The following is a 228841-nucleotide window of genomic DNA, read 5'->3' on the forward strand; positions in this document are numbered from 1 at the left end:
GTGCCTGGCCCCGCGCGCCGCGGCCGCGGGGCGGGCGCGGGGCGCGGGGGGGGGGGCCCCGCGCGGGCCCCCCGGGGGGGGGGGGCCGGGGGGGCCCCCCGCGGGGGGGGGCGCGGGGGCGGGCCCCGCCCACGGCCGGGCTGCGGCCGTGCGCGTCGGCGTCGTCCAGCAGCCGGGCCAGCCGCCCGCAGCTGGACGCGATGTTGCCCCTTTCCCGGGCGGTCATGTACGGCGGCCGGGAAGCCGGCCAGATCAGCAGCAGCGAGCCCCAGCGGCGGGCGCCCGTGACCGGCGCCGCGACCAGCGCCAGCGGGAAGGGCAGCACCATCGCGGTGCGCGGGTAGGAGCGGGCCATCTGCTCCTGGCTGCCCACCCACACCATCCGGTCCTCGCGGACCGCCTCGGCGACCGGCGCGGGAGCGGTCATGGAGACGTGCGTCCACGGCGCGGCGAACTCGGCCGGCGCCCCGCACAGCAGGGTGAGGCGCAGCAGCCCCCCGCCGGGCTCGAGGAGGAACAGGGCGCCGATGGACGCGCCGGTGCGGCGCACCGTCTCCGCGAACTCGGCGTCCAGCTCGCCGTCGCCGACGGCCGGACCGGCCGCGCTGGTCACGAGGCACCTCCAGCTTCGGGAGGGGAGGTCCCGGGAGGACCGGGGCCGGCCCCGCGCTCCCCTCGGTGCGCGAACGGGCCCGCCGTGCGCGCCCGGTCCCCGCCCCTACCAGGACGCTACGCCCGCGGCAGGCGGTCGGCACGCCCGTCCGGTACGGGCGTCCGGGCGGGACGGGGCGCCGGGCGGCCTGTCTCGGCCGCCCGGCGGCCGTCGCCCTGTCACGGCAGCGGGGTGCCGCCGGTGGCGTTGAGGATCTCCGCCGTGATGAAGCTCGCCCGCGAGGAGGCGAGGAAGACGTAGGCGGGCGCCATCTCGGCCGGCTGAGCGGGGCGCCCCAGCGGGGACTGCTTGCCGAACTCGGAGGTGTCCGGCATCGTCGCCGGGATGAGCGGCGTCCACACCGGGCCCGGCGCGACCGCGTTGACCCTGATGCCGTCCTCGGCCACCATCTGCGCGAGCCCCTGGGTGAACGTCACGATGGCTCCCTTGGTCATCGCGTAGTCCAGCAGGTGCGGGCTGGGCTTGTAGGCCTGCACCGACGTGGTGTTGATGATCGAGCCGCCGGCGGGGATGTGCGGCAGCGCCATCTTGCACAGCCAGAACATGCCGTACAGATTCGTCCGTACGACGCGGTCGAACTGCTCCGTCGAGATGGCGCCGATGCCGTCGGGCTGCGACATCTGGTAGGCGGCGTTGTTGACGAGGACGTCGATGCGCCCGAACTCCTCCACGGCGCGGTCCACCAGCGCCCGGCACTCGTCCTCCGAGCGGATGTCGCAGGCCACGGCGACGGCCCGGCGGCCCGCCCCCTCGACCAGGGCGGCGGTCTCCCGCGCGTCCTTCTCCTCCTCGGGGAGGTGGGTGAACAGCACGTCGGCGCCCTCCCGGGCGAAGGCGAGCGCCACCGCCCGGCCGATGCCGGAGTCGCCGCCGGTCACGACCGCTTTGTGGTCGCGCAGCAGTCCACTGCCCTCGTAGGACTCCTCGCCGTGGTCGGGCGGCGGGTCCATGGGGCCGGTCCAGCCGGGATGCTCCTGCTCCTGGTCCGGGAAGTCGGGGCGGGGATGCTTGCTGGTGGGGTCCTCGGTCACGTCTGTTCCCTCCTCGGTTCTCGGTCCTCGGTCACGGGGTCGCCCGCTCAGGCACGTTCGGCGCGGACGACGACCAGTTCCTCGCTGTCCTCGCCACCGTCCAGCAGGCCCTGCTGGACGAGCCACCGCTGCCGGGAGCGCAGCACGGGCCCGTAGGGCACGGCGGCCCGGTCGGTGACCGTGGCGGTCAGCCCCGCGTCGGCCAGTCGTTCCAGGGTGGCGTCGGTGCCGCACAGGCCGGAGTGGACGAGCAGCAGAGCGCCCCCGGGGTTCAGGACCGAGGGCGCCTCCGCGCAGATCCGGTCGATGAACGCGCGGCCGTCCCGGCCCGCGTCCCACGCGCGGGCGATGCCTCGCCGCGGCAGCGTCACGTCGGGCGACGGCACGTACGGCGGATTGCTCACCACGAGGTCGTACGAGCGGCCCGGCACGGCGGACGTGAGGTCGCCGCGGCGAAAGCGGACCCGCTGGCCGGCCATCAGGGCGTTGATCCGCGCGGTCAGCACGGCGAGACGTGAGATGTCGACCGCGGTCACCCGTGCGCCGAGCCGCGCGGCCTGCACGGCGAGGGCTCCCGAGCCCGTCCCCAGGTCCAGCACCTCGGTGGCCGCGCCGATGTTCTCGCGGGACAGGGCGCGGGTCAGCAGCCTGGTGTCCCACTGAGGGGCGTACACGCCCGGCGGGGTGAACGCCGGAACCCCGGGCTGAGGCGCCCATGCATCCGCCGTCATCGCACTCTCCGTTCCGCAGGGCGCCCTCATGACGGGGCGCGTTATTCCGACACACTGGGTGCCCAGGCACAGGCTCTCCACACACGTCTCTCTCGTCCCACCAGGCGATCGGGGGTGAGGAACGGCGCGTGCGGGGGACCTGGTGACAGCACGCACCACCACCGAGCGAACGAGGACGACCGCACCCATGCCCGGCGCCCCATCGATGTCCGTCTACACCTCACTGGACGAGCTGACCGAGCTGGTCACCGTCCGGCGCGGACTGTATGTGCGCTGGTCGCTGGGTCCCGCACGCGACCTGGCCGCGGAGTCCAGCACGGACGAGCTGACCGGCGTGCCGATGCCCGGCCTGTCCGCGAGCCCGCTGGACGTCGAGGAGTGGTGGGGCGACCGGCCCGCCCGCGTGTGGGTGGCCCGGCGGCTGTACGACTATTCGCACCTGCCGCAGATCAAGGACTCCCGGACCCGTCCCTGGGTGCTGACGGCGCGCGAGACCGGCCGCGGGCCCGACAACGAGCCGCTGGTGGTCGACGTCCGGCCGCTGGGCTGGATCGACCGGCGGGTGATCGCGGAGGCGGACCGGGTCATCCACGGGCAGCGCGGCGCATGGGGGCCGATGAGCCGCGAGGGCGTCGCCGGGCGGCGGCCGCCGCGGTGACGGCCGCGACGACGGCCGGGCGGTGCGATCAGGCGCGTGTCACCCCGCGATGAGCGACCCCCGGGGGATGACCCCGAAGGGTGACCAGCGGGAGGTGTATCCGGGCCCCCAGTACGCCTGCCCTCACAGGCTCGTGAGGATCTGCGGGGCGAGGTTCTTGATCATGGTGTTGGTCCAGCGCATCTGGCGCAGGGTCTGCGGGTGGCACTGCGAGACGAGAGCCAGCAGTTTCGCGTCCCGGCCCGCTCGGGCGGCCTGCGCGAGCATCTCCCAGTGCAGGGAGTTCTCCGCCGCGCCGAGGTGCAGCTCCCGCAGGTCGCGCAGGAGCAGCAGGCCGGGTTCGGGCCGGTGGGCCATGGCCTCGGCCGCCTTCTCGCGCAGGGCGGACAGGACGCCGGCCGTGGACGCCCCGGAAGAGCCGCCGAGATGGATCCCCCGGCCGTCGGCGGCCTCGGACAGTCGGGCGACGTGCTCGCGCGACCAGCCGGCGAGGTCGTTGGCGACATGGTGGATCTCGTGCTCGGTGCGATGGCGTTCGGCCGCCGCGGTGAGCTGCCCGGCGAGGTGCTTCTCGCCGTGGTGCAGGGTGCGCAGGGTGAGGTTGACGCCGTTCACCGGTTGCCCCTTTCACTGGTGCCGGGCGCGATGTCGGCCGTCTCCGTGGCCAGGGCGGCCGCGCCGCCGACCGTGGGCGGCGCCGCGTCGGCGCGGACGGGGGCCGAGGCCGTGGTGGTCGGGGCGGGCGCGGTGCGTCCGCCGGCGCGCTCGACCAGGCGCAGTGAGGCGGCGGCGGTCTTGAACAGGGGCTGTTTGGAGGCCGGGTCCCAGTCGGTGACGGTCGTCTCGTTGGCCGCGCGCCCCGGTTGCCCGGCGCTCGGGCCCTCGCCGGCCGCGGTGTCCCAGTATCCGTAGTGGAAGGGCACGAACAGCAGGCCGGGCCGGATGCCCGTCACGCGCAGCCGGCCGCGCAGGGCGCCGCGAGGGGTGCCGACCTCGACCAGGTCCCCTTCGGCCAGTCCGAGGTCGTCCGCGTCGGCGGCGGACGCCTCCACCCACACGTCGGGGGCGGCCGCGTTCAGCTGGGGCGCCCGGCCCGTCTTGGTGCGCGTGTGGAAGTGGTAGAGGGTGCGGCCGGTGGTCAGCTGGAAGGGGTGGTCCGCGTCGGGCGTCTCGTGCGGGGGCCGGTAGGCGGCCGCCCTGATCACGGCCTTTCCGTCCGGGTTGAGGGAGCGGTACTCGACGGGCTCGTCCGAGGCACCGGTCTCCAGGTCCTTGCCGTAGCTCTCGCAGACGTCGGGGTGCGCCCAGGTGATGCCGTCGGTGTAGAGGCGGGGCGTGCCGTCGGGGGCGTGGTCGTTGCACGGCCACTGCACGCCGCTCGCGTCGCGCAGCTTGTCGTAGGTGATGCCGGTGTAGTCGCACGGCCGGCCGGCGCTGCAGCGTTTCCACGCCTCGAAGGCGGACTCCGGGTCGTGCCAGGTGATCAGCGGGCCGTCGTCCTTGTCGCGGAAGTCCATGCGGGCGGCGTAGTCGAGGAAGACGTCCAGGTCCGGGCGGGCCTCGCCGGGCGGTTCGACGGCCTTGTCGGACAGGTGCACGGTGCGGTCGGCGTTGGTGGAGGTGCCGGTCTTCTCGCCCCAGGTGGCGGCGGGCAGCACCACGTCGGCGAGCTGGGCGGTCTCGGTGCGGAACAGGTCCTGCACGACCACGAAGAGGCGCTCCTGCCGCAGGATCGAGCGGATCCGGGACAGCTCGGGCAGCGACACCGCGGGGTTGGTGCCGCTGATCCAGAGCATGCGGATCGAGCCCTGTTCGGCGTAGCGGAAGATCTGCATCGCGTGGGTCGGCGGGGCGTAGTGCGGGATGGTGTCGGGCTCGACGTTCCACACGTCGGCCAGGTCGGCGACGTGGCTGTCGTTCTGCCAGTTGCGGAATCCCGGCAGGTCGCCGTCGGCGCCGCATTCGCGGGTGTTCTGCGCGGTGGGCTGGCCGTTCATCTGGAGCACGTCGGCGCCGGGCCGCCCCAGCATGCCGCGGACCAGGTGCAGGTTGTTGACCTGTACGGCGGCCGCGGTGGCCTGGTGGGACTGGTAGACGCCCTGGAGGACCGTGGAGACCAGCCGGTCGGCCGTACCCAGGATCTCGGCGGCCTCGGCGATGCGGGCGGCGGGCACGTCGCAGACGGCGGCGGCCCACTCGGGGGTGCACTCCTTCACGCGGGACGCGAGTTCCTCGAAGCCGACCGTGTGGGCCTCGATGTAGTCGTGGTCGACCCGGTCGGTGCGGATGATCTCGTGCAGGAGCGCGTTGAGCAGGGCCACGTTGGTTCCGGCGCGCGGGGCGAGGTGCACGGCCGCGTGCACGGCCACGCGGGTGGGGCGCGGGTCGACGCAGATCAGCCGGGGCGGGTCGCCGCCCTCCAGGCGGTCGAGCAGCCGCATCCACTGCACGGGCTGCGTCTCGGCGATGTTGTGCCCGAAGAGCGCGATCACGTCGGCGTGGTCGAAGTCGTCGTAGCAGCCGGGCTGGCCGTCGCAGCCGAAGGACTCCTTCAGCGCCTCGCCGGCGGTCGCGGTGCACAGGCGGGTGTTGCCGTCCAGGTGGTTGGTGCCGATGCCCGCCCGGGCCAGGACCGCCAGTGTGTAGTACTCCTCCAGGAACAGCTGACCGGAGGTGTAGAAGCCGATCGAGCCGGGTCCGCGTTCCTCCAGCAGCTCGCGCGAGCGGGTCACGATCCGGTTCATCGCGGTGTCCCAGTCGCACTCCACCAGGCGGCCGCCCTCGCGGATCAGCGGCCTGGTCAACCGGTCCCGCGACGCGTTGGCCTGCCAGCCGAACAGGTCCTTGGGGCCGAGCCGGCCGCGGTTGACGCGGTCGTCCGCGCGGCCGCGCACGCCCACCATGCGGCCGTCCACGACGGCGACGTCCATGGCGTCGCCGTCGGAGTGCAGGATCGAGGCGGCCTGGACCCACCGCTGCACCTGGTCCGGTGCGACGCCCGCTTCGAGATGGGTGTCCACGCGCGGGGGCCAGGAGCGGTGGCGGTCATAGGGGGTGCGTCCGCCCCACGGGTTCTCGATCCGGTCGACCGAGGCGAGCGTTGCGGGCTGTTCCCTGCGGGCTTCGTCCATCCCAGCCTCCTGGTGCCGCCGACGACGCCCTGCGCGTCGACCGTCCCCCGGTACCCCTCGAACCGATCACGTAACACCGCCCCGGGCGGCGGGGGCCGCGGATTCCGTCAGCACGGGCGAGGCGGACCGGGCTACCGCCGCGGCACCCGGACCGGCGTCCGTGCCGGTGTCCGTGCCGGTGTCCGTGCCGGTGTCCGTGCCGGTGTCCGTGCCGGTGTCCGTGCCGGTGTCCGTGCCGGTGTCCGTGCCGGTCAGGCGGCCGTGTCCAGCGCCTCGCGGCCGGCGCGCTCCGCCGGCCCGAACGGCAGCGTCACCGGGGGCGGGGTGCGCCGGGCGTGGACGGCGAGTGCCGCGGTGATCGCCACGGCGGCGAGCAGTCCGCCGCCCACGAGCGCGCCGCGGGCTCCGGCGACCTCCATGAGCAGCCCCAGCACGGGCGGGCCCGCCAGGCCCCACACGGTGCCGATGGCGCTCCACACGCCCAGGACCCGCCCGCGCAGGTGCGGCGGCGGGTCGGTCTGCAGGACGGTCGCCCCGGCCGTCTCGGACACGGACTCGGCCACCGCCATGGGCAGGACGAGCACGAGCAGGACGGCCAGCGAGGGCGACAGTCCGGCCACCGCCTGGAGAGCCGCGCCCACGGCCGCCAGCACGCCGACCAGTCGTACGGAGGGCCGCCGCAGCCGGGCGCCCAGCACGGCGCCCACGATCCCGCCGACGGCCAGGACCGTGGAGACGGCGCCGAACGAGCCCGCGCCGAGCGCGAGCGGCCCGGTGACCAGCACGGCGAGGGTCAGGCCGTAGTTCCGGCCGAGGACGGCGCTGACGCCCGCGATGCCCGCGAGGGCCACCAGCCGGGGCCGGCGGGCGAAGAACACGAGCCCCTCGCGCACGGTCATCTCCGGCCGGGCCGGCCCGTGTCCCCGCTCGGCGGCGGGCCCGACTTCGTGCGCGGCCGGCCGGTGCGCGGGACGCAGGAAGGGGATCACCGAGGCGACGAAGAGGAACGACAGTCCGTTGGCGGCGTAGGCGGCGCCGCTGCCCAGCAGTCCGACGGTCACCCCGGCCAGCGCGGTCCCGAGGAGCCGGCCCGCGTTGTGGACCAGTGCGCCCACGCCGATCGCGGAGGGGAGGTCCGCAACGGGCACGAGGTCGTTGCCGAGCAGGGCGCAGGCCGGCGCGTCGACGGTGGCGATCGTGCCGGTGACGGCGGCCAGCACCAGCAGGGCCGTCATGTCGATCCGGTCCAGCGCCACCAGCAGGGCCGTCGTGAAGGCGACCGCGCCGAGCAGGAGCTGGCTGACGGCCGCCGTGACCCGGCGGGGCAGCCGGTCGACCGCCGCGCCGCCCGCCACGCCCGCCAGCAGCGCGGGCGCGGCCTGGACGGACATGGACAGGCCGGTGGCGGCGGCGGAGCCGGTCACCTGGAGGACGAGCAGGTTCTGCACGGTGAGCTGCATCCAGGTGCCGGTGTTCGACACGAGGTTGGCCAGCGACCACCAGCGCATGCCGCGGTGTCGCAGGGACCGCCACGGCGAGCGCGACGGGGACGCGGCGGAGGGGGGAACGGGGCGGGGGGCGCGGGACACAGGCATACCAGAGGGCGAGACGGCGGGCGGGGAGCCGGCGGAACCGAGGAACGCCGGCGGCACTGCGCGGCCGCTCCACCTTGTCGGTCACGGCGCGGACCATCGTGGCAGACGGCTTCCGTGAGGCGTTGCGCGTACCGCTCCGCCGACAGGGCTTCCCGGCGGCAAGTCGTGGGGGCTCCGGGGCAGTTGCCGTCGCCCGTGCGGTTGCTCACACGGCCGCCCACCGGGGCCGCGGCCCGCCCGGGGAACCCGCGGGGACGAATACGGACGAACTGGCATCAACGTGTGAAACGTACTCGCCCGGGAACCCGGCCCATCGCCGCCGGGGGACGGCGGCGCGGGAACGCGGACGGGCCTGCCGGGCCCGTGACGCCCACCCGCTCCCCACCCGCGTGCGCCCCACCGCGGCGCACCGGTTCCCCGGCCTCGTCAGGCTCTTTCCGTTTGCGGCCGAAGGATGCTCATGACCCGACCGCGTCGCAAGAACCCCTGTGCCCCGTGGCGTCGTGCCGTGGTGACCGGCGGAGCCGGGTTCCTCGGCAGCCACCTGTGCGAGCGCCTGCTGGATTCGGGCGTCGAAGTCGACTGCGTGGACAACCTGCTCTCCGGCTCGCGTGGCAACGTCGCCCATCTGGTCGCCCGCCCCGGCTTCCGGTTCGTCGAGCACGACGTCTGCGCACCCGACTGCGCCGACGCGCTGCCCGGGCCCTACGACCTCGTCCTGCACTTCGCGTGCTGCGCGTCCCCTGCCGACTACCTGAGGCTGCCGCTGGAGACGCTGGACGCGGGCAGCCTCGGCACCCGTGCCCTGCTGGCCCTGGCGGAACGGGACGGCGCCCGGTTCCTGCTGGCGTCCACGTCCGAGGTGTACGGCGATCCGCTCGTCCATCCACAGCGCGAGGACTACTGGGGCAACGTCAACCCGGTGGGCCCGCGCAGTGTGTACGACGAGTCCAAACGGTTCGCGGAGGCGCTGGTCACCGCCCATGCGCGGGCCCTGGGAGCCGATGCGGGCATCGTGCGCCTGTTCAACACCTACGGGCCGCGCATGCGGGCCCACGACGGGCGGGCCGTGCCCACCTTCGTCTGCCAGGCGCTGGCCGGTGAACCGCTCACCGTCGCGGGCGACGGCAGCCAGACCCGGTCCTTGTGCTACGTGGACGACACCGTGGACGGCATCCTGCTGGTCGCCGCGAGCCGCTCGGTGCGTCCCGTCAACATCGGCGGCACGGACGAGGTCACCGTCGCCGACATCGCCCGCAGGGTCCTGGAGCTGACCGGCTCGTCGTCGTCCGTCGAGTTCGTGGCGCGGCCCGCCGACGATCCGCAGCGGCGCCGCCCGGACACCCGGCTGGCCCGCGAACTGCTGGGCTGGACGCCGCAGGTGCCCTGGGAGGAAGGGATCAAGCAGACGATCGCCTACTTCGCGGCGGCCCGGCCGGCGCCCGACCCGCTCTCCCGGCACTGACCGGACGACGCCGACCACGGAGGCACCGTATGCGCGTCCTGGGAATCAACGCCCTCTTCCACGACCCGGCCGCCGCGCTGGTCCAGGACGGGCGGATCATGGCCGCGGCCGAGGAGGAGCGGTTCAGCCGCCGCAAGCACGGCAAGCGGCCCGTCCCCTTCTCCGCCTGGGAGCTGCCCGAGCAGTCCGCCCGCTGGTGTCTGCGACAGGCCGGCCTCACCCCCGCCGACCTGGACGCCGTCGCCTACTCCTACGACCCCGCACTCGCGTCCCCGGCCGAGCGGCTGGGCCTGGACGACCCCTGGGACGGGCTGCGCCAGGAGTACGCGCGCAGGGCCCCGGAATTCCTCGCCGAAGCCCTCCCGGGCCTGGACCCGGCCAAGGTCCGCTTCGTCGCCCACCATGTCGCGCATGCCGCGTCGGCCGGGCAGGCGTCCCCGTATCCGGACTGCGCGGTCCTCGTGCTGGACGGGCGCGGCGAATGCGGCTCCCACCTGGCCGGCCGGTACGCGAACCGCGAGCTGACCGTGCTCGCCGCCCAGCGGCTGCCGCACTCCCTGGGCCTGTTCTACGAGGACCTCACCCAGCACCTTGGCTTTCTGCGCAGCAGCGACGAGTTCAAGGTGATGGCCCTGGCGTCGTACGGCGTCCCGCGACTGGCCGGGCGGCTGCGCGAGCACGTCGGCGCGGACGGCCTGGGCGGGTTCCGGGCCGGGACCGTGCCCTGGGCGTCGCTGGTCCCGCCGCGCGCTCCGGGCACGCCCTGGACGCAGGAGCACGCCGACGCGGCCGCCAGTGCCCAGGCCTGTCTGGAGGAGGTCCTGCTCGACCTGGCACGGTGGCTGCACGAGCACACCGGCGAGGACGTGCTCACCCTGGCCGGCGGGGTGGCCCTCAACTGCGTGGCCAACTCCCGTCTGCACCGGGACGGGCCCTTCCGGCAGATCTGGGTGCAGCCGGCCGCGGGCGACGCGGGCACCGCGCTCGGCGCCGCCCTGCACGTGGCCGCCGCCAAGGAGACGGTGGAGGCCATGCCGACCGCCGCCCTGGGGCGCGGCTGGAGCGACGGCGAGCTGCGCGAGTGGCTGGAGCGGGCCGCCGTCCCCTACGAGGAGCCCGCGGACATCGCCGAGACCGTGGCCGAGGAGCTGGCCGCCGACGGGGTCGTGGCCTGGTTCCAGGGGCGCAGCGAGTACGGCCCGCGGGCCCTTGGCCACCGTTCGCTGCTGGCCCACCCGGGCCGGGCGGAGAACCTGGAGCGGCTCAACGCCGTCAAGGGGCGGGAGGAGTTCCGTCCGGTGGCCCCCATGGTCCTGGCGGAACGCGCCGGGGAGCTCTTCGACGGGCCGCTGCCGAGCCCGTACATGCTGTTCGTGCACGAGGTGGCCGCACAGTGGCGGGAGCGGATCCCGGCGGTCGTGCACGTCGACGGGACGGCGCGGATCCAGACGGTGGACCGGGCTCGTGAGCCGCTGGTGGCGCGGATGATCGAGGGCTTCGAACGGCGGACCGGGCTGCCCGTCGTCGTCAACACGAGCCTCAACACCGCGGGCCGGCCCATGGTGGACGACCCCCGGGACGCGCTGGAGTGCTTCGGGTCCGCTCCTGTGGACCTGCTGGCCCTCGGGCCGTTCGCGGTGCGCAGGAAGCGGGTGTTCGCATGACGTCCCCGACCCCCTCCCCGGCCCCCTCCGCGTCCCCGCGTTCCGGCGGCCGCGCCGGGATCGCGTACAGCGTGGTCGTCCCCACCGTCGGGCGGCCCTGCCTTGCCGGCTGTCTGCGCGCGCTCGCCGCGGCCGGCGGGCCGCCGCCCGAGGAGATCGTCGTCGTGGACGACCGCCCCGACCCCGTCGGCGGCCTCCCCCTGGAGGCGGCCGCGACACTGCGCTCGCGGGTGCGCGTCCTGCGCTGCGGCGGGCGGGGCCCGGCCGCCGCCCGCAATATCGGCTGGCGCGCGGTCGCCACGCCGTGGACCGTCTTCCTCGACGACGACGTCCAGGTGCTCCCCGACTGGGCGCGGCTGCTGGCCGGCGACCTCGCCGCGGCCGGGCCCGCCACCGGCGGGATCCAGGGCAGGCTGACCGTCCCGCTGCCCGGTGACCGCAGACCCACCGACTGGGAGCGCGGCACGGCCGGACTCGAGCACGCCGCCTGGGCCACCGCCGACATGGCCTACCGCACCTCGGCGCTGGCCCGGGTGGGGGGTTTCGACGAGCGGTTCCGCCGGGCCTTCCGGGAGGACGCCGACCTGGCGCTGCGGGTGCGCGACGCGGGCTGGCGGCTGCGCGTGGGCCGGCGTACCACCCGCCATCCGGTGCGGCCCGCCGACCGCTGGGCGTCGGTGCGGGCGCAGCGCGGCAACGCCGACGACGTCCTGATGACGCGGCTGCACGGCCGCGACTGGTGGACGCGCGCCGAGGCGCCCCGCGGCCGCTTCCGCCGCCACGCGCTCGTCACCGCCGCCGGGCTCGCGGCGGTCTGCTGCGCACTGACGGGCCGGCGCCGCCGCGCGCTGGCCGCCGGCGGACTGTGGGCGCTGGGCACCGCGGAATTCGCCCTGGCCCGTGTCCGGCCCGGTCCGCGCACCCTCGACGAGACGGCCACCATGCTCGCCACCAGCGTGGTCATCCCGCCGCTCGCGGTCCGCCACCGGATCGCCGGTCTGGTCCGGCACCGCCGGGCCGGCCGGGTCCGCCCGCCGCGGAGCGCGTCGTGACCCGGCTCGCGGCCGTCCTCTTCGACCGCGACGGCACGCTCCTGGAGGACGTCCCCTACAACGGCGACCCCGACCTGGTGCGGCCGGTGCCCGGCGCCCGCCATGCCCTGGACCTGCTGCGCGCCGCCGGCGTCGCCACGGCGGTGGTCAGCAACCAGTCGGGCGTCGGCCGGGGGCTGCTCACGCACGCGCAGGTGCGCCGCGTCAACGAGCGGGCGGACGTCCTGCTCGGCGGCCTCGGCGCCTGGCTGTACTGCCCGCACGCGCCCGAGGCGGGGTGCGGGTGCCGCAAGCCCCGGCCGGGGCTGGTGGTCGAGGCAGCGGGGCGGCTGGGGGTGGCGCCCGGGGACTGCGCGGTGATCGGCGACATCGGCGCCGATGTGCTCGCCGCGCGGGCGGCGGGCGCGCGGGCCGTGCTGGTGCCGACCGCGGCGACCCGCCCGGAGGAGGTCGAGGCGGCGCCCCGCACGGCGCCCGACCTGCTCACGGCCGTCCGGGCGCTCCTGGCCGAGGAGGCGCCGGACGGACGGGCCGCGAGCGTCGGGGGCGGCGGCCCGCGGGGAACGGAGGCCGGCGGATGAGATCCCTGGTCGTGCGTCTGGACAGCTTCGGCGATGTGCTCCTCGCCGGGCCCGCCGTCCGCGCGGTCGCCGCCCGCAGCTCCCGGGTGACGCTGCTGTGCGGCCCGCTCGGCGCGCCGGCCGCCCGGTTGCTGCCCGGCGTCGACGAGGTGCTGGAGTGGGCGGCGCCCTGGGAGGGCTTCGACCCGCCCTCCGTGGCGCGCGCGGACGTCGAGGGCCTGGTGCGGCGACTGCGCGCGGCCGCGTTCGACTGCGCGCTCGTCCTGACCTCCTTCCACCAGAGCCCGCTGCCCGCCGCCCTGCTGCTGCGGCTGGCGGGCGTCGCGCGCATCGGCGCCGACAGCGCCGACCACCCGGGCAGCCTGCTCGACGTGCGCCACCGCAGGCTGCCCGGCCGTCACGAGGCCGAGGCCGCGCTCGACACCGCCGCCGCCCTGGGCTTCCCCCCGCCGCCCGGCGACGACGGCCGGCTGCGGGTGCTCCCGCCGCCCGACACGGTGGCGCTGACCGGGAACGGCCCCTATGTGGTGCTCCATCCGGGCGCGAGCGCGCCGTCGCGGGCCTGGGGCCCCGAACGCTGCGAGCGGGCCGTGGAGTCGCTGGGCGACGAGGGGTACCGGGTCGTGGTCACCGGGGGTCCCGGCGAGGCGGACCTGACCCGGCTGGTGAGCGGCGACACGGCCGTGGACCTGGGCGGCAGGACGACGCCGCGCACGCTGGCGGGCGTGCTGCGCTCGGCGGACGCCGTGGTGTGCGGCAACACCGGCCCGGCCCATCTGGCCGCGGCCGTCGGCACCCCCGTCGTCTCCCTCTTCTCGCCCGTCGTCCCGGCGGAGCGGTGGGCCCCGTACGGGGTGCCGAGCGTGCTCCTGGGCGAGCAGGACGCCCCGTGCGCGGGCAGTCGCGCCCTGCGCTGTCCCGTGCCCGGTCACCCGTGCCTGGACGCGATCACGGCCCAGGACGTGGTGAGCGCGGTCCGCAAACTGATCGAGGAGAGCCCATGAACGTGCTGGTCTGGCATGTGCACGGATCCTGGCTGACGTCGTTCGTCCAGGGGCCGCACGACTTCCTGGTGCCGGTGACGCCCGAGCGCGGGCCGGACGGTCTCGGACGGGCCAGGACCTGGCAGTGGCCGGCCGGCGTACGGGAGTTCGGCCCGCGGCAGCTGCGCGGGGCGGACATCGACCTGATGGTGCTGCAACGACCGCACGAACTCGCGCTGGCCCGGCGCTGGACGGGGCGCCGGCCCGGGGTCGACGTGCCCGCGGTGTACGTCGAGCACAACTGCCCGCACGAGTCGGCGGTGGACACCCGGCACCCGCTCGCCGACCGCACCGACATCCCCGTCGTCCACGTCACCCACTTCAACCGGCTGATGTGGGACAACGGCCGTGCGCCCACCGAGGTGATCGAGCACGGCGTCATCGACCCCGGCCCGCTGTGGACCGGCGAGGAGCCCCGTGCGGCGGTCGTCGTCAACGAGCCCGTCCGACGCGGCCGGACGACCGGCACGGACCTGCTGGCGCGGTTCGCGCACACGGTCCCGCTGGACGTCTTCGGCATGCGTGCCGAGGGACTCGCCGGCCATCTGGGCCTGTCCCCCGCCCTGTGCCGCAGCCGCGACCTGCCCCAGAGCGAGCTGCATCCGGCGATGGCGCGCTGCCGCCTGTATCTGCACCCGGTGCGCTGGACGTCGCTCGGCCTGTCCCTGCTGGAGGCCATGTTCCTGGGGATGCCCGTGGTGGCCCTGGACACCACCGAGGTGCGCGAGGCCGTGCCGGACGGCGCCGGGGTCGTCTCCAACCGCCTCGACGTGCTGGAGGACGCCGTCCGCCGCTTCCTCGCGGACCGCGAACTCGCCCGGCGGACGGGCGAGGCCGCCCGCGCCGCCGTGCAGGCCCGTTACGGAGAACGCCGTTTCCGGGACGACTGGGAACGCCTGATCAAGGAGGTCACCCGATGAGCACCAGCCGTCCCTCGGCCGGCCGCGTCGCCATGGTCTCCGAGCACGCCAGTCCGCTGGCCGAGCTCGGCGGCCCGGACGCGGGCGGTCAGAACGTGTACGTGGCCCAACTGGCGGGCCGGCTGGCCCGGCGCGGCCACGACGTCGTCGTCTACACCCGGCGGGACGCCCCCGGGCTGCCCGAACGGGTCGTCACCGATGCGGGCGTGAAGGTCGTGCACGTGCCCGCCGGGCCGGCCGCGCCCATCCCCAAGGACGAACTCCTGCCGTACATGGGCGAGTTCGGGTCCTGGCTGGGCCGCCAGTGGGCGATGGAGCCGCCGGACGTGGTGCACGCCCACTTCTGGATGTCCGGCCTCGCGGCCGTCGCCGGAGCCCGCGCGGCGGGCGTGCCCGTGGTGCAGACCTACCACGCGCTGGGCACCGTGAAGAGGCGCTACCAGGGGTCCGCCGACACCAGCCCGCGCGAGCGGATCGCGATCGAGAAGGCCGTGGGCCACGAGTGCGCGGCGATCATCGCCACCTGCGCGGACGAGGTCGCCGAACTCGTCGCGATGGGGCTGCCGCGCGAGCGCCTCCACGTCGTGCCGTGCGGTGTGGACCCCGAGCAGTTCAAGCCGGTCGCCGGAGCCCGCAGGACCGCGGCCGCGCCCCGCCGGCTGGTCACCGTCGGCCGGCTCGTGCCGCGCAAGGGCTTCGACCGCGCGATCCGCGCCCTCGCCGACGTCCCCGACGCCGAGCTCCTCGTCGCCGGCGGGCCGGAACCGGCCCTGCTGGGCGCCGAGCCGGAGGCTGAACGGCTGTGGGCCGTGGCCGAGGAGTGCGGGGTCGCCGACCGCGTGCGGCTGCTGGGCGGGGTGAGCCCGGCGGACATGCCCCGCCTGATGTCCGGCGCGGACCTCCTGCTCTCCGTGCCGCGCTACGAGCCGTTCGGCATCGTCCCGGTGGAGGCCATGGCGTGCTGCGCACCCGTGCTGGCGACCGCCGTCGGCGGACAGCTGGACACCGTCGTGCACGACGTGACCGGCCGGCTGGTGCCGCCCGACGACGGCCACGACCTGGGCGCGAGCGTCCGCGAGATGCTCGGCGACCCGGCCCGGCTCGCCCGCTACGGCGGCGCCGGCCGGCGCCGGGTCCTCGCCCACTACACCTGGGACCGGGTCGCCGACGGCGTGAGCCGCGTCTACGGAGCCGTGTCCGCCGTCCCCGCACTCTCGGGAGCCCTCCGATGAAGACCGCCACCGACGTCGCCCACTGCGACGACCTGATGAAGGCCCTCGAAGGCTTCCGCGGCTACGCGGCCCCGGTGCTCGATCGCTGGGGCACCTGCCTCGCCGTCCGGCTGACGGCGGGCTGCCGCCTCCTGGTCGCAGGCAACGGCGGCAGCGCGGCGCAGGCCCAGCACCTGAGCGCCGAACTCGTCGGCCGCTACCGCGACGACCGGCCTCCGTTCTCCGCGCTCGCCCTGCACGCCGACACCTCCGCCACCACGGCCATCGCCAACGACTACGGCGTGCAGGAGATGTTCGCCCGGCAGGTCTGCGCCCACGGCCGGGCCGGGGACGTGCTCATGCTGATGTCGACCAGCGGGGCCAGCGCCAACCTGCTGGTCGCCGCGAAGGAGGCGCACCGCGTCGGGATGACCGTGTGGGCGCTGACCGGCCCCGCGCCCAACCCCCTGGAGAGCACCGCCGACGAACGCCTGTGCGTGGACGCTGCGACGTCGGCCACCGTGCAGGAACTCCACCTCGTGGCCGTGCACATGCTGTGCGAGGCCTTCGACAGGACCGTCGAACGGGGCGGCCGAGCGGGCGAGGACGCGCCGTGAGCGCCCCGGCCCCGCTGCTCGTGGTCGGCGACGCGCTGCTCGACCACGACCTGTGCGGACGGGCCGAGCGCCTCGCCCCCGACGCGCCCGTTCCGGTGGTCAGCGACGGCCGGCGCACCAGCCGGCCGGGCGGCGCCGCGCTCGCGGCGTGCCTGGCCGCGCGCGACGGACGGCCCGTCACCCTCGTCACCGCGCTGGGCGACGACGAGAGCAGCGCCTGTCTGGCGGGGCTGCTCGCGGACCGGGTGCGCCTGGTGCGGCTGCCTCTGTCGGGCGCGCTGTCCAGCAAGACCCGCGTCTTCGCCGAGGGCAGGCCGTTGCTGCGCCTGGACGACGGCGACGGCCGGACGCGGGCGGCCACGGACGAGGCGTGGAAGGCGCTGGAGGGGGCAGGGGCGGTGCTCGTGGCCGACTACGGGCGGGGCGCCGCCGATGTGCTGCGCGAGGCGCTGACCGCGACGGCCGCACGGGCTCCGGTGGTCTGGGATCCGCATCCGCGCGGCGGCCCGCCGGTGCCCGGCGTACGGCTGGCCACGCCGTCGGCTGCGGAGGCGCGCTCGTTCGCCGGCCGGCTCGCCGACGGCCCCGCGGCGGGCGATCCCAACCCGCTGCACGGTGCGGCGCGGGACGCGGACGCGCTGGTGCGGGCCTGGCGGGCGGCCTCCGTGGCGGTCACGCTGGGCGGGCGCGGGGCCCTGCTGTCGCACGGCGGGACGCCTCTGCTGATGCCGTCGCCGGTGACGGCGCAGGGGGACGCCTGCGGGGCCGGCGACCGGTTCGCGGCGACCGCCGCCGGGCGGCTCGCCGACGGCGTGCTCACCGAGACCGCGGTGCGCGACGCCGTGCAGGCGGCCACCCGGTACGTCGCCGAGGGCGGTGTCCGCGCGCTGTGGACCGAGGACGGGCCCCCGGCCGGACCGGCCGGCGACGACGCGGCGGGCCTGGTGGACCGGGTCCGCGCGGCGGGCGGCACGGTCGTCGCCGCGGGCGGTTGCTTCGACCTGCTGCACGCCGGTCATGTGGCGCTGCTGGAGGCGGCCCGCCGGGCAGGCGACTGCCTGGTCGTGTGCGTCAACTCGGACGCGTCCGTGCGCCGCCGCAAGGGCGACGGGCGGCCCCTGGTCCCGCTGGCGGACCGGGTCCGGGTACTGGCGGCGCTGGAGTGCGTCGACGCGGTCGCCGTGTTCGACGAGGACACCCCCGAACGGCTCCTGGGCGAGCTGCGCCCGCACATCTGGGCCAAGGGCGGCGACTACGCCGCGAGCCGGCTGCCGGAGGCGGCGCTCGTGGAGAGCTGGGGCGGCCAGGTCGTCCTCTTCCCCTACCTGGACGGCCGCTCCACCACCGGCATCGCCCGGCGGGCCGCGTCGGGCCCGCGTCCGGCGCGGCCCCTGACGGGACGGCGACGCGGGTGACCGGCCCGGCGGCGCGGCCGCGGGTGCTGGTGCTGCGCGCGCTGGGGCTGGGCGATCTGCTGGCCGGGGTCCCCGCCCTGCGGGGCGTGCGGCGGGCCTTCCCCGGGCACCGGGTGGTGCTGGCGCTGCCGGCCGCGCTCGGCGAGGCCGCGCTGGCCACGGGCGCCGTGGACGACGTCCTGCCGGCCGAGGCCCCGCACCGCGCGGTGCCGTCGCTGACGGGATGGCCGGGTCCGCCGCCGGAGGTGGCGGTCGACCTGCACGGCAACGGGCCCGCGAGCCGAGACGCGCTCGCCGCGCTGAGCCCGCGCCGCCTGCTCGCGTTCACCGGTCCCGACCCGCCTCCCGACCGGCCCTGCGTGTGGCGCCGCGACGAGCACGAGCGGGTGCGCTGGTGCCGGTTCCTCGCGGCGTACGGCATCCCCGCCGACCCGGACGACGTGCGCCTGCCCGAGCCGGCCGCCGCCTCCCCCGCGCCGGGGGCCGTCGTCGTGCACCCGGGGGCGGAGGCCGCGTCGCGGCGCTGGCCCGCCGGGCGTTACGCCGACCTCGTGCGGCGGCTGCGGTCGCGAGGGCACCGGGTCGTGCTGACGGGCGGCCCCGGGGAGGACGCGCTGGTCCGCGAGGTCGCCCGCGGCTCCGCGACGCCGTCCGGAGACGTGCTGTCCGGCGGGCTGCCGTTCGCGCGCCTGTCTGCGCTCGTCGCCCGGGCCGACCTGCTGGTCAGCGGCGACACCGGGCTCGCGCATCTCGCGGTGGCGCACGCGACGCCGTCCGTCACCCTGTTCGGCCCCGTGTCACCCCGCCTGTGGGGCCCGCCGCCGCTCGCCCGGCACATCGCCCTGTGGCGGCCCGGCCCGCCGGGCGACCCGCACGGCGACCGCCCCGACCCCCGGCTGATGCGCATCGGCGTCGAGGAGGCGACCGAGGCCGCCCTCACCCTGCTCGCGGCCCGTCATCTGCCGCCGGACCGGGCCGGACCCCGTGACGCGGCGACGTGACGCACCCGTGCTCTCCTCGCGGCGCCGGGCGGAACACCGTCGGAACCCATTCTTCCGGATATGGTGTTTTCGTGTGCAATCCTGCCCGCCCACTGGGGAGGTCAAGCGATGGGCGCTCCTCACCGGGCGGACCAGGCGGTCGAACAGCCCTCGGACGCGGTCGGATACGCCGACGTGCTGCGCGAGCTGCTCCCGATCGCGTTGTGGCGGGAGGACGCGCACGGACGCATCGTCGAATGGTCGCTGGCCGCACAGGACCTGCTCGGCTTCCGGCCGCAGGACGTGCTCGGCCGTCCGGCTTCCGGCCTGCTGGTCCCGGAGGGCAATCACGAGCTGGCCGATCAGCTCACCCACCGGGTCCAGGCCGGGGAGACCGTCGTGGGCACCCTGTCGGTGCGCCATCGCGACGGCCATCCGGTCACCATGGAGACCTGGATCGTGCCGGCCGCCGACGCCCAGGGACGGCCCGGCGCCCTGCTGATCGCGGTGGAGACCTCCGAGGTCCTGCGCATGCGCGATTCGCTGGCGGCCCTGGAGAGTCTGTTCAGCCAGTCGCCCATCGGCCTGGCCACCCTCGGCACCGACCTGCGGTTCCTGCGCGTCAACGACGCGCTCGCCCGGATGAACGGGGTCTCCCCCGCCGAGCACCTCGGAAGGCGGCTGACGGAGGTCGTGCCCGGGGTCAACGCCGTGGCGCTGGAGAAGACCATGCAGGACGTGCTGGACAGCGGCAGGGCCGTCGTCGACGTCCGCCGCACCGGCCGCACCCCCTCCGACCCCGACCGGGAACGGACCTGGTCCTGCTCCTACGCCCCGCTGGTCGACGGCAGCGGCCGGACCCTGGGCGTGATCGCGTCCCTCATCGACATCACGGAGCGCCAGCGGGCCGAGCACGACGCCGAGCGCGCCCGGCGCCGCTTCGCCCTGCTCGCGGAGGCCGGCACCCGCATCGGGACGACGCTGGACCTGTGGCAGACCTGCGAGGAGATCGTGCGGATGCTGGTGCCCCAGCTCGCCGACTCCGCCGACGTGCAGCTCCTCGACGACGTGATGAGCCCCGACGAGTCCACGGAGGCCACGCGCGGGGTCATCCGCCGGATGGCCGCCCTCTTCCCCGACCCGGCCGCCCCCACGGCGCGGCTGGTCCCGGGGATGACGTCCCGGCTGGAGCGCGGCTCGCTCTACGAACGCGTCATCGCCGACGGGCGGCCGACCGACCTGTACCGGTCCGACGTCCCGGCGCTGGTCCCCGACCCCCGCGCCGAGGAACTGCGCGCCTACCTCATGGGGCTCGGCTCGGCGCGGCTGATCCCGCTGGTAGCCCGCGGCAAGGCGCTCGGCGCGGTCGTGGTGACGCGGGTGCGCAGCCGTGAGCCCTTCGACGAGCAGGACTGCGTGCTGATCGACGAGCTGGCGGCGCGCGCGGCCCTCAACATCGACAACGCGCTCATGTACACCCGCCAGCGTGCGGCCGCCCTGACCCTCCAGCGCAGTCTGACCAACAGCGCGCTGCCCGCCGTCCCCGGCCTCGAACTGACGGGACGCTACCTGCCGGCCAGCGAACACGACGTCGGCGGCGACTGGTTCGACGTCATCGCGCTGCCCGAGGAGCGCACCGGACTCGTCATCGGGGACGTCATGGGGCACGGGATCCACGCGGCGGCGATCATGGGTCAGCTGCGTGCGGCCGTGCGCACCCTGGCCCGGCTCGGCATCGACCCCGCCGACATGCTCCGCTCGCTGGACGACCTCGTCGCCGACATGGGCGAGGACCAGCTGGCGACCTGCGTCTACGCCGTCCACGATCCCGCCTCCGGCGGATGTCTCGTGGCGAGGGCCGGTCATCCCCCGCCGGCCGTGGCGTCGCCCGACGGCACGATCACCTTCCTCGACGGCTCGCCGGGCACTCCGCTGGGGACCGGAGGACGGGAGTTCGGGACCGAGGAGGTCCCGCTGCCGCCGGGCGGGCTGCTCGTCCTCTACACCGACGGGCTGATCGAGACCCGGGGCGCGGACCTCGACCAGAGGCTGGCCCGGCTGGCGGCGGCCCTGCGCCGCCCCGGCCGGTCGCTGAGGGCGCTCTGCGACGACGTCCTCGCGCACATGCTGCCCGTTCCGGCCCAGGACGACGTCGCCGTGCTGCTGGCCCGGCCGCAGTGAGCGCGGCCGGGGCCGCCGGACGGGCGCACGAGGGCGGCGCACGGGCATCGCGGACGGCAACCCGGGTACCCGGACGTGCGGGAGGTCCTCATGTTCGAAGCCGGTGACATCCGTGAATGGCGTGGTCACGACGTCGTCGATCCGCAGGGGCACAGGATCGGCGCGCTGGAGTCGGTCTACGTGGACACCGGGACGGACTGCCCCTCCTTCGCCACGGTGACCGTCGGACTGCCCACCCGGCGCCGCCTGGTGTTCGTGCCCCTCACGGGCGCGACGGTCGGTCCGGGCTATCTGCGGGTCGTCCACGACAAGAACGCCGTCAAGAAGGCCCCGGCGATCGACGTCGACGGCGAACTGCCCGCCGAGGACGAACCGAAGGTGTTCGCGCACTACGCGCTGGACTACATGCCGGGCGCCGGCGGCGAACGACGCCTCGCCCGTCGCTGACGACGAGACCGCCGGGAGAGCCGATGAGCCTGTTCCTGTTCCTGATCCTCGCCGCCCTCGTCCTGGGCATCATCGGATTCGCGGCCCACGGGCTGTTCTACCTGCTGATCATCGGTGCGCTGGTGCTGCTGGCGGATCTGGTCTACGCCGCCGTCCGGTTCCGGCGCGGCGGCCGCAGGCACCGCCTGACCCGCTGAATCCGCCGCCGCCCTGCGTTTCCGGGTCCCTGCGCCTCCGTGCCGCGGGCACACCTGTGGCCCCGCACGTTGACGAAACGGAACAGCGTTCCGTACATTAAACGGAGCGACGTTCCGCTTCGGCTCGCGCCGGGCCGGACGGTCGCTCCTGCCCGCCACCCGCGCGCGCCGACCGACCGGTCCGGCGGCCGGGGAGGCCATCGAAGGGACACCAGCACCATGAGCCAACCGGCTTACCCCAGGGACGACTCCGGCCCGCGCACCGCCGTGCTGTCGGTCGGCCCGGTCACGCTGCCGGTCCCCGGCCGGCCCGTGGACCTCCAGCTGCGGATCACCGCGCCCGTCACCGGGGACGACCTGCCCGTCGTCCTCCTCTCGCACGGCCAGGGGTTCTCCCACCACCTCTCCTCGCTCGACGGGTACGCCCCGCTCGCCCACTTCTGGGCGGCGCACGGCTTCGCCGTCGTCCAGCCCACCCACCTCAGCTCCACCAGGCTGAACCTGCCCCCCGGCACCCCCGGCGCCCCTCTGTTCTGGCGCTCGCGGGCCGAGGACATGCGGCACGTCCTCGACCGGCTCGACGCGATCGAGGCCGCCGTCCCGCAGCTTCCCGGACGCCTGGACCGCGACCGGGTGGCGGTGGCCGGCCACTCGATGGGCGGGCACACCGCGAGCCTGCTGCTCGGCGCCCGTCTCACCGACCCCGAGGACGGCGCCGTGGTGGACCTGGCCGACCCGCGCGTCAAGGCGGGCGTCCTGCTCGCCGCGCCCGGCCGGGGCGGCGACGCCGTCACCGAGACGGTGACGCGGAACTACCCCTTCCTCGGGACCACGGACTTCTCGGCCATGACGACGCCGGCGCTGGTCGTCGCGGGCGATGAGGACGACTCGCCCCATCTGACCGTCGCCGGCCCGGACTGGCACGCCGACCCCTACCGGCTCGCCCCCGGCCCCAAGACCCTGCTCACGCTCTTCGGCGCCGAGCACGGCCTCGGCGGCGTGTCCGGGTACGACGTCGCCGAGACGACCGACGACAGCCCTGAACGGGTCGCCGCCGTCCAGCGCCTGACCTGGGCCTACCTGCGCAGCCGGCTGTACCCGGGCGACCCGGCCTGGCAGTCGGCGCAGGACGCCCTGACCACCGGCCCGCACGCCCTCGGCCGGGTCGAGACCAAGTAGCGGCCGTTCAGCGCTCCCGCGGGGCGAGCAGGACCGGCAGCGCGAGGTGACTGTTCATCAAGAAGCTCGGCATCGGCCGCAGTTCGTCCGCCGCGCAGGCGAGCGTCATACGGGGGAAGCGGTCGAAGAGCGCGGCGAAGGCGCTCTCGGCCTCCACCGCGGCGAGCGGGGCGCCCATGCAGCGGTGCGGGCCGTGGCCGAAGCCGAGGCCGTCACGGCCCGTGCGCAGCAGGTCGAAGCGGTCGGCGTGCGGCCCGTGGCGCTCGGGATCGCGGCCGCCTGCCGCGAAGGAGACGAGGATGGCCTCGCCCTTGCGGATCAGCACACCGTCCAGATCGATGTCCTCGACGGCGAACCGCATCGGCGAGTACGCCCCGGGGGTGTGCACCCGCATCGTCTCGGACACCACGTCCTCCCAGGTCGCCCGGCCCTCCCGGACGTGGTCCAGCTGTTCGGGCGCGAGCAGGAGCGCCGCGACCGCGTTGGTGATCAGCGCGGCCGTGGTGTCCTGCCCGCCGGCGATCATGAGGAAGAGGGTGCCCAGCAGCTCCTCCTCGCTCAGCCGGTCGTCCTGGTCACGGGCCTGGATCAGCAGCGACGTGAGGTCGTCGCCGGGCTCGGCGCGCTTGGCCCGCACCAGCTCCGACAACCGGACGAAGGCCTCCAGCCGGGCCGCCTCGACCTCCTGGCCGCTGTTCGTCGTGCCGAACACGGTGTGCAGCGCCGCGCACAGGGCGTCGGTGTCCGCGCCCTGCTCCACCCCGAACAGCTCGCAGATCACCCGCATCGGCAACAGCTCGGCGAACCGGGCTCGCAGGTCCACCGGCGCCCCCGGCCCCTCCGCCCCGTCCGTCCGCGCGAGGGAGTCGACGAGTCCGGCGGCGATCTGCTCGACCCGCGGCCGCAGCGCCTCGGAGCGGCGGGCGGTGAACGCCCCGGCCACCAGCCTGCGCAGCCGGGCGTGCGAGGCTCCGTAGGCGAACAGCATGTTCTCGTTGGCCACCCACGGGTAGAGGGGCCACTCCTCGGTGATCCTGCCCTCGATGAAGTCCGGCCAGTGCCGGCGCGCGTCCTTCGACACCCGCGGGTCGGTCAGCAGCCGCTCCACGTACCGCTGGCGCACCACCGCCCAGGCCACCACTCTCCCGGGCAGTTCCACGCGGACCGCCGGTCCCCCGGCCCGCAGCATCGCGGCCTCGCCCGCGAGGTCACGCCCCGTCACGTCGAGGGCGTAAGGGCACGCAGTCGCATCCATGGTCGTACTCCCCGGTTTTCGTCTCGCACACGTCGGCATGGTCACGTGCCGGGAGCCCGAGGGCCGGCTTCCCCCAGCCCTCCCACGGGAGCGCACAACGGCGTCCCGGACAACGTCTCGCCTCTCCCCTCCCCGCGGCATGTCCCGCTCAACCCCCCGCGGCCCACCGCCCTCGTCCGTCCCACCGACCCCACCTGCACCGCGAGGACGTGCCGGCGCGGCCGTCCCACCGCCGGCCGTCCCGCGCGCCGCTTCAGCGCTTCCGGGGCGGCAGGGCCGGCGTGCCGTCCGCGGCACTCACCCGGCGGCCTGGGGCTGCGCGCCGCCCCAACCGGCCTGCACGGCCTCCTCGTAGACCCGGGCGCCCCGGTCCGGCGCGGTGTCCAGCTGCAACAGCACCGCGGGCACGGCGACCCCGGCCATCAGATGGCGCTGAAGGTCCGTCACCCGCTGGGGCAGGTCCGCGTGCCCGGTCATGATCTTGGACAGCACCTGCACCCCGGTGAAGGCGCCCACGAACATCCGCGCCGCCGCGTCGACGTCGACGTGCGGCAGCAGCTCTCCCCTGTCCTTCGCCCGCCCCAGCAGTTCGGCGTTGCGCGCGATCCATCCGCGCATCGGCGCCTGTCGGTCCAGGCCGTCGCCGAGCGCCCCCTGGTCGACCGTCAGGCGGATGCTGCCCTGCACCAGCGGATCCCCCACCGACAGCAGATGGGCCAGGACGAACGCCTCGTCCAGCCCCTGCTGCAACGTCAGCTTCCGCTGCGGCACGGCCGGGATCGCCCCCAGCTGACTGGCCAGCACGGCCTGGGCCAGGGCCTCCTTGGAGGAGAAGTGGAAGTACAGCGCGCCCTTGGTCACACCGGCCCGGGCGAGGATCTCCGAGATCGTCGCCGCTTCGTACCCGACCTCCGCGAACACCGCCGCGGCCGCGACGAGGACGGCCCGCCTCTTCCGCACGGCCCGTTCCTGCACCGCCACGCCCTACCTCCGAGATAGCTCCCGCGAACCAGGCTCCGGAATATACCGACACGTTCGTTCCGCGCCACCTCGCCGGCTCCCGGGCCCGCACGCTCCGTGAGAGCATCGCAGCACCGGCCCCCGCAACGCTCCCGGAACGCCCCCGCACCGCGGTCCCACCGGGCGGAACCGGAAACCGGCGGCCCGCGACGACGGTTTCGGCCGAGGCCCTCCTCCCCCGCCCTTCCCGCGGTCACCAGGGACGACTGCCGTACGCCGGGCCCGCTTGCGGCACGTGGACCCATCGGTTCACGCCATTCTCGGCAAAGGTGTTTGCCGATTTCCGACTTGATGAGCAAACCGGGAGGTCCGTATCTTCTGGCTCATCGGGCATCCAGACGTCCACGTTCCGAATCCGCGACCGACGGGGGAGAAGGTCATGGCCCTGCTGGCATTCCACGACGCAGAAGGCCCCGCCGGGCCCTGCCCGGCAGAGCACGCCCCGGACGCGGCCGCACCACGAGCGCCCTCCTGCGGCCCGGCCGGCCCGGACGCCCCGACGGACCGCTCCCCCGGCCCGCCGGCGGGCGCGCCGGACCCGTCCCCCGAGGACGCGGCGGACCCCGGGGACGCCCTCACCCGTGAGCTGACCCGGCTGCTCTTCGACGGGGACGGCGACCGTGAACGGGTCCACGCCCCCTGGCGGCGGCTCATAAGCCGGGACGCCTTCCGCCACCGGCCCGGCCTGACGCCCGAACAGCGCGCCGCGCAGTCCTACGACCGGCTGCGTCTGGTCAACGACACACTCGACGACCCCGTGTCCCTCGCGACCGACCCGGCCCTGCTCACCGCCCTGCACGAATGGGCCGCCATCGTGGACGGCGGCGGCGGCCTGACCACCGTCGCGAGCATCCATTACAACCTCTTCCTCGGCAGCGTTCTCGACCACGCCGACGCCGCGTCGAGGAACCTGGACGAGTTCGCCTCGCTGCGCCGCGTCGGCACCTTCCTGTGCACCGAGCTGGACCACGGCAACGACGCCACCGCGCTGGAGACCACCGCCCGCTACGACCCCGCGACCGGCGGCTTCGTCCTGCACACCCCGCATCCGGGCGCCGCGAAGTTCATGCCCAACACCAGTTCCCTGGGCGGCCCGAAGTCGGCCGTCGTCGCCGCCCGCCTCCTCGTCGGCGAGCGGGACCACGGCGTCTTCCTCTTCCTGACCCCGCTCACCGACCACGACGGCCCCCTCCCCCATGTCACGGTCGAGGCCCTCCCGCTCCGGCCGAACGCCCCCGTCGACCACTGCCTCACCTCCTTCGACCACTTCCCGCTGCCGGGCAGCGCCCTCCTCCAGGGCGAGCACGGCCGCCTCGACGCCGACGGCGCCTTCACCAGCAGCCTCGGCAACCGCCGCAAGCGGTTCCTCACGTCGATCGCCCGGGTGACCGCCGGGAAGCTCTGCATGAGCGCGGCGGCCGTCGGCGCCTCCCGCGCCGCGCTGGCCATCGCCGTCCGGTACGGCGACCGGCGTCACGTCAGCGGAACGAGGCCCGACCGGCGCGTCCCGGTGAACACCCACCGCACCCACCACGGCAGGCTCCTGGAGGCCGTGGCCGCCACTTACGCCATGACCCTGCTCCACCGGTCCCTCACCGCCGCCTGGGCCCGCCACGGCGTCGACGACCGCGACGACCTGGAGCGCCTCATCGCCCTGGCCAAGGCCTGGACGACCTGGCAGGCGCGCACCATCGCCCTGGAAGCGCGCGAACGCTGCGGCGCCCAGGGGCTGTTGCCCGCCAACCTCCTCGCCGGCTTCCCCGAGTACATCGAGGGGACCATCACCGCGGAGGGCGACAACCTTCTCGTCTCCACCAAGGCGGCCGCCGAACTCCTGCACCGTCCGCCCGCCTCACCGGTCGCCGCCCCGGGTCCGCCCGACCTCACCGACCCCCGCTTCCTGCGCGACCTGCTCGCCCGCACCGAGCAGGCGTTCCACGCCCAGGCGAACCGGGCGCTGCGCGGCGGGCCCGCACACGATCCGCAGGGCCGCTGGAACACGGCCTCCGGCCCCGCCCTCCAGCGCGCCCGCGTCCACACCGTCCTGAACGCGGCCGACGTCATGCTCGCCGCCCTGGCCGACGCCGCGGGCGGACCCGCCCACGGCGTGCTCGGCGACCTCACGGCCCTCTTCCTGCTCGGCCAACTCGCCCCGCACACCGGCCTTCTGCTGGCCGACGGCCATATCGCCGCGCAGCACGTCCACGAGTTCCCCGTCGTCGTCGACGACCTCACCCACCGCCTGCGACCGCATCTCACCACCCTCACCCGCGCCTTCGACCACCCGCCCGAGTACCTCGACGCGCTGCCGATGCTGCGGGACGACGCCGGAGGGCGGCACGCGGCCGACGCCATGACGTAGGACGGGAGTTCTCCGCGCGGGAGAGCGGCGTGCCGGTCGGCAGGGCGTGCGCGCGGGCGAGCGCGACGGGGTCGCCGTCGACGTGGACGAGCCGGAGTCCGGTGCGACGCGCTGCGCGACCTCGTGGGTGTCGTCGGCGGTGGGCGGACCGGTACCGATCCAGGAACCGGCGGATGCCCTCCCGCACGGCCAAGTGAGTCCTCGCGCGCCTCAGGGAGTACCGACTGGTGACCACCACGTCGACCAGCCGGGGCGGATCTCCTTGATCCCGTCGCCGGATCGGGCGGATCCGGCCGATCAGGCGGCCGTGTAGCCGAGTTGCCGCCTCATGTAGGGGGTCATGAGCGTCTTCGCCTTGGCGAGCACGGAGGTCCGGCCGCCGAGCACCGCGCTCTCGCCGCCCGGCACGGGCAGCAGCGTCATCCCGTCGGCCGGGCCGAAGGGCACGATGAGCGGGGTGCGCCGCAGGGGCCGGTAGAGGCGGGGCTCCCTGCGGTGCCGACCCGAACTGTGCAGGTGGGCGCGGATGTTGTGGGCGGCGAGGTCGGCCTGGGCGAGCGCGGTGGGAGTGATCTTCAGCTCGCTCGCGTCGTTGACGTCGCCGACCGCGAAGACGTCCGGCCGCCCGTGGACCCTGAGCCTGCGGTCGACCTTGACGTGGCCGCTCGCGGTGAGCCAGTCGCCGTGCCCGGCCAGGCGCAGCCACAGCGTGTTCGGGGTGGTGCCGGTGGCCCAGAAGGAAAGGTCGGCGTGGACGACGCCGCCGTGGGCGTCGCGGTAGGCGCCGAAGTCGTTGCCGGGGGACATGAACGAGTCGAGGCGGACCTCCACGTCGTGCGACTCCAGCCAGTCGAGCGCCCTGCGCCCGGCCCGTTCGCTGCCCGTGCCGTGCAGCAGCGTCGGTCCCGAATGGGCGAGGGTGACACGGGCGTCCGGCCGGGCCAGCCGGATCTCCGCGCTCAGTTCGACGCCCGAGGGGCCGCCGCCGACCACCAGCACGTGCCGGGCGGCGGCGACCCTGCGCTGGTGCCCGGCGAACGACTCGATCGTCTCCTCGGCAAAGACGCCGGTGAAGCGCGCCGGTTCGGGATAGTCGGCGCCCGAGGCGATGACGACCACGTCGTAGGGGAGTCGCTCACCCGTCGCCAGGACGACCTGCCGTGCGTCGGTGTCGATGCGCACGGCCTTGCCCACGACCATCCGGCCCTCGCGCAGCAGCCGGTCGTACGGGATGAAGGGCGTGAGCGACCACTCCGGGCGCACACCGGCCCGGAGGGAGGCTATGCGGTGGAAGAAGACCTCCTTGCGGTCCACGAGGGTGACCCGCGCCGTCGCGTCGAGGCGTTTCGCCAGACGGACGCCCGCATAGCCGCCACCGATCACCACTACGTCGCCGTCGCGCACGCGCGTCTCCTGTGCAGGGGGCAGGGGAGGACGAGCGGCGCGGCGGAGAGGCCCCGGCCGCTCGAACTGGCGACGAGCGTAGCGTTTGAATTCTAAAGTTCACCCGGCGAGGTGTGCACGTTCCGTGAAGCCGGGCCCTCCGCGATGACCGTTCAGCCGAACTGGCCCGGCGTGTAGTCGCCCGCGGGCTGCCGGGCGATGACGTTCAGCCGGTTGAAGGCGTTGATGACGGCGATGGTCGCCACCAGTGCGGTGAGCTGCTCCTCGTCGTAGTGCTCGGCGGCGTTCGCCCACACCTCGTCGCGGACGCCGCCGGCCGCGTCCGCGATGCGGGTGCCCTCCTCCGTCAGCTCCAGGGCGGCCCGTTCGGCATCCGTGAACACCGTGGCCTCGCGCCAGGCCGCGACCAGCGCGAGGCGCACGGGCGTCTCCCCCGCGTGCGCGGCGTCCTTGGCGTGCATGTCGGTGCAGAAGCCGCAGCCGTTGATCTGGCTCGCGCGCAGCAGCACCAGGTCGCGGGTCGAGGGCGGCAGCGTGGAGTCCGAGACGGTCTTTCCGGCCGCGGTGAAGTGCTTCAGGAGGGTGGACCCGAGCCGGCTGCCGAAGAGGTCGAGACGCGCTTCCATGGTGATCTCCTTGCCGTGTGGACGGTTGCCCAGCACTGACGCACCGTCCGGACACGACGTGACGGCGGAACCGGCCGCGAGGCATGTGACGTGCGTCTCAGCGTCACAGGCCGGACGCGGCCGCCGCGACGGGGTCCCGTTCCGGCGCGGCGAACAGGCCCTGGGAGGCCGCGGCGGCGGTCAGCGCGGCGGCGGACTTCCTCATGAATGTCATGAACACAGTCTGCTGCACACGCCATCGCGGTCAGCTCGCCGGTTCCCCCAACACCGTTACAGGGGAGGGAAGTTGAGAGTCCGCCGATGGGACGGGGAGCGGTTTGCGGATCAGCAGCAGCGCCGCGTCGTCGTGCAGGCGACCGCCGACATGCGCCAGCAGCTCGTCATGGACGGCGCCGAGCGTGCGCGCGGGCTCGTCGGACAGATGGCGGGCGAGTCCCTCGACCAGCGGGTAGAAGGCGCGCTCGCGGTCCCGGGCCTCGATGACGCCGTCGGTGTACAGCAGCAGCTGGTCACCGTCCGCGAAGGACAGCTCCTGAAGGCCGGGGGTCTGGTCGGTCAGGGCCCGCAGCCCGAGGGGCGGGGCGGGCGGCACGGGCTCCACCGACTCGATCCGCGCCGACGCGCGCACCAGCAGCGGCGGCGCGTGTCCGCAGTTCACCACGTGCAGCAGTCCGGGGCGCGGGAACCCGGCGATCACGGCGGTGACGAAGTCGTCGGCCCCGAGGTTGCGCGCGAGACTGCGTTCGATGCGCTCGACGACGGCGAGCAGATCGGGTTCGTCGTAGGCGGCCTCACGGAAGACACCGAGGACGAGCGCCGCGGTGCCCACCGCCGGCAGCCCCTTGCCGCGCACGTCCCCCACGATCAGCCGTACGCCGTACGGAGTGGGCACCAGCGCGTAGAGGTCCCCGCCGATCCTGGCCTCGGCGGCCGCCGCGCTGTAGCGGACGGCCGCCTCGAAGGGGCCGACCGTCGCCGGCACCGGCTTGAGCAGCGCGTGCTGGGCGGCCTCGGCGACCGACCGGACGTCCGCGAGGACCCGTTCCCGGCGTGTGCGCAGATCGCCGGCCAGGGTGCTCGCACAGGTGACGGCCAGCAGCGCGGCCGCCACGGCCGCCAGCTCCGCCCCCCGGGCGCCGTCGCGGGCGCCGAGCGCCGCCCCGAGTCCCGCGGCGAGCAGGCCCACCCCGAGGACGCCCCGCGGTCCGTGGGTGCTGGCGGCCAGCGCGGGCCCGGCCGCCAGCAGCGGCAGCCAGGCCGTCCCGGCTCCGCCGAGGAGGATGACGGTCCCGATGACGAGAGTGATCAGCAGGGGCAGGACCCGGCCTGCCGCCGCCGCCCTGGGTCCGAACAGCCGGGTCGGGCGGTGGTCGCCGTCATGGTTGCGGGCCTGAGTCATGCTGGTCCGTAGTCCTCACGTGTGCGCCGAGAAGTCCTCGAATGTCCGTTTCCACCAGGAAACGGGTCGGCGCGGCCGCTCACAAGGATCAGATTTTCAGATAGTGAACGATCAGACGGTGAGCGAAAGACTCCTGGTCACGCGACCGGCGATCGGCAAGAGGCGGTCCCGGACCTGCTCCAGCCGGGGAAGCCGGTCCACCGGCAGGGAGACCCCGAGCGAGCCGAGCGTGTCGCCGCTGTAGACGGGCACCGCCACGCAGACCGTGCCGAGCGCGTACTCCTCCAGGTCCGTGACCGCCGGGGCCACAGGAGAGGCGTCCAGCCGCCGCAGCAGTTCGCGGGGGCTGGTGATGGTCCTCGGCGTGAGGTCGGCGAGGTGGTGCCGGGAGAGATACTCCCTGCGGGCGTCGTCGTCCAGCTCGCGCAGCACGGACTTGCCGAGCGCGGTGGCGTGCCCCGCGTCCTCGAATCCGACCCACAGGTCCACGCGCGGCGTCCGCGGCCCGTCCACGATCTCCGCGACCCGGATCTCGCCCTCCTCGTAGAAGGTGAGGTAGGCGGGGGTCGCCAGCTCGTCGCGCAACGCGGCCAGCGTGGGGCGCACCCTGCTGAGCAGGGCCTGCGCGTTTCCCGTCGTGCGCAGCGTCTGCACCCGGTCCCCCAGGACGAACCCGCCGTCCTGGAGTTTGCGCAGGTAGCCGTCGTGGACCAGGGTCCGCAGCAGGTGGTAGGCGGTGGCCAGGGGCAGGTCCGCCTCCCGTGCCAGCCGTTTCGCCGGCGCGCCGTTGTCGTGCGCGCTCACCGCCTCCAGCAGGCGGAACGCCCGCTGGACGGAGGCGATCAGCGTCGGCCCGTCCCGCGCGGTCATACGAACAGGGTGCGCCGGACGCCCGGCGCAGGCAACACCCGCTCGCCGGCCCCGGCCCGGCGCGCACCGCGGCGTCCCCTGGCGCGGGCCCCTCGCGACGCCGTGCCGCCGGGCGCGGGAGGATGGGGCCATGAGCGTAGTGAAGATCAACGTACTGACCGTCCTGGCGGAGCAGCGGGAGACCCTCGAGAAGCGGTTCGCCGCGCGGGCCGACGCCGTCGGGGACTCCGACGGGTTCGAGTGGTTCGAGCTGCTCCGCCCGGTCGAGGGCACCGACACCTACCTCGTCTACACCCGCTGGCGGGACGAGGAGTCCTTCCAGGCGTGGCTCAAGGGCTCGATGAAGGCGGCGCACGGGGGCGGCGCGGAGGGCGAGCGTCCCAAGCCGGCGGCCTCGGGGTCCACGCTGTGGTCCTTCGAGGTGGTGCAGCAGACCGCGCCCAAGGGCGAGTAGCCCGCGGAACCCGCGCCACCGGACGCACACGGCCACCTGCCGCCCTTGTGCGTCCGGTGTCCGGCGTCCGGCGTCCGCCTCGGCGCGCGGTGGGGTGCGGGGCGCCGGGTGTGGGCCGCTGGACGGCCGACTCCACGCTCACATCCGGCCGGCCGGCCGGCCGTCGGTCGGTCGGCCGCCGCGCGAGCGCAGTTGCTGATCCGTCAGGATCGCAGCATCGCCCATACGGCGTTGCCGCCGGTCAGGTTGGAGCGGTCGACGCCCCAGGTCTGGGCGAGTTGCTCCACGAGGAGCAGCCCGCGGCCGCCCTCGTCGTCCGGGCCGGGCTCGCGACGGGGCAGGACCCGGCCCGAGCGGTCCTGGTCGTGCACTTCCAGGCGCAGGCCTGCCGCGCCGACCAGCCCGACCCCGCACAGGAACCGGGCGCCGAGCGCGTGCCGTACGGCGTTGGTGGCGAGTTCGGACACGAGCAGGACCGCGTCCGCGCACAGCTCGCCGGGCAGTCGCCACGCCGTCAGCCGGGCGTCCATCGAGCGACGCGCCACCGACACGCTGGCGCGGTGGGCGGGGAGTTCGAGCCAGTGCGCGCGGTCCGGACTCCAGGTGTCCAACGGCCGGGGAGAAGTCGTGTGGGGGGACACGGTGGACGCCTTCCGTGGGGGGCGGGAGCAGCAGCCGGGGGCCGGGAAGGTGAGCAAGGGACCGACGTGGACGGGGCGTTCTGTACGGTCCTCCCGTGCCGCGAACGCCTGCTCGCCCCAACTCCCGTGAAAATGAGGAAGCTTGACGGGGGAACACTGAGGTTCGTCGGCGCGGTTCACGTGAGTAACTATGCTCGCACCGGAGTTCAAGCTGCAACCGACTGCCTGATAATTTCAGCAGGCCGGTATCCGTCCGGTCGCGCCAGCAGGGCGCCATCGGACTCGTCAGGGTGACACCCCTCAGGAGGCACGGCGTGAGCGAAGGCCGTTCGGGCACGGGCAGCACCAGCGCGCCCACCGTGTTGCGCATGATCCTCGGCCGGCGGCTGCAGGAACGACGCCAGAACGCGGGCGTGTCGCTGGACGACGCGGCCAGAGCCCTGCACGTCAAACCGCTGACCATCCGCCGGCTGGAGAAGGCGGAGGTCGGTCTCAGGCCGCTCTACGTGCAGATCCTGCTGGACGCGTACGGAGCCGGCCCGCGCGAGATCGAGGAGTTCGTCGCCCTCGCCGAGCGGGCCAACGAGCCGGGCTGGTGGCATCCGTACCGCGACGTGCTGCCGGGCTGGTTCAGCGGCTACGTCAGTCTGGAGACCGGGGCCAGGACGCTGCGCACCTACGAGCCGCACTACGTCACGGGCCTGCTCCAGACGCCCCGGTACGCGCGCGGAGTGCTCGGCGGCGGCTTCCCTAACGACCGCGACGAGGACCTGGATCGCCGCGTGGACCTGCGGCTGCGCCGCCAGAGCCTGCTGGAGCGAGACGACGCCCCGACGCTGTGGACGGTGCTGGAGGAGGCGGTGCTGCACCGGATGGTGGGCGGCCCCGAGGTGATGCGGGAGCAGATCGACCGGCTGCTGGAGGTGTCGGAGCTGGAGCACGTGAGCGTCGACATCGTGCCGTTCACGGCCGGCGCGCACGTCGGCGCCTGTGCGCCGTTCACCTACTTCCGGTTCGAGGAACCGGAACTGCCCGACATCGTCTACACCGAGATCCTCTCCGGCGCCGTGTACCTGGACCAGCGCTCCGACGTCGCGGCGCATCTGGAGGCCCACAACCGCATGTCCCTGCTGACCTCGGACACGGACAGCAGGGCACTCCTGAACCGTATGCGCAAGGAGTACTCATGACCGGCATCGGCGGCGGCGACGGTCGCGCCCACGACGTCTACAACGGGATGCCCGCCTCCGACCTGGGCGACCACGGCTGGGAGTCCCCGTGGAGCGGACCGAACGGAGGCCAGTGCGTGCAGACCAAGCAGCTCGCCGACGGCCGCGTGGCCCTGCGGCAGTCGACCGACCCTGCCGGGCCCGCGCTGATCTACACGCCCGAGGAGATCGCCGCGTTCGTCGCGGGAGTCAAGCGGGGCCTCGCCGACCACCTGGCGGCCGGCTGAGCCCGAGCACGACGGGCAGGACGGGCCGTCCGCGGCCCCGGCCTGCCCGGCACCCCCCATGCACACCACCGAAAGGCACAGGATGAGCACCTCGAACGCTCCGCGCGACATCGACACCAGCAGGCCGCACTCAGCCCGGATGTACGACTACTACCTGGGCGGCAAGGACCACTTCGAGGTGGACGAGCAGGCGGCGGAGTCCGTCGCGGGCGTCTATCCGGGCATCTTCGTGTGCGCCCGCGAGAACCGCGCCTTCATGCACCGGGCCACCCGGGTCCTCGCCCGCGAGCACGGCATCCGCCAGTGGCTGGACATCGGCACGGGCATCCCGACCGAGCCGAACCTGCACCAGGTCGCCCAGTCCGTGGTCCCCGAGGCGCGGGTCGTCTACGCGGACAACGACCCGCTCGTCCTGAAGTACGCCGAGCGCCTGATGCGCAGCACTCCCCAGGGACGCACGGCCTATGTGCACGGGGACGTCAACGACCCGGGCGCGCTGCTCGCGGCGCCCGAGCTGGCCGAGGTGCTGGACCTGTCGCAGCCCGTGGCGCTGTCCCTCAACGCGCTCATGCACTTCGTCACCGACGCGCAGGACCCGTACGGCATCGTGGCGCGGCTGCTGGACGTGGTCCCCTCGGGCAGCGCCCTGGCCCTGAGCCACTGCACGCCCGACTTCGACCCGTCGACCTGGCAGAAGGTCACCGACATCTACAACGGCGCGGGCACACCCGTGCAGTTCCGCTCGCGCGACGACGTCGCCCGCTTCTTCGACGGACTGGAACTGCTCGACCCGGGCGTCTCGGTGGGCCACCGCTGGCGTCCGGACGGCCCCGTCGAGGCGACGGACGCCGAGGTCAGCCTCTGGACCGGGGTGGGCATCAAGCCGTAGCCCGCCGAAGGCGCCCCCGGGCCCCGGGGGCGCGCTCGTGGACGAACGGCCGTCCGCGCGGGACGCGCCGGCACCGGGAGCGCTCCGGCGCCGCTGCCGCGCGGCCGGTGCGGCACGGGTGGATCGACCGGCACACGGAAGCCGGGACCGGGCCGGGTCGCCGGCCAGGCTGAGTACGAGGACTCATGACGCGGCTCGGACGTACGAGCGAGGATGGGCGCATGACGAAGACCGAACGCCCCGCGATCCTGCGCACGGCGCCGCTGCTGGCGGCGCTGGCCCTGCTGGCGGCGGGGTGCGGAACCCAGCGGGCCGGACAGGAAGCCGGGGACGGGGCTCCGTCGCGGGCCGCCGTGACGACGCCGGGCGCACCGGCGGACTTCGCGTGCCCCGGCGAGAGCGCCGCGCCGGCCCCCACCCCGAGCGCGACCCCCTCCACGCCCGCCACACCGCCCACCGACCACTACGCCGAGAACCACGGCTTCCGGGTTCCCCTCCAGCTCCACGGCCGGAGCCGCTGCGACGGGCTGGCGGCCGCCCGGCGGATCGAGCGGGCGCTCGAACCGCTGCGCCGGCGCGGCGACTTCAGCCCGCAGAGCACCCGCGCCGCCCTCACCGGCCTCGGGTACGCCGACGGGGACGTGCAGTCGTCCCAGAGCGGTCCGACCGGGGTGAGCTTCCTCGTCGTCGCCCGGCCGCTGTGCCTGGAGGGCGGCATCGACCGCGAGAAGACGCGGGTCGACGCCTTCGGCGGCTACCCCGACGGCACCGGCTGCGAGCCGCCCGCCGGGGGCCACTGACGAAGGAGCGAGTCGGCGAGGTGAGCGTTCGGACCGACCGGATAGGTGAACTGATGTACGGAAAACGCTCGTTGGGACGTAAGTTGTGGCCAGCACTGCTCACGCCTCGGCTGAAAGACGGACGACGACCATGACCGACCCTGAGACCTCGTCAGCGGCACACCAGACCATCGACACGTCGGTGCCGCACTCGGCGCGCATCTGGAACTACTGGTTGGGAGGCAAGGACAACTACCCCGTCGACGAACAGGCCGGCGACGCGTACACGGCCGTCTTCCCCGGCATCGTCACCATCGCCCGCAGCAGCCGCGCCTTCCTGCGCCGGACCATCACCCACCTGGTGACGGAGGCGGGCATCCGGCAGTTCCTCGACGTCGGCACCGGTCTGCCGACCGCCGAGAACACCCACGAGGTCGCCCAGCGGCTCGCCCCCGAGTCGCGGATCGTCTACGTGGACAACGATCCCCTGGTCCTGGCCCACGCGCGCGCCCTGCTCACCTCGACCCCCGAGGGCGCGACCGCGTACGTCGACGCCGACGTCCTGGACCCCAAGCGCATCCTGGCCGCGGCCGCCGAGACGCTGGACTTCAGCCGCCCCACCGCGCTCATCCTCAGCAACATCCTCGGCCACGTCGCCGATCACGCGACGGCCCGCGCCATCGTCACCGACCTGATGGCCGCGCTGCCGTCCGGGAGCTACCTGGCCGTCAACGACGGCTCACGAGGCGTCGACCCGGTCTTCGAGCAGGCGCAGGACGCCTACAACGAGAGCGGCGCCGTCCCGTACAACCTGCGCTCCATCGACGAGATCACGGCGTACTTCGACGGGCTCGAACTGCTGGAGCCGGGCGTCGTCTCGGTGCCGCTGTGGCGTCCCGACGCCGGTTCCCCGGCCCCGGACATGATCGGCGAGCACGGCGGCGTCGGCCGCAAGCCGTGACACCGGGCCGTCCGGGCCGCTCCTGACCCGACCGCGCCGCCGCGCCGTCCCGCGAGGGCCGGTGCGGCGGCGCGGACGGCGGATGCGGCGGGACGCTGCACGGAGCGCCGAGGGCTGCCGTCACAGGAGGCGCCGGATGTCGCCGCGGACCCGGTAGAAGCCGCCGGCCGCCGGGTGCAGGGCGTCGACGACGTAACGCGCCCCGGGCTCCCGTATCTCGCGCGGGAACTGGACGTTCCACGATGCGTCGTAGCCGTCGGAGACCACGTGCACCCGCACCCGGCCGGCCCGCTGGACGCACTCGACGACGATGGCGCCGGCCGGTGCCTGCGCCACCGTGGCCACGCTCGTCGCCGTGGCGGGAGCGTAGGTCGGCAGGGCGGCGGCGAGCTTGACGTCCCGCGCCACCGGAACCGTGCCCTGCTGGGCGGCCTCGACCGCCGCGTCGCTCGCGTCCACGCACACCAGTGAGCCGTCCGTGGTGACCAGGTACAGACGCTCGTCGCGGTACTGCATCGACAGGGCGGATCCGCCTCCGGTGCCGAGCTTCCACAGACGCGTGCCGTCCCGGTCGAAGCAGTAGACGGACGACGACGCGTCGCCCGCGAACACGAACCGCCCGCTCGGCGAGGTGGCGCACGAGTACACCGCGCTGTCGCAGCCGTACGTGGCCTCCACCGCCCCGGTGGCCTTGGACAGCCGCTGGACGACCCGGTGCGCGGTCCCCGCGTACACCGCGTCCGCCTCCTGCCAGCCGAACAGGACGCCGCCCCGGGTGGGGGTGTGCCAGAGTTCGCCGCCGCCGTCGGGCGCGTACGCCGTGACGCCCCGGTGGTGGCCGTGGTAGACGGCTCGGTCGTCTGCGCGCACCATCCAGGCGTGCTCGCCCTGGCTGCGCCGGGCCCACTGGTGCTCGTCCTCGTGGTCGATGACGGTGAGCCGGCCGCCCCGGTCGGAGACGTTGAGGACGCCCTCGTGGATGTCCAGCCAGAAGATGTCCACGTCGGCCGTGATGTCGTACGCGGCGAACGGCAGCTTCGAGGACAGGTCGTAGACCTTGCCGTCGTCACAGCCCGCGTAGATCCAGAAGTCGTCGGCGACCAGGCACTTGACGCCGTCCGGCAGGGTGAAACGGGCCAGGACGCCGCCGTCGCGGTCCAGCGTGTAGACGTCGCCGGACTGGTTGCCGACCCAGCAGCGGTCGTCGTCGACGTGGATGCCGAACGCCGAGGAGCCGGTGCGGAACCGCCACAGCACCGGCGCCACGGCGCGCGCCGTGGACGGGGCCGACGCGACCTGACGACGGGTCACCGGGCGGGCGGCGCGCTGTCCCGCGACGGCCGGGGCGTAGCCCTTGCGGACCTTCTCGCCGACCTTCTTCGCGGCGGCGGCCCGTGCCTTGTCGGCGGTGGGGAACGTGGTCGACTGCACCTGGCCCGACGCGCCGATCCGCCCGTAGCGGACCGTCACCACTGTGCCGTCGACGGCCACTTCGTAGAACTTGTGCGCGCCGCCGTCGTCCTGCGACAGCTCCAGATAGGTCGTCGACGCACCGATGGACCCCGTAGACATGACACACCCCTCCCCAGGGCGGACCCGCGGCCGTTCCGGCGGATCCCACTGACGAAACCGTAGGCGAAGGCACTGACAATCGGACGGCGCGGACGATCGGGCGGTGGGGCGATCGGGCGGTGCGGGCGGAAGGGCTCGGGGCCCCACGCGGAGGAGGTCGCCGGCGACGGCCCGCTCAAGGTTCCCTGCCCCTGCCCTCCCTGCCTTCCCTCCCCTCGGAACCGACGCCCCCGGGCTCCCCGCGCCCGGACTTCCCGCCCCCGGGCTCCGCGCCCTCGGCATCCCCGGACGCGCTGTCCTTGGGGGGCCGACCGGGTGGCACGTCGCCCGCGGTGAGGTGTTCCAGCACCTCGACCAGTTCCTGGCAGGCCTGTTCCACGGAGCGCCGGGTGTTGCGCTGCTCCGCGATCACCGCGGAGAGCAGGAGCGCGGTGAGGGCCATCGTCCCGTTGAACGCCTGCAACTTGATCATCACCTCGATGCGGGTCAGGCGCCCGAAGGGTCCCGCCCGGTCGGTGGCCGCGATCGTGGCGAGGACGGAGGTGAACAGGGCGCACACCATGCTCCCGCCGAGCTGGAACCGCAGCGCGGCCCAGATCAGCAGCGGGTAGACGAGGAAGAGCAGGCTGACGTGGCTGTGCGTGGCCGTCGGGACGACGGCGCAGGCGATGAGCGCCAGTCCCGTGGCCTCCTTCCAGCGAGAGAGGTGCAGGGGCCGTCGGAGCGTGTGGAGCACCAGCAGGACGGGCGTGACGATGAGCACGCCCATGGCGTCGCCGACCCACCAGGCCAGCCAGACGGCCCAGAAGCTGTGCGCGTCGATCTTGTCGGTGAGGAGCAGGACGCCCACGCCGACGGTCGAGCTGATGAGCATGGCGGTGAGGGCCCCCAGGAAGACCAGGGCGAGGCCGTCCCGGAACCGGGCCAGGTCGGTGCGGAAGCCGACCCTGCGGAGCATGAGGTACGCGCAGACGGGGGCGGCGGTGTTGCCGGCCAGGTTGCCGATCACGGCGGGCCGCAGCGACGTCAGCGACATGATGACGAGGAGGGCCCCGAGCGCGATGCCGGCCCAGGAGCGGATCCCGAGGATCAGCAGACAGGCGACCGCCACGCCCGTGGGCGGCCAGATGGGGGTGAACACCGCGCCTTCGACGACCAGCTCCCGCGTCAGGCCTAGCAGCCCCGCCGCGTAGTAGCAGAGGGCGACCGCCAGCGTCTGGATGACGAAGACGGCTGTCCGGCGCAGATCGGGGGTACCCACCACAGCTGTCATCAGACACCGGTGGAGCGCTCACGGCGAGGCGGGGGGCGCGGCGACCGGCCCTATGGCTGAATCCGGGGACGTCGTGGTCCGGCCGGTCCGTCGTGGCGCACGACGAGGACGGCCGCGTCGTCCTCGTGGCCGATCAGTTCCGCACGCCTGATGACCGCGGCGGCGAGCGAGTCCGCCGTCATGCCGGCGACGGCGGCGATGCCCGCGAGCCGCACGACCTGGTCCAGGCCCTCCTCGACGCTGAGCGTCGGTCCTTCCACCACTCCGTCGGTGAGCAGCACGAAGACCCCGCCCTTGGTGAGCCGGTAGCGGGTCACGGGGTACTCCATGCCGCCTTGGACGCCGAGCGGCGGTCCGCCCTCGTCCTCGGCGACGCCGGACTTGCCGTCGGCGGTGGCCCACACGCACGGGATGTGTCCGGCGCGGGCGCTCTCCAGGACGCCGGTGGCGGGGTCGAGGCGCATGAAGGTGCAGGTGGCGAAGAGGTCGCCGCCGAGGGAGAGGAGGAGTTCGTTGGTCCGGGCGAGGAGCGCGCCGGGCTCGCCGGTGACGGAGGCCAGGGCGCGCAGTCCGACCCGGACCTGTCCCATGAACGCGGTCGCCTCTATGTTGTGGCCCTGGACGTCGCCGATCGACAGGCCGATGCGCCCGTCCGGCATGGCGAAGACGTCGTACCAGTCGCCGCCCACGTTGAGACCGTGGCAGGCGGGCGCGTATGTGACCGCGAGCCGGAATCCCGGGACCGCCGGCAGGTCGCGGGGCAGCATCCCGCGCTGAAGGGCCAGGGCCAGCTCGACGCGGGAGCGTTGCAGTTCCGCGCGTTCGCGCGCCTGGGCGGTCAGCGAACCGAGTCTGGCCAGCAGCTCGTCGCCGTCGTCCGTGCGGCGCTTGCGGGACATCGATCACTCCGGCGGAACGGCAGCTCGTCGGCGGGGAGGGGAGAGGCGAGAACGTCCTGTTGATCCGGGCGGACAAAACTCACATTTTACCTTTACAGGATGATAGCCGTCCCTGTCGCGTCCGCTCGCGGCCCCCGCGCACGGCCGGCCCTCCGTGCCCCGCGCAGGCCCAGGAGATCCCCGTGCCGCAGCCCCGGGGATCTCCTGCCGCCGCGCCTGGCTCAGCCCGCCAGCGCCGCGTCGACGACCTCCTTGGCCTCCTCCTGCACCCGGCGCAGGTGGTCCGGGCCGAGGAAGGACTCGCCGTAGATCTTGTACACGTCCTCCGTGCCCGACGGCCGGGCGGCGAACCACGCGTTGGCCGTGGTCACCTTGATGCCGCCGATGGCCGCTCCGTTGCCCGGGGCCTCCGTGAGCACGCCGGTGACGGCCTCGCCGGCCAGGGTGTCCGCCGTGACCTGCGCGGGCGAGAGCTTGGCGAGCAGCGCCTTCTCCTCGCGGGTGGCCGGCGCGTCGATACGGGCGTAGGCGGGCGCGCCGAACCGTTCCGTCAGCGCGGTGTAGTGCTCGGAGGGGGTCTTGCCGGTGACCGCCGTGATCTCGGAGGCCAGCAGCGCCAGGATGATGCCGTCCTTGTCCGTGGTCCAGACCGAGCCGTCGCGGCGCAGGAAGGAGGCGCCCGCCGACTCCTCCCCGCCGAAGCCCAGCGAGCCGTCCACCAGGCCGTCCACGAACCACTTGAAGCCGACGGGCACCTCGACCAGCCGGCGCCCGAGGTCCGCGGCGACCCGGTCGATCATCGAGGACGACACCAGCGTCTTGCCGATCCCCGCGTCCGCGGGCCACTGCTCGCGGTGCGCGTAGAGGTAGCCGATGGCGGCGGCCAGGTAGTGGTTGGGGTTCATCAGGCCCGCGTCCGGGGTGACGATGCCGTGCCGGTCGGCGTCGGCGTCGTTGCCGGTCGCGATCCCGAACCGGTCGCGCTGGTCGATGAGCGAGGCCATCGCGTACGGCGACGAGCAGTCCATGCGGATCTTGCCGTCCCAGTCGAGCGTCATGAAACGCCAGGTCGGGTCGGTGAGCGGGTTGACGACCGTCAGGTCGATCCGGTGCTGCTCCGCGATACGGCCCCAGTAGGCCACGGAGGCTCCGCCCAGCGGATCGGCGCCGATGCGGATCCCGGCGGCGCGGATCGCGTCCAGGTCGACGACGTTCGGCAGGTCCGCGACGTAGGCGCCGAGGAAGTCGTGGCGGGCGGTGGTGGACGCGGCGAGGGCCCGCGCGTACGGGACGCGCCGCACCTCCTTGAGACCGGCGGCGATGATGTCGTTGGCGCGGTCCTGGATCCAGGACGTGGCGTCCGAGCCGGCCGGGCCGCCGCTGGGCGGGTTGTACTTGAAGCCGCCGTCGCCGGGCGGGTTGTGCGAGGGGGTGACCACCACCCCGTCGGCGAGGCCCGCCGTACGGCCCCGGTTGTGGGTGAGGATCGCGTGGGAGACGGCGGGCGTCGGGGTGTAGCCGTCGGCGTCGTCGATGAGCACGCTCACGCCGTTGGCCGCGAACACCTCCAGCGCCGTGACCCGGGCGGGCTCGGACAGGGCGTGGCTGTCGGCGCCGAGGAAGAGGGGCCCGTCGGTGCCCTGGGCCGCGCGGTACTCGCAGATGGCCTGGCTGGTCGCGGCGATGTGGTCCTCGTTGAACGCCGTGTTCAGCGACGACCCGCGGTGCCCCGAGGTGCCGAACGCCACGCGCTGGGCCGGGTCGGCCGGATCCGGGTGCAGCGCGTAGTACGCGGTGACCAGCCGGGCGACGTCGACGAGATCTTCGGGGCCGGCCGTCCGGCCCGCTCGCTCGTGCTGCATGTGCCCGCTCCTCCACATCGGTTGACCAATGGCTTGCGGTCCCATCTTTCCCCGTGGAGGCACTCGCACGCGACCACGGGCCGGCCGGCCGTCCCCGGATTCCCTCCGGTCCGGCCGGTCCGGCCCGTGCGCGGTCAGCGCCGGCGGCCGCGGGCGGCCCAGCCGCTGCCGATGCCCCCGACGTGGAGGGCGAGCAGGGTCAGACCGATGAGCATGAAGTTGGTCGAGGTGAAGGTGTCGTTGGTGGAGATGTCCGCCGCGTTGATCAGGAAGGCGATGAAGAACAGCACTGCCGAGACGATGGCGAGCACGGGGTCCGTCCTTTCGGGGAGGGGACTTCGCCGGACGTGTGGGTCCGGTGGGTGGTGGTTGTCCATGGCGGCGTCACGGCGGGCCGTCCGGCGGGCCGGTCCCCGCGGGGTCGTACCCGCTGAGTCGTTCCCGCTGAGTCGTTCCGGCGCCTCGCGGTGGTGCGTGTGACGTCCGTCCGTATGTGGGGCTTCGGTGTGCGGTGTCGGGATCCGGTGCGGCTTCGGTGTCGCCGCCCCTTCGATGTGACCGTTCGATGCGGCTGTTCTCCGCATGCCCCCGACCGCTCGTCGAACACCGGCCCGTTTCACCGGTGTTCGACGAGCGGCCCGCATCTGAGTAGCCGTACTCAGGCGTGGTCGCCGCGCCGCCGGGAGACTGGGGCCCCGACCGCCCAGCCCGGAGGCCCCTCGTGTTCAGCCGTGCCGTCTACGCCCTGACGCCGCTCTTCGGGCGGCTCACCGTCACCAGCGAGATCAAGCTGCGTCTTCCCGCGGGGACCATATTCGTGGCCAACCACGACTCGATGGCCGACCCCGCCGTGGTCATGACCGCCCTGCGGCGGTTCGAGCTGGAGCCGGTGGTCATGGCGACCGCCGGGCTGTGGCGCGTCCCCCTGCTCGGCAGGGCGCTCACGCGCGCGGGGCACATCCCCGTCCACCGCCGCTCGGCGCACGCGGCGCTCGCCCTCGACGCCGCCGCCGAGGCGCTGGCCGGGGGCCGGCACGTGCTGCTCTACGGCGAGGGCGGGCTCCCGCGCCGCAAGGACGCGGGGATCTCGGCGCCCGAGCCCTTCCGCACGGGACTGGCCCGGCTGGCGCAGGCCACCGGATCCCTGGTCGTGCCGGTGGGCCATGCGGGCGCCCGCCGGATCGCCTCGGGGTCCGCCGCCAAACAGCTGGCCGGCACGCTCACCGCGCCCGTACGGCGGCCCCGCTGCCACGTCCACCTGGGCGCGCCGCTGCGCCTGCCCGCGGAGACGGAGCGCGGCACGACGGCCGCCCGCCTCGCCGTCACCACGGCCTGGCGCACCGCAGCCCGCGCCGTCGGCGAGCACACGGACTAGCCCTCCCCCACCGGGCCTACCGGCCGGGTCCATGCCGCGAGCCCCGTGCACGCCTACCCCGGCCGTAGCGCCACCCAGCCCCCGAACGGTGCGAGGGCCCGCCCCGAACCCACCCCAGGCACCGTGGCGCGCCTCCCCGTGCCATCGCGCACAGCGCGGATCCCCGCAGCCATCCGCAGTCGAGCGCACCCGGACGCACCGGAACGCGCCCGTCCCGCCCAGCCGCAGCAGGCGGCGACCCGCAGCCGTCGGCCGCGGCCGGAGCAGACGTCAGGCCCAGACGTCGGGCGGCGCAGGCGTCAGACCTCAGCCATCGGCCGTCGGGCGTCCCGACCTCAGCCCACGCTCCGCAGGCCTCGTGCAACCGCTACCGTCCGGCCGCCGCCGGTGGCGGGGCCGTGCTGTCTCGCAGGACCAGGCGCGTGGGCACCAGTGTCGTGCTGCCGCGCTCGGAGCCGTCCGGGCGCATCTTGCGCAGCACGGCCTGCACGCACAGGCGGCCGACCTGGGCGAAGTCCTGGTGCAGAGTGGTGAGCGGGGGCAGGAAGGAGCTCGCCTCGGGGATGTCGTCGAAGCCGATGACGCTGACGTCCTCGGGCACCCGGCGGCCGCGTTCGTGCAGGGCGCGCAGCAGGCCGAGGGCCATCTGGTCGTTGGCGGCGAAGACGGCGGTGCACTCCTCGCGGGCCGCGAGTTCGAGGCCGGCCCGGTAGCCGGACTCCGCCGACCAGTCGCCCCGGACCAGCGGCGGAGGTGTGCGGCCCGCCTCGGTGAGGGCGGCGCGCCAGGCGTCCGCGCGGCGCTGGGCGGCGAACGAGCCCTCGGGTCCGCCGAGATGCCACACGGTCTCGTGTCCGAGGTCGAGGAGATGCTGGACGGCGGTGCGGGTGCCGCCCGCCTGGTCGGTGTCGACGACTGTGTAGTGGTCGCCGGCGTCGGAGTCGACCACCACGACCTGCACGTGCGGCGGCAGTTTGACGGTCGCCGCGTCCAGCAGGTGCACTTCCATGATCACGACGACCGCGTCGACGGCCAGTTCCTCGAGCCGGGAGAACGCGCCGCGCACCTCGTCGGTGGTGGGCACGGCGACCGGGAGCAGGGTGACCGCGTAGCCCTCCTCGGCCGCCGAGGTGGCGATCGCCTCCAGCGTGCGCACGTTGCCGGTGGTGGAGAGCGTGAACGTGATGACGCCGATGGTGCGGAACTCGCCGCGCTTGAGGGCGCGGGCGGCGCTGTTGGGCCGGTAGCCGAGTTCGGCCATGGCGGCGAGGACCTGCTGCCGGGTCTCCTCGTTCACGCCGGCGTAACCGTTGGACACGCGCGAGACGGTCTGCGACGACACGCCGGCGAGGCGGGCGACGTCGGCCATGGAGGCGGTGGCCCGGGCGCGTCTCGGCACGTCGGCCGGTGTTCTTCGAGCCATGTCCACTCGGTGTCCCCACCTCTCTGTCGGCGCAGGTGCCACGGTTCCCCCAGACGACCCTTGACCATCGTTATCGGGGCAGTGTAGACATGCCGCCATCAGATGTTTACGTAAACATAACAGCTTGCCCGACCTCTTGCGTGGCTGATGTTTACGTAAACATCATGGTGGCGGCAGGGCGTCGGAAAATCTCCGCGCCACACCGCCGGCTCCAGTCCTGGACGAGCGAGGAACGACATGACGACGCTGCAACCGCCGGTGGCCGCCGAGCCGCGGCCGGCTCCGCCTCCGGCGAAACGGGACCGCCGCTCCTGGACGGGATGGGGTTTCATCGGCCCCTTCGTGGTGGTCTTCGCGCTGGTCTTCCTGGCTCCGATCGCCTACTCGGTCTACCTGAGCCTCTTCCGCGACCAGCTCATCGGCGGCAACCAGTTCGTCGGCCTGGACAACTACACGCGGGCCCTCCAGGACGACGCGTTCTGGTCGGCCGTCGGGCGGGTGGCGCTCTTCCTGGTCATCCAGGTGCCGATCATGCTGGGCATCGCCCTGCTGGTGGCGCTCGCGCTGGACAGCGGCCGCCTCTACGGCAAGAGCTTCTTCCGGATCACGATCTTCCTGCCGTACGCCGTGCCCGCCGTGGTCGCCACCCTCATGTGGGGCTTCATGTACGGCACCAAGTACGGCCTGGTGGGCGACATCAACTCCGCGTTCGGCGTCACCCTGCCCGACCTGCTCTCCCCCGACTGGGTGCTCGCCTCCATCGGCAACATCGTGACCTGGGAGTTCGTCGGCTACAACATGCTGATCTTCTACTCGGCGCTGCGCGTCGTGCCGACCTCGCTGTACGAGGCGGCGGAGATCGACGGCGCCGGCCAGTGGCGGATCATCACCGCGATCAAGCTGCCCGCGATCCGCGGCGCGCTCGTGATCGCGACGATCTTCTCGATCATCGGCAGCTTCCAGCTCTTCAACGAGCCGAGCATCCTGCGTCCGCTGGCGCTCAACTCGATCACCACCGACTTCACGCCCAACTACTACACGTACTCGCTGTCCTTCAACGGCCAGCAGCACAACTACTCCGCGACGGTGGCCATCATCATGGGCGTCATCACGATGGTCGTCGCCTACGCCGTCCAGCTGCGCGGCATGCGCAAGGGAGCGTGACCCGATGAGCACCTCTGTCACCGCCTCCCCCGCGAAGAGCGCCGCCCCCCGGCTGCGCACTCCTCGCGGGAAGCACACGCCGGGCAAGCCGAAGCGCAACGTGCTGCTGACGGTGCTGATGGGCCTGATGGTCCTCTACACCGTGGTGCCGCTGATCTGGCTGGTCATCAACTCCACGAAGACCCAGTCGGGCCTCGCCGACTCCAACGGCCTGTGGTTCGCCCACGACTTCGCGCTGTGGGACAACATCCGGGACACCTTCACCTACCACGACGGCATCTTCGGACGCTGGCTGCTGAACACCCTGCTGTACGTGGTGCTCGGCGCGGGCGGCGCGACCCTGCTGGCCGTGCTCGGCGGCTACGCGCTGGCGAAGTTCCAGTTCCCCGGCAAGCGCGCGATCTTCGCGGTGGTGATCGGCGCGGTCGCCGTGCCGGCCACCGCGCTGGCCGTGCCCACCTTCCTGATGTTCAGCAAGATGGGCCTGACCGACACCCCCTGGGCGGTCGTCATCCCGTCGCTGGTGTCGCCGTTCGGCCTCTACCTCATGTGGGTCTTCGCGGCCGAGGCGATCCCGACCGAGCTGCTGGAGGCGGCCCGCATGGACGGGGCGGGCGAGGTGCGGACCTTCTTCCGGGTCGCCCTGCCCCTGCTGGCCCCCGGCATCGTGACCGTGCTGCTGTTCACCACGGTCGCCACCTGGAACAACTACTTCCTCCCGCTGATCATGCTGAAGGACCCGGACTGGTACCCGCTGACGCTGGGTCTGAGCGCCTGGAGCTCGCAGGCGCAGACCATCGGCGGTGACGTGATCTTCAACCTGGTGATCACCGGCTCCCTGCTCACGATCGTCCCTCTCATCGCCGCGTTCCTGTTCCTCCAGAAGTACTGGCAGTCCGGCCTCGCCGCCGGAAGCGTCAAGGAGTGACACGGACGGCGGCCGCCAAGCCCCACATGTGAGCACCACCGCACCACCGCACCATCCGCATCACCCCCACCCTCACCTGTCCCACCCACGCAGAAGTGGAAGCCCCATGCGCAGAACAACGAGCCGCATCCTGCGCGGCATCGCCCTCGTCTCCACCCTGGCCCTGGGCGTGACCGCCTGCGGCGGCTCGGACGACGACTCCGACACCAAGGCCGTCTCCGCCGGTGACCTCCAGGCCGCACTGGACAAGGGCGGCGACATCACGGTCTGGGCGTGGGAGCCCACGCTGAAGACGGTGGCCGCCGACTTCCAGAAGAAGTACCCCAAGGTCAAGGTCAACCTGGTCAGCGAGCGCTCCGGCGACAAGCACTACACCGCGCTGTCCAACGCCATCTCGGCCGGCAAGGGCGTCCCGGACGTCGCCCAGGTCGAGTACTTCGCGCTCGGCCAGTACTCCCTCACCAAGGGCCTGACCGACCTGGCCCCGTACGGCGCCTCCAAGCTCGCCTCCAAGTACACGCCGGGCCCGTGGAACGCGGTCAGCGACGGCGCCAAGGTCTACGGCCTGCCGATGGACTCGGGCCCGATGGCGCTCTTCTACAACAAGACGGTCTTCGACAAGTACAAGATCGCCGTCCCGACCACCTGGGACGAGTACCTGGACGCGGCCCGCAAGCTCCACAAGGCCGACCCGAAGGCCTACATCACCAGCGACCTCGGTGACGCGGGCCTCACCACCTCCCTGCTGTGGCAGGCCGGTTCGCGCCCCTACAAGGTCGACGGCACCAAGCTCGACGTCAACTTCGACGACGCGGGCGCCAAGAAGTACGAGACGGTCTGGCAGCAGCTGATCAGCGAGAAGCTGGTCGCCCCGGTCAACGGCTGGACCGACGACTGGTACAAGGGCCTGGGCGACGGCACCATCGCGACCCTGCCCACCGGCGCCTGGATGCCCGCCAACTTCGCCACCGGCGTCCCGAACGCCAAGGGCCAGTGGCGCGCGGCGGCGATGCCGGCCTGGACCAAGGGCGACAAGGCGAGCGCGGAGAACGGCGGCAGCTCGCTGGCCGTCCCGGCGCTGGCCAAGAACAAGGAACTCGCCTACGCCTTCACCGAGTACGCCAACTCCGGCGCCGGTGTGGCCACCCGCGTCAGCGAGGGCGCCTTCCCCGCCACCAAGGCGGAGCTGGAGTCCCCCGCGTTCCAGGGCAAGAAGTTCGACTACTTCGGCGGCCAGGAAGCCAACAAGATCTTCGCCGAGTCCGCCGCCAACGTGGCGAGCGACTGGTCGTACCTGCCGTTCCAGCCGTACGCCAACTCGATCTTCAACGACACGGTCGGCAAGGCCTACGTCTCCGGCACCAAGCTGGCGGACGGTCTGAAGGCCTGGCAGGACGCCTCGGTCAAGTACGGCCAGGAGCAGGGCTTCACGATCGAGAAGTGAACCCTTCGGCCACCGGTCCCCACGGACCGGCAGCCGGAGATCCCCACGCAGTGAAACGCCGGGCGGCGCGGCTCCCGGGCCGCGCCGCCCCCGTGCACCACCTTCGGAAGGACCGCCATGATCTCCACCCTCCAGTCCCGCATGCTGCGCGGGGCGGACGGTGACCCCGCCCCGCGTCTGGCCTACGGCGCCGACTACAACCCCGAGCAGTGGCCCCGGGACGTGTGGGAGGAGGACGTCCGGCTGATGCGGGAGGCCGGCGTCACCGTCGTCTCCGTGGGGATCTTCTCCTGGGCCCGCATCCAGCCGGGCCCGGACACCTGGGACTTCGGCTGGCTCGACGAGGTCATGGACCTGCTCCACGCGGGCGGGATAGGCGTCGACCTGGCCACCGCCACCGCCTCCCCGCCGCCGTGGCTCACCACCGCCCACCCGGAGATCCTGCCGGTCACGGCCAACGGCGAGACCCTCTGGCCGGGCGCCCGCCAGCACTGGCGGCCCACCTCGCCCGTCTTCCGCGAGCACGCCCTGCGCCTGGTCCGCGAGATCGCCGGCCGCTACAAGGACCACCCGGCGCTGGTCGCCTGGCACGTCTCCAACGAGCTGGGCTGCCACAACGTCTACGACCACTCCGACGACGCGGCCCGCGCCTTCCGCGTCTGGCTGCACGCCCGCTACGGCACGCTCGACGCCCTCAACCACGCCTGGGGCACGGCCTTCTGGTCGCAGCGCTACAGCGACTGGGAGCAGATCCTGCCGCCGCGGCTGGCCGCCTCCCACCCCAACCCCACCCAGCAGCTGGACTTCAAGCGGTTCTCCTCGGACGCGCTGAAGGACCACCTCGTCGCGGAGCGCGAGATCCTGCGGGAGATCACGCCCGGCGTCCCGGTCACCACCAACTTCATGGTGATGGGCGGCACGAAGGGCATGAACTACCCCGACTGGGCGGGCGAGATCGACTTCGTCTCCAACGACCACTACGTGCACCCCGGCCCGCAGGACCGCGACGAGCTGTCCTTCTCCGCCAACCTGGTCAGCGGCATCGCCCGCGGCAAGCCCTGGTTCCTCATGGAGCACTCCACCAGCGCCGTCAACTGGCAGCCCGTGAACGTGGCGAAGCGCCCCGGCGACCTCGCCCGCGACTCGCTGCTGCACGTGGCGCACGGCGCCGACGCGGTCTGCTTCTTCCAGTGGCGGCAGTCAGCGGCCGGCGCCGAGAAGTACCACTCGGCGATGGTCCCGCACGCCGGCGCGGACAGCGACCTGTTCCGCGCGGTCGCCGGTCTCGGCGCCACCCTCAAGTCCCTGGCTCCAGTGGCCGGTTCGGAGCGCGAGGCGGCCGCCGTCGGCATCCTCTACGACTGGGAGTCGTGGTGGGCGAGCGAGCAGGACTCCCACCCCACCGCCCTGCTCGACTACCGGCAGGAGGCGCTCGACTGGTACTCGGCGCTCCTCGCCCTGGGCGTGCGCGCCGACCTCGTGACCACCGGCGCCGACCTCTCCCGCCACCGGGTCCTCGTCGCGCCCGTCCTGCACATGGTGCCGGCCGAGCTGGCCAAGGACCTCACCCGCTACGTCGAGCAGGGCGGCCACCTGGTCACCACGTACTTCTCCGGGATCGTCGACGAGAACGACCACGTGTGGCTCGGCGGCTACCCCGGTGCGCTGCGCGACCTGCTCGGCATCCGCATCGAGGAGTTCGGGCCGCTGCTCGCCGGGGAGGGCGTGGAGCTGGACGACTCCACCACGGGCAGCCTGTGGACCGACCGGATCACCCTCGCCGACGGCGACACGGAGGTCCTGGCGCACTACCGCGACGGGGTGCACGCCGGCCGGCCCGCGGTCACCCGCCGGCCCACCGGCGACGGCTCCGCCTCGTACGTCTCGACCCGGCTCGGCGTCGACGGGCTGCGCTCGCTGCTGCCGCGCCTGCTGGACCCGGCCGGTGTCACCAGCGAACTTCCCGCGCAGGCCCGCGGACGGGTCGAGCTGACCGTCCGCCGCGGGTCCTCGGAGCGGTTCCTGTTCCTGGTCAACCGGACCGACGACACGGTGCCGGTGCCCGGCCTCGACGGCGAGGTGCTGCTCGGCGCCCGCGACGCGGAGGGCGCCCTCGTCCTCGGCCCCCGGGAGGTCGCCGTACTGCGCGGCCCGGCCGTCTGACGTCCCCCGTCCGCACCCCCCCACGACTCCCCGGGCACGGCCTGACCCGTGCCCGGGGGCCATCCCCACCCGCCCGCACGGCGGGAGGGGGCCCACCACAGCGACCGCACCGCAGTTGGGAGCATCCATGGCACGCCGCACCCGCAGCAGACGGACCCTCGGGGCCGCCGCACTCACCGCACTGGCCACCGGGGCCGCGCTCTTGAGCGTCCCCGTGCAGGCGCACGCCGAGGCCGCCGTCACGGTGACGCCGGACCCCTCGTACCAGCAGGACAAGTTCGAGGGCTGGGGCACCAGTCTGGTCTGGTTCGCCAATGCGACCGGCGACTACCCGCCGGCGGTCCGCGAGAAGCTCGCCGCGCTGCTCTTCGGTGACGACGGCCTGGCGCTGAACATCGCCCGCTACAACATCGGCGGCGGCAACGCTCCGGACGTCAAGGACTACCTGCGGGCCGGCGGCGCCGTGCAGGGCTGGTGGAAGGCGCCCGCGGGCACCACCCGCGAGGACACCGACTGGTGGAGCGCGGACGACCCGGCCGACTGGAACCCCAAGGCCGACGCCACCCAGCGCTGGTGGGTGAACCGCATCAAGAAGGACATCACCCACTGGGAGGCGTTCAGCAACTCCCCGCCCTGGTTCATGACGGAGAGCGGTTACGTGTCCGGCGGCTTCGACGCCGACACCGACCAGCTGAAGGCCGACTCGGTCGACGACTTCGCCGCCTATCTGGCGGGTGCGACGAAGCGGCTGGAGAAGGCCGAGGGCATCAAGGTCGACACCCTCGACCCCTTCAACGAGCCCAACACCGGCTACTGGGGCACCCGCCTCGACGCGAACGGCGTGCCGGTCGGCGGCCGCCAGGAGGGCGCCCACATCGGCCCCGCGCTCCAGCAGAAGGTGCTCGCCGCGCTGGCGCCCGCGCTGAAGAAGGCGAAGGTCAAGGCCGGGATATCGGCCATGGACGAGACCAACCCGTCCATCTTCGCGACCAACTGGAACTCCTACTCGCAGGGCTCCAAGGACCTCGTCGACCAGATGAACGTCCACACCTACGGCACCGGTCAGCGCACCACCGTGCGCGACCTCGCCAAGGCCGCCGACAAGCCGCTGTGGATGAGCGAGGTCGAAGGCGACTGGGGTGACGGGCAGAGCTTCACCGACATGCGTCCGGGCCTCGGGCTGGCCCAGCAGATGGTGAACGACCTGCGCGAACTGGAGCCCTCGGCCTGGGTGTTCTGGCAGCCCGTCGAGGACTACGACAACATGAAGCCGGGCGGCGAGTCCGCCAAGGGCGGCAACTGGGGCGAGATCCAGCTCCCGTTCAGCTGCACCAGGTCCGACACCCTGAAGTCGTGTCCGGTCTTCACGAACACCAAGTTCGACACGGCCCGCAACTTCACCCACTTCATCAAGCCCGGCGACAAGCTCGTCAAGGTGGACGACACCTCCAGCGCCGCGGCCGTCACCAAGGACGGCAAGGGGCTCTCCCTCGTCCACGTCAACTCCACCACCGCGGCCCGCACGGTCACCATCGACCTGTCCAGATTCCGTGACGTCAAGCGCAACGCGACCGTCACGCCGACCGTGACCAGCGCCGACGGCAAGCTGAAGCAGCAGGCCCCGGTCAAGGTCGTCGACGGCAGGGCCACCTACACCGTCCCCGCGCAGTCCGTGACCTCCTTCGCCGTCAAGGGCGTCTCGGGAGTCGCGAAGAACGCGGGCCTGTTCAGCAAGGGCCACTCCTACACGCTGACCGGCGTGCAGAGCGGCAAGGCGGTCACGGTCGCCACCAACGGCACGAGCCTGGTGATTCGTTCGGCCGACGGCAGCACGGCGCAGCAGTGGCGGCTGGACGCCCGGCACGGCGACAAGGGGGCCCGCCAGCGCTACGTTTTCGCCAACCCGGCCGAGGGCAAGCGCCTCGCCGTCCGCAACGACGTGCCGGTGGTCGAGCCGGACACCGGCAGGCGTGACCCCGCCACCGAGTGGATCATGTCGACCACCGGTGACGGCACGTGGACGCTGATCAACGCGGCGACCGGACGCCTCCTCGAGGTCGGCGGCCAGGCGACCGGCGAGGGCGCGGCCGTCACCACCTGGCAGGCCAACTCCGGCTCCAACCAGCGCTGGAGGGTCACGGACGTGACCCCGTAGCGCCCTGCCGCTCACCCGTCTCCGCCCGTGTCGCGCTCGCCGCGGCACGGGCGGAGCGCTGAGCGCGAGAACGGACCGGCGCCACGCGCCCGTGGCAGTGACCTCGCGCGTCCGGGCGTGCGGGCGCCCTGCCGGGAGGCCTCAGGCGGCGGCGCGGGCCAGCACGTCGACGACCTCGCGGCGCAGGGCGTCCCGCGCCGGGGCCGGCAGGGACGCGGCCGCCGTGGCCTCCAGTTCGCGCAGGACGTGTCGGGCGTCGGCCCGGTAGGGCGTGCTGTCGCCGAGCACCTCGTAGCCGTCGCGCACGGCCACGCGCACCGTGCCGGGGCCGTCGCCGCCGTCCGCGTGCACCGCCACGGCCACCACGAGCGGCGGCGGGCCGCCCGCCTCGCCCGGGAGTTTGCGGTAGCCGCTGGCCAGGGGCGTGCGCCAGCGCAGGGCGAGCAGCACATGACGTTTCGCGACGAGTTCGGCCAGGTCGGTCTCGTACACGCCGTCGGCCGTGAGGACGGTGGCGCGGGCGTCGAGCACGATGGCCGCGGGGAGCAGACAGCGCAGGGTGCTGCCGACGATGTTGCCGCCGACCGTGGCCGCTCGGCGCACCGCGCCCGTGCCCACCCCGGACGCCGCCCGGTGGAGCACCTCGGGCACGGTCGCGTCGACGCGGTGCAGCGGCACGGCCCCGCCGAGTTCCTCGGGGCCGAACGCGTTGGCCTCGGGCAGGTCGCGCAGCGACACGGCCTGCTCGGGGAAGCCGTCGCGCTGCCAGCCGGCCCACACCAGCGTGGCGCCGCCGATCGGCACCGCCCCTTCGGCCAGACAGCGCTGTGCTTCGGACACCGAGGAGGGAAGACGCAACTGCACGACAACCGACCTGCCTTCCCTGGGAGTTCGGGGGCGGACCTCGTCCGGGTCCGCTCCGCGTGATCAGTGGCAGAACGGATTCTGCCCAGACGCACGGGGGCGCATACAGGGCTCATGGCCGCACCTCGCGCCACCGCGGCCCTCGCGTCCCGCGGTCGTCAGGCGGTCGGCGTCAGCCAGGGCAGCGGGTCGGTGTAGTACCCGTCGTAGATCACCTCGAAGTGCAGATGCGGGCCGGTGGACAGACCGGTGGAGCCGACCTCCCCGACCGGGGCGCCGGTGCGCACCGTCTGCCCGGCCGTGACCTGGAGGCGGGACAGGTGGCTGTACGTCGTCTCCAGGCGTTTGCCGTCGACGAGTCCGTGGTCGACGACGACGCGGTTGCCGTACGCCTTGGTCATGGCCGCGAACACCACCCGGCCGTCGCGGGCGGCGGACGCCCGGGCGCCCCGGGGCGCGCCGAAGTCCACGCCGGTGTGGAGCTTGGTGACGCCGGTGAGGGGGTGGGTGCGGGAGCCGTAGGGCGAGGTGACGGTGAGGGTGGTGGTGGGCGCCGCGAGGATCGCGTTCGCCGGGGCGGGGGCGCCGCCGCTCGGGTCCTCCCGGTCGAAGTCCGCGTAGCCCGCGAGCCGTGACTTCACCTCGTCGAGGTAGGTCCTGGCGGCGGCCGGTACCTTGCCCGCGTCGGCCACGGCGTCCGCGCCGACCGCGTAGGCGGCCAGGGTGAGGTCCGCGAGGTCGCCGTTGACCTTGCCGTCGGTCCTGAGTTCGGTGATCCTGCGGGCCAGGGAGCAGTCCTGGCGGCCGAGCGCCATGATCGCGTCGGCGGGGTCGTGCGGCGAGGAGCGCCCGTTGCCGTCGTCGTCCCTGCCCCAGGTGCGCCAGGCGGCGGCGGTGAAGGCGGCGATCCCCTGTTCCCCGGAGGCGGCGCTCTCGTCGCCGAAGCCGGTGAGCTGGTCGATCTGGGCGGCGAGGAAGGACGGGGTGACGACCGCGCAGGCCCCGGCGGATTTGCGCAGCCAGGGGCCGTAGGTCGCGTCGACGCCGCCGGCCGCGTCGTCCGGGGAGCGTACCGCCGTGTCCTCGTCGACGGGCAGCCCGCCGGTCAGCGCGAGGAAGCCGGCCACGGCGGAGAGGGTGAGCAGCGCGGGCAGCACCACGACGGTGAAGAGGCCGGGCCCGCGTCGGCGGGGTGCGGGCGCGACCGTGCGGCCGGCCGGTCCGGAAGCATCCGCCGTCTGATCCGGGGGCGCCTCGACTGCCTGGTCGTCGCTCATGCGGCACGCCCCTGACGACGTGTCACCGGCCGCTGCGGGAAAGTGCGGTTGTTCACGAACGGACGGTAGCCGCACTCCCGCCGTCCGTCACCGGCCGCAAGGGCAGACCTGCTGCCCCCGTGGGCAACGTCCGTCGCGGGCGCCCGGTCCGGGGCATCCGGGGCAACGGAAGGCTCGCACACGGCACATGCCGACGAACGGCGCCCTTCCCGGGTCCCTCCCCGCCCGCCCGGCCCAGAGGCCGGGAGACGGCCGCCCACGAGCGGCAACCGTCCTCCACAAGCCCGTTCAGCCCCCGGCAGGGCAGGGGGTCGGCGCCGCCGGCGGTCGGTCGCCGGCGGCGCTCGGTTCAGTCCACGACGACGAGCAGGTCGCCGCCCTCCACCTGCTGGATGCGGTTGATGGCGAGCCGGTCGACGCGGCCGGCCTTCGGCGCGGTGATCGTGGCCTCCATCTTCATCGCCTCGATGGTGGCGATCGTCGCGCCGACCTCCACCTCGTCGCCCTCGGCGACCGCCAGGGTGACCACGCCGGCGAACGGCGCGGCGACGTGCCCGGCGTTGCCCCGGTCGGCCTTCTCGGTGACCGGCACCTCGGAGGCGGCCGCCTTGTCGCGGACCTGGATGGGCCGCAACTGGCCGTTGAGGGACGACATCACGGTGCGCATGCCCCGTTCGTCGGCCTCGCCGACGGCCTGCAACTCGATCAGGAGCCGCACGCCGGGCTCCAGGTCGACCGCGTACTCCTTGCCCGGGCGCAGACCGTAGAAGAAGTCCTTGCTGTCGAGGACGCTGGTGTCGCCGTAGGCCTGGCGGTGGTTGTCGAAGTCGCGCGTCGGGCCGGGGAAGAGCAGCCGGTTGAGGGTGGCGCGGGGGGTCTTCTCGAAGCCCTCGCGGTCCTCGGCGCTCAGCTCCTGCACGGGCTTGGCGTCCGCGCGGCCCTGGAGCGCCTTGCTGCGGAACGGCTCGGGCCAGCCGCCGGGCGGGGTGCCGAGTTCGCCGCGCAGGAAGCCGATGACGGAGTCGGGGATGTCGTAGCGGTCGGGCGCCGCCTCGAAGTCGTGCGGGTCGACCCCGGCGCCGACCAGGTGCAGGGCGAGGTCGCCGACCACCTTGGAGGACGGGGTGACCTTGACCAGGTGGCCGAGGATGCGGTCGGCGGCGGCGTACATCGCCTCGATGTCCTCGAAGCGGTCGCCGAGGCCGAGCGCGACGGCCTGGGTGCGCAGGTTGGAGAGCTGCCCGCCGGGGATCTCGTGGTGGTAGACGCGTCCGGTCGGGGAGGCCAGGCCCGCCTCGAAGGGCGCGTAGATGCGGCGCACGCCCTCCCAGTACGGTTCCAGGTCGCCGACGGCCTGGAGGTCGAGGCCGGTGGGCCGCTCGGAGTGGTCGGTCGCGGCGACGAGCGCCGACAGGGAGGGCTGTGAGGTGGTGCCCGCCATGGAGGCCACGGCGCCGTCGACGGCGTCCGCGCCCGCCTGGATCGCGGCGAGGTAGGTGGCGAGCTGGCCGCCCGCGGTGTCGTGGGTGTGCAGGTGCACCGGCAGGTCGAACTCGCGGCGCAGCGCCGAGACGAGCTTCGCGGCGGCCGGGGCGCGCAGCAGGCCCGCCATGTCCTTGACGGCCAGGACGTGCGCGCCGGCCTCGACGATCTGCTCGGCAAGCCGCAGGTAGTAGTCGAGGGTGTACAGGCGCTCGTTCGGGTCGGACAGGTCGGAGGTGTAGCACAGGGCGACCTCGGCGACCGCCGTGCCCGTCTCCCTTACGGCGTCGATGGCGGGCCGCATCTGGCCGACGTCGTTGAGCGCGTCGAAGATGCGGAAGACGTCGATGCCGGTGGCGGCGGCCTCGTGCACGAAGGCGTCGGTCACCTCGGTCGGGTAGGGGGTGTAGCCGACGGTGTTGCGGCCGCGCAGCAGCATCTGGAGGCAGATGTTGGGGACGGCTTCGCGCAGGGCGGCGAGCCGTTCCCAGGGGTCCTCGGCGAGGAAGCGCAGGGCGACGTCGTAGGTGGCGCCGCCCCAGCATTCCAGGGAGAGCAGCTGGGGCAGGGTGTGGGCGACCAGCGGGGCGGAGGCGAGCAGGTCCTTGGTGCGCACGCGGGTGGCGAGCAGGGACTGGTGGGCGTCGCGGAAGGTGGTGTCGGTGACGCCGATGGTGGGCGACTCGCGCAGCCAGCGGGCGAAGCCCTCGGGGCCGAGGTGGACCAGGCGCTGGCGGGAGCCGGCGGGCGGCTCGCCCGCGGGCGTCGCGGGCAGCTTGGCGGCCGGGTCGATCAGCTCGGGCCGCTCGCCGTGCGGCTTGTTGACCGTGACGTCGGCGAGGTAGGTGAGCAGCTTGGTGCCGCGGTCGGCCGAGGAGCGGGCGGTCAGAAGGTGGGGCCGCTGCTCGATGAACGACGTGGTGACGCGTCCGGCCTGGAAGTCGGCGTCGTCGAGGACGGCCTGGAGGAAGGGGATGTTGGTGGCCACGCCGCGGATGCGGAACTCGGCGACGGCGCGCCGGGCCCGGCCGATGGCGGTCGGGAAGTCGCGGCCCCGGCAGGTGAGTTTGACCAGCATGGAGTCGAAGTGGGCGCTGATCTCCGTGCCCGCGTGGGTGGTGCCGCCGTCGAGGCGGATGCCGGAGCCGCCCGGGGAGCGGTAGGCGCTGATGCGGCCGGTGTCGGGGCGGAACCCGTTGGCGGGGTCCTCGGTGGTGATACGGCACTGGAGGGCCGCGCCGTGCAGGGTGACCGTCTCCTGCGACAGGCCGAGGCCGGCGAGCGTCTCGCCGGCGGCGATGCGCAGCTGGGCCTGGACGAGGTCGACGTCGGTGACCTCCTCGGTCACCGTGTGCTCGACCTGGATGCGGGGGTTCATCTCGATGAAGACGTGGTTGCCGGCGGGGTCGAGGAGGAACTCGACGGTGCCGGCGTTGCGGTAGCCGATCTGGCGGGCGAAGCGCACCGCGTCGGCGCAGATGCGGTCGCGCAGCTCCGGGTCGAGGTCGGGCGCGGGGGCCATCTCGATGACCTTCTGATGGCGGCGCTGGAGGGAGCAGTCGCGCTCGAAGAGGTGGATGACGTTGCCCTCGCCGTCGGCGAGGATCTGCACCTCGATGTGGCGGGGGTCGACGACGGCCTTCTCCAGGAAGACGGTGGGGTCGCCGAACGCGGAGGCCGCCTCGCGGGAGGCCGCCTCGATGGACTCGCGCAGCTGGGCCGGGTCCTCGACCCGGCGCATGCCTCGACCGCCGCCGCCCGCGACCGCCTTCACGAACACGGGGAAGCCGATGTCCTCGGCGGCCCGGACGAGTTCGTCGACGTCGTTGGAGGGCGCGGAGGAGCCGAGGACGGGCACGCCGGCCGCGCGGGCCGCGGCCACCGCGCTGGCCTTGTTGCCGGTCAGTTCGAGCGTGCGGGCGTCGGGGCCCACGAAGGTGATGCCCGCCTCCTCGCACGCCCGGGCGAGTTCGGGGTTCTCCGAGAGGAACCCGTAGCCCGGGTAGACGGCGTCCGCGCCCGCCCGCCGGGCGGCGGCCACGATCTCCTCGACGGAGAGATACGCGCGGACGGGATGGCCCGGCTCTCCGATCTCGTACGCCTCGTCGGCTTTGAGCCGGTGCAGCGAATTGCGGTCCTCGTGGGGGAAGACGGCGACCGTGCGCGCGCCCAGCTCATAGCCGGCGCGAAACGCCCGGATCGCGATCTCACCACGGTTGGCGACCAGCACCTTGCGGAACATCGTGGACCCCTTCAGCCTGCCGGTGACGGGACCCATCGTGGCGGTGGGTGACCGTGTTGGCCATGTGAGTCGGGCCACTCACCCCATGTTCCGCTCGATCGGACCGTCCCGGCCGGCGGGTCGGGCTCGCGTCCTTCCTTCGGACGGCGCCCGTACGGGCCGCCCGGAACCTCGCTGTTCGGCCTGTCGGACGTCGTTCGAAAAGTCTTGACGCGGCCATGCACACCGTTTGACACTCCTGCAACATCACGTCACACGGCTGAAACGGCGGTCCCCCCATGGCGCACAGACATCGACTCCGCGGCCGGACGCGACACGGGACAGGACAGCTCGCCGCACTGACCGCCGTGACCCTGCTCGTGGGCCTCGCCGGGACGGCCGTTCCCGCCGGGGCCACGGAGGCCGCCGACGTCACCGATGGCCTGGCCCTCTGGTACAAGTTCGACGGGGCCTCGGGCACGACGGTCCCCGACGCCTCCGGCCACGGACTGAACGGCACGCTCAACGGGACCGCCGGCTTCTCCTCGTCCGGCCAGGGCCTCTCCTTCAACGGCTCCGACACCTACGTCAAAATGCCGAACGACGTGCTGAAGGGCATGACGTCCGTCAGCGTCGCGATGGACGTGAAGATGGACGCGGCCCAGGCCACGCCGTACTTCCTCTACGGGTTCGGCAACACCAGCGGCGGCAACGGCAACGGCTACCTGTTCGCCACGGGCAACTCCCTGCGCGCCTCGATCGCGACCGGCAACTGGTCGACCGAGCAGAACACCAAGCCCGCCGACTCCCACAACCTGGCGCGCGGCGTGTGGAAGCACCTCACGTACACCCAGTCCGGCACCACGGGCGTGCTGTACGAGGACGGCGTCGAGGTCGCCCGCAACACGTCGGTGACCATCACCCCCGGCGCGATCGGCTCGGGCACGACCACCGCCAACGCCGTCGGCAAGTCCGTCTACTCGGGTGACCGGCTGTTCAAGGGCAGCATGCGCGACTTCCGCGTGTACAACCGCGCCCTGGACGCCGGCGAGGTCGAGCAGCTCTCCCTGCCCGTCGCCACCCAGGGCGTCGCGGACGACAAGGCCGCACTGACCCTCGGCGACACGAGCGCCGTCACCGCCGACCTGACCCTGCCGACGACCGGCCCGGCCGGCGGCTCCCTCGTCACCTGGTCCAGCGACCACCCCGGCGTGGTGTCCGACGCGGGCAAGGTGACCCGGCCGGCCGCGGACGAGCCCGACGGTCACGCCACGCTCACCGCGACCCTGAAGAAGGGCTCCGTCTCCGCCACCCGGGCCTTCGACGTCACGGTCCTGCCGGCCCTCGACGACAAGGGCGCCACCGAGCAGGCCGCCGCGGCCCTCACCGTCCACAACCTGGACGATGCGCGCGGCAACCTCACCCTTCCCGCGACGGGCGCGTACGGCACCACCGTGACCTGGTCCTCCGCCGCGCAGGACGTCGTCTCGGCCGACGGCGTGGTGCACCGCCCCGCGCACGGCGCCGGCGCCGCCACGGCCGCCCTGACCGCGACCGTCGCCAAGGGCGAGGCGCGGACCACCCGCACGTTCACCGCGAAGGTCCCCGAACTCCCCGTGAAGGAAGCCCTCAAGGGCTACATGTTCAGCTACTTCACCGGCGAGGGCACCGCGGACGGCGAGCAGCTCTACGCGGCCCTGAGCAAGGGCGACGACCCGCTGAAGTGGCGTGAGCTGAACGACGGCAAGCCCGTCCTCACCTCCACGCTCGGCGAGAAGGGCCTGCGCGACCCGTTCATCATCCGCTCCCCCGAGGGCGACAAGTTCTACCAGATCGCCACCGACCTCAGGATCTACGGCAACGGCGACTGGGACCGCTCGCAGCGCTCCGGCAGCAAGTCCATCATGGTGTGGGAGTCCACCGACCTCGTGCACTGGACGGACCAGCGCCTGGTGAAGGTCTCCCCGGACAGCGCCGGCAACACCTGGGCGCCGGAGGCGTTCTACGACTCCAAGCTCGGCCAGTACGTGGTGTTCTGGGCGTCGAAGCTGTACGACAACCCCGCGCACTCCGGTGACACCTACAACCGGATGATGTACGCCACCACCCGCGACTTCTACACCTTCAGCGAGCCCAAGGTCTGGATCGACCGCGGTTACTCGGTCATCGACTCCACCGTCATCCAGCACGACGGCACCTACTTCCGCCTGTCGAAGGACGAGCGCAACAACACCTCCTCCACCCCCAACAGCAAGTTCGTCTTCGAGGAGAAGAGCGACTCGCTGCTCGACCCGTCCTGGACCGCGGTCGCCGAGGGCATCGGCAAGGGCGCGATGAACGCGGCCGAGGGACCGCTGGTGTTCAAGTCCAACAGCGAGGAGAAGTGGTACGCCTTCCTCGACGAGTTCGGCGGCCGCGGCTACATCCCGTTCGAGACGACGGACCTCTCCTCGGGCAACTGGACCCCGTCCACCGGCTACGACCTGCCGTCGAAGCCGCGTCACGGGACCGTCCTGCCGGTGACGCAGGCCGAGTACGACCGGCTGCTGCGCGCCTACCAGCCGGACCAGATCGTCACCGGCGTCGAGGACGTTCCGGTGAAGACGCGGATCGGCGAGGCGCCGGTGCTGCCGGCCACCGTCATCGCCACCTACGCCGACGGCGCGAAGCGGCCCGTCACCGTCACCTGGGAGAAGGTCGACCCGTCGCGGTACGCGCAGGCCGGCTCCTTCACGGTGAAGGGCGACCTGCCCGGCGACGCGGCGATCGACGTCCACGCCGACGTCACGGTCTCCGCCGAGGGCCCGGACGTGCCCGCCGACCTGCTCCTGCACTACGGCTTCGACGAGAGCGGCGGCAGCATCGTCCGTGACTCCAGCGGCCACGGCTACCACGGGACGTACGTCCGCACGCCCGCCTTCGGGACCGGCGTCGACGGCGGCTCGTTCAAGATGTCCGGCGGCTCCAGCACCTCCGACTCGCCGTACGTGAAGATTCCCAACGGCGTGCTGAAGGGCGCCGACAGCGTCACCGTCTCCACGTACGTCAAGTGGAAGGGCGGCGACAACTTCCAGTGGCTGTTCGGGCTCGGCCCGGACAGCGACAGGTACCTCTTCGCCACCCCCTCCAACGGCAGCGGCAAGCTGTTCTCCGCGATCACCAAGGCCACCTGGTCCGGTGAGAAGCAGATGATCGGCGGCGCGCAGCTCACCCCGGGCGCGTGGAGGCACCTCACCGTCACGCTCGACGGCGCGACCCAGACGGCGGTCCTCTATGTGGACGGCGCCGAAGCCGCCCGCGTGAACGGCGTCACCGTCAAGCCGTCCGAGCTGTACGACGCGGCGAAGGACGCCTCGGGCTACATCGGCAAGTCCCTGTACTCGCCGGACCCGTACTTCGCGGGCGAGGTCGACGACTTCCGGATCTACAACCGGGCCCTGACGCCCGCCGAGGTCCTGGAACTGGCCGGCAACACCACCGGCATCGCCGCGGCGACCCACCCGGCGCTCAAGGTGGACGCGCTGATCGACGACAAGAACAGCACCGTCGTCCTGCCGCTGACCCAGGGCAGCGACGTCACCGCCCTGGCCCCGCAGTTCACCCTGGCCCACGGCGCGGGCATCACCCCTGCCTCCGGCGCCCTGCGCGACTTCAGCAAGCCGCAGACCTACGAGGTGACCGGCTCCGACGGCGCGAAGCGCACCTGGACGGTGTCCGCGCTCATCATGAAGAGCCCGGTCCTGCCGGGCCTGAACGCCGACCCGAACATCGTCCGCTTCGGCGACACCTTCTACATGTACCCGACCACCGACGGCTTCGACGGCTGGAGCGGCACGCAGTTCAAGGCATGGTCCTCCACCGACCTGGTGCACTGGACCGACCACGGCGTCGTCCTCGACCTGGGGCCGGACGTGAGCTGGGCGGACAGCAGGGCCTGGGCGCCGACCATCGCCGAGAAGAACGGCAAGTACTACTTCTACTTCTGCGCCGACGCCAACATCGGCGTCGCCGTCTCCGACTCCCCCACGGGTCCCTTCAAGGACGCCCTCGGCAAGCCCCTGCTGAAGGCGGGCCAGTTCCCCGGCCAGATGATCGACCCGGCGGCCTTCACCGACGACGACGGCACGTCGTACCTCTACTTCGGCAACGGCCACGGGTACGTCGTCCCGCTGAACGACGACATGACCTCGATCGACACCGCGAAGGTCCAGGACATCACCCCGAGCGGCTACAACGAGGGCGCGTTCGTCGTCAAGCGCAAGGGCGTCTACTACTTCATGTGGTCGGAGAACGACACCCGGGACGAGAACTACCGGGTCGCCTACGCCACCGGCCCCTCCCCCAACGGCCCGTGGACCAAGCGGGGCGTCATCCTGGAGAAGGACCTGTCCCTGGGCATCAAGGGCACCGGCCACCACTCGGTGGTCCAGGTCCCGGGCACGGACGACTGGTACATCGCCTACCACCGCTTCGCGATCCCCGGCGGTGACGGCACCCACCGTGAGACCACCGTCGACAAGCTGGAGTTCGACGCCGACGGGCTCATCCGCAAGGTCGTGCCCACACTCACGAGCATCGACCCGGTCGCCGTCGTGCACGCCGGCCCGGACGTCAAGGGCGTGGAGGGCGACCGGATCGCCCTGAACGGCACGCTCTCGGGGACGGGCAGCCCGAAGTGGACGGTCGACAAGGGCGCGCCCTGCACGGTCGCCGCCCCGACGGCCGCCCGCACGACGGTCACCTGCACCGACGACGGCACGTTCACCCTCACCCTGACCGGCGGCCGCAGCACCGACACGGCCGTCGTCACGGTGGCCAACGCGGCGCCCTCGATCACCTCCGCCACCGGCCCCGGGTCCCCCGTCCCGGTCGGACGTCCGGCGGCCGTCACCGTCAGGTTCGCCGACGCGGGCGCCCGTGACACGCACACCTGCGTGGTCGACTTCAAGGACGGCGGCAAGCCGGCCAACGGGGTCGTCACGGGGTCCGGCTGCCGGGCCGAGCACGTCTACACCACGGCGGGCCTCTTCCGTCCGGTGATCACCGTCAAGGACGACGACGGCGGCACGGCCGCGCTGACGCTGCCCGAGGTCGTCGTGTACGACCGGGCCGCCGGACCGGTGGTGGGCTCGGGCCTGTCCACGTCCCGCGGCAAGCCGTTCTTCTCCGTCTCGGCCGGGTACCTGCCCGGGGCCACCGCCCCCGCGGGCGTGGTCACCTTCAGCCTGAAGCAGGCGAAGCTGACGTTGCGGTCCGCTCACCTCGACTGGCTGGTCGTGTCCGGCAAGCGGGCGCTCCTCCAGGGCTCCGGCAGCGTCAACGGCAAGAGCGGTTACAGCTTCCGCGTCACCGCCACCGACAACCCGGACACCTTCCACATCAGGATCTGGAAGACGTCCGACGGGAAGGTCGTCCACGACACGGGCGTCATGACCCGGATCGCCGGCGTGATCAAGATCGGGCCCGCCCACCACTGAGCAAGAGCCCGGTGCGTGAGCGCGCCGGGCGGTCAGAGTCACGGTTCATGGGCCTCCTGCCACCGCGGGGGGCCCATGCCCGTGCGGGGAACGGTCCGGTGGGCGGCGGGGTGCGTGGGCCGCCTCGGACTCCGTGCCGGGCCGGGCCGTTTGCGTGTCAGCGCGGGGTGCGGCTCCGGTCCGACGCCCGCGTGCGCAGCAGGACCGCTCCGGCGACGGCGGCCGCCGCGCCGGCCGCGCACACGCGGCCGTGGGAGCGCCAGGACAGCACCGAGCCGACCGAGGCGGCGGACAGCACAGAACCGGCGCTGAGCCAGGAGCCCACCGCGGCCACGGACGCGGCGGAGCCGACGGACCCCACCGACAGAAAGCTGCCGACCGAGCCGATCGAGAGGCAACTGCCCACCGAGCCGATCGACAGGAACGAGCCGACCGAGCCGACCGACAGCGTGGAGTCGCTCGACCACAGGGAACGGCGGGAAGCCCCGGCGCCCGCATGCCTCGCCACAGATCTCCTCATGGCCCGAGCATAGGACCGCGGGCCCCGGGACGACCGGCCGCTCGCGGGGCGCGGCAGCCCGGCCCCGACGGTCACGGGACCGGCCCCGGTGCGGCGACGGCGTCGGTCGGCGGCGCGCTCGGGTCCGCCGCCGCGGACGGCGGGGAGCCGGGACCGCCGGATGCCGGGCGGGTGCGCAGGTCGCGTAGTCCGGCCTCGACGCGCAGGGCGTGCCCGCCGCCCTCGCCCGGTGCGTCGCCCGGCCCGCCGCCGAGGGCGGCAGCCGAGGTGCCCGCGGCGGGACGGGTGGTGTCCGGGGGGTCGGGGGTGCCGCAGGGGCCGAACAGCGGGGCGGTGCCGGTGAGGTCCAGCAGGCGGGCCACCGGTGGACTCACCGTGCGCACGGCGACCGTCTTGCCCTCGCGCAGCCCGTCCTCCCGCGCGCCGAGCAGCACGTTCAGGGCGGAGCAGTCGCAGAAGGCGACCGCGTCGAGTTCGAGATCGATCCCGTCGGCCGCGACGGCGAGCGCTTCGTGCAGCGCCCGGTCCAGCCGCCCGGTCGAGTCCAGGTCGAGATCTCCGCGCACGGCGACGACGGCACGGCGGCCGGCGGGACGCACGCCGATCACGACTGCGGCGTCCGGCGGACGGGGGCGGACGGCGCGGTCCGTTCCGGCTCCCGTGCGGGCATCCACGCCCGCGGCGTTCGCGTCATGGGCTGAATCCGGCATGACCGCCTCCCCGGTCACTCCACATGTCATCACCAGGGTCACTCCCGATCCCGTCATACGTCAACCAATACACGAAATGTAGTTCCGGTATTTGTATGCGTGAACACCTGGACATAGGATTGCCCCATGGAAGGGGTGCCCGAGCCACACAACGGATGGACGTTTCTCACCAACCACGCGCGCGTGCTCGCCGCCATCGCGGACGACAACAGCGCCCGCATCCGGGACATCGCCGCGCACTGCCGGCTCACCGAACGGGCCGTGCAGAAGATCATCGCGGACCTGGAGCAGGACGGCTATCTCTCCCATACGCGAGAAGGGCGCGGCAACACCTACCGGATCGAGCCCGACAGGGTGCTGCGCCATCCCGCCGAGGCGGGGCTGAGCGTGGCGGCGCTGCTCTCCCTGCTGGCCCAGGACGAGGCGGTCCGCACCCGCCGTCCCGCCGCCGAGGCGAGCCGCCGACGGCCGTGACAGGGCCGCCCCCGACGCCCGGACCAGCGGCGCGAGGACCGGCGAGAGACGAAGGTCACGACTGCGTATCGGACATTTAAGACCTCAATCTTCACGCCAGGCACACAAGTTGGCTAAGTTGACGCCAGGCCGTTCGACTGCCCGTCAGGGCAGGGGGCTTGAGGCGCCCGCAACAGGGGTCGCCCCGATTCCGCCGCCCAACCGCGGCGGGCACGGAAGGAGTACGTCTTCCATGGCGACGGATCGCAGCCCGCGCTCCCCAGGCAGCAGCGACGAGCCGAGTCGGGCGGAGATCCAGCGGCGGGTCAGTTCGCTCTACGACCGGGCCGAGAGCGACACGGGCACCTACAACGCGACACGCGCCATGTCGGGCCGCTCCCGCAGGACGTCCGCTCCCGCCCCCGGCGGCGGACGCCGCTCGGGCGACCCGTCGCTCGACGCGGTGGCCAGGCAGTGGTTCGACCGGGCCCGCGACCGGGTCGGGCCCACCGTCCCCGCCGTGCTGCCGGCCGACCGGCTGCCGGCCCCCGCCGCCCGGCCGGCCCCCGCCGCGGAACGCCCCGGCGACAGCGCCGTCGTGCGCGAGCTGGAGGCCGCGGTCCGACGGACCCCCGAGCTCACCGGACGCGCGGTCGCCGCCCTGCCCGCGGTGCCCGAGCCCCGTCAGGGCGAGCCCAAGGCGCTGGCGCCCGCCCCGGCCGCCCTCCCCGCCCTCACGGCCGGTCCCGCCGCCCCCGTCCCCGCTGCCGCCGCGCCCGCTGACCGGCAGGCCTCGCTCAAGAGCACCAAGGAGCGCAACGGGCGCAAGCTCGCCGCGGCCCGGGACATCCTGGCCCGCGCCGTAGGCGGCCCCGCTCCGGCCCTGCCCGCGGCCGCCCCGGCAGCCGCCCCCACGGCCGTCCTGCCGGTGCTCGACGCCCAGCCCGTCGCGGCCCAGCCGGTCCAGCAGTCCTGGGACACCGCCGAACAGCAGGCGTTCCGGGCGGAGATCACGGCCGCGTGGGCGGGCCGCCCCGCCGCCGGTCCGCCCGACCCCACCGGCGCCGACGCGCTCCTGACCACGACGGGCCCGCTCGCCGCCGTCACCGCGACGCCGGGCTTCCCGGCGCAGACGGCGGACTTCGGCGTCCAGGCACCGGCCTTCGCCGCCCCGGCCTCCGGCCTCGGCGCCCCGGCGCCGGGCGCCGCCGCGCCCGTGGCGGGTTTCGCGCCGTCCGAGGCCGCTCTCGTCGCGTCCGTCCTCGCTGCGGCGCCCGACCCGCTCACGCCGCAAACGGCGTCCTTCGCGGCGCAGGCGGGCGCCGTCCTGCCCGAACCGGGCCTGCGCGCACGGGAGTCCGGCATCCTCACGCCCGACGGCGGGACCGGCGGCCTCACGGTCGCGAACGGCTACCCGGTCCCCGACCCGGCCCTCGCCGCCGCCTCGTCCGGCTACCCCGTGCCCGACTTCGGTCTCCCCGTGGCGAACCCCGGTCTCCAGGCGTCCGCCGACGCGCTGACGGGCGGCTTCGGACAGCCGGCCGCCGGCCCGGTCGTCGCCGGGCCCCCGCCGGGCCAGGTCGCGCCCGAACTCCTGCCGACGGGACCGGAGTACGGCTTCGCCCCGGCGGCCGACGCGCTCGTCGCAGACCGGCCCGGCGTCACCGTGCCCGCGTGGGACGTGGTCACCGTCGGCTCGGGGTACCCCGCCGTCGCGAGCCTCGCGGCCCCCGCCGCTCCGCTCGCCGCCGCCGCGGCGTCGGTCGCGGGCCCGGCCGACGCGACGTTCCGCACCACCGGCACCGCGTACCTGGGGAAGGCGGACAAGGCGCTCGCCTTCGCCCGCGCCCAGGTGGGCAGACCGTGCGTGTGGGGAGCCACCGGGCCCGAGTCCTACGACTGCTCCAGCCTCACCCAGGCCGCCTGGCGGGCCGCCGGGGTGACCCTGCCGCGGTCCGCCATCGACCAGGCGAAGGCCTTCACCCGGGTCAGCCTGGCCGATCTGCGCCCGGGCGACCTCGTCTTCTTCTTCGACGACCTCCGCCACACGGGACTGTGCACGGGCGACGGGATGATGATCCACGCACCGGGCCCGGGCGCGTCCATCCGCGAGGAGGCGATCCTCCCGTTCGGCGAGGGCGCGCTGCGCGGCGCCGTCCGGCCCGCGTGAGGGCGCGGGCGCCGCTGCGTCAGCCCACCGCGGATCCGGCCCGCGACTGAGCCCTTCTGGCGTTGTTGTAGGCGCGCAGGAGGAGTTTGGACACGGCGCAGGGCGACCGGTCGAAGTGACACTGGCGGCAGGTGCGCGCGTGCTCCTCGTAAGCGGCGCGGGACTGCTGCAGGGCGTCCTCGGGAGTGGTCATGGGGGTCCTCCGAACGGAACGACGGTGTGCCGGGGCGTGGCTACTCGCGAGTAGGTTCCACGTCAAGAGGATTGGATCATGTTACTTACGGTAGTGAAAAACGCATGACCGGAACCGCACGTCACGACAGGGGGACCGACTTGACGGACGACGACGGACGGCGCGCGGCGCGGGTGTTCGACGCGCTGGGGCCCGCGTACGAGACGGCCTTCGCGCACTCGCAGGCGCACCGCGCCTCGCTGGACTGGCTGCTCGGGCGGCTCGCGCCCGGCAGCCGCGTGCTGGACGTGGGCAGCGGGACCGGCCGGCCGACGGCCGAGATGCTCGCCCGCGCGGGCCACGAGGTGCTGGGCGTCGACGTCTCCCCCGTCATGGTGGAGCTCGCGGCCCGGCAGGTGCCCGAGGCGCGGTTCCGCTGCCTCGACGCACGCGAACTCCCGCTGCCGGAGAACTCGCTGGACGCCGTCTGCGTCTACTTCTCCCTGCTGCAACTGGACCGCGGGCAGCAGGCGGAACTGGTCGCCAGGCTGGCGCGGGCGGTACGGCCGGGGGGCAGCGTGGTGCTGGCGACCGTGCCGCTCGACGTCGAGGGCGTCGACGCCGTCTTCATGGGGCAGCCCGTGCGCGTGACCAGCTTCGCGGGCGAGGCACTGGTCGAGCTGGTCACCCGGGCGGGCCTGACCGTGCTGGCCGAGGAGAACGTGCTGTTCACCCCCGACCATCCCGAGGCCGTGCCCGAGCCGCACCTCTTCCTCCACTGCGGCCGCCCCGAGACGGCCGCGGGGTAGGCGGGCGGAAGGGCGGCCGGCGGGCCGGCCCGGTCGGCGGGGCCACTCAGTTCCTCGCCGCGCGAGCCGCCAGCCCGACGACCAGCGCCGCCGAGCCGGTGCCCAGCAGAGCGCCGGCCACCACGTCACCGGGGTAGTGCACGCCGGTGTGGACCCGCGAATAGCCGACCGCGCAGGCCAGCAGCCCCAGCGGAACGGCGGCGACCGGCAGGGTGGGGCCCACGGCGGCCGCGAACGCCACGGCCGACGCCGTGTGCCCGGACGGGAACGACGCCGAATGCGGCATCGGCACGTGCCGCCCCGGGAACGGCGAGTCCTCGGCACGGTGCGGACGCGGGCGGCGCACCAGCTTCTTGCCGAGCAGATTGGCGGACGCCGAGGCCACACCGATCGCGGCCACGCCCAGCACGGCGGCCCGGCGCGGACGGCCCCGGCGCAGCGACAGCGCCGCGGCGACGGCGAAGGACAGCTTGGAGTGGTCGGCCGCCGCCGACAGCCGGCGCAGGGCGGTGTCCAGGGTGGGCGTCCTGGTCACGGTGACCGCCTCGTACAGGGCCTGGTCCAGCGTGACGAGGTCGGTGACCAGGCTCCGGGCGGAAAGCTTCGGGCGGCGGTCAGACATCGTAGGCCTCCTTGACGGTGCGGGGGTCGGAACGGCCGAGGGCCAGGCGGACGATCCGCCGCCAGTCGACCGTGGGGGGAGCGTAGGCGGCGCCCGGCCGGTGCCGGGGCACCCTGACCCGCAGCGCGGCGGGCCGTACCGTGCAGACGACGGGGGCGGCCAGTTCGAGGGCCTCGCCGTCGACGGCCACCGCGATGCGCTCCCGGTCGGCCTCGACGACGACGCGCCGGGAGGTGACGGAGGTGATGCCGCCCGCCCGCTCGCCCAGCAGCGCGATCTCGGCGGCCTGCGCCGCGCCCTCGACCCGCACGCCGATCACCCCGAGCAGGCCGGCGTCCAGCCTGGGGCGGCGGCCGCCGCCCAGCGGATCGGCGCGGGCGTACGCGTTGTTGCTGACCAGAAGGGCCTGCGGGGCGTGCATCTCGGTGTCGTCCGTGCGGACGTGCAGGACCGGCGCCGCGTCGCCCTGGAGCAGGTCCGGCAGATGGTCGAGGGCGGTCGCGGCCTTGGCGTCGCGGTAGTCGGGGCTCTGCACTATCTCCGCGTACGCGCCGAAGGAGACGGTGTTGACGAAGGCGCGCCCGCTGACGTCGCCGAGGTCCACGCGCAGTTCGACGCCGCTGGTGAGGGCGTCCAGGCTGAGCACGGGATCGGTGCGGTCGAGGCCGAGGTCCATCGCGAAGTGGTTGCGGGTGCCGGCGGCGACCACCAGGAACGGCACGTCGTGTTCGGCGGCCACGGCCGCGACCAGCGCCTGGGTGCCGTCGCCGCCCGCGACGCCGAGCAGGTCGGCGCCGTCGGCGACGGCCCGGCGGGCCTCCTGAGCCGGATCGGTGTAGGTGTCGTCGGCCCCGAGCACGATCACCTTGGCGCCGAGCGCCTCGGCGCGCTCGACCAGACGGTGCTTGACCACCTTGCCGCCGCCCGAGCGCACGTTCATGATCAGCACCGGACGGCGCGGCGGCGGGGTGCGGCGGCCGTGGGTGCCCTTGGGGCGGCGCACGCTGCGCAGCGAGGCGCGGGCCGAGGCCAGCGCGCCGGCCCACAGGGCGAGCGCGCCCACCGCCACCGGCCACAGCCCGGACAGCGCGTACAGCACCATGACGCCCACGGGCGCGGCGAAGGCCACCACGGCCCCGAACAGGCGGGCTCCGCCCCGGTGCGCCAGCATCCACCACACGCCGGCCCCGGCCACGGCGAGCAGCGCGAACCCGGAGAGCAGGATCAGCCAGCCGCCCGCGCCCGCGCCCGCCAGCACCACGGCCGCGCAGCCGGCGACCAGGAACAGCGCGAGCCGGGCCCAGCCCCGCGCCCGGGCGACGGCGTCCAGCCGCAACGGGCCGATGTGCGCCGGCGCCCACTTCGTCCTACGTGTCTCGTTCACCGTGCGCCCGCCATGCTCCGTGGCTCCTCGTTGTGCGTCGACAGCGCTGACGATCTCGGTCAATTGTCCATGGCCGGGCGGCATGGCGTGACCGGGCCCCCGCGGTCGGGTGCGTCGGTGCGGCGGGCGCGCCCCGGACCAGACGCGAGCAGGGGCCCGTCGGAGGTCCGACGGGCCCCTGCTCGTGCGGTCGGGGTCAGGTGCGCCTGGTGCTGCGACGCAGGACGACGAAGCCGCCGATCACCAGCAGGGCTCCCAGCGCGCCGGGCCACAGGTTGGCGCCGGTCTCGGCGAGGCCGCCCTGGACCGCCTGGGGCTCGGTGCCGCCGACGGTGGAGCCGGAGCCCGTGTCGGAGCCGGAGCCGGCGTCCACCGGGGGCGCCGAGTCGCCGGAGGACGGCGTGGGGGCGGCGGCGGACTCCGGAGCGGTCGCCGGGGCGCCGATCTCACTGCCCGAGGCCGCGGTGGGCGCCGACACGGGGGCCGAGACGGCCGCCTTGGGCGAGGGCTTGGTGTAGACGCGCGGCTCGGTGCTCGCCTTCGCAGGCGCTCGGGGCGACTCGGGAGCCTGGGGCTGCTGCGCGCCCCCCTGCCCCTTGCCCTCGTCACCGCTGCCGCTGCCGCTGCCGGCACCGGAGCCATCGTTGCCGGTGTTGCCGCCGTTGCCGGAATCGTCGTTCCCGGAACCGCCGCCGGCGTTGCCGTTGTCTCCGGCGTTGCCGTTGTCTCCCGTGTTGCCGCCGTTGGCGGCGTTCCCGCCGTTGCCGGTGTTCCCGCCGTTGTCGTCGCCGTTGCCGGTGCCGGCGTTCGCGGAGCCGTCGTCACCGCCGTTGCCGTTGCCGGCGCCGTTGTCGCCGCCCTGGTCGCCGCCGCCGTCGCCCGGCTTCGCGCCGGCGCCGCAGGTGCGGCCCTGGTTGATGCAGTCGACCATGTCCCGCATCAGCTTTTCGTCGAAGACGTTGATGAAGTCGCCGTGGTCCGTCACCGGCTTGTGCAGCTGCTCGGGGAAGGAGTCCACCGCGAACAGCGGGGTCGTCCGGCCGCCGTCCTGGAGGCTCGGCGCGTCGACGTCGTACACGATGCGCTGGACCAGCTGCGGCACCGCCTTGAAACCGTTCGGGCAGGAGCCGTCCGCGGCGGCGAAGGCCACGTGGGTGCGGTGGTTGGCGCTGTCGATGTTGGCGCCGTCCCAGCAGCTCTGGAAGCGGAAGGTGCGCACCACGTCGCTGCCGGCCGGGCAGAGCGGGTACTTGTCCTTGAGCTGGCGGTCCTCGAACCCGGTGCAGCTCCACGAGGCGTTGGCGTTGGCCGTGCCGTTGACGAAGGCCTTGGCGTCGCCGGTGATGATGCGCAGCAGCCGGGGCATGGCGGTGACCTGCGAGCGCGGGTTGCCGACGAAGGTCAGCGTGACGTCCTTGGCGGTGACGATCTTGCCGGCGTTGCCCTCGACCCCGCCGCCGGGGCTGCCCGCGTCCCGCTCCTGATCGCCGTTCTGCAGGCGCAGAACGGGCCAGTAGTAGGTCGACTTGTCACCTTGGTCGACGCAGCTCGTCTCGGCCTTCGCCAGATCGTCGTCGGAGGCGAAGGCGCTGTTGGACTGGTTGCCGATGTAGTCGTGGAAGTGGTGGGCGCCGTTGGAGACGCCCGGCGCGACGATCACGTTGTCCGAGTTGAACAGCCCGTTGGCGTTGACTCCGCAGCTGCTGGTGAACGTGCCGCGGGAGGGGCCGGACGCCGGGTCCGGGGTCTGCGAGGGCTGGACGGACTTGATGTCCGCGTAGTCCGCGGCCACCGGCCCGTTGCCGGCCTGACCGCCGTTGCCCTGCCGGCCCTCGCCGCCCTGCCGGCCGTCGCCCTTCTGGCCGTCGTCGCCCTGCCGGCCCTGGTCGCCGTTCTGGCCGTCGGCCCCGCTCTCGTCGCCGTTGCCGTCGGCGCCCCCGTCGGCCTGGTCGTTCGAGGCGCGCAGGGTGCACGCGGCGAGGGACTCCAGGCCCTCCGGGCGGGCGCCGACGCGGTCGATGGCGACCGCGATGCGTTCGAGGGTCGCGCCGCGCTTCTCCTTCAGCGGGTTCATCACCGCGTTGTCGGCGAAGCCGGCGTCCTGCCGCACGGCCTGGGCCGAGTCCTGCAGTTGGCGGTAGGCCGCGGCGATCTGCTCGTCGAGCCGGGCGAGTTCGCGGTCGACGTCGGCGGACGCCGCTTCGGGCACGTCGGTCAGTTTGCTGCCGACGTCCGGACAGTCCACGGTGACGGCGCTGTTGCCGGCCCGCCGGGTCGTGTTGCCGTCGGAGCCGTCCTCGGTGGCCGAGGCGTACACGTTCGCCGCCATCAGGCCGCCGCCGCCCAGCATCAGGGCCGCGGCCAGGAAGGTCGCGCGTCGTCCGCCCGTCGGGCGTCTGCGCCTGTTGTGTACCAAGGAGTGCTCCTACGCGTCGTGGGCGGCCATGGACAGGAAATCCCCCGGCTCAATACGCGGCCGGACACAGAAGTGTTCAACCGCACCACGAATTCATAGCAACATCTCAGACACGCCCGGCGGCGCGCCCCTTCACCACCGCCTTCGGGCCGTCCCCCGCCGACGGGTCAAAGCCCGGGGACGGCGATCGCCCCCGGCGGCGGGCGCGTTCGTGCAGCAGGCCCATGACGAGGGCCGCGGCCACCGCGATCAGATGCTCGCGGCCGGCCAGGTTCGGCTTGGCGATCGACTCCAGCACCATCGAGCCGCCGGTGAGCAGGAAGACGACGGGCGCGCGGCGCACGACCGAGAGGAAGGTGAACAGACCGACGACGGCCGCGGACGGACCGGTGTCGAGCACGTGGCCCGCCTCGGGCGGCAGGCCGAACCCCCACCAGCCCGGCCCCATCGCGAGCATCACCCGTACCGAGAGCGTGCCCGCCAGGGTGGACGCGTAGGCGACGAGCAGGGTCCGGCGGCGGCCGAGGGTGAGTTCGGCGAGGGCGAAGGCGAGGAAGAGCTGGGTGAGGCCGGCCCACACGGGCAGGTCGAGCGCGGGCACGTAGAGGGACACCGGGGTGCGCAGCAGGGCCAGCCACAGGGGCAGGTCGCCCTGGACGCCTCCGACGGCGCGCACGGCCGTCGCGCCCGCGGGGTGCTGGGCCAGGGCGTGGAAGAAGATCACGCCGAGGCACGCCACGACGGCCAGCAGCAGCGCGCCGGGGCCGCGCCGGCGCAGCTCGCGCAGCGGGCCGGCCACGATGCCTTGCCACTCGTCCCGCAGGACGCGGCGGGCGAACCGTGCGGCGCGGGACAGCGCACCGTCGCGCGGCGCGTCCCGGCGGCCGCGCCGCGGCCGCCGCCCGGCGCGGTCCGCCAGGGCACGGTCCGCCAGGGCGCGGTGGTGTCCGGCGCGGTCCTCGCGGGCGCGGTCGTGCGCGGCGCGGTCGCGAGGCCGTTCCACTTCGGGACGCAGGATGCTCAAGGTCTCCCCCACACACTCGTCGCGCGACGCTTCGCGCGAGTCACGTTGTGGAGGACGCAAAGACGTGGCCGGAGGCTTACTCGTGTGCCGGGCGTCTCTCTCGCGTCGCGCAGCGGAGCGACGCGGGCACCGTCGGTGGGGCCTGACTGCCGGTCACCGCGCTGTCACACGGGTGGGCTACTGTCACGTCCGTGGAACGCACTGACCAGCGGAACATGACCCCGGCCAGGTTACGTCGTCCGGTGGGCCCGACCGGCCCCGGCGCCCCGGCCGCCCACCCCCTCCCGAGCGATCGCCGCGTGACCCGCCGCCCGCCCGCGGAAGCCAGACCCGCCGCCGGGCCCGCGCACCGCGCGGAGGCCGGCCCGCGTGACGGCCCGGCGCCCGTGCTGCTGGCCGACGGCCTCCTCACCGAGCGGCTCGCCCTGGAGGCGCCGCGGGAGACCAGGGTCGTCGTGACGGACTACGAGATCGAGCCGGGCGGGTCGCTGCCCTGGCACTACCACGAGGGCCGGGTGGTGGCCGTGGTGACGGCCGGGGTGCTGACCCGGACCCTGGCGGACGGCTCCGAGTGCGTGACGCCCGCGGGCGGGTGCATCGTCGAACCGGTCGGACCGCAGGGCGTGCACATGGCGGAGAACCGCGAGCCGGATCCGCTGCGGATCTGCGCCATGTTCTTCCTGCCACGGGGCGCCGCGCTGTCTACGCGCGCAGATCCTCCGCACTCGGCCGGCTGCGGCTGACCCGCGCGCCGGGCGGCGGCGCGGCGCGGGGCAGCCGCTCCGCGCCGCCGCGCCGCGCGGTTCAGGTGTGCGGCCGGCGGCCCGGCTCCTGGGCGGGGAAGTACTGCTCGGCGCCGGGCAGTGCGGGTCTCGGCAGGGTGGCGACCTCCTCCTGCGCTTTGAGCAGCTGCTCGGCCGTGTCGTCGGGCAGCGCGGGCGCGAGCGGTTCGGGCGCGTCGAAGCGGAAGGCCGAGGTGAGGTCGCCGAACGCGCCGCGCCGCCAGTCGCTGATGTTGGGCTCCCTGACGCCCGTGACGGTTTCGAGGAATCGCAGGGTGGAGGTGTGGTCGAAGGCCTCGGAGGCGACCCAGCCGCCGACGGTCCAGGGCGAGACGATGATCGCCGGGACGCGGAAGCCTCCCCCGACCGGTGCTCCCGCGACGAACTCGCCGGGGGTGCCGGCCGGCGGGGTCGGCGGCGGGACGTGGTCGAACAGCCCGTCGTTCTCGTCGTAGTTCAGGATGAACGCGGTCTTGGCCCAGACGGCGGGGTCGGCAGCGACCGCCTCGATCTTGGAGGCGACGAAGGCCGCGCCGGCCGCCGGCAGGAAGTCCGGGTGCTCCGACTGGTGTCCGGGCGGGATGATCCAGGACACCGTCGGCAGCCGGTCGTTGCGGGCGTCGTCCTCGAACGTGCCCTCCGGCTGGGGCCGGACGCCCCGCTCGTACAGGTCGGAGCCCGGCAGGGCGTCCCGGAACGCGGCGAACTGCTCCAGCAGGTTGCAGCCGTAGTCGTCCTCCTGCTGGTACACCTTCCAGCTCACTCCGGCCGCCTGGAGCCGTTCCGCGTAGGTCGTCCAGCCGAACGGCGTGGGGGCGGAGTTGCCGATGACCGGGCCGCCCGCCCGGCCGTCCGGGTCGATGCTGCCGGTCATCCACATCAGGCGGTTGGGCCACGTCGGGCCGAGGACCGAGCAGAAGTAGTGGTCGCAGACGGTGAAGGTCTCGGCGAGGGCGAACTGGAAGGGGATGTCCTCGCGCGTGTAGTAGCCCATGACGTACGGGCCGTCGGCGCCGTCGGCCGTGCGGTGGGCCGGCATCCAGCGGTCCATCCGGCCCCCGTTCCACGCCTCGTGCTGCACCGACCAGGCGTGGCTGGTGGACGGGATGGCCTGGGCGCTGGAGGTACGGGTGTCCAGGTGGAAGGGGAGGAGGTAGCCCCTCGGGTTCTGGGGGTCGGGCTGGTGGAAGACGGAGCGTCCGGTGTCGAGGGTGAGCGCCCGGGGGTCGGCGAAGCCGCGCACTCCGGAGAGGGTGCCGAAGTAGTGGTCGAAGGAGCGGTTCTCCTGCATCAGCAGGACGACGTGTTCGACGTCGGCGAGGGATCCGCGGTCGGGGCGTCCGGCGGCGACGGCCTTCTGGACGCTCGGCGGGAGGAGGGAGAGGGCCGCGGCGCCCAGCGCGCCCGCGGCCGAGCCCAGTAGTCTTCGGCGGGTCAACTCGGCCATGTGTCGTGCCCCTTGCTGCGCGGAGGTGCCGATGGGAGAGCCGGCCCGTGCCCGCCCGGGCGGGCGCCCGGCCGCCGGTGCGGGTGTCGCCCGTCCGCCGGAACCCGGCACGCAGGTGCGGGGGCGGAGAGCGCAGAGCGGCGCGTGCGGTTCAGCGGCGCTGCGGCGCGCGGGCGTTCACGTCCACAGCTCCGAGCTGTCGCACACCCGGGCGCCCATGTTGCGCTCCATCATCTCCAGCGCGGCGTCCGCGAGGCCGGCGTGGATGTGGGCGACGGCGTCGCGCGGGACGGTGACGTCGAAGTGCCGGATGTGGGCGTCGAGGGCCGAGTACAGGACGCACTGCTCGGTGACCTGCCCGCACAGGACGAGGTGGTCGACGCCCTCCTGGTCGAGCAGGTAGGACAGCGGGGTCTCGAAGAAGACCGAGTGGCGTGCCTTGACGACGAAGAGCGACTCGTCGTCGGGGCGCAGCGGCTCGACGAGGTCGGCGTGCGGGCCGGCGAGTGCGGTGTCGAGCAGTTCGCCGTGGTGCGAGCGCCACTGGCCGAAGTTGTCGTTGACGTAGACGACGGGAACGCCTGCGCGACGGGCCCGCTCCAGCAGACCGGTGGCCACCGGGACCACTCGGCGGGCCGAGGGCAGGAGCAGGTCGGCGTCGGGATGGTCGTAGGTGTTGATCATGTCGATGACGATCAGCGCGGTCTTGCTCATGCCGCTATGGGTTCCCGGTCGGGCGCGAATATGACGGCACATCACTCGTCCGCGCCGGGGAGCGGCCGGGGTCCTGTTCCGCGACCCCGGCCGCCGTGCCCGGACGGGCCGTCAGGGCGTCACCTCTCCTCGCGGAAGGAGACGTGCCGGCCGGCTACGGGGTCGTACTTGCGCAGGACCAGCCGGTCGGCGTCGTTGCGGCGGTTCTTGCGCGTCGTGTAGGAGACGCCGGTTCCGGCGGTGGACCTGAGGGTGATGACGGGGCGCGCTGTGCTGCGGGCCATGGGGACCTCCTCTCACCGGAACACACCTTTGAGCGGTGCATGCCAGTCACGCGGTTCAACGCGGGCCGTGTCCCGCGCATTCCCCGGCGTCCGCGGACGAGCGGGTTCCGGTTGTGGCCGCGGGAATTCCGGTGGCCGGGCCCACGGTCCCCTCGGTTACAGTGCTCCGCCGGCGTGGCGCCGGCGTCGAGAGGAGATTCAGCGGTGCGCTGTGGGGCGGGGAACGTGCGGAACGGGCGGAATGCGCGGCGGGGGCTGGTGCTGACGGCCCTGTTGACGGGGTTGCTGACGGGCTGTGCGGACGCGGAGGGCGGGAGCGGGGCGGCGGGCACCGCGGGGGCGTCGGCCTCGGCGGGCGCGAAGACGGCCGCGCGGGGAGGCTCCGTGGGGGCCGTGGGATCCGCCTGCGAGCTTCCGGTCTCCTTCGACGTCGCCGAGTTCTGGAAGGCCAAGGCCGTCGACGCGAAGGAGGCGTCCGAAGCCACCGGCGACCTGGCCGAGCTGGCCGACGCGCTGCTGCGCCAGGGGCCGGTGACCATGGCCTGCGAGATCGACGCCAAGCCCGCGGGGAAGATCGGGTTCCTGCGCGTGTGGACCGGCGAGCCGGGCGACGCGGACGCACGGACCGTGCTGGAGGGCTTCGTCGGAGCCGAGAAGAGCGCGAGCAAGGCCGTGTACCGCGCCTTCGCCTCGGGCGACGTCAAGGGCGCCGAGGTCGAGTACGTCACCACGAGCGAGCTGCTGGAGGAGAGCAAGACGGAGCGCGCGCTCGCCGTCACCACCCCCGAGGGTCCCGTGGTGCTGCACCTCGGCGGGATGGACACCCAGGAGCACGAGGCGATGCTCCCGGCGTACCGGCTCGCCAAGAGCACCCTGCGCGTCACCGCCGGCTGACGGGCGCCGGTCCGGTTCCGCCGGACCGGTCAGCCGTCGAGCAGGGTGCGCATCCTCGCCGCGGCGCGCACGGCCGCCTCGCCGCAGCAGTTGTTGAACAGCACATGCACCTGCTCGGCCCGCCCGGCCAGCTCGCGCACCCTCGGCGTCCACTCGTGCAGTTCCGCGTCGGTGTACTCGTGCCGGAAGCGGTCCTCCTTGCTGCCGGCGCCCCAGGACCGGCTGCGGCCGTGCAGGCGGACGACGGCGAGCCGCTCGCAGGTCACGGGCGTGACGGGCGGTATCGCCGACGCCAGGGACTGCTCCATGTCGACGGCGACGGCGGCGAATCCGTGCGACCTCAGCAGGTCGGCGGTGATCCGCCGCTGCTCGGCGCCCCGCCACCAGTCCGGATGGCGGAACTCCACACAGACCGGCCAGCCTGCGGTGCGCTCGGCGCACTGTGCGAGGAACGCGCGGGCGCGCACGCCGGGGCAAAACCACGGCGGGAACTGGAACAGGACGGCGCCCAGCCGGCCCGTCTCCCGCAGCGGGGCGATGCCGTCCGCGAACCTGCGCCACACCTCGTCCAGCGCCTTCGGGCCGCGCACGTCGTCCGGCAGCCCGGGCGGCAGCACCGCGGACCGGGTGGGATGCCCGGTCAGCAGCGAGAAGGCCTTCACGTCGAACACGAAGCGCTCCGGTGTCCGCTGCGCCCACAGCCCGCTCGTGCGCTCCGTGGGCAGCGCGTAATAGGTGGCGTCGACCTCGACGACCGGGAAGCGTTCGGCGTAATGGCGCAACCGGCCCTCCGCGTCCCGCCGGCCGGGGGGATACCAGCCGCTGGACACCAGCGCCCGGTCCGTCCACGAGCACGCGCCCACCAGAATCTCACCCATGGCGGGGCGGATACCCCGTCCGGAGCGGTTCTCCCGGCCCGCGCGAGGATGCACATCCGGCCGCATGTGGCGCATTCTTGCTGTGTCGCCCACGCGCGGCACGGACGAGGTAGGGCCGATGACTGGGAGCGCCGGGGACGAGCGGAAGCCGTCCGGACCGCCGCCCGCGCTGCTGACCGGGACCGTGGCGGAGGCGCTGCGGGCGGCGGAGGGCAGCGCCGGGGGCGTGTACCTGTGCGCCCCCACGCCCGGTCTGCTGCGGCTGGCCGTGCTCACCGGGCTGCCGGGCCCGCTGTTCCGCCCCTGGTGGCGGGTGAGCGTCGACCGGCCCTTCCCGGTGACCGAGGTGCACCGCACGGGCGTCCCGGTGGTCCTGGCCAACGCGACCGAGTCCATGCGCCGCTATCCGCAGTTCGCCGCGGGCCTGCCGTTCCAGTTCGGCTCCCTGCACGTGCCCGTCACCGCGGGCGGCCACTCCTTCGGGGTGCTGACCGTGCTGCGCCCCGCCGTCGCGGACGCGGCCGAGGCGCTGGCCGGCCGCGAGCGGCTGACGGAGGTGGCCGACGCCCTGGGGGCGGACCTGCTGCGACTGGCCGCCGACGGCCGGGCCGTCACCTGGGACGACGAGCCGCTGTGCGTGCGGCCGTCGGCCGCCGGACCCGCACCCGGGCGCATCGGCCGGTTCTCCTGGGACCCGGCGACCGGCGCCGTCGCCGTGGACCGCCACGCGCGCGTGCTCCTCGGCCTGCCCGGCGGCGACTTCCCCGGCACGCTGGACGCGCTGGTCCGGGCCGTCGACCCCACGGACGCCCTGCTGCTGCCCGGCCTGTTCGCCCGCACGGCCCAGGGCGACCCGCCGCCGCTGCCGGTCCGGCTGCGCACCGTGGAGGGTGGTCTGCGGCTGCTGGAACTGTGGGAGGCGACGGGCGAGGAGAGCCCGGCCGACGTCCCCGCCGCGTCCGCCGCCGCGCCGGCGCGCGTCGCGGGGGTGCTCCTCGACCCCGGTCCCGGCGCCCTCGCCGACGGAGCCGCCGACCTGCTCCCGGAGGGCGTGTTCTGCCTGGACCGGATGGGGTTCGTCGTCTACGCCAACCCGCGCGCCGGGCAGCTCCTGGGCGTGCCGCGCGAGACGCTGGTCGGCCGGTCCCTGTGGGACTCCGCGCCCTGGCTGAACCAGCCCACCTGCGAGGAACACCTGCGGGCCGTCCTGCTGGACCCCGAGCCCGCGCACTTCCATGTGCGGCGCCCCTCCACCGGCGGCCGGCCACCACGCGCAAGCCTCTACGAGGGGGACTGGCTGCGCGTCTCGCTGTACCCCGGCGCCGATCTCGTCACCTGCACCGCGACCCCGGCGAACCGGGTGCCGGACGACGCGGCTCCCGAGCCCGCGGACGCCGACGCCCCCGCGCCCGACATCGCCGCCTCGACCGCCTCGACCGCCTCGACCGCCCCCTTCTACCGGCCCATCGTGCTGGCCATCGCGCTGACCGAAGCGGTCACCGCCCGCCAGGTGTCGGCGGTGGTGATGCAGGAGCTGCTGCCCGCGTTCGGAGGCCGCATGCTGGCCATCTACCTGCTCCAGGAGCGGCACCTGTTCCTGGCCTGGGAGTCCGGCTTCCCCAAGGGGTTCCTCGCGCCCTTCGAAGGGGTGGGCCTGGACGCCCGGCTGCCGGGGGTCGAGACGCTCACCACGGGCCGGCCGCTGTTCTTCGACTCGATGCAGCAGCTCGCGGACGCCTATCCGGGCATCGCCCTGGACGCGGAGGAGGGCGCCCGGGCCTTCCTCCCGCTGATCGCCTCCGGCCGCCCGGTCGGCTCGTGCATCCTCGGCTTCGACCGCTCGCGCAGCTTCGGCTCCGAGGAGCGCACGGTGCTCACCGCGCTCGCCGGACTGATCGCCCACGCGATGGAGAAGGCCCAGCGCTACGACACCGAGGCCGCCCTCGCCCGCGGGCTCCAGCAGGCGCTGCTCCCGCGGCGGCTGTCGCAGCACCCGCGCGTGGAGACCGCCGGCCGCTATCTGCCGGGCACCGAGGGCATGGACGTGGGCGGCGACTGGTACGACGTCGTGGAGGCCGGGGACGGCCTGGCCCTGGTCATCGGCGACGTGCAGGGGCACGGGGTGCAGGCGGCGGCCACCATGGGGCAGCTGCGCAGCGCGGTGCGGGCGTTCGCGCTCTCCGACCGGCCCCCGCAAGAGGTCATGGGCGGCACGAACCGGCTGCTCATCGACCTCGACCCGGGCCAGTTCGCGAGCTGCTGCTACGTCCGGCTCGATCCGGCCACGGGCCTGGCCCGTGCCGCGCGCGCCGGCCATCTGCCGCCGCTGCTGCGCCACCCGGACGGCCGGACCGAGGTCGTGGAGCTGCCCGGCGGGGTGGTCCTCGGGGTGGACCCGCGGGCCCATTACCCGGTGACGGAGCTGCGGTTGGAGCCGGGCGCCATCCTCGCCCTGTACACGGACGGGCTGGTCGAGCGCCCCGGACACGACATCGACGAGGGCATCGCCGTGCTGCGCGGGGCTCTGGCCGGGGCCGGCGGGCCCGGCGGCGCTCCCCTCGGCGGGCCTCCCGGCCCGGTGGCCGACGGCGCTCCCGGACGCGTGCTCGGGGCCGTCGCGGACCGGCTCACCGCGCTGGCCCGGCAGACCGCCGACCGGCCCGACGACATCGCCCTGCTCCTGGCCACCCGGCGCGACGGCCGGGAGGATCACTCGCGGCGCGGGTGAGAGACGCGTCCTGTGACCCTGTGTGACGCCTCTCGCCTCATCCGGCCGGGCAGTGTAGACATGGCACATGGTCCGACTCCTGGGGCGCACGGATGCCCGGCCGGCCCGTCGTCCCCGGGATCCGGGGACCCGGCGTACGCCCGAGTCCGCGCTCGGCGGGCGCAGTCTCGCCGCGCAGGTGTTCGTCCTGCAAGTGGTCATCGTGCTGCTGCTGGTGGTGGCCGCCGTGGTCGCGCTGCTGCTCCAGGTGCGGCACGACACGACGCAGGAGGCCCGCAACCGGTCGCTCGCCGTCGCCGAGACGTTCGCCAACTCGCCGGGCATGGTCGCGGCCCTGGACAGCCCGGATCCGACGGCGGTCCTGCAACCCCGGGCCGAAGCGGCCCGCAAGGCCTCGGACATGGACTTCATCGTCGTCATGAACACCGACGGCATCCGCTACACGCATCCCAAGCCGGACCGCATCGGGAAGAAGTTCGTCGGCACCATTCAGCCCGCGCTGGACGGCGGAGTCGTGGTCGAGGAGGTCGACGGGACGATCGGCCGGCTGGTCCAGGCGGTGGTGCCGGTGCGCGCGCCCGACGGGAAGGTCGTCGGGCTGGTGTCGTCCGGCATCACCACGGCGCACGTCGGCGGCACCGCCGACCGCCAGCTGCCGCTGCTGCTGGCCAGCGCCGCCGCCGCCCTCGCCCTCGCCACGGCGAGCACGGCCCTGGTCAGCCGACGGCTGCTGCGCCAGACCCACGGCCTCGGGCCGCGCGAGATGACCCGCATGTACGAGCACCACGACGCGGTGCTGCACGCCGTGCGCGAGGGCGTCATCATCGTCGGCGGCGACGGCGACCTGCTGCTCGCCAACGACGAGGCGCAGCGCCTGCTCGACCTGCCCCCGGACGCCGAGCGCCGGCAGGTCCTCGACCTGGGCCTGGACCGCGACACCGCGGAACTGCTCGCCTCCGGGCGGATGGTGACCGACGAGGTGCATCTGGTCGGCGAGCGGCTGCTGGCCATCAACCAGCGGCCCACCGACCTCGCGGGCGGGCCGGCGGGCAGCGTGGCCACCCTGCGCGACTCCACCGAACTGCGCGCCCTGTCGGGCCGGGCGGAGGCGGCCCGTGAGCGCCTCGACATGCTGTACGCGGCCGGGGTCGGCATCGGCACGAGCCTGGACGTGACCCGTACCGCCGAGGAGCTGACGGAGCTGGCCGTGCCGAGGTTCGCAGACTTCGCGACCGTCGACCTCTTCGACGCCGTGCTGGAGGGCGAGGAGCCGGAGGCGCGGGGCGCCCTGCGGCGCACGGCGGTCAGCGCGATCCGCAAGGGGGCGCCGCTGTACGCGGTGGGCGAGCGGATCCGGTTCGTGGACAGCTCGCCGCAGGGCCGCAGTCTGCTCGAGGCGCGCGCCGTCCTGGAGGCCCGTCTCGCCCATGCGCCGGGCTGGCGCGCCCAGGACCTGGAACGCGCAGAGCAGGTCGTGGAGTTCGGCATCCACTCGCTGATCACCGTGCCGGTGCGGACCGGGGCCCTGATCCTGGGCGTGGTCAGTTTCTGGCGCTCGGAGCGGCCGGACCCGTTCGACCCGGACGAGCTGGTGCTCGCCGAGGAACTGGTGGCGCGGGCCGCGATCTCCATCGACAACGCGCGCCGCTTCACGCGTGAGCACGGCATGGCCGTCACGCTGCAACGCAGTCTGCTGCCGCGCACCCTGCCGGAGCAGAACGCCCTGGACATCGCCTACCGGTACCTGCCCGCGCAGGCGGGGGTGGGCGGTGACTGGTTCGACGTGCTGCCGCTGTCGGGCGCCCGGGTGGCGCTGGTGGTGGGCGACGTGGTGGGTCACGGGCTGCACGCGGCGGCGACCATGGGCCGGCTGCGCACCGCGGTCCACAACTTCTCCGCCCTGGATCTGGGCCCGGAGGAACTCCTCGGGCTACTGGACGAGTTGGTGGCGCGCATCGACCAGGACGAGTCGGACGACAGCGCCAACGCGCCGGTGTCGGGGGCGACCTGTCTGTACGCCATCTACGATCCGGTCTCCCGGCGCTGCACGATCGCCCGGGCCGGCCATCCGCCGCCCGCGCTGGTCCACCCCGACGGGCGGGTGGAGTACGTCGAGGTCCCGGCCGGGCTGCCGCTGGGGCTGGGCGGGCTGCCGTTCGAGACGGTCGACCTGGAGCTGGCCGAGGGCAGCCGGCTGGTGCTGTACACGGACGGGCTGGTCGAGGACCGCGAACGGGACATCGACGCCGGGCTGGAGCTGTTGCGCGCCTCTTTGGAGCGGGGCGCCGGGGGATCGCCGGAGCAGATCTGCCGGGGCGTCCTGGACGAGCTGCTGCCGGCCCGCCCCAGCGACGACATCGCGCTGATCGTCGCGCACACCCGGGAGCTGGGCGCCGACCGGGTCGCGGAGTGGGACGTGCCGCTGGATCCGGCGGCGGTCGGCGAGGTGCGCGCCGCGGTGGTCCGGCAGCTGGCGCGCTGGGACCTGGAGGAACTGTCCTTCACGACGGAACTGATCCTCAGCGAGCTGGTGACGAACGCGATCCGCTACGGCAGCGCGCCGGTGGGCGTGCGGCTGCTGCGCGACCGCACCCTGATCTGCGAGGTCTCCGACAGCAGCAGCACCTCGCCGCATCTGCGGTACGCGGCCATGACGGACGAGGGCGGGCGCGGGCTGTTCCTGGTGGCGCAGCTCACCGACCGCTGGGGCACCCGCTACACGCCCAAGGGCAAGGTCATCTGGGCCGAACAGCCCCTGCCGTGAGGGCGGTCGGCCGTAGAGGCGGCCGGCCGCACCGCTCATAAAGGATGCTTATGAGTCCATAGACCGGACCCGCGTACCGGGTTAGGCATGCCTCAGTTTAGGCTTCCCCCGAGTCGATCTATCGCCACTCGAAGGGAACCTGATCATGCCCCGCCCCCTGCGGGTAGCCATTGTCGGAGCCGGCCCCGCCGGGATCTACGCCGCCGACGCGCTGCTCAAGTCCGCTGTGGCCGCCGACCCGGGTGTCTCCGTCGACCTCTTCGAGCGCATGCCCGCCCCGTTCGGCCTGATCCGCTACGGCGTCGCCCCGGACCACCCGCGCATCAAGGGCATCATCACGGCCCTGCACCAGGTCCTCGACAAGCCGCAGATCCGCCTCTTCGGCAACGTCGACTACCCGGGCGACATCAGCCTGGACGACCTGCGCGCCTTCTACGACGCGGTGATCTTCTCGACCGGCGCGACGGCCGACCGCGAGATGTCGGTCCCCGGCATCGACCTGGACGGCTCGTACGGCGCCGCCGACTTCGTCTCCTGGTACGACGGCCACCCCGACGTGCCGCGCACCTGGCCGCTGGAGGCCGAGAAGGTGGCGGTCCTGGGCGTCGGCAACGTCGCCCTCGACGTGGCCCGGATCCTGGCCAAGACGGCGGACGAGCTGCTGCCGACGGAGATCCCGCCCAACGTCCACGAGGGCCTGAAGGCCAACAGGGCGCGGGAGATCCACGTGTTCGGCCGGCGCGGCCCGGCGCAGGCGAAGTTCTCCCCTATGGAGCTGCGGGAGCTGGACCACTCCCCCACCATCGAGGTCATCGTCGACCCCGAGGACATCGACTACGACGAGGGCTCGATCGCGACCCGGCGCGGCAACAAGCAGGCCGACATGGTCGCCAAGACGCTGGAGAACTGGGCGATCCGCGACGTGGGCGAGCGCCCGCACAAGCTGTTCCTGCACTTCTTCGAGTCGCCGGCGGAGATCCTCGGCGCGGACGGCAAGGTCGTCGGCCTGCGCACCGAGCGCACCGCCCTGGACGGCACGGGCAACGTCAAGGGCACCGGCGAGTTCAAGGACTGGGACGTCAGCGCGGTCTACCGTGCGGTCGGGTACCTCTCCGACAAGCTGCCGAAGCTGCCGTGGGACCTCGACTCGGGCACGGTCCCGGACGAGGGCGGCCGCGTCATCGAGGAGTCGGGCCGGCACCTGCAGTCCACGTATGTGACGGGCTGGATCCGGCGCGGCCCCATCGGCCTGATCGGCCACACCAAGGGCGACGCCAACGAGACGGTGGCCAACCTGCTGGACGACCACGCGAACGGCCGTCTGCACACGCCGGTCTCCCCCGAGCCCGAGGCCGTGGACGCGTTCCTCGCCGAGCGCGAGGTCCGCTTCACCACCTGGGAGGGCTGGTACCGGCTGGACGCCGCCGAGAAGGCGCTCGGCGAGCCACAGGGCCGCGAGCGCGTGAAGATCGTCGAGCGTGAGGACATGCTGCGCGCAAGCGGCGCGTGAGCACGGACGCGCACAGAGCGGAAAGAGGGGTTCGGCGGACGTCCGCCGGGCCCCTCTCCCCGCTCTGTGCCCCTCAGCGGGGGGCGAGGTCGCGGCCGCCGACGACGGCGAGGACGGCCGTCAGCAGCAGCGCGGCCGTGCCCTGGAGGACGAAGGCGACCAGGGTGCCGGCGGGCATGGGCATCCCGCGCCACGGATACAGCGCGGCGAGCCGCAGCGCGAGGACCAGCAGCCCCAGGGCGGCGAGCGCCAGGGTGGCGTCCGCGCCCCCGCGGCCGTGCCGGGCCCGCCACACGAGGCGCCCGAGGGCCACCAGCAGGAAGCAGGTCGCCGGCGCCCAGACCGGATCGGCGGCCATCGGCGCCAGGACGACCGAGGCGCCCATGACGACACAGCATCCGAGGTAGGCCGGTCCCGGCGGCAGGAGGGGCAGCGCGGGGGCGGGCGCGTCGCGGTGGTGGGCGGCGCACAGGGCCAGGGCCGAGAGCCAGGCGAGGAGCAGGGACACCGGCGCGTACGGCGTGCTCGGCGGCAGGGCGTCCGTCACCAGGGGCGCGACGAACGGCCAGAGGCTGGGCAGCGCGGCCAGGAGCGCGCCGGTCTGCGCGAGGCGGCGCCGGCCGTGCAGGAGCGCGAACCAGGAGACGGTCCACAGCAGCGGCAGCACCCAGATCGCCACGGCGGCGACCGGGAGGACCGCCCCGCCCCCGGTGAAGCCGGTGAGGAACATGTGCCACTGCGCGGATCCGCCGCTGACGGTCCAGGTCAGCTCCAGCGCCCGGTCGACGACCGCGGCGGCCGCCTGAAGCAGCACGGCGACCAGCGCGAACAGCCGGACGGACGAGCCGAGCAGGGCGTAGCCGCGCGGCGCGGCGCCCGCCGTGCCCAGCCGGGTGCGCACGGCGAGGGCGGCGATGCTCGCGGTCTCGCCGAGCGTGGGCCGGCTCTGGTCCTGGGTGTCGCGGTCGACGTCCCAGAGGTAGACCTCGACCATCTCCTCCTCGCGTTCCCTGCGGTAGTACGCGGGGAGCAGGCGCAAAACGGTGCGGTAGCGCGCCTCCAGCAGCGTCGTCGCGCCGGTCGTCGTACGGGTCATGCCAGACCTCCGGCGAGTCCGGGCCCGGGAGCGGGCGGGATGACGGCGCCCGGGGCCCGTCGCCCCTCGGCGATGCGGCGGCGGGCGGCTCCGGCGCCGGCCGCCATGCGGTCGGCCTCCGCGGCGAGCGCCCGGACGCCCTCGTCGGTGACGCGGTAGTAGCGCCTGAGCCTGCCCTGCCGGACCTCCTCGCGGTCCAGGGCGATGAGCCCGTCCGCGGTGAGCCGGTCGAGCACGCCGTACAGCGTGCCCACCCTCAACTGGACCTCGCCGTCGGAGAGTTCCTCTATCTCGCGCAGGATGCCGTACCCGTGTCTGGGCTGGTCGGCGAGGGCGGTCAGCACGAAGAAGGCGGGCTGGGTCATGCTCTTCGATCCCATGGGACTGAATATATCGGAAGCCGATATATTCAGCACGCCGAAACGCCGAACTGGCGGAACGCCGGACGGGGGCGTCGTCAGCCGTCGTCGCGGGGATGCGTCTCGATCACCCGGCCGTGCACGTCGGCCTTCAGATACGCGCCGCCGTAGTCGTCGGACAGGTAGACGCTCATCGTCGGCTCGGTGCGGAAGACCGTCGAGGCCGGGTTGACCAGGAGATAGCGGCTCGTCGGGTGGGGGACGCCCAGGGTGCGGGCGGCCCTGGCGAGCAGCGCGGGCACGGCGTCCCAGTCGTACAGGCCCAGATCGACGGAGAGCGTGCCGGTCATGACCGTGCCGCCGGGGCCGTCCTTCACCGCGACGTCCCCGCCCCGGTACATGTAGCGGTCGTAGAGCCGGGGGCGGCCCGCCACCGGGGCGTCGGCGATCGCGTACTCCTCGTACACCGCGAGGCTGGTGACCTTCGACCCGCCCATGGCCGCGGTGAGCTTCGCGACGGTGCGTTCGACGCCGTCCCCGTCGAGCAGGCCGCCCTTCTGCGCCGCGGCCCCGCCGGAACCGGCCCCCGCGCCGGAACCCGCGCCGGCCGTCTGCCGGGCGGCGGGCGTCGCGGAGACGCTCGACGACGCGGCGGCGCGCGGCGTGGGCGAGGCGCCGCTGTCGCCGTTCGCGCCCGTGCCCAGGAGCGGGAGCAGCGCCCACACCAGGGCGCCCGTGAGCGCGGCGGCGCCGAACGCCCCGGCCAGGACGGCGGCGCGCGGCCGGGCCGTCCGACGCGCGGGCCCGGTGTGCGGCACGGCGGGCGTGGCGTGGCCCGGCACGGGCGGGGCGAGGGGATAGGAGGTCGGCGCGGCGTACTGCGCCGACGGCGTGGGCGCGGCGGGCGCGGGCGGTGCGGGCGGCGTCTGTCCCGCCGCGGCCGCGAGCATCCGGTCGACCTCCGCCGTGTCGGGCCGGGCGCCGGGATCCCGCACGAGCAGCGCGCCGAGGACGGCGGTCAGCGGGCCGGCCCTGCGGGGCGGAGGCACGTCCTCGCCGAGCACCGCGGCCAGGGTGGCCAGCGTGCTCGCCCTGCGCAGCGGATGGCTGCCCTCCACGGCGACGTACAGCATCATGGCCAGGGACCAGAGGTCGGCGGCGGGCCCGCCCTCCTTGCCTCCGACCCGCTCCGGCGCCATGAAGTCGGGCGAGCCGATGACGGCGCCGGTCGCGGTGAGCTGGGCGGACTCCCGGACGGCGGCGATGCCGAAGTCGGTGAGCACGGGCCGCCCGTCGGGGCGCAGCAGCACGTTGGCGGGCTTCACGTCACGGTGCTCGATGCCGACGGCGTGCGCGGCGCGCAGCGCGGCCAGCACCTCGCGCCCCAGCCGCGCGGCCTCCTGCGGCGGCATCGGGCCGCGTCGCAGCCGGTCCTGGAGCGAGCCGCCCTCGACCAACTCCATCACGATCCACGGGAACGTGCCCTCGCCGCCGTCGACGATGTGATGGATGGTCACGACGTTGGGGTGATGGACGCGCGCCAGCGCGCGAGCCTCCCGCAGGACGCGCTCGCGCAGCGTGCGCGCGCCTTCGGGGTCGTACTCGGCCAGGTCCGGGTCGGGCGGCCGGACCTCCTTCACGGCCACGTCCCGGTGGAGCGCCAGATCGTGCGCGCGCCACACCAGTCCCATGCCTCCGCCGCCGAGCCGCTCGACCAGTTCGAACCGGCCGTCGACGACCCGTCTGTGGGGTTCCCCAGTGCTCATGGGGGGAGCTTAGGGGCACCGGCCGACAGGGGGTGCGCCGGCCGGAGGGGGCACGGCGTGAATGACCGGCGGAGCGACGGGCATGCTGTGAGCGAGGTCACTTCCGGCGAGCCGTAGCGGACCGCACGGGACCCGCCCCAGGGACCGCCTTCCACCTCTCGTCCCCCTGATCGTCCCCGCCCTCGCTCGTCTCCGGCCCGGTCGTCCGGCCCCCCTCTCGCCCCGTCGCCCTCTCGCCCTGCCGCTCTTCCCACGAAGGACATGTGCCGTGGTTCTCATGCCCCCTGACGCCCCGTCGTCCCGACGACCGGGCCGCTGCTGGACCATCCGTGTGGTCGGACACCGGGACCGCACGGCGTCGGTCACCTGCTCGTCGCCGTGCGCGATGCCGCCGCGCTCCCGGGACCTCGCGGCCCTGCGGCGCTTCGCGGAGGCCCACGCGGCCGCGCACGCCAGGGCCGCGGCGGTGCGCCGCGACGCCGCTTGCTGGTGCCGCCGTCAGCAGTGCGCGCTGCATGAGGACACCCGGGTCGCCTGCGCGGGGTCGGTCGTCCTCGTCCTGCGGCACGACCCGGCGGTCGGTCAGGTGTGGACCCTCACCGAAGTCTGCGCCGCGTGCGCCTCGTTGCTGCCGCACGCGCGCGTGCTCAGCCGGGCGGCGCCTCCGCCGCCCCGCAGCCCGGCCCACGGCGCCGGGCTACACGAGGGGGCGGAGGCGGGTGGTGCGGGTGGTGCGGGTGCGGGCCTGGAGGCCGTCGGACGCGCGGCGCCCTCCGGATCGCCGGCCCCGGCCGCGGCCGCGGGGTCGTCGCGGCTGGTGCCGGGCGGGTTCAGCGCGCCTGCGCCGGGCACGGGGCCGGACCGCGCCGACGCCGGTCGGCGCGGTCCCGGCGGCCGGCGGCGGCGCGGGCGCGGGGGGACCGGCAGCGGCAGGGTGTGACCCGGCCCGCCGCGTCCCTCCGGGCCGCCGTCACGGACCGGTGGAGCCCGCCCGCTCGGCGGCGGCAGACTTCAGCGGCAGCGGGCTACGGGACGGCGGCGGGTCCCGGGGCGCGGCGCGGGCCTTCGGGGCCGCCGCAGGCGTCAGGGGCGGGGGCGGGACTGCGGTGGAATGCGGACCGGCAGCGCGCCGGGGCCGCTCGACGCGGGCGGACGCCCAGGCGACTTTCCGCCGCCCCGGGATCGTTCGCCGGTGGTCCGGGTCGCCATGAGCGCGCCGATGCGCGCGCCGCTGCGCCGTCCCTCCAGATGCAGCCGCCCGACGTTCACGCGGTCGCCGGCGACCAGTGTCAGGACGGCGGACGGACCCGCCGCGTAGGTCGCGAGGCATCCCCCGGCCCCGCGCACCAGGAGTTCGCAGAACTCGCCGCCGACCGAGAGGTCGACCATGCGGCGTCCGACGCCGAGCGCCGCGGCGGTGAGCGCGGCCAGCCCTTCGGGCTGCACGTCGGGCATGTCCTGGGCGAGGACCAGACCGTCGGTGCTCGCCGCCAGCGCCCCCGTCAGCTGCGGCACCCGGGCGCGCAGCCGGTGCAGTTCGTTCAGAACCTCGGTCTCGACGGCCATGACCGTTGTCCCTTCGGCGCATTGACTCGGCGCGTTGACGACGGAAGCGGATCAAGTGCGGTGCGGCGCAAGGTGGTTCGGGTTCCCCTGAGGCTACGGAAACCTGCGGCCGAAAGCGATGGCTTCGGCATTTTCCCCTGGCATGCCCACCCGCGGGCCCGAGGGTCTTTCGGCGGGCGACGGGAGCGACAGGAGCGAGGCGCCGGCTCCCGGGGGCGCGACACCGACGGCTTCGTGAAGCCGTCCGGTCCGGGACCCGGCCGCGCACGGGACGCGCGTGGAAGGCGCGCTGCCGTGTGGTGGCGTGGCCGCGCATCGCGGTGCACGGTCGTGCGGGCCGGTGTGTGCGCGCCCGCGTGCGGCGCCGTGCACGCCCGCGCATGGTCCGGCCGAGGGCGCGCGGACAGGGCTCGCCCCTACGCGGATGGATGGGCGGGCCCTGTCCACAGGAGGCGATTCTGCGGGGGCCGGGCCCCGCTCGCCCATGGGTGCGGGGCCGTCGGCCGTGGTGCGCGGCGCACTCCCCACGCGATCGCCGCACACCCCGCGCACGGTCGCCCGGATCCGTACGCGTGACGCGTCGCGCGGTGGGGAAGGCGCACCCCCGGCACAGGCGGTGCGGCTTGCGCGCCGCCCGCGCCGCCCGCTTGATCGCGCATCCCCCGCGGCGGGCGATACTGGCCTTCGCACCTCGCCGCCATGTCGTCGCTCGCCCTCATGAATGGAGTCACGCACATCTCCGCGACCGTTCCGCCCACGACTCCCTCCACGGTGTGGCAGTCCCGTGGCCGCCACACCGGCCCCACCGCGCCCGACGTCCTGCGCAAGAACCTCCAGGCACGCAAGGACGCCGCGATCCTCCAGGATTTCAAGGAGCTCCCCGACGCCGGCGCCCCCGGGGCGGAGCTGGCCTTCGAGGCCCGCTGGCCGGTGGACGAGAACGTGACCGTCCGCGCCCGGCTCACCCTCGCCGAGTGGTCGGGCCGGGGACAGGAGTGGACGCTGACGGCGGAGGCGGAGCGGCCCTGGGACCTGCGCTGGCCGTCGCCCGCCGCCATGTTCTGGCCGTGGGAGGCGGACGCCCTGTGGGGGCACGAGACCGTCACCGGCGAGCGCTACCTCGACGTCAACCCGCTGCCCGCGGACGACAAGGAGCTGCGGCGCACGCTGCGCAACGCCCTGCGGGACACCTGGACGGTGCACGTCGTCGTCCACGAGGCCATGACGCCCGACGAGCGCGGCCGGCGTTCGCTGGTGCGTCTGCTCCCGCCCGGTCTGCTGCACCGGGTCGTCGAGCACCGGGCCGCCCCGCACCAGTTGCGCACCCTGAACTGGGCCCTCAAGGAGACGGGGGTGGAGGTGCCGCGCGGCGGCGCTCTGGTGCTGCCCGGCTCGCCCGCCCCGGCGGACTACGACGCCGCCGACTTCTCGGTGCGCACCGTGTTCCTGGACGGCACCCACCCCACCGAGCTGCTCGACGCGATCCAGCGCTTCGCCGCGCTGCCCAGGCCGCTCCCGGAGGGGGCCGAGGAAGCCCTCACCACCCTGCGCGAGCAGTGGCAGCTGCTGACGATGGAAGAGGAGCTGGCCCGGGAACGCGGGCTCGTCGCCATGTACAAGGAGGCGCTGGAGGCGATGACGCAGTCCCGGGACCTGTACCGGGAGGCGGCCGAGCACGCCCACGAGGCGCTGGCCGCGTACCGGGAGGCGGCCGCCGAGGCCGGGGAGACCGGGGAGCCCCGCCCGGCGCCGGCCCGGCGCTCCGGCTCGCCCTTCCAGCAGTTGGGCCGCACGCTGGAACGCTTCAAGGAATCGACCAGGAACCTGCGCCCGCTGCCGACGGTGTCCACGTCCCCCGCGGAGCCCGGCGCCCTGTCCGCGGAACCGAGCGGGGACCGCTCCGGGGACGGGGAGGGCGGCTCCGGCGCGAGCGCCGGGTAGGGCCGGCCGCGGGCGCCCGCGGCCGGCGGGCGGGGCGGGTGTGCGTGGGAGGCCCGCGCGAATCGCCGCCCGTCCGCGCGTGTCAGGTGCGCCGCTGTGGATACGCGGTCCCCACGGCATACGCTCCGCCCGGAAGGGACCAGGACATGGGCACCGAGCACGGCCCCCGGTCATCGCCCCACCGCTCCGACACGACGCTGCGCGTCAACGGCAAGCCCCACACCCTCTCCGTCGACCACCGGCGCGTCCTGCTGGACCTGCTGCGCGAGGACCTCGACCTCACCGGGGCGAAGAAGGGCTGCGACCACGGGCAGTGCGGCGCCTGCACGGTCCTCGTCGACGGCCGCCGCGTCAACAGCTGCCTGCTGCTCGCCGTGACGCTGGACGGCTGCGACGTGACGACCGTCGAGGGCCTCTCCGGGGACGGCGAGGGCCCCCACCCGCTGCAACGGGCCTTCCTGGAGCGCGACGCCTTCCAGTGCGGCTACTGCACCCCCGGCCAGATCTGCTCGGCGGTCGGCATGCTCGCCGAGGCGGAGGCCGGGCACCCCTCCCGCGTCACGGACCCCTCCGCGGCGTCCGGCCGGCCCGTCCCCCTGGACCGCGACGAGATCCGCGAGCGGCTCAGCGGCAACCTGTGCCGGTGCGGCGCGTACCCCCGCATCGTCGACGCGGTCGAGGACGTGAACCCGGTCGGCCACAACCCGAGGACGTGATCCGGTGGAATCCTTCGCCTACGTACGGGCCGGCAGTCTCGCGGAGGCCGCCGAGGCCTTCGCCGAACACCCCGGCGCGCGCTATCTCGGCGGCGGCACCAACCTCGTCGACCTGATGAAGCTCGGGGTGGAACGCCCCACCGCGCTCGTCGACGTCACGCGGCTCCCGCTGGACGGCGTCACGGAGCTGCCCGACGGCTCGCTGCGCGTCGGGGCCCTGGTGCGCAACAGCGACCTGGCGGCCCACCCGCGCGTCCGCGACGGCTGGCCGGCACTGTCCCAGGCGCTGCTGGCGGGCGCGTCGGGCCAGCTGCGCAACGCCGCCACCACCGGCGGCAACCTGCTGCAACGTACCCGCTGCCCGTACTTCCAGGACGTGTCCAAGCCGTGCAACAAACGGCGGCCGGGCAGCGGCTGCGGCGCCCGCGACGGCGTCCACCGCGACCACGCGGTGCTCGGGCACTCCCACCAGTGCATCGCCACCCATCCGTCGGACATGGCCGTGGCCCTCGCCGCGCTGGACGCCGAGGTCGAGCTGTACGGCACGGCCGGGGTGCGCAGGGTGGCGGCGGCCGACTTCCACCGGCTGCCCGGCGCGCAACCGGAGCGGGACACCGTGATCGAGCCGGGCGAGCTGGTCACCGCCGTCCTGCTGCCGGCCGCGTCGGCCGGTGTGCCGTCCGCCTACCGCAAGGCGCGCGACCGGGCCTCGTACGCCTTCGCGCTGGCCTCCGTCGCGGCCGTCCTGGAGGTCGCGGACGGCGTCGTCGCGCGGGTCGGGATCGCCTTCGGGGCGCTGGCCCACCGGCCGTGGCGGGCGAGGCTGGCCGAGGAGGCGCTGCTGGGCGCGGCGCCCACGCGGGCAGCGTTCGAGCGGGCCGCCGACCGGGAGCTGGCCGAGGCCCGGCCGCTGCGCGACAACGCCTACAAACTGCCGCTGGCCCGCAATCTGGCCGTCGACGTCCTGTCGCGGCTCGTGCCCGCCGAGGAGGAGGCCGCATGACCGCGCTGGGCGCCCCGGCCGAGCGGCGCGAAGGCCCGGACAAGGTCGCCGGCGCCGCCCGCTACGCCGCCGAACACCACCTGGCCGGGCGGCTGTTCGCCCGTCCGGTGCCCGCGACGGTGGCGCGCGGCCGGGTGACCGGCTTCGACCTCTCGGCGGCGCTGGCGCTGCCCGGCGTCGTCGCCGTCCTCACGCCGGACGACGCTCCCCGGCTGGCCGACCCGGACGACGCCACCCTCACCGTGCTCCAGGACCGGGAGGTGCCGCACCGGGGCTGGTTCGTCGCCCTGGTGGTGGCCGACAGCTTGGAGGCGGCGCGGGCGGGGGCCGGCGCGGTCGGCGTGGACTACGCCGAGGAGGCCCACGACGTCGTGCTGCGCGAGGAGCACCCGGACGCGTACGTTCCCGAGGAGCTCAACGGCACGTATCCGGGCGAGCGCCGCAAGGGCGACGCCGAAGGCGCGTTCGCCGCCGCGGACGTACGGGTCGACGTCGGCTACCGGGTGCCGCCGCTGCACAACCACCCCATGGAGCCGCACGCCAGCACCGCGCACTGGGACGGCGAACGGCTCACCGTCCACACCTCCAGCCAGGGGACCACCGCCGTGCGCGCCACGCTCGCCCGGATGTTCGGGCTCGCTCAGGAGCGGGTCACGGTGGCCGCCGAGCACGTCGGCGGCGGCTTCGGCTCCAAGGGCACGCCCCGGCCGGACGTGGTGCTCGCCGCGCTGGCCTCGTGGCACACCGGCCGCCCGGTCACCGTCGTGCTGCCCCGGCGGGCGATGCCCACCTCCGTCGGCCACCGGGCGCCCACGCTGCACCGGCTGCGGCTGGGCGCGGACCACGACGGCCGCCTGACGTCCCTCACCCACGAGGTGACCACGCATACGTCGCGGATCAAGGAGTTCGTCGAGTACGCGGCCGTCCCCGCCCGCGTCATGTACGCCGCCCCGCACCGGCACACCGTGCACCGCGTGGTGCGCCTGGACGTCCCGACGCCGTCGTGGATGCGCGCCCCCGGCGAGGCGCCCGGCATGTACGCCCTGGAGTCGGCCATGGACGAACTGGCCGACGCGCTGGGCATGGACCCCATCGAACTGCGCGTGCGCAACGAGCCGGACGCCGAACCCGACAGCGGCAGACCGTTCAGCAGCCGTCATCTCGTCGAGTGTCTGCGCGAGGGCGCCCGCCGGTTCGGCTGGGAGGGCCGCGCCCCCCGGCCGCGGGCCCGCGCCGACGGGCCGTGGCTGCTCGGGACGGGCGTGGCCGCCGCCACCTACCCCGTGCAGGTGTACCCGTCGACCGCCGCCGCGCAGGCGTTGCCCGACGGATCGTTCCTCGTCGAGGTGAACGCCGCCGACATCGGCACCGGCGCCCGCACGGTCCTGGCGCAGGTCGCGGCCGACGCCCTGGACGTGCCGCTGGACCGGGTGCGGATCCGGGTGGGCAGCAGCGACCTGCCGGCGGCGCCGGTGGCGGGCGGCTCCTCGGGCACCGCCTCCTGGGGCTGGGCCGTCCACGAGGCGTGCGCCCGGCTCGCCGCCCGACTCGCTGCGCACGAGGGCCCGTTGCCCGAGCAGGGGCTGCGGGAGCGCGCCGACACCGAGGGGACGGCCGACGCCGAGAGCGATTTCGCACGGCACGCGTTCGGCGCGCACTTCGCCGAGGCCGCCGTGGACACGGTGACGGGTGAGGTGCGGGTGCGCAGGCTGCTCGGCGTGTACGCGGCCGGGCGCATCCTCAACCCGCGCACCGCGCGCTCCCAGTTCGTCGGCGGCATGACCATGGGCCTGGGCATGGCGCTGACCGAGGGCAGCACCATGGACGCCGCCTTCGGCGACTTCCCCGAGTCCGACCTCGCCGGCTACCACGTGCCCGCGCACGCCGACGTGCCCGACATCGAGGCGCACTGGATCGACGAACACGATCCGCACCTCAACCCCGTGGGCGGCAAGGGGATCGGCGAGATCGGCATCGTGGGCACGGCCGCTGCCGTCGGCAACGCCGTGCACCACGCCACGGGCGTCCGCTTCCGTGAACTGCCCCTGACCCCCGACCGCGTCCTGACAGCCCTGCTGGAGCCCGGCCGCCCCGACACCGCCTGACGAGGGTCCGACCCGGCCGGGGCCGCAACTCGCCCCGGCACGCGCTCTTTCGGGGGCCCGCGGGTGCCCGAAGGCACCGGACCGGCCCGAACACGACCCGCCCGACCGGCCACCGGCCCGGCGGACCGGCTGGCACGCGCGCACGGCCGGCAGCCGGCGCTCCGCGACCGAGAACGAGCGTCCGGCCCGGCCGTGGGCCCCGACTCGCCCGGCTGCACGCTCCGTCAGACACGTGCGGCGCCCGACGCCAGCGGGTCGATACACGAGCCCGTCGGAGTCCGGAGGGGCCCGTCCGGGCCTGTCCGCGCTGAGGCGGCCCGGCCGTGCGCCCGGCCGAGCCGGCCTGCGCGGGACCGGGCCGGGCGCCGCTCAGCCCGCCGTGTGCGAGGAGTGCCCCGTGTGGGACGGGTCGGAGGTGTGGGCCGTGGCGGTCGTCGCGTCCGGTGGTGTTCCCGGGGCCGGGCGACGCTCGCCCAGCAGTCGGGCGAGGCCCACGAAGAGGGCGACGAACAGCGTCAGCACGGCGGCCGCGGCCGCCGGGGCGGCCAGCCACGTCGGGGCCAGGGTCGCCTCCGTGGCCCGGGACAGTTGCGCCACGCCGACGCGCGGCGCGAGCAGCTGGGCGCCGGCCAGGGCCGCCGGCACCGGCACCGCCGCCATGAGCAGGCCCAGCGCGGGGCGGCGGACCAGCAGCAGCCCCGACAGCAGGCACAGACCGGCCGCGGCCGACGCCACGGCGAGCACCGCGACGGAGAGGCCGTCCCGGCGCACCGGAACGTGGGCGGCCCCGCACAGGACCAGTGCCAGGGCGGCGGCCCACGCCGTCCACGGCACGATCGCGCCGGAGCGGCGCGGCGGCCGTGCCGGGGCGGGGGCCGGATGCCGGGCCGCGGCCGGTGGGGCCAAGGGCGGCTGCACGGGCTGGAGTTCGAGGCCGGTCGCGTACTCGGGCGACGGCCCGGCGCCGGGCGGGGAGGACGCGGGCGGGGCCGTCGGCACGGGCCGCTGCTGCGCGAGCCGCTCGACGAGTTCCACGACCTCCTCGACCGGGCGCCGGGTCGCCGCCGCGCGGACCGCCTCGTCGCCGCAGTGCGGCTCCAGCGGCGGCCGGTAGAGCAGGGCCATCAGCCGCGCGACCTCCTCCACGGACCGGCTCTCGACCGCCGCGCGGATCATGTCGTCGGCGTGCTCCACGTCGTGCGGCGGCCCGGACAGCACCGCGATCAGCCGTGAGACGTCCTCCAGCGGACGGCCCGAGCCGACGACGCGCAGCACGTCGGCCGCCGCCCGCGCGCCTTCCTCGGTCTGCTCCAGAAGGGCGACCAGCCGGGCGACGTCCTCCAGCGGCCGGTTGGCCGCGGCCTCCCGGAGCAGGCCGTCGACGGGGTCGGGGTAGGCGCGGTCGGGCGCAGCAGGCGGGGCAGGCTGGTCGGGCCGGGCGGACCGGGTGGGAGCAGCGGACGCCGCGGGTGTCTCCGCGGCGGCCGACCCCGGGTCCGGCACAGCGGCCGGGCCGGGATCCGGCACGGGCGCCGGTGGCGTCACCGGGGGCAGGGGCACGGTCGTACTCGTCGCGCCGGTGGGAGGTATGACGGGACGGTCCGGGAAGGACCGTGAAGAGCGGGTGATCATGCTGAGCTCTTTCTGAAGGGTGCGGTCGCCCACTGCGCCCCCGAGCTGCGACACGCGGCTTGACCCTCCCCATTACGGGGGCCGACCCGGGCGCGCCGCCAATCGGACGGGCCACCCGTGTGATCCCCCGCCCCACGCTCGTGCGGGCCGCGCCCGTTCGGGACGCGTCCGATGCGGTAATCCCGGCCGCAGCGGGAATCCGGGAACGGAAAGCGGGGAAACCGACTCTCATGGACCACGCGCCAGGGTCCGACAGAGCAGGACAAAGAGAGCAGACGCCGCGCGACGGACCATCGGGAGGGCCCGTGGATGCGCCAACCACGCTCGTCGTCGTCGCGGCGGTGGCCGCCGCGGCCCTGTTCGCCGTGGCCGCCACGGTGCTGGTGCGCCTGGTCCGGGCCCGACGCGGCCTGAGGCGGGCGGGACTGCCCACCGGCCCGCGCTGGGTCTTCTGGGGGGCGGTCCTGTACTTCGTGCTCCCCACCGACCTCCTCCCGGACCCCGTGTACCTCGACGACATCGGCGTCCTCCTGCTGGCCCTGCGCACCCTGCGCCGCGCGCCCGGGAACAGCCCCGAACAGCTCGCCGACTGACCGTCCGGGAAGACGTTTTCGCCTCCGCTCGACCCGATCTCCCCTGCTCCGCGCCCTGCTCGGCACCCAACTCCCCGATGAACACGGAGAGTAAGGAAACCAACCACCCGTTCGATTCGTATAAGTGACTGAAGGTCGCACGTATCCAGCACCACGCAGCGGGCCCGAGTGACGTCGCACAGCGGCACCGCTTGATCGAAGCAGTACCGACGAGGGAGAGACGATGAAACCGTTCACGCTCAACTACGCACGCCCTGCGGCGGAGTTGGAGTTCGCCACTCCGTACGCCTACGATCACGGACTGCAGTTGAACGTACTCTTCGACGGTCGGATCGCCGCGCGCGACCACGCCCTTCTGAGAGAACTCGGGACCACGACCTCGACGGCGGGCTCCAAGACCCACTTCGACGACTGAACACGGGCCGCAGCGAAATGACCGTGCTCATTCTGACCTGTGAAGAGGACGTCACGGCGGACATGGTGGTCGTGCACCTGAACGCCGCCGGCGTCCCGGTCGTCCGGTTCGACCCCGCCGACCTGACCCATTCCGTCGCGCTGTCCGGCGAGTTCGTGCACGGGGCCTTCCGCGGCCACCTGTCGTCCGCCGGCCGGCTGCTGAGCCTGGAAGGGCTCAGGTCGGTGTGGGTGCGCCGGCCCGGCGTCCCCGCGGCCCGGGCGCCCGAGCCGTCGGCGTGGCTCACGGAGGAGTCCTCACAGGCGCTCTACGGCATGCTCCGCGGTACCGGGGCACGCTGGATGAACCACCCGGACGCGTCGCTGCGCGCCCGGCACAAGCCCTGGCAGCTCCGGCTGGCGCAGCGCAGCGGCCTGCCGGTGCCCGCCACGCTCATCACCACGTTCCCGCAGGCGGCGCGCGAGTTCGCGGACCGCTACCCGGATCTGGTGGTCAAGCCGGTGTCCGGGGCGCATCCGCAGGATCCGCCCCGCGCGGTGCCCACCACCCGGGTGCCGCCGGGCGCGGACTTCGCCGCCGTGGCCTACGGCCCGACGCTGCTCCAGCGCCGGGTGGCCAAGCGGGCCGACATACGGCTGACGGCCGTCGGCGACCGGCTGCTGGCCGCCCGCAAGGAGACGGTCCCGGGCGGCGACCCCGACGTGGTGGACGTGCGCTTCTCGCCGTCGACCACGCCCTGGCGCCCCGTCGAGGTCCCGCCGCGGCTCGCGGAGGGCGTGCTCAGATATCTGCGGGAGGCGGAACTGGCCTACGGGGCTTTCGACTTCGCGGAGGACGCCGACGGCATGTGGTGGTTCCTGGAGTGCAATCAGTCGGGGCAGTTCGGCTTCGTGGAGGTGGACACCGGCCAGCCGATCGCCCGTGCCATCGCGCAGTGGCTGTCCGGGCCGCCCGCGGAGCCCGGCGTCCGGCAGGCCGACCGGTGCGGCTCGACCGCCTCGTGACGGACCCGGGCGCGGCGATGGCGCGAAATCGGGCATCGCCGCGCCCGGGTCGGTCGACGCCTCGTGGCGTCACGTCGTCCGCGTGCCGCGGTCACACCGCCAGGGACAGTCCGTTCCCGGCGTTCGCGGTGGCGTCGGCGTGCTCGGCCTCCTGCGCGGGCGTCGCCGCCGCCGACTCCAGCAGGGCGTCCGCCGCGGCGACCGCCTCCCGGACGTCGGGCGTGCCCATCAGCACGCACAAGGTGTATGTCACGTCCTGAAGCTCTCGAGCCGCCTGTGGCGTCTCCCTCTCCGCCTGAGCGATCCTCAGCGTGGCGTAGCGGGTCAGCAGCGTCCTGGCGACCTTCGGGTCCGGAACGATCACGAGCGCCCCTCTCTCCTGTATTGCGCTGCGTGTGCCCGGACCTGGGCGATTCATGCCTGCCGGTGGCTCATGTCACTCGCCGGGGGCGGTATCCGGCCATGAGCGTCCGCACGGTCGGCCCGCGGTGCGGGGCGGGCGAAGGCGGCCGGGGCGCGGCCGCCGAACGCGGTCCGGGCCGGCCGCGCGGGGGCGGCCGGCCCGTCCGCGGGCGGGTCAGGAGCGGTTCGCCAGGTACTCCGTGACGCCCGGCGCCCGGTGCGCGTCCTCGACGCCGACCAGGCCGCCGACCGCCTTCGCGTCCGGCTTGAGGACGTAGGACGCCAGGGCGGCGGGCCGGTCGACGTCGGAGAAGTCCTGCGGCGATCCGAGCCCCGTGTCGGCGCTCTTCTGCGAGCGGTGCGCCTTCACCACGTCCTCGCGCGCGAGGCTGCCGGCCGCGCAGGCCTTCTTCAGGTCGGCGCCCAGCAGTTCGGCGGCGTTGTAGCCGGACAGCACGCCCGAGTCGACCGGGGAGCCGGGGTACTTCTTCCCGTACGCGGCGGCCATCGCCTTGACGCCGGGCAGGTCGGAGCTGACGGCGGGGGCCGCGCTGACCACGTCCAGCATGGCGGCCAGCGCCGGCGCGGCGGGGGTCTTCATCAGCTGGGGCGCGAAGCCGGGCGCGCTGCTGACGACGGGCACGCGCAGGCCCCGTGAGGCGGCGACGCCGACCAGGGAGGCGGTCTGGGCGGGGCCCGCGCTGATCAGGACGGCCTTCACACCCGCCTTGCGCAGCGCCGACACCTGCGCGGTCAGATCGGTGTCGGTCGCCTTGATCTTCTGCGGGACGATCTTCAGGCCGGCACGCTCGGCCGCCCAGGTGGAGCCCTGGAGGGCGTTGGCGCCGTAGTCGCCCTCGAAGTAGACGTGCCCGACCGCGTCGCCCGCGGCCAGCCCCTTGGTCCGGGTGAGGAAGTCGACGGCGGCGATCATGTCGACGTCGTAGGTGGTGCCGATGACCTGGACCGAGTCGTGGCCCAGCAGGGAGGCCGCCCAGGCCTGCGGGAAGGTCAGCAGGTGGTCGCGCTCGATGTCGTCGAGCAGGGCCGCGACCACGGGCGATCCGATGACCTGCGGCAGCGCCACCACGTCGGGGGCGAGGTCGGCGTAGGCGGTGACCGCCTTCTGCACGTCGTAACCGTGGTCCTTGACCACGATCTCGACCTTGCGTCCGCAGACGCCGCCGGCGGCGTTGGTCTCGTCGGCCCACATCTGCTGCGCCTGCACGATGGACTTGCCGAGGGTGGCGTAGGGGCCGGTGAGGTCGGTGAGGGCGCCGAGTCTGAGGGTCTTCGCGGTGACGCCGGGGCCGGTCCTGACGCCGTCGGCGCCCTCGGAGGCGCCGCCGCCGTCCGCCTTGGAGCTGCAGCCGGTGGCCGTGACGAGCAGGGCCGCGAGCGCGGCGGCGAGGACGGCGGGGGTGCGGTGTCGGCGGTGCGTGCGGTTCACGGAGTGGGCTCCTTGGCTCGGACGGCGGAGGCTGAGGCGGAGGGGCTCGGGGTCGGCGGGACGGGCGGGGAGGCCGGGCGCAGGCGCGCGCGCAGCCGGCGCACGAGACCGTGCAGTCCGTCGGGGGCGTACAGCAGGACCAGGACGATCGCCGCGCCGTAGAGGTAGCGGGCCGCCTCGGTGGGTCCGACCCCGGCGTCGGCGGCTCCTGGCGCGGTGACCAGGGGCAGTTGGTCGGCATAGCGGGTCATGAGCAGGGGCAGCGCGGTGACGAAGGCGGCGCCGGCGACGGCTCCGGCGACCGAGCCCAGACCGCCGATGACGGTCATGGCCAGGTAGTCGACGGAGAGCGCCAGCCCGAAGTAGTCGGGCACGACCCGGCGGAAGACCAGCGCGAGCAGCACTCCGGCCAGGCCGGCGTACATCGACGACACCACGAAGGCCGCGGACCGGTACCGGGCGACGTCGACGCCCATGACGGAGGCCGCGGTCTCGCTGTCGCGGAGCGCGGCCAGGGCCCGGCCGGGGCGTCCGCGCAGCAGTCCGCGGGCGGTCCACCAGGTGGCCGCCACCAGGGCCAGGCCCAGGAACCAGAGGCGTTCCTCCGCGCCGAACGGCACTCCGAGGACGGCGAGGGGCGGCCCGTCGGCGGCGAAGGAGAACCCGCCGACGGTCAGCGGCGGCACCGAGCGGCCGTTGAATCCGCCGGTGACGGAGTCGGCGGTGAGCAGCACATGGTGGCCGAGGAAGACCAGGGCGAGGGTCGCGACGCCCAGGTAGATGCCGCGCACCCGCCCGGCGACGGGGCTGAACAGCCCGCCGGCCGCTCCGGCGAGCAGCACGGCGAGGAGGGCGGCGAGCGCGGGCGGGAGGCGTGGGCCGGGCTCGCCCGCCAGCCAGGTGTAGCCGTAGGCGCCCACGGCGAGGAAGAAGGCGTGTCCGAGGGAGAGCTGGCCCGCGGTGCCCGCGAGGAGGCCGAGGCCGACGGCGCCGATCGCGGCGGCCATGGCGAACAGGCCGGTGCGCAGCCAGAAGGCGTCCAGGTAGAAGGGCGGCGCGCAGAGCAGGAGCGCGGTCAGCAGGGCCGCCGCTCCCCTGCGGACCGCGCCGGCGGTGAGGCCGCTCCTGGGGAGGGCGCGAAGGGGTGCGGCGCGCTCGGGGGTGCGGTCAGACACGGGTGGCCTCCTTCGCGCCGAACAGTCCGGTGGGCCGCACCAGCAGCACGGCCACCATCACCGCGTAGGGGGCCACGTCGCCGAACCCGTCGCCCAGAACGTGCAGTTCGGACTGGTAGCCCGCCGCTAGGGCTTCGGTCAGGCCGATGATCAGGCTGCCCGCCAGGGCGCCGGGCGGGGAGGCGAGGCCGCCCAGGATCGCCGCCGGGAAGGCCTTGAGGGCGATCTGCCCGGTGGTGCGCTCCAGTCCGGGAGCCGGGAACGCGGCGAGGAACACGGCGGCCAGTGCGGCGAGGGCGCCGGCCAGGCACCAGGCGAGCATCCGCACCCGGCTCAGCCGCACCCCCATGAGGGCGGCCGCTTCCCGGTCCTCGGCGGCGGCCCGCAGCGCCAGGCCCCAGGGCGTGAACCGGAACAGGGCGAACACGGCCGCGATGGCGAGTGCGGCGACGGCGATCGCGGCGAGCCGGCTGTCGGCGACAGTCACGGGCCCCAGCCGGGTCACCGAGTCGCCCCAGGGGTCGCCGAGGGTGAGCAGGTCGCCGCCGATACGCCGGGACAGGTCGGTGAGCAGCACGATATCCACGCCGATGGTGACGATCGTCTGCACGTGGGCGGCCCTGGGGTCGGGATCGCCGCGTTGCAGCAGCAGCCGGTCCAGGGCGCCGGCGAGGGCGGCGGTCGCCAGGACGGACACCGCGAGGGCGCCCGCGAAGCCGAGGCCGTCGTGGAGGACGGCGACCAGGTAGCCGCCGAACAGCAGCAGCGAGCCGTGGGCGAAGTCGAGCACCCCGGACGCCTTGAAGATGACGACGAAGCCGAGCGCGACCAGGGCGTACACCGCGCCCAGGGCCAGGCCGGCCAGGACGCTGTCGAGGAGGGCGGTCATGCGGGGTCCTCTCCGGGCGTGCCGAGGTAGGCGCGCAGCACGTCGGGATGGCGGCGGATCTCGTCGGGGGCGCCGTGGGCGATGCGGCGGCCGAAGTCGAGGACGGTGACCTCGTCGGCGAGGCGCATCACCAGTCCCATGTCGTGCTCGACCAGCACGACGGACAGGCCGAGTTCGGCGCGCACGGCGTCCACCGTCTCGGCGGAGCGGGCTCGTTCGGCGCCGTTCATGCCGGCGACGGGCTCGTCGAGCAGCAGGACGCGTGGCTCCAGGCACAGGGCGCGGGCGAGTTCGACGCGCTTGCGGTCGCCGTAGGAGAGCAGGCCGACGGGTGTGTCGAAGTGACTGCCGAGGCCGGTGAGTTCGGCGATCTCGCGGGCCCGCTCCCGGTGGGCGCGCTGCTCGCGCGAGACGCCGGGCAGGCGCAGCGCGCTCGCCGCGAAGCCCGCACGGGACAGGACGTGCCGGCCGAGCATCAGGTTGTCGGCCACGGTGCCCTCGGTGGTGACGATGTTCTGGAAGGTGCGGGCCACGCCGAGGGCGGCGATGCGGTGGGGTGCGAGCCCGGTGAGGGGGGTGCCGCCGAGCGTGACCTGTCCGGACGCCGGGCGGTACAGGCCCGACAGGACGTTGAAGCAGGTGGACTTGCCCGCGCCGTTGGGGCCGATCAGGGCGTGCACGGTGCCCGGGGCGACGGTGAAGGACACCGTGTCCAGGGCGGTCAGACCGGCGAAGCGCACGGTCACGTCCCGCACGCTCAGTTCGGGCGGCGGCCCCTGCGGGCGTCCGGGAGCGGGACCGGCGGCGGGGCGGGTGGTGGGACCGGTGGCGGCGCGGAGCTTCACGCGGCCCCCTGGTCGTCGGCCGGGTCGCCGAGGTAGAGGCGGCGTACCGCGTCGGTGCGGGCGAGGTCGTCGGCCGGTCCGGAGAGCCGGATCTCCCCCACCTCCAGGACGTGGGCGTGGGTGGCGAGCGACAGGGCCATGCCCGCGTTCTGTTCGACCAGCAGGACGGCCGTGCCCTGGGCGTTGATCTCGCGGATCACCTCGGCGATCCGGAACACCATGCGCGGGGCGAGGCCCAGGGAGGGCTCGTCGAGCAGCAACAATCGGGGCGCCGCCATCAGGGCCCGGCCGATGGCGAGCATCTGCTGCTCGCCGCCGGACAGCAGCCCCGCCTGCTGGCGTCCGCGCTCGGCGAGCACGGGGAAGAGCGTGTACACGCGGTCCCGGGCCTCGCGGACCTGTGCGGGCGCCCGCCGCCCGAGGCCGAGTCCGCCGGAGCGCAGGTTCTCCTCGACGGTCAGGCCGGCGAAGACACGGCGCCCTTCCGGGACCTGGACGACGCCGGCCCGCACCGCCGCGACCGGGTCGCGGCCGTCCAGGGCGGTCTCCCCGTAGCGGACGAGGCCCGCGGTGACGGCGCCGCGGTGCAGACGCAGGGTGCCCGACACCGCCCGCAGCAGCGTGGACTTGCCGGCGCCGTTGGCGCCGAGCAGCGCCACCACCGCGCCGTGCGGGACGGTCAGGGACACGGAACGCAGGGCCGACAGGGCCCTCCCGTACGTCACGTCGAGACCTTCGACGTGCAGCGCGGGCCGCTCCTGTGGGGGTGCTTCGGGCATCGCGGCTCCTCGGGGCCGTGCCGACGGGCACGGCGTTTCGGGGGAAGGGAGCCCACGACAGCACGGGCGGCGCCCGCCGGTACAGGCACGGAGCCGGGGTCGCTGCGCCGCCCCAACGGGAGGTCGGGCGGCTTGTGCGGGTGCCCAGACGCCGCGCGGGGGCTGCCAGTGGTCCGGCCACGCCGAGGGCCCGGCGCGGGCGGGGGTGTCCCTCAGCCGGTGTGGAGGCCGCGGGCCGTCAGGGCGAGGCTGACCTCGACCAGGTCGGCCGGCCGGGACAGGGAACGTCCCGTGAGCTGCTCGTAGCGGCGCAGCCTGTTCAGGACGGTGTTGCGGTGGCAGTACAGCCGCTCCCCCGCCCGCTGGGCGGAGCCGTCGCAGGCGAGCCAAGCCGCGAGGGTGTCGAGGAGGAGGGCCTCGTCGGCCGGTTCCAGTGCGCCGAGCGGCCCGAGCACCCGCTGGACCAGCGCCGCGCCCAGGTCCGGGGCGGAGAGGACCAGCGCGGCGGGAAGGCGGTCCGTCAGCCGGACGACGCCGCCGGCGTCCGGGCACATGCGCAGCGCGACGTCGGCGAGGCGGCGGGCGTCGCCGACGGCGGCCAGGCCGGACACGGCGGTGCCGACACCCGCCCGGGCGCCCCCGCCCGGCCCGCCGGCCCCGCCCCCACCTACGCCCCCGGAAGTCCCCGCGGCGGTGACGTCGGCGTCGATGTCGATGTCGTCGGCGCAGGTTTCGTGCCCGGCGAGCAGCACGATGCCGTAGTCCACCTCCGCGCCGGTGTGCCAGTACACCCGGCGGCCGCGGGCCAGGGCGGCACGGGCGGCCGCCGCGGCGCAGGGGTCGCCGCCGGTGACCGCCACCACCGTGTACCGGCCCTCTTCGGGCAGGTCCAGCGCGTGGGAGGTGTCCGGCAGGTCGGCGATCCGGCAGGCGCCGTCGAGGAGCGCGCCCGCGAGCAGCCGCAGCCGGTTCTCCCGCCGCCAGGCGAGCTGCCGTTCGGTCTGCCGGTAGGCGTCGGCGACGAGTGAGCAGTGCTCGTCGACGAAGTTCCACACGTCGGAGGCGACGTGGACGAGCAGCCGTACGTCCTCGGGAGCGGAGCGGGAGGTCTCCTCGATGAGGCCCTGCCACACCAGGGACCCGCCGAGCCGGAACGCGTGCAGCAGAGCGTCCAGCGGAAGTCCCTGCTCGGCGCGGGTCGCGCCGATCTTCCACGAACAGCGGCGGGCGGCGTCCCGGCTGCCGCGCGGGTCGAGGAGCGAGGACACGCTGTGCCGCAGCGAGCGGTGCACCTCCTGCCAGGTCTCTCCCGGATCGCTCGTCACGCTCGCACGGTAGGCGGGCTCCTGTTCCTGGAGCGCGGCGACCAGCCGGTCGGTGAGGTCGGGCAGGTCCGCCAGGAGCACGCGGGCCGCGCGGTGCAGGACGCGCAGGGCGTCGGCGTCGATCAGCGAGCGGCCGGGCCGCGGGTGCTGCCGCAGGGCGGGCGCCGACGGCGCGGCCGGTGCGGGACGGAACGCGGTCCGTGACCGTAGGGCGTGATGCATCGCGGGTCCTCCCCCGGGGCTGTGTCCCGCCGTCGGCTCGTCCTGCCCCGAAGGATGGCATACCGTCCGGTCGGTCCCCAGGGGGTGAGCACGATTGATTTCGGCGCGAACGCTCCGCCGCGCGCTCACGACCGGACCGCAGCGGCCGCAGCGGCCGGGTCCGGGGCGCGTCGTGAGCGGCTCTGGACGCGCCCGGGCGCGCTCGGGCCGGGCCTGTCGTTCGGGTCACGCGCAGACGCGGGGGCCGGCATCGACAAGTCCCGCCGACACCCTGCACGCTGATCCGAACGACAAGCCCTAGCGTGCCCTGTCGACCAGGCGCGCCAGTTCGACGCGGGAGCGCACGCCCAGCACCGCGAAGACCTTCCGCAAGTGGTAGTCCACGGTGCGGGTGCTGACGGAGAGGGTGAGGGCCACCTCCCGGTTGGTCGCGCCGTCGGCGACGAAGTGGGCGATCCGCAGCTGCTGCGGCGTCAGCGCGGACAGGCCCCCGGCGCCCGCCCGGCCCGCGGGGGCCGCGCCTCCCGCCCGCAGTTCGGCGCGCGCCTGGTCGGCCCACACGCGGGCGCCGCAGCGCTCGAACCCCACCAGGGCGGCTCCGAGACGGTCGCGGGCCTCGCGCAGGCGGCGGCGCCGGCGCAGCCATTTGCCGTGGAGCAGTTCGGTGCGGGCGCGTTCGAAGTCGCCGCCGCCCGTCGCGTCGTGCAGGTCGACGGCGGCACGGTACAGGGCGTCGGCCCGGTCCGCAGGGGCCAGCAGGGCACGGCAGCGCAGCAGTTGGGCGGGGGCCTGGGGGTCGGCGCCGAACCCGGCCCACCGGGCGAACTCCTCCACGACGACGGCGGCGACCGCGACGGCCTCGGACGCGCCGGTCGCGCCGGTCGCGTCGGCGGCTGCGCGGGCGTGCCCGGTCACGTCGGCGGTGGGCGACCCGGCGAGCGGCCGGCCCGCGGTGGCCGCCACCGCCTCGACGAAGCAGGGAACCGCGAGCATCCACACCGCGAAGTGCCCCCGGCGCGTCCCGGGGCGCACCAGCGGTCCGAGCCGGTCGGCGGCCTCGCGGGGCCGCCCGCGGGCCAGGTCGGCGCGGGCCGTCGCCCACTCGGCCATCGTCGCGGCCTGGACCAGGCCGTGCTGCCGGGCGGTCTCCAGCGCGGCGCTCGCATACCGGGCGACGAGGTCCGGCCCCGACTCGATGGAGGCCGCCAGGGCCAGCACCGCGCGGTACTGGGCGGCCTTGTTGCCCTGTCCGGTCCGCAGGGCCGTCCGCAGCCCCTCCTCGGCGTAGGTCCTGGCCAACGCGTGCCGTCCGGAGCGCAGTTCGGCGTAGGCGAGATACTCCCGCGCCCGTGCGAGCGCCGTGGTCGCGCCGACGGTCCGGGCGACGGCCAGGGCTCGCGCGCCGGTACGCCGTGCGGACCCGAGGTCGCCCAGCAGCAGCGCCGCGGCAGCCGCGCGCAGGGCCGCTTCCGCGTCGTCGGCCGTCCGCGCGTGGTCGGCGCCCGACACCAGGCGCCGCAACGGCCTCGCCGCCTCCGCGAACCGTCCTTCGAGCAGGGCCCGCAGTCCGGCGCGGTACACCGGCAGCAGGACGCCCTCGTCCGCGCCCCGGAGCGCGGACACGTCGGCTCCCGCGGCCGCCTCCGGGATTGCGGCCGCCCGCCCTCCCCCGAGCCGGACCAGCGTCCTGCGTCCGGCCGAAACGGGCTGCGCACGTGGGCTGTTCGGAGCTGACGGGTCGTCGCCGACGGCGCTCTCCCCACCCCCGCTCAATGCGTGCAGGCAGCCGGCAGCGTCGCCCGCGGCCCACGCGGCGTCCGAGGCGGCCAGCAGCGCGTTCTGCGCCTGCCGGGGGGCCGGTGCGGCCAGCAGGCGCGCGGCCAGCAGCAGGGACGCCCGGGCCTCGTCCACCGGCCCGTCGCACAGCAGCGTCATGCCGCGCACGAACTCGACGCGCCCGCGCACCGCCGCGGCCGCCGACCCGTCCGGGCCCGGATCGTCCGGGCCCGGGTCGAGGGGGCCGTAGCCGGGCAGGGCCGGGGCGAGGAAGGCCGAGTCGAGCAGGCGCAGGGCCCGGTGGGTGCGTCCGCCGAGCAGGGCCTGTTCCGCGGCGGCCGTGCACCACTCGGCGCGCCGCACCCGGTCCCCGGCCAGTTCCGCGGCGCGGGCGAACGCCGCGCAGCGCAGGCCGGGCGACGCCGCGCGCACCGGATCGCCGGCGGCGAGGGCCAGACGGAGGGCCGTCGCGGACCGGGGCGCGGGAGTGCCACGTGCCCGGTGCAGCAGCACGGGCAGCCCGGCGGATCCCGCGTCCTCCAGCGCCCCGGCCAGCGCGCGGTGCGCGGCGCGTCGCCGCTCCGGCCGCGCCGCGGCGTACACGGCGCGCCGCAACAGGTCGCTGTGGAAGCCGACTTCGCCGTCGGCCAGGACGAGTGCCTCGGGCAGCACGCGTGTTCCGGGCGGTGCGGTGTGCGGCGGTATGTGCGGGAGTGTGCCGTCCTGGCCGGGCGTGGTGGTCCCGAGGCGTTCCGCCGCCCGCAGGGCGAGGGCGATGTCGACGCGGGCGTCGCGGGGGTCGTCCGCGTCCTCGTCGCGCAGGGCCGCCGCGACCGCGAGGAGCAGGTCCTCCTGGTCGCGCGGGCAGCGGGTCAGCAGGCCGCCGACCGGACCGCCCAGCAGTGCGGCGTCGGCAGGTGGGGGCAGCGGCGCGCCGTGGCCGCGCAGCCGGGCGGGCGACAGCCGCCGGACCATCGCCAGCAGCAGCGCCGGGTTCCCGTCCCCGGCGTCCACGAGTGCGTCGCGGACCGCACGATCGACGGCCCCGCCCGCGGCCTCCTCCACCAGGGCGGCCGCCTCCGCCGGCGGGAGCGGGGCGACGCGGACCACCGGCAGCCCGGCGAACTGCGCGTCGACGGCACGGTGTCCCGCCACGCTCAGCAGCATGCGGACCGGGCCGTCGGCGCGCAGGCGCCGGGCGGCACGGCCCACCGCGGCACGGGAGGCCGCGTCCCACAGATGCGCGTCGTCGGCGCACACCAGCAGGGGCGCTTCGGCCGACGCGGCGAGCAACGCCGTGAGGAGGACCGGGCCGGAAGCGTCCGGCACGTCCGGGTCCGGACGCCCTTCGGCCGGCGCGCCGAGGGCCCGCAGCAGTGCCCGCAGTCCGCTCAACGGCGCGGCCGACGCCGCCGGGCCGCCCGCGACGCGGACCACGGCCCGGGCCGGGGACGAGCGGGCGGCTCCGTCGGTGCGGGCGGCGTTCTCCAGGAAAGCCGTGCGGCCGCAGCCGGGTTCACCGGTCACCACCCACGCCCCGCCGCCCGTGCCCGTGTGTCCGGTCATTGCCGGGACGTTACGGACGCGCACCGTAGGGCGGAAGGGCCGTGACGACGCCGACCGCCGGGCCGGCGTGGGCCGTTGACGTCCGCGACCAGGTGTTTCGTCCTCGACGGCCGGAAGTCTCCCTGTGCGCGTGCCCAACGGCCGCCGCCGTGCCGCGGGCAACGGCACAGCGGCGGACGCCCGTTCAGGACGTGTGCGGGCAGTTGCCCCGGTACTCCTCGATCGTCAGGCCCGGCCGGGGCAGCGGGCACAGGAACTGCTCGTAGCGGGTGTCGTCGTCGATGAAGCGCTTCAGCCACGACACGCTGTACTTCGCGATCGTCGTGTTGGACGAGTTGGGGGTGAAGTGGGTGGCGTTGTTCAGTTCCAGGTAGGCGCGGTCCAGGGAGGACGGCAGGGTCGAGTAGAACGGCTCGGCGTGGGTGGCGACGGGGGCGATCGTGTCGCCGTCGGCGCCGAAGACCAGGGTGGGCGTCCTTACCTCGGGCCAGGTCTTGTCGAGGTTCCACGGGGTGAGCGGGATCGCGGCCCGCAGCGAGGGACGGCTCTTGGCGGCCTCCAGGGTGCCGCCGCCGCCCATCGAGTGGCCCATGACGCCGAGCCGGCCGCTGTCGACGCGGTTGCGCACGGAGCTGACCCGGGTGAGGTGGTCCAGGGCGGCGAGCAGCTGACGTCCGCGGGAGTCGGGCTGGTCCAGCGTGGTGAGGGTGTCGATGGTGAAGACGACGAAGCCCTGTGAGGCCAGCCGCGGGCCGAGCCAGGCGATGGAGGACTGGGTGCCGGTGTAGCCGGGCGCGACGGCGACCGCGCCGAAGGTGCCGTCCGCGGTGCTGGTCGGGTAGTAGATCGTGCCGCCGCCGAAGCCGGTGACGGCGAGCGGGGAGACGGTGGTCTGGGAGACCGCGTAGGGGCCGCGCACCGCTTCGATGCTCGCCGTGGTCGGCGCGGGTCCGCGTTCGTAGGGGTTGTCCGCCGCGTGCGCTCCGGGGCCGCCGAGGGCGGTGAGTCCGACGACGGCCGCGACCGCGGTGGTGAGGGCGGCGAGGCGGCCGGGCCGGCGGTGGGGGCCGCCGGTTGCGGCGGCGGTCCGGCCCGCACGGGGCCGGGGCGCACCGGTGTCTGCTGAGTGCTGCACGAGGAGTCGTCCTCTCTCGGGTCTGCCAGGGTCGGCGAGGTGCCGTCCGGGGTCCGTCGGAGGTCTGCCGCCGGTCTGCCGGTCGGCCGGCCTGCCTGCGGGGTCGGTTCCGTCGGGGCGGGCTCCGCTCCGCCTGGCGTGTGGGGTGTGCCGGTCCGGGCCACGGGCCGGCGGACCCACTGTCCGGCCGGGACGGCTCTTCAGGGACCGGCGAAGTCACCGGTCTTCGGCCCCCTGCGCCGGAGTCCGCCGCCGCGCCGTGCACGGGCCGTGCGCCGGACATGCATCAGCCGGCCGATTCGGAGCACTCGGCAATCTGTCGCCTGCCGGAGAGAGCCTGACGAAAAGAGAACGCCGTGCTCTGGGTCGCCGTACTTCTGCTGCCGCTGGTGTCCGTCCTGCTGGTCTTCATGGACCGGGTGGAGGAGCGCCTGCTGACCCCGGTCGCGGCCAAGCGCCGTCACGCGGGCCGCCGACGGCATCTGCGGCTGATCCCCGGCGGCGCCACTGACACGAAGGCCGTCCGGGCCGAGGACGCGGTGAAGGGTGCGGCGGCGGTCGAAGAGGTCCGGGCGGCCTGAGCGCCGGACGGGATGTACGCGCCGCTCCCGGTGTGCGAGGCTCGCCCGGGGGCGTCGGTCGGCAACGGCAGGGAGAGTCAGCGGTATGCGCATCGGTCTGCTCGGCACCGGACCCTGGGCGGGCATGGTGCACGCCCCCGTCCTCGCCTCCCACGAGGAGCTCGACTTCGTCGGCGTCTGGGGCCGTCGCCCGCAGGCCGCCGGAGAACTCGCGGACCGTCACGGCACGCGCGCCTACGACGACGTCGACGCCCTCCTCGCGGACGTCGACGCGGTGGCCGTCGCCCTGCCGCCGGACGTGCAGGCGCGCCTCGCGGTGCGGGCCGCCGAGGCCGGCCGTCACCTCCTGCTGGACAAACCCGTCGCCGCGACGGTGACGGGCGCGCGGGCCGTGGCGCGGGCCGTCCGGGAGGCCCGGGTGGCCTCGGTCGTCTTCTTCACCACCCGGTTCGTGGCCGAGCCCCGGGCCTGGATCGCCGAACAGGCGGAGGCCGGGGGCTGGTTCACGGCGCACGCCCAGTGGCTCGGGGACGTCTTCCACGAGGAGAGCGACAGTCCGTTCGCCACACCCTGGCGCGGCGAGAAGGGCGCCCTGTGGGACGTGGGCCCGCACGCCCTGTCCGTGCTGCTGCCGGTGCTCGGCGACGTCCGCCGGGTCGCGGCCGCGGCCCACGGTCCCGGCGACACGGTCCTGGCGGTCCTGGACCACGCGAACGGCGCCTCCAGCACCCTGACGCTCAGCCTGACGGCCCCGCCCGCGGCGGCCGGGGCGGCCGTCGAACTGCGCGGCGCCGCCGGGGTGACGCGGCTGCCGCACGGCCGGGCGGACGCCGCCGACGCCCTCGCCCGTGCCGCCGACGAGCTGCTCGCCTCGGTCCGCGACGGCCGCCCCCACCCCTGCGACGCCGCCTTCGGGCTGCGCGTCACGGAGGTGCTGGCCGACGTCGAGGCCGTGCTGGACGAGGGAGCGCACCGGCCCGGCGGCTGACCGACCGCCCCGGCTCCGGACGGACGTCCCGGCGTGCGCCGGCCCGCGCCGGGGTGGAGCGTGGGGGTGTGGGACGACCGGACGGCGAACGGCGGGGCTGGCTGCGGGGCGCGCCGCCGCCGCCCTGGGTGCGGGCGCTGCCGCTCGCGCTGGCGGCGGGCGTCTGCGTGGCCACGCTGGTCAGTCCCGAGCCGCTGGACGTCGGCTTTCTGCTGGGCGCGATCCCGCCGCTGGCCGTGCTGTCGTACGGTCCGGCGGTCACCGCGGTGCTGGGCGTGGCCGTCGTCGTGATGCTGAACGTGCCCGCCTTCCAGCTCGACCGGCCAGGTCAGACCGATGTGCTGACGGTGTCGTTCGTGGCGCTGCTGAGCGTGTTCGTGGCGTTCGTGCGCCACCGGCGCGACCAGCAGCTGGACCTCGAGCGCACGGTCGCCGAGGCGGCGCAGCGGGCCGTGGCGCCGCCGGTGCCGGAGCGGGTCGGGCCGCTGCGGTGCGCGGGTCTGTACCGGGCGGCGCAGCGCGGGACGCTGGTCGGCGGCGACTTCTTCGACGTGCGCGAGAGCCCTCACGGGGTGCGGGCGGTGCTGGGGGACGTGCAGGGGCACGGGCTGGCGGCGGTGGCGACGGTGTCCTCGCTGCTCGGGGCGTTCCGGGAGGCGGTGCTGGACCAGGCGGACCTGGAGGCGGTGGCGGGCCGTCTGGACCGGCGGCTGGTGGTCGACTCGGCGCGGGACACGGCCCCGGAGCTGTTCGCGACGGCCGTCCTGGTGGAGTTCACCCCGGACGCCGGCGCGGTGCGCATCGTCGTCTGCGGGCATCCGCCGCCGGTGCTGCTGCGCGACGGCGCGGCCACGGAGGTGGACGCAGTGCCGTGGACGCCGCTGGGGCTGGGTCTGCCGGGGGCCGCGCCGACCGCCGTCCGGCTGGCGCTGCGCCCCGGCGACCGGCTGTTCCTCGCCTCGGACGGCGTCTCGGAGGCGCGGGACGCCGGCGGTGTGTTCTACCCCTTGCTGGAGCGGCTGCCCGCGCTCGCCGCGGGCGCCGGCCCGGCGGCGACCGCCGACCGGGTCTGGGCGGACGTGCGGCGGTACTCCCCCGCGATCCGCGACGACGTCACGATGCTGGTCCTGGCCCCGCTGAGCGCGGCGGACCCTCGCGAGGGCCGCTGAGGGCCTCCGCGTCGCCCTCGGCGTCGATGTGCGGCAGGATCCGGTCCAGCCACCGGGGCGTCCACCAGGCGTGCGGGCCCAGCAGCGTCATCACGGCGGGCACCATGAGGAGCCGGACGACCGTCGCGTCGATCAGCACGCTGACGGCGAGGCCCAGGCCGAGCATCTTGACGACGATGTTGTCGCTGATGATGAACGCCGAGAACACGCTCACCATGATCAGGGCCGCGCAGGTGATGACGCGGGCGGTGATCTCCAGGGCGTGGGCGACGGAGTCCTTGGCGTCGCCGGTGCGCAGCCACGCCTCGTGGACGCGGGAGAGCAGGAAGATCTCGTAGTCCATGCTGAGGCCGAAGATGATCGCGAACATCATCATCGGCACATAGCTCTCGATGGGCACGTCGCCGTTCACGCCGAGCGCGGGCCCGCCCCAGCCCCACTGGAAGACGGCGACGACGACGCCGTAGGAGGCGGTGATGGACAGGACGTTGAGGACGGCGGCCTTGACGGCGACGAGGAGGCCGCGGAAGACGGCGAGGATGATCAGGAACGCGAGGCCGACGACCACGCAGATGATCAGCGGGAGCCGGCTGGCGACGATGTCGCGGAAGTCGACCTGGGCGGCCGTGGTGCCGGTGACGTAGCCCTTGGCGTCGTAGCCGGAGACCGCGTCGGGCAGGGTTTTGTCCTTGAGCCGGTTCACCAGGCTCGTGGTGGTGGCGTCCTGCGGGGCCTGCGCGGAGTAGACCGTGCCGATCAGCACGTCGCCGTCCTGGGTGGGCGTCAGCGGGGTGACGGTGGCCGCGCCGGGCACGCCGTTCAGCGTCTTCTGCGCCTGCGACTGGAGGTCGGAGCGTTTGTCGGTGGGCACGGACGTCTGGTCGACGACGACGGTGAGGGGGCCGTTGGAGCCGGGGCCGAAGGCGTCGGTCATCAGGTCGTAGGCCCGCCGGTCGGTGAAGGAGGTCGGGTCGGCTCCGTCGCCGATGTGGCCGAGCTGGATGGAGAAGACGGGGATGGCGAGGATCGCGATGACGGCCACTCCGCCGGCGAGGTACTGCCAGGGCCTGCGTTCGACGCGCTTGGCGTAGCGGTGCCAGGTGCCGTGCGGGGTGGCGCCCGGTTCGGCGTCCGTCTCGGCGACGGGTCTGCGCACGTGCCAGCGGTCGATGGTGCGCCCGATGAGCCCGAGCATGGCGGGCACGAGGGTGAGTGCGGCGGCGACGGCGGAGACGACGGTGACGGCGGCCGCGACGCCGAGTTTGCCGATGAAGGACACCCCGGACGCGTACAGGCCGGCCAGCGCGATGATCACGGTGGTGCCGGACACCAGGACGGCGCGGCCGCTGGTGGCGGTGGCGTGGCCGGCCGCCTCGGCGGGGTCGGCGCCGTCGACCAGGTTCTGCCGGTGCCGGGTGATCAGGAAGAGCGCGTAGTCGATGCCGACGCCGAGGCCGATCATGGTGGCGAGGGTCGGCGAGACGGTCGCGAAGGTGAACGCGGCGGCGAGCAGCCCGAGGATCGCCAGCCCGCCGACGACCCCGATCAGGGCGGTGACCAAGGGCAGTCCGGCGGCGATGACACTGCCGAAGCCGATGAGCAGGACGACGATCGCGACCGCGAATCCGATCGCCTCGCTGATGAAGTCGTTGGCCTTGGGCCGGGCGAGTTCGCCGAGCGAACCGCCGTACTCGACGTCTGCGCCTGCCGCCCGCAGCGGCTGGACGGCCTGGTCGACGCCGTGCAGATAGGCGTCGCCGAGGGTGTTGGGCTGCTGGTCGAAGCGGATGGTGATGTAGCCCGTCCTGCCGTCGCTCGACACCGGCCCGACCTTCGTCGGGCTCTGCGAGAGGGGGTTCTGCACCGACAGGACGTGGGGCAGCTTCTGGAGGTCGCCGACGGTGGTGGACATCTGCGAACTCAGCGCGCTCAGGGCCTTCTGGTCGTCGCGCATGACGATCTGGGCGCTGTAGCCGCCGGCCTGCGGGTCGTGCTCCTGGAGGACGTCCAGGCCTTTCTGCGACTGGGTGTCCGAGAGCGCGAAGTTGTCCTCGAACGCGCCGCCGACGGCGCGGTCGGTGACCTGGAGCGCCACGAGGGCGACCAGCCAGGCGAGGATGACGAGGAGAAAGTGACGGGCACACCAGGCGCCGAGCCTGCGCAGCACCCCGCGAGGGGGTTTCCCGGCAGCGGTGGGTTCCATGGGCTGGGCCTTCCTGCCGTGCGGCGGGGCCGCCGCACAGGGACGGGGACGCCCCGACACAGCTCATTACACCCCTGACCGATCTTCGCGGCATCTCGGTCCGGGGTGATCGCGATTGCAGGGTGCGGCTCCAGGATGAATGGTGTTAGTACATTCCTTCGGACGCGAGGAGCCGACATCATGCCGACGTCACAGCCCGGCGCCGCCCGACCCTCCCCGGACGACCGCGCCACCCCGGACGAACTGCTCCACACCCGCACCGGCACCGAGGTCTCCGCGGAGGACATGGTCCTCGCCACGGGACGCGACCTGACGCCGCGCACGCTCGCGTGGGCGCGCCGCAAACTGGACGAGGAGGGCCCCGGAGCGATCGAGAAGCTTCTCCCGTAGCCGTCGCCGCCCTTTCCCGGTCGCCCCCGCCCTGCCAGACTGCGGAGGGTGCCCGACTTCGACATGCTCGTCCTCGGATCAGGTCCCGGCGGCCAGAAGGCCGCCATAGCCGCGGCCAAACTGGGCCGGCGGGTGGCCGTCGTCGACCGCCCCGACATGGTCGGCGGGGTCTCCCTCCACACCGGAACCATTCCCTCCAAGACGTTGCGCGAGGCGGTGCTCTATCTCACCGGCCTCACGCAGCGCGACCTGTACGGACAGAGCTACCGGCTCAAGGAGAACATCACCGTCGCCGACCTGACCGCCCGCACCCAGCACGTGGTCGGGCGCGAGATCGACGTCATCCGCAGCCAGTTGACCCGCAACCACGTCGCCCTGTTCGCCGGCACCGGGCGCTTCGTCGACGACCACACGATCGCCCTGCGCGAGATCACCGGGCAGGAGCGGCTGATCAGCGCCGAGCACATCGTGATCGCCACCGGGACCCGGCCGGCCCGGCCGGACAGCGTGGAGTTCGACGGGCGGACCATCCTCGACTCCGACAACGTGCTGACCGTCGAGCGGGTGCCGCAGTCGATGGTCATCGTCGGCGCCGGCGTGATCGGCATGGAGTACGCCAGCATGTTCGCAGCGCTCGGCAGCAAGGTGACGGTGGTGGAGAAGCGGGCCGGGATGCTCGACATGTGCGACGTCGAGATCGTCGAGTCGCTCAAGTACCATCTGCGCGACCTGGCGGTGGCGTTCCGCTTCGGGGAGACCGTGGCGGCCGTGGAGCGGCATCCGCGGGGCACGCTGACCGTGCTCGAGAGCGGCAAGAAGATCCCGGCGGACGCGGTGATGTACTCGGCGGGCCGCCAGGGCCTGACCGACGGACTCGACCTGGACAAGGCCGGGCTGACGGCCGACCGGCGCGGGCGCATCGAGGTGGACGAGCACTACCGCACGCCGGTCGGGCACATCTACGCCGTCGGTGACGTCATCGGCTTCCCGGCGCTCGCGGCGACGGCGATGGAACAGGGCCGCGCCGCCGCCTACCACGCCTGCGGCGAGCCCGTCGGTCGGATGCACCACCTCCAGCCGATCGGGATCTACACGATCCCGGAGATCAGCTTCGTGGGGCGCACCGAGGACCAGCTCACCGAGGAACGCGTGCCGTTCGAGGTGGGTGTGGCCCGCTACCGCGAGCTGGCCCGCGGGCAGATCATCGGCGACGCGCACGGCATGCTCAAACTGCTGGTCTCCCCCGAGGACCGCACGCTGCTGGGCGTGCACTGCTTCGGCAGCGGGGCGACCGAGCTGATCCACATCGGGCAGTCCGTGATGGGCTGCGGGGGCACCGTGGACTACCTCGTGGACGCCGTGTTCAACTACCCGACGCTCGCGGAGTCGTACAAGGTCGCCGCGCTCGACGCCACCAACCGGCTACGGCAGTTGGACCGGATCGGGGACTGACCGGCCGCCCGGGGACGGGCCGCCCGCTCCTCGGCGATCTCACTCCTCGACGATGTGGACGGCGGCCTCCTCGGCGCCGGCCGCCCCGCCGTCCACGCCCACGTCCCGGGCCACCTCCTCCTTGACGGCGTCGGGGTGGGCGCCCTCGTCGGGAGCGACGAGCCGGCCCGCCCGCCGGTCGCCGGCCTCGGGGTCGAGGGGCTCGCCCTCGCCGCCGGGAAGGTCCCCCACGCCGTCCCCGGCCGGCGCGGTCGTGTCCGGGACCTCCTGGGCGAGCCGCTGGTCCAGGCTCTCGCCCTCGTGCTGCTCGGCGGCGGTGGTGCCGTACTTGGTCACCCCGAGCGGCTTCTCCGGCGGGGAGTAGCCCTCGTCGAGGGTGTCGTCGTAGGTGCGTTCGTCGAGGGCGTCCTGGAGGTCGAGCGGTGCGCCGTCCTCCTGCTCCTCGTTGGTTCCGGTGGGCTGGTAGACGTCGTCGCCCATCGCCTCGGACTCCGTGCCCATGGTGCCTCCTCGCTGGTCGGGCCTCTGTGTTCCCCGTCCGCGTTTCCCGTGCGGCCCGGTCCAATCGCGACACATCTCACCTGCGCGAACAAGGGCGCACCGCGCCCCGCCCGGTCGACCTTCGCGGCTGTAGCCACTCGCCCACCCGGCGTCACCGTGGGCCGGACGCCGGGGGTCTCGGCGGCGGGCGTCGGCCACTCCCCGGTCGCGCACCGGCGGTCCGGCCCGGCGGATCGTGCGGTGGCGCAGGGAGCGGGACGTCCGCGACCGGGCCCCCGGCTCGCGCGGGGCCGGGGAGGGGCTACGAGCGGGTGTGCGGCGCCCGGTGCAGGGGTTGGCGGGGCGTGGTGCGCACCGGTACGGGCGGCAGGGCCCGCACGACGGGTCCGTCGCCGTCCACCCGCAGCGGCTCGCCGTGGTGATGGAGTGTCAGCGGCGGTCCGGACAACAGGGTGTACGTGGCCTTGTCGGGCCCGATCTCCACGTGCAGGCGGCGGCCGAGGAACTGGACGCTGAAGGCCAGCCGGCTCAGCCGCTGCGGCAGCCGGGGCGCGAAGCGCAGGCCCTCGGCGTCGCGGCGCAGCCCGCCGAACCCCGCGACCAGGGCCGTCCAGGTGCCGGCCAGCGAGGCGATGTGCAGTCCGTCGCGGGTGTTGTGCTCCAGGTCGGCCAGGTCCATCAGCGCGGCCTCGGTCGTGTAGTCGAAGGCCAGGTCGAGATGGCCGGCCTGAGCGGCGATCACGGCCTGGCAGCACGCCGAGAGGGAGGAGTCGCGGACCGTCAGCGGCTCGTAGTAGGCGAAGTTGCGGGCGACCTGCTCGTCGTCGAAGTGACTGGCGCAGGTGTACATCGCCAGCACCAGGTCGGCCTGCTTGACGACCTGCTTGCGGTACAGGTCGAAGTAGGGGAAGTGCAGGAGCAGCGGGTACTGGTCGGCCCGGGTGCCGGCGAAGTCCCACTGCTGGTAGCGGGTGAAGCCGGCGTGCTGCTCGTGGACGCCGAGTTCCTGGTTGTAGGGCAGGTGCACGGCCTGCGCGGCGTCGCGCCAGGCCGCGCTCTCCTCCTCGTCGACGCCGAGGCGGCCGGCCTCCTGCGGATGGCGTTCGACGGCGTCGGCCGCGGCGAGGAGGTTCGCCCGCGCCATGAGGTTGGTGTACGTGTTGTCGTCGGCGACCGCGCTGTACTCGTCGGGGCCGGTGACGCCGTCGATGTGGAAGGCGCCGTGTGCGTCGTGATGGCCGAGCGAGCGCCACAACCGGGCTGTCTCCACGAGCAGTTCGACCCCGGTGGAGCGCTCGAAGTCGGTGTCGCCCGTCGCCTCGACGTAGCCCACCACGGCGTGGGCGATGTCGGCGTTGACGTGGAAGGCGGCTGTCCCGGCCGGCCAGTACGCCGAGCCCTCCGACCCCTCGATCGTGCGCCAGGGGAAGGCGGCGCCGCGCAACCCGAGCTGGACGGCCCGCTCGCGCGCCGCGGGCAGCGTGTTCTGACGCCAGCGCAGGGCTTCCGCGACGGCGTCGGGGGCGGTGTAGGTGAGCAGCGGCAGCACGAACGTCTCGGTGTCCCAGAAGGCGTGGCCGTCGTATCCGGAACCGGTCAGCCCCTTGGCGGGGATGGCCCGCTGCTCGGCGCGGGCGCCGGCCTGCAACACGTGGAAGAGGGCGAAGCGGACGGCCTGCTGGATCTCCTCGTCGCCGTCGACCTCGACGTCCGCGCGGGACCAGAAGTCGTCGAGGTAGGCGCGCTGTTCGTCGAGCAGGCCGTCCCAGCCGCTGTGCCCGGCCGCGGCGAGGGCCGCCTCCACCTGGTCGCTCATCGCGGGCCGCGAGCGGGCGCCGGACCAGCCGTGGGCGACCAGCTTCTCCACGCGCAGCCGCTCTCCGGGCTCCAGCACGGAGGTGACGGTGAGCCGGGCGACGTCGACGTTGCTCTCGGCGCTGAGGGTGGTCCGCTCGGGGCCGGTGACGGTGTGGTCGGCGGCCACGGCCACCCGCAGACCGCTGCGCTTCGTGCGGTGCACGAGCCGCAGACGGCGGTCGACCGCCACGTCCTCCTCCGGCTCCAGGGGGGACTTCAGGGCGCGCGCCGCGCGCGGGTCGCCGTTCGGGTCGGGCAGGCTCTCGTTGGTGACCAGCTCGGACTGGATCACCACCCGGGAGCGGCTGCCGACGGCCTCCACCTCGTAGGCGACGGCGGCGACGGCCCGCTGGGAGAGCGAGACCAGGCGCGTCGAGCGGACCCGCACGGTGGATCCGGCGGGAGAGGTCCACTCGCACGTCCGCTCCAGGACGCCCCGGCGCAGGTCGAGCACGCGCTCGTGGCTGACGAGCCGTCCGTAGCGCAGGTCGAACGGCTCGTCGTCGACCAGCAGCCGCAGGATCTTGCCGTTGGTGACGTTGATGACCGTCTGCCCGGACTCCGGGTAGCCGTAGCCGGCCTCGGCGTAGGGCAGCGGGTGCAGTTCGTGGACGCCGTTGAGGTAGGCGCCGGGCAGGCCGTGCGGCTCGCCCTCGTCGAGGTTGCCGCGCCAGCCCACGTGCCCGTTGGACAGCGCGAACACCGACTCGCTCTGGGCGAGGACGTCGAGGTTCAGCTCCGTCTCGCGCACGCACCACGGCTCGACGGCGTAGGACCGTTGGGTGATCACGCGCGCCCTCCCTGCCCGAGGAGGTCCTCGAGATCCTTCACCACGACGTCCGCGCCGTGCGCGTACAGCGCGTCGGTCTGTCCGACCCGGTCAACGCCGACCACGTAGCCGAAGTTCCCCGAGCGGCCCGCGTCCATCCCGGCCAGCGCGTCCTCGAACACGGCCGCGGCCGCCGGGTCGACGCCCAGGTCGCGGGCGGCGGCGAGGAAGGTGTCGGGGTGCGGCTTGCCGGGCAGGTCCCGCTCCGCGGCCACGACGCCGTCGACGCGTACGTCGAAGAGGTCCTCGGCGCCGATCGAGCGCAGCACGTCGCGTGCGTTGGCGCTGGAGGAGACGATCGCCGTGCGCAGGCCCCGCGCGCGGGCGGCTTCGAGGTAGCGCAGGGTGCCGTCGTAGGCCTGGACTCCCTGGGTGCGGATCTTCTCCAGGAGCAGTGCGTTCTTGCGGTTGCCGAGGCCGTGGACGGTTTGTGCGTCAGGCGGGTCGTCGGGGCCGCCCTCCGGCAGGCGGATGTCGCGGGAGGCCAGGAAGGCGCGCACGCCGTCCGCGCGCGGGCGGCCGTCGACGTACTCGTCGTAGTCGTCGCCCGCGTCGAACGGCCGGAAGCCGTCCCCGTCGCGTTCGCGCAGGAAGGCGTCGAACATCTCCTTCCACGCGGCCGCGTGGACGACGGCCGTGCGGGTGACGACCCCGTCGAGGTCGAAGAGACAGGCCTGGATGGCTTCGGGGAGCCCGAGCGTCGTCGTCATACAGGGCCGGTTCCCCGCGATCGCCTCCCTCAACAGTGTGGCGCCCGCCACACCGCCCGGGTGCTCACTCGTGCGGGAACGAGTGGTGCTCGTGCGCGATGAGCCAGCGGCCGCCCTCCTTGCGCAGTCCGAAGGTGAGGCGCAGCCGCAGCGTGGGGTTCTCGGCCAGTTCCTCGGGGGTGCCGCAGCGCAGCAGCGCGTGGGCGTAGGCGACGTCGCGTCCGGCGGTGACGTCGAGGGTGTCGATGTCGAAGCGCGCGCCCTGGGCCTGCCAGGCGAAGAAGGGCGGCCACAGCGCGCGGTAGGCGGCCAGGCCCCGCAGCCCGGCGTGCGGGGGCGGCACGTAGTACAGGACCAGGTCGTCGGCGTGGCCGGCGAGGACGGCCTCGAGGTCACCGCGGCGGACGGCGTCGGCCCAGCGGTCGATCAGGGTGCGGATCTGCGTCTCGTCGTCGGGCAAAGGTGCGTCCTCCTCTCCCTGCGGGTCTCCTCCGGGGAGACTGCGACACTTCGCTGTGTGCTCACTTTCGATGATCTGCTGTGCCGGGCCCGTTCTCTCGCCGGGGGAGGCGGACGCGCTCTGCTCGGCGTGGCGGGCAGTCCCGGCGCGGGCAAGACGACGCTGGCGCGGCGTCTGGTGCGGGAGCTGAACGGGACGGGTGAGCCGTGGGCCGTGCAGGTCCCGATGGACGGGTTCCACCTGGCCGACGCCGAGCTGGACCGGCTCGGCCTGCGGGACCGCAAGGGGGCGCCGGACACGTTCGACGCGGCCGGTTACGCGGCGCTGCTGCGGCGGCTGCGGGAGGAGGCGGGCGGTGAGGACACCGTGTACGCGCCGGGTTTCGAGCGGGTGCTGGAGCAGCCGCTCGCGGGCGCGGTGCCCGTCGCCCCCGCTGTCCGGCTGGTGGTGACCGAGGGCAACTACCTTCTGCTGGGCACGGGCGCGTGGCGGCGGGTGCGGGCCGCGCTGGACGAGGTGTGGTTCTGCGAGAGCGACGAGTCGGAGCGGGTGCGGCGGCTGGTCGCCCGGCACGAGGAGTTCGGCAAGGCGCACGAGGAGGCGGTGGCCTGGGTGCTGCGGAGCGACCAGCGCAACGCCGAGCTGGTGGCGGCGACGCGGGAGCGGGCGGACCTGGTGGTGCCGCTGCCCCTGTGACGAGCGGGACGCGGCCGCTGACGGTGTTCAGCGGTGGGCGGGGCGCAGCGTGGGCTCCCGCCGCTCGCCGTGGGCGTCGTCCGGTCCGGGGACGGCGGTGCAGGCGTCCGTGTGCAGGGTCAGGCCCGCGGCGCGGTGTTCCGCCGACGCGGTGAACGGCTCCTCGGATCCGTGGCGCACCGCGCAGAAGCGCAGGCCGGCCGGCGCGTCCGCGAGCGGGCCGGCCTCCCCGCGGGGATCACGCGGGGGGTGCGGGCCGGCGGGCGCGCAGGGCGACGGTCAGGGTGTGCGGACCCAGTCCGCCGAGGTAGACCCGGTTCCCGGTCGTCGCGTCGGTGCCGCGCACCACGGTGTGGTCCTGGCCCGGGTCGTAGCGCAGCACGTCGCCGCGGTCCGGTCCGGCGAGCGGTCCGCCCGCCTCGACACGGACCTCGATCCCGATCTCGTCGTCCCCGGCCCGGTAGGCGGCCGCTGCGCCCGTCAGGCACCAGCGCCCGTCGCCGGTCGGCACGGCGCCCCGCGGCACGCCGCCCGGCCGGAAGGTCAGTTCGAGGGCCCACGGGACCGGTGGTCCGCCGATGTCGATCCGCAGGTCGGCACCGTCCTCCCGGACGTCCACCGCGACGCGGGTCGTGTGGGTCACCTCGTCCCGGGGGCGGTCCGGGAAGGCCATGGCGGCGGAGAAGCGTCCCTCGTCCCCCATGCGGTAGTCACCGTCGTCGCGTCGCCGGTCCGGCGGCAGCGGCTGGTAGTAGGCGGCCGTGAGGGTCTCGGTGAGCACGTACCGGTCGGCCGCGGGGCGTTCCACGGCGGCGGCGCGGAACGGGCCCAGGTCGAAGAACCCCCGCGAGAGGCGGACCGCGTCGAGGACCGCCTCGCCCGCGAAGAGCCGCAGGAAGGTGGGGTTGCAGGCGAGGCCGGAGCGGACGCGCCGGTGGCCGGGCACGTCGGAGCCGCCGTACACGACCGTGCGCGCGGTGGCGGAGGTGTGCGCGGCGAGGCGCGCGGTGGTGAGGTAGCGGGCGCGAGGCAGCGTCTGCGGGACCGGCGCGGGCAGGACGCGGCACAGGTCCGGGGTGAGGAGCGTCTCGGCGAGCAGGTCGGGGTCGATGCCGCCGGCCTGTGCGAGACGGGCCGCCCGGCTGAAGTCGCCGCGGCCGGTGCGGACCGCCAGGAGCCGGTAGTGCGGCAGGTAGGGGGCCAGCGGGAACGGGCCGTGCTGGTCCTGCCGGCGCGAGTGGACTGTCTCCACCGTGGCGTCCGGCCCGATGAGGTCCAGGGTGGCGGTGAGATGGCGTTCGACGGCGTCGCTGAGATCGGTGCGGCCCAGCACCTCGGCCAGCAGCAGGAGCGAGGGGTTGGACACATGGGCCGCGTAGTTGGCGCTGCGTTCCGCGTACAGGCCGTCCGGGTCGATGTCGACGCCTTCGGCGAGCCACTGCTCGACGCGGGCGAGGAGCCGGTCGTCGGGGAACGACCGGTGCAGCCGGGCCAGGGCCGCGCACAGTTCCCACCGGTGGTTCGGGGTGTGCACGCCGCCGGTGAGGAGGGGGGCGCGGGCCGCGTCGGCGATCTCGGCGAGCGCGGCCGTCACATCGCGCAGCTGCGGTCCCGCGCCGACGGCGAGGACGTGCGCGTCGCACACGTCGTTGACGGTGAACGCGGAGTCCGGCGGCGACTGCACGTTGTCGCCGCCGGCGAAGAGGCCGGTGACGGTCTGCGCGGCCCGCAGGGCGCGCAGGTGGGCGGTCGCGGCGGCGGCGGCCCACGAGCTGCCGTGCAGGGCCGAGTCCGGGGAACGGTAGGCCGCCACCAGGGTCTTCACCCGGCGCGCCAGCACACGGTGGGTGACGCCGGCGGGCGCGTCGTCGGGGCCGGCCGCCAGGGGGGCGGCCGTCCGGTCGGCGGCGCGGGCCGCCGCACAAACGAACTCGCGGTCGAGCTCGCGGTCGAGCGCTGTGGGCACGGTCAGTCCTTCAGTCCGGCGTTGATGTCGGCGCCCATGACGTAGCGCTGGAAGACCAGGAAGACGGCGATCAGCGGGATCATGGAGATGACGGAGGCGCCCAGGAGCACCGACCAGTTGATGTTCTGCGCGCCGACGATGCTCTGGATGCCGATCTGCACGGTGAACTTGTCGGGGTCGTTGAGCATGAGCAGCGGCCAGATGTAGTCGTTCCACCGCCACTGGAAGGACAGGATGGCGAGGGTCAGCATGATGGGCCGGGACACCGGCACCATGATCCTCAGGAAGATGGACAGTTCGCGGGCGCCGTCGATGCGCGCGGCCTCCACGAGTTCGTCGGGAACCGTCAGGAAGAACTGGCGGAACATGAAGCATCCGGTGGCGGTGAGCACGGCCGGGAGGATGATGCCGGCGAAGGAGTTGTAGAGGCCGAGGTTGCGCACGACCAGGAACTCGGGGGCGAGCATGACCTCGCCCGGCAGCATCGTGGTGGCCAGGATGCAGAGGAAGAACGCCTTGAGCCACCGGTTGTCGTACTTGGCCAGGGCGTACCCGGTGCAGCAGCTGACTCCCACCGTGAGGATCGTGGTGATCACGCACACGAGGGCGGTGTTGAGGAAGTACTGGGAGAAGTTGGCGCTGTCCCAGGCCGCCTTGAAGCCCGACAGGGTGGGGTCGTGCGGGACGAGCGTGAGCGGATAGGAGAACAGCTCACTGGCGGGCTTGAGGGAGCTGAGGATGAACCACAGCACCGGCAGCCCGTACAGGCAGGCCAGGATCCACAGCAGGGTCGTCGCGGGCACCGCGCGCCGGAGCCCGCCGCTGCCCGGTGTGCGGGGCCGCTTCTTGGTCTTGGAGACGGACGGTCCGGGATCGGAGTCGACCGGGCGGGGCATGTCTGTGGTTGTCATCGGTTCTCCACCCGCCGGTTGACGAAGAGCTGGACCAGCGCGACGGTCATCAGGATGAGCATGAGCACGAACGACGCGGCGCTCGCGTAGCCGATCTGGCCCCGCTTGAACCCGGTCTCGTAGATGTACTGGACGAGGAGGTTGTTGGACGTTCCGGGTCCGCCGTTGTTGAGGGCGACGAACACCGGGTACTCCTTCATCGCGTTGATCGTGTTGAGCAGGATCACGATGAACGAGGTGGGCGCGATGCTCGGCAGCGTGATGCTGACGAACTGGCGCCACGGGCCGGCGCCGTCGAGCGCGGCCGCCTCGTAGTACGACACCGGGACGTTCTTGATCGCCGCGATGAACAGCAGCATCGAGAAGCCGGTCCAGGCCCAGGAGGCCGCCATCACCACCACGATCAGCGACAGGTCCGCGTTCGACTGCCACGGGACGGCGCTGCCGCCGAGCTTCTCGATGACGTAGTTGACCAGGCCGAAGTTCTCGCCGAACAGCCAGCGCCACAGGACGCCGACGACGATGGGCGACAGCAGCCACGGGATGAAGAAGACGACGCGCGCCACGGACGCGCCCTTGGCGTGCTTGTTCACCACCAGGTTGGCGGCGAGCAGCGACAGCGCGAAGTTCAGCGGCACGAAGAGCACGGCGTACAGCAGGGTCCGGGTGAGCGCGCCGTAGAAGGCGGAGTCCTCGATGAGGTGCTGGTAGTTGTCCAGTCCGGTGAACTGGAACGCTCCCACGCCCGTGTAGTTCGTGAAGGAGTAGACGAGCCCGATCGCCGCCGGCCAGACGAAGAACAGCGAGAAGAGCACGACATTGGCCGCGATGAGGACGAGCGGCGCGAAGACGTAGGTGCCGCGTCGTCGCCTGGGCGGGCTCACGGACACGTCCGGGGCGCGTTTGGTCATCTTCCTGACTCCGTGCTGGTGGGAGGGATCTCGGTGGGCTCGTGCGGGGAGCCCGGCATCGGGTGGGCGCCGGGGCCGGCCGGCGGCGGTTCGGCCCCCGCCGCCCGGCCCCGCGGCCTACGATCCGCCGCCGACCTGCTGGTTGTAGCCGGCCACGATGTTCTCCAGGGCCTTGTCGGCCGACTGCTGGCCGTTGATCGCCTTGCCGAGTTCCGTCTTGGTCGGGTCCTCGGTGAGGCTCTTGCCCTTCAGCACCCAGTTGGTCTGCGCGCCGTTGAAGTAGCCGGAGATCGGCGCGTAGAGCGGGATCTCCTCGTTGTACAGCTTGAACGCCGCCTGCGCCGCCTCGGAGGTGAAGGGGTACTTCGGGTTCAGTCCGCTCTCGACGGGCAGGAAGCCGGACGTCTCGCACAGCACGCGGTAGTGGTCCGGCTCGTACAGCCAGGACATGAACTTGGTCGCGGCGGTCGCGGCGTCGCCGTTGTTGTTGAAGCCGACCATCATGCCGCCGCTGTTGACGTCGCTGGCCTGCACGGGCTGCGCGGGGGTCGGGACGCTGGCCCACTCGAACTTCTTGATGCCCTCCGCGAAGTTGGCGACCTGCCACACGCCGGACCAGAAGGCGACCACGTCACCGCTCTGGAACATGGCCGACGGGTCGGCGCCGCTGGTCCACACCGACTTCGGCATGGTCTTGTCGTCGTTCAGGCCGACGAAGTAGTTCACGGCCTTCTTGGTCGCCTCGTCCACCGAGAACTTGCCGGAGTCGTCGGCGTGGACGTACTTGCCGCCCATCTCGTAGACCATGGCGCGCAGCCGCGAGGGCGACTGGTCGAAGGTGAGGGAGTACTTGGCGCCGGTCTTCTCGCGGACCTTGTTCGCCGCGGCGATGAACTCGGTCCAGGTCCAGGTCTTCGAGGGCGACGTCGGGAAGGGCACCTTGGCCTTCTCGAACAGCGACTTGTTGATGAACATGCCGGACGCGGTGACGTCCGAGGGGATGGACAGCACCTTGCCGGAGGAGTCCTTGGCGAGGAAGTTGGCGTTGATCTTGTTGGTCTTGTCGTCGGCGATGGAGCTGAGGTCGATGAGCTTGGACGACCAGATGGGGTCCAGCGCCGGCACGGCCGCCACGTCGGGCAGGGAGTTGGCCTGGGCGGCGTTCTTCAGCTTCGTCGTGTAGCCGTCGTAGGGGATGTTGACCAGCTTGACGTCGACGCCGGCTTCCTTCTTGTACTGCGCCACCATCTTCTTCCAGCCCGCGTCCTGTCCCGGAACCGTGGAGATCCAGAACGTCAGCGACTTGGAGGTGCCGCCGGAGCCGCCGTCCGAACCGCAGGCGGTCAGCAGCAGGGCTCCTGCCGAGGCCACGGCAGCGAGGGGGACGAGGCGGCGTATGCCGCCGCGGCCGAGTCGGCGGGAGCGCCGCACACCCACAATGGTCATCTTCGATCCCTTTTTTTCGTCATAGGGGACGGAGCACGGCGCCGACCCAGCGGCACGGGTGCATTTTGCAGGAGGTTCGCTCTCCGGGGGCGCGGCCTCGCCCGGCCGCGTCGCCTGTGCGGGTGCGTTCCCCGGCCTGCGGGCCGTCACCGTACGAGCACGCCCTCGTGCGGCTGCCGTGCCTCGTGGTGCACGGGCGGGACGCTCACCCCAAGCCGGTGTCCCGACCGACTTAGAAAGCGCTTGTCCGGACATTGGCAGACCGAGTCGGAACCCGTCAATCCTCAGCCCGCGCGGTCTGGGTCACGGTTTGGACTCCCCGGGCGACCGCGAGCCGTGCCGCGCCCGCCACGGTGCCGGAATCCCCGACCGTGCTGCTGACCACCTCGGTGGGCCAGCTCAGCCGTGCCAGTTCGGTCCGCACCCCGGGCAGGAGCTGGGGATCCGCGCCGGTGGAGCCCCCCAGCACGATCAGTCCGGGGTCCAGCACGGCGGTCACGGCGGCGGCCAGCCGGCCGACGTCCGCCGCGTGCCGCGCGACCACGGCACGGGCGGGCCGCACACCCTGCCCGGCCAGGGCGAAGAGCCGGTCGGTGGTGCGCGGGCAAGGGCCGTCGGAGGGCTGCCAGGCCGCGCCGGCCCGGCGCAGCAGCGAGCGGGCGCCGATGTACTCCTCCAGGGCCTCCTGGCGCGGCTCCCGGCCGTCGTCCCAGGGGTAGGGCAGCCGCGCCAGCTCGCCGGCGGCGCCGTTGGAGCCGCGCAGCACCTGTCCCGCGACGACGATGCCCAGACCGACGCCGACGCCGATCCGCAGATAGCCGAAGGTGTGGCGGCCCCGGGCGGCGCCCTCGTGCAGTTCCGCGAGGGCCGCGCAGTTGACGTTGTTCTCCAGATGGACGGGGACGCCGGGCGGCAGCGCCACGGCCATGGCGTCGTAGACCGGCCCCGCCTTGGCGGTGGCGGGCCGCATGCCGCTGCCCCGCCGGTCGGGCGCGAGGACGTCGCCCACCGCGACGACGATGGAGCGCAGCGGGACGCCCTCGGGCAGCGCGCCGAGGGCCTCGCGCACGGCGTCGGCGGCGTCCTCGCGGGAGGCGGCGGCCTCGGCGAGCAGGGTTCCGTCCAGGGCGCAGCCCCGGACCCGGGTGAGGGCGGGACCGAGGTCGACGGCGAGCACGGCGCCGGCGGCCGGGCCGAGGCAGTAGACGGCGGCGGAGCGGCCGGTGCCGCTGGAGGCGGTGCCGGAGCGGGCGGCGAGCCGGGCGCCCTCCAGCTCGGCGACGGCGGAGGACACCGTCGGTTTGGACAGTCCCGCCAGGCTCGCGAGCTGGGGCCGGGTCGCGCTTCCCGCCTGGGCCAGCACGGCGAATACGGCGCTCGCGCTCTCGGTCAGGCGGGGGGCTTCAACCACGTCGAGTTCCACAGATTCCCCCAACGGGTACGGGGCCGCGCGCCCGGCCGAGGATCTCGGCGGGCCGGCGGCGATGGGATGCACCGACGTCGCGCGTTCCCGCCCCGCGGCGGCCGCGGAAGGCCGCCCGGTGGTCGAGTGCGCGATTGCTCTTGACGCACTGTACTTCGTTAGTTAACTTCCTAACGAACTTCACGGTATACGCCTGCCGTGCTTCGTCAGAGGCCCGTCCCGGGGCCTCCCTAGTTCATCAGGTCAGCAGTTCAGGTCACTCCCGCGTGGTCACGGTTCGCCCGCCGTCGCAGCTTTCCGGCGTATCGACGAAAGAGGATCCGTGCAGGACTCTCCCCCTTCGGGCCCCCTCGTGGTCGGCATCGACGTGGGCGGCACCAAGACGCATCTGCGCGCCGTCACGGGCGAGGGCGTCGTGGCCGACCACGTCCGCGCCACCAGCGGCTGGCGGCCGCACGAGCCGGCGGCCGCGGCGGGCCGGCTGGCCGCTCTCGTCCGCGAGGCCCTTCCCCCGGGCGCGCTCCCCTCGGCGGTCGCCGTGGGGGCGCACGCCTGTGAGACGCCCGCGCAGTGCGCGCGGATCCGCGTCGCGCTGCGCGAACGGCTCGGGGTCCCCGTACGGGTCGTGGGCGACGCCGAACTGCTCGTTCCGGCCGCGGGCCTGGACAAGGGCGTCGGCCTGGTGGCCGGCACCGGCTCGGTGGCGGTGGGCAGGCTGCCCGACGGCACCGTCGTCCAGGTGGGCGGCTGGGGCGCGGTCCTCGGCGACGAGGGCGGCGGCGCCGGTCTCGTCCGCGAGGCGGCCCGCGCCGTGTGGGCCGCGCACGACCGGGGCGAGGAACCCGACGCCCTCGCGCTCGGTCTGCTCGGCTCGTTCGGCGTGTCCGAGGTGCCGGCGCTGGGCGCGGCGCTGGAGAGCGCCACGGACGTCTCCGCCGAGTGGGGGCGGCACGCTCCCGTCGTCTTCACGGCGGCCGCCGAGGGCTCCGCGCTCGCCGGCGCCGTGATCGGCGACGCCGCCCGTGCGCTCGCCGCACTCGTCGCCGCACTCGCCGCGCGCGGGGTCCCGGTCGACGACGTGGTCGTGGCGGGCGGCACCGTCCTCGGCCGGCCCGCCCTGTACGACGCGTTCACCGCGGCCCTCGCCGACGCCCTGCCGGGAGCGCGGCCCCGGCCGCTGACCGCGCCGCCCGTCGAGGGCGCGGTGGCGCTGGCCCGTTCGCTGCTGTGAGCGGACGGCCGCACGTTCATCTCGGCGTCACGCACCGGTCGCCGGGTCCTCGCGCAGACGACGCGACCCGGCCGTAGATCTTCGCTCAGGCGCGTCATGCGGCTCACCGGCCGGCACCGGCCGGACGGGCGGACATGCGCGCACCTCCTTCCTCCGGCCGCACGGCCGGAGAACTCGAGAGAGGCACATCCATGCCGTCGTCCGCCGGGCTCCCCACCCCCACGGCCGTGAACCGCAGGCGCTTTCTGAAGACCTCCCTGGGAGGCCCGGCCGCCCTGGTCGCCGCGCCGACGCTGGTGTCGTGGCTGGGAGCCGCCGACGCCAAGGCCGCCACCGCTCCGCTCGCGTTCGTCGACGACTACAAGACGAACGTCTCCGCCAACCTGACGCCCGAGACCAACGCCGTGGTGCGCGCCCTCGGCGGATTCGCCCGGGTGTGGAAGACCGGCTCCGCCTGGAACACGGGCACGCCCCTGCGGCCCGACATCCTGCGCGCCAACGTGCGCTACTGCGTCGCGGTCACGCGGGCCCGCACCGAGGCGCAGGGCAGGGAGGCCTTCGTCTACGACCGCCAGCACCAGAGCTACGCGATGATCGGCGGCCTGGGCCCGCTGGCGGACCTCTACCGGACCGGCGCCAAGGCGGTCACGTCCATCACCCGCGCGCCGGACACCGTCCCCGCCACCAAGATCGACGACGCCGTGCCCGCCGACGCGCCCGCCGGCTCCGCGCTGGGCGCCGGCTCGTACGACTCCGAACTCGGCCTGGTGGCCAGGCTCGTGGACACCGTGCGGGGCAACTTCGCCTCGGGCAACCCGAGCAAGTACGCCTACCAGTACCCGCGGCCGTGGCGCATGAACGAGCACAGCCAGGTCGTCGACACCGGCAGGACCGACGCGCTCGGCTACCCCGTCTACGACTCCCAGGTGGTCGTCGTCCCGCAGCTGCTGCGCCAGCGCAGCACCTCTCCCACCGACGACGGCGGTTTCCCCAGCGGGCACACCAACGCCTTCCACCTGGCGTCGCTGGCCTACGCGTACGCCGTCCCCGAGCGGTTCCAGGAGCTGGTGACGCGCGCCCTGCACCTCAGCCACACCCGGATCGTCTCCGGCATGCACTCCACCGTCGACGTGCTGGGCGGCCGCGTCATGGCCACCGCGCTGGCCGCCGCCACGCTCGCCGACCCGGCCAACGCCGAACTGAAGGCGGCCGCGCGGGCCCAGGCCCTGGCCTACTTCACGCGGGCGACCGGCACGACCCCGGACACCCTGTTCGCGTACGCGCACTCCGACGCCGGGGACGAGTACGGCGACCGCGAGGCCAACGCCCGCGCGATCGCGCCCCGGCTCACCTACGTCCTGCCGCGGGAGGGACGCAAGGAGCCCCTGACCGTGCCCAAGGGCGCCGAGGTGCTGCTGGAGACGCGGCAGCCGTACCTCAGCGCGGCCCAGCGCCGCGACGTGCTGCGCACGACGGCGCTGCCCTCCGGCTACGTCCTGCTGGACGGCTTCGAGCAGTGGGGGCGGCTCGACCTGTTCTCGGCGGCCGACGGCTACGGCTCCTTCGACCGCGACGTGACGGTCACCCTGGACGCGGCCCGGGGCGGCTTCCACGCGGCCGACGCCTGGCGCAACGACATCGACGGCCCGGGCGCTCTGACCAAGCGCGGGTCCGGCACGCTCACCCTGACCGGCCACAACCGCTACCACGGCGGCACCGTGCTGGAGGCGGGCGTGCTCGTCGCCGGGCACGCGAACGCGCTCGGCCAGGGCGATGTGCGGCTCACCGGCGGCACGCTGCGCGCGCGGACGCCCGTGCGGGTGCGCGGCGCGTGGGTGCAGGAGGCCGGCGCGGTGCTGGACCTGACGCTGCGCGGACACCACGGGCCCGCCGTCGCCGTCTCCGGCCGGGTGCGGCTGGACCGCGGCGCGGTGCTGTCGCTGCGGCTGGACGACGAGCGGCCCCCGGCCGCGGGGACGCTCGTCCCGGTGATCGCCGCCTCGGCGTTGCGCGGGCAGTTCGACCGTGTTGAGCTGAACTCCGACCGGCTGCGGGCCGTACCCGTGTACACGGCGGACGGTCTGTCGGTACGACTTCTGAAGCGGTGACGCCCCGCGCGGCGGGAGCCGGCGTGCGGCGGGCCCCTGCGGGCCCGGCGCGCGGCGCTCCCGCCGCCGCCCGGCGGTGCGACCGCGGGGCGGACGATGGCGCGCGCACACGCACCGCACAGGGAGCAGGAGAGCACCTCCGGCGCGAGGGCGAGACCGCCCGCGCCGGCGGGCCGCCGGCGACTGCTCGTCCCGCTCCTCGCGGCCGTGCTGCTCGCCCAGATGGCGTTCGCGATGGTCACCGCCGCGGTGCAGCAGACGCCGACCATCGACGAACCGGTGTACGTGGCCACGGCGGCCGAGTACCTGCACGAGCACCGGGTGCGCCACAACCCGGAGCACCCGCCGCTCGGCAAGCTGGTCGTCGCGGCGGGCGTCGCCCTCGCCCATCCGCACGTCGGCGCCCCCTTCACGGGCGCCCAGGAGGACGCGGGCCGCCGTCTGCTGTACGAGTCCGGCAACGATCCCGGGCGGCTGATGCTGTGGGCCAGACTGCCCGTGATCGCCCTGACGCTGGCGTTCGGCCTGGTGGTGTTCGCCTTCGCCCGCGACCTGGCCGGCCCCGTCGCGGCGCTCACCGCGCTCGCCCTTTACACCCTGTCCCCCGACGTCGTCGCCCACGGCTCGCTGGCCACGCTGGACGTGCCCGCCGCGGGCTTCCTGCTGACCTCGGCGTGGCTGCTGTGGCGGGCCCGGCACGGCAGGCCGCGCCTGTGCCTCGCGGCGGCGGGCGTGGCGCTGGGCGCGGCGCTGGCCACGAAGATGAGCACCCTGCCCGCGGTACCGGTGCTGGCCGCCCTGGCGGCGCTGTCGGTGTGGGCCCGCCGCCCGCGCGACGTCCGCAGGGCCCTGCTGGGGGCGGGGGCCGTGACGGTGACCGCGGTGGCCGTCGTCTGGGCGGCGTATCTCGCGGTGGACCCGCGGCTGCGCTGGGACCCGCACGTGACGCACGTGCCCGTGGTGCACGGCCTGCGCGGGCTCCTCGTCCGGGCGCTGCCCTTCCCGGCGGCGTACCGGGACGGCATGCGGGTCCAGTTCGGCCTGGAGAACCAGGCCTGGCAGGGCTTCCTCTTCGGGCATCTGTACTCCGGGGCGCGGTGGTACTACCTGCCGGTCGCCCTCGTCGTGAAGACCCCGCTCGGCATGCTCGCCCTGTGGGCGGCGGGGGCGGTCGCGACGGTCGCGGTGCGCCGGCTGCGGCCCGCGGCGCCGTACGTGCTGGCGCCGGCCGCCGTGCTGCTCGCGTCGGCCATGTCCGGCTCCCGGGACCTGGGCACCCGGTACGCCGTCTTCCTGCCGATGTTCCTCGCGGTGGCCGCGGGCTGCGTCCCGACGGTGCGGCGGCGGTGGACGCCGGTGGCGACGGCGGCCCTGGTCGCGTTCGTCGCCGTCAGTTCCCTGCGGACCTTCCCCTACTACCTGCCGTACTCCAACGAGGCGTTCGGCGGGCCGGCCAGGACGCATCTGCGGCTGCACGACTCCAACGTGGACTGGGGCCAGGACCTGGGGCGGCTGGCGGACCGGCTGCGCGAGCGGTACCCGGGCGAGCGGGTGTGGCTCGTGTACAAGGGCAGCGGGCTGCCCGGCCACTACGGGATCGAGGCCTCGGATCCGCGCCGGGCGCCCGCGCGCGAGGTGCACGGGTTGCTGGTCGTCTCGGACTCGGCCGCCGCCACGGCGCGGGGCCGGCTGGCGGCGCTGCTCCGCTCCAGCACGGCGGTCGACGAGGTCGGGCACTCGATCACCCTGTACCGGCGGTAAGCCGCGTTCAGCGGGGGTGCGCGGAGGCCGAGTTCGTCCTCCGTGCCGGGCCCGCGCGCTGAGCTATGTTGAGCCTCGTGGAAGACAAAGGAGGCGCACCGGTGCCATCGCCGCAGCAGGCACGCGCACAGGCGTCAGCGATCACCTCGGGCAGAACCGGTCCGGAGACGGAGGTGTCCCCGACCTCCCGGCTCAGGACCCTCTTCGACGGCCCGCGGCTGTCTCCGGGACAACGGCGGATCGCCCAGTACCTGATCGAGAACATCACCGAGGCGGCGTTCCTGTCGATCACCGACCTCGCGGAGCGGGTCGGCGTCAGCCAGCCCTCGGTGACCCGGTTCGCCGCGGCGGTCGGGTTCAGCGGGTACCCCGCGCTGCGCGAGAGGCTCCAGTCGATCGCCCTGGGCGCGCTGGCCGGCGGCCCCGCGGCGGCCGAGGTGAACCGGAGCAACGAGCTCCAGGCGGCGGTGGACGCCGAGATCGAGAACCTGGAGAACCTGCGGCGCGACTTCGCCGACCCGGACCGGGTCATCGACGTGGGCCGCCAGTTGTCCCAGTCGACGCCGCTGACCGTGCTGGGGCTGCGCATCTCGGCCTCGCTGGCCGAGTACTTCGCCTATGCCGCCCGCCGGGTCCATCCGGACGTCCGGCTGGTGACCCGCGGCGGCAGCGTCGCCTACGACGCGCTGTTGCAGTCCCGGGAGGCGGGCGGCACCTGGGTGCTGGCGTTCTCGATGCCCCGGCACGCGCAGGAGACGCTGACGGCCGTGCGGGTCGCGCACAGCGCGGGTCTCAAGGTCGCGCTGATCACCGACCTGGCGCTGGGGCCGATGGCCGACGAGGCCGACGCCACGTTCGCCACCGGGACCGGGTCCCGGCTGGTCTTCGACTCCTACGCCGCGCCCGGCGTGATGGCGGCCGCCCTGCTCCAGGCCATGACGGACGCGGGCCCGGAGCGCACCCAGGCCCGGCTGGAGGAGTACGAGCAGATCGCCGAGCAGCACCAGTTCTTCCTGAGGGAATGACCGCCCGACGCCCTCGGCACCTCCTGCAAGCCCCCGCGCCCCGCTGATCGCCCGCGGCCGCACGAGACCGTCCACGACCACCCCCCTGCCAAGAAAAACACCAAAGGGACCACTGCGGACATTTCGCGCATGAATGTTTTCATACGTCTTGCAAAGGAGACGGCATATATAAATACTGCAGACGGCCGCACCCGCCCGCCAAGGGCTCCTGTACGGGCACCCGAAAGCCGCCGTCCCCTACCCACGTCGGCGCCCAGGGTGTTCGGGGCATCGCTTGCGCGAGCGCCCGTGGCGGCCCCGGTCTTCCCCTGGACCGGGGCCGCCCCGAACCGTCGGACCACCGTCACGACGCCACACACCCGGAAGCGATGATCATGACCCTGACGACGACGCGCATCGGCGCGGACTGGCCGTGCCAGGTGAAGACCCCCGGCAGCTACGACTGGGAACGCTCGGCCGCCAAGTGGCTGCGCGAGCTGGTGCCCGCGCGCTACGCGAGCTACCCCGCACTGCTGCGCCACCCGGTCCTGCTCGCCCGCCACGCGCAGATCCAGGTCCAGAACGAGGTCCGGGTGGCCCGCACCGCCCTCCAGACGGCCCGAGCCGACCTGCCCCGGCTGGGCATGCCCGAATCGGTGATCGAGCACACCATCAAGATGTACGCCGCCGAGGTGATGCAGTTGCAGCACATCGCCCGCAGCGTCCGCGCCGTCACCCAGGCCCTGGTGGACCAGAACGGCCGCTGACCAGGGCCGTCCGCTCCCCCGCCGGGGACGCGTCGCTCCTGGCGGGGGCGTTGCCACAAGACCCCGATCGAATCCACGTCCGTGTGCCATGCTCAAGGCGTGACGAGCGAACCCGCCCTGCCGCCGGAATCCGGTGGGGCGCCCGACGTGGCCGCGCTGACCCGGGTGGTGGCACGCCAGCGCGCGGAGATGGACCGCCTGCAGGAACTGGCGGCCGCCTCGGCCGTGCTGGAGCGCGCCAAGGGCGCGCTGATGGCGCAGCGCGGCTGCACGCCGGACGCCGCCCAGGAGGAACTCCAGCGCCGTGCCAGAGCCGGCCGGCGCACGCTGCTGGAGGAGTGCTGGATCTCCCTCGGCTCCCTCGCCTGCCCGGCCGGCGCCGAACCGGCCCTCGCGGCGGCCGACGCGCCGGTCGACGCGCCGACTGAGAACTCCACGCCGCCCGAGAACTCCACGCCGTCCGCCGCCCCCGCTGCGGCAGCGCCGTTCGCCGACGAGGTCGACGCCACCGCCCTGGGCCGCCTGAGCCGCTCACTCGTCCGGGTCGGCACCCCGCAGGACCTCGCCCAGCGTCTGCTGGACCACCTCTCCCCCGACGTGGGCGCCGACGCCGTGATGATCTACGCCCGCACCTCCGGCGGCGGACTCGAACTCCTGGCGCACGCCGGCGTCGACGCCGCCCTGGCCGACCAGTGGAGCCGGGTGCCCCCGGTGAGCGGGCTCGCCGCGCTCGACTCCCTGCGCGCCGACGAGCCGCGCTGGCTGGAGGACCCGCGCAAGGACGCCGAGCAGTACCTGCTCATCGGCGACCGGCCGCAGCTCTGGCAGTCGCGGGCCTGGCTGCCGGTGCGGACCGGCGGCGTCTCCGCGGACGTCGCGGTCGGCGTCCTGCGCCGGCCCGAGGGCGTCTTCACCCCGCACGTGCGGGAACACCTCCTCGCCGTCGCCCAGCTGTGCGCGGGGCCGCTGCGCGCCTTCGTGGCCCGCAGGGCCCCCGCCCTCGGCGCCGTCGCCGACGCCGTGCAGAGCGTGTTCGACCGGCTGTCCGTCGCCGCGGTGCTGCTCGCACCGCAGGCCTGCGACGACGCGGAGGGCGTGGCGGACTTCCGGATCGACGCCGCGACCGGCGGGGCCGTCGACGCCCTCGGCCGCAGCGGACGCGACCTGGTCGGACTGCGCTTCCTGGAGTGCTGGCCGGAGTTCGCCGCCGAACCGCTGTGGCAGGGCTGCCTGCGCGCCCTCGGCGGCGAGGAGGCCTACGAGAGCGAGCCGTTCGCCCGGCAGCAGTCCGTGGCCGGCTCCAGCGAACTGGCCGTCTACACGGCCCGGGCGGCGCGGCTCGGGGACGGCCTGGTCGTCAGCTGGGCCCGCTACGACCCCTCCGACCGGCAGCAGCAGCGCCTCGCCGACGTGCAGCGGCTGGGCAACCTGGGCTGGGCGACCTGGAACCTGGTCACCGGCGAGGGCGACTGGTCCTCGCAGGTCTTCGCCATCCTCGAACGCGATCCCGCCGAGGGCGTCGTCCCGTTGCAGGCGCTCCCCCGCCTCGGCCTGTCCGAGGACGTGCCCGTGCTGGCCCGCGCGGTCGGCGAGCTGGTGCGTCACGGCCGGCCCTGCGACGTCCCGTTCCGGATCGCCACCCGGGAGGGCGTCCGCCATCTGCGGATGGTCGCCGAGGCGATGCCGGACGCCCGGGGCGTCCCCGCCGAGGTGCACTGCTTCGTGCAGGACCTCACCGCACAACGCAACGCCGAACTCGCGCTGGTCGCCAGCGAGCGGGCGATGCTCACCCAGCACGGGGCGCTCCAGGCCGAACGCACCGTGGCCGCCCGCCTCCAGGACGCGCTGCTCCCCCTGCCCGAACAGCCCGTCGAGCTGGCCGGGCTGCGCGTCGACATCGCCTACCTCCCGGCGCAGGCGGGCCTCAACGTCGGCGGCGACTGGTTCAGCGCCATCGAACTGCCCGACGGCGACGCCCTGTTCGTCGTCGGCGACGTGGCCGGGCACGGCATGGGAGCCGTCGCCGCGATGGCCCTGCTGCGCTTCACCGCCAAGGGCATGATCATCACCGGCTCCTCGCTGACCGGAGCGCTCTCCCGGCTCAACGCCCTGCTGCTGCACTCCCGCGACCCGCACGGCTCGGCGACCATGGTCATGGCCCGCTACAGCCCGCGCGAGCACCGGCTGGTGTGGGCGCAGGCCGGGCATCCGCCGCCGCTGCTGGTGCGCGACGGCGAGGCGCGCTACCTGGAGCGGCCCTACGGCATGCTCCTCGGCGCGACCGACACACCCCGCTACGAGGAGGCGGAGGTCGTCCTGCGGCCGGGCGACCGGCTGCTCCTCTACACCGACGGCCTGGTCGAACGGCCCGGGGAGAGCATCGACCGGGGCCTGGAGCGGCTGGCCGGCGCGGCCGGTCCGAACGGCTCCCCGGTCCCCGCACCGCTGGAGCGCCTGCTCGGCGCGCTGCTGGACCCCGACGGCCGCGACGACGTCTGCGTGTGCGACATCCAGGTCCCCGACGACGACGCACCGTAGGACGGCCCGCGAGTCACGGTCCGGCACCGGCCCTGCGCCCTCCGGGATCACCCGGCGGGCGAGGCGGTGCGCGACTCCAGGTCGCGGCGGGTGTCGTCGCCGTAGACCCCGCTCTCGTCGCCGCGGATGCCGTACCAGAGCTGGAACCGCGCCACGGCCGCGGCGAGGACGGTGTCGTAGCGGCCGTCGGCCGGGCCGTGGGCGTACACGTCGGGGATGCGCAGCAGTCGCCGCTGGAGGTCGGTCACCTCAGGACCGCTGTCGCCCTCCCGCAGCGTGCCCGCGCCGTCGGGGTCGGCGGAGGAGGTGGCGGCGGCCGAGGGAACGGGCGGGGCCGCGGCCGTCGGCGGAGGCGTCTCGGCGGCGGCCTCGCCACCGCGGCCCGGCAGCAGGAGCGCGCCCGCGAAGCCCACCAGGGCCGCCGCGCACACGCCCACCGCGATCGCACCGCGCCGCAGCCCCTCCTCGGAGACCGCCCCGGCGGCACGGGCGCGCGCCCGTCCGCCGCCCGCCGCCGTGGCGGCTCCCGGCGCGCTCCGCCCCCGCGCCGCCGGGCCCGTGCCCCGGCCGTCCGGTCCGCGCCGGACGCCGGTTCCTCTCCGGGCGCCGGCGGGCACGGGACCCGGGCGGTCGCGCTCACTCGTCCAGTCCGAGCCGCCCAGCGGCCCCGTCGCGGTCGCCGTGCGCGCGGCGGCCGCGGCGACGGGCGGGAGTTCCTCCGTCCGCGCCTCGCCCCCGGCCGGCGGCGGCAGCGGGATCGCCTCATAGGCGTCGGCGTCCCGGCCGGGCCCGGTCATCTCGCGGATCAGCTCCGCGAGGGCGTCGGTGTTGCGCGGTCGCAGGACCCGGATGGGTTCCAGGACCGGGCGTTCGTGCGGCTGCCCGGTCTCCTCCGGTGTCGGCACGCTCTTCTCCCTCCCGTGGGTCCCCCGGGAGGGATACGGGCGGACGCGCCCCGTGGTTCACCGGACGCGGCGACGCCCCGGCCGGCCCGCGGCGCTCACCCGGCGAGGAAGCGCCGCAGGGAGCGGATCGTCGCGGCGACGAAGGCGTCGCGTCCGGCGTCGTCGAGGGCGTCCAGCGACAGATACGGGTTGAGGTCCTCCAGCTCCACCAGGAGCAGCTCCCCGTCGGGGGCGCGGCAGGCGTCGACGCGCTGGATCCCGTGGGCGAGGCTGTTCCAGTCGACGAAGCGGTGGGCGAACTCCAGGTCGCGCACGGTCGGCTCGTACGGTTCGAGCTGCCAGCGGCGCTCCGGGTCCGGCGCGTACAGGGCGTACTGGAAGTCGTGGTCGACGTAGACGAAGGAGACCTCGTAGCGGAAGTCGACGAACGGCTGGACGAGCGTGGTGCCGTCGGCCGGCGCGGGCAGGTCGTCGGCGTCGACGATCCGCAGGCCCAGGGAGTCCGCGCCCAGCTTGGGCTTGACGACGTACCGGTCGGCCGGGGGCAGCAGGTGGAGGTCCTCGGCGCGGTCGACCGTCGGTATCACCGGGTGCCCCTCGGCGCTGAGGTCGAGGAGGTACTGCTTGCCGAGCATGTCGGCGCGTCCGGTCAGCGGGTTGTAGACCCGTACGCCCTCGCGCAGCGCACGCTCCCGGAAGGCGTCGTACCCGGCCCGGTAGCCGAGGACGGGGCCGCTGTTGCGGACGATCACGCCGTCGAAGGCGCCCATCAGCGCGGCCGCGTCCAGCGGATGGCACAGGGCGAGATCGAACTCCTCGCGCAGCCGGGAGGCGAGGAACACGTCCTCGTCGCCGTAGCGGCGCCCGCGCGCCCGGTAGGCGAGGTCGGTGACATAGAGGAGACGGGAGCGGGCGGCGGACATGGGCGGGTCTCCTGAGGGGCTGCGAAACGGTGCGGAAAGGTTACGTCAGGGGGTGCGGGCGGTCCGGGCGGGGCGGCCGCGGCGGACGGGACTCCTGACCGGCCGGGGGCGGGCGGGTCGTACGATGAAAGGACCGTCGTCTTCTCCCGAAGGGCTCGTCGACTCCCGTGACCACCGCAACACTTCTCGACGGCAAGGCCGCCGCGGCCGACATCAAGAGCGAACTCGCCCTGCGCGTGCAGGCGTTGAAGGAGCGCGGGATCACCCCGGGGCTCGGCACCATCCTGGTCGGCGACGACGCGGGCAGCCGGTCCTACGTCGGCGGCAAGCACCGCGACTGCGCGCAGGTCGGCATCGCCTCCATCCGGGTCGAGCTGCCGGCCGACGCCTCCCAGGCCGATGTGGAGGCCGCCGTGCTGCGGCTGAACGCCGACCCGGCGTGCACCGGCTTCATCGTGCAGCTCCCGCTGCCCGGCCACATCGACACCCATGCCGTGCTGGAGCTGATCGACCCGGTCAAGGACGCCGACGGCCTCCACCCGACGAACCTGGGCCGGCTGGTGCTGGGCAGCCCCGGCCCGCTGCCCTGCACCCCGCGCGGGATCATCGACCTGCTGCGCCGCAACCACGTGCCGATCACCGGCCAGCAGTTCTGCGTCATCGGCTGCGGGGTGACCGTGGGCCGGCCGCTGGGACTGATGCTGACCCGCAGCACCGAGCACGCCACGGTGACCCTGTGCCACGAGGCCACCCAGGACACGGCAGCGCACGCCCGGGAGGCGGACGTCGTGGTGGCCGCGGCCGGCGTCGCGCACCTGGTCAGGCCCGACTGGATCAAGCCGGGCGCGACGGTGCTGAGCGTGGGCCTGACCCGCACGGTCGAGGGCATCCTCGGCGACGTGCATCCCGACGTGAGCGACGTCGCCGGGTCGTTCGCCCCGCCGATCGGCGGGGTCGGACCGATGACCCGCGCGATGCTGCTGACCAACGTCGTCGAGGCGGCGGAGCGCAGCTGACGCCGGGCCCGGCCCCCGGGCCGGGCCCAGAACCGGCAGGCACTCGGTTCCCCCTGGAGGGAACCGAGTGCCATGACATCGGCGCGGGTGTTACGTTCCGTGCATGAGCGCCACTGAGAAGGCGGAGGCCAAGCCGCCGATGCGGGACGCCCTGATCGCGGCGGCCTTCCGGCTGTTCCTGGAGCGGGGCTACGAGCAGACGACCGTCGACGACATCGTGACGCTCGCGGGGGTCGGCCGGCGGTCGTTCTTCCGCTACTTCCCCTCCAAGGAGGACGTGGTCTTCCCCGACCACGAGCGCTGTCTGGCCGACATGACCGCCTTCCTCGCCGCGAGCGGGCCCCGGCACGAGCCGGTGCGCCGCGTGTGCGACGCCGCCCGGCTGGTCCTGCTCATGTACGCGGAGAACCCCTCGTTCTCGGTGCAGCGCTACCGGCTCACCAAACAGGTGCCCGGGCTGCGCGCGTACGAGCTGTCGGTGGTCTGGCGGTACGAGCGCGCCCTCGCCGAGTACCTGCGGGGCCGCTTCTCCGGGCGGCCCGACGGCGACCTGCGGGCCGACGTGATCGCCGCCGCGGTCGTCGCCGCGCACAACAACGCGCTGCGCTCCTGGCTGCGTTCGGACGGCCAGGGCGAGGCGACCGCCACCGTGGACCACGCGCTGGCGTACGTGCGGGCCGCATTCGGCCCTGACCCGGCGCCCGGCCCGGCGTCGGCCCCGGTCCCGCTCGCCGACGAGCCGCCGGACGAGCACGGCGATCCCGCGCGGCGCGCGGCCGAACGCCCCGACGACGTCGTGGTCGTCGTCTCGCGGCGCGGGGCTCCGCTGTGGCGGGTCGTGCAGGAGATCGAGACGGCCCTCGGACGCGACTGACCTCCCTCGATCCCCTCTTTTTTTGGGGGTACGCAGTGCCTTTACGAGTGGCACTGAGTGCCATACCCTGTGGGCGTGCACGGTGGCACGGTCGACCGGGCACGTCCGTGCACGGGTGAGCCGCGCACGTGGATTCCGGCCGAGTGCAGGGAGTTGACCCGCGTGTACCACCACTCAGGAAACGTCGTCCAGCAGGCCGCCGGCTCCGCGGCGGGCCTCCTCGACCGCGCGAGCGCGGACGGCGACACGATCCTCTTCCAGCGCTGCACCTGGTGCGGCACCGCCATGTACCACCGTCTGCTGTGTCCGGTCTGCCAGGGCAGCGACCTGCGCACGGAGCGCAGCGAGGGCACCGGCACGGTGCGCCACGCCACCGTGGTGCACCGCAACACCCCGGCCGCGCGCAACGTGTCGCTCGTCGAGATGGCCGAGGGGTTCGTCGTCCGCGGCCGGGTCATGGGCCCGCTCATCGGCATCCACAGCGGCGACCGCGTCCGCCTGTCGACCGTCAAGGACCCGGTGCGGGGCGAGCCGGTCTTCCAGCTCCTCGACGAGCCGTACCGAGCCTGGCACTAGGCGTCGCCCGCCGCACGGTCACCGCGGTCCCCCGGTCCCCCGGTTCTCCGGGTGTCCGGATCCGGGCCCTGACGCGGACGCAATCCCTCGTCACAGGCAACCCACAGGTCCCGCTTCACTTCCTCCGAACCGCGAGGGGCTCCCGGTACGGACGGGGCTCCCGCGCTCCGAGTGGTGAGGAGTGGACCTTGAACCGTGCCCGGCGAATAGGTGTCACCGCCGTGGCCGCGCTCGCGGCCATGGCGGGAACACCCGGACTGGCACAAGCCCGCCCACCGTCCCAGGCGAGGCCGCCGGCCGCGCCCGCCGACAGCGCGCTGCCCCCGGGCTGGCGTGTGGCCGGCGAGGGCGCGGCCCGTCAGCTGGTGTGGCGCTCGCCCCGGCCCGTGCCGCCCGGCGACGCCCGGGTGGAGTTCCATGCGGGCGACCGGCTGCTCGGGGCTCCGCGGCCGGGCAGCGACGGCCGCACGTTCCGGCTGCCGCTCGACGCGGCCGGCGGCGCCCCCCTGAAGGACCTGCGAGTGCTCGCCAGCGGACGGCGGCTGGACGCACCCGCCGCCGAGACGGCCCCCGGGCACCGGCGTTCGCGCACCGCGCCGCGGCTCCCCGCCCCGCCCGCGGCGAACGCCGTGGACCCCGGCAGACCGGGCCCGTACCGCACGCTCTCCGGCGAGTACGGCCTGACCCCGGTGCGCCTGCCGGGCTACGACCGGCCCGTCGAGATGCGGGCCGTCGTCGTCGCCCCGAAGGGCGCCACCGGCAGGCGGCCGCTCGCGCTGTTCCTGCACGGCCGTCACGCGACCTGCTACAAGCCGGGCGCGGAGGACGACGTGAACATCGACTGGCCCTGCCCCGCGGGGACGAAGGAGATCCCCAGCCACAAGGGCTATCTGAAGGACCAGCGGCTGCTCGCCTCCCAGGGGTACGTCACCGTCTCGATCTCGGCCAACGGCGTCAACGGGCAGGACTGGACGGCCGAGGACGCCGGCGCGCAGGGCCGTTCCTCCCTGGTCCGCCGTCATCTCGCCCACTGGGCCGACTGGGCCGCCCACCCGGGCAAGGCCCCGGCCGTGGTGCGCGAAGCCCCCCGGGCCGACCTGTCCAGGGTGCTGCTCGTCGGGCACTCGCGCGGCGGCGAGGGCGTCAACCGGGCGGCCATGGACAGCCTGTACCCGCCGCCGCCCGCCCAGGACGGCTACCGCGGCCCGGTCCGCTGGAAGATCCGCGGGACGGTGCTCATCGGACCGACGATCTTCGGCCAGAATCCGGTCGCTGACGTCCCCTCGACGACCATCCTGCCCGGCTGCGACGGCGACGTCTCCGACCTCGAGGGCGAGACCTACCTCGACGGGACGCGCGGCGTCAGCCGGGGAACCGCCCTGCACAGCGCCGTCTACGTGGTCGGCGCCAACCACAACTTCTTCAACAGCGAGTGGACCCCCGGACAGTCCGAGGCCCCGGCCTCGGACGACTTCTACGACGAGCCGGGCTCCCCGGACCCGGTCTGCTCGGCGGACGCCCCGACCCGGCTGGGCGCCGACGCCCAGCACCAGGCCGGCGCGACCTACATCGCGGCCGCAGCCCGGCTGTTCGTCGGCGGCGACGACCGGGTGCGGCCCTTGCTGGACGGCACCGGACGGAGCGCGCCCTCCGCGGGGCCGGCCCGCGTCCTGACGCACGCGGTCGGCGCCCGGCGCACGGGCGGCTTCCTGCCCGGCGACGGGGTGAAGGTGACAGGCGCCCGCGTGTGCCGGGCCGACTCCGACCCGGCGAAAGCCTGTCTGGGCGAGGACGCCGTGGGCATGTCCCCCCACTTCGGGTGGTGGGACCTGGAGACGGACAGCGCCAAGCGCGCGGTCGCCATGCGCTGGTCCGCGCCGGGCGGGCCGACGAGGATCACGTCCGCCGCGCCGGTCTCCCTCGCGGGCGCGAAGAGCCTGGCGCTGCGCGTGTTCGTGCCGCCGAACAGCGTCGGCACCGCGCTGGACGTGGCCGTCACCGACGCCTCCGGCCGCCGCGCCGACCTCGGCCGGGTCACCGCCGACGGGCTGCCCGGCTCGCCGCGTACGGCCTCGTACTGGGCGCGTGAACTGCGGGTGCCGCTGACCGCCGCGACCCGCGCCGGGCTCGACCTGCGGCATGTCAGGTCGCTGTCCCTGACGCCGCGTTCGGCGTCAGGGCAGGCGTGGTTCATGGACGCCTGGGGCTGGGCTCCCGGCACGCCCGCGGTGAAGGCGGCGGCGCTGCCGCGCGTCGACGTGGGGCGGCTCACGGTGCGGGAGGGCGATTCCGGCGCCCGCACCTACCACGTGCCGGTCCGGGTGTCCGGACACGGCGCCGGCACGGCCCGCTTCTACGTGGTCGATCCCCTGACCGGCACGGCGACGGAGAAGGTGGTGCGGGTCCGGCCCGGCGTCACCCCCGTCGACGTGCGGGTCGAGGTGCGGGGCGACACGCTCTTCGGGGCCGACGAGGAGCACAACCTGCTGGTGAAGGCCGTGCGCGGCGCGGTCGTCGGCTCCCACCGGGGCGGGGTCACGGCGCACAACGACGACCCGGCGCCGGCGGTGACCCTGACGCCCGCCGTCCGGGCGGCCGAGGGCGAGCCGCTGACCTGGCGGGTCTCGCTCTCCGCGCCCGCCGAGGTCCCCCTGTGGTATCCGGTGCGGCTGCTGCCGGTCGTCGGCGGGGCCGAGCTGTCCACAAAGGACGTGGACCCGCGCTGGCTGGAGGATGTCTCCGGGCACCGGCCCGACCCCGAACTCCCGCTGTCCCGGGTGGAGCTGTACACCGGGCCCGATCTGCCGGCCGGCGCCACGAGCACGGAGTTCACCGTTCCGACCGTGCGGGACCAGGTGGCCGAGCCCGAGGAGTCGGTGCGCCTGACACTGACGGACGAGGCGGGCGAGCCGCTGCCGGACGTCCCGACCGCGACCGGAACGGTCGTGGACGCGCCGTGACGCACACCGCCCGCGCACATCGCCCGCACACCGGGCGGCGGCGCAGGGGCGCGTGGGGGCACGGGCCGCATGGTCCGTGCCCCCACGCGCGTCTCACAGCGTGATGCGGATCCCCACGGTTCCGTCCGCGCCGCGGCGCAGCCGGCTGCCGAGCAGGGTGAGCCGGCCCACGACGCCGTACTTGCGGGCCAGCAGGGTGCGGTAGCGGGCGGTGGTGTGCGCGTCGCAGATCTCCGCCCTCCCCGGCACCTGTTCGCCGGTGGGCCGCCCGCGGACGTCGCACGGGCCGACCAGCACGTCGCCGCGGGCCCGGATGCGCTTGACCTTCCAGGCGTCGGCGGCCGACCAGGCCCCGAGGGCGTCGCCGTCGCGCACCACCCACACGGGGGTGGCGACCCCGGTCCCGTTCTTCCGGTAGCTGGTGATCAGCAGGTACTTGCCCGCGGCCAGCCGGTCGATCGCCTTGTCGTCCATGCCCGCAGTGTAGGCGCGAGGTGATCGCTTCCCCGCTGAACGCTGCACCGACCCGGCACGTATCCAGATGAGGGTGCTCAACGACCGGAGCGCCCCGCGGTGTTGAGGCCGCGCGTTGAGGGTTTCGGGAGCCATGCATGAGGCACGTACGACGACGGACCGTCCGGCGAGTGACCCGGCTGGCGGCGGTCGGCGGACTCCTCCTGGGAGGGGCCATGGTCACGCAGGCGGCCATGGCGAGCGAACCGCCCGCCGCCACGGCGACGGTGCGCAGCGCCGCCGAGCCCGTCGTCAGCAATCCGGGGGCGGCGCTCGTCGGCAAGCTCGGCACCGCGCGCACCGCCGGAACCTGGATCGCGGACGACGGACGGCCGGTGGTCGCGGTCACCGACGACAAGACGGCGGAGGCGGTCCGCGCGGCGGGCGTCGAGGCGAAGGTCGTCGCGCACAGCATGAACGAGCTCAAGTCGGCCACGGCGACCCTGCGGTCCGCGCCCAAGGTGCCGGGCACCGCCTGGGTGATGGACTACCGGACCAACCAGGTCGTCGTGCGGGCCGACAGCACGGTGTCGGCCGCCGACTGGTCGCGGCTGACGGACACGGCCGCCGGCATCGGCAGTTTCGTGCGCATGGAGCGCACCGCGGGCAAGTTCACCACCCGCATCAACGGCGCGCAGCCCATCCTGTCGACCGGCGGACGCTGCTCGGCCGGCTTCAACGTGACGGACGGCAAGAGCGACTACATCCTCACCGCCGGGCACTGCGGGCCCACCGGTTCGACCTGGTTCGCCGACAACCAGGCCGAGCGGCAGGTGGGACAGACGGTGAACTCGAACTTCCCCGGCAGCGACTTCTCCCTGGTGCAGTACGCGAACGGCAAGGCGGGCGACGGTGCGGACGTCGTGGCCATCGGCAACGGCAACGGGGTGCGCATCACGGGCGCCGGTGACGCGGCCGTGGGCCAGCGGGTGTTCCGCAGCGGCAGCACCAGCGGGCTGCACGACGGTCAGGTCACCGGCCTGGACGCGACGGTGAACTACCCCGAGGGCACGGTCGGCGGGCTCATCGAGACCAACGTGTGCGCCGAACCGGGCGACAGCGGCGGCCCGATGTTCTCCGACGGCATCGCCCTCGGCGTCACCTCCGGCGGCAGCGGCGACTGCAGGACGGGCGGCACGACGTTCTTCCAGCCGGTCACGAACGCGCTGGCCCAGCTCGGCGGCGTCCAGCTGATCGTGGCCGCGCCCTCCGCGGGGGCCCAGGGCGGCAATCCGGCGCCGTCGGGCGGTCCCGCGCCCGCCTCCTCCCCCACCCAGGCGGCGATCGCGCCGGGTTCCGCCTCTCCCGGCACGACGACGCCGGTGACGGGCGGCGCGGGCGACGTGTCCCTGGCCGCGCGGCTGACCGACCCGAGGAACATCGGTCCGGGGCTGCTGGTCATCGCCGGCAGCATGGTCGCCCTCGTCGCGACCCGGTACTTCCGCGCCGAGCAGGACCGCAAGGCCTATCAGCGCTATTACTCGGCGACCTGGGGGTGAGACGGGTGAGCCCCGCCACAGTCACGGGCGGGGCTCATGCGAGGGGCGCTCGCGGGTCCGGGTTCGTTCCCGGGGGATTCGTTCAGGGCGGGGTCGCGAGGAGCGGCCCCGCGGTCGGGCGGCCGGGGCGGCCCGAGGGATCGGCCGTCAGGCCGCTTCGGCGGGCTGGGGAGCGGCGGCCCACTCCAGGACGAGCCGCTGGTACTCCTCGCGCTGCTCGACGCTCAGTGTCCCGCCCGACCGGAACCACAGGGCCCGGATCTCCTCGTTGACCTCGGCCGCCGATCGCTCGGAGCGGGTTTCAACAGTGGTGGACATGGTGTGAATCTTAGGGCGTCCGGCGTGAAGGCCACGTGAGTCATCCCGAACGAAGCGGACAAATCGGACGTGTTACTGATCACGTCCCCATCTGTCAACCCCTTGAGCACAGTTCATCCGGACGACGCGCCCGCCCCCGCGCACGCGCCGCCCGGCGCCCCGGGCGCCGCGGCCCGGGTCGCCCTGGCGCCCGGGCCGCCGCGGGTGCGTCCGCGCTCTCAGGTTCCCGGCTTGCGGCCGTAGACGAAGACGTCGTCGCCGGTCTTCAGCAGGGACCAGTACTTCTTGGCGGCCGTCGACGTCATGTTGACGCAGCCGTGGGAGCCCGGCGGGTTCCACATGCTCACGCCGACCGAGTGGAAGGCCTGTCCGCCGTCGAAGAACTGGCTGTACGGCATCGACACGTTGTAGATGGTCGAGACGTGGTTGAGGTGGCGCCAGTAGATCTTCTTCAGACCGGTGCGCGTCTCGTACCCGTCGCGGCCGGTGCGGACGGGGACGGGCCCGTAGACGAGCCGGCTGCCGTCCTGGATCCAGCTGATCTGAAGGGTGAGGTTCACGCAGGCGATGCGGCCCTTGTTGGTCGGGCAGGCGCCCGCCTTGTTGGGCTTGTTGCCGACCGCCTTCTGCTTGTTCATGAGGTTCATCACGCCCCAGGTGACCGGCCCGGCGTAGCCGATGTTGGGCGTGATGCCGTGCTTGTTCTGGAAGGCGCGGATGGCGCTGCAGTCGGCGCTCGACTGCTTGCCGTCGACGGGCCGTCCGAGGAACTTCTCCACCTGCTTCTGGTACGGCCCGGCCTGCGTCGTACAGCTCGCGGCCTGCGCCGGCGCCGCGCCCAGCGCGAGCGTGAGCGGCGCTACGAGTCCCGTGACCCCCAGCGCGACGACCCCTCGTCTGCGTATGTCCCCCATGGCTGCCCTCTCCCTGGCATGGTGTGTCGTTCTCGCAGTCGTAGACAGCTGCGCGCAGGCGGCGGTTGTACGCCGGGGCCGGCTGTGACGAAACGGTGAACTTCACCACCCCGCCCCGCCTGCTGCCTCTGCCCCGCCCCGCCTGCTGCCTCTGCCCCGCCCGCGTGCCGGCGCGGCTCCGTACCGCGTCCGCCGCGCAGCCTACGGCGGGCCCCCGCCGCCGCCACCGCCGGGCCCCCTGCGGCCCGGACGGCTCGGACCGCATCACCGATAGCCGGTGGCGTCCGCCGGCTTTCCCGCGTCCTGGACCTCGACCAGATAGCGCCAGGCGTCCGGGCGGCTCCCGTCGAGATCGGTGAAGCCGTACTCCCGCGCGAGGCCGCCGCTGGAGAGGGACCGCCCGTTGAACCGGGCGACGCCGGGGTCGGCGGCGAGGGCGGCGACGGCCCGGCCGACGAAGCGGGGCGTCTCGGAGATCGCGAAGTGCGGGACGCGGCCGAGGGCGTCGCGCCAGTTGTCCTCGCGGACGCCGAACTGGTCGAGCATCAGCTCCGAGCGCATCCAGCCCGGCGTGAGCGCGACGGCGGTGGCCCCGCGCGGCCCGATCTCGTGGGCGAGGGCGAACGCCATGCGCAGGACGGACGTCTTGGCGAGGTCGTAGAACAGGTTCACGCGGTAGGTGTCGCGGTTGTACTCGGCGGTGCCGTCGGTCATCTCGACCACCAGGCCGCCCGGCCGGCGCAGCAGCAGCGGGAGCGCGTGGTGGCTGGTGACGGCGTGCGTCTCCACGGCGAGGCGGAGCAGCCGCAGTCCGTTGTCGAGGTCGTGCTCCCAGACCGGGGTGTCCCACTCGAAGAGGTGCTCGGCGCCCCAGATGTCGTTGACGAGGACGTCGAGGCGGTCCTGTTCCCGGGCGATGCGGTCGACGAGGGCGCTCACCCGGACGGGGTCGAGATGGTCGGTGGGGACGGCGATGCCCCGGCCGCCCGCCTCGGTGACCAGGTCGGCGGTGTCCTCGATCGTCTCGGGGCGGTCGTACTCCGAGCGCCTCTCGCGGGTGGTGCGGCCGGTGACGTACACGGTGGCGCCGGCCGCCCCCAGTTCCACGGCGATGCCCCGTCCCGCGCCCCGGGTGGCCCCCGCCACCAGTGCGACCTTGCCTTGCAGCGGCCCAGACATGTCCGGCCTCCCTGTTCCCGTCGTCCTCGCGGCAGTGGTGTCGCCTCGATGGTCCAGGGAAAGCCGGACGTCTTCTGTCGCCTTTCGCGGCGCTCACCCGGTCGGGTACGGGCCGCGTGGCGCGCCGTGGGTCAGTGCCCCCGGGCGATCCACTCGTCCAGGTGCGGCGCCTCGGCCCCGACGGTGGTCTCGTCCCCGTGTCCGGTCAGCACCCGCGTCTCGGGCGGGAGGGCGAGCAGCCGCTCCCTGATGGACGTGATGATCGTCGGGAAGTGGGAGTAGGAGCGGCCGGTGGCGCCGGGGCCGCCCTGGAACAGGGTGTCGCCGCTGAACAGGACCCCGAGTCCCGGGTCGTACAGGCACACCGCGCCGGGCGCGTGCCCGGGCGTGTGCAGGACGGTGAGGTCGGCGCCGGCCGCCTCGATGACCTGGCCGTCGGCGAGGTGGGCGTCCGGCTCCCGGTCGGGGTGGGTGAGCTTCCACAGCGGGAGGTCGTCGGGATGGAGCCAGATGGTCGCGCCCGTGAGGTCCGCGAGGGCGGGCGCCGCGCCGACGTGGTCGTTGTGGGCGTGGGTGCAGACGATGGCGGTCAGCCGCCGGTCGCCCACGGCCTCGGCGATGGCGGCGGCGTCGTGGGCGGCGTCGATGACGACGGCCTCGTGGTCGTCGCCGACGATCCACACGTTGTTGTCCACGTCCCAGGTGCCGCCGTCGAGGGTGAACCGGCCCGACGTGACGAGACGTTCGATGCGCGCGGCCATCACAGCACCACCACCGAGCGCAGGACGTCTCCCTGGTGCATCCGCTCGAACGCCTTCTCGACCTCGTCCAGGGCGATCGTCTCGGTGACGAAAGCGTCCAGGGGCAGACGGCCCTGGAGATGCAGGTCGATCAGCATGGGGAAGTCGCGGGAGGGCAGGCAGTCGCCGTACCAGGACGACTTCAGCGCACCGCCGCGCCCGAACACGTCCAGCAGGGGCAGTTCGAGCTGCATCTCCGGAGTGGGCACGCCCACCAGGACGACCGTTCCGGCGAGGTCGCGGGCGTAGAAGGCCTGCTTGTAGGTCTCCGGGCGGCCCACCGCCTCGATCACCACGTCCGCCCCGAACCCGCCGGTCAGCTCGCGGATCGCCTCGACCGCGTCCGCCGACCGCGAGTTGACGGTGTGCGTGGCGCCCATGGCGCGCGCCGTCTCCAGCTTGCGGTCGTCGACGTCCACGGCGATGATCCTCGCCGCACCCGCCAGGCGGGATCCCGCGATCGCCGCGTCGCCCACGCCGCCGCAGCCGATGACCGCGACCGAGTCTCCCCGGCCGACGTTGCCGGTGTTGATCGCCGCGCCGATCCCTGCCATGACCCCGCAGCCCAGCAGCCCCGCCACCGCAGGCGACACCGACGCGTCCACCTTGGTGCACTGCCCCGCCGCCACCAGCGTCTTCTCCGCGAACGCGCCGATGCCCAGCGCAGGCGACAGCTCCGTGCCGTCGAGGAGCGTCATCCGCTGTCGCGCGTTGTGGGTGTCGAAGCAGTACCACGGACGCCCCCGCAGGCACGCCCGGCACCGCCCGCACACGGCACGCCAGTTCAGGACGACGAAGTCCCCGGGCGCGACGTCGGTGACGCCGTCGCCGACCGACTCCACGACACCGGCGGCCTCATGACCGAGCAGGAAGGGGAACTCGTCGTTGATCCCGCCCTGTTTGTAGTGCAGGTCGGTGTGGCACACCCCGCAGGCCTGGATCTTCACCACGGCCTCGCCCGGACCGGGATCCGGGATCACGATCGTCTCCACGCGCACCGGCTCGTCCCGGCCCGGCGCGATCACTCCGCGCACTTCCTGCGGCATGCTGCAGCCCCTTTCTTCGTCGGACGTCCGTCCCGGTGCCGACCCTACGCGTGCGGGATCGTTCCGGGCACGGGCAACGTGGCCGGAGCGGCCGCACGCGGTGCGCGGGCGGCGCCGCGCGGGCCTGCGGGGGAACGGGTGCGGGGGCCGTCCGATGGTCCGGACGGCCCCCGCGGGAGGTGCGACGCTCAGGTCAGCAGTCCGGTCACCGGGGCGACGAGGTCCGTGACCTGGTGCAGTTCGTTCAGCTGCTGGAGCTGGGTCACCTTGTTCAGCTCGCCGAGCTGGCGGGAGACCGGCGGGAGTTCGGCCCGGTGCTCCGCCGGGATCTGGTCCGCGACGACCGTGTCGAGCGTGGTCATCGGGTTGAGCTGTCCGGCGGCCGGGGCGTCGGCCGCGCTCGCCATGGGCGCCGCGAGGCCCGTGACTCCTGCGGCGAGGGCGGCGATTGCGGCGATGCGTCGAGTGGAGATCATGCCCTCAGCAACGCCGTGGAGGCCGCCGGGGTCACGGGCGGGAGCCCGCGCTCACCCGACAGGCGCAGACGCCCGGCCCCGCTTGCCGAGCCCGGCGGGCGGGAGGAGTCTCGAAGGTGAGGGTCCGGCGGTCCGCCCCTTCCACCTGGGCCACGGCCCTCGGAGGAGGTCACCATGGGCACCGCGGCAGGCTCCGCCTTCGACACCGAGACCCTGCGCAGGGGCATCGAAGGACGGACCCCGACGACATTGCTGTCGCTCTACGCCGACGACGCGGAGATCCGTGTCGTCGACCACCAGGCGCAACCGAGCCACCCCAGGACGCTGCACGGCCGGGACGAGATCGCCCGCATGCTCGACGACGTCTACAGCAGGGACATGACCCACAAGCTGGAGGACTGCGTCGTCCAGGGCGACCGGGCCGCCTACAGCGAGTCCTGCCGGTACGCGGACGGCGTGCGTGTGCTGTCCGAGTCGATGATCACCCTGCGGGACGGCAAGATCGTCGAGCAGACGATGATCCAGGCATGGGACGAGTAGGGAGGAAGACCGCGACGGTCCAGGTCACCTCTCGGCTGACCTGGACCTTCTCGGCGACGGCGCGGCTGGGCCGGTCGCGCGCGACCGGCTCGCGGCCCCCCGCCCCGGTTTCGACGGCTTCGGCGGCGTCGGCGGCTTCGGCGGTGGGCCGTCGCGTCGGCGTCGTCCTGCTGTGGACGGCGTTGCGGGCGGCGCGCCACCGCCGTTGTGCGCCGACCGCGTCCCCGCGCGCCGTCCGGGCGCGCCGCGGCCGCCGCCGCTGAGCCGCGGCGCCCCGCCTCGCCTCGATTCAGCCGGTTCAGGCCGCGTTCAGCCGAGGGTCCACTTCTGGTTGTCCGCTCCGGCGCACGACCACAGCACGATCGGCGTGCGGTTGGCCGTGGCCGCCCCGTTCGCGTCGAGGCACAGACCCGCGTTGACGTTGGTGATCGTGCCGTCGCCGTTGACGTTCCACTTCTGGTTGCTCTGGCCGGTGCAGTCCCAGATCACGACCTTGGTGCCGTTGGCGGTGCCGTGGTCGTAGGCGTCGAGGCACTTGTTGCCGTACACCACGAGTTCCTTGCGGGAGGTGTACGTCCAGGCCTGGTTGGAGCCGCCGTTGCAGTCCCAGATCTCGGCCTGCGTGCCGTTGGCGACGGTGGAGTCGAACATGTCCAGGCAGCGGCCGGACTGCTTGCCGACGACCAGGCTGCCGTTCGCGCCGGGCAGGGGCCTGACCGTGATGTCCGCGAGGGCGGGGGCGCCGGTGAAGGCGAGCGTGTTGGCGGAGCCCTTGGACAGGGCGACCTGCACGGAGATCGTGCCCTGGGCGGATCCCGTCGGCGGGAACGAGACGGTCGTCGCGGTCTGGCCGTTGACCTTCAGGGTCGCGGTGCGCGCGGTGGCGGCGGTGTTGGTGTAGGCGACGTCGACGACCTTCAGGCCGGTGCTGCCGGCGACCACGCCGGAGAAGGCCGACGTGCCGGTGTAGGTGCTGCCGGGCGCCTCCGTGCCGCCGCTGACGGTGAGCAGGACCGAACCGCCCGCCGGCACGTTGGCCGTGTAGCCCGTGGCGTACGAGCCGACGTCGGCGCGGGCCCACGGGTCGCGGACGGCGGCGGAGGCGTCGGTCAGGCCCAGGTCGGTCCAGCGGGCGGTGATGTTCGCGGCGGCGGAGGTGCGGTTGAGGAGCACGAGGGCTCGTCTGCCGGAACCGGCCAGGACCTTGCCGTAGACCTGGAGCCCGCCGGCGTCCTCGGCGACCTTGACGCCCTGCAATCCGCGGGCGTCCTGGTCGACGGCGACGACCTCGGGGTTCTTCAGGATGTCCGCCGTCTGCGCCGTCATCGTGGTGAGGTCGTTGCCGGCGAGTAGCGGCGCGCCGGAGATCGCCCACAGGTTCATGTGGGTGCGGTTCTGGGCGGCGGTGAAGCCGTCCATGCCGACCATCAGCATGTCCGGGTCGTTGTAGTAGCCGGTGTGCTGGGCGGTGGGGTGCACGTTGCGGTCGTAGTTGGTCAGCAGGTTGGTCATGGACGGCTTGTTGCCGTACAGGATGATGTCGTCGTTGGTCCGCCACATCGCCCCCTGTCCCGGCGCCCAGTTCCACGGGTTCTGCCGGCCCCAGTTGCACAGCGAGAGGGTCATCGGGCGGCCGGTGGCGGCCGTGGCCGTGGCGATCGCGTCGCTGACGGCCCGGTACGTCGTCGCCGCGTCGAGCTTCTCGGCGTCGCCGCCGCACCAGTCGACCTTGACGAAGTCGAAGCCCCACTGGGAGAACCGGAGCATGTCCTGGTCGTAGTGGCCCTCGCTGCCGCTGCCGGGGGCGGCGGGGCGGCCGGTCGGGTAGTAGTAGCCGCAGCCGTCCTTGCCGGCGTCGGTGTAGATGCCGGCCTTCAGGCCCTTGGCGTGGATGTAGTCGGCGATGGCCTTCATGCCGCCGGGCCATTCGGACTCGTCGACGGTGATGTTGCCGGCGCTGTCGCGGGTGCCCTGCCACCAGCCCTCGTCGATGTTCACGTACCGGTATCCGGCCGCCGGCAGGCCCGAGGCGACGAAGGCGTCGACCTGCCGTTTGATGACGTTGTAGTCGATCTTCGCGGCGAAGCTGTTCCAGGAGGCCCAGCCCATCGGGGCGGCCGGCACGGCGATCTGGCGCGAGGTCGCGGCCTGGGCCGGGCCGGGCTGGGCGAACAGCAGGGCGGCGGTCGCCGTCAGCAGGAGGGCGAGTGCCCGCGCGGCGGCGGACCGGACGCGTGGGAGGAGGCGGGAGCGGGGTGGGGGAAACATGCGGCGACTCCGTCATCAAGCTTCGACATATCGAACGAGGATCGGCTTACCGAACATGGTGCGGGCCGAAGGTAGGGCCGCCCGAGAGCGAAGTCAACGAGCGCGACAGAAGTGACGCACCCTCAGATCGGGTTCCCCCGGCAGGCATTCGCCGATTGTCGCGGCCCACCGCGGCTTCGCGCCGCCATACTGTCCGACGTGCGAGTGGCCATCATGACGGCGGGATCCCGGGGCGACGTGGCCCCCTTCACTGGACTGGGCCATGCCCTGGTGCGCGCCGGGCACCAGGTCACCCTGGTCACCCATGCGCGGTTCGCGCCGCTGGTGGCCGGCTCGGGGGTGGACTTCCACGCGCTGCCGCTGGATCCGCGCGCCGAGCTGGAGTCCGCCCGGGGCCGGGGACTGCACCGCAGCTCGACCGGTCCCGGCAAGCTGCTGCGGGTCGGCCGGATGGCCCGGTCGCTGGTCGGCGCGATGACCGACGACCTGATCACCGCCGCCCGGGGCGGCGACGCCCTGCTGGTGTCCGCCTCGCTGGCCCCGCTCGGGCACACCATCGCCGAGGGCCTGTCCCTGCCCAGCCTCGACCTCTGCCTCCAGCCCTTCGCGCCCACCCGGGAGTTCGCGCCGCCGATGCTGGGCGGAGGCTCCTGGGGGCCGGTCGGCAACCGGCTGGCCGCGCACGGCGTCGGCCTGGGCGTCGAGCGGATCTTCGCCTCGGTCGTGCCGGCGGTGCGGGCCCGGCTGGGCCTGCCCGCCGCGCCCCGCGTCCCGTGGGCCCGGCGCCGGACGGGCAGGCCCGCCCTGCACGGCTTCAGCCCGCTGGTGGTCCCCCGCCCCCTGGACTGGCGCACGGAACTGGACGTCACCGGGTACTGGTGGCCCTACGACCGCGAGACGCGCCTGCCGGCCGCGCTCCGGACGTTCCTCGACGCCGGACCGCCGCCGGTCTTCGTCGGCCTGGGCAGCGCGACCGTGCCCGACCCCCGGCGGCTCAGCGCCGAGATCGTCCGCGCGCTGCGGCGGGCGGGACTGCGCGGGGTGATCCAGCGGGGCTGGGCCGGCCTCTCGGCCGACGGCGACGACATGCTGACGGTCGACGACGTCCCGCACGCGCTGCTCTTCCCGGAGACGGCCGCGGTGGTCCACCACTGCGGGGCGGGCACCACGGCGGCCGGCGTGCGGGCCGGGGTGCCGGCGGTGCCCGTGCCGATCCAGTTCGACGAGGCCTTCTGGGCCGGCCGCCTGGTCGCGCTCGGCGTGGCCCCGGCCGCACTCCCCCTGCGCCGCCTGACCGCCGACACCCTCACCGCCGCACTGATCCGCGCCACCCGCACCCCCGAACACCGCGAGCGCGCCCGCGCACTGGGAACCCTGGTACGCGCGGAGGACGGGACGGTGCCCGTGGTCGAGGCGGTGGGCCGCTGGGCAGGCCCATGACGCAGGGCGCCATCGGCCGGGCGCCACTCACCTGCTGTCATGCGCCGGGTGTTCCGCGTTCCGTGTCGCGCGCCCGAGGTCACTCGGTGTAGTGCCGGCAGGTCATGCGGACGGCGTCGACGATCTCCGGCAGGTCGGGAGCGGGTATCTCCGGCAGCCCCCACGCCGCTCTGGTGTCCTCGATCAGACGCCGGGCACTGGGCGGTGAGACCGACAGCTCCGCCCGTACGACGGCCAGCCGTTCCAGGCTTCCGTTCGGCCGGTTCACCTGCGCCTGGGTGCGGCGGCGCCCGAAGCCGGGAGCCGAGAACACGTCGAGCAGGGTGACGCAGAAGTACGCGTAGGCGGCGGCCTCCTCCATGCGCTCCAGGACGTCGGAGGGCAGTTCCGCCGCCAGCTCGGCGGTGCCGGGACCGTCGGCCCAGCGCGCGAACCGTCCGATCTGCTCCCTCATCCTCCCCAGCTCGCACAGGCAGTCGGCGTGCAGCAGCTCCGCGAGCCGCCGCGTCGCTCCGAAGACCACGTCGATGCTCCGGGTGGGCAGCGTGCCCTCCTTCACCCCGCCCCGGAAGGCGTCCACCGTCTCCCGCATCGCCCGGACGACCAACCAGGCCCCGACGTTGCGCAGTTCGACCTCCCCGCGGGCCGTGCGCAGCGAGACCATCTCCCGGGAGAACCGGATCAGATCACGGGGCACGCCTCCGGCCAGGGCATGCGCGAGGGCCACGAACGGCTCCGAGAACCCTTCGGCGCGCCGGTGCAGTATCGCCTTCGACTCCTCCAGGGAGCAGGGCCGCACATGGACCACGTCGTCGAAGGTGCTGTCCGCCACGTCGCGTCCGGGCAGTCCCCGGCGAACGAACGACGCCCCGACGTCCTCCGACACCGAGATCAGGAAGTGGACGCCGGGGACGCCGAGGATGGCCTTGATCTCCCCGAGGAACTCCAGGGCCTCGGCGGTGGATCCGAGCCGGTCGATCTCGTCGATGGTGACCACCAGACGCCGGCGCCGCGGCCGCAGTTCCTCGGCGACGTCGGCCAGGGCGCGTCTGAGCTGCTGGACGAGTTCGGGCAGGGTGAGGGGCGACGCGGTGAAGGACGTGCCGTAGGAGGAGCCGAGACCGAGCAGGCCGCCGGTCGGGGCCCCGCTGGTCCCGTAGCTCACGCTCTGGACGGTCTGCAGCCGGTAGAGGTGGTCCCGGCAGCGCCGGACGAGAGCCGGCTCGCGCTGCCCGCGCGTCCAGCGGGACGCCCTGACCAGGACGACGCCCACGGCGACCACGACCACCCGCTCGGACAGATCCCAGCCCAGGGCCGCCTGCCGCGGCCGGTCGTCGAGGAACGTCCATCCGAGACCGACGACGAGGACCAGCAGCGCCATCCGCTGGGTGACGTCCCGGAAGTACTCCCAGAACGGGGTGACCGCGACCCACACGGCGACGAACCCGAGCGCCCCCACCACCGCCACGGTCGGGTGGAACAGCAATGGGTCGTCGCGCCGCCAGTCGCCGAACCACGCGACCACCGGGTGCGGCGACCACAGGGTCGCCGGCGCCAGCACGACCAGCAGCGTGCCGGCGGGCAGCAGGAACGTCACGCGTGCCACATGCGCGACGTCGGCGAGCCGCCACCGCCCCGCGTACCTGTGGACCACGACGGCCAGCACCACCGCGCCCAGCGCCCACCAGGGACGCGTCCCCCGCGCCACCGCGGTCACGGCGTCGCGCAGATGCCGCGCGGCGCCGTCGCCGGCACGGGCGAAGGCCCCGCCGAGGTCCTCGGCGAAGCCGCGCGCGGCGGCGAACACACCAAGCACGAACAGTCCCAGGGCGAGCAGGTTCCACAGGAACGATCGCGCGCCCGCCCGGACGGCGGCGCCGATCCTGCGCAACCCGGAGCGCAGCGGGCTCAGCCGCCGGAACTCCGGAAAGCGGGCCCCGTGATCCGCCATGTACGTCTCGCACAGGTCGACGAACAGCGAGGTGAGGAACTCCAGGGGTGCGTACGAGGCGGGAGCCTGGACGCCGACCTTCAGATCGCCCGGGGCGCAGGTCTCCAGCAGGGTGGTCTTGCCCGAGCCGCGCGGCCCGCAGACGGCGATGGTTCCGTCGACCAGGGAGTCGAGCTTCAGCGCGATCTCCGCCCCGGCCTGGTTGTCCACCGTGTAGTTGCGGTCCCGGTGGTCCCTGATGCCCTCGTAGCGCGTGGCGATGAGCAGGCAGTCGTGGTCCTCGCCGAGGAGTTCGGAGACGACGCTCCGCACGACGGCGGGCATGACGTCCCGTGTCATGGCCTCGGCGAGGTCGACGGTCCGCCGCCGTACCGCGCGCGACTGCACCGCCCTGGCCACGAGGGCGGCGAGCAGCCCCAGGGCGGCGCCCGCCCGGTTCCGCGCAGCGGGCCGGCACAGGAGCCATGCCAGGGCCCCGGCGAAAGCGGCGACGGCGGGCCACAGGCCGGCCCCGGCCGCCCACAGCACGATCGGGGCGGCCGCCGCCAGGACCGCCTCCGCCGCGGGGAGGCCCCCGGACAGTCGGGGCCGCAAGCGTGTGATCCGGTCCTGTGCCCGGTTCCACGCCTCGCACGCCTCCTCGCAGTGCCGCCACGCCTCCTCGCAGGCGCGCCGCGCGTCCAGCCGGAGCGCCCGGCGCACCCGGGCGACGTTCTCCGGGCGGAGCATCGCGGATCTGACGTTCTCCGGGAGAGTGCCGGGGCGGTGCCCCAGACGGGAGGCGACGTCGGGGTCCCTCAGGGTGCGGTCGAGGGCCTGTTCGTAGGCGATCTCCTGCGCACGGTCGACCCCGGTCCGCACCCGGCCGTCCTCGTCGTCCCCGCCACTGCGGTCGTCCCCGGGGTTCCCGTCGTCCCCGCCGTTCCCGTCGTTGCGCAACGCGCCCCCGTCATCGTCGTCGTCATCGGCACCGCCCCGCCCCGGCCCGGTCCCGTGTGCTCCGGGCCTCCTACCGTGCCGGGCCCGGCCAGCCCGGTGGGCGCAGGGTGCCCAGGAGCTGGCGGACCAGTTCGTCGACCACCTCGTCCAGCGTCGCGTCCACCCAGCCCGCGCTCCAGTCGTGCAGCAGGCCGTTGACGCTGCCGATGAAGGCGGCGGCGGCCAGGCGGTAGTCGCGGGGGGCCGCCTCGCCGCGCTCGGCGGCGGCGGTCGCCTCGGCGCAGATCAGGTCGATCCAGCGGGCGCGCCTGGCCAGGCGCTGTTCCTCCAGGCGGGGGCTGACGCCGACGATCTCGACGAAGGTGATCCGGATCCGGTGCGGGTCCGTGGTGACGTCGGCGGCGTAGGCGCGGAAGATCGCGGTGACGCGCTCGGCGAGGGGAAGGCCCTGGGCTTCGGCGAAGGCGGCCAGGACCGCCTGCTCAGCCCAGTCGTTGACCTGGAGGTGCAGGGCCGCGAGGACGTCCTCGAGGGTGCGGAACTCCTCGTAGAACTGGCGCGTCGACAGGCCGGCGGCCTCGCTGAGCGACGCGACGGTGGTGCCGCGGTAGCCGGGCCCGCCGCCGAACAGCCGCAGGGCCGCCTCCAGGAATCGTCCCCGGCGTTCGGCCTGCCGCTGCTCGGCGGACTTGCCGCCGTAACGGCCGGTCGGCGCTCTGAGCCTGCCCGTCACTGGCCCTCCCTCGTCGCGTCGTGCTCCCCCGCCGCCAATTTTGTCGTGCACGGAGTCTTGTGGCGAAGGGCACCCCTTCCTTACTTTCCAGTAAGTCAACTCTGAACGCATCGGTGTTCAGATTCGGGCGGCCCTTCCGCCCTGTCCCCACGCTTCAGCCACCCAGAGGAGAGAGCAGCATGCCTGCCTTCAGATCCAGGCACCTTTGCTCCGTAGCCGCCGCCCTCGTCCTGACCGTCGCCGCCCCGGCGACCGCCGCTTCCGCCGCTTCCGCCGACCCGGACGCATCGACCGCCGCCGCCCTGCGCGAGGTGTTCTTCGTCGGCAACAACTGGGAGGGGACCGCGGACGTCGTCAAGTCCAGCGGGGACTTCGCGAAGATCGGGCGCATCAACGTGATCCCCGACAAGGACGCGCGGATGGCGGCGATCAACTCCGACCCCATCAAGTGGATCTACTTCATGGCCATCCGCAACGGGGTCGGCGAGGGTCACGACCAGTTCGTCGACGACATGTACACCACGCCGGACGGCGCGTCGGTGGTCGTCTCCCGGCCCAGCTTCGCCGACGTCGTCTCCATCGACCTGGCCACCGGAAAGATCAACTGGCGCTTCCCGGTGTCGGGTTACCGCTCGGACCACATGGCCGTGTCTCCCGACGGCAAGCGGGTCGCGGTCTCGGCGTCGATCTCGAACACCGTGCACGTCCTGGACATCGCCACCGGCAAGCAGGTCGGCTCCTTCAAGACCGGCGACAAGCCGCACGAGAACATCTTCACCAAGGACGGCAAGTACATCTACAACATGTCGATCGGGGACGTGAACACCTCGATGGACGCGCCCTGGCAGGACTTCACCAAGGGCGACCGGCGCATCACCGTCGTCGACGCGACGACGTACCAGCAGGTCAAGGTCATCGACATGCGTCAGCGGCTGGACGCGATCGGGCTCAAGGACTACTCCGACGCGGTGCGTCCCGCGGTGTTCTCACCGGACGAGTCCAAGCTGTACTTCCAGGTCTCGTTCTTCAACGGGTTCTTCGAGTACGACCTCGCCTCGGACCGGATCACCCGGACGAAGACCCTGCCGAAGAACCCGGCGACCAGCGACGACCGCACCACCTTCGTCAACGACTCGCGCCATCACGGCCTCTCGATGAGCCCGGACGGCGGCAAGCTGTGCGTGGCCGGCACGATGGACGACTACGCGACGGTCGTCGACCGCGCCACCCTCCAGGAAGGCCCGCTGGTCACCGCCTCCAAGCCCTACTGGGCCACGGTCAGCGGCGACGGCAAGGACTGCGTCATCTCCGAGAGCGGCGCCGACCAGATCACGGCGATCGACTTCGCCACGGGCAAGAAGGTCGTCTCGGTGCCGGTGGGCGACCATCCGCAGCGGGTCCGGCTCGGCCACGTGGCGGCGGACTGGACCGGGATCGGCGGCTGACGGCCTCCCGGCACAGCGCCTCCGGCACGGCGGCACGGCGAAGGGGCGGGCGGCGGTCTCCGCGGCCCACCCCTTCGTGGTGTCCGGCCTTCGTGGTGTCCGGCGCGCTCACCCCGCCTTGGTCGCCGCCCAGGCCGACAGTTCCGTGCGGGCGGCGGCCAGCAGGGCCGCGGACGGTGCGGTGGCGGCCCCGTTGGTCACCAGCGCGTAGTGCAGGACGCCCGAGTCGGGCGCGTCGAGCAGCAGGCGGCGGCTGCCCGTGCCGCCCGGCTCGGCCGCCGCGGCGATCCTCGCCCCCGTGGAGTACGCGGGCGGGGCGTACACGGCGCCGAGGTCGGAGACGACGGTGGTCGTGGCGGTCGGGAAGGAGGCCGGCAGATGCAGCTCGGTGGGCGCGGCGCCGCCGTTCGACCGCCATACCAGCAGCCCGTACTGGCCGGAGCCGACGAGCTGTCGCGTGCTGGGCAGGGAGCTGGGCACCGGGTTCCAGGTGAGCGTGGTGGAGCCGTCGCGGGAGCGGTCCTCGTAGGTGAAGGCGACGGTGGTGCCGGAGGTGGCGCTCGGGTAGACCCGGTCCAGCAGCCGGGCGTCCTGACGGAGCGTCACCGCTGCGCTGTCGTCCAGGCGTACGGCGGAGAGGTCCTCGTCGTTCCAGGCGTCGCCGGTCGTGCGCACCTTGTCGGGGTTGTCGTTCATCAGCTCGTGGTGGCGGCCGTTGTAGATGTCCCACTGCCACTGGGAACCGGACAGCACCGGTCCGGAGGCGGCCCGGGAGGTCCACCAGTCGGCGCCCTTCACACGGGAGTCGAGGCCCTGGTACATCGCCTTCAGGACGGTCGGCGCCTTTCCGGCGGTGCTGCCGTTCAGCGGGTGGCCGAACTCGCTGACGAGCGCCGCCGTACCGGCCGCGGCGGCGCGGTCGCGGACCGTGCCGAGGTCGCTCACGTACTGGCCGTCCGCCGCGTTGCCCCACATGAGGATGCCGGAGATGGCCTTCTGGTCGTAGAAGTGGGTGTTGAAGACGTAGCGGGAGCCGAGCGTGCCCGCGTCCAGGAGTCCGCCCTCCTCCTTGCTGACGTTGCCGTTCCAGAAGAGGTTGGGCTCGACGAGGGCGGGTTTGCCGGCCCACCCGGCGGCGTCCATCCGGGCCCGGAAGCGCACATAGAAGGGCCACAGCAGGTCGCGTTCCCACGTGCGGCTGGCCTGCCCGGAGTCGTAGGCGCCGGCGTAGGGCTCGTTGTAGGGGTCGAAGCCGACGACGCCGGCGAACTCCTCGGCGGTGAGGTTCGCCCTGACGTACTCCATGGTCTTCTCCGCGGTGGCCAGGAAGGAGTCCTGGAGGCCGTGGTCGTTGTGCCAGAAGTCGTGCTGGGCGGCCTTGACCGCGCCGTTCTGGGTGATGTTCTGCCCCCAGAGCAGGCAGATGCCGCAGGACTCCTTCGGGTAACCGCCCAGCTCAACGGCCCACTTGGGCGCGCCGTCGCCGGTGTACCAGCTGCCCCGGTCGAACAGCCAGCGGGAGTAGAGGTCCTGGTGGAAGTCGGGGTAGACGCGGACGCCGGCGTCGAGGAAGGCGCGCATCTGGTCGGTGGCGGCGGCCAGGTAGGCGGTGTCGACCTGGCCGCGCACCGGTTCGGCGTAGGCCCAGGAGAGCAGGAAGCGCACGGAGTTGCCGCCGCCGAGGGCACGCAGGGCGGTCGCCGACTTCCTGGCGTCGGCGACGGAGGCGAAGGGCAGGCCCCGGTTCTCGGCGAGCTTGGTCCCGCCGGAGACGTTGTAGCCGCGCAGCACGACCTCGCGGCCGTTGGCGTCGACGAAGCGGCCGCCCGACACGGTGAGGGCCGTGCCGTCGAAGGGGAGGGAGTCGGGGATCGTGGTGGCGGCCGTGGCGGTGGCGGCCGTGGGGCCCGCCACCGTCAGGAAGCCGCAGAGTCCGCAGAGGACAACCAGAACAGCGAGCAGACGAGCCCGGATATTCGGCATGTCCCCTACAGTCCGGTGATTTCCGGACACCGTCAATACCTTCTGACCCACGAGTAAGTTCCTTACCAGTCAGCTCAGTTGGCCACCCGGCCTGTCACGCGCAACAGGTACTCCTCGCGATTGAGCGGATTGTCGTCGGTGCGCGGCCGCTCGGGGGGCGGGCCGGCGACGACGGGCGCGTAGTGGTCGAAGCGGCTCTCCCACTCGCCCTCCCCCCGGGTCAGCGCGGGGATCCGCCGTTCGAGCCGGTGCACCTGGGCGGCGGGCACGGCGCCCTCCAGCACGCACCGCGTCCCCCGCACGTCCGTCGCCCGGGGCACGGCGCCCAGGCCCGCGAGCACCGGCAGCAGTGCGCCCAGCGTGTCCGCCGGGGCCTCGACGCGGAAGCGGTGCAGGGGCTCGTGGACCCGTGTGCCGGCCCGGCGCAGCGCCTCGGTCAGGACCAGGGGCGTCAGACCGCGGAAGTCGTACCCCGTGCTCGACATGCTCTTGTCGAAGCCCTGGTGGGCGTGGCTCTGCCGGGGCCAGTAGCCGCAGTGGGTGAGGGTCACGGCGCAGTCGGGCACCGGCCAGCCGTGCAGTCCCTGGCCGAGCGTCTCGCGCACCGTGTCCTCGATCGCCTTGAAGAAGGCGTAGGGCATGGAGCCGAGTTCCACCTCCAGGCCGAAGCGCACCCCGCCGCCGGCCGGGGCGGGTCCGACGCGCAGTCCGACGGTGGCCAGGAACGGATTGTCGCCCTTCTCGATGAACTCGGCGGCTTCCCCGACGCCCACCGGCCGCTCCACGCACAGGGGCGTCGTCTCACGGAAGGCGACCGTCAGCCCGTGCTCGTCGGCGAGGGTGGCCTGCACGACCTCCTTCTGCACCTCGCCGTACAGCGTCACCGACGTCTCCCGGCGGACCTCGTCGTGGCGCAGTCCGATCAGCGGGTCCTGCTCGGCCAGCCGGGTGAGGGCGAGGTGCAGGGAGCGCGGGTCGGCGCCCGGCCCCGGCACGACGACCGTCTCCAGGGTCGGCGGCGCGAAGAACCGCCGTCGTCCGTGGCGGGGCTCGCCCAGGAAGTCGCCGACCCGGGCGTCGACGAGGCCCCACAGCCGGGCGATCCGGCCCGCGCAGACCTCCTCCCGCCGGGCGTCGGCGCCCTGGTCGAAGACGCTGATCGCGGTGATCCGGCCCGTCCCGTCCCCCCGGGCGCGGCCGTCTGCGCCGTGCAGGGCGACGCGGTCGCGGACGCGCAGCACGCCGGAGAACAGCCGGGCGTAGACGATCTTCTCTCCCGCCGCGCCCCGCTCCACCTTGAAGACGGTGCCGGACGGCGGCCCCTCGGGCGTGGCGTCGGCGGCGGGCAGCAGCCCGGCGATGCCGGCGACGAGGTCGGGCACCCCGGCTCCGGTGGCCGCTGAGCCGAAGTAGACCGGGTGGACGAGGGCGCGGCGGGTCTGTCCGGCGAGGGCCGCCCGGAGCCGCTCCGGGGCGACGCCGCCGTCGACGTACGCGGTCAGCAGGGCGTCGTCGTGGTCGGCGAGGACGTCCACGGCGCGCTCGGCGTCCGGTTCCGCGGCGGTGAATGCGGCGCGGGCCGTGCCCAGGTCCGTGACGGCGCCCATCGGGACGACCGGCGCGGACAGCCGCTCGGTCAGCTCCCGCAGGACGCTCTCGTCGCGTGCGCCGCGGCGGTCGATCTTGTTGACGAAGACGAGGGTGGGGATGCGCAGCCGGCGCAGTGTCCGCATCAGGATCCTGGTCTGCGCCTGGACCCCCTCGACGGCCGAGACGACGAGCACCGCGCCGTCGAGCACGCAGAGCGCCCGCTCCACCTCGGCGATGAAGTCCGGGTGGCCGGGGGTGTCGATCAGATTGACGGTGACGTCGTCGATCCGGAAGGAGACGACGGCCGACTTGATGGTGATGCCCCGCTGCCGTTCCAGCGCCAGCGTGTCGGTGCGGGTGCTGCCGGCGTCGACGCTGCCGAGTTCGTCGATGACGCCGGCCGTGTGCAGCAGCCGTTCCGTGAGGCTGGTCTTACCGGCGTCGACATGGGCGAGGATCCCGAGGTTGAGCAAGTGCACGATGTGTCATGTCCTTCGGAATGGGGGTTTTTCCTTCCTGCCGGGGGGACATGAACGGTGTGCGCATCGGTGCTCCTGGGATCTGTCGGCGAGATGGGCGTGCGGGCAGTGCAGCAGACCGGCGCGCGGGGCCGCAACGGATTAACGTGCGGACATGCGCGACATTCTTCCGGCGCTGACGGCGTGGTACTGCGCCGGCGCCCCGTTCGGTCTCGCCACGGTGGTCGCCGTCGCCGGCAGCGCGCCGCGCGGTCCGGGGGCGGTGATGGCCGTGGGGCCCGGCGACGAGGTCGTGGGCAGCGTGTCCGGGGGCTGTGTGGAGGGGGCGGTGTTCGAGCTGGCCAAGGAGGCCGTCGCGGACGGGACCGCCCGGCTGGAGGTCTTCGGGTACGACGACGAGGACGCCTTCGCGGCCGGGCTGACCTGCGGCGGCGAGATCTCCGTGCTGGTGCGCGCCGTCTCGCCCCGCCTCGACCCGTCCTTCGGCGCGGTCGCGCAGTCGGTGGCCGCGGACGAGCCGGTCGCCGTGGCCACGGTCGTCGACGGCCCCGCGCCCCGCGGCGCGGTCCTCGCCGTCTGGCCGGGCCACGCCCACGGCTCGCTCGGCACGGAGGGGCTGGACGCGGCCGTCACCGCCGACGCACGCGGGGAACTCGCCCTGGGCGCCACCACTGTGCGCCACTACGGACCGCAGGGCCGCCGGCGCGAGGAGGCCGTCGCGGTCTTCCTGCACTCCTTCGCGCCGCCGCCGCGCATGCTGGTCTTCGGCGCCGTCGACCACGCGGCGGCCGTCGCCCGGATCGGGGACTTCCTCGGCTACCGCGTCACGGTGTGCGACGCCCGCCCGGCCTTCGCGACCCGCCGGCGCTTCGCGCCCGGCGTCGACGTGGTCGTGGACTGGCCGCACCGGTACCTGCTCGGCACGGACACCGACGACCGCACGGTGATCTGCGTCCTGACCCACGACCCGAAGTTCGACGTCCCGCTGCTGGAGACGGCGCTGCGCCGGCCCGCCGCGTACATCGGGGCGATGGGAAGCCGCCGTACGCACGACGACCGCCTGGCCCGGCTCGTGGCGGCCGGCCTCACCGAGGGCGAGCTGTCCCGGCTGCGCTCGCCGATCGGGCTGGACCTCGGAGCCCGCACGCCCGAGGAGGTGGCCGTGTCGGTGGCCGCCGAGATCGTCGCGCTGCGCTGGGGCGGCAGCGGCGCCGCACTGACCCTCGCCCGGGGGCCGGTGCACCGCTCCCGGCCGTGAGGCGGACGCGGACGCGGCGCGCGCGACGATGTCGGCAGTGGTCCCGTACAGGTGACGGGGGGACTCACACAGTAGTAATTCCGAAAAAATACGATTAGTCCGTTACAGGGTCTTCCGGGGTGGGTAGGCGACCCAGCACGGACAGGGATGTACGTCCTCTGCCCTTCGTCCAGCGAAGGAAGGAGGTCCGTTGAAGCAACGCACACCCGCAAGTACCGGGCCGCCCCCGGGCCCTTCTCGGCCGGGAGCGGCCCGATCCTTCGTCCGGTCCGGTGTCCGGCCCCGGGAGACCCTCTGGTCAGCGCGGCGGCAGCCGGTGCAGCACGACGTCCGCGAGACGGCCGCCGGACGCGGTCGCGGTGAGGTAGGTGCAGTGCGGCTGGCGGCGGCGGTCCGTCGGCGAGCCCGGGTTCAGGAGACGGGGTCCGCCCGGGGCGGTGGTGTCCCACGGGATGTGGCTGTGGCCGAAGACGAGGACGTCCAGGTCCGGGAAGCGGGCGGCGCAACGGGCCTCGCGGCCCTGGGCCGGGCCGGTCTCGTGGACCACCCCGAAGCGCAGGCCGCCCAGTTCCGCGCGGGCGACCTCGGGCAGCCTCGCGCGCAGCTCGGGGCCGTCGTTGTTGCCGTACACGCCCACGAGCGCGCGGCTGCGGCTCTCCAGCAGGTCGAGGGTGGCCGTGTCGACCCAGTCCCCGGCATGGATCACCACGTCCGCCCGCGGGAGCTCCTCCAGCAGCTCGGCGGGGAGCGTCTTGGCACGCTTGGGCAGGTGGGTGTCGGACATCAGCAGCAGGCGCACGGCGTCAGGATACGACCGGCTCCAGGGGGACGGATCAGGACAGGTGGGGCGTCCGCGGCGGGGTTAGCATCGGGCCACGCGCACCCCCGCCGTCCCGCGCGCGGCGAAGCGATCCAGCAAGGGGGTCAGGATCCCGATGCCGGTCAAGGTCAGCGTCATCGTCCCCGTCCACGACCCGGGCCCTCGTACCGAGGCGTGCGTGGCCTCGCTGCTCGGCCAGTCGCTCGCGCCGGACGCGTACGAGATCGTCTTCGTCGACGACGGCTCCGGTGACACCGCCCCCGGCCTGCTACACGCGCTCGCCGCCCGGGACGCACGGGTCCGCGTCGTCCGCCGGGAGAACTCCGGCGACGGCGGACCGGCGGAGCCCCGCAACGCGGGCATCGACGCCGCTCGCGGCGAGTACGTGATGTTCGTCGACGACGGCGACCGGCTCGGCGCCGAGGCTTTGGAGCGGATGCACTCCTACGGCGTCGCGAACCACGCGGACGTCGTCGTCGGCAGGACGGCCGCGCCGGGGCATGAGGCGCCGGTGGAGCTGTTCCGCGCGAACCGCCCGCGCGCCGGCCTGGCCGACGCGCCGCTCCTCGACAGCCTCACCCCGCACCAGATGTTCCGCCGGGCGTTCCTGGAACGGACCGGCCTGCGCTTCGCCGAGGCGCGTCACCGCGCGGGGGACGAGGTCTTCGTCACCGAGGCCTATCTGCGCGCGGGCAACGTCTGCGTGCTCGCCGACTACGTGTGCTACCACCAGGCGCGACGCGACGACGCCCGGCCCACGGCCCCGCGGCGGACCGGCCCGGCGGACACCGGTCCCACGAGCGTGCGCGAGGCCCTCGACGTCGTCGAGCGGTACACCGCGCCGGGTCCGCTGCGCGACGGCCTTTTCCGGCGCTGGCTGCGCGTGGAGCTGGTCGAGCCGCTGCGCGGCCGGCGTTTCCTGGACCTGCCCGAGGAGCGCCGGCGGGAGCTGTTCACGCAGGTCCACGCGGTGATCGTCGAGCGGTTCGGCCCCGGGGCGGGAGAGTCGCTGCCGCCCGCTCAGCGGGTCGTCGCCGCGCTGGCCGCCGAGGGCCGCTACGACGACGTCGTCGCGTTCGCGCGGTGGGAGAGCGCCGTCGCGCTCGCCGTCCACCCCGAGGACGTCGCCTGGCGCGACGGCGTGCTGCGGATCGCGTTCACCGCCGAGCTGACGCACGACGGCGGACCGATGACCTTCCCGTCCACCACCCGCTCTCCGGCCGGCCCGCCGCGAGACCTCGCCGATGCGGTCCGCCGGGTGGGCGCGGAGACCGTCGAACAGTTCGAACACGCCGTGCCCGACCTGCTGCTGCGCGAGCGGACCGGCGCGGCCCAGCACCTGCAACCGGTGGAGGTGGTCCGGGAGACCGTGCCGGCCGACGACGGCGACAGCGACAGGGTGCGGCTCGTCCTGCGGGCCGCGGCCGCCCTCGACCCGGCGACCGCCGTCAGCGCAGACGCGCCCGGCGAGGGCCTGTGGGACATATGGGTGCGCGTGAGCCTGGGCGGGTGGAGCAAGGAGGTGCGACTGGGCCCGGCGGCGCGTCACGGACGGCCCGTCCCGCCCGCCGCGGTGGTGGCGGGCCGGGTGGTGCTGCCGTACTGGACGGAGCGGTACGCGAGTCTCGCGCTGGACGTCGGCCACGCCACGACGCGGCTCGGCCTGGGCCGGGTGGCGGCCGGGGACGTGGACGTCGAGGACGGCCGCCTGCACGTGGACCTTCCCCTGCACGTTCCGGAGAGCGCCGACGCCGTGCTCCGGCTCGTGCCGGGGAAACCGGGCGCCACCTGGGAGGTGATCGCCGAGCTGTGCCCGGGCGGACGGCTGACGGCCGGCCTGCCGGTCGACGGCCTCAGGGGCGCGACCTGGCCGACGTCGGTGTGCCTGTCCCCCGACGTGGACGGGACGCGCTTCCACCCGCTGCCCTTCGCGCTGCACGTCGACCAGGACGGCGTGCTGGTCGTTCCCGCACCCCAGCCGGGCGGCGCGCGCCACCTGGCCCGCAAGGTGCGCCGCACGCTCTACCGGGTGCTCGGAAGGGGGACGACACACGGCGGGTGAGCCCGCGTCGGCCGGGGCGGGGGTGCGCCATGAGAGGCGGGGACGCGGCATGGGGGCGGGAGCGTGACGTCAGGGGCGAGGGCGTGACGTGGACAGCGGGAGGGCCCGATGCCGGGTCACGTGGGCTCAGGGGCGTCCCTCGCGGTACGCCTGCGCCGTCAGGCTCGGGGGCCTGCCGTGAGAGACCGGGGGCGTGACCAGGATGGCGGGAGGGCACGGCGCGGGGTTACGCGGGCTCAGGAGTGTCGCTCGCGCGATACGCCCGTCCTGGCGCGGCGCCGTCAGGCGTGCTCGGCGCACGCTCATGGGCGTCCGGGGGGACCGCCGGGCGTGCGGGCTGGCCCGGGACGGTCCGGGTCCAGGGCCAGTTCGGTCTTGGCCACTCAGGGTCTCGGGTCTCGGGCCTGTCCGAGCTTCAGGATGGTCCGGACCTCGGGCCTGTCCATCCGGGTCCCGGACCTGTCCGGGCTCCAAATGATCCGGGCCCCAGGGGCTCGGGTCTCCCGGCGGTCAGTCCTCGCCGCGGATGATGTTGCCCTCCGGGCCCGGCTGCGTGCCGGGCGCCGCCACCGCCGCCAGGCAGGTGCGCGGCGCCGCGGGGACACGGCGCACGCGACGGGCTCTGGCCCATCCCGTCTCGGCCCTGCGGGTCGCGGGATTCTCCTCGGTCGGCCCGGTCACGACGGTGGTCTGCGCGGTCACGACGGTTCAACACCCTTCTGTTCCTTCGAGGCCCCGTCGGCGACGGGGCCGGTGCCGCGGCTCAGCCCGCTCCCGGGCCGCCGCTGCCGAACGAGCCTCCGGAGCCCTCGTCCCAGCGCGGGCGGCGCTGGTCGGCGCTCTCCCGGCTGCCGGTGGTCCGCAGTTCGTGGGCCGTGAGACGCTCGCCGTCCGTGGCCCGGGGCATCTCGTTCGGTTCGCGGGTCCGGCTCTCGTGCGTCCGGCCGGAAGCGGGCATGCGCGGCTGCTCGTGCGGCTTCGGCGGCGCGGGCTCGCGCGTGCGGATCTTGTGACCGAGCCGGAAGGCCCAGATCAGACCGCCCACGAGTACGAGTCCTACGACGATGAAGGCGACGGTGGCCAGGGCGGATCTTCCGGATGCCGCGAGATGGGCCGAGGCAATGATGTCCATGGCCGCCGGGTACCCGCCCCCGGCCCGCGGACACATCGCCGACGGGCCCGGCGGGCCCCGCACCGCCCCCGGCGGCGGCGCCGGGCGGCTCAGCCCCGCAGGACCACCTCGCTCCACACCTGTTTGCCGCCGCTCACCGGCACGCTCCCCCAGGCGTCGGACACCGCGGCGACGAGGAGGATGCCCCGGCCGCCGGTGGCCTCCCAGCCCGGGTCGGTCGGCTTGACGGGCGTGCGCGGCGAGCCGTCGGTGACGGCGATGCGGAGCCTGCGGCCGATCAGGGTGAGGTCCAGACGGACCGGGCCGCCGGTGTGCACCAGGGCGTTGGTGACCAGCTCGGACACGACGAGGAGGGCGGAGTCCATCGCGGCCTCGGCGATGCCCCAGGCGCGCAGTGTGCGCCGGGTGAAGCGGCGGGCGTGCCGGGACGCCTCGGGCACCCGCCACACCGTCCAGCCCTCGCGCAGGGGTTTGACGGCCATGCCGTCGTAGCGCATGAGGAGCAGGGCGACGTCGTCCCCGCGGTGGGCGTCGCCGAGCAGGGCGTCGGCGACGAGGCCGAGGTGGGCGGGGTCGGACGCGGACAGGGCGCGGGCGAGCCGGGCCAGGCCGGTGTCGATGTCCAGGTCGGCGGACTCCACGAGGCCGTCCGTGGTCAGGGCGACGACGGCGCCCGGCGACAGCCGCAGCGGGGTCATCGGGAACTCGGCCTGGGCCAGTACGCCCAGCGGCGGGCCGCCGTCGGTCTCCGCGATCCCGGCCGAGCCGTCCGGGTGGCGCACGACCGGCGGCGGGTGTCCGGCCCGCACGCACCAGGCCGTGCCGTCCTCCATGCCGACGTCGACGTAGCAGCAGGTGACGAAGAGGTCGGTCTCCAGTTCCAGCAGGAGCCGGTTGGCGTGGGCGACGACCACGTCCGGCGGATGGCCTTCGGCGGCGTAGGCGCGCAGGGCGGTGCGCATCTGCCCCATGAGGGTGGCGGCGGCCGCGCTGTGGCCCTGGACGTCGCCGATGACGAGGGCCACGTGGTGGTCGGGCAGCGGGATGACGTCGTACCAGTCGCCGCCGACCTCCAGGCCGGCGGTGGCGGGCAGATAGCGCGCCACCGCGACGGCGCCGGGCAGCGCCGGCAGCCGGCGGGGCAGCAGCTGGCGCTGGAGCATGGCGACGAGCTCGTGCTCGGCGTCGAAGGCGTGGGCGCGCATGAGGGCCTGCCCGGCGAGACCCGCGGAGGCGGTGAGCAGGGCGCGCTCGTCGGGCCCGAAGTGGTGCGGCCGGTCCCAGCCGATGAGGCAGGCGCCCGTCGTGCGACCGCCCGCGGACAGCGGCAGGACGGCGAGTCCGCCGGGGCCGACCCCGGCCAGCGCCGGTTCCAGCGCGGTGCCCGCGGGCCAGATCCGGGCGCGTCCCTCGCGCAGGGCGGCGGCGAGGGTGGGCATGGCGCGCACGGAGGCGTCCGGCCACTCGGTACGCCACTCCAGCCGCCACAGCGCGGGCCAGGACTGCGGCTCGGGAGGGTCGAGGACGGTGACGACGAGACGCTCGCCCTCCAGCTCGGCGAGCGCGATGCGGTCGGCCCGCAGCGGTTTGCGCAGGGCGGCGACGACGGCCTGGCTGACGTCGCGGACGGTGCCGGCGGTGGCGAGAGCGGCGGCCAGCCGCTGCACGCGGGCCACGTCGGTGACCTCGTCGCGCAGAGCCGAGGCGTCGGCGACGGTGCCGACCAGCCGGGCCGGACGGCCGTCGCCGCCGGGCAGCAGCCGGCCGCGCAGCCGCAGCCACTTCGGCGGCCCGGTGGGCTGGAGCACGCGGAACTCCAGCTCGCGGTCGCCGATCGACATGTGGTCGGCCTCGACGACGGACATCAGCGAGGGCAGGTCCTCGGGGACCGCGCGCCCGAGCAGGGTCTCCACCCGGCCGTCGAACTCGGCGCGGGGCATGCGGAACAGTTCCAGGATCTCGTCGCCGACCTCGACCCGGCCGGTGTCCATGGCGAGGCTGAAGTCGCCCGCGCGCAGTTCCTCGCCCTCGGCGGGAGCGCCCGCCGCGGGGAAGGCGACGACCTCGGCGACCAGCTCCAGACAGGCCCGGTCGTCGGCGTCGAAGCCTCCGGGGCGCTCCGCGAGGGCGATCAGACAGCCCGCGCCGTCGGGCAGGGGCAGGGCGGCGAGGTGGACGTCGCGGGCCGGCATCCGCCGTGCCTCGGGGCAGTCGGCCAGCTCGGCGGGGCCGAGCCACACGGGGCGGCCGGTGCGGTGGGCGTCGGCGGCCGGCGAGCGGCCGTCCAGCGGATAGCTCTCGCGCAGCCCGTACAGGGTCCGCGGGACGCCGGCCGACTCGGCCAGGCACAGCAGCTCCCCGCCGTCCCCGGGTGTGTACACGGCGGCGAGGGCCGCGCCCGCGAAGACGAGCGCCTGTTCGAGGGTGCGGCGCACCCGCTCCGGTGCGGCGAGGTCGGCCGTGATCGTCTTGAGGGCGATTTCGGCGCGCGAAGGTCCCGTTCTGCGCGCTGCGGCACCCTCACTGACCACGACCGCAATTACAGCGCCATCGGGGTCCGCGCGCAGCCCCTGTGCCCGTTTCGGGTCCAGGAGGACGACGGGACGACGCGAGGAGCGGGCGGGAGGGGCCGCCGCGCGGGTCCGGCGGGCGAGCGGGCGTCGCTGAGCGGGGCGGTCGGCGAGTGTGCCGGTCGGCCGGTCGGCGGGTCGGCCGGCGGTCCGCGTTTCGAACGGACCGAACAGATCTTTACCCGTGCGTTCCGCACGGTGAGCTCGTGACAGGCGTGACTGTCCGCACCCCCCTGTGGCTTGCGAGGCTCTTCCCGGGCCCACGGAGGGGGACGCATGGACAAGCGGTACGAGGTGTACGCGCTGGCGGACACGCACTTCTACGAGACGCCCGACCGGCTGAACGCCGGCGGCACGGGGAGCGCCCCGCTGTACGACACGGCGCGCCGGCCGGTCCCCGAGGGGTGGACCTCGGCGCGGATCGGCGACTGGCTGACGCTGACGCCGCTCGACGCGGACGGCCGGCCGGCGACGGGACCGGCCCAGGGGTGGAAGATCCACGCCTCGGCCACCCGGACGAACGCCGAGCGGATCGCCGCGATCGTGTGGGACTACTGCGTCGAGCGCCGCATCCCCTTCAAGTTCGTCCCGGGCCCGCACCTGCTGCACCTGCGCAACACCAAGTACGCGGGCCGCGACACGAGCGGCAAGTTCGTCACCGTCTACCCGGCGGACGAGGAGCAGCTGCACACGGTCCTGCGCGAACTGGGCGCGCTGCTGGAGGGCTTCGAGGGCCCGTACATCCTCACCGACCTGCGCTGGGGCGAGGGTCCGCTCTACGTCCGCTACGGCGCGTTCGCGCGGATGTTCGTCGTCGACGACCGGGGCTCGCTGGTGCCGGCGGTGCGCGACGGCGAGGGCGGCCTCGTGCCGGACCGGCGGGCGCCGTCCTTCCAGGTGCCGCCGTGGGTGACGCTGCCCGCGTTCCTGGAGCCGCACCTCGCGGCCCGCAACACCACGACGGTGGGCGAGCTGCCCTACCGCATCGAGAAGGCGCTGCACTTCTCCAACGGCGGCGGGGTGTACGCGGGCACCGACACCCGCGACGGGCGCAAGGTGGTGCTGAAGGAGGGCAGGCCGCACGCCGGCCTGGCCTCCGACGGGGCGGACGCGATCGTCCGGCTGGAGCGCGAGAAGCGGGCGCTGGAGGCGGTGTCCGGCACCGGCGTGGTGCCGGAGGTGCGCGACTGGTTCCTGCTCGGCGACCACCGCTTCCTGGTGATGGACCTCGTCCCGGGGCGGCCGCTGAACTCGTTCTTCGCCGAGCGTCACCCCCTGCTGTGCCCCGACCCGGATCCGGCCGCCGTCGCCGCGTACACGGCGTGGGCGGTGCGCGTCCACCGGGCGGTGGAGCAGGCCGTGGAGCGGGTGCACGCGCGTGGGATCGTCTTCAACGACCTGCACGTCTTCAACATCATGGTCGGGCCCGACGAGGAGTCGGTGCACCTGATCGACTTCGAGGCGGCGGCCCCGGCCGAGGAGAACGGCCGTCAGGTCGTGGCGCACCCGGGTTTCTTCGCTCCGCCGGACCGCCGGGGCGCCGACGTCGACCGGTACGCGCTCGCGTGCTTGCGGCTCGCCCTGTTCCTGCCCGTCACCACGTTGTTCGTGGTCGACCGGGGCAAGGCGGCCCATCTGGCGGAGGTGATCGCCGAGCAGTTCCCGGACGTGCCGCGCGCGTTCCTCGACGAGGCGGTCGCCGAGATCACCCGTGACGCCGGCGACCTCGCACAGGCCCCACTCGACGCCATGCCCGCCGGTCGTTCGCGCCCGGCGCGCGTGGCGGCGGCGCCCGCCCCGCGCGTGGAACCCGCCGACTGGCCGCACAGCCGTGACTCGATGGTCAAGGCGATCCTCGCCTCGGCGACCCCGGAGCGCGACGACCGGCTCTACCCCGGCGACGTCGCCCAGTTCTCCGACGGCGGAGGGCTGGGCCTGGCGCACGGCGCGGCCGGCGTCCTGTACGCGCTGAAGGCGACGGGCGCCGAGCGCCACGAGGAGGGCGAGCGCTGGCTCCTGGACCGTACCGCCCCGCCGCCGACGGGCACCCCGCTCGGCCTCTACGACGGCCTCGCCGGCGTCGCCCACGTACTGGAGCTGCTCGGCCACCGGCAGCGGGCGCTCGACCTGGTGGACGGCATCCTGCGCGAGCGGTGGCAGAACCTGTCCTCGGATCTGCACGGCGGTCTGGCCGGACTGGGGCTCGTCCTCGCCGACCTGGCGCGCCGGACCGGCGAGCCGGAGCTGCGCGCACGGGCCGCGGAGGCCGCCGACGTGGTCGTAGGACGCCTGGCCGAACCCGTGCCGGACGCGCCCCGGCGGCGGGCCGGGCTGCTGCGCGGGGCGAGCGGGCCGGCGCTGTTCCTGCTGCGCCAGTACGAGGCGACCGGCGACAGCGCGCTGCTCGCGGCGGCGGACGTCGCCCTGCGCCGGGACCTGGCGGCCTGCGTGGAACGCGAGGGCGGCTCGCTGGAGGTCGACGAGGGCTGGCGGACCCTGCCCTACCTGGGCGACGGCAGCGTGGGAGTGGGGGCGGTCCTCGACGACGCCGTGGTCCATCTCCCCGACCCGGACGGAGAGTTCGCACGGGCCCGGGCCGGCGTCCTGACCGCCGCGACGTCCCGCTTCTACGCGCAGCCCGGACTCTTCCAGGGCCGCGCCGGGATGATCCTGCACCTGGCCCGCACCACCGCCGAGGGCGCGACCCGGGCACGGCTCGACGAGCAGATCGCCGCACTCGGCTGGTTCGCGATGCCCTACCAGGGCCAACTCGCCTTCCCCGGCCACCAGATGATGCGGCTGTCCATGGACCTCGGCACCGGCACCGCGGGCTGTCTGCTCGCCCTGGCCGCCGCCCTCGACCCCGACGGCACGGGCGCCGGCGCCCGGTTGCCGTTCCTTCCGCCGCCGCACCGGCGGCCCTGAAGACGCGGCTCCGCGGCAACGGCGGAGTCGTGACGCAACCCCGTCCCCACGGGACGACACATCCAACCGACGAAAGGACACACCATGGCCCTTCTCGACCTTCAGACGATGGAATCCGACGACTTCAACGGGGGCGGCGGCAACAGCACCGTCAGCCTGCTGTCCTGCGTCAGCGCGGCGAGCGTCATCCTCTGTCTGTGATCCGCACGTCGTGCTGAAGGCCCCGGGCGGTCCGCTCCTTCGGGAGAGGGCCGCCCGGGGTCCTGCCGCCCCCGGGAGACCTCGAAGGAAGCGCGGGACCACGATGCCGATGGACCGGACGACCGGTGAGCTGCTGCGCGCGGCCGCCCGGCACAGCGCCGGACGCTGCGTCGCCCTGTGCCTGGTGAGCGTGACGGCGACGGGCGCCAGCCTGCTGCTGCCGGCGGCCCTCGGCCGTACCCTCGACCTGCTGATCGCCCAGGCGCCCGCGACGCGCTGGGTGCTGTACTGCGCGGCCCTCGTCGCGCTGCTGACGCTTCTGGACGCCCTCGAGACGGTGCTCGCCGGGACGACGGACGCGCGGACCACCGCGTTCCTGCGCCGCCGCGTCACCGGGCACGTGCTGGCCGCGGGCCCGCGCGCCGCCGACCGTTTCGGCGCCGGGGACCTCGTCGCGCGCCTCGTCGGCAACGCGGCCCAGGCCGCAACCGCGCCCGCGGCCCGCGCCGCGCTGCTGGCCGCGCTCGCCGGGCCCGTGGGGGCCGTGGCGGCGCTGGCCCTCGTCGACTGGCGGCTCGCGGCCGTCCTCCTGGCCGGGGCGCCGGTCCTGACCCTCCTGCTGCGCACCCTCGCCCGCGACACGTCGGCCTGCGTGGCGGACTACCAGCGGGCGCAGGGGCGGATCGCGGCCGCGCTCGCGGAGGCGGTGTCCGGGGCCCGCACCATCCGCGCCGCCGGCACGGCCGGCCGCGACACCGCCCGCGTCCTGCGGCCGCTGCCCGAGCTGTCGCGGGCAGGGGTCCGCATGTGGCGGGTCCATGGCCGGGCCGCCGCGCAGGCGGTCGCCGTGGCGCCGCTGCTGCACCTCGCGGTCGTCGCCGTCGCGGGCGTCCTGCTCACCCGGCACCGCCTGTCCGCCGGTGACGTCCTCGCCGCCTCGCGCTACGCGGTGCTCGCCACCGGCGTCGGCGTGCTGGTCGGGCGCCTCTCCGGGCTGGTGCGGTCCCGGGCCGCCGCCGCCCGCTTGGGCGAGGTCCTGGACCAGCCCGCGCCCGCGCACGGCGACCGGCGTCTGCCGCCGGACGGCACGGGCCGGCTCGAACTGCGCGGGGTCACCGCCCGGCGCGGCGGGCGCACCGTGCTGGACGGCGTCGACCTGGTGGTGCCCGGCGGGCGGACGCTGGCCCTGGTGGGCCGCTCCGGCGCGGGCAAGTCGCTGCTGGCCGCCGTGGCCGGCCGGCTCGCCGACCCCGATGCGGGGGAGGTCCTGCTGGACGGCGTGCCGCTCGCCGCGCTGCGCCGGGACGAGCTGCGCGCGGCGATCGCCCAGGCCTTCGACCGCCCGGCCCTGCTGGGCGGGACGGTGGAGGGGACGATCGCGCTCGGGCCGCCGGGGAGCGCCCCCTCCCCCGCCCGCGTCCGGGAGGCCGCCCGCACCGCCCGCGCCGACGATTTCGTCCGCCGTCTGCCCCACGGCTACGCCACCCGGTGCGCGCACGCCCCGCACTCCGGAGGCGAGGCCCAACGCCTCGGCCTGGCCCGCGCGTTCGCCCACGGCGGCCGGCTGCTCATCCTCGACGACGCCCTCTCCAGCCTGGACACGGTCACCGAACGCCAGGTCACCGACGTCGTGTTCGGCAGCTCGGCGACCGCCACCCGGCTCGTCGTGGCCCACCGCGCCGCCACGGCCGCCCGCGCGGACGCCGTGGCCTGGCTGGACGCGGGGCGCGTACGGGCGGTGGGGACGCACCGGGAGCTGTGGCGCTCGCCCGGCTACCGGGCCGTGTTCGGCGCGGCCGGGTCCGGCGGTGAGCCGCGGTGAGCCGCGTCGGCCCGCACCGGCTCGGGGCGCGGGGACTGCGGTTCCTCAAGGAGCACCGGGGGGCGCTGGCGCGGCTGGCGGGCTGGTCGGTGCTGGAGTCCGGGCAGACCTTCCTGCTCGGGTACGCGCTGGCGCGGGCCCTGGACGACGGCTTCCTGGCCGGGCGCGCGGCCGTGGGACTCGGCTGGCTCGCACCGGCCGCGCTCGGGGTGCTGCTGGGCGCCTACGGGACCGGGCGGGTGTACGCGGCGGTGGCCGCGCTTGTGGAACCGCTGCGGGACCGGCTGGTCGTGCGGGTGGTGGAGCGCGGGGTGCGCGAGGCGGACGGCGGTGCGCTGTCCGGGCTCACCCAGCAGGTGGAGATCGCCCGCGACACCTTCGCGGGGCTGGTGATGGTCTCGCGTTCGTTCGTCTTCACGTCCGCCGGGGCGCTGGCCGGTCTGTGCTCGCTGGCCCCGCCGCTGCTCCTCGTGGTCGTGCCGCCGCTCGCCGCGGGGATGGCCCTGTTCGCGGCGACCCTGCGTCCGCTGGCCGGGCGGCAGGAGGCGTTCCTCACCGCCGACGAGGCGCTGGCCCAGGACCTGGGCGCCGTGTGCCCGGGGCTGCGGGACGTCACGGCGGCCGGCGCGGAGGACCGGATCGCGGCGGACACCGGCGTCCTCGTCGACGCGGAGCTGCGGGCGGCCCGCGCGCTGGCCCGCTGGGGTGTGACGCGGGTGGTGTGCCTCGCGCTGGGCGGTCACCTGCCGTTGGTGCTGCTGCTGGCCGGCGCCCCCTGGCTGCTGGCGCACGGCGTCACACCGGGTGCGCTGGTCGGCGCCCTGGCCTACGTCAGCCAGTCGCTGCTCCCGGCGCTGAGCGGTCTCGTCCACGGCCTGGGCACCAGCGGGTCCCGGCTGACGGTGGTGCTGCGCCGACTGGCCCCGCCCGCGCCGGAGCAGCCCGGCGCGACCGGCGGCGAGGAGCGGGGCGACCGGCTCCCGGACGGCGGGCCGCGGGCCCGTCCGCTCCCGGACGGAGGCGGGGAGCGAGCCCGTCCGCTCCCCCACGACGCCGGCGCGCCGCCCCCCGCGCTCTCCCTGACCGCGCTCGCGTTCGCCTACGGTCCCGCCTCCGCGCCCGTCGTCGACGGCCTCACGCTCACGCTGCCCGCCGGGGGGCACCTGGCCGTCGTGGGCCCCAGCGGGGTCGGGAAGTCGACCGTGACCGGGCTGGTGGCCGGTCTGCTGGAACCGGTGCGCGGCGAGATCCGGGTCTGCGGCCGGCCGGTGCCGGGAGACGAGGCCGCCGCCCTGCGCGTCCTCATCCCGCAGGAGGCGTACGTGTTCAGCGGCACCCTGGGCGAGAACCTCGCGCATCTGCGGCCGGATCCCGTGCCCGAGGAGGAGACGCTCGCCGCCGCCGAGGCCGTCGGACTGACGCCCCTGCTCGACTCCCTGGGCGGCCTGGAGGCGGCCGTGGACCCGGCGGCGCTGTCGGCGGGCGAGCGCCAGCTGATCGCGCTCACGCGCGCGTACCTGTCACCGGCCCCGCTGGCCCTCCTCGACGAGGCGACGTGCCACCTGGACCCGGAGGCGGAGGCCCGCGCCGAACAGGCGTTCGCGGCCCGGCCGGGCGGCACCCTGCTCGTCGTGGCACACCGCGTCAGTTCCGCCCGGCGCGCCGGGCGGGTGCTGGTCATGGACGGGCCCCGCACGATGTGCGGGACGCACGAGGAGATGGTGCGCCGCTCCGCCCTCTACCGGGACCTGGTCGGCTCGTGGACGCCCCGGGAGGCCGACGACGGCCGCACGGCCGGCGCAGCCGGGGAGAACGGGGAAGCGGGCCGGGGCGGGTCACAGCCAGCCCTGCCCCTGGGAGATGCGGATGGCGTCCACACGGTTGCGGGCGCCGGTCTTGCGGGTGATCGCCGCCATGTAGTTGCGCACCGTCCCGTGGGACAGGTGGAGGCTCCCCGCGATCTCCGCGATGGAGGCGCCCTCGGCGGCGAGGGTCAGCACGCTCAGTTCCCGGCGGGTCAGGGGCATCTCGGCGGCCTTGAGGAATCCGAAGCCCAGTGAGTCGGTGACGAAACGTTCCCCCTGGGCGACTCTCCGGATCCCGCGCAGTAACTGCTCCGGTGTGCCGGCCCGGTCGACGTAGCCGAGCGCCCCCGCCTCCAGCGCCCGTTTCAGCAGGCCCGGCCTGTTCGCTCCGGCGAGCACGAGCAGCCGTGGCGGCGCGAGTCCGACGCTGCGCGCGCTGAGATCGCCCAGGGGCGGGATGCCGTACGTGTCGGAGCAGTCGAGGTCGGCCGCGCACACGTCCGGACGCACCGCCCTCACCCGGCCGGCCGCGCCGCGCCACGGGACGTCGTCCACCCGCAGGTCCGGCTCCCTGGACAACCACTGTGCGAGGACCGATCTGACCAGACATGCGTCGTGCACCAGAAGTACCCGGATCACTGCCGCCCCTTCGACTAGCCGTACACAGGTTTCTCGGTGTTCAGCGCGTGCCCATTGTTCGGGCTCCGGGACACTTCCTGAGCGCGAAGATCCGGCCATCAGGGTGCGCGGGGGCGCACGCGGGGCGGCCGTACCCCTGTGCGCGCTTCGGCCCAGGGGGCATGACAACGCGCCGACGGGGTACGAGACGGCACCCGGCGGGCGCGCCGCTCGCCGTGCGCGCCGCGTCGCCAGGGGGCAGATTTGAGGCCTGACCCGCGCGGCGCCGGGCGAGGAGGTGGTCGCCGTGCCCGAGCAGACGTCCGGCCAGGCGCCGGCCGCCTCGTGGGCCCCGGTCGGCCGGCCCCTGCTCTCGCTGGCGCTGACGTCCATGATGGACGCCGTCGGCGCCCACTCCGGTGCGGTGTACCTGCGTCCGGGCGACGAACCGGTGCTGGCGATGGCGGTGATGGCGGGCCTGCCGCGGTCCTTCGCCGCGCCCTGGGAGCGGGTGGGGCTGAGCGCGCCCATCCCGGTGGCCGAGGCGGTGCGCGAGCGGCGGCTGGTGTGGGTGGGCGGCCAGGAGGACATGGCCCGGCGCTACCCCCGGATCGCCGTCGTGCTGCCCTATCCGTTCGCGCTGGCCGCGCTGCCGGTGGCGACCGCCTCCCGGGTGTACGGCGCCGTCTTCCTCACCTGGCCCGGCTCGCACCCCCCGGAGCTGTCGGACCTCGAGCGCCGCGAGCTGACGTCGGCCTGTGAGCGGCTGGCGCTGCGGCTGGAGCGGGCGGCGGCGCACCACCGTGCCGTGCTCGCCGAGGCGGACGTCCTGGACACCGGGCCGCTGGGCGGCGCCTCGCAGACGCTGGGCTCGCTGGAGGCGGCCCGGATGGTGGCCCGGCTGCCGTACGGGATGTGCTCGCTGGATCTGAGCGGGCGGGTGGGCTTCGCCAACGCCGCCGCGTCGCAGATGCTCGGCGTCCCGGTGAGCGGGCTGCTCGGATCGCAGTTGTGGGCGAGCGTGCCGTGGCTCAACGACCCGATGTACGAGGAGCGCTACCGGGCCGCGCTGATCAGTCAGGACGCCACCTCGTTCGTGGCGCTGCGGCCGCCCTCCGACTGGCTGTCGTTCCGGCTGTACCCGAGCACCACCGGGATCAGCGTCCGGATCAGCCGGGCCCGGGCCGTGTCGGAGATACGGCCCGCCGGCCCTCGCCCGGGGGACGCGCCGACCCGGCTCGTGTCGATGTCGCAGGCGCTGAGCATGGCCGGGGCGCTCACCGAGACGGTGAGCGTGCAGGACGTGGTGGCGCTGGTCGCGGACGAGATCGCGCCGGCGGTGGGCTGCCGGGCCCTGGCCCTGCTCGGCGCGCGGGCCGGGCGGCTGCATGTGCTCGGACACCACGGGTATCCCGACGCGCGCACCGTGGAACGGTTCGACGGGATGCCGCTCACCGCCGCGACCCCGGGCGCCCGTGCCGTCGCCCACGGGGTGCCGGCGTTCTTCGACTCCCGCGAGCACCTGGAGCGCCTGTACCCGGCGCGGCACGCCACACCGGACGGCTTCGCCGCCTGGGCCTACCTGCCGCTGATCGCCTCCGGCCGTCCGGTGGGCGCCTGTGTGCTGGCCTACGCCGAACCGCGACGGTTCTCCACGCACGAGCGCGCGGTGCTGGCGAGCCTGGCGGGGCTGATCGCCCAGGCTCTGGACCGGGCGCTGCTGTACGACGTCAAGCACCAGCTCGCCCACGGGCTTCAGGCGGCGCTGCTGCCGCCCTCGCTGCCGTCGCTGGCCGGCCTGGAGGCGACCGCCCGCTATCTGCCCGCCACACGGGGCATGGAGATCGGCGGCGACTTCTACGACCTGGTGCCCTCGCCCCCGCTGGCGGCGGCGGTGATCGGGGACGTGCAGGGGCACAACGTGACCGCGGCCGGGCTGATGGGGCAGATCCGCACCGCCGTGCGCGCCTACACGACGGTGGGACAGGAGCCCGGCGAGGTCATGCGCAGCACGAACCGGCTGCTGATCGACCTCGGCTCCGAGCTGCTCGCCAGCTGTCTGTACCTGCGCCTGGACCCCGCCCGCGGCCGGGCCGTCATGGCCCGCGCCGGGCATCCCCCGCCGCTGCTGCGCCGGCCGGACGGGCGGGTGCGCGTCCTCGACCTCGCGGGCGGCCCGCTGCTGGGCATCGACGACTCGGCGACGTATCCGACGACGGAGGTCGAGCTGAGCCCCGGCTGCGTCCTCGCCCTGTACACGGACGGGCTCATCGAAACGCCGGGGGTGGACATCGAGGACGCGGTCGCGGATCTGGGGCGGCGGCTCGGCGCGGCCGGGGACCGTCCGCTGGCGGAGCTGGCCGACGAGCTGGTGGGGCACTACGCGGCGGCTGAGGAACGGATCGACGACGTGGCGCTGCTGTTGCTGCGGCCGCGGGCCGACTGACCTCGGGCGGCCGCCGGGCCGGGCTCCGGCGCACGAACGGCCCGGCCCTCCGCCGAGGGCCGGACCGTTCGGTGACGCCGGGTCAGTGCGAGCGGTTCACACCCGAACCGTCCTGCTGACCGCCGCCGGACTGGTTCTGGTTCTGGTTCTGGTTCTGGTGGCCGCCGTCGCCCGTCTGGTTCTGCGCGTCGCCGGCCCCGTTCGCGCCGCCGTCGCCCGCGGCCTGGCCGCCGCCCTGGATCGCCTCGCCGGTCCGGTCGTCGATGCCGTCGCCGTTCTCGTCGACCGCACCGCCGTTGCCCGCGGCCTGGCCGCCGCCCTGGATCGCCTCGCCGGTCCGGTCGTCGACGCCGTCGCCGTTCTCGTCGACCGCACCGCCGTCGCCCGCGCCGGCGCCGTTGCCGGCCCCTCCGGCGTTGCCCGCGCCGCCGTCGCCGAGGGTGGCGCCGACCGCGGCCAGCGCGGTGGTCACCGGCTGGAAGAACGTCTCGCCGCCCGCGGTGCAGTCGCCGCTGCCGCCCGAGGTGAGGCCGACGGCCTGGCCGTCCTGGGTGAAGAGCGAGCCGCCGCTGTCACCGGGCTCGGCGCAGACGTCCGTCTGGATGAGGCCCGTGACGGTGCCCTCGGGGTAGTTGACGGTGGCGTCGAGGCCGAGGACCTGGCCGTCGTGCAGGCCCGTGGTGCTGCCCATCCGGAAGACCTGCGTGCCGACCGTGGCGTCGGCGGCCTGGTTGATCGCGACGGTCTGCTGACCGGTGTCGACCTCGCTGGGCGCCTGGGTGTTGGCGTCGTCGTACTTCACAAGCGCGAAGTCGCCGTCGCCGGGGAAGGTGGCCTGATCGACCGTGGCGATCGGCGCGCCGTTCTGGGAGTCGGACCACTGCTTGGCCGCGACCCCGCAGTGACCGGCCGTCAGGAAGGCCGGGGAGCCGTCGCCCGCCGTCACGTTGAAGCCGAGGGAGCAGCGCGCTCCGCCGCCGAATATCGCGTCGCCGCCGGAGACGAACGGCTTGAGGGCGCCGGAGGACTTGCGGATCGTCGCCATGCCGGAGCCGAGGCTCTTCACGGTGGACTCGATGCGGCTCCACTTGGCGCCGGTGACGGTCGAGTCGGCGGTGACGAGGATCTTGTTCGTCTTCGGGTCGACGGCCCAGGAGGTGCCCGGGATGGTCGCGCGGGTCTTCAGCGTCCGCGCGGCCGCCTTGAGTTCGGCCGGGCTGTTGTCCACCTGACGGACCTTGGCGCCGGCCTGCTCCGCCTGCGCCAGGACGTTGTTCCCCGCGCCGGAGACGTTCACGACGTTGACGACCAGCTGCTTGGCGGCGGCGTCGTAGTAGGCGCCGGCGAAGGCGTCGCCGAGCTGCTTCTGAAGCTGGGAGGCGAGGTCCGAGGCGTTGCCCGCCTTCAGGGTCTTCACCGAGGCGGCGCCGCCGGAACCGCCGTCCTGAGAGGCGTTGGCCTGGGGAAGGAGGATGGCCGCCGCTCCGAGCGCCGCCACACCGCCTGCCGCGACGATGGCCTTGCGCTTCGTAACTCGCTTGTGACTCAAAAAACTCGACCTCCTGGGGGGCGGGGTCTGGCTGCCGGGGGTTCGGCAGCTCCGTACAGCGGCGCCTGGTTGGCCATCAGTACGCGGCCGGCGCGCGGCGCGTTCAATCGCGTTTGCCAACTTCCTTTGCACACCACCGAATCGGCCATGCCGGGGCGAAGGCCGGAGCGGTGGATTCCGGCCCCAGGGCGCGGACCGGGCGGTCCGGCTGTCCGGATCCGTGCGGTGGCCGCCCGTCCGCGCCCCCTCCGCGCCCCCTCCGCGCGTCGGCCGCCGGCCGCCGACGGGATCGCAGGCGCCGTCCGGGACCCTTCGTATCCGGCCGGGCACGCTCCGTCGACGATTCGAAGCGGAATCCCCACTTCAGGGAATCTGCACATCGAATGCCCAAGCAGGTCACGGTGAGCGGGGGTTCTGCACAATTGCGCGGCGGCCGCCGTGCCAAAGGTGCGCGAGTGTCCGATTCGCCGCGAGAGCGGCCCGCGCTCATCCGGGCGAACCCGGCCCGTGGTGTGAAGATGTCGCCGACAAGGCGTGGGCGCGCCTGCACCGTTTCTCGCTCCTGTGACGCAAGTGCCCAGGTGAGAGGTGGGTTTGATTGGAAGCGCCGGCCGTGGACCTGCTTTGATCCATCGCATCGCAGGGCCGCAGCGGTCTCCCGGAGACAGGAGGCCCGGGCCCCGCGGTCGCGGCCGTCGTCTGTCCCCAGAGGGGGCCGCTCCCCCTTATGAGATATCCATGTGAAGGGAAGTTCCCCCATGAACTCCACCCCCCAGGTTGAGACCGTCGAGATCTCCGACGCCGAGCTGGACAACGTCTCCGGCGGTCTGTCCCTGAACGCCGTCGGCACCGTCACCGGCCTGGTGGACGGCGTTGCCCCGGTCTCCGGCCTGGTCAACACGGTCGTCGGCACGGTCGAGGGTGTCACCGGCCTGAACACGGCCCCGGTCACCAACCTGGTCGCCGGTCTCTGATCGCGCCCTGTGTGACCCCCGCGAGTCCCGGAGCCCTCACCCGGCTCCGGGACTCGTCGGCGTCCTGACACTCCCGGGGGAAGTCCGTGCAGTTCCGCCAACAGGCCCTCGCCAAGCTCCAGTCACCGGAGGAACTCGACCTGCCGGTGCGTTTCGCGCGCCCTCAGGGCTGGCTGGTGCTGGCCGTGACCGTGGTCGGCGTCGCGGCCGCGTCCGTGTGGGCGGTGACCGGTTCGGTCGCCTCCACGGTGAGCGCGCCCGCCGTCCTCACCCACGGGGAGGGCAGTTACATCCTCCAGAGCCCGGTGGCCGGCCAGGTCACGGCCGTGCTCGCGACGGAGGGCCGCCGGCTGCCGGCCGGCGCCCCCGTGCTGAAGGTGCGCACGGCGGACGGCGACACCGTGGTGCGCACGGTCGCCGCCGGCCGGGTCACCGCCCTCGCCGCCACGATCGGGCAGATCGTCTCCACCGGCGCGAACGTCGCCGCCGTGGAGAAGGTCGCCGACGCCGACGACCCGCTGTACGCGACGGTGTACGTCCCCGCGCCGGAGGCGGCCTCCGTCCCGGTCGGCGCGCCCGTCGACCTCACCGTGCAGACCGTTCCCTCCCAGGAGTTCGGCGTGCTGCGCGGCCATGTGAAGTCCGTGGACCGCGCGGCCCAGTCGGCGCGGCAGATCTCCGCCTTCCTCGGCGACAGCCAGCTCGGCGAGCAGTTCACCGAGGACGGCCGTCCGGTGGCCGTGCTGGTGCGTCTGGACCGGTCCGCGTCGACGAAGAGCGGCTACCGGTGGTCGTCGGCGCAGGGCCCGCCCTACGCCCTCGCCTCCATGACCATGGCCACGGGTTCGATCCGGCTGGCCGACCAGCGTCCCGTCGACTGGCTGCTGCCATGAGCACCGACGAGCGCACCCGCGGCCGCCGCCGGGCCGCGCCGCCCCGGCGCACGGTCCCCAAGTCCTCGGCGAGGAAGGTCCGCACGCCCACCGTGCTCCAGATGGAGGCCGTGGAGTGCGGGGCGGCCTCGCTCGCGATGGTCCTCGGCCACTACGGCCGGCACGTCCCGCTGGAGGAGCTGCGCATCGCGTGCGGCGTCTCGCGCGACGGCTCGCGCGCGAGCAACCTGCTCAAGGCGGCCCGGGGTTACGGACTGACGGCCAAGGGCATGCAGATGGACCTGGCGGCCCTCGCCCAGGTGACGGCCCCGGCCATCCTGTTCTGGGAGTTCAACCACTACGTCGTCTACGAGGGTCTCGGCCGGCGCTTCGGCCGCCGCGGCGTGTACGTCAACGACCCCGGCAAGGGGCGGCGGTTCGTGCCGATGGAGCACTTCGACGGCAGCTTCACCGGCGTCGTGCTGGTCCTGGAGCCGGGCGAGGGCTTCGAGCGGGGCGGACGCAGGCCGGGCGTGCTGGGCGCGATGCCGGCCCGGCTGCGCGGGACGGCGGGCACGATGCCGGCGGCCGTGCTGGCGAGCCTGCTGCTGGTGCTGGTGGGCGCCGCGGTGCCGGCGCTCAGCCGGACCTACATCGACATGTTCCTGATCGGCGGCCAGACCTCCCTGCTGACGGTGCTGTTCACGTCGATGGGCGCCTGTGTGGCGCTCACCGTCGCCCTCACCTGGCTCCAGCAGGCCAATCTGCACCACGGCCGGATCATCTCCTCGACGCTGTCCAGCGCCCGATTCCTGCGCCATCTGCTGCGGCTGCCGGTGACCTTCTTCTCGCAGCGCAGTCCGGCGGACCTCGTCCAGCGCCTCCAGTCCAACGACGCCGTCGCCGAGACGCTGGCCCGTGACCTCGCCTCGGCGGGCGTGGACGCGGTGGTCGTCGTCCTGTACGCGTTCCTCCTCTACACCTACGACCCGCAGCTGACGTACGTCGGCGTCGGCGTGGCGCTGCTCAACGTCGTCGCCATGCGGATCGTCGTGCGGATGCGGGCGACGCGGACGGCGAAGCTGCGCGCGGACAACGCGCGGCTGACCAACACGGCTTACACCGGGCTTCAGTTGATCGAGACGATGAAGGCGACCGGCGGCGAGGACGGGTACTTCCGCAAGTGGGCCGGGCAGCACGCCACGACGCTGGAGGAGCAGCAGCGCCTCGGGGTGCCGAGCGCGTGGCTGGGCGTGGTCGCGCCGACGCTGGCCACGCTCAACAGCGCGCTGATCCTGTGGATCGGCGGCATGCGGGCGATCGAGGGCCACATCTCGGTGGGTCTGCTGGTCGCCTTCCAGGCGCTGGTCACCCGGTTCACCGCGCCGCTGACCCGGCTGAACGGCGTCGCGGGGCGGATCCAGGACTTCGCGGCGGACGTGGCCCGGCTGAAGGACGTGGAGAACTTCCGCTCCGACCCGCTCTACAACCGCCGCGCGGGCTCCGACTCCACCCGGCGGCTGCGCGGTCACGTCGAGCTGGAGAACATCGCCTTCGGCTACAGCCCGCTGGACAAGCCCCTGCTGACCGGCTTCGACCTGACGGTGGGGCCGGGGCGGCAGGTGGCGCTGGTGGGCGGCTCCGGCAGCGGCAAGTCGACGGTGTCCCGGCTGATCTCGGGGCTCTACACGCCGTGGGAGGGCGTGATCCGCATCGACGGGCAGCGTCTGGAGGACATTTCGCGTGGGGCGCTGGCCTCCTCGGTCTCCTTCGTCGACCAGGAGGTGTTCCTGTTCGAGGGCACGGTCCGCGACAACGTGGCGCTGTGGGACCCGTCGATCCCGGACGAGGCCGTCGTCGAGGCGCTCCGGGACGCGGCCGTCTGGGACGTCGTCCAGCGCCGGCCCGGCGGAATCCACAGCAGGGTGGAGCAGGACGGGCGCAACTTCTCCGGCGGGCAGCGCCAGCGGCTGGAGATCGCGCGGGCACTGGTGCGCGGGCCCAGCGTCCTGGTCCTGGACGAGGTGACCAGCGCGCTGGACGCGGAGACGGAGCAGACGGTGATGGACAACCTGCGGCGGCGCGGCTGCGCCTGCGTGGTGATCGCCCACCGGCTCAGCACGGTGCGCGACAGCGACGAGATCGTCGTGCTCCAGCACGGCACGGTCGTGGAGCGCGGCCGGCACGAGGAACTGGTGGCGCGCGGCGGTGCGTACGCGGCCCTGGTCAGGGAGCGGTGAGATGACGGCCGGATCCGTGGACGACGTCGTCGTCGGCGCGCTGGGACAGCTGGGGGCGCGGATCGACTGCGCCGGTCTCGGCCGCCTGGACCTGGAGGGCCCGCAGGTGCTGTGGCTGGTCGCGGCGGGCGCGCTCGACCTGTTCGCGGTGGACGCGGAGCAGCAGGGCCACTGGCATCACCTGGGCCGTCTGGAGGCGGGCTCCCTGCTGCTGGGCCCGGTGACCGGCCCCCGGCACACGCTCGTCGCCCGTCCGTCGCGCGACTGCGCGGTGCACCGCGTCGGGCTGCGCGAGCTGTACGAGCCGGCGGGCACGCAGACCTGGTCCTACGACGAGTACGGCAACCCGCGGTACGTGCCGCCCGCTTCGAGCCCTCTGGAGTACGCGCTCGCCCTCGGCGTGGGCCGCGGCCTGTCGGTGCTCTTCCAGGCGCCGATGGCCGCCGAGCGGGCCGCCGAGGGCGGGGGCGCGCCGGGGCGGGCGCCCGGCGGCACGGGGGACGACGACGAGGTGTTCTGGATGCAGGTGCCGCCGGGCAGCGTGCAGTACGGCTCGCTGTACGGCGCGGAGGCGGCCGCCGACCTGCTGATGGACCCCGGCGTGTGGCAGTCGGTGGTCGACCAGCAGTACCGGCTGCTGACCGCGCTGGACCGCTGGATCGAACAACTGGAGCGCAGCCACGAGACGCGTACGGCCGCCGGGATCAAGGCGGGTGAGACGGTCCGTGCCCAGGCCGACCGGACGCTGCTCGCGTCGATCGGCGGGAAGGCGGACCGGCGCACGACGTCGGCCGACGCCGACGCCACCTTCGCGGCCTGCCGGCTGGTGGCCCGGGCCGCCGGGATCACCCTGACCGAGCCGTCCCCGACGGGCGCCGACGGTGACCGGCTCGATCCGGTCGAGCGGGTCGCCCTGGCGTCCCGGGTGCGTGCCCGCGCCGTCCGCCTCGACGGCCGTTGGTGGCGGGACGACCTGGGTCCGCTGGTCGGGCGCCGGGCGCTGTCCGGGGCGCCGGTCGCACTGCTGTGGCGGCGCGGCGGCTATGTCGCCGTCCATCCGGCGACCGGGCGGGAGACGCCGGTCGAGAAGGCCAACGCGGCGGAGTTCGAGCCGCGGGCCGTGATGTTCTACCGGCCGCTGCCCGAGCGGAGCCCCGGCCCGCTCGGTCTGCTGCGGTTCAGCATGCGCGGTACGGGCTCGGACCTGACCAACCTGCTGATCAGCGGGTTGGTGACGGTGGCGATCGGGGCGCTGGTGCCGATCGCCACGGGCAAGGTGCTCGGCGAGTACGTGCCGAGGGCCCAGCGGGAGCCGATCGTGCAGGTGTGTCTGGCCGTGATGGTCAGCGCCGTGGTGGCGGCTGCGTTCATGCTGCTCCAGAACCTGACCATGCTGCGCATGGAGGGCCGGATCGAGGCGACGCTCCAGCCCGCGGTGTGGGACCGGCTGCTGAGGCTGCCGACGAAGTTCTTCGCCGAGCGTTCCACGGGCGAGCTGGCGAGCGCCGCCATGGGTGTCAGCGCGATCCGCCGGCTGCTGGCGGGACTCGGTCCGTCGGTGGCGCAGTCGGTCACCGTGGGCGCCATGAACCTGGGGCTGCTGCTCTGGTACAGCGTGCCGATGGCGCTGGCGGCGATCGGGATGCTGACCGTGGTGGCCGCGGTGTTCCTGGGCCTCGGGCTGTGGCAGGTGCGCTGGCAGCGGCGGCTCGTGGTGCTCTCCAACAAGCTCAACGACCAGGCGTTCCAGACGCTGCGCGGGCTGCCCAAGCTGCGGGTGGCGGCGGCCGAGAACTACGCGTACGCGGCCTGGGCGGCGCAGTTCGCGCGCAGCCGTGAGCTTCAGCAGCGGCTCGGCCGGATCAAGAACCTCAGCACGGTGCTGGGCGCGGTGTACCTGCCGTTGTGCTCGCTGCTGATGTTCATGCTGCTGGCCGGCCCGGCCCGCGGCGCGCTGTCCGCGGCGGACTTCCTCACCTTCAACACGTCGATGACGATGCTGCTCACCTCGGTGACGTCGCTGACCGGCGCGTTCGTGTCGGCGGTGGCGGCGCTGCCGCTGTTCGAGGAGATCCGGCCGGTGCTGGAGGCGACCCCCGAGGTCCGCACGGCGAGCACCCGGCCGGGCCGGCTGACGGGCGCGCTCGAGGCCCGCCGCCTGTCGTTCCGCTACTCCGACGACGGTCCCCTGGTCCTCGACGACGTCTCCTTCGAGGTGCGGCCGGGCGAGTTCGTGGCGATCGTCGGCCCGAGCGGCTGCGGCAAGTCGACGCTGCTGCGGCTGCTCATCGGCTTCGACCGGCCGGTCTCGGGCAGTGTGCTGTACGACGGCCAGGACCTGGCCGCGCTCGACCAGTCGGCGGTGCGCCGCCAGTGCGGGGTGGTGCTCCAGCACGCCCAGCCGTTCACCGGCTCCCTGCTGGACGTCATCTGCGGCACGGAGGCCTACACGCCCGAGGAGGCGATGGCGGCGGCCGAGATGGCGGGTCTCGCTGAGGACATCGCGCGCATGCCGATGGGGCTGCACACGATCGTCTCGGGCGGCGGCTCGGTCTCGGGCGGCCAGCGCCAGCGTCTGATGATCGCCCAGGCGCTGATCCGCCGGCCGCGGATCCTGTTCTTCGACGAGGCGACCAGCGCCCTGGACAACGAGACGCAGCGCACGGTCATCGAGAGCACCCGCAAGCTGAACGCCACGAGGATGGTCATCGCGCACCGCCTGTCGACGGTGCTGGACGCCGACCGCGTCATCGTGATGGAGAACGGCAGGATCGCTCAGCAGGGCCCGCCCGCCCAGCTCCTCGCGGACACCGGCGGGCGACTGCACGAACTGGTCCGGCGCCAGCTGACCTGATCCGCTCCCGCCCGGCCGGGCCCGCGGTCGACGCCGTTCCCGGCGCCGGTCCGGCGGGCCCGCCGTGCCATGCCCTCCCCCGCCGCCCCGGCACGGACTCGTCCGGCCGGGGCGGCTTCGCGCGCGCAGGCCGGGGCCACTAACGAAACTTTGCCGTTTCGCTGAAACTGGTCTAGTCTCGATGTGTACGAAACAGTTTCGTTCAAGTCCTCCGCCCCGCGTTCCTGGAGTGGTTTCCCATGCCTTCTAAGACCTTGACGGACGGCACCCGCACGGGCGCCGCACAGGAGCCGTCCACGGCGTCCACCAGAAAGTGGTGGATCCTCGCGGTCGTCGCGCTCGCCCAGCTCATGGTGGTGCTGGACGCCACCATCGTGAACATCGCCCTGCCGTCCGCTCAGGCCGACCTCGGCTTCTCCGACGGCAACCGGCAGTGGATCGTCACCGCGTACGCGCTGGCCTTCGCCTCCCTGCTGCTGCTCGGCGGCCGCATAGCCGACCTCTTCGGCCGCAAGACGGCCTTCCTCGTCGGCGTCGTCGGCTTCGCCGCCGTCTCCGCGCTCGGCGGCGCGGCCACCAGCTTCGAGATGCTGGTCACCGCCCGCGCCCTCCAGGGCGCCTTCGGCGCCCTTCTCGCACCGGCCGCCCTGTCGCTGCTCAACACCACGTTCACCGACGCCAAGGAGCGGGCCAAGGCGTTCAGCGTCTACGGCGCCATCGCCGGCGCCGGCGGCGCGGTGGGCCTGCTGCTCGGCGGTGTGCTGACCGACGCGCTCGACTGGCGCTGGACGCTCTACGTGAACGTCGCGATCGCCGTCGTCGCCTTCGCGGGCGGCTGGGTCCTGCTCTCCAACCACCGCGACGCCGCCAACTCCAAGCTCGACGTGCCCGGCACCGTCCTGGTCGCCTCCGGACTGTTCGCCGTGGTCTACGGCTTCTCCAACGCCGAGACGCACGACTGGGGTTCGCCGCTGACCTGGGGCTTCCTCATCGCCGGCGGGCTGCTGCTCGCGGCCTTCGCGTGGTGGCAGACGCGCGCCGCGCACCCGCTGCTGCCGCTGCGCATCCTCTTCGACCGCAACCGCGCCGCCTCCTTCCTCGCCGTGCTCATCTCCGGCGCCGGCATGTTCGGCGTGTTCCTCTTCCTCACCTACTACCTCCAGCTCAACCTCGGCTTCAGCCCGACGAAGACGGGTGTCGCCTTCCTGCCGATGGTCGGCGCGCTGATGGTGGCGGCGCAGCTCGGCACGACGGTCCTGGTGCCGCGGGTGGGTCCGAAGGCGGTCATCCCGCTGGGCTTCGCCGTCGCCGGAGTCGGCATGGCCTGGCTCACCGGGATCGACGTCGGCTCGCACTACCTGAGCGCGGTGCTGCCGCAGCTGATCATCACCGGCCTCGGTCTCGGCCTGGTCATGCCGCCCGCCATGCAGATGGCCACCGGCGGAGTGGCGGCCGAGGACGCGGGCGTGGCCTCCGCCACCGTCAACGCCATGCAGCAGGTGGGCGGTTCCATCGGCACCGCGCTGCTGAACACCCTCGCCGCGAGCGCCGCTACCGACTACCTGGCCGGCAAGGACCCGACGAACAAGCTGGTCCAGGCGCACGCCACCATCGAGAGCTACACCACGGCCTTCTGGTGGTCGGCCGGGTTCTTCGCGGCCGGCGCGGTCATCGCGTTCGTGCTGTTCCGCCGCGGTGTCCCCGAGCAGGACGCGGACGCGGCCCCGGTGGTCCACATGTGACGGGTCCCGGGAACCGGACCGAACCAGGCACGAGCGGGGCCGCCGTCCACCGGGGACGCTGGCCCCGCCGCGTCGTCCCGGCCCTCCCCCCACCCGCCCGCGGATCCGAAGCGGGCGTGACGCAGGCGACTGCGCGCCGGGTGCGCACGTGCCGCGTGGAGCGGTCCGGGCCTGGGTACTCGCGGGCCATGACCGAGCACGAACAGCAGCAGCACGACGACGGCCAGGAACGTCCCAGGACCGCGCTGGAGGAGGTCCTGCGTGAGATAGAGGACGCCGAGACCCACCCCGACGAGCCCGACGGCGAGGACCACGGGCACGGCTCGGGCGAGGCCGCCGACGCCCTCACCACCAACCGGCGGGCCCAGGAGGAGTCCGAGGGCGACTGAGCCCGGACCCCGCAGGCTGGCGGGCCGCGGGCGGGGCCCGCCGCACCCTCCGGGACGGGTGCGTCGCACGTCGCAGGGGTGGCCGAGCGGGTGCGGGGTACCCGGCCCGCATGGCACACGACCCCCAAGGACCACGGCTGCCGGCCGCCCGCGGCCCGGTCTCCGCAGCGGTCCGCGCGTATCTGACGGACACGGGCCCGCTCCCGGCCGCCGAGACGGTCGCCGCCGCGTCCCCCTACGGCGACGATCTCCAGCTGGCGCTGTATCTCTGCTACGAACTCCACTACCGCGGTTTCGCGGGCGTGGCCCCGGACCGCGAGTGGGATCCGGAGCTGCTGCGCGTGCGGGCCGCGCTGGAGCACCTCTTCCTGACCGCCCTGCGCGAGGACACCCCGGTGCACGCGGGCGTCGACGAGGCGCTCGCGGACCTGCTCGTCGAGCCGGTCGACGGCGCCGGCGTCAGCCACTTCCTGGCAGGCGAGGGCGAGCGGTGGCAGGTGCGCGAGTACGCGGTGCAGCGCTCGCTGTACCACCTCAAGGAGGCCGACCCGCACGCCTGGGTGCTGCCGCGGCTGTCGGGCCGGGCCAAGGCGGCGATGGCGGCGGTGGAGTTCGACGAGTGGGGCGGCGGCCGCGCCGACCGGGTCCACGCCCAGTTGTTCGCCGACCTCATGACGGACCTCGGCCTGGACACCGCCTACGGCCGCTATCTGGACGTGGTGTGCGCCGAGACGCTGGCCACGGTCAACCTGATGTCCCTGCTCGGGCTGCACCGGTCTCTCAGGGGCGCCCTCGTGGGCCATTTCGCGGCGGTGGAGATCACCTCGTCGCCCGGCTCGCGACGGCTCGCCGAGGCGATGCGCCGGACGGACGCCGGCCCCGCCGCGGTGCACTTCTACGACGAGCACGTCGAGGCCGACGCGGTGCACGAGCAGGTCGTACGGCACGAGGTGATCGGCGGGCTGCTCGCCGACGAACCGCATCTGGCGGCCGACATCGTCTTCGGACTCGACGTCACGGGGTTCCTGGAGGACCGTCTCGCCGACCGCCTGCTCGCGGCCTGGCGCGAGGGCGAGTCCTCGCTGCGCCCCGCACCGGGCGAGCCCGCGGGCACAGGGAACGCCACCCGCCCGGAATCCGAAGCGGCCCATGCGCGCTGAGCGCCCGACATCCGACGAGAACGAGGAACTGGTGGTGGTCGTCCGTGCCGAACTCCCCTGCTGACAGGCCGTGCCGCATCAGCGTCCAGCGCCGGGGCCCCTTGCTCGTCGAGGGCCCGGTCGAGGTGGAGCTGGAGGACGGCACCACCGTCTCCTCCGACCGCTTCCGGGTCGCCCTGTGCACCTGCCGCCGCAGCCGCCGCTACCCCTGGTGCGACACGAGCCACCGGGACCGCGAGCGCAAGCCGTCCTGACCGCCTGATCGCCTGCCTCCGTCCGCCCCGCTCACCGGCCAGGGCAACGCGGGACGGCAGCGCGGCCGCCCCGCGGGAACGCCCCTGGGAGCCGATCCGGTCCACCGGCCCGGCACGCACGGCGCCGCCCCGGGGCCGGCCAGTCGGCCCCGGGGCGGCAACGCGATGATCCCGGAGGCCGGCCGGGGGCCCCACTCCGCCCGTCCGGCCTCCGGGTACGAGATCACGGCGGTCCCTCGCGTAAGGGGCTCGCACTCCCCACTTCACGAGCCTCTCTCGGCGTCCACGGGGACCGCATGATCCCGGTCTCAGAACGCGAAGAGGCTGCTCACCGCAGCGTTCTTCACGCATTCGTTGGCGAAGGCGCGCTCGAAGGCGACGCGCTTGCCCTGCCACACGCCGTTGACGGTGACGACCACCGGGTCGTACTGCTTCGTACACATGGCGCCGCCAGGACCCGCCAGCAGGTCGAGGTCGCCGCCGGCGGCGCGCAGTTCGGCGCAGGCACGGGCGGCGGCGGGGTGGGTGCCGGACGGGGTCGGGGCGCAGTTGAGGGTCACGGCCCGGGCCACGTCGACGGTGGCGGCGCTGTCTCCGTGGCCCACCGTCAGCACGAAGGCCGAGGGGGCGTAGAGGGAGGTGGGCGCTGCGGCCGGGGCGGCGAGGGCGGGTCCGGTGAGGGATCCGCAGACGGTGACGGCCGTGAGGCCGAGGGTCGCTGCCCAGCGCGCGGTGTTCCGCATTGTGTGCATCCTTCCGCTCGATTCGGGGGTGTGCCGGCCCGGCCCGATCGGTGCCGGACGCGGCGAGCGCGAGTCTGCCTAGTCCGCCGCCGAATCTCACATCGACCCCATGGGTTTCAGTAACCTTGCGTATTGAATCAGTGGCGTGAAGTCACGGGATTCGAACGTTCCAACGCCTCAAGCAAGCGCTTCGTGATCTCTTCGGTCCACTCGATGACCGGTTTTCATAGCTTCGTTAATCGGCCTGAAACATTCCGCTCCACGCCTCCCGGTCCGCCCGGCGTCTGCGTGTTCCGCCCTCGGCGGACTTCTTCGTGACCCCTTGCGTTCACCGACCAGCGGAGTAATCGTCATTACATGATTACGAGCGGGCAGAACGCGAAGCTGAGAGGCTGGTTCGCGGGCCGGCTGCCCGACGGCCTCTTCGAAGAACTCACCGAGGTCACGGCCGACCGCGAGGAGATCACCGTCGTCGGACGCATCGCCGCCCCTCGGCTGGCCGAGGACGCCCCCGACGCCGAGCGGAGGGCGGCCGTCGACGCCCGCATCCAGGAGTTCCGCGACCGCACCCGCGAGACCCGGACGGCCGTCGCCCGCGACGCCGAGCACCGCTTCCGGCACAAGGTGTCCTGGGGCGTGGTGTGCGACGGGGAGCGCGCCCTGTTCACCCATGTCGCGGCGCCGGTGATGACCCGGCTGCGGCAGCCCGAGCGCCAGGTGCTCGACACCCTCATCGCCGCGAGCGTGGCCCGCAGCCGCAGCGACGCTCTCGCGTGGTGCGTGCGGCTGGTCCAGCGTCACACCGACGACTGGCTCACCGAGCTGCGCGAGTCCCTCGAATACGTGCAGCGCGTGCGGGCCCAGGGCCCCGACGCGGCCCCCGGCCCATCCGCGGCGGCCGCGGAATCCGACGACGGCTCCACCGACCGCGGATGAGCGCGGCAACCGCTCCCCGCCGCACGCGTACCCGCCGGTATGGTCGCCCTGCCCCTGCGACGCGGGGCGACCACGCGACGGCGAGAGGCGGCACGGACGGATGGCCAGGCACTGGGCGGACTTCCAGTACGAGATCTATCTGAACGGCACGACGGGCGCGGTCCCCCGGCTGCCCACCGACCTGACCCGGCTGGAGGAGCTCACCGAGCGGCGCCTCGGACCGGGCCCGGTCGGATACGTGGCCGGCAGCGCCGGGGACGGCAGCACGGCACGGGCGAACCGCGCCGCTCTGGAGCGCCGCCGGATCGTGCCGCGCATGCTGCGGGACGTCGGGGACCGGGACCTGTCCGTCGAGGTGCTGGGCCGGACGCTGCCCGCGCCGCTGGCGCTCGCACCGGTCGGCGTGCTGTCGATCATGCACCCCGAGGCGGAGTCCGCCGCGGCCCGGGCGGCCGCCGCGCAGGGCGTGCCCTTCATCCTGTCGTCCGCGTCCAGCACGCCGATCGAGCAGGTCGCCGAGGTCATGGGGGACGCCGAGCGCTGGTTCCAGCTGTACTGGTCCAAGGACCGCGAGGTGACCCGGAGTTTCCTCTCCCGGGCGAAGGCGAGCGGGTTCCGCGTGCTCGTCGTCACCCTGGACACTCCGCTGCTGGCCTGGCGGCCCCGCGACCTGGACCAGGCGTATCTGCCGTTCCTGCGCGGCGTGGGCACCGCCAACTACTTCACCGACCCGGCGTTCCTGGCGGGCCTGGCCAAACCGGTGCACGAGGACCTGGACGCGGCCGTCCTGCGCTTCGTCGGGTTGTTCGCCGACCCCGAAAAGACCTGGCCGGACCTGGCGTTCCTGCGGGAGAACTGGGACGGCCCCATCGTGCTCAAGGGCGTGCTGCATCCCGACGACGCCCGGCTGGCCGCCGACGCCGGGATGGACGGCGTCGTCGTCTCCAACCACGGCGGCCGCCAGGTCGCCGGCTCGATCGCGGCGGCCGACGCGCTGCCGGAGGTGGTGCGGGCGGTCGGCGACCGGCTGACCGTGCTGTTCGACAGCGGGGTGCGCACCGGAGCGGACGTCTTCAAGGCGCTCGCGCTCGGCGCGCGGGCGGTGCTGCTGGGCCGCCCCTACGCGTACGGGCTCGGCCTGGACGGCCAGACCGGCGTCGAGCACGTGATCCGCTGCCTGCTCGCCGAGTTCGACCTCACCCTCGCCCTGTCCGGACACGCCACCCCGACGACGGTGGGCCCGGCAGACCTCGCCGGAACCCCCGCCTGACACCGGACGAACACCCGCCACCGTCTCCCCGGCACCGGCACCCGCCCTGCCGACCGGACGCGCTCGCGCCGCCCGGCGGTCAGGCCGTGCCGGTGACGGCGCGAACGTCCGTCGCCGTCTTCCCGGCGCCCCCGTCTGCCCTGCGGGCGGACGCGGTCGTACTGGTCAGGGATAGCGAACCGGGCGTCGGCGTCTCCTTGGCGCCCGCCCCGGCGCCCGGACACGGTCGTGCCGCCGCCCGGCGGTCAGGCCGCACCGTCCGGAGGCCGACCGGCCGCGCCGACGCGTCCGTGCCCGTCTCGGCGCGAACGCCCCTCGCCGTCTCCCCACCCGCACCCTCCCCCTGCCCCGCCGGGCGGACGCGGTCGTGCCGCATCCCGGCCGCCGGGCTGTAGGGCAACGGCGCGACGCCCCCGCCCGGCCGTCAGGCCGTGTCGTCCGGGAGGCCGATCGGGCGGGCCGAGGGCGGGGCGTCCGTGCCGGTGACCGCGAGCGAACCGGGCGTCGCGGTGGTGACGTCGGTCAGCCAGTGCTGGGCGCTGGAGTGGTCGCGGACCTTGACGACGACGTCGGCGCCCGCGTCCTCGCCGGCCGGGGCGAGCGCCAGCGCGTCGTCCCAGCGGGGCAGCAACTCGCCCTGCACGGTGAGGTCGTAGCGGACGTCCTCACCGCGGGCGTCGGAGGCGTCGGCGCACGCGCCGAGGATCACGACCCCGGCGTCCGCGTGCGAGTCCACGCACAGGTCGGAACGGGCCGCGCTGCGCAGTTGCCCGTCGTCGCCGTACGACCACGCCTGCGTCTGCGCGGACGAGCAGTCCGCCATCTGGACGGCGGCCCCGGCCCGCGCCTCCCCCCGGATGTCCAGGCACAGGTCGGTGGCCGCGTTGCGCAGCCTGGTCTGCCGGGGCGGGGCCGGCAGCTGGGCGGTGCCCGGGGCCCCCGGCGAGGCGCCGGCCGTCTGCGAGTCGGTTCCGGGGGCGCTGCCGCTGGTGGAGGCGGCGGGGTCGGCGCCGCCGTCGTCCGACCACATGCCGGCGGCGAGCAGCGTCGTCAGCAGTCCGGCCGAGGCCAGGCCGACGCCGGTGAACAGCGCCCGCGGCGAGGGTCCCGCTCCGGACGCCCGGCGGCGCGGCGAGGGAATGCGGGCGAGCAGACCGCCGCCCCGGCCGCGCGTGCCGCCGCCGCGATGGCGGGCGGAGCCCTTGAGCCGGACGGTCTGCTGTCCGGTCCGCCCGGGGCGGGTGTCGTGGTAGCGGCGTGCGCCCCAGCCGAGCACGGCCTCGGCGAGCAGCACGCCGAGGCCGCTCTCGAAGTGGCCGAGCTGCTCGGCGGCGGAACGGCAGTAGCGGCACTCGTCCAGGTGCTGCCGCACGTCCGGCAGCAGTTCGCCGCCGCGGCGGATGGGGACGTCGAGGAGCCGGTTGTAGAAGCGGCAGTCCTTGCTCGGTGCGAGTTCGCGGTGGGCGCGCACCACGCCCTCGCGGAGTTTGTCGCGCGCCTCGTCGAGGACGGCGGCCACGGTGTCGGCGTCCATGCCGAGCAGCCCGGCGGCGACCGTGACCGGCTCGGCCTCGACCTCCACGTGCCACAGGACGCAGCGGGCCACCGCGGGAAGCCCCTGGAAGGAGCGCTCAGCCAGCACCCGGTTGTCCGGGGTCATGGACTGCGAGGTGCGCATGCCCCGGGCGCCCGCGGGCTTGCGCAGCACGGGCAGGACGCCGGACAGTCCCTCGTCGGCGGACCACAGCCGGGCCGTGTCCCGCACCGTCACCAGCAGCCGGGGGCGCAGTGCGGTGCCCGGCTCGCCCAGCTTGAGCCGGTCGAAGACCTGGTGGAAGACGGCCGTGGTGAGCATGGACGAGGCGCTCCCGGAGGAGGCGAGGCAGATGACCGCGTAGTCGTGCACCGGACGCCAGTGCCGGGCGATCAGCATGGCGGTGGACTGGGCCACCTCGCTGTCCGTGCCGCCGCGTGTCCCGGCGGCGAGAGTCTCGTCGGATTCTCCGGGTCCCCCACCGGGCGGGGGGTAGGGCGGAAGGGGAGGCTGAGGGGTGGGCACTGAGCGAATTCCTTTGGTACGTACCTGTTCGGTGCGGCAGGGAGCGGGAATTCGCCTCCGCCGACGAACGCAGGGGGCCCGGCCATGACCCCCGCACGGGTGCTTCACCTTTGCACAACCAAGTCGGGCACAACAAGGCGGCTACTGAAGCCACGCTTATTGATGGAATGTCGATAAGCAAAAACCCGCTCAGAGCCCTGCGGCGCGCCTTTGGGCGTATCGGTGCGGCCCTGCCGAATTCCGGCCCGCGCCCCGTGTGAATCACGCGCACCCGGCGAAGGCCCGCGCACGCTCCCGCCGTACCGGCCCGCGTAGTTGGCTGGAACCGGCCACTTCCTCGGAGGCCCCGCGCAGGACGGCGGCTCTCCTGCGCGAAACGGCCGCCGGCCCTGTTCCTCCCGCCCTGGGCCGGCGGCCCGAGAGGCATGTCGCGCGCCTCCGGCGGCGAACGTCTCCCGGCCGTCCCTCGCCTGTATCCGCTATATCTGCCAGGACCTCAGACGGTCGGCCGCTCCGTAGACGTCGGTCTTGCCGTCGAGCAGGTCACGGGCGAGGTCGACGAGCGCGCCGTACGGCGGGTCGATGCCGACGCCGCTGGTGAACATGTACGCCACCGCCGTCGCGCAGGCGAAGCGGGCGTTGGCCGAGGGCAGCGGTCTCAGCAGGGTGAGCGTGTGCAGCAGGGCGGCGGCCCGCCAGGCCGGGTCGGAGTCCACGCCGAGCCGTGGCGGGTCGACCCGGTGCCGGGCCACGGCGGCGACGAGAGCGGAGAAGTCGTTGACGGTGGGCTGCTCGGGCAGCACCTCTTCGTGGCGCTGGAGCAGCCAGGGCACGTCGATATGGATGACGGGCGTCATCGGTCAGGCGACCCGCCCCTCGCTCCGGACCGAACGTTCGTCGTCCGGGAAGGCGGCGGCGAATTCGTCGGCGTGGGAGGCGAAGAACCTGCGGAACGCCTCCGCGCCCTCCTGAAGCGCCCGGTGCCGCGCTATGTCGGCCGCTGCGGCCTCCCGTACGAGCGCCTTCATCGACGTGCCGCGTTCCTTGGCGATCTGCCGCAGGTCCTCCAGCTCGCGATCGCTGAATTCCACATTGAGGGCTGGCATGTCCTTCACGGTACCGCGCGGGTACTTACCCGTAAATATCGCCAGGTCACGCCGGTGAGCGCGCGGTACCGCAAGGGGTTCGTACGGGCCCGTCCGGGCCGGTGCCGTCCGGGCCCGTGCCTTTCGGGCGGGCCCGGACGGGGGCGGGGCGGGGTTACCCCTGGTCGGCCACGAAGGACGCCATCCGGGCCAGGGCCGCGTTCCAGTTGATCGCGGTCTCGTTGGTCGACCACGACTGGATGTCGTCGATGTAGCAGAACTGCCCGACGCAGCCCTGGAGCTTGGACTGCGCGTAAGGGTCCTGGATGTCCGAGTTGGCTCCGCCGGCCAGGGTCCCCGCCGGCGGCGACGGCAGCTTCGGGTCGAGCTGGTGGGCGTACCAACGGCTGTGCTCGTGCTGGGCGTTGACCTCTCCGTAGCCGGTGACGTACGAGATGTTCAGCGCGTTGCGGCCGAGGATGTAGTCCATGCCCTGCACGGCGGCGTCACGGTACTTCGAGGCGCCGGTCACGTCGTAGGCCGTCGCGAGGACCACGGCGTTGTTCAGCACCTGGTGGCTGGAGCCCCAGTCGTAGCGGTTGCCGTCCGGCGCGTAGGGCATGCCGTACGGCTGCGAGGCCAGGGCCGCCAGGTACTTGTCGGCGCCCCGCACCACCGAGCGGCGGACCTTGTCGCGCCCGGGGAGCTTGCTCGGGACGAGCGCGAGGTCGAGTCGCCCGGCGGCCGCCGTGCGGGCCCAGTCGAACCCGTTGGCGCCGAAGACGTCGGCGGTGTGCTGCGGCGAGTTCAGCACGTGGTCGGCGTACCGCTTCTCACCGGTCGTCAGATACAGCTCGGCGGCCGCCCAGTAGAACTCGTCGGTGACGTCGTCGTCGTTGTAGGCGCCGCCGCCGGTGCCGTCGGCCGCGTCCGCGTACACGTCCGGGTGGGCGAGTGCCGCGGTCCAGGCCTCGCGCGCGGCCGACAGCGCCTTCGCGGCGAAGGCCTTGTCGTAGGGCCGGTACAGGCGGGCCGCCTGGGCCGCCGTCGCGGCCAGGTTGAGGGTCGCCGCGGTGGTCGGCGGGTGCAGCTCGCGCTGCTGCGGGTCGTCGGCGGGCAGCAGGGGCAGACCGGTCCACTGCGCGTCGTGGATCTTGTGATGGGCCATGCCGGCGAGCGGCTGCCCGTCCGGCACCTGCATCTTCAGCAGGAAGTCCAGCTCCCAGCGGGCCTCGTCGAGGACGTCGGGCACACGGTTGCCGCTCTCGGGCAGTGCGAGCGTTGCGTCGCCGAGCTTCGCCGGACGGCCGGTGCGGGCGACGAGGGAGCGTTCGTAGGTGCTGAGCAGTTCCCAGGCGGCGATCCCGCCGTTGACGACGTACTTGCCGTGGTCTCCGGCGTCGTACCAGCCGCCCGAGACGTCGAGACGGTAGTCGCACTCGCCCGTCCGGCAGGGGACGCTCGTGTCACCCAGGTTGGGGGCGACGCCCACGTGACCGGCCGCCCTGCCGTAGCCGGGCCGCAGGTCGTCGCGGATCGCGATGCCGCTGCGCTGCGTGTAGTAGTACTTCACCGCGTCCAGGCGCAGCTGCTCGTAGGCGGCCGCGCCGATGTCGAACGGCCGGCTGGTCTCGCCGTCGGCGACCAGCGTGAACCCGGTGCCGCGCTTGCGGTAGGCGCCGAAGTCGATGGTGTGGACCTTCTGCCCGGACGAGGCGTCCAGTCCGCGCGGCACGCTCCAGCCGTGCGCGACCGTCGCCCCCGCGCTGTTCTTCAACTGCCAGGGCAGCTTCGCGGCGGCGTCGGTGACGAGGGTGGCGTTCTTCGGCCCGGCGGGCAGATAGGCCACCTGGTTGACGCGCACGCGGGGCCCGGTGTCGGGCTCGTACACCTCGGGCGGCACCCCGCCCAGCAGCGAGACGTCGTCCACGCAGAAGCGCCACGGTTCGGCGCTCCCGCCGACCTGGAAGGCGACCTGCGCCTGGGTGCTGTCCACCGGCGCGGTGAACGTGTAGGAGTACGTGTCGCCGGCCGGGTCCAGCACCGGGCTCGCCTCCTGCCAGGTGTCGTACGGGGCGACCGCGAGTCCCACGATCGCCCGCACCGCGTGTCCCTCGGGCACCCCGGAGGCACGGAACGAGAAGCGGTACGTCGTGCCCTTGACCAGGGTGATGTCGTTCTGGCCGATGGCGGAGTCCCACCGGTTGACCGTGCCTGCGGGCACGTCCGCGCACAACTGGCCCTCGGTGAGGGCGGCGCCGACGTTACTGGTCCACCAGGGGTCGGCGGTCGCGTCGAACCCGCCGTTCCTGACCTGCTCGGCTTCTTCGGCCCCCGCGCTCTGCACGGGCAGCGCGGTGAGCGCCGCGCCCAGCAGGGCCGCGAGGGAGAGCAGGGCCGTTCTGCGTCGTTTCACGTCCAGGCTCCTCGGTGGGGGGCGGGACACTCCGCGCGAGATCCGTACGCAACGCGTGGGAGCGCTCCCAAAACGAGTTCGCAGGATATAACCGCGGCGCGCCCGTGGGTAGTTGACGGAGCGAAGCTCTGTGACGGATGTGCGGTGCGGAAGCCGGGCGCGGGCCTGCGGGACTCGGCCCCCGGGACGCGGGCGTGCGCCGGGGTTGGGCGCGGGCCCGCATCACACAGGGCTCGGGGGGGGCCGCAGCGCACGGAACTCGGGAGGGGGTCCGCGGGCCGAGCGCCTCGACAGGCAGGCGGGGGCGACGAATGCGTCCGGTGCGCCGAATTCTCGCTCGCCCCCGAAGAGCGGGACGGCCCGGACGGGAAATCAGGGTGACCGCACGGTCACGGAGCGAGCACGACCCCGCGGCGGCCTGCGGATTCCCGCCCGTCAGGTTCCGGCGCCCCACTTGCCGCATTCCCGCTTTCCCGCTGTCGGGAGTTCCCGGGATTGCAGACTTTCGAGCTGTCGGGAGTTCCCGGGATATCGGCCTCCGGGCTTTCCCATCCGCGCAACGCCTCTCCGGACTTTCCGGATTCCCGGTGGAGCGGGCGGTGCGTGGGGCGGTGCGTTGGGGCCGGGGGCTCGGGCAGGGCCGTTGTCAGTGGTGCGTCCTAGGGTGGGTCGTCCGAGGACCCGCGCCCGCGGGTGCGCGCGCGCACCCGCCGAACAGGAGGTCATCATGACCACGCTGCCCGACCGGCCCCGCACCGCCCTGCTCGTCGTCGACGTCCAGAACGGCGTGGTGGCGGGCGCGCCCCGCAGGGACGAGGTGATCGCCAACATCGGCGTCCTCGTCGACGCGGCCCGCGCACAGGACGTGCCGGTCGTGTGGGTGCAGCACTCGGACGCCCAGCTGGTGTCCGGCAGCGAGGACTGGCGCTATGTCGACGAGTTGGTCCGCCTGGAGTCGGAACCGCTGGTCCACAAGATCTACTCCGACTCCTTCGAGGACACGGAACTGGAGTCGGAGCTGGCGCGGCGCGGGGTGGGCCGGCTCGTCGTCGCGGGGGCGCAGACGGACGCGTGCATCCGCGCCACCCTGCACGGCGCCTTCGTACGGGGCTACGACGTGACGCTGGTCGGCGACGCGCACACCACGGAGGACCTGACCGCGTACGGGGCGCCCGCTCCGGAGCAGGTCCTAGCCCACACCAACATGTACTGGTCGTGGCAGAGCGCGCCCGGCCGCAGCGCGGGCACGGTGGACACGGCGAAGGTGACCTTCGAGCCGGCCGGGACGGCCCCGGCGAACTGAGCCGCCCGGCGAAGAGGCCCGTGCCGCCGGTCGTGCCGCCGTGCTCGGGGGCAGGTGCCGGCCCGATGCTCCGGTCGCGTGGGCGACGCGGCCGCCGAGTGCCCGGGGTCCCGTCGCGGCCGGTCCCGGCGGAACGTCCGGTTTTGACCCTTGACCCGGTGGGGAACCCGCCGTCCGACCGGCCCCAGGGGGTTCTCGTCCGCGCCCGGGCGGAACACACTAGGCTGGAACGCAAGTGACGTGCCTGTTCACGGTGAGTGTCCGCGATGGAGTGGCGAGATGAGCCCGGAGTATCCGTTCGACGAGGCTGCGACGGCCCGGGCGGTCGTCGACGACGCCGGCACGCTCGTCGGATGGAACGACGGGGCCCGCGCCCTGCTCGGCTGGGAGACGTCCGAGGTCGTGGGGCGGCCCGCGGCGGAGCTTCTGGCCGGACCGGCCCCCGCGCCCACCGGCCCGCGCTGGGACGGAACAGTCGTTTTGCGCCACCGTGACGGCCCGCCCGTCCGGCTGTGGCTGCTCGCCCACCGCCGCGAGAGCCCGGACGACGGCCCGGGACGGTGGCTCGTCGTCGCCCCCGTGGCCGGGCCCGACGGCGCGCTCCCCGCGGACGACCCCCTCGCCTCGGCGGCGCTCGTCCAGTCCCCGTGCGCCGTCGCCGTGTACGACGAGCGCCTGCGGCTGCGCCGGATCAACGACGCGATGGGCGAGGTGATCGGACTGCCCGAGGGGCGGATCCAGGGACTGCGGCTGTCGGAGATCGGCGGCCGGCCGCAGAGCACCGAGCTGGAGCAGCACATGCTGCGGGTCCTCACCAGCGGTCGCGCCCAGGACGTGCAGATGTACACGCGAACCGGCGGCGAGGAGCGGGCGCACGCCTGGCTGGCCCGGATGGCCCCGGTCACCGACGCGGCGGGCCGGGTGCGGGGCGTGTGTCTGGCCGCCCACGACTTCACCGACAACTACCTCGCCCGCGAACGGCTCCAGCTGGTCAACGAGGCGAGCGTGCGCGTCGGCACCACCCTCGACGTCACCCGGACGGCACAGGAGCTGGCCGAGGTGTGCGTGCCCGCGCTCGCCGACTTCGTCAGCGTCGACCTGCTCGACCCGCAGGACGGCGGGGACCTCCCGGCCCGCTTCACGCCCCCGCTGAGCCTGCGCCGCACCGCGCACTGCTCCGTCAACGCGGGCACCCCCGAAGCGGTGGCCAAACCCGGTGAGGCGCAGGGCTACCCGGCCGGCTCGCCGCAGGCCGACTCGCTCGTCGCCGGGCGCACCATCGTCGGCACCGTGCCCGGCGGCGAGCTGGACGCCTGGCTGACCTGGGACCCGGTGCGCGGGGACCGGGTACGCGAGCTGGGCATCCACTCGACGATGTCCGTGCCGATCCGGGCGCGGGGCGTGACCCTCGGCGTCGCCGTCCTCACCCGGTTCCGCCGGCCCGACCCGTTCACCCCGGACGACGTGCTGCTCGCCGAGGAGATCACGGCACGCGCCGCCGTCTGCATCGACAACGCCCGCCGCTTCTCGCGCGAGCGGGAGACCGCCCTCGCCCTTCAGCGCAGCCTCCTCCCGCGCACCCTGCCGCGCACCGCCGCCGTGGAGGCCGCCTCCCGCTATCTGCCGGCCGCCCGCGCCGGGGTCGGCGGGGACTGGTTCGACGTGATCCCGTTGTCCGGGATGCGCGTGGCCATGGTCGTCGGCGACGTCGTCGGACACGGCATCCAGGCCTCGGCCACCATGGGCAGGCTGCGCACCGCGGTCCGCACCCTCGCCGACATCGACCTGGCCCCCGACGAGCTGCTCACCCACCTCGACGACCTGGTCGTCCGCCTGTCCGAGGAAGCCGGGAACGAGGGCAGTCCCGGCGAGGTCGGCGCGACCTGTCTGTACGCGGTCTACGACCCGGTGTCCCGGCGCTGCACACTCGCGCGGGCCGGGCATCCCGCGCCCGTGGTGCTCCGCCCGGACGGCGTGTCCAGGCGGGTCGAGCTGCCCGCCGGTCCCCCGCTGGGCGTGGGCGGCCTGCCGTTCGAGTCGGCCGTCGTGGAGGTCCCCGAGGGCAGTGTGCTCGCCTTCTACACCGACGGGCTGACCACGTCCCGCGAGCGCGACACGACGACCGGCCACCGGCTGCTGGGCGAGGCGCTCGCGGCGCACGCGGACTCCCTGGACGAGACCTGCGACCGGATCCTGCACGCCCTGCTCCCGCCGGGCGGCGCCGCCGACGACGTGGCCCTGCTGCTCGCCCGCACCCGCGGGCTGCCCGCCGCCCAGGTCGCGACCTGGGACATCCCGGCCGATCCCTCGCTGGTGGCGCCGGTCCGCAAACAGGTGGTGGCGCAACTGGCGCGCTGGGAGCTGAGCGAGGCGTCGTTCACGACGGAACTGGTGGTGAGCGAACTGGTCACCAACGCCATCCGGTACGGTTCCCGCCCGATCCGGCTGCGGCTGATCCACGACGCTTCGACGCTGATCTGCGAGGTGTCCGACAACAGTCACACCGCCCCGCACCTGCGCCGGGCGAGGACCTTCGACGAGGGCGGCCGCGGCCTGCTCCTGGTCGCCCAGCTCACCCAGCGCTGGGGCAGCCGGCACACCCCCGAGGGCAAGACGATCTGGGCCGAGCTGAGCCTGCTCGACGAGGCCTGAGCGGGCCCCCGCTCGCCCGCTCCACGCTCTCCGACCGCCGACCTCCCGCCGCTTTCCCGCCTCCGTCCCGGCCGGTGTGACGGGCGCTACTCCTTGAGAAAGCGTTTACCCGGGCATGTTTACATGGACGGGCACCCGGACCAGTTCGATGGGCGGGCCCGACCGCGTCCCCGCCTCCGGAGTACCGTCCTGAACACCCCACTCGCCGAAACCCTGTCGATCTGCCTGCTCGCCGCCTCCCTGGCGTGGGCCGTGCTGCGTCCCGCGGGACGGTCCGAGGCGCTGATCGCCGTCCCCGCCGCGGCCGTGGCGGTCGCCCTCGGGGCGGTCTCCCCGCAGCACGCGCTGGCCGAGGCCGAACGGCTCGGGCCGGTCGTCGGCTTCCTCGCTGCGGTGCTGGTCCTGGCCCACCTGTGCGACGTCGAAGGACTGTTCACCGCGTGCGGGGCGTGGATGGCCCGCAGGGCCGCAGGGCGGCCCCGGCGACTGCTGGTCTCGGTGTTCGCGCTGGCCTCCGTGGTGACGGCCGTGCTGAGCCTGGACGCGACCGTGGTGCTGCTCACGCCGGTGGTGTTCGCGACCGCCGCCCGGATGGGCGTCCGCTCCCGGCCGCACGTCTACGCGTGCGCGCACCTGTCGAACACGGCCTCGTTGCTCCTTCCGGTCTCCAACCTCACCAACCTGCTGGCCTTCGAGGCGAGCGGACTGAGCTTCACCCGGTTCGCCGCGCTGATGACGCTCCCGTGGGTCGTCGCGATCGGCGCCGAGTACCTGGTCTTCCGGCGGTTCTTCGCCGGCGACCTGCCCGATGTCGACGGCGGCGCCGACGACGGCCCCGCACCCGAGCTGCCCCTGTTCGCGCTGGTCACCGTCGCCTGCACGCTCGCCGGGTTCGTGGTCGCCTCGGCGGTCGGGATCGAACCGGCCTGGGCGGCCTTCGCGGGGGCGCTGGTCATGGCCGTGCGGGCGCTGGTGCGGCGGCGGGTGACTCCGGTCGCCGTCGTGCGGGCCGCCGCGCCGGGATTCCTGGCGTTCGTGCTGGCGCTCGGGATCGTCGTGCGGGCCGTGGTCGACAACGGGCTGGACGGCGCGCTGCACCACGCCCTGCCCGGCGGCTCGGGGCTGCTCGCGCTGCTGGGCCTGGCCGCGCTGGCCGCCGTCCTGGCGAACCTGATCAACAACCTGCCCGCGGTGCTGGTGCTCGTACCGCTCGCCGCCCCGGCCGGGGCCGGGGCGGTGCTCGCGGTGCTGCTCGGGGTGAACATCGGCCCCAACCTGACCTACGCGGGATCCCTGGCGACGCTGCTGTGGCGGCGCGTGGTGCAGGAGCGCGAGGAGCGGGTCGGCACGGGCGAGTTCACCTGCCTGGGACTGCTCACCACGCCGGCCGCGCTGATCGCGGCGGTCGCCGCGCTGTGGGCGTCGCTCCAGGTCATCGGCGCCTGACAGGCCGGCATCGGCCGGGCGTCCGGGACGCCCCCCGTCAGGCCCGACGACCGTCAGGCCCGACGGTCGTCAGTTCCGCCGGCCGTCGGAGCCGTAGCCCCCGTAGCCGTACCCGCCGTACCCGTAGCCCCCGTACCCGCCATGGCCGCCGTAACCGTATCCGCCGCCGTAGCCGCCGTCTCCGTGGCCGGCGCCGCCGCCCCAGCGGCAGGCGGACGGGTCGGCGCGCGAGCAGGACGAGTCGTCCGGGCCGGAAGGGGAGCCGGACGCCGTGGGCGCGGGACCGGCGGAGGGGCCGGCCGTGGGGATCGGGGCGGGTGCGGCGGACTTCGCGGACTTCGGGACGGCGTTCCGGTCCGGGGCGGCGTCCGCGGTGCTGTCGGCGCCCCAGTTGACGATCTGCATCTGCGCGTCGGGCTTCGAGGTGTCGATCACCCAGCGCTGTGCGGCGCTGTCCGCCCGGTTCTTCAGCACGAGGGCGCCCGAGCCGTCCGTGGCGGCCGGCGCCAGCGCGAGGTTCTGTCCCGAGCGCGGCACGAGCGTGCCCTGAAGGGTGAAGTCGTAGCGCACGTTCTCCGGTTCGGGCCGGCCGGTCCCGGCGCACGGGCCCAGCCGGACCGAGTAGCCGAGGCGCGAGTCCAGGCACAGGCCGGCGTCGGCGGCGCTGCGCAGCAGGCCGTCCGGTTCGTACGACCACTGCTGGCCGGGCGCGGAGGAACAGGCGGCCAGTACGGCCTCGGCGTCGTCGGCGGGCTTGCCCCCGGCGATCCCTATGCACAGCCCGGACGCGGCGTTGTGCAGCCGGCCGCGCATCGCGCCCCGGGCGTCGTCGCCGGAGCCGGCCCACGAGGGGCCGTCGGTGGCCTTGCCGGCGCCCGCGGCCGGGGCCTTGACCGCCTCGTTGTCCGCGACCGCGCCGGTGTCCTCCCCGGAACCGAGGGCGGCCCACACCACGAGCGGCAGGACGACGATCCCGCTCACCGTCAGCACGGCGGCGGTCAGGTTGCGGCGGCGGGCGCGGCGGGCCGCCTTCTGGGCGGAGCGGCTCCTCCCGGGGCCCGGCCCTGCGTCGGCCGTGGCGTCGGGCCGGCCGGCGAGGCCCGCGGCCCGTGCCCCGATGCGGGCCAGGGCACCGGCCCGCGATCCGGCACGGCGGTCGGCAGCGGCCGGCCGCGCGGCGAGGGAGGCGGGGTCGTCCTGCGGGCGCGGGTGGTCACCGTCGGTGAAGGCCTCGCCCGCGTACCCGCGGGGCTGCTCGACGGGGGTACCGGCCCCCTGGCCGTCGCCGGCCGTCCTGATCTCGACGTAGGCGGCGGCCGCCCAGCCCAGGACACCCTCGGCGAGGGCGGCACCGAGCAGCCCCTCGAACTGTCTGAGCTGGTCGGCGGTGTGGGCGCAGTGCCGGCAGCGTTCGAGGTGGGCGCGCAGATCGGGGTCGAGGTCGGCGCCGCCGCGGCGGCAGGTGACGTCCAGCAGGCGGTGGTAGCGGTGGCAGTCGTCCTCGGTGGCGAGCTCGCGGTGCACCTGGAGGCACTCCTCGCGCAGCCGCTCGCGGGCCCGGCGCAGTTCGACGCGCGCGCCGTCCTCCTCCAGTCCCAGCAGACCGCCCGGCACCGCCAGGGGTTCGGCTTCGACCTCGGCGTGCCAGAGCATGCAGCGGGCCGCCTCGGGCAGACGCTGGAAAGCCCGGGACAGCATGCGCCGGTGCACGGGCGGCAGCATGAGGGCGGCCGCGCGGCCGCCCCCCAGGCCGTCGTCGGCGCCGTCCGCCTCCGCCTCGGAACGCAGCGCGGGGTGGAGCTGGTCGCGGCGGCCGTCGGCGTCCCATTCGGCGGCGACGCGGCGCGCGGTGACCAGCAGATGCGGGCGCCAGGCGGCCGTCGGCCCGTTCTGCCGCAGGGTCTCGCCGAACAGCCGGGTGAAGGCGGCCGTGGTGAGCATCCCGGCCGCGCGTTCGCCGTCGGTGCACAGCCGCGCGTAGGCGAAGGCCGCCTCCCAGTGCCGGTCCAGCAGTTCGCCGACGGGATGCAGCGCGGGTGACGCCCCCGTCCACTTCTTCAGCTCCGCGCTCAGTTGTTCGTCCGTCGCGTCGAAGCGGCGCGCCGAAGGGGAATTCGACAGGCCTGCGTCATTCACGGTCTGCATTCCTTCCGGAGGCATGCGGCATAAAGTCCATACCATCGGGTAGGCGACCCCGCCGGGGAAGCGGGATCGGCTCGCACAGGGTTCGACGCCTCCGAACGTCCGCGGGGGACGGCTCTTTTGGAGCGCGGGGGGTGTGGACGGGAGGCGTCTCGCGCGCACAGTGCAGAAGACATTGTCCGTGCGCCGACAAGGCACACCTTCGCACAGCCGGACCAGGCGGAACAAGAGATCACGCGGTTTCCCGCATTCCCCGTCGGCCCGGAGACCTTGACGAAACGTCAATAAGGGATCGCACCTTGGGGTGGCACCGGTATCGACGCCCCTTTGGCCCCTTTCGGTGAGCTTTTCGGCGAGGCTTTCGACGCGCTTTCAACAGGTTTCCGGCGGGAATGTGCCGGCGCGTTTCCGTCCCCGGCACCGCGCGCGCCGGTCACGAGCGGGGCGAGGCCCGTCCTCCGGGGACGGAGGGCGGGGCCTTGCGGAAGGGACCCCGCGTCACCGGCCTCCAGCGGCTCCGGGCGGGCCGGGCTCTGTCGTGGCGGGGTGGTCGAGCAGGTCCAGCGCCCGCGTCCATCCGAACCCGTGGCCCCCGGCGGGATCCTGGGCGGAGCCGAACCGCACGCCCATCCCGCGCAACCGCGTCAGGCTCTCCCGGTAGGCGGGGTGACGGGCGAGGGTCTCGTTGACGCAGGGCAGCACGGCCATGGGGACGCCGAGTCCGGCGGTCTCGCACAGAGTGCCCAGCGCGAGCGTGTCGGCCACCCCCGCCGCCCACTTGTTGACGGTGTTGAAGGTGGCCGGCGCCACCACGACCGCGTCGGGATCGGGAAAGGGCCGCGGAGCGCCGGGCCGCCGCCAGGCGGACCGGATCGGGTGCCCCGTCCGTGCCTCCACGGCGTCGACGTCGAAGAAGCCGTTCATGGCCGTCGGGGTGGCGATGACGCCGACCCGCCACCCCCGCCCCTGCGCGGCGACGATCAGTTCGCCGACGTCCGCGGCGACGCCCGCGGCGCAGACGACGAGGTAGAGGAACGGCTGCTGTTCGTCCTGTGCGGTCACTGGCGAACCCTACTGAGACGCCGTCCCCTGCGGCTCGACGGGGGCGTTCCAGGAGGAGACGCAGGGCTGCGGGCGTCACTCGGGCGGGGCGGACAGGGTGATCGCGCCGACCGGGCAGGCGCGCACCGCCTCGCGGAGCATCGGGTCGCCCCCGGCGTCCTCGCGGCCGGGCAGGACGGTGCTGAAGCCGTCGTCGTCCTGGGTGAAGACGCCCGGGGCGGCCAGGGCGCACTGGCCGGCGCCGATGCAGACGTCCGTGTCGACGTGGATGTCCATGGTCGGGCCCTTCACCAGGTCACGGGGAGTTCCAGCATCCCCTGGATCGTGTCGCCGGGCTTGAAGCGGGCCTCTTCCGCCGGGACGGCCAGGCGCAGTCCGGGCAGTCGGGCGAGGAGCGTGCCGAGGGCGATCTCCAGTTCGGCGCGTGCCAGGTTCTGGCCCAGGCACTGGTGGATGCCGAACCCGAAGGCCACGTGGTGGCGGGCGGAGCGGCTCCAGTCGAGGGCGTCCGGCGAGGGGAAGGCGCTCTCGTCGCGGTTGATGACGGAGGTCGCGAAGACCACGCCCTCGCCGGCCCGGATCGTCGTCCCGGCCACCTCGATGTCCTCGGTGGCCTGCCGCAGCAGACCGTCCGCGATGGACAGCATCCGCATCAGCTCCTCGACCGCCGCCGGCAGCAGCGTCGGATCGGCGCGCAGCTCGGCCAGCCGCTCCGGGTGCTGGAGCAGGGTGTGGACGCCGAGGGAGATCATGTTGGCGGTCGTCTCGTGCCCGGCGACCAGCAGGATCGTGGCCAGCGCGACGGCCTCCCGGCGGTCGACCGTGCCCTCGCGCACCTGCTGGTCCACCAGGGCGTCGAGGACGCCGTCGCCGGACGGGTCCTCCAGCTTGCGGTCGATCAGCGCGCCGAGGTAGGCGTCGAGGCGGTCGCGCGCGTCGCGCACCTCCTGCTGCACCCGGCCGCGCAGCAACCGCCGCGACTGTTCCTCGAAGAACTCGTGGTCGGCGTACGGCACGCCGAGCAGGTCGCAGATCACCGTGGACGGAACGGGCAGCGCGAAGGCGCTCACCAGTTCCGCGGGCGGCCCCTGGGCGAGCATGGCGTCGATCCGTTCGTCGACGACGCGCTGGATGGCCGGGCGCATGGCCGTGGCGCGCTTGAGGGTGAAGTTCGCCAGCACGAGCCGGCGCTGGGCGTGGTGCTCGGGGTCGTCCACGTTGAGCAGGGCGGCCTTGCGGTCGGGCAGGGCCCGCAGCCGGGGCGAGGTCGCCGGGTAGCCGGGGCGGGTGCGGTCGGTCGACAGCCGGGAGTCGGAGAGCAGGGCGCGGGCCGCCTCGTGCCCGGTGACCACCCAGGCGGTGGCGCCGTCGTAGAGGGTGACGCGCGCGAGGGGACGGGAGGCGCGCAGGGGGTCGTAGGCGGCCGGGGGCCGGTAGGGGCAGGTGCGGTCCTGGGGGAAGGCCACGGGGACCGGCTCCCCGGCGGGCGCTCCGGCCGGGACGGCTCCGGTGCGGGCGGGATTGCGGCTGTCCGTGCCGTCCGGGGTGTCGGGTGCGTCCGCGGCGCTCTCCGCGTCCGTCGTGACCTGGGTGTCCGTGGTGACCTGGGTGTCCGTCATGGTGACCTCGCAGACGAGGGGTGCGTCCTGCCGATCTTCATTAGATGCCCCGGGCATCTATAAGGCGACGCGGAGTTCGGCCAGATCGACGAATCGGGCGATACGGCCAAAACCGTTCGCTCCGGTGTCCCGCCCGGGCGGCGGATCAGGCGTTCTCGGCTGCGAAGCCGACGGTCGCGCGGGGAAAAACAGTTGCCGTCGGCCGGTCGCCACCCGCACCATCCGGCCATGTCCTTCGACGAAACCCTGCCGCTGCCGATGTCCGCCGCCGTCTCCCCGGCCCCGGTCCAGCAGCAGCCCGGCGCCCCCCGGAGGCCCGGCCCCTCCGCCTCGTGACGGCGGCGCTCGTCGCGGGCCTGGTCGCGGGATACGGCATCGCCGTACCCGTCGGCGCCGTCGCGACCTACCTCGTCTCCCTCACCGCCCGCACCTCCCTGCGCACCGGCGTGTGCGCCGCGCTCGGCGTCGCCGTCGCCGACGGGCTGTACGCCCTGGTCGCCACGGTCGGGGGCGCCGCCGTCGCCGCCGTGCTGCGGCCGGTGCTGACGCCGCTGCGCTGGGCCTCGGCCCTGGTGCTGCTCGTGCTGGCGGCCCGGGGCGCGGTGTCCGCGGTGCGCCAGTACCGGGCGCACCGGCTCAGCACCCGTTCCGCCCCGCCCCCGCCGAGCCCGGCCCGGGCCTTCCTGAGCCTGCTCGGCATCACCCTCCTCAACCCGACGACCGTGATCTACTTCGCCGCGCTGGTCCTGGGCAACGGCGCCCACGACGCCGTGCGTCCCGTGCAGCAGGGCGTGTTCGTGCTGGCGGCGTTCGCCGCGTCGGCGAGCTGGCAGGTGCTGCTCGCCGCGGGCGGGGCCCTGCTGGGCCGCGCCCTGACCGGTCACCGCGGCCGGCTCGCGACGGCTCTCGTGTCGAGCGCGGTGATGACGGCGCTCGCGGTGCGCATGGTGGTGTAGGTCCGGCCGCCGTACGGATGAAACGGGCGGGTACCGGTGTTGAAGCACGACGCGGGACGGACGAGTGCCCGGCCGGTGTGCGAGGAACGGATCCACGAGGAACGGACGTACGGGGAACCGATGCGGCCGGGCCGACGCGGGCGACTCGTGTCCGCCGGACCGGAGGCACGCGGTACCGGCGCACGGGACCCGCGAAGACGACGAAGGGGAAAGGAAGCCATGCCTCTCGAAGGCGAGTACGAGCCCAGCCCGGAGCAGTGGGTGCGCGACCAGGTGGAGCAGTACGAACGCTCCGGCGGCAAGGAGGGGACGACGCTGCGGGACACGGGGCTGCCCGTCATCCTCCTGACGACCCGGGGCGCGAAGAGCGGGAAGCTGCGCAAGACGCCGCTGATGCGGGTCGAGCACGACGGCCGGTACGCCCTGGTCGCCTCCCAGGGCGGCGCGCCGAAGCATCCGGTCTGGTATCACAACGTCAAGGCAGAGCCGCGCGTCGAGCTCCAGGACGGGCCGCTGAAGCAGGACATGACGGCCCGTGAGGTCACCGGCGCGGAGAAGGCCGAGTGGTGGGAGCGGGCCGTCGCCGCCTATCCCCCGTACGCGGACTACCAGAAGAAGACGGACCGGGAGATCCCCGTGTTCGTCGTGGAGCCGGGTTCCGCCGGCTGACCCGCACGCAGCACACCGGCCCCCTGGGGCGCGGAAGGGCCCTCCGCCGTGGCGGAGGGCCCTTCGGTCCACAGGAGCCGGTCTCCTGCGCTGAGGAAGAGATTCCGGCGGGGGCCGCATGAACGCGTCCGCACCGGGCAACCGGGTGTCAGGCCCCGCCGCGCTCCCCCGTCGCGGCGGGGCTTTCCCCTGCCTCGCGGGCGCGGTCGGTCACGTCGAGGAAGATCTGGTCGGCCTCGGGGACGACGCCGGCGATCGAGCGCTTGATGCGGACGGCGACCTCCTCCACCCGCTCGCTGTCGAGACCCGGCATGAGGTCGATGCGGGCGGCCACCAGGGCCGAGTCCAGGCCCATCTTCATCGTGAAGAGGGCCTCCACGCTGTCGATCTCGGGCTGGGCGTCGAGCAGCGCGCGGATGCGCGAGCCGGTCTCGGGGTCGGCGGCCTCGCCGATGAGCTGGTCGCGGGCCTCGCGGCCGAGCCGGTAGGCGACGAAGACGAGCAGCGCGCCGATCGCCAGCGACGCCGACGCCTCCCACACGACCTGCCCGGTGACCATGTGCAGGGCCATCCCGGCCGCGGCCAGGGTGACGCCGAGCACCGCCGTGCCGTCCTCGGCGACGACCGTGCGCAGGGCCGGGTCGCGCAGTCCCGCGACCGCGCCGCCCTGCCTGCGCACCTGGTGCACCGCCCGCAGCAGCGAGGCGCCCTCCGCGAGGAAGGAGACGCCGAGCACGATGAGGCCGGCCACGTAACCGCTCGTCTTCTCGTCCGCGCCCGACCGCAGGGCCTCGACGCCCTGGAAGAAGGAGAAGCAGCCGCCCATGACGAAGATCCCGACGGCCGCGAGCAGCGACCAGAAGAACCGCTCCTTGCCGTAGCCGAAGGGGTGCCGGCGGTCGGCGGGGCGGCGGCTGCGGCGCAGCGCGGCGAGGAGGAAGACCTCGTTCAGGCTGTCGGCCACGGAGTGCGCGGCCTCCGACAGCAGTGCGGGCGAGCCCGCGAGCAGGCCGCCGACCGCTTTCGCCGCCGCGATGATCAGGTTGGCGGCGAGGGCCACCAGGACCGTGACGCGTGTGTTGCGGTCGGCATTCCCTTCGGCACCGTGGTCGCCTTTCTCCGGGGTGGTCTGTTCGCCTGTGCGTTCGGCGTTCCGTGTTGAGGATGTCCCGCTCACGTTCGCCGACTGCCCCGGCCGGTGCGGCTCACACCGTGCCGTCGGCGGAAATCGGGGAACGCGGTGAGCAGGGAACGCACCGGCATCGGGAGGAAACATGGGCGACGGGGGCGGCGGCAACAGCGCGTACGGGCACAAGTCGTTCGAACGGTCCGCGAGCCGCTTCACGGACCGGGTCACGGCCGACGGCCGCGACGGCTGGCCGGTGGAGGCCGGCAGGTACCGGCTGGTCGTCAGCCGCGCCTGCCCGTGGGCGAGCCGGGCGGTGATCTCGCGGCGGCTCCTCGGCCTGGAGGACGCGCTGTCGATGGCGATCGCCGACCCGATCCAGGACGACCGAAGCTGGCGCTTCACCCTCGACCCGGACGACCGTGACCCGGTGCTGGGCATCCGGTACCTGAGCGAGGCCTACGAACGGCGCGAGAGCGATCCGCCGGGCGGGGTCAGCGTGCCGGCCCTGGTGGACGTGCCCAGCGGGAAGCTCGTCACCAACGACTACCAGCAGCTCACCCTCGACCTCGCCACCGAGTGGACGGCCCTGCACCGCCCCGGCGCCCCCGATCTGTATCCCGAACAGCTGCGCGATCAGATCGACACGGTCATGGCCGGGGTGTACGAGGACGTCAACAACGGCGTCTACCGGGCGGGCTTCGCGAACGGGCAGAAGGAGTACGAGGAGGCGTGCACGGGCGTCTTCCGGCGCCTGGAGCTGCTGGCGTCCCGGCTGACCGGTCAGCGCTACCTCGTCGGCGACACGATCACCGAGGCGGACATCCGGCTGTTCACCACACTGGTGCGTTTCGACGCCGTCTATCACGGTCACTTCAAGTGCAACCGCTGGAAGCTGACCGAGAACCAGGTCCTGTGGGCGTACGCCCGCGATCTGTTCCAGACGCCAGGCTTCGGCGACACGGTCGACTTCGACCACATCAAACGGCACTACCACCAGGTGCACACCGGCATCAACCCGACCCGGATCGTCCCCCTCGGGCCCGACCTGGCCGGCTGGCGCTCCCCGCACCACCGCGAGGAGCTGGGCGGCCGGCCGTTCGGCGAAGGGACTCCCCCCGGGCCGGTGCGCGCCGGGGAACAGGTTCCGGAACGGGGACGGCCCTGAGGCCCCGTATCCCTCACACAAGGAGAGACCGACGTGTCCAAGAAGAGGAAACTGCCCCTCGTGTACCAGCCCGTGGGCTTCGCGCTGGGCTGGGCCAGCGGCGCCCTGGCGGGCCTCGCGTTCCGCAAGGCGTGGAAGGCGATCCGGCACGAGGACGACGCCCCTGACGCCCTGGACCGGGACCGCGGCTGGGGCGAGGTGCTGCTGGCGGCGGCGGTCCAGGGCGCGATCTTCGCGGCGGCGCGCAGCGCCGCGGACCGGACCGGCGCCAAGGCGATCGAACGGTCCACCGGCGTCTGGCCCGCCAAGGATAAGACCGGCCGGGACTGAGTCCGTACGGCGTACGTCCGCCCACGTCCACCCGGATCCGCGTTCGCCGGCCCGGTGCCGCCCGGCTTTCCCGCCGGACGGCGCCGGGCCGGCCGCCGTTGACGCCCCGGACCGGGCGCCGGTTCCGTGGCCGGGCCGTGCGCCGTCCGGCCGCGGCGGGCGTCGCTCCGGCCGCGGTCACGCCGGGGCGGCGGGTCGGCGTGACCGCGGCCGGGAGCGGGTCAGCCCTGCTTCGGCGCGGTGGAGGGTTCCAGGCGCAGGGTGAAGGAGTGGCCGGCCGGGTCGGAGTAGCCCCGCTCCTCGTGCGGGCCGGGGGCGCCCTTGGTCTCCAGCGGCCGCCCGCCGAGGCCGACGACCCGGCGTTCCACCTCGTCGAGGTCGTCGACGATGAAGTCCAGATGGGCCTGGAGGGAGTTCTCGGGGCGGGGCCAGCTCGGCGGCGTCGCGTTCACGTCCCGCCGGAAGGCGAGCCGGATGCCGTCGGCGCCCCTGATCTCCACCCGGTTGGCGCTCCTGTCGGTCTCCTCGGCGTCGAGCAGTCCCTTGTAGAACTCGGCGAGCTTCTCGGGCTCGGCACAGTCGAGCACCACGACGCCCGCTTTCACCACTGCCATGTCGTCGTCTCCTCCGCGAGGTCCGGGCCGGGACGGCCGACTTGCGTCCCGGGACCATGCGGATACCCCCGTTCGCGTCGGCCACCGGCCACACCCCGTCACGGGCCCGCGCGGATCCCGTGCGCGGCTGCGCGCATCCGAGGGATTCCGCCCCTGGACTTCTTGGACAGGTGTCCCGCTATAGTGGACACCTGTCCAGGAACCGTTCCGGTGGGACCGGGGTCGAGGGAGAACATGAACATTCTGGCGAACGTGCTGGTCGCGCTGGTGGCAGCGCTGCACCTCTACATCCTGGTGATGGAGATGTTCCTGTGGCGGAAGCCGCCGGGGATGTCCTTCCACGGCTTCGACGCCGAGCTGGCGAAGCGGACCGCGCCGATGGCCGCCAACCAGGGGCTCTACAACGGCTTCCTCGCGGCGGGGCTGGTGTGGGGGCTGGTCGCGGCCGATCCGACCGGGTTCCGGGCGCAGGTCTTCTTCCTGTGCTGCGTCATCGTCGCGGGGGTGTACGGGGCGGTCACCGCGAACCGGCGGATCCTGTTCGCGCAGGCGCTGCCCGGCGCGATCGCCCTGGCCGCCGTCCTGATCGCGCAGTGATCCGCGGCGGGGCCGAGGACCCGCGGGCGGCCCGCACCCGCGCGAAGCTGCGGACGGCGCTGCTCCAGGAGTGCGCCGAACGGCCCCTGGAGGAGGTCGGGGTGGCGGCGCTGGTGCGCCGGGCGGGCGTCGGACGGGCCACGTTCTACGTCCACTATCCCGATCTGGAGGCTCTCGCCGTCGACGCCTGCGCGGACGTCGTGCGCGAGGCCGTGGAGGCGCTGCACGCCTGGCGCGGACGGCCCGACCCGGTCCGCGCGCCGGGCGCGCTGGCGGAGTTCTTCGGCTCGCTGGCCCCGCACGCGGCCCTGTACCGCACCCTGCTGGCGCCGGGCGGCGGCGGTCCGCTCGGCCGGGTGCTCCACCGGGACCTGCGGGCCTACAGCCTGCGGGAACGGGAGCGGGCGGGAGCGGCGGACGCGCCCCTGATCGCCTCGGCCGTCGCCGCGACCTTCGCGGGCGTGCTCGCCGACTGGCTGCACGGCGATCTCGGCGGGACGCCCGCCGAGATCGCGGACCAGGTCTGGCAGTTGCTGGTCGCCCTGCACGCGAGCCGCTGAGCGGCGACAACCCCCGGCCGCCGCAGCGACGTACGGACGGGCCTCCCGCCGTCGCGGCCGGGCGCTCAGCGGGCCGTCTGGAAGGTCCGGCGGTAGGCCTGCGGGGAGACGCCGATGGCGGTGTGCAGGTGCTGGCGCAGGGACGCGCCGGTCGCGAACCCGACGCGGGCGGCGATCTGGTCCACGGACAGGTCGCTGGCCTCCAGCAGGTGCCGGGCGTGCGCGACGCGCTGCTGGATCAGCCAGCGGCCGGGGCTCATGCCGACCTCGTCGTGGAAGCGGCGGGCGAAGGTGCGCAGGCTCATGCGCGCGTGCGCGGCGAGGTCGGCGAGGGCGAGCGGCTCGTCGAGGCGCTCCAGGGCCCAGGAACGGGTGGCCGCCGTGCCGGCCGCTCCGGCCTGCGGCACGGGCTGCTCGATGTACTGCGCCTGGCCGCCGTCCCGGAAGGGCGGCACCACGCAGCGGCGGGCCACCCGGTTGGCGAGTTCGCTGCCGTGGTCCTTGCGGACGATGTGCAGGCACACGTCGACGCCGGAGGCGGCCCCGGCGGAGGTCAGCACCCGCCCGTCGTCGACGAAGAGCACGTCGGGGTCCAGCTCGACCTGCGGGTGCATCCGGCGGAACACGTCGGTCACCTGCCAGTGGGTGGTGGCCCGGCGGCCGTCGAGCAGTCCGGCCGAGGCCAGGACGAACGCGGCGGTGCAGATGGAGACGATGCGCGCCTGCGGGCGGATCAGCGCGAGGGCCTCGGCGACCGCGTCCGGCAGGTCGTGCGTCACCCGGTCGGGGGCGACCGGCGCGATCACCACGGTGTCGGCCGTCGCCAGCACCTCGCGGCCGTGCTCGACGCCGATCGTGAAGTCGGCGTTGGTCCGCACCGGGCCGCCGTCGACGGTGCAGGTCATGACCTCGTAGTGGCCGTCGGCCGCGCCGAAGATGCGGGCCGGGATGCCGAGCTCGAACGGGTAGACGCCGTCGAGGGCGAGGACGACGACGCGGTGCTGGTCTGCTGAGGGCATGGCACGATCTTATCGGATGTTGGCAATCATGCCATTTCCCGGCGGGACCGGACCGGGCAGGCTGTTCGGCATGAGCACTGAGAACACCCCGCGCACCGGCACGACCATGCGCGTCATCGGTCAGGACGTCCTCGGCGGTCCCGAGGCACTGAAGCAGACGGAGGCGGAGCGGCCCGCGCCCCGCCCGAACGAGGTCCTGGTCCGGGTACGCGCCGCCGGCGTCAACCCGACCGACTGGAAGCACCGCGCCACGGGCGGGTTCCTGGGCGAGCCGCCCTTCGTCCTGGGCTGGGATGTCTCCGGCACCGTGGAGGCGGTCGGCGTCGGCGTCGCCACCTTCGCCCCCGGCGACGACGTCTTCGGCATGCTGCCCTACCCCTTCGGCCACGGCTCGCACGCCGAGTACGTCATCGCGCCGGTGCGCGCCCTGTGGCACAAGCCCGAGGGCGTCGACCACGTCCAGGCGGGCGCGCTGCCGCTGGTCTCGCTGACCGCCTGGCAGGCGCTCGTGGAGACCGCCGAACTCGGCCCCGGTCAGCGGGTGCTGATCCACGCCGCGGCCGGCGGCGTCGGCCATGTGGCCGTGCAGATCGCCAAGGCGCGCGGCGCGTACGTGATCGGGACGGCCAGCGCGGGCAAGCACGACTTCCTGCGCGAGCTGGGCGTCGACGAGGCGATCGACTACCGGGAGACCGACTTCGCCGAGGCCGTGAAGGACGTCGACGTCGTCCTGGACACGCTGGGCGGTGACACCTCGGTGAAGTCGCTGGGCGTGCTGCGGCCGGGCGGCATCGTGGTGTCGATCCTGCCGGTGGGATCGGACGAGTTCCACGAGGAGGCCGAGCGGCTCGGGGTGCGCGCGGTGCGGATGCTCGTGGACGCCGACCGGGCGGGGATGCGCGCGATCGCCGAACTGGTCGAGACGGGCCGGCTGCGCGCCACCGTCTCGGGCACCTTCCCGCTGGCCGAGGCCGCCGAGGCGCACCGGCTCGGCGACACCGGCCGGACCACCGGCAAGCTGGTCCTCACGGTCGACTGACCGCCCGCCGGGGCCGGGGGCGTGTCCGTGCCCGGCCCCGACGGCCTCCCGAGACCTGACACGGGGTCGCCGTCGGGTCGTTGACCGGCCCTCGGGAGGCGAACGGAACCGGGCCTCGCGGTCGCCCGGCCCGCCGCCGGGAGACGCCGGCACCGGACGCGCACCGGCCCGGCGGCCATGGGGCCGGCCGGCGGAGGGGGAGCACCGGCTCCACGGCCGGTGCTCGGCGGGCGTCAGAAGACGAGGACCGGCTTGACGGTCTTGCCGGTGGTCATGTCCCGCACGGCCCGGTCGATGTCCGTGAACGCGTAGCGGCCGATCAGGCGGTCCAGCGGAAGGCGCCCGTCCTTGACCAACTGCACAAGGGCGGGGACGAAGGTCTGCGTCTCGCTGTCGCCGAGGGTGAGTCCCACGACGCGCCTGCCGCCCAGCAGCCCGTTGACGTCCAGGGCGACCTCGCTGCCGAAGGGCGGTGCGCCGACGACGACGAGGGTGCCGCGTGCGGCGAGCGCGTCGACGCCCCCGCGCAGCACGGCCGTGTTCCCCGTGGTCTCCACGACGCCGTCGGCGCCCTGCCCGCCGGTGATCTCCGCGACGGCGTCGCCCAGCGCGGCGCGGCCCGTGTCCACGGTGTGAGTGGCGCCCAACTCAACGGCCAGCTCCAGGCGTTCGGCGATCCGGTCGACGGCGACGATCGTGGTCGCCGGCGACAGGGCGGCCGCCATGACGGCCGACAGGCCGACGGCTCCCGCGCCGAGGACGACGACGGTGTCGCCGGCCGCCGGCTTCAGCACGTTCCAGACGGCCCCGACGCCGGTCTGGACCCCGCAGCCCAGCGGCGCGATCGACGCCAGCGGAACGTCGGGGTCGACCCTGACCAGGCTGCGCTCGTCGACCAGCGCCCGCTCGGCGAAGGAGGACTGGCCGAAGAAGTGGCCGCCGAGGACCCGGCCGTCCCGGCTGACGGTGCCGGTGCCGTCGGCGCGGCGGCCGCCGAGCAGGTTCAGCGGCAGCCACGCGGCGCAGTAGGCGGGATGGCCGCCGAGGCAGTTGCGGCACCGGCCGCAGGAGGTGAAGGACAGCACGACGTGGTCGCCGGGGACGACGCCGGTGACCGCGGAGCCGACCGTCTCCACCACCCCCGCGCCCTCGTGGCCGAGGACCCCGGGCAGCGGGAAAGGGAGCCCGCCGCCCGCTACGCCGAGGTCGGTGTGACACAGGCCGGCCGCGACCAGCCGGACGACCGCCTCGTGCGGCGCGGGGTCGTCGAGCACGACGTCGGACAGGGTGAAGGGCGCTCCGGCGGACTCGACGACGGCGGCGCGGGTGGTGAGGGGCATCGGTGCGACTCCCTTGTCGGGGGCGGGGGTTCGGGCGGCGGCGGTCAGTCGAGCGAGACGACGACGGACTTGACCCTGGTGTACGCGGCGAGCGCCTCGGGGCCGTACTCGCGGCCGAAGCCGGAGTCCTTGACGCCACCGAACGGGACGGCGGGGTCGAGCATCGCCCAGTCGTTGACCCAGACGATGCCCGCCTGGAGGCGTGCGGCGACGCGGTGGGCGCGGGCCAGGTTGCCGGTCTGGACGCCCGAAGCGAGCCCGTAAGGCGTGGAGTTGGCGAGCGCGACCGCCTCGTCCTCGTCGTCGAAGGGCTGGACGGTGAGGACGGGGCCGAAGATCTCCTCCTGCACGACCCGGGAGTCGGGGGCGACGTCGGCGATCACGGTGGGCTTGTAGTAGTAGCCGCCGTCGAGTTCGAGCCTCTCGCCGCCGCAGACGATGCGGGCGCCCTCCTCGCGGGCGAGATCGACGTACTCCTCCACCTTGCGCAGGTGCCGCTCCCCCGCCATCGGGCCGACGACGGTCTCCGGCAGCCGGGGGTCGCCGACCGGCACGCCGGGGACGGCCTCGGCGAGGATGTTCAGCAGGGTGCCGTAGACCGGGCGGGCCACCAGCAGCCGCGGGCCGCCCATGCAGAACTGCCCGGTGTTGAAGACGAAGCCCTTGATGACCGCGCCCACGGCCTTCTCCAGGTCGGCGTCCTCGAACACGAGGTGCGCCGCGTTGCCGCCGAGTTCCATGGTGACCGGCTTGAGGTTCGCGCCCGCGACGCTCGCCGCGTGCCGGCCGACCGCGGTGGAGCCGGTGAAGGCGATCTTGTCGACGCCGGGGTGGCGCAGCAGGGCCTCGCCGGCCACCGGGCCCGTGCCGGTGACGACGTTGACCACGCCGTCGGGGACGCCGGCCCGTTGAAGCAGGCCCGCCATGTACAGGGCACTGAGCGGGGTCTCGTCGGCGGGCTTGTGGACGACCGCGTTGCCGGCGGCGAGGGCCGGGGCGATCTTGGATCCGGCCAGGATCAGCGGGAAGTTGAAGGGGGTGATCGCGGCGACGACGCCGATCGGTTCCCGCCGGGTGTAGGCGAGGGCGTTCATGGGGGTGTCACGGTGTGCGCCGTCCAGGGTGAAGGCGAGGCCGGCGAAGTACTCGTAGTCCTGGGCCGCGTTGGTGACGTCGACGGCGTGCGCCAGGGTGATGGGCTTGCCGACGTCGAGGCTCTCCAGCCGGGCGATGTCGTCGGCCTCCTCGCGGATCAGCCGGGCCACGCGCAGCAGCACGCGGCCGCGTTCACGGCCGCTGAGTCCGGACCAGTGCCCGGCGTCGAAGGCCTCGCGGGCGGCGCGCACGGCGGCGTCCACGTCCGCGGCGCCCGCCTGCGCGACGGTGGTGAGGACCGTGCCCCGGGACGGGTCGACCACGTCGGCGCGCGCCCCGTCCGCGGCCTCTCGCCACCGGCCCCCGACGAACAGCCGGCCGGGATCGATCTCGAAGGCGGTCATGGGCGCTCCTCAGCATCGTCGCCAAGATTTCAAATAACAGGTTTCCTGTTGGTCGGCAGTCTTATTACGCACAGGTTTCCTGTCAATGGTCTACGCTTCGCCCCATGGTCGGCCCCCGGACACCACAGGCGGCGGCGCCCGCTTCCGCGCCGCACAGGACACCCCCGTCCCTGCTCTACATGGTCAAGCAGGTGGAGCTGGTCGTCCGGTCGCACCTGGACGACCTGGTCAGGCCGTCCGGGATCACGGCGTTGCAGTACACGGCGCTCACCGTGCTGGAACGGCACGACGGGCTGTCCGCCGCCCAGCTCGCCCGGGACTCCTTCGTCACCGCCCAGTCCATCGCCGACCTGGTGCGCTCCCTGGAGGGGCGCGGCCTGGTCCGCCGTGAGCGCAACCCGCGCAACCGGCGCGAACTGCTGATCCTGCTCACCGAGGAGGGGCGCGACCTGCTTCAGCGGCACGCCGGCCCGGTGCGGGAGCTGGAGGAGCGGATGGTCGGGGATCTCACGGACCGTCAGACGGAGCAGTTCCGCACGGCGCTCTCGAAGGCGTGGCAAGCTCTGTCGTAGGACTTTGTCCCCCCTTCGCTCACGACGCGAAAAAACTCGGCCAGAGTCGGTTGCATTTCGAAGACATATGTCAATCGAACATGCTGGAATTCACTCCATCGGGGGTAACTTGCTGAGGCGGGGAACTGCTGTGCGCTCCCCGGCCGTTGGAAGCTCCCGACCGGTGGAGCGGGTTGGAGGCGATGTCGTCGTGCAGCTGGAATCCGCGGCGGACTCCCCGCATCTGCGCATCCGCATGGACCGGGGATACACGGTGCTGGAGTTCCGCGGTGAGATCGACCTCGTCGCCGCGACGGAGATCGGCCCGCTGCTCGACGAGGCCACCGCCGGCCCCGCGCCGCGGATCGTCCTCGATCTCACCCGGATCGAGTTCTTCGACTGCTCCGGGCTGCGGCTGCTGTACCGGGCGCGCGGCCGGGTCCTCGACCACGACGGCCGCCTGCACCTCGTCTGCGCGCACCCGCTCACGCTGCGGATCCTGCGGGCCACCGGGCTGTCCCGGCTGCTGCCGCCCGCGACGACGCTCGACGCGGCCCTGGAGCGGCCCGGCGCCGCCTCGGGCACGTTATGACGGCGCCGCGAAGCGCTGCCCGCCCGGGCCGGCTCCACCCGGCCCTCGCGCCCCTCCGCCTGCCTCTCCTCCCGCTCCCTCCCCGCTCCTTCCCGCCACCTGCCGCTTCCGTCGTCCCGCCCGTTACTGGCCGCGCGCCGCGTCGAACAGGGCGCTGACGGACTCGCCGTTGTGAATGCGGCGCACCGCCTCCGCGAGCGCGGGGGCGATGGACAGGACCCGCAGCTTGTCCGTGTGCTCCTCGACCGGGACCGGCACCGTGTTGGTGCACACGATCTCCAGCACGTCCGGCTGCTCGCTGAGCCGCTTGAGCGCTCCCGCGGCGAAGAGCCCGTGCGTGCACGCCACCCGTATCGAGCGGGGCTCGGACTCCCTCAGCCGGTCCAGCAGCTCCAGGACCGTGCTGCCCTTGGCGATCTCGTCGTCCAGGACGATGACGTCCCGCCCGGCGATCTCGCCGATCACGGCGCTGATGCTGACCCGGTCGTCGGCGTAGCGCTGCTTGGCGCCCGCCGCCACCTGGGCGCCGATCATCCGGGCGAAGGCGGCGGCCTCCTTGGCGTTGCCCAGGTCCGGTGA

186 protein-coding genes and 2 pseudogenes (1 of these 188 cut by a window edge) are annotated in these 228841 nt (G+C 74.2%); 95 read left to right on the forward strand and 93 right to left on the reverse strand.

Going from position 1 to position 228841, the window contains the following annotated elements; genetic code table 11:
* The 3 genes and pseudogenes from ACGFSH_RS27660 to ACGFSH_RS27670 all read right to left on the reverse strand — a co-directional run.
* Window positions 1–613, reverse strand: a pseudogene (locus ACGFSH_RS27660) (phosphatase); the annotation flags it as partial.
* 218 nt (window positions 614–831) lie between these two features.
* The gene (locus ACGFSH_RS27665; protein WP_393353300.1) at window positions 832–1704 is read right to left on the reverse strand and encodes an SDR family oxidoreductase; all 873 of its coding nucleotides are present in this window, start codon (window positions 1702–1704) and stop codon (window positions 832–834) included.
* Between the two features lie 47 nt (window positions 1705–1751).
* Window positions 1752–2435 (reverse strand): HemK2/MTQ2 family protein methyltransferase, encoded by a 684-nt coding sequence (locus ACGFSH_RS27670; protein WP_393353302.1) that lies wholly within the window; start codon window positions 2433–2435, stop codon window positions 1752–1754.
* A gap of 187 nt (window positions 2436–2622) precedes the next feature.
* Between ACGFSH_RS27670 and ACGFSH_RS27675 the strand changes: the two genes are divergently transcribed.
* Entirely contained in the window at window positions 2623–3093 is a 471-nt protein-coding gene (locus tag ACGFSH_RS27675) for a DUF6098 family protein (protein WP_393353303.1), read from the forward strand.
* A 123-nt stretch (window positions 3094–3216) separates the two neighbouring features.
* On the opposite strand, the gene ACGFSH_RS27680 is transcribed toward ACGFSH_RS27675, so the two are convergent.
* From ACGFSH_RS27680 to ACGFSH_RS27690, 3 genes are all read right to left on the reverse strand, one after another.
* Window positions 3217–3708 (reverse strand): hypothetical protein, encoded by a 492-nt coding sequence (locus ACGFSH_RS27680; protein WP_393353305.1) that lies wholly within the window; start codon window positions 3706–3708, stop codon window positions 3217–3219.
* The gene (locus ACGFSH_RS27685) at window positions 3705–6224 is read right to left on the reverse strand and encodes a molybdopterin oxidoreductase family protein (protein ID WP_393353307.1); all 2520 of its coding nucleotides are present in this window, start codon (window positions 6222–6224) and stop codon (window positions 3705–3707) included. Before ACGFSH_RS27685 ends, ACGFSH_RS27680 begins: the two co-directional genes overlap by 4 nt.
* A 251-nt stretch (window positions 6225–6475) precedes the next feature.
* Window positions 6476–7732, reverse strand: coding sequence for an MFS transporter (locus ACGFSH_RS27690; RefSeq protein WP_393353308.1), 1257 nt, complete (start codon window positions 7730–7732; stop codon window positions 6476–6478).
* Window positions 7733–8279: 547 nt separating this feature from the next.
* Here ACGFSH_RS27690 and ACGFSH_RS27695 point away from each other — a divergent pair.
* From ACGFSH_RS27695 to ACGFSH_RS27760, 14 genes are all read left to right on the forward strand, one after another.
* Window positions 8280–9284 carry an NAD-dependent epimerase/dehydratase family protein gene (locus tag ACGFSH_RS27695; protein ID WP_393353309.1) on the forward strand — a complete coding sequence of 335 codons (1005 nt, stop codon included), beginning with the start codon at window positions 8280–8282 and terminating at the stop codon, window positions 9282–9284.
* A 29-nt stretch (window positions 9285–9313) separates the two neighbouring features.
* Window positions 9314–10948: a carbamoyltransferase gene (locus ACGFSH_RS27700; protein WP_393353311.1), complete on the forward strand. Its 1635-nt coding sequence runs from the start codon at window positions 9314–9316 to the stop codon at window positions 10946–10948.
* Window positions 10945–12000: a glycosyltransferase family 2 protein gene (locus tag ACGFSH_RS27705; RefSeq protein ID WP_393353312.1), complete on the forward strand. Its 1056-nt coding sequence runs from the start codon at window positions 10945–10947 to the stop codon at window positions 11998–12000. The genes ACGFSH_RS27700 and ACGFSH_RS27705 overlap by 4 nt, the downstream gene beginning before the upstream one ends.
* A complete protein-coding gene (locus ACGFSH_RS27710) occupies window positions 11997–12581 on the forward strand; it encodes a D-glycero-alpha-D-manno-heptose-1,7-bisphosphate 7-phosphatase (RefSeq protein ID WP_393353314.1) in 585 nt (194 codons plus the stop codon). Before ACGFSH_RS27705 ends, ACGFSH_RS27710 begins: the two co-directional genes overlap by 4 nt.
* A complete protein-coding gene (locus ACGFSH_RS27715; protein ID WP_393353316.1) occupies window positions 12578–13585 on the forward strand; it encodes a glycosyltransferase family 9 protein in 1008 nt (335 codons plus the stop codon). The genes ACGFSH_RS27710 and ACGFSH_RS27715 overlap by 4 nt, the downstream gene beginning before the upstream one ends.
* Window positions 13582–14544, forward strand: coding sequence for a glycosyltransferase (locus ACGFSH_RS27720; protein WP_393353317.1), 963 nt, complete (start codon window positions 13582–13584; stop codon window positions 14542–14544). Before ACGFSH_RS27715 ends, ACGFSH_RS27720 begins: the two co-directional genes overlap by 4 nt.
* Window positions 14541–15776, forward strand: a complete 1236-nt coding sequence (locus ACGFSH_RS27725) for a glycosyltransferase (protein WP_393353319.1) — start codon at window positions 14541–14543, stop codon at window positions 15774–15776. The genes ACGFSH_RS27720 and ACGFSH_RS27725 overlap by 4 nt, the downstream gene beginning before the upstream one ends.
* Window positions 15773–16372: an SIS domain-containing protein gene (locus ACGFSH_RS27730; protein ID WP_393353321.1), complete on the forward strand. Its 600-nt coding sequence runs from the start codon at window positions 15773–15775 to the stop codon at window positions 16370–16372. The genes ACGFSH_RS27725 and ACGFSH_RS27730 overlap by 4 nt, the downstream gene beginning before the upstream one ends.
* Complete coding sequence (gene rfaE2 / locus ACGFSH_RS27735) at window positions 16369–17787, forward strand: D-glycero-beta-D-manno-heptose 1-phosphate adenylyltransferase (RefSeq protein ID WP_393353322.1); 1419 nt, start codon at window positions 16369–16371, stop codon at window positions 17785–17787. The genes ACGFSH_RS27730 and rfaE2 overlap by 4 nt, the downstream gene beginning before the upstream one ends.
* Window positions 17784–18788: a glycosyltransferase family 9 protein gene (locus ACGFSH_RS27740; protein WP_393353323.1), complete on the forward strand. Its 1005-nt coding sequence runs from the start codon at window positions 17784–17786 to the stop codon at window positions 18786–18788. The genes rfaE2 and ACGFSH_RS27740 overlap by 4 nt, the downstream gene beginning before the upstream one ends.
* 108 nt (window positions 18789–18896) lie before the next feature.
* Window positions 18897–20948, forward strand: coding sequence for a SpoIIE family protein phosphatase (locus tag ACGFSH_RS27745; protein WP_393353324.1), 2052 nt, complete (start codon window positions 18897–18899; stop codon window positions 20946–20948).
* A gap of 90 nt (window positions 20949–21038) precedes the next feature.
* Window positions 21039–21395 carry a PRC-barrel domain-containing protein gene (locus ACGFSH_RS27750; protein ID WP_393353325.1) on the forward strand — a complete coding sequence of 119 codons (357 nt, stop codon included), beginning with the start codon at window positions 21039–21041 and terminating at the stop codon, window positions 21393–21395.
* Window positions 21396–21418: 23 nt separating this feature from the next.
* Window positions 21419–21592, forward strand: a complete 174-nt coding sequence (locus ACGFSH_RS27755) for a hypothetical protein (protein WP_167467676.1) — start codon at window positions 21419–21421, stop codon at window positions 21590–21592.
* Between the two features lie 219 nt (window positions 21593–21811).
* Entirely contained in the window at window positions 21812–22771 is a 960-nt protein-coding gene (locus ACGFSH_RS27760; protein ID WP_393353326.1) for an alpha/beta hydrolase family protein, read from the forward strand.
* A 7-nt stretch (window positions 22772–22778) separates the two neighbouring features.
* On the opposite strand, the gene ACGFSH_RS27765 is transcribed toward ACGFSH_RS27760, so the two are convergent.
* The gene (locus ACGFSH_RS27765) at window positions 22779–24026 is read right to left on the reverse strand and encodes a cytochrome P450 (protein WP_393353327.1); all 1248 of its coding nucleotides are present in this window, start codon (window positions 24024–24026) and stop codon (window positions 22779–22781) included.
* Window positions 24027–24323: 297 nt separating this feature from the next.
* Complete coding sequence (locus ACGFSH_RS27770; protein ID WP_393353328.1) at window positions 24324–25007, reverse strand: ScbR family autoregulator-binding transcription factor; 684 nt, start codon at window positions 25005–25007, stop codon at window positions 24324–24326.
* 418 nt (window positions 25008–25425) lie between these two features.
* On the opposite strand from ACGFSH_RS27770, the gene ACGFSH_RS27775 reads away from it, so the two are divergent.
* Window positions 25426–27408, forward strand: a complete 1983-nt coding sequence (locus tag ACGFSH_RS27775; protein WP_393353329.1) for an acyl-CoA dehydrogenase — start codon at window positions 25426–25428, stop codon at window positions 27406–27408.
* A 297-nt stretch (window positions 27409–27705) separates the two neighbouring features.
* Here ACGFSH_RS27775 and ACGFSH_RS27780 read toward each other — a convergent pair whose 3' ends face one another.
* The 4 genes from ACGFSH_RS27780 to ACGFSH_RS27795 all read right to left on the reverse strand — a co-directional run bounded on the left by ACGFSH_RS27780 (window position 27706) and on the right by ACGFSH_RS27795 (window position 31707).
* Complete coding sequence (locus ACGFSH_RS27780; protein WP_393353330.1) at window positions 27706–28812, reverse strand: NAD(P)/FAD-dependent oxidoreductase; 1107 nt, start codon at window positions 28810–28812, stop codon at window positions 27706–27708.
* Window positions 28813–28964: 152 nt separating this feature from the next.
* On the reverse strand, window positions 28965–29438 hold the full coding sequence (locus ACGFSH_RS27785) for a carboxymuconolactone decarboxylase family protein (RefSeq protein ID WP_393353331.1): 474 nt from the start codon (window positions 29436–29438) through the stop codon (window positions 28965–28967).
* A 244-nt stretch (window positions 29439–29682) separates the two neighbouring features.
* Complete coding sequence (locus ACGFSH_RS27790; RefSeq protein ID WP_393353332.1) at window positions 29683–30837, reverse strand: PP2C family protein-serine/threonine phosphatase; 1155 nt, start codon at window positions 30835–30837, stop codon at window positions 29683–29685.
* A gap of 111 nt (window positions 30838–30948) precedes the next feature.
* Entirely contained in the window at window positions 30949–31707 is a 759-nt protein-coding gene (locus ACGFSH_RS27795) for an IclR family transcriptional regulator (RefSeq protein WP_393353333.1), read from the reverse strand.
* 130 nt (window positions 31708–31837) lie between these two features.
* Between ACGFSH_RS27795 and ACGFSH_RS27800 the strand changes: the two genes are divergently transcribed.
* Window positions 31838–32161 (forward strand): antibiotic biosynthesis monooxygenase family protein, encoded by a 324-nt coding sequence (locus ACGFSH_RS27800; RefSeq protein ID WP_393353334.1) that lies wholly within the window; start codon window positions 31838–31840, stop codon window positions 32159–32161.
* Between the two features lie 203 nt (window positions 32162–32364).
* Here the strand turns inward: ACGFSH_RS27800 and ACGFSH_RS27805 are convergent, their stop codons facing one another.
* Window positions 32365–32802 carry an ATP-binding protein gene (locus ACGFSH_RS27805; RefSeq protein ID WP_393353335.1) on the reverse strand — a complete coding sequence of 146 codons (438 nt, stop codon included), beginning with the start codon at window positions 32800–32802 and terminating at the stop codon, window positions 32365–32367.
* A 314-nt stretch (window positions 32803–33116) separates the two neighbouring features.
* Between ACGFSH_RS27805 and ACGFSH_RS27810 the strand changes: the two genes are divergently transcribed.
* The 5 genes from ACGFSH_RS27810 (at window position 33117) to ACGFSH_RS27830 (ending at window position 36887) form a co-directional block, all read left to right on the forward strand.
* Window positions 33117–33992 (forward strand): helix-turn-helix domain-containing protein, encoded by an 876-nt coding sequence (locus ACGFSH_RS27810; protein ID WP_393353336.1) that lies wholly within the window; start codon window positions 33117–33119, stop codon window positions 33990–33992.
* Window positions 33989–34258 carry a DUF397 domain-containing protein gene (locus ACGFSH_RS27815; protein WP_393353337.1) on the forward strand — a complete coding sequence of 90 codons (270 nt, stop codon included), beginning with the start codon at window positions 33989–33991 and terminating at the stop codon, window positions 34256–34258. The genes ACGFSH_RS27810 and ACGFSH_RS27815 overlap by 4 nt, the downstream gene beginning before the upstream one ends.
* Window positions 34259–34340: 82 nt before the next feature.
* Entirely contained in the window at window positions 34341–35147 is an 807-nt protein-coding gene (locus ACGFSH_RS27820; RefSeq protein ID WP_393353338.1) for an SAM-dependent methyltransferase, read from the forward strand.
* A gap of 221 nt (window positions 35148–35368) precedes the next feature.
* Entirely contained in the window at window positions 35369–35947 is a 579-nt protein-coding gene (locus tag ACGFSH_RS27825; protein ID WP_393353339.1) for a hypothetical protein, read from the forward strand.
* A 130-nt stretch (window positions 35948–36077) separates the two neighbouring features.
* A complete protein-coding gene (locus ACGFSH_RS27830; RefSeq protein ID WP_393353340.1) occupies window positions 36078–36887 on the forward strand; it encodes an SAM-dependent methyltransferase in 810 nt (269 codons plus the stop codon).
* A 120-nt stretch (window positions 36888–37007) separates the two neighbouring features.
* On the opposite strand, the gene ACGFSH_RS27835 is transcribed toward ACGFSH_RS27830, so the two are convergent.
* The 5 genes from ACGFSH_RS27835 to ACGFSH_RS27855 form a co-directional block, all read right to left on the reverse strand.
* A complete protein-coding gene (locus ACGFSH_RS27835) occupies window positions 37008–38459 on the reverse strand; it encodes a WGR domain-containing protein (protein ID WP_393353342.1) in 1452 nt (483 codons plus the stop codon).
* A 175-nt stretch (window positions 38460–38634) separates the two neighbouring features.
* A complete protein-coding gene (locus tag ACGFSH_RS27840) occupies window positions 38635–39732 on the reverse strand; it encodes an MASE1 domain-containing protein (protein WP_393353344.1) in 1098 nt (365 codons plus the stop codon).
* 50 nt (window positions 39733–39782) lie between these two features.
* Window positions 39783–40631 carry a PP2C family protein-serine/threonine phosphatase gene (locus ACGFSH_RS27845; protein WP_393353345.1) on the reverse strand — a complete coding sequence of 283 codons (849 nt, stop codon included), beginning with the start codon at window positions 40629–40631 and terminating at the stop codon, window positions 39783–39785.
* A gap of 221 nt (window positions 40632–40852) precedes the next feature.
* A complete protein-coding gene (gene pgm / locus ACGFSH_RS27850) occupies window positions 40853–42493 on the reverse strand; it encodes a phosphoglucomutase (alpha-D-glucose-1,6-bisphosphate-dependent) (RefSeq protein ID WP_393353347.1) in 1641 nt (546 codons plus the stop codon).
* A 134-nt stretch (window positions 42494–42627) separates the two neighbouring features.
* Window positions 42628–42804 (reverse strand): hypothetical protein, encoded by a 177-nt coding sequence (locus ACGFSH_RS27855; protein ID WP_329416146.1) that lies wholly within the window; start codon window positions 42802–42804, stop codon window positions 42628–42630.
* A 410-nt stretch (window positions 42805–43214) separates the two neighbouring features.
* Between ACGFSH_RS27855 and ACGFSH_RS27860 the strand changes: the two genes are divergently transcribed.
* A complete protein-coding gene (locus ACGFSH_RS27860) occupies window positions 43215–43868 on the forward strand; it encodes a lysophospholipid acyltransferase family protein (RefSeq protein WP_393353348.1) in 654 nt (217 codons plus the stop codon).
* Window positions 43869–44235: 367 nt separating this feature from the next.
* Here ACGFSH_RS27860 and ACGFSH_RS27865 read toward each other — a convergent pair whose 3' ends face one another.
* Window positions 44236–45291 (reverse strand): LacI family DNA-binding transcriptional regulator, encoded by a 1056-nt coding sequence (locus tag ACGFSH_RS27865; RefSeq protein ID WP_393353349.1) that lies wholly within the window; start codon window positions 45289–45291, stop codon window positions 44236–44238.
* Window positions 45292–45528: 237 nt separating this feature from the next.
* Here ACGFSH_RS27865 and ACGFSH_RS27870 point away from each other — a divergent pair, with 237 nt between their 5' ends.
* The 5 genes from ACGFSH_RS27870 to ACGFSH_RS27890 all read left to right on the forward strand — a co-directional run bounded on the left by ACGFSH_RS27870 (window position 45529) and on the right by ACGFSH_RS27890 (window position 53145).
* Window positions 45529–46455: a carbohydrate ABC transporter permease gene (locus tag ACGFSH_RS27870; protein ID WP_393353350.1), complete on the forward strand. Its 927-nt coding sequence runs from the start codon at window positions 45529–45531 to the stop codon at window positions 46453–46455.
* 4 nt (window positions 46456–46459) lie between these two features.
* The gene (locus ACGFSH_RS27875; protein WP_393353351.1) at window positions 46460–47383 is read left to right on the forward strand and encodes a carbohydrate ABC transporter permease; all 924 of its coding nucleotides are present in this window, start codon (window positions 46460–46462) and stop codon (window positions 47381–47383) included.
* A 106-nt stretch (window positions 47384–47489) separates the two neighbouring features.
* On the forward strand, window positions 47490–48827 hold the full coding sequence (locus ACGFSH_RS27880) for an ABC transporter substrate-binding protein (protein WP_393353352.1): 1338 nt from the start codon (window positions 47490–47492) through the stop codon (window positions 48825–48827).
* Window positions 48828–48944: 117 nt separating this feature from the next.
* A complete protein-coding gene (locus tag ACGFSH_RS27885) occupies window positions 48945–50990 on the forward strand; it encodes a beta-galactosidase (RefSeq protein WP_393353354.1) in 2046 nt (681 codons plus the stop codon).
* A 127-nt stretch (window positions 50991–51117) separates the two neighbouring features.
* A complete protein-coding gene (locus ACGFSH_RS27890) occupies window positions 51118–53145 on the forward strand; it encodes an RICIN domain-containing protein (RefSeq protein ID WP_393353355.1) in 2028 nt (675 codons plus the stop codon).
* Between the two features lie 141 nt (window positions 53146–53286).
* Here ACGFSH_RS27890 and ACGFSH_RS27895 read toward each other — a convergent pair whose 3' ends face one another.
* From ACGFSH_RS27895 to ACGFSH_RS27905, 3 genes are all read right to left on the reverse strand, one after another.
* Window positions 53287–54009, reverse strand: a complete 723-nt coding sequence (locus ACGFSH_RS27895) for an FAD binding domain-containing protein (protein ID WP_393353356.1) — start codon at window positions 54007–54009, stop codon at window positions 53287–53289.
* Between the two features lie 158 nt (window positions 54010–54167).
* A complete protein-coding gene (locus tag ACGFSH_RS27900; RefSeq protein WP_393353357.1) occupies window positions 54168–55286 on the reverse strand; it encodes a M23 family metallopeptidase in 1119 nt (372 codons plus the stop codon).
* 349 nt (window positions 55287–55635) lie between these two features.
* Window positions 55636–59010: a pyruvate carboxylase gene (locus tag ACGFSH_RS27905; RefSeq protein ID WP_393353584.1), complete on the reverse strand. Its 3375-nt coding sequence runs from the start codon at window positions 59008–59010 to the stop codon at window positions 55636–55638.
* 278 nt (window positions 59011–59288) lie between these two features.
* On the opposite strand from ACGFSH_RS27905, the gene ACGFSH_RS27910 reads away from it, so the two are divergent.
* The gene (locus tag ACGFSH_RS27910) at window positions 59289–64466 is read left to right on the forward strand and encodes a family 43 glycosylhydrolase (protein WP_393353358.1); all 5178 of its coding nucleotides are present in this window, start codon (window positions 59289–59291) and stop codon (window positions 64464–64466) included.
* A gap of 157 nt (window positions 64467–64623) precedes the next feature.
* On the opposite strand, the gene ACGFSH_RS27915 is transcribed toward ACGFSH_RS27910, so the two are convergent.
* On the reverse strand, window positions 64624–64986 hold the full coding sequence (locus ACGFSH_RS27915) for a hypothetical protein (RefSeq protein WP_393353360.1): 363 nt from the start codon (window positions 64984–64986) through the stop codon (window positions 64624–64626).
* 71 nt (window positions 64987–65057) lie between these two features.
* The gene (locus tag ACGFSH_RS27920) at window positions 65058–65696 is read right to left on the reverse strand and encodes an STAS domain-containing protein (RefSeq protein ID WP_393353361.1); all 639 of its coding nucleotides are present in this window, start codon (window positions 65694–65696) and stop codon (window positions 65058–65060) included.
* A 126-nt stretch (window positions 65697–65822) separates the two neighbouring features.
* Between ACGFSH_RS27920 and ACGFSH_RS27925 the strand changes: the two genes are divergently transcribed.
* Both ACGFSH_RS27925 and ACGFSH_RS27930 read left to right on the forward strand, forming a co-directional pair.
* Window positions 65823–66170 (forward strand): helix-turn-helix transcriptional regulator, encoded by a 348-nt coding sequence (locus ACGFSH_RS27925; protein WP_393353363.1) that lies wholly within the window; start codon window positions 65823–65825, stop codon window positions 66168–66170.
* Between the two features lie 232 nt (window positions 66171–66402).
* The gene (locus ACGFSH_RS27930; protein ID WP_393353364.1) at window positions 66403–68319 is read left to right on the forward strand and encodes an NlpC/P60 family protein; all 1917 of its coding nucleotides are present in this window, start codon (window positions 66403–66405) and stop codon (window positions 68317–68319) included.
* Window positions 68320–68338: 19 nt separating this feature from the next.
* Here the strand turns inward: ACGFSH_RS27930 and ACGFSH_RS27935 are convergent, their stop codons facing one another.
* Window positions 68339–68512, reverse strand: coding sequence for a hypothetical protein (locus tag ACGFSH_RS27935; RefSeq protein WP_393353366.1), 174 nt, complete (start codon window positions 68510–68512; stop codon window positions 68339–68341).
* Between the two features lie 104 nt (window positions 68513–68616).
* On the opposite strand from ACGFSH_RS27935, the gene ACGFSH_RS27940 reads away from it, so the two are divergent.
* Window positions 68617–69300: a class I SAM-dependent methyltransferase gene (locus ACGFSH_RS27940; RefSeq protein WP_393353367.1), complete on the forward strand. Its 684-nt coding sequence runs from the start codon at window positions 68617–68619 to the stop codon at window positions 69298–69300.
* A gap of 46 nt (window positions 69301–69346) precedes the next feature.
* Here ACGFSH_RS27940 and ACGFSH_RS27945 read toward each other — a convergent pair whose 3' ends face one another.
* The 4 genes from ACGFSH_RS27945 to ACGFSH_RS27960 form a co-directional block, all read right to left on the reverse strand.
* Window positions 69347–69922: a phosphatase PAP2 family protein gene (locus ACGFSH_RS27945; protein WP_393353369.1), complete on the reverse strand. Its 576-nt coding sequence runs from the start codon at window positions 69920–69922 to the stop codon at window positions 69347–69349.
* Entirely contained in the window at window positions 69915–71306 is a 1392-nt protein-coding gene (locus tag ACGFSH_RS27950) for a diacylglycerol/lipid kinase family protein (protein WP_393353370.1), read from the reverse strand. The genes ACGFSH_RS27945 and ACGFSH_RS27950 overlap by 8 nt, the downstream gene beginning before the upstream one ends.
* 196 nt (window positions 71307–71502) lie before the next feature.
* Window positions 71503–73635 carry a DUF1996 domain-containing protein gene (locus tag ACGFSH_RS27955; protein ID WP_393353585.1) on the reverse strand — a complete coding sequence of 711 codons (2133 nt, stop codon included), beginning with the start codon at window positions 73633–73635 and terminating at the stop codon, window positions 71503–71505.
* Window positions 73636–73828: 193 nt separating this feature from the next.
* Window positions 73829–74578 carry a hypothetical protein gene (locus ACGFSH_RS27960; protein WP_393353586.1) on the reverse strand — a complete coding sequence of 250 codons (750 nt, stop codon included), beginning with the start codon at window positions 74576–74578 and terminating at the stop codon, window positions 73829–73831.
* Between the two features lie 359 nt (window positions 74579–74937).
* On the opposite strand from ACGFSH_RS27960, the gene ACGFSH_RS27965 reads away from it, so the two are divergent.
* On the forward strand, window positions 74938–75489 hold the full coding sequence (locus ACGFSH_RS27965) for a cupin domain-containing protein (protein ID WP_393353371.1): 552 nt from the start codon (window positions 74938–74940) through the stop codon (window positions 75487–75489).
* 61 nt (window positions 75490–75550) lie between these two features.
* On the opposite strand, the gene ACGFSH_RS27970 is transcribed toward ACGFSH_RS27965, so the two are convergent.
* From ACGFSH_RS27970 to rpmG, 3 genes are all read right to left on the reverse strand, one after another.
* Window positions 75551–76975, reverse strand: a complete 1425-nt coding sequence (locus ACGFSH_RS27970; RefSeq protein WP_393353372.1) for an alkaline phosphatase family protein — start codon at window positions 76973–76975, stop codon at window positions 75551–75553.
* Window positions 76976–77152: 177 nt separating this feature from the next.
* Window positions 77153–77689, reverse strand: coding sequence for a cysteine hydrolase family protein (locus tag ACGFSH_RS27975; RefSeq protein WP_393353374.1), 537 nt, complete (start codon window positions 77687–77689; stop codon window positions 77153–77155).
* Window positions 77690–77808: 119 nt separating this feature from the next.
* Window positions 77809–77973, reverse strand: a complete 165-nt coding sequence (gene rpmG / locus ACGFSH_RS27980) for a 50S ribosomal protein L33 (protein WP_393353375.1) — start codon at window positions 77971–77973, stop codon at window positions 77809–77811.
* 39 nt (window positions 77974–78012) lie between these two features.
* Between rpmG and ACGFSH_RS27985 the strand changes: the two genes are divergently transcribed.
* On the forward strand, window positions 78013–78867 hold the full coding sequence (locus tag ACGFSH_RS27985) for a lipoprotein (protein WP_393353376.1): 855 nt from the start codon (window positions 78013–78015) through the stop codon (window positions 78865–78867).
* A 29-nt stretch (window positions 78868–78896) separates the two neighbouring features.
* On the opposite strand, the gene ACGFSH_RS27990 is transcribed toward ACGFSH_RS27985, so the two are convergent.
* The gene (locus ACGFSH_RS27990; protein WP_393353378.1) at window positions 78897–79745 is read right to left on the reverse strand and encodes a DUF72 domain-containing protein; all 849 of its coding nucleotides are present in this window, start codon (window positions 79743–79745) and stop codon (window positions 78897–78899) included.
* A gap of 118 nt (window positions 79746–79863) precedes the next feature.
* Here ACGFSH_RS27990 and ACGFSH_RS27995 point away from each other — a divergent pair, with 118 nt between their 5' ends.
* From ACGFSH_RS27995 to ACGFSH_RS28005, 3 genes are all read left to right on the forward strand, one after another.
* Window positions 79864–82473 carry a SpoIIE family protein phosphatase gene (locus ACGFSH_RS27995; RefSeq protein WP_393353379.1) on the forward strand — a complete coding sequence of 870 codons (2610 nt, stop codon included), beginning with the start codon at window positions 79864–79866 and terminating at the stop codon, window positions 82471–82473.
* Window positions 82474–82540: 67 nt separating this feature from the next.
* Entirely contained in the window at window positions 82541–85237 is a 2697-nt protein-coding gene (locus ACGFSH_RS28000) for a SpoIIE family protein phosphatase (RefSeq protein WP_393353380.1), read from the forward strand.
* 145 nt (window positions 85238–85382) lie between these two features.
* A complete protein-coding gene (locus tag ACGFSH_RS28005; protein WP_393353381.1) occupies window positions 85383–86747 on the forward strand; it encodes an FAD-dependent oxidoreductase in 1365 nt (454 codons plus the stop codon).
* A gap of 73 nt (window positions 86748–86820) precedes the next feature.
* On the opposite strand, the gene ACGFSH_RS28010 is transcribed toward ACGFSH_RS28005, so the two are convergent.
* The 3 genes from ACGFSH_RS28010 to ACGFSH_RS28020 all read right to left on the reverse strand — a co-directional run bounded on the left by ACGFSH_RS28010 (window position 86821) and on the right by ACGFSH_RS28020 (window position 89968).
* On the reverse strand, window positions 86821–87843 hold the full coding sequence (locus ACGFSH_RS28010; RefSeq protein WP_393353382.1) for a hypothetical protein: 1023 nt from the start codon (window positions 87841–87843) through the stop codon (window positions 86821–86823).
* Window positions 87840–88208, reverse strand: a complete 369-nt coding sequence (locus ACGFSH_RS28015; protein ID WP_393353588.1) for a PadR family transcriptional regulator — start codon at window positions 88206–88208, stop codon at window positions 87840–87842. The genes ACGFSH_RS28010 and ACGFSH_RS28015 overlap by 4 nt, the downstream gene beginning before the upstream one ends.
* Before the next feature lie 92 nt (window positions 88209–88300).
* Complete coding sequence (locus ACGFSH_RS28020) at window positions 88301–89968, reverse strand: serine/threonine-protein kinase (protein ID WP_393353383.1); 1668 nt, start codon at window positions 89966–89968, stop codon at window positions 88301–88303.
* 277 nt (window positions 89969–90245) lie between these two features.
* On the opposite strand from ACGFSH_RS28020, the gene ACGFSH_RS28025 reads away from it, so the two are divergent.
* Window positions 90246–90908, forward strand: a complete 663-nt coding sequence (locus ACGFSH_RS28025; protein ID WP_393353384.1) for a hypothetical protein — start codon at window positions 90246–90248, stop codon at window positions 90906–90908.
* Window positions 90909–91051: 143 nt separating this feature from the next.
* Here the strand turns inward: ACGFSH_RS28025 and ACGFSH_RS28030 are convergent, their stop codons facing one another.
* Window positions 91052–91534, reverse strand: coding sequence for a roadblock/LC7 domain-containing protein (locus tag ACGFSH_RS28030; RefSeq protein ID WP_393353385.1), 483 nt, complete (start codon window positions 91532–91534; stop codon window positions 91052–91054).
* 717 nt (window positions 91535–92251) lie between these two features.
* On the opposite strand from ACGFSH_RS28030, the gene ACGFSH_RS28035 reads away from it, so the two are divergent.
* The 4 genes from ACGFSH_RS28035 (at window position 92252) to ACGFSH_RS28050 (ending at window position 97299) form a co-directional block, all read left to right on the forward strand.
* Window positions 92252–93475, forward strand: a complete 1224-nt coding sequence (locus ACGFSH_RS28035; protein ID WP_393353387.1) for a hypothetical protein — start codon at window positions 92252–92254, stop codon at window positions 93473–93475.
* Between the two features lie 146 nt (window positions 93476–93621).
* On the forward strand, window positions 93622–94191 hold the full coding sequence (locus ACGFSH_RS28040) for a (2Fe-2S)-binding protein (RefSeq protein ID WP_393353388.1): 570 nt from the start codon (window positions 93622–93624) through the stop codon (window positions 94189–94191).
* A 4-nt stretch (window positions 94192–94195) separates the two neighbouring features.
* Complete coding sequence (locus ACGFSH_RS28045; RefSeq protein ID WP_393353389.1) at window positions 94196–95194, forward strand: FAD binding domain-containing protein; 999 nt, start codon at window positions 94196–94198, stop codon at window positions 95192–95194.
* On the forward strand, window positions 95191–97299 hold the full coding sequence (locus ACGFSH_RS28050) for a xanthine dehydrogenase family protein molybdopterin-binding subunit (protein ID WP_393353390.1): 2109 nt from the start codon (window positions 95191–95193) through the stop codon (window positions 97297–97299). Before ACGFSH_RS28045 ends, ACGFSH_RS28050 begins: the two co-directional genes overlap by 4 nt.
* 369 nt (window positions 97300–97668) lie before the next feature.
* Here ACGFSH_RS28050 and ACGFSH_RS28055 read toward each other — a convergent pair whose 3' ends face one another.
* Window positions 97669–98931, reverse strand: coding sequence for a hypothetical protein (locus ACGFSH_RS28055; RefSeq protein ID WP_393353391.1), 1263 nt, complete (start codon window positions 98929–98931; stop codon window positions 97669–97671).
* Window positions 98932–99236: 305 nt separating this feature from the next.
* Here ACGFSH_RS28055 and ACGFSH_RS28060 point away from each other — a divergent pair, with 305 nt between their 5' ends.
* The 3 genes from ACGFSH_RS28060 (at window position 99237) to tgmB (ending at window position 100943) form a co-directional block, all read left to right on the forward strand.
* A complete protein-coding gene (locus ACGFSH_RS28060) occupies window positions 99237–99524 on the forward strand; it encodes a YkvA family protein (RefSeq protein ID WP_329416083.1) in 288 nt (95 codons plus the stop codon).
* A gap of 223 nt (window positions 99525–99747) precedes the next feature.
* A complete protein-coding gene (tgmA, locus tag ACGFSH_RS28065) occupies window positions 99748–99939 on the forward strand; it encodes a putative ATP-grasp-modified RiPP (protein ID WP_329416082.1) in 192 nt (63 codons plus the stop codon).
* A gap of 17 nt (window positions 99940–99956) precedes the next feature.
* The gene (gene tgmB, locus ACGFSH_RS28070; protein WP_393353392.1) at window positions 99957–100943 is read left to right on the forward strand and encodes an ATP-grasp ribosomal peptide maturase; all 987 of its coding nucleotides are present in this window, start codon (window positions 99957–99959) and stop codon (window positions 100941–100943) included.
* Between the two features lie 91 nt (window positions 100944–101034).
* Here tgmB and ACGFSH_RS28075 read toward each other — a convergent pair whose 3' ends face one another.
* From ACGFSH_RS28075 to ACGFSH_RS28115, 9 genes are all read right to left on the reverse strand, one after another.
* The gene (locus ACGFSH_RS28075) at window positions 101035–101307 is read right to left on the reverse strand and encodes a DUF5133 domain-containing protein (RefSeq protein WP_329416079.1); all 273 of its coding nucleotides are present in this window, start codon (window positions 101305–101307) and stop codon (window positions 101035–101037) included.
* 213 nt (window positions 101308–101520) lie between these two features.
* A complete protein-coding gene (locus tag ACGFSH_RS28080; protein ID WP_393353393.1) occupies window positions 101521–102795 on the reverse strand; it encodes an ABC transporter substrate-binding protein in 1275 nt (424 codons plus the stop codon).
* On the reverse strand, window positions 102792–103877 hold the full coding sequence (locus tag ACGFSH_RS28085) for a branched-chain amino acid ABC transporter permease (protein WP_393353590.1): 1086 nt from the start codon (window positions 103875–103877) through the stop codon (window positions 102792–102794). Before ACGFSH_RS28085 ends, ACGFSH_RS28080 begins: the two co-directional genes overlap by 4 nt.
* Before the next feature lie 85 nt (window positions 103878–103962).
* Complete coding sequence (locus tag ACGFSH_RS28090) at window positions 103963–104859, reverse strand: branched-chain amino acid ABC transporter permease (protein ID WP_393353394.1); 897 nt, start codon at window positions 104857–104859, stop codon at window positions 103963–103965.
* Window positions 104856–105620: an ABC transporter ATP-binding protein gene (locus tag ACGFSH_RS28095; protein WP_393353592.1), complete on the reverse strand. Its 765-nt coding sequence runs from the start codon at window positions 105618–105620 to the stop codon at window positions 104856–104858. Before ACGFSH_RS28095 ends, ACGFSH_RS28090 begins: the two co-directional genes overlap by 4 nt.
* An 80-nt stretch (window positions 105621–105700) precedes the next feature.
* Window positions 105701–106483 (reverse strand): ABC transporter ATP-binding protein, encoded by a 783-nt coding sequence (locus ACGFSH_RS28100; protein WP_393353396.1) that lies wholly within the window; start codon window positions 106481–106483, stop codon window positions 105701–105703.
* 212 nt (window positions 106484–106695) lie between these two features.
* On the reverse strand, window positions 106696–108030 hold the full coding sequence (locus tag ACGFSH_RS28105) for a helix-turn-helix domain-containing protein (protein ID WP_393353397.1): 1335 nt from the start codon (window positions 108028–108030) through the stop codon (window positions 106696–106698).
* Window positions 108031–108327: 297 nt separating this feature from the next.
* A complete protein-coding gene (locus tag ACGFSH_RS28110) occupies window positions 108328–111372 on the reverse strand; it encodes a LuxR C-terminal-related transcriptional regulator (RefSeq protein ID WP_393353398.1) in 3045 nt (1014 codons plus the stop codon).
* A 184-nt stretch (window positions 111373–111556) separates the two neighbouring features.
* A complete protein-coding gene (locus tag ACGFSH_RS28115) occupies window positions 111557–112507 on the reverse strand; it encodes an alpha/beta hydrolase family protein (protein ID WP_393353400.1) in 951 nt (316 codons plus the stop codon).
* A 356-nt stretch (window positions 112508–112863) separates the two neighbouring features.
* Here ACGFSH_RS28115 and ACGFSH_RS28120 point away from each other — a divergent pair, with 356 nt between their 5' ends.
* From ACGFSH_RS28120 to ACGFSH_RS28130, 3 genes are all read left to right on the forward strand, one after another.
* Complete coding sequence (locus tag ACGFSH_RS28120; protein ID WP_393353401.1) at window positions 112864–113088, forward strand: hypothetical protein; 225 nt, start codon at window positions 112864–112866, stop codon at window positions 113086–113088.
* 85 nt (window positions 113089–113173) lie between these two features.
* Complete coding sequence (locus ACGFSH_RS28125; protein WP_393353402.1) at window positions 113174–114076, forward strand: Gfo/Idh/MocA family protein; 903 nt, start codon at window positions 113174–113176, stop codon at window positions 114074–114076.
* 68 nt (window positions 114077–114144) lie between these two features.
* Window positions 114145–115245 carry a PP2C family protein-serine/threonine phosphatase gene (locus tag ACGFSH_RS28130; protein ID WP_393353403.1) on the forward strand — a complete coding sequence of 367 codons (1101 nt, stop codon included), beginning with the start codon at window positions 114145–114147 and terminating at the stop codon, window positions 115243–115245.
* On the opposite strand, the gene ACGFSH_RS28135 is transcribed toward ACGFSH_RS28130, so the two are convergent.
* The gene (locus ACGFSH_RS28135) at window positions 115190–117448 is read right to left on the reverse strand and encodes an MMPL family transporter (RefSeq protein ID WP_393353404.1); all 2259 of its coding nucleotides are present in this window, start codon (window positions 117446–117448) and stop codon (window positions 115190–115192) included. The two genes, ACGFSH_RS28130 and ACGFSH_RS28135, sit on opposite strands and share 56 nt — an antisense overlap.
* Before the next feature lie 180 nt (window positions 117449–117628).
* Between ACGFSH_RS28135 and ACGFSH_RS28140 the strand changes: the two genes are divergently transcribed.
* Together ACGFSH_RS28140 and sthA are read left to right on the forward strand one after the other, a co-directional pair.
* Window positions 117629–117838 carry a hypothetical protein gene (locus ACGFSH_RS28140; RefSeq protein WP_393353406.1) on the forward strand — a complete coding sequence of 70 codons (210 nt, stop codon included), beginning with the start codon at window positions 117629–117631 and terminating at the stop codon, window positions 117836–117838.
* A 48-nt stretch (window positions 117839–117886) separates the two neighbouring features.
* Window positions 117887–119290, forward strand: coding sequence for a Si-specific NAD(P)(+) transhydrogenase (gene sthA, locus ACGFSH_RS28145; protein ID WP_393353407.1), 1404 nt, complete (start codon window positions 117887–117889; stop codon window positions 119288–119290).
* A 39-nt stretch (window positions 119291–119329) separates the two neighbouring features.
* Here sthA and ACGFSH_RS28150 read toward each other — a convergent pair whose 3' ends face one another.
* The 4 genes from ACGFSH_RS28150 to ACGFSH_RS28165 all read right to left on the reverse strand — a co-directional run bounded on the left by ACGFSH_RS28150 (window position 119330) and on the right by ACGFSH_RS28165 (window position 123647).
* Window positions 119330–119791 (reverse strand): DUF5709 domain-containing protein, encoded by a 462-nt coding sequence (locus tag ACGFSH_RS28150; RefSeq protein ID WP_393353409.1) that lies wholly within the window; start codon window positions 119789–119791, stop codon window positions 119330–119332.
* A 301-nt stretch (window positions 119792–120092) separates the two neighbouring features.
* A complete protein-coding gene (locus tag ACGFSH_RS28155) occupies window positions 120093–122438 on the reverse strand; it encodes a glycoside hydrolase family 65 protein (protein ID WP_393353411.1) in 2346 nt (781 codons plus the stop codon).
* On the reverse strand, window positions 122435–123187 hold the full coding sequence (locus tag ACGFSH_RS28160) for a beta-phosphoglucomutase family hydrolase (protein WP_393353412.1): 753 nt from the start codon (window positions 123185–123187) through the stop codon (window positions 122435–122437). The genes ACGFSH_RS28155 and ACGFSH_RS28160 overlap by 4 nt, the downstream gene beginning before the upstream one ends.
* Before the next feature lie 64 nt (window positions 123188–123251).
* On the reverse strand, window positions 123252–123647 hold the full coding sequence (locus tag ACGFSH_RS28165; protein WP_393353413.1) for a YybH family protein: 396 nt from the start codon (window positions 123645–123647) through the stop codon (window positions 123252–123254).
* A 57-nt stretch (window positions 123648–123704) separates the two neighbouring features.
* On the opposite strand from ACGFSH_RS28165, the gene ACGFSH_RS28170 reads away from it, so the two are divergent.
* Window positions 123705–124343 (forward strand): nucleoside/nucleotide kinase family protein, encoded by a 639-nt coding sequence (locus ACGFSH_RS28170; protein ID WP_393353414.1) that lies wholly within the window; start codon window positions 123705–123707, stop codon window positions 124341–124343.
* Window positions 124344–124370: 27 nt separating this feature from the next.
* Here ACGFSH_RS28170 and ACGFSH_RS28175 read toward each other — a convergent pair whose 3' ends face one another.
* From ACGFSH_RS28175 to ACGFSH_RS28200, 6 genes are all read right to left on the reverse strand, one after another.
* Entirely contained in the window at window positions 124371–124523 is a 153-nt protein-coding gene (locus ACGFSH_RS28175) for a hypothetical protein (RefSeq protein ID WP_393353415.1), read from the reverse strand.
* Window positions 124524–124581: 58 nt separating this feature from the next.
* A complete protein-coding gene (locus tag ACGFSH_RS28180; protein ID WP_393353416.1) occupies window positions 124582–126309 on the reverse strand; it encodes a hypothetical protein in 1728 nt (575 codons plus the stop codon).
* A gap of 2 nt (window positions 126310–126311) precedes the next feature.
* On the reverse strand, window positions 126312–127220 hold the full coding sequence (locus ACGFSH_RS28185) for a carbohydrate ABC transporter permease (RefSeq protein ID WP_393353418.1): 909 nt from the start codon (window positions 127218–127220) through the stop codon (window positions 126312–126314).
* Window positions 127217–128131 carry a carbohydrate ABC transporter permease gene (locus ACGFSH_RS28190; protein ID WP_393353419.1) on the reverse strand — a complete coding sequence of 305 codons (915 nt, stop codon included), beginning with the start codon at window positions 128129–128131 and terminating at the stop codon, window positions 127217–127219. Before ACGFSH_RS28190 ends, ACGFSH_RS28185 begins: the two co-directional genes overlap by 4 nt.
* A gap of 117 nt (window positions 128132–128248) precedes the next feature.
* Window positions 128249–129577, reverse strand: a complete 1329-nt coding sequence (locus tag ACGFSH_RS28195; protein ID WP_393353420.1) for an extracellular solute-binding protein — start codon at window positions 129575–129577, stop codon at window positions 128249–128251.
* Window positions 129578–129854: 277 nt separating this feature from the next.
* Window positions 129855–130988, reverse strand: coding sequence for an ROK family transcriptional regulator (locus ACGFSH_RS28200; protein ID WP_393353421.1), 1134 nt, complete (start codon window positions 130986–130988; stop codon window positions 129855–129857).
* Window positions 130989–131322: 334 nt separating this feature from the next.
* Between ACGFSH_RS28200 and ACGFSH_RS28205 the strand changes: the two genes are divergently transcribed.
* The 6 genes from ACGFSH_RS28205 to ACGFSH_RS28230 all read left to right on the forward strand — a co-directional run bounded on the left by ACGFSH_RS28205 (window position 131323) and on the right by ACGFSH_RS28230 (window position 140409).
* Window positions 131323–132231, forward strand: coding sequence for an N-acetylglucosamine kinase (locus ACGFSH_RS28205; RefSeq protein WP_393353423.1), 909 nt, complete (start codon window positions 131323–131325; stop codon window positions 132229–132231).
* A gap of 191 nt (window positions 132232–132422) precedes the next feature.
* Window positions 132423–134339, forward strand: coding sequence for a phosphatase PAP2 family protein (locus ACGFSH_RS28210; RefSeq protein ID WP_393353425.1), 1917 nt, complete (start codon window positions 132423–132425; stop codon window positions 134337–134339).
* Between the two features lie 96 nt (window positions 134340–134435).
* Window positions 134436–136100 carry a phospholipid carrier-dependent glycosyltransferase gene (locus ACGFSH_RS28215; RefSeq protein ID WP_393353427.1) on the forward strand — a complete coding sequence of 555 codons (1665 nt, stop codon included), beginning with the start codon at window positions 134436–134438 and terminating at the stop codon, window positions 136098–136100.
* A 101-nt stretch (window positions 136101–136201) separates the two neighbouring features.
* Window positions 136202–137125 carry a MurR/RpiR family transcriptional regulator gene (locus ACGFSH_RS28220; RefSeq protein WP_393353429.1) on the forward strand — a complete coding sequence of 308 codons (924 nt, stop codon included), beginning with the start codon at window positions 136202–136204 and terminating at the stop codon, window positions 137123–137125.
* Window positions 137126–137493: 368 nt separating this feature from the next.
* Window positions 137494–137871: a hypothetical protein gene (locus ACGFSH_RS28225; RefSeq protein ID WP_393353430.1), complete on the forward strand. Its 378-nt coding sequence runs from the start codon at window positions 137494–137496 to the stop codon at window positions 137869–137871.
* A 99-nt stretch (window positions 137872–137970) separates the two neighbouring features.
* Window positions 137971–140409, forward strand: coding sequence for a SpoIIE family protein phosphatase (locus ACGFSH_RS28230; RefSeq protein WP_393353432.1), 2439 nt, complete (start codon window positions 137971–137973; stop codon window positions 140407–140409).
* 47 nt (window positions 140410–140456) lie between these two features.
* On the opposite strand, the gene ACGFSH_RS28235 is transcribed toward ACGFSH_RS28230, so the two are convergent.
* Both ACGFSH_RS28235 and ACGFSH_RS28240 read right to left on the reverse strand, forming a co-directional pair.
* Window positions 140457–141314 carry a peptidoglycan-binding protein gene (locus ACGFSH_RS28235; RefSeq protein ID WP_393353434.1) on the reverse strand — a complete coding sequence of 286 codons (858 nt, stop codon included), beginning with the start codon at window positions 141312–141314 and terminating at the stop codon, window positions 140457–140459.
* Window positions 141315–141409: 95 nt separating this feature from the next.
* Window positions 141410–142237: a hypothetical protein gene (locus ACGFSH_RS28240; protein WP_393353435.1), complete on the reverse strand. Its 828-nt coding sequence runs from the start codon at window positions 142235–142237 to the stop codon at window positions 141410–141412.
* A gap of 167 nt (window positions 142238–142404) precedes the next feature.
* Here ACGFSH_RS28240 and ACGFSH_RS28245 point away from each other — a divergent pair, with 167 nt between their 5' ends.
* The 4 genes from ACGFSH_RS28245 to ACGFSH_RS28260 all read left to right on the forward strand — a co-directional run bounded on the left by ACGFSH_RS28245 (window position 142405) and on the right by ACGFSH_RS28260 (window position 147663).
* The gene (locus ACGFSH_RS28245; RefSeq protein WP_393353436.1) at window positions 142405–143253 is read left to right on the forward strand and encodes a bifunctional methylenetetrahydrofolate dehydrogenase/methenyltetrahydrofolate cyclohydrolase; all 849 of its coding nucleotides are present in this window, start codon (window positions 142405–142407) and stop codon (window positions 143251–143253) included.
* 139 nt (window positions 143254–143392) lie between these two features.
* Complete coding sequence (locus ACGFSH_RS28250; RefSeq protein WP_393353594.1) at window positions 143393–144127, forward strand: TetR family transcriptional regulator; 735 nt, start codon at window positions 143393–143395, stop codon at window positions 144125–144127.
* Window positions 144128–144289: 162 nt separating this feature from the next.
* On the forward strand, window positions 144290–144703 hold the full coding sequence (locus ACGFSH_RS28255; RefSeq protein ID WP_329416023.1) for a zinc ribbon domain-containing protein: 414 nt from the start codon (window positions 144290–144292) through the stop codon (window positions 144701–144703).
* 239 nt (window positions 144704–144942) lie between these two features.
* A complete protein-coding gene (locus tag ACGFSH_RS28260) occupies window positions 144943–147663 on the forward strand; it encodes an alpha/beta hydrolase family protein (protein WP_393353595.1) in 2721 nt (906 codons plus the stop codon).
* 93 nt (window positions 147664–147756) lie between these two features.
* On the opposite strand, the gene ACGFSH_RS28265 is transcribed toward ACGFSH_RS28260, so the two are convergent.
* Entirely contained in the window at window positions 147757–148137 is a 381-nt protein-coding gene (locus ACGFSH_RS28265; RefSeq protein WP_393353437.1) for a PPOX class F420-dependent oxidoreductase, read from the reverse strand.
* 137 nt (window positions 148138–148274) lie between these two features.
* On the opposite strand from ACGFSH_RS28265, the gene ACGFSH_RS28270 reads away from it, so the two are divergent.
* Window positions 148275–149675 carry a S1 family peptidase gene (locus ACGFSH_RS28270; RefSeq protein ID WP_393353438.1) on the forward strand — a complete coding sequence of 467 codons (1401 nt, stop codon included), beginning with the start codon at window positions 148275–148277 and terminating at the stop codon, window positions 149673–149675.
* 147 nt (window positions 149676–149822) lie between these two features.
* On the opposite strand, the gene ACGFSH_RS28275 is transcribed toward ACGFSH_RS28270, so the two are convergent.
* From ACGFSH_RS28275 to ACGFSH_RS28300, 6 genes are all read right to left on the reverse strand, one after another.
* Window positions 149823–149993 carry a hypothetical protein gene (locus ACGFSH_RS28275; RefSeq protein ID WP_393353440.1) on the reverse strand — a complete coding sequence of 57 codons (171 nt, stop codon included), beginning with the start codon at window positions 149991–149993 and terminating at the stop codon, window positions 149823–149825.
* 218 nt (window positions 149994–150211) lie between these two features.
* Window positions 150212–150907: a L,D-transpeptidase family protein gene (locus ACGFSH_RS28280; protein WP_393353441.1), complete on the reverse strand. Its 696-nt coding sequence runs from the start codon at window positions 150905–150907 to the stop codon at window positions 150212–150214.
* Window positions 150908–151171: 264 nt separating this feature from the next.
* The gene (locus ACGFSH_RS28285; RefSeq protein WP_393353443.1) at window positions 151172–152086 is read right to left on the reverse strand and encodes an SDR family oxidoreductase; all 915 of its coding nucleotides are present in this window, start codon (window positions 152084–152086) and stop codon (window positions 151172–151174) included.
* Window positions 152087–152217: 131 nt separating this feature from the next.
* A complete protein-coding gene (locus tag ACGFSH_RS28290) occupies window positions 152218–152847 on the reverse strand; it encodes an MBL fold metallo-hydrolase (protein ID WP_329416014.1) in 630 nt (209 codons plus the stop codon).
* A complete protein-coding gene (locus ACGFSH_RS28295; protein ID WP_393353445.1) occupies window positions 152847–153932 on the reverse strand; it encodes an S-(hydroxymethyl)mycothiol dehydrogenase in 1086 nt (361 codons plus the stop codon). The genes ACGFSH_RS28290 and ACGFSH_RS28295 overlap by 1 nt, the downstream gene beginning before the upstream one ends.
* A 188-nt stretch (window positions 153933–154120) precedes the next feature.
* Window positions 154121–154408: a hypothetical protein gene (locus ACGFSH_RS28300; protein ID WP_393353447.1), complete on the reverse strand. Its 288-nt coding sequence runs from the start codon at window positions 154406–154408 to the stop codon at window positions 154121–154123.
* 174 nt (window positions 154409–154582) lie between these two features.
* Here ACGFSH_RS28300 and ACGFSH_RS28305 point away from each other — a divergent pair, with 174 nt between their 5' ends.
* Both ACGFSH_RS28305 and ACGFSH_RS28310 read left to right on the forward strand, forming a co-directional pair.
* Window positions 154583–154948: a nuclear transport factor 2 family protein gene (locus ACGFSH_RS28305; protein ID WP_329416009.1), complete on the forward strand. Its 366-nt coding sequence runs from the start codon at window positions 154583–154585 to the stop codon at window positions 154946–154948.
* The gene (locus ACGFSH_RS28310; protein WP_393353449.1) at window positions 154936–155211 is read left to right on the forward strand and encodes a hypothetical protein; all 276 of its coding nucleotides are present in this window, start codon (window positions 154936–154938) and stop codon (window positions 155209–155211) included. The genes ACGFSH_RS28305 and ACGFSH_RS28310 overlap by 13 nt, the downstream gene beginning before the upstream one ends.
* A gap of 46 nt (window positions 155212–155257) precedes the next feature.
* Here ACGFSH_RS28310 and ACGFSH_RS28315 read toward each other — a convergent pair whose 3' ends face one another.
* Complete coding sequence (locus ACGFSH_RS28315; RefSeq protein WP_393353451.1) at window positions 155258–157216, reverse strand: RICIN domain-containing protein; 1959 nt, start codon at window positions 157214–157216, stop codon at window positions 155258–155260.
* A gap of 213 nt (window positions 157217–157429) precedes the next feature.
* On the opposite strand from ACGFSH_RS28315, the gene ACGFSH_RS28320 reads away from it, so the two are divergent.
* Window positions 157430–158656, forward strand: coding sequence for a glycosyltransferase (locus tag ACGFSH_RS28320; RefSeq protein WP_393353597.1), 1227 nt, complete (start codon window positions 157430–157432; stop codon window positions 158654–158656).
* Between the two features lie 79 nt (window positions 158657–158735).
* Here ACGFSH_RS28320 and ACGFSH_RS28325 read toward each other — a convergent pair whose 3' ends face one another.
* Together ACGFSH_RS28325 and ACGFSH_RS28330 are read right to left on the reverse strand one after the other, a co-directional pair.
* A complete protein-coding gene (locus ACGFSH_RS28325) occupies window positions 158736–161546 on the reverse strand; it encodes a P-loop NTPase fold protein (protein WP_393353452.1) in 2811 nt (936 codons plus the stop codon).
* 70 nt (window positions 161547–161616) lie between these two features.
* Complete coding sequence (locus tag ACGFSH_RS28330) at window positions 161617–162279, reverse strand: TetR/AcrR family transcriptional regulator (protein WP_393353454.1); 663 nt, start codon at window positions 162277–162279, stop codon at window positions 161617–161619.
* 179 nt (window positions 162280–162458) lie between these two features.
* Here ACGFSH_RS28330 and ACGFSH_RS28335 point away from each other — a divergent pair, with 179 nt between their 5' ends.
* A complete protein-coding gene (locus tag ACGFSH_RS28335; protein ID WP_393353456.1) occupies window positions 162459–163724 on the forward strand; it encodes a YncE family protein in 1266 nt (421 codons plus the stop codon).
* A 108-nt stretch (window positions 163725–163832) separates the two neighbouring features.
* Here ACGFSH_RS28335 and ACGFSH_RS28340 read toward each other — a convergent pair whose 3' ends face one another.
* Together ACGFSH_RS28340 and ACGFSH_RS28345 are read right to left on the reverse strand one after the other, a co-directional pair.
* Complete coding sequence (locus ACGFSH_RS28340) at window positions 163833–165707, reverse strand: endoglycosylceramidase (protein ID WP_393353457.1); 1875 nt, start codon at window positions 165705–165707, stop codon at window positions 163833–163835.
* A 74-nt stretch (window positions 165708–165781) separates the two neighbouring features.
* Window positions 165782–167776 carry a GTP-binding protein gene (locus ACGFSH_RS28345; RefSeq protein WP_393353458.1) on the reverse strand — a complete coding sequence of 665 codons (1995 nt, stop codon included), beginning with the start codon at window positions 167774–167776 and terminating at the stop codon, window positions 165782–165784.
* A 154-nt stretch (window positions 167777–167930) separates the two neighbouring features.
* On the opposite strand from ACGFSH_RS28345, the gene ACGFSH_RS28350 reads away from it, so the two are divergent.
* Complete coding sequence (locus ACGFSH_RS28350) at window positions 167931–169034, forward strand: XdhC family protein (protein WP_393353459.1); 1104 nt, start codon at window positions 167931–167933, stop codon at window positions 169032–169034.
* Window positions 169035–169332: 298 nt separating this feature from the next.
* Here ACGFSH_RS28350 and ACGFSH_RS28355 read toward each other — a convergent pair whose 3' ends face one another.
* Window positions 169333–169833, reverse strand: a complete 501-nt coding sequence (locus ACGFSH_RS28355) for a metallophosphoesterase family protein (RefSeq protein WP_393353461.1) — start codon at window positions 169831–169833, stop codon at window positions 169333–169335.
* 136 nt (window positions 169834–169969) lie between these two features.
* On the opposite strand from ACGFSH_RS28355, the gene ACGFSH_RS28360 reads away from it, so the two are divergent.
* Window positions 169970–171916, forward strand: a complete 1947-nt coding sequence (locus tag ACGFSH_RS28360) for a glycosyltransferase family 2 protein (protein WP_393353463.1) — start codon at window positions 169970–169972, stop codon at window positions 171914–171916.
* A 510-nt stretch (window positions 171917–172426) separates the two neighbouring features.
* On the opposite strand, the gene ACGFSH_RS28365 is transcribed toward ACGFSH_RS28360, so the two are convergent.
* The 3 genes from ACGFSH_RS28365 to ACGFSH_RS28375 all read right to left on the reverse strand — a co-directional run bounded on the left by ACGFSH_RS28365 (window position 172427) and on the right by ACGFSH_RS28375 (window position 175579).
* The gene (locus tag ACGFSH_RS28365; RefSeq protein WP_393353465.1) at window positions 172427–172618 is read right to left on the reverse strand and encodes a hypothetical protein; all 192 of its coding nucleotides are present in this window, start codon (window positions 172616–172618) and stop codon (window positions 172427–172429) included.
* A 61-nt stretch (window positions 172619–172679) separates the two neighbouring features.
* Entirely contained in the window at window positions 172680–173048 is a 369-nt protein-coding gene (locus ACGFSH_RS28370; RefSeq protein WP_393353467.1) for a DUF6479 family protein, read from the reverse strand.
* A gap of 89 nt (window positions 173049–173137) precedes the next feature.
* Window positions 173138–175579, reverse strand: coding sequence for a SpoIIE family protein phosphatase (locus ACGFSH_RS28375; protein ID WP_393353468.1), 2442 nt, complete (start codon window positions 175577–175579; stop codon window positions 173138–173140).
* A gap of 315 nt (window positions 175580–175894) precedes the next feature.
* Here ACGFSH_RS28375 and lanKC point away from each other — a divergent pair, with 315 nt between their 5' ends.
* The 4 genes and pseudogenes from lanKC to ACGFSH_RS28395 form a co-directional block, all read left to right on the forward strand.
* A complete protein-coding gene (lanKC, locus tag ACGFSH_RS28380) occupies window positions 175895–178543 on the forward strand; it encodes a class III lanthionine synthetase LanKC (RefSeq protein WP_393353469.1) in 2649 nt (882 codons plus the stop codon).
* A gap of 84 nt (window positions 178544–178627) precedes the next feature.
* Complete coding sequence (locus ACGFSH_RS28385) at window positions 178628–178744, forward strand: SapB/AmfS family lanthipeptide (protein ID WP_393353470.1); 117 nt, start codon at window positions 178628–178630, stop codon at window positions 178742–178744.
* A 103-nt stretch (window positions 178745–178847) separates the two neighbouring features.
* A complete protein-coding gene (locus ACGFSH_RS28390; protein WP_393353472.1) occupies window positions 178848–180566 on the forward strand; it encodes an ATP-binding cassette domain-containing protein in 1719 nt (572 codons plus the stop codon).
* A 497-nt stretch (window positions 180567–181063) separates the two neighbouring features.
* Window positions 181064–182062, forward strand: a pseudogene (locus ACGFSH_RS28395) (ATP-binding cassette domain-containing protein); the annotation flags it as partial.
* 339 nt (window positions 182063–182401) lie between these two features.
* Here the strand turns inward: ACGFSH_RS28395 and ACGFSH_RS28400 are convergent.
* Window positions 182402–183010 carry a response regulator transcription factor gene (locus ACGFSH_RS28400; RefSeq protein WP_329415986.1) on the reverse strand — a complete coding sequence of 203 codons (609 nt, stop codon included), beginning with the start codon at window positions 183008–183010 and terminating at the stop codon, window positions 182402–182404.
* Between the two features lie 286 nt (window positions 183011–183296).
* Here ACGFSH_RS28400 and ACGFSH_RS28405 point away from each other — a divergent pair, with 286 nt between their 5' ends.
* Complete coding sequence (locus ACGFSH_RS28405; RefSeq protein ID WP_393353474.1) at window positions 183297–185435, forward strand: SpoIIE family protein phosphatase; 2139 nt, start codon at window positions 183297–183299, stop codon at window positions 185433–185435.
* A gap of 82 nt (window positions 185436–185517) precedes the next feature.
* Here the strand turns inward: ACGFSH_RS28405 and ACGFSH_RS28410 are convergent, their stop codons facing one another.
* Complete coding sequence (locus tag ACGFSH_RS28410; protein WP_393353476.1) at window positions 185518–186984, reverse strand: S1 family peptidase; 1467 nt, start codon at window positions 186982–186984, stop codon at window positions 185518–185520.
* A 758-nt stretch (window positions 186985–187742) separates the two neighbouring features.
* Between ACGFSH_RS28410 and ACGFSH_RS28415 the strand changes: the two genes are divergently transcribed.
* From ACGFSH_RS28415 to ACGFSH_RS28450, 8 genes are all read left to right on the forward strand, one after another.
* The gene (locus ACGFSH_RS28415) at window positions 187743–187958 is read left to right on the forward strand and encodes a hypothetical protein (RefSeq protein ID WP_062643340.1); all 216 of its coding nucleotides are present in this window, start codon (window positions 187743–187745) and stop codon (window positions 187956–187958) included.
* 86 nt (window positions 187959–188044) lie between these two features.
* Window positions 188045–188851 carry an HlyD family efflux transporter periplasmic adaptor subunit gene (locus ACGFSH_RS28420; RefSeq protein WP_393353478.1) on the forward strand — a complete coding sequence of 269 codons (807 nt, stop codon included), beginning with the start codon at window positions 188045–188047 and terminating at the stop codon, window positions 188849–188851.
* Window positions 188848–191070: an NHLP family bacteriocin export ABC transporter peptidase/permease/ATPase subunit gene (locus tag ACGFSH_RS28425; protein ID WP_393353479.1), complete on the forward strand. Its 2223-nt coding sequence runs from the start codon at window positions 188848–188850 to the stop codon at window positions 191068–191070. Before ACGFSH_RS28420 ends, ACGFSH_RS28425 begins: the two co-directional genes overlap by 4 nt.
* Before the next feature lies 1 nt (window position 191071).
* Complete coding sequence (locus ACGFSH_RS28430) at window positions 191072–193924, forward strand: NHLP bacteriocin export ABC transporter permease/ATPase subunit (protein WP_393353481.1); 2853 nt, start codon at window positions 191072–191074, stop codon at window positions 193922–193924.
* A gap of 239 nt (window positions 193925–194163) precedes the next feature.
* Window positions 194164–195666, forward strand: a complete 1503-nt coding sequence (locus tag ACGFSH_RS28435; RefSeq protein WP_393353483.1) for an MFS transporter — start codon at window positions 194164–194166, stop codon at window positions 195664–195666.
* A 188-nt stretch (window positions 195667–195854) separates the two neighbouring features.
* Window positions 195855–196055, forward strand: a complete 201-nt coding sequence (locus tag ACGFSH_RS28440) for a hypothetical protein (RefSeq protein ID WP_393353485.1) — start codon at window positions 195855–195857, stop codon at window positions 196053–196055.
* A 110-nt stretch (window positions 196056–196165) separates the two neighbouring features.
* Window positions 196166–197215: an iron-containing redox enzyme family protein gene (locus tag ACGFSH_RS28445; protein ID WP_393353486.1), complete on the forward strand. Its 1050-nt coding sequence runs from the start codon at window positions 196166–196168 to the stop codon at window positions 197213–197215.
* Between the two features lie 44 nt (window positions 197216–197259).
* Window positions 197260–197469: a CDGSH iron-sulfur domain-containing protein gene (locus ACGFSH_RS28450; RefSeq protein ID WP_329415975.1), complete on the forward strand. Its 210-nt coding sequence runs from the start codon at window positions 197260–197262 to the stop codon at window positions 197467–197469.
* Between the two features lie 308 nt (window positions 197470–197777).
* On the opposite strand, the gene ACGFSH_RS28455 is transcribed toward ACGFSH_RS28450, so the two are convergent.
* Window positions 197778–198212 (reverse strand): subtilase-type protease inhibitor, encoded by a 435-nt coding sequence (locus ACGFSH_RS28455; RefSeq protein ID WP_393353487.1) that lies wholly within the window; start codon window positions 198210–198212, stop codon window positions 197778–197780.
* Window positions 198213–198569: 357 nt separating this feature from the next.
* Here ACGFSH_RS28455 and ACGFSH_RS28460 point away from each other — a divergent pair, with 357 nt between their 5' ends.
* A complete protein-coding gene (locus tag ACGFSH_RS28460) occupies window positions 198570–199148 on the forward strand; it encodes a hypothetical protein (protein ID WP_393353488.1) in 579 nt (192 codons plus the stop codon).
* A gap of 100 nt (window positions 199149–199248) precedes the next feature.
* Window positions 199249–200418 carry a lactate 2-monooxygenase gene (locus ACGFSH_RS28465; protein WP_393353489.1) on the forward strand — a complete coding sequence of 390 codons (1170 nt, stop codon included), beginning with the start codon at window positions 199249–199251 and terminating at the stop codon, window positions 200416–200418.
* 424 nt (window positions 200419–200842) lie between these two features.
* Here ACGFSH_RS28465 and ACGFSH_RS28470 read toward each other — a convergent pair whose 3' ends face one another.
* The 4 genes from ACGFSH_RS28470 to ACGFSH_RS28485 form a co-directional block, all read right to left on the reverse strand.
* Complete coding sequence (locus ACGFSH_RS28470; RefSeq protein WP_393353491.1) at window positions 200843–202477, reverse strand: RICIN domain-containing protein; 1635 nt, start codon at window positions 202475–202477, stop codon at window positions 200843–200845.
* A 479-nt stretch (window positions 202478–202956) separates the two neighbouring features.
* The gene (locus tag ACGFSH_RS28475; RefSeq protein WP_256914368.1) at window positions 202957–203334 is read right to left on the reverse strand and encodes a toxin Doc; all 378 of its coding nucleotides are present in this window, start codon (window positions 203332–203334) and stop codon (window positions 202957–202959) included.
* 3 nt (window positions 203335–203337) lie between these two features.
* Entirely contained in the window at window positions 203338–203583 is a 246-nt protein-coding gene (locus ACGFSH_RS28480; RefSeq protein ID WP_329415966.1) for a hypothetical protein, read from the reverse strand.
* 154 nt (window positions 203584–203737) lie between these two features.
* A complete protein-coding gene (locus ACGFSH_RS28485) occupies window positions 203738–205978 on the reverse strand; it encodes a glycoside hydrolase family 9 protein (RefSeq protein WP_393353492.1) in 2241 nt (746 codons plus the stop codon).
* A 727-nt stretch (window positions 205979–206705) separates the two neighbouring features.
* Between ACGFSH_RS28485 and ACGFSH_RS28490 the strand changes: the two genes are divergently transcribed.
* The 3 genes from ACGFSH_RS28490 (at window position 206706) to ACGFSH_RS28500 (ending at window position 211379) form a co-directional block, all read left to right on the forward strand.
* A complete protein-coding gene (locus ACGFSH_RS28490; protein ID WP_393353494.1) occupies window positions 206706–207281 on the forward strand; it encodes an isochorismatase family protein in 576 nt (191 codons plus the stop codon).
* A gap of 279 nt (window positions 207282–207560) precedes the next feature.
* Window positions 207561–209933 (forward strand): SpoIIE family protein phosphatase, encoded by a 2373-nt coding sequence (locus ACGFSH_RS28495; protein ID WP_393353496.1) that lies wholly within the window; start codon window positions 207561–207563, stop codon window positions 209931–209933.
* 123 nt (window positions 209934–210056) lie between these two features.
* Window positions 210057–211379: an SLC13 family permease gene (locus ACGFSH_RS28500; protein ID WP_393353497.1), complete on the forward strand. Its 1323-nt coding sequence runs from the start codon at window positions 210057–210059 to the stop codon at window positions 211377–211379.
* 69 nt (window positions 211380–211448) lie between these two features.
* On the opposite strand, the gene ACGFSH_RS28505 is transcribed toward ACGFSH_RS28500, so the two are convergent.
* From ACGFSH_RS28505 to ACGFSH_RS28520, 4 genes are all read right to left on the reverse strand, one after another.
* Entirely contained in the window at window positions 211449–213524 is a 2076-nt protein-coding gene (locus ACGFSH_RS28505) for a ricin-type beta-trefoil lectin domain protein (protein WP_393353599.1), read from the reverse strand.
* Window positions 213525–214019: 495 nt separating this feature from the next.
* Entirely contained in the window at window positions 214020–214583 is a 564-nt protein-coding gene (locus tag ACGFSH_RS28510; RefSeq protein WP_393353499.1) for a flavoprotein, read from the reverse strand.
* A 75-nt stretch (window positions 214584–214658) separates the two neighbouring features.
* Entirely contained in the window at window positions 214659–214859 is a 201-nt protein-coding gene (locus tag ACGFSH_RS28515; RefSeq protein WP_393353501.1) for a ferredoxin, read from the reverse strand.
* A gap of 11 nt (window positions 214860–214870) precedes the next feature.
* Window positions 214871–216202, reverse strand: coding sequence for a cytochrome P450 (locus ACGFSH_RS28520; RefSeq protein ID WP_393353503.1), 1332 nt, complete (start codon window positions 216200–216202; stop codon window positions 214871–214873).
* A gap of 332 nt (window positions 216203–216534) precedes the next feature.
* Between ACGFSH_RS28520 and ACGFSH_RS28525 the strand changes: the two genes are divergently transcribed.
* Together ACGFSH_RS28525 and ACGFSH_RS28530 are read left to right on the forward strand one after the other, a co-directional pair.
* Window positions 216535–217158, forward strand: coding sequence for a LysE family transporter (locus ACGFSH_RS28525; protein WP_393353504.1), 624 nt, complete (start codon window positions 216535–216537; stop codon window positions 217156–217158).
* A 219-nt stretch (window positions 217159–217377) separates the two neighbouring features.
* Window positions 217378–217827, forward strand: coding sequence for a nitroreductase family deazaflavin-dependent oxidoreductase (locus tag ACGFSH_RS28530; RefSeq protein ID WP_393353505.1), 450 nt, complete (start codon window positions 217378–217380; stop codon window positions 217825–217827).
* A 148-nt stretch (window positions 217828–217975) separates the two neighbouring features.
* Here ACGFSH_RS28530 and ACGFSH_RS28535 read toward each other — a convergent pair whose 3' ends face one another.
* Entirely contained in the window at window positions 217976–219103 is a 1128-nt protein-coding gene (locus ACGFSH_RS28535; RefSeq protein WP_393353506.1) for a cation diffusion facilitator family transporter, read from the reverse strand.
* Between ACGFSH_RS28535 and ACGFSH_RS28540 the strand changes: the two genes are divergently transcribed.
* Together ACGFSH_RS28540 and ACGFSH_RS28545 are read left to right on the forward strand one after the other, a co-directional pair.
* Entirely contained in the window at window positions 219102–220121 is a 1020-nt protein-coding gene (locus ACGFSH_RS28540; protein WP_393353508.1) for a glutathione S-transferase family protein, read from the forward strand. The two genes, ACGFSH_RS28535 and ACGFSH_RS28540, sit on opposite strands and share 2 nt — an antisense overlap.
* Window positions 220122–220154: 33 nt before the next feature.
* Entirely contained in the window at window positions 220155–220451 is a 297-nt protein-coding gene (locus tag ACGFSH_RS28545; RefSeq protein ID WP_389780456.1) for a DUF4235 domain-containing protein, read from the forward strand.
* A gap of 221 nt (window positions 220452–220672) precedes the next feature.
* On the opposite strand, the gene ACGFSH_RS28550 is transcribed toward ACGFSH_RS28545, so the two are convergent.
* Window positions 220673–221065, reverse strand: coding sequence for a VOC family protein (locus ACGFSH_RS28550; RefSeq protein WP_393353509.1), 393 nt, complete (start codon window positions 221063–221065; stop codon window positions 220673–220675).
* A gap of 234 nt (window positions 221066–221299) precedes the next feature.
* Between ACGFSH_RS28550 and ACGFSH_RS28555 the strand changes: the two genes are divergently transcribed.
* Both ACGFSH_RS28555 and ACGFSH_RS28560 read left to right on the forward strand, forming a co-directional pair.
* Window positions 221300–221662, forward strand: a complete 363-nt coding sequence (locus ACGFSH_RS28555) for a DUF1304 domain-containing protein (protein WP_393353510.1) — start codon at window positions 221300–221302, stop codon at window positions 221660–221662.
* Window positions 221659–222222, forward strand: a complete 564-nt coding sequence (locus ACGFSH_RS28560; protein WP_393353512.1) for a TetR/AcrR family transcriptional regulator — start codon at window positions 221659–221661, stop codon at window positions 222220–222222. Before ACGFSH_RS28555 ends, ACGFSH_RS28560 begins: the two co-directional genes overlap by 4 nt.
* A gap of 65 nt (window positions 222223–222287) precedes the next feature.
* On the opposite strand, the gene ACGFSH_RS28565 is transcribed toward ACGFSH_RS28560, so the two are convergent.
* Window positions 222288–223241, reverse strand: a complete 954-nt coding sequence (locus ACGFSH_RS28565; protein ID WP_393353514.1) for a GlxA family transcriptional regulator — start codon at window positions 223239–223241, stop codon at window positions 222288–222290.
* Between the two features lie 70 nt (window positions 223242–223311).
* Between ACGFSH_RS28565 and ACGFSH_RS28570 the strand changes: the two genes are divergently transcribed.
* Window positions 223312–224280, forward strand: a complete 969-nt coding sequence (locus ACGFSH_RS28570) for an NADP-dependent oxidoreductase (protein WP_393353515.1) — start codon at window positions 223312–223314, stop codon at window positions 224278–224280.
* Window positions 224281–224513: 233 nt separating this feature from the next.
* Here ACGFSH_RS28570 and ACGFSH_RS28575 read toward each other — a convergent pair whose 3' ends face one another.
* Window positions 224514–225620 carry an NAD(P)-dependent alcohol dehydrogenase gene (locus tag ACGFSH_RS28575; protein WP_393353516.1) on the reverse strand — a complete coding sequence of 369 codons (1107 nt, stop codon included), beginning with the start codon at window positions 225618–225620 and terminating at the stop codon, window positions 224514–224516.
* Window positions 225621–225664: 44 nt separating this feature from the next.
* Window positions 225665–227119 carry an aldehyde dehydrogenase family protein gene (locus ACGFSH_RS28580; protein ID WP_393353517.1) on the reverse strand — a complete coding sequence of 485 codons (1455 nt, stop codon included), beginning with the start codon at window positions 227117–227119 and terminating at the stop codon, window positions 225665–225667.
* 104 nt (window positions 227120–227223) lie between these two features.
* Here ACGFSH_RS28580 and ACGFSH_RS28585 point away from each other — a divergent pair, with 104 nt between their 5' ends.
* Together ACGFSH_RS28585 and ACGFSH_RS28590 are read left to right on the forward strand one after the other, a co-directional pair.
* Window positions 227224–227691, forward strand: coding sequence for a MarR family winged helix-turn-helix transcriptional regulator (locus ACGFSH_RS28585; protein ID WP_393353518.1), 468 nt, complete (start codon window positions 227224–227226; stop codon window positions 227689–227691).
* A gap of 235 nt (window positions 227692–227926) precedes the next feature.
* Window positions 227927–228262: an anti-sigma factor antagonist gene (locus tag ACGFSH_RS28590; RefSeq protein ID WP_393353600.1), complete on the forward strand. Its 336-nt coding sequence runs from the start codon at window positions 227927–227929 to the stop codon at window positions 228260–228262.
* A 123-nt stretch (window positions 228263–228385) separates the two neighbouring features.
* Here ACGFSH_RS28590 and ACGFSH_RS28595 read toward each other — a convergent pair whose 3' ends face one another.
* Window positions 228386–228841, reverse strand: partial view of a ribose-phosphate diphosphokinase gene (locus ACGFSH_RS28595; protein WP_393353519.1) — the 3' end only. The gene runs 498 nt beyond the window's last position; only the last 456 of its 954 coding nucleotides appear in the window; its start codon lies off the right edge, out of view — the gene reads right to left on this strand; the stop codon is at window positions 228386–228388.

This window comes from Streptomyces sp. NPDC048481 (assembly GCF_043200075.1).
GTDB lineage: Bacteria > Actinomycetota > Actinomycetes > Streptomycetales > Streptomycetaceae > Streptomyces.

What these genes read in the sequence shown, in the direction of transcription:
- ACGFSH_RS27835 (WP_393353342.1), bottom strand. Translation starts at nt 38,459, where the DNA reads ATGTCTACGGGGTCCATCGGTGCGTCGACGACCTATCTGGAGCTGTCG.
- ACGFSH_RS27695 (WP_393353309.1), top strand. Translation starts at nt 8,280, where the DNA reads ATGACCCGACCGCGTCGCAAGAACCCCTGTGCCCCGTGGCGTCGTGCC.
- ACGFSH_RS28350 (WP_393353459.1), top strand. Translation starts at nt 167,931, where the DNA reads ATGCGCGACATTCTTCCGGCGCTGACGGCGTGGTACTGCGCCGGCGCC.
- ACGFSH_RS28280 (WP_393353441.1), bottom strand. Translation starts at nt 150,907, where the DNA reads ATGGGGGACATACGCAGACGAGGGGTCGTCGCGCTGGGGGTCACGGGA.
- ACGFSH_RS27885 (WP_393353354.1), top strand. Translation starts at nt 48,945, where the DNA reads ATGATCTCCACCCTCCAGTCCCGCATGCTGCGCGGGGCGGACGGTGAC.
- ACGFSH_RS28250 (WP_393353594.1), top strand. Translation starts at nt 143,393, where the DNA reads ATGCGGGACGCCCTGATCGCGGCGGCCTTCCGGCTGTTCCTGGAGCGG.
- ACGFSH_RS28225 (WP_393353430.1), top strand. Translation starts at nt 137,494, where the DNA reads ATGATCATGACCCTGACGACGACGCGCATCGGCGCGGACTGGCCGTGC.
- ACGFSH_RS28335 (WP_393353456.1), top strand. Translation starts at nt 162,459, where the DNA reads ATGCCTGCCTTCAGATCCAGGCACCTTTGCTCCGTAGCCGCCGCCCTC.
- ACGFSH_RS27825 (WP_393353339.1), top strand. Translation starts at nt 35,369, where the DNA reads ATGACGAAGACCGAACGCCCCGCGATCCTGCGCACGGCGCCGCTGCTG.
- ACGFSH_RS27890 (WP_393353355.1), top strand. Translation starts at nt 51,118, where the DNA reads ATGGCACGCCGCACCCGCAGCAGACGGACCCTCGGGGCCGCCGCACTC.
- ACGFSH_RS27990 (WP_393353378.1), bottom strand. Translation starts at nt 79,745, where the DNA reads ATGGGTGAGATTCTGGTGGGCGCGTGCTCGTGGACGGACCGGGCGCTG.
- ACGFSH_RS28535 (WP_393353506.1), bottom strand. Translation starts at nt 219,103, where the DNA reads ATGTTTCCTCCCGATGCCGGTGCGTTCCCTGCTCACCGCGTTCCCCGA.
- ACGFSH_RS27840 (WP_393353344.1), bottom strand. Translation starts at nt 39,732, where the DNA reads ATGACAGCTGTGGTGGGTACCCCCGATCTGCGCCGGACAGCCGTCTTC.
- ACGFSH_RS27675 (WP_393353303.1), top strand. Translation starts at nt 2,623, where the DNA reads ATGCCCGGCGCCCCATCGATGTCCGTCTACACCTCACTGGACGAGCTG.
- ACGFSH_RS27955 (WP_393353585.1), bottom strand. Translation starts at nt 73,635, where the DNA reads ATGGCGGCGAACGTGTACGCCTCGGCCACCGAGGACGGCTCCGACGGC.
- ACGFSH_RS27880 (WP_393353352.1), top strand. Translation starts at nt 47,490, where the DNA reads ATGCGCAGAACAACGAGCCGCATCCTGCGCGGCATCGCCCTCGTCTCC.
- ACGFSH_RS28310 (WP_393353449.1), top strand. Translation starts at nt 154,936, where the DNA reads ATGGGACGAGTAGGGAGGAAGACCGCGACGGTCCAGGTCACCTCTCGG.
- ACGFSH_RS28340 (WP_393353457.1), bottom strand. Translation starts at nt 165,707, where the DNA reads ATGCCGAATATCCGGGCTCGTCTGCTCGCTGTTCTGGTTGTCCTCTGC.
- ACGFSH_RS28445 (WP_393353486.1), top strand. Translation starts at nt 196,166, where the DNA reads ATGGCACACGACCCCCAAGGACCACGGCTGCCGGCCGCCCGCGGCCCG.
- ACGFSH_RS28440 (WP_393353485.1), top strand. Translation starts at nt 195,855, where the DNA reads ATGACCGAGCACGAACAGCAGCAGCACGACGACGGCCAGGAACGTCCC.
- ACGFSH_RS28530 (WP_393353505.1), top strand. Translation starts at nt 217,378, where the DNA reads ATGCCTCTCGAAGGCGAGTACGAGCCCAGCCCGGAGCAGTGGGTGCGC.
- ACGFSH_RS28370 (WP_393353467.1), bottom strand. Translation starts at nt 173,048, where the DNA reads ATGGACATCATTGCCTCGGCCCATCTCGCGGCATCCGGAAGATCCGCC.
- ACGFSH_RS28480 (WP_329415966.1), bottom strand. Translation starts at nt 203,583, where the DNA reads ATGCCAGCCCTCAATGTGGAATTCAGCGATCGCGAGCTGGAGGACCTG.
- ACGFSH_RS27760 (WP_393353326.1), top strand. Translation starts at nt 21,812, where the DNA reads ATGAGCCAACCGGCTTACCCCAGGGACGACTCCGGCCCGCGCACCGCC.
- ACGFSH_RS28020 (WP_393353383.1), bottom strand. Translation starts at nt 89,968, where the DNA reads ATGAGCACTGGGGAACCCCACAGACGGGTCGTCGACGGCCGGTTCGAA.
- ACGFSH_RS28425 (WP_393353479.1), top strand. Translation starts at nt 188,848, where the DNA reads ATGAGCACCGACGAGCGCACCCGCGGCCGCCGCCGGGCCGCGCCGCCC.
- ACGFSH_RS28465 (WP_393353489.1), top strand. Translation starts at nt 199,249, where the DNA reads ATGGCCAGGCACTGGGCGGACTTCCAGTACGAGATCTATCTGAACGGC.
- ACGFSH_RS28390 (WP_393353472.1), top strand. Translation starts at nt 178,848, where the DNA reads ATGCCGATGGACCGGACGACCGGTGAGCTGCTGCGCGCGGCCGCCCGG.
- ACGFSH_RS27795 (WP_393353333.1), bottom strand. Translation starts at nt 31,707, where the DNA reads ATGACCGCGCGGGACGGGCCGACGCTGATCGCCTCCGTCCAGCGGGCG.
- ACGFSH_RS27930 (WP_393353364.1), top strand. Translation starts at nt 66,403, where the DNA reads ATGGCGACGGATCGCAGCCCGCGCTCCCCAGGCAGCAGCGACGAGCCG.
- ACGFSH_RS28210 (WP_393353425.1), top strand. Translation starts at nt 132,423, where the DNA reads ATGCCGTCGTCCGCCGGGCTCCCCACCCCCACGGCCGTGAACCGCAGG.
- ACGFSH_RS27900 (WP_393353357.1), bottom strand. Translation starts at nt 55,286, where the DNA reads ATGAGCGACGACCAGGCAGTCGAGGCGCCCCCGGATCAGACGGCGGAT.
- ACGFSH_RS28005 (WP_393353381.1), top strand. Translation starts at nt 85,383, where the DNA reads ATGCCCCGCCCCCTGCGGGTAGCCATTGTCGGAGCCGGCCCCGCCGGG.
- ACGFSH_RS27870 (WP_393353350.1), top strand. Translation starts at nt 45,529, where the DNA reads ATGACGACGCTGCAACCGCCGGTGGCCGCCGAGCCGCGGCCGGCTCCG.
- ACGFSH_RS27920 (WP_393353361.1), bottom strand. Translation starts at nt 65,696, where the DNA reads ATGCCGGATTCAGCCCATGACGCGAACGCCGCGGGCGTGGATGCCCGC.
- ACGFSH_RS27830 (WP_393353340.1), top strand. Translation starts at nt 36,078, where the DNA reads ATGACCGACCCTGAGACCTCGTCAGCGGCACACCAGACCATCGACACG.
- ACGFSH_RS27945 (WP_393353369.1), bottom strand. Translation starts at nt 69,922, where the DNA reads ATGTCTGACCGCCGCCCGAAGCTTTCCGCCCGGAGCCTGGTCACCGAC.
- ACGFSH_RS28570 (WP_393353515.1), top strand. Translation starts at nt 223,312, where the DNA reads ATGAGCACTGAGAACACCCCGCGCACCGGCACGACCATGCGCGTCATC.
- ACGFSH_RS27685 (WP_393353307.1), bottom strand. Translation starts at nt 6,224, where the DNA reads ATGGACGAAGCCCGCAGGGAACAGCCCGCAACGCTCGCCTCGGTCGAC.
- ACGFSH_RS27985 (WP_393353376.1), top strand. Translation starts at nt 78,013, where the DNA reads ATGCCAGTCACGCGGTTCAACGCGGGCCGTGTCCCGCGCATTCCCCGG.
- ACGFSH_RS27715 (WP_393353316.1), top strand. Translation starts at nt 12,578, where the DNA reads ATGAGATCCCTGGTCGTGCGTCTGGACAGCTTCGGCGATGTGCTCCTC.
- ACGFSH_RS28455 (WP_393353487.1), bottom strand. Translation starts at nt 198,212, where the DNA reads ATGCGGAACACCGCGCGCTGGGCAGCGACCCTCGGCCTCACGGCCGTC.
- ACGFSH_RS28580 (WP_393353517.1), bottom strand. Translation starts at nt 227,119, where the DNA reads ATGACCGCCTTCGAGATCGATCCCGGCCGGCTGTTCGTCGGGGGCCGG.
- ACGFSH_RS27820 (WP_393353338.1), top strand. Translation starts at nt 34,341, where the DNA reads ATGAGCACCTCGAACGCTCCGCGCGACATCGACACCAGCAGGCCGCAC.
- ACGFSH_RS27815 (WP_393353337.1), top strand. Translation starts at nt 33,989, where the DNA reads ATGACCGGCATCGGCGGCGGCGACGGTCGCGCCCACGACGTCTACAAC.
- ACGFSH_RS27935 (WP_393353366.1), bottom strand. Translation starts at nt 68,512, where the DNA reads ATGACCACTCCCGAGGACGCCCTGCAGCAGTCCCGCGCCGCTTACGAG.
- ACGFSH_RS28520 (WP_393353503.1), bottom strand. Translation starts at nt 216,202, where the DNA reads ATGACGGACACCCAGGTCACCACGGACACCCAGGTCACGACGGACGCG.
- ACGFSH_RS27720 (WP_393353317.1), top strand. Translation starts at nt 13,582, where the DNA reads ATGAACGTGCTGGTCTGGCATGTGCACGGATCCTGGCTGACGTCGTTC.
- ACGFSH_RS27700 (WP_393353311.1), top strand. Translation starts at nt 9,314, where the DNA reads ATGCGCGTCCTGGGAATCAACGCCCTCTTCCACGACCCGGCCGCCGCG.
- ACGFSH_RS28195 (WP_393353420.1), bottom strand. Translation starts at nt 129,577, where the DNA reads ATGACCATTGTGGGTGTGCGGCGCTCCCGCCGACTCGGCCGCGGCGGC.
- ACGFSH_RS28490 (WP_393353494.1), top strand. Translation starts at nt 206,706, where the DNA reads ATGACCACGCTGCCCGACCGGCCCCGCACCGCCCTGCTCGTCGTCGAC.
- ACGFSH_RS28040 (WP_393353388.1), top strand. Translation starts at nt 93,622, where the DNA reads ATGGGCACCGAGCACGGCCCCCGGTCATCGCCCCACCGCTCCGACACG.
- ACGFSH_RS28185 (WP_393353418.1), bottom strand. Translation starts at nt 127,220, where the DNA reads ATGACAACCACAGACATGCCCCGCCCGGTCGACTCCGATCCCGGACCG.
- ACGFSH_RS28110 (WP_393353398.1), bottom strand. Translation starts at nt 111,372, where the DNA reads ATGACCGGACACACGGGCACGGGCGGCGGGGCGTGGGTGGTGACCGGT.
- ACGFSH_RS28290 (WP_329416014.1), bottom strand. Translation starts at nt 152,847, where the DNA reads ATGGCCGCGCGCATCGAACGTCTCGTCACGTCGGGCCGGTTCACCCTC.
- ACGFSH_RS28305 (WP_329416009.1), top strand. Translation starts at nt 154,583, where the DNA reads ATGGGCACCGCGGCAGGCTCCGCCTTCGACACCGAGACCCTGCGCAGG.
- ACGFSH_RS27865 (WP_393353349.1), bottom strand. Translation starts at nt 45,291, where the DNA reads ATGGCTCGAAGAACACCGGCCGACGTGCCGAGACGCGCCCGGGCCACC.
- ACGFSH_RS27975 (WP_393353374.1), bottom strand. Translation starts at nt 77,689, where the DNA reads ATGAGCAAGACCGCGCTGATCGTCATCGACATGATCAACACCTACGAC.
- ACGFSH_RS28030 (WP_393353385.1), bottom strand. Translation starts at nt 91,534, where the DNA reads ATGGCCGTCGAGACCGAGGTTCTGAACGAACTGCACCGGCTGCGCGCC.
- ACGFSH_RS28015 (WP_393353588.1), bottom strand. Translation starts at nt 88,208, where the DNA reads ATGACCCAGCCCGCCTTCTTCGTGCTGACCGCCCTCGCCGACCAGCCC.
- ACGFSH_RS27730 (WP_393353321.1), top strand. Translation starts at nt 15,773, where the DNA reads ATGAAGACCGCCACCGACGTCGCCCACTGCGACGACCTGATGAAGGCC.
- ACGFSH_RS28555 (WP_393353510.1), top strand. Translation starts at nt 221,300, where the DNA reads ATGAACATTCTGGCGAACGTGCTGGTCGCGCTGGTGGCAGCGCTGCAC.
- ACGFSH_RS27905 (WP_393353584.1), bottom strand. Translation starts at nt 59,010, where the DNA reads ATGTTCCGCAAGGTGCTGGTCGCCAACCGTGGTGAGATCGCGATCCGG.
- ACGFSH_RS28385 (WP_393353470.1), top strand. Translation starts at nt 178,628, where the DNA reads ATGGCCCTTCTCGACCTTCAGACGATGGAATCCGACGACTTCAACGGG.
- ACGFSH_RS27775 (WP_393353329.1), top strand. Translation starts at nt 25,426, where the DNA reads ATGGCCCTGCTGGCATTCCACGACGCAGAAGGCCCCGCCGGGCCCTGC.
- ACGFSH_RS28135 (WP_393353404.1), bottom strand. Translation starts at nt 117,448, where the DNA reads ATGGAACCCACCGCTGCCGGGAAACCCCCTCGCGGGGTGCTGCGCAGG.
- ACGFSH_RS27725 (WP_393353319.1), top strand. Translation starts at nt 14,541, where the DNA reads ATGAGCACCAGCCGTCCCTCGGCCGGCCGCGTCGCCATGGTCTCCGAG.
- ACGFSH_RS27750 (WP_393353325.1), top strand. Translation starts at nt 21,039, where the DNA reads ATGTTCGAAGCCGGTGACATCCGTGAATGGCGTGGTCACGACGTCGTC.
- rpmG (WP_393353375.1), bottom strand. Translation starts at nt 77,973, where the DNA reads ATGGCCCGCAGCACAGCGCGCCCCGTCATCACCCTCAGGTCCACCGCC.
- ACGFSH_RS27925 (WP_393353363.1), top strand. Translation starts at nt 65,823, where the DNA reads ATGGAAGGGGTGCCCGAGCCACACAACGGATGGACGTTTCTCACCAAC.
- ACGFSH_RS27785 (WP_393353331.1), bottom strand. Translation starts at nt 29,438, where the DNA reads ATGGAAGCGCGTCTCGACCTCTTCGGCAGCCGGCTCGGGTCCACCCTC.
- ACGFSH_RS28275 (WP_393353440.1), bottom strand. Translation starts at nt 149,993, where the DNA reads ATGTCCACCACTGTTGAAACCCGCTCCGAGCGATCGGCGGCCGAGGTC.
- tgmA (WP_329416082.1), top strand. Translation starts at nt 99,748, where the DNA reads ATGAAACCGTTCACGCTCAACTACGCACGCCCTGCGGCGGAGTTGGAG.
- ACGFSH_RS27705 (WP_393353312.1), top strand. Translation starts at nt 10,945, where the DNA reads ATGACGTCCCCGACCCCCTCCCCGGCCCCCTCCGCGTCCCCGCGTTCC.
- ACGFSH_RS27755 (WP_167467676.1), top strand. Translation starts at nt 21,419, where the DNA reads ATGAGCCTGTTCCTGTTCCTGATCCTCGCCGCCCTCGTCCTGGGCATC.
- ACGFSH_RS28315 (WP_393353451.1), bottom strand. Translation starts at nt 157,216, where the DNA reads ATGTTTCCCCCACCCCGCTCCCGCCTCCTCCCACGCGTCCGGTCCGCC.
- ACGFSH_RS28260 (WP_393353595.1), top strand. Translation starts at nt 144,943, where the DNA reads ATGGCGGGAACACCCGGACTGGCACAAGCCCGCCCACCGTCCCAGGCG.
- ACGFSH_RS27940 (WP_393353367.1), top strand. Translation starts at nt 68,617, where the DNA reads ATGACCGGAACCGCACGTCACGACAGGGGGACCGACTTGACGGACGAC.
- ACGFSH_RS27910 (WP_393353358.1), top strand. Translation starts at nt 59,289, where the DNA reads ATGGCGCACAGACATCGACTCCGCGGCCGGACGCGACACGGGACAGGA.
- ACGFSH_RS28035 (WP_393353387.1), top strand. Translation starts at nt 92,252, where the DNA reads ATGAATGGAGTCACGCACATCTCCGCGACCGTTCCGCCCACGACTCCC.
- ACGFSH_RS28125 (WP_393353402.1), top strand. Translation starts at nt 113,174, where the DNA reads ATGCGCATCGGTCTGCTCGGCACCGGACCCTGGGCGGGCATGGTGCAC.
- ACGFSH_RS28240 (WP_393353435.1), bottom strand. Translation starts at nt 142,237, where the DNA reads ATGTCCGCCGCCCGCTCCCGTCTCCTCTATGTCACCGACCTCGCCTAC.
- ACGFSH_RS28190 (WP_393353419.1), bottom strand. Translation starts at nt 128,131, where the DNA reads ATGACCAAACGCGCCCCGGACGTGTCCGTGAGCCCGCCCAGGCGACGA.
- ACGFSH_RS28320 (WP_393353597.1), top strand. Translation starts at nt 157,430, where the DNA reads ATGACGGCGGGATCCCGGGGCGACGTGGCCCCCTTCACTGGACTGGGC.
- ACGFSH_RS27765 (WP_393353327.1), bottom strand. Translation starts at nt 24,026, where the DNA reads ATGGATGCGACTGCGTGCCCTTACGCCCTCGACGTGACGGGGCGTGAC.
- ACGFSH_RS28505 (WP_393353599.1), bottom strand. Translation starts at nt 213,524, where the DNA reads ATGCAGACCGTGAATGACGCAGGCCTGTCGAATTCCCCTTCGGCGCGC.
- ACGFSH_RS27970 (WP_393353372.1), bottom strand. Translation starts at nt 76,975, where the DNA reads ATGGCCGAGTTGACCCGCCGAAGACTACTGGGCTCGGCCGCGGGCGCG.
- ACGFSH_RS28575 (WP_393353516.1), bottom strand. Translation starts at nt 225,620, where the DNA reads ATGCCCCTCACCACCCGCGCCGCCGTCGTCGAGTCCGCCGGAGCGCCC.
- ACGFSH_RS28415 (WP_062643340.1), top strand. Translation starts at nt 187,743, where the DNA reads ATGAACTCCACCCCCCAGGTTGAGACCGTCGAGATCTCCGACGCCGAG.
- ACGFSH_RS28285 (WP_393353443.1), bottom strand. Translation starts at nt 152,086, where the DNA reads ATGTCTGGGCCGCTGCAAGGCAAGGTCGCACTGGTGGCGGGGGCCACC.
- ACGFSH_RS28055 (WP_393353391.1), bottom strand. Translation starts at nt 98,931, where the DNA reads ATGATCACCCGCTCTTCACGGTCCTTCCCGGACCGTCCCGTCATACCT.
- ACGFSH_RS28160 (WP_393353412.1), bottom strand. Translation starts at nt 123,187, where the DNA reads ATGACGACGACGCTCGGGCTCCCCGAAGCCATCCAGGCCTGTCTCTTC.
- tgmB (WP_393353392.1), top strand. Translation starts at nt 99,957, where the DNA reads ATGACCGTGCTCATTCTGACCTGTGAAGAGGACGTCACGGCGGACATG.
- ACGFSH_RS28105 (WP_393353397.1), bottom strand. Translation starts at nt 108,030, where the DNA reads ATGCATCACGCCCTACGGTCACGGACCGCGTTCCGTCCCGCACCGGCC.
- ACGFSH_RS28270 (WP_393353438.1), top strand. Translation starts at nt 148,275, where the DNA reads ATGAGGCACGTACGACGACGGACCGTCCGGCGAGTGACCCGGCTGGCG.
- ACGFSH_RS28540 (WP_393353508.1), top strand. Translation starts at nt 219,102, where the DNA reads ATGGGCGACGGGGGCGGCGGCAACAGCGCGTACGGGCACAAGTCGTTC.
- ACGFSH_RS28590 (WP_393353600.1), top strand. Translation starts at nt 227,927, where the DNA reads ATGGACCGGGGATACACGGTGCTGGAGTTCCGCGGTGAGATCGACCTC.
- ACGFSH_RS28430 (WP_393353481.1), top strand. Translation starts at nt 191,072, where the DNA reads ATGACGGCCGGATCCGTGGACGACGTCGTCGTCGGCGCGCTGGGACAG.
- ACGFSH_RS28100 (WP_393353396.1), bottom strand. Translation starts at nt 106,483, where the DNA reads ATGCCCGAAGCACCCCCACAGGAGCGGCCCGCGCTGCACGTCGAAGGT.
- ACGFSH_RS27845 (WP_393353345.1), bottom strand. Translation starts at nt 40,631, where the DNA reads ATGTCCCGCAAGCGCCGCACGGACGACGGCGACGAGCTGCTGGCCAGA.
- ACGFSH_RS28090 (WP_393353394.1), bottom strand. Translation starts at nt 104,859, where the DNA reads ATGACCGCCCTCCTCGACAGCGTCCTGGCCGGCCTGGCCCTGGGCGCG.
- ACGFSH_RS28265 (WP_393353437.1), bottom strand. Translation starts at nt 148,137, where the DNA reads ATGGACGACAAGGCGATCGACCGGCTGGCCGCGGGCAAGTACCTGCTG.
- ACGFSH_RS28295 (WP_393353445.1), bottom strand. Translation starts at nt 153,932, where the DNA reads ATGCCGCAGGAAGTGCGCGGAGTGATCGCGCCGGGCCGGGACGAGCCG.
- ACGFSH_RS28565 (WP_393353514.1), bottom strand. Translation starts at nt 223,241, where the DNA reads ATGCCCTCAGCAGACCAGCACCGCGTCGTCGTCCTCGCCCTCGACGGC.
- ACGFSH_RS27915 (WP_393353360.1), bottom strand. Translation starts at nt 64,986, where the DNA reads ATGAGGAGATCTGTGGCGAGGCATGCGGGCGCCGGGGCTTCCCGCCGT.
- ACGFSH_RS28140 (WP_393353406.1), top strand. Translation starts at nt 117,629, where the DNA reads ATGCCGACGTCACAGCCCGGCGCCGCCCGACCCTCCCCGGACGACCGC.
- ACGFSH_RS28000 (WP_393353380.1), top strand. Translation starts at nt 82,541, where the DNA reads ATGGTCCGACTCCTGGGGCGCACGGATGCCCGGCCGGCCCGTCGTCCC.
- ACGFSH_RS27800 (WP_393353334.1), top strand. Translation starts at nt 31,838, where the DNA reads ATGAGCGTAGTGAAGATCAACGTACTGACCGTCCTGGCGGAGCAGCGG.
- ACGFSH_RS27670 (WP_393353302.1), bottom strand. Translation starts at nt 2,435, where the DNA reads ATGACGGCGGATGCATGGGCGCCTCAGCCCGGGGTTCCGGCGTTCACC.
- ACGFSH_RS27995 (WP_393353379.1), top strand. Translation starts at nt 79,864, where the DNA reads ATGACTGGGAGCGCCGGGGACGAGCGGAAGCCGTCCGGACCGCCGCCC.
- ACGFSH_RS27745 (WP_393353324.1), top strand. Translation starts at nt 18,897, where the DNA reads ATGGGCGCTCCTCACCGGGCGGACCAGGCGGTCGAACAGCCCTCGGAC.
- ACGFSH_RS28010 (WP_393353382.1), bottom strand. Translation starts at nt 87,843, where the DNA reads ATGACCCGTACGACGACCGGCGCGACGACGCTGCTGGAGGCGCGCTAC.
- ACGFSH_RS28300 (WP_393353447.1), bottom strand. Translation starts at nt 154,408, where the DNA reads ATGATCTCCACTCGACGCATCGCCGCAATCGCCGCCCTCGCCGCAGGA.
- ACGFSH_RS28025 (WP_393353384.1), top strand. Translation starts at nt 90,246, where the DNA reads ATGCCCCCTGACGCCCCGTCGTCCCGACGACCGGGCCGCTGCTGGACC.
- ACGFSH_RS27875 (WP_393353351.1), top strand. Translation starts at nt 46,460, where the DNA reads ATGAGCACCTCTGTCACCGCCTCCCCCGCGAAGAGCGCCGCCCCCCGG.
- ACGFSH_RS28550 (WP_393353509.1), bottom strand. Translation starts at nt 221,065, where the DNA reads ATGGCAGTGGTGAAAGCGGGCGTCGTGGTGCTCGACTGTGCCGAGCCC.
- ACGFSH_RS28495 (WP_393353496.1), top strand. Translation starts at nt 207,561, where the DNA reads ATGAGCCCGGAGTATCCGTTCGACGAGGCTGCGACGGCCCGGGCGGTC.
- ACGFSH_RS28475 (WP_256914368.1), bottom strand. Translation starts at nt 203,334, where the DNA reads ATGACGCCCGTCATCCATATCGACGTGCCCTGGCTGCTCCAGCGCCAC.
- ACGFSH_RS28215 (WP_393353427.1), top strand. Translation starts at nt 134,436, where the DNA reads ATGGCGCGCGCACACGCACCGCACAGGGAGCAGGAGAGCACCTCCGGC.
- ACGFSH_RS28050 (WP_393353390.1), top strand. Translation starts at nt 95,191, where the DNA reads ATGACCGCGCTGGGCGCCCCGGCCGAGCGGCGCGAAGGCCCGGACAAG.
- lanKC (WP_393353469.1), top strand. Translation starts at nt 175,895, where the DNA reads ATGGACAAGCGGTACGAGGTGTACGCGCTGGCGGACACGCACTTCTAC.
- ACGFSH_RS28515 (WP_393353501.1), bottom strand. Translation starts at nt 214,859, where the DNA reads ATGGACATCCACGTCGACACGGACGTCTGCATCGGCGCCGGCCAGTGC.
- ACGFSH_RS27790 (WP_393353332.1), bottom strand. Translation starts at nt 30,837, where the DNA reads ATGACTCAGGCCCGCAACCATGACGGCGACCACCGCCCGACCCGGCTG.
- ACGFSH_RS28585 (WP_393353518.1), top strand. Translation starts at nt 227,224, where the DNA reads ATGGTCGGCCCCCGGACACCACAGGCGGCGGCGCCCGCTTCCGCGCCG.
- ACGFSH_RS28460 (WP_393353488.1), top strand. Translation starts at nt 198,570, where the DNA reads ATGATTACGAGCGGGCAGAACGCGAAGCTGAGAGGCTGGTTCGCGGGC.
- ACGFSH_RS28360 (WP_393353463.1), top strand. Translation starts at nt 169,970, where the DNA reads ATGCCGGTCAAGGTCAGCGTCATCGTCCCCGTCCACGACCCGGGCCCT.
- ACGFSH_RS28435 (WP_393353483.1), top strand. Translation starts at nt 194,164, where the DNA reads ATGCCTTCTAAGACCTTGACGGACGGCACCCGCACGGGCGCCGCACAG.
- ACGFSH_RS28150 (WP_393353409.1), bottom strand. Translation starts at nt 119,791, where the DNA reads ATGGGCACGGAGTCCGAGGCGATGGGCGACGACGTCTACCAGCCCACC.
- ACGFSH_RS28500 (WP_393353497.1), top strand. Translation starts at nt 210,057, where the DNA reads ATGGACGGGCACCCGGACCAGTTCGATGGGCGGGCCCGACCGCGTCCC.
- ACGFSH_RS27690 (WP_393353308.1), bottom strand. Translation starts at nt 7,732, where the DNA reads ATGCGCTGGTGGTCGCTGGCCAACCTCGTGTCGAACACCGGCACCTGG.
- pgm (WP_393353347.1), bottom strand. Translation starts at nt 42,493, where the DNA reads ATGCAGCACGAGCGAGCGGGCCGGACGGCCGGCCCCGAAGATCTCGTC.